At 62.3% G+C, this 223639-nt stretch carries 218 protein-coding genes, 9 tRNA genes, 1 other RNA gene and 3 pseudogenes (2 of these 231 cut by a window edge); 122 read left to right on the forward strand and 109 right to left on the reverse strand.

Annotated features, from left to right (window positions below):
* The 3 genes in view from BVG79_RS09665 to BVG79_RS09675 are tightly spaced (at most 10 nt apart) and all read right to left on the reverse strand, a layout consistent with a single transcriptional unit that may run on beyond the window.
* Nucleotides 1-139, reverse strand: partial view of a c-type cytochrome gene (locus BVG79_RS09665; protein WP_085786712.1) — the start only. It extends 746 nt beyond the left edge of the window; 139 of the gene's 885 nt are visible here — the first part of the coding sequence; it begins with the start codon at nt 137-139; its stop codon lies off the left edge, out of view.
* 10 nt (nt 140-149) lie between these two features.
* Nucleotides 150-1928 (reverse strand): GMC family oxidoreductase, encoded by a 1779-nt coding sequence (locus BVG79_RS09670; RefSeq protein WP_085786713.1) that lies wholly within the window; start codon nt 1926-1928, stop codon nt 150-152.
* Nucleotides 1929-1934: 6 nt separating this feature from the next.
* Complete coding sequence (locus BVG79_RS09675) at nt 1935-2666, reverse strand: gluconate 2-dehydrogenase subunit 3 family protein (RefSeq protein WP_198167839.1); 732 nt, start codon at nt 2664-2666, stop codon at nt 1935-1937.
* 490 nt (nt 2667-3156) lie between these two features.
* Here BVG79_RS09675 and BVG79_RS09680 point away from each other — a divergent pair, with 490 nt between their 5' ends.
* The gene (locus BVG79_RS09680; RefSeq protein ID WP_085786714.1) at nt 3157-5190 is read left to right on the forward strand and encodes a TonB-dependent receptor plug domain-containing protein; all 2034 of its coding nucleotides are present in this window, start codon (nt 3157-3159) and stop codon (nt 5188-5190) included.
* Nucleotides 5191-5261: 71 nt separating this feature from the next.
* Here BVG79_RS09680 and BVG79_RS09685 read toward each other — a convergent pair whose 3' ends face one another.
* From BVG79_RS09685 to BVG79_RS09700, 4 genes are all read right to left on the reverse strand, one after another.
* Nucleotides 5262-6389, reverse strand: coding sequence for a lactonase family protein (locus tag BVG79_RS09685; protein WP_198167840.1), 1128 nt, complete (start codon nt 6387-6389; stop codon nt 5262-5264).
* 210 nt (nt 6390-6599) lie between these two features.
* A complete protein-coding gene (locus tag BVG79_RS09690) occupies nt 6600-8474 on the reverse strand; it encodes a phosphatase PAP2 family protein (protein WP_085786716.1) in 1875 nt (624 codons plus the stop codon).
* A 103-nt stretch (nt 8475-8577) separates the two neighbouring features.
* A complete protein-coding gene (locus BVG79_RS09695; RefSeq protein WP_085786717.1) occupies nt 8578-9726 on the reverse strand; it encodes a M20 family metallopeptidase in 1149 nt (382 codons plus the stop codon).
* A 2-nt stretch (nt 9727-9728) separates the two neighbouring features.
* Entirely contained in the window at nt 9729-10418 is a 690-nt protein-coding gene (locus BVG79_RS09700; protein WP_085786718.1) for a GntR family transcriptional regulator, read from the reverse strand.
* 155 nt (nt 10419-10573) lie between these two features.
* Between BVG79_RS09700 and BVG79_RS09705 the strand changes: the two genes are divergently transcribed.
* The 7 genes from BVG79_RS09705 (at nt 10574) to BVG79_RS09735 (ending at nt 18986) form a co-directional block, all read left to right on the forward strand.
* Nucleotides 10574-12070, forward strand: a complete 1497-nt coding sequence (locus BVG79_RS09705; protein ID WP_198167841.1) for an ABC transporter substrate-binding protein — start codon at nt 10574-10576, stop codon at nt 12068-12070.
* A gap of 51 nt (nt 12071-12121) precedes the next feature.
* Entirely contained in the window at nt 12122-13039 is a 918-nt protein-coding gene (locus BVG79_RS09710; protein ID WP_085786720.1) for an ABC transporter permease, read from the forward strand.
* Nucleotides 13040-13107: 68 nt separating this feature from the next.
* Nucleotides 13108-13947 (forward strand): ABC transporter permease, encoded by an 840-nt coding sequence (locus BVG79_RS09715; protein ID WP_198167927.1) that lies wholly within the window; start codon nt 13108-13110, stop codon nt 13945-13947.
* Nucleotides 13948-13957: 10 nt separating this feature from the next.
* Nucleotides 13958-15358, forward strand: coding sequence for a M20 family metallopeptidase (locus BVG79_RS09720; RefSeq protein ID WP_085786722.1), 1401 nt, complete (start codon nt 13958-13960; stop codon nt 15356-15358).
* The gene (locus BVG79_RS09725) at nt 15351-16973 is read left to right on the forward strand and encodes an ABC transporter ATP-binding protein (RefSeq protein ID WP_085786723.1); all 1623 of its coding nucleotides are present in this window, start codon (nt 15351-15353) and stop codon (nt 16971-16973) included. Before BVG79_RS09720 ends, BVG79_RS09725 begins: the two co-directional genes overlap by 8 nt.
* A 343-nt stretch (nt 16974-17316) precedes the next feature.
* Nucleotides 17317-18117 carry a glycosyltransferase family 25 protein gene (locus tag BVG79_RS09730; RefSeq protein WP_085786724.1) on the forward strand — a complete coding sequence of 267 codons (801 nt, stop codon included), beginning with the start codon at nt 17317-17319 and terminating at the stop codon, nt 18115-18117.
* Nucleotides 18114-18986 (forward strand): DUF707 domain-containing protein, encoded by an 873-nt coding sequence (locus BVG79_RS09735; protein WP_085786725.1) that lies wholly within the window; start codon nt 18114-18116, stop codon nt 18984-18986. Before BVG79_RS09730 ends, BVG79_RS09735 begins: the two co-directional genes overlap by 4 nt.
* A gap of 40 nt (nt 18987-19026) precedes the next feature.
* On the opposite strand, the gene BVG79_RS09740 is transcribed toward BVG79_RS09735, so the two are convergent.
* Together BVG79_RS09740 and BVG79_RS09745 are read right to left on the reverse strand one after the other, a co-directional pair.
* Complete coding sequence (locus tag BVG79_RS09740) at nt 19027-20775, reverse strand: glycosyltransferase (protein ID WP_085786726.1); 1749 nt, start codon at nt 20773-20775, stop codon at nt 19027-19029.
* A gap of 59 nt (nt 20776-20834) precedes the next feature.
* The gene (locus tag BVG79_RS09745; protein ID WP_198167842.1) at nt 20835-21992 is read right to left on the reverse strand and encodes a UDP-galactopyranose/dTDP-fucopyranose mutase family protein; all 1158 of its coding nucleotides are present in this window, start codon (nt 21990-21992) and stop codon (nt 20835-20837) included.
* A 219-nt stretch (nt 21993-22211) separates the two neighbouring features.
* Here BVG79_RS09745 and BVG79_RS09750 point away from each other — a divergent pair, with 219 nt between their 5' ends.
* The 6 genes and pseudogenes from BVG79_RS09750 to BVG79_RS09775 form a co-directional block, all read left to right on the forward strand.
* The gene (locus BVG79_RS09750) at nt 22212-23987 is read left to right on the forward strand and encodes an ABC transporter ATP-binding protein (RefSeq protein ID WP_085786728.1); all 1776 of its coding nucleotides are present in this window, start codon (nt 22212-22214) and stop codon (nt 23985-23987) included.
* Nucleotides 23988-24042: 55 nt separating this feature from the next.
* Entirely contained in the window at nt 24043-24648 is a 606-nt protein-coding gene (locus tag BVG79_RS09755; protein ID WP_198167843.1) for a DUF4304 domain-containing protein, read from the forward strand.
* Between the two features lie 137 nt (nt 24649-24785).
* Nucleotides 24786-25070, forward strand: coding sequence for a hypothetical protein (locus BVG79_RS09760; RefSeq protein WP_085786730.1), 285 nt, complete (start codon nt 24786-24788; stop codon nt 25068-25070).
* A gap of 9 nt (nt 25071-25079) precedes the next feature.
* Nucleotides 25080-25697 (forward strand): hypothetical protein, encoded by a 618-nt coding sequence (locus BVG79_RS09765; protein WP_085786731.1) that lies wholly within the window; start codon nt 25080-25082, stop codon nt 25695-25697.
* A 207-nt stretch (nt 25698-25904) separates the two neighbouring features.
* On the forward strand, nt 25905-26891 hold the full coding sequence (locus BVG79_RS09770; RefSeq protein ID WP_085786732.1) for a TerC family protein: 987 nt from the start codon (nt 25905-25907) through the stop codon (nt 26889-26891).
* Nucleotides 26892-27208: 317 nt separating this feature from the next.
* Nucleotides 27209-27593 (forward strand): annotated as a pseudogene (locus tag BVG79_RS09775) (transposase); the annotation flags it as partial.
* Nucleotides 27594-27633: 40 nt separating this feature from the next.
* On the opposite strand, the gene BVG79_RS09780 reads toward BVG79_RS09775, so the two are convergent.
* Nucleotides 27634-28760, reverse strand: a protein-coding gene (locus BVG79_RS09780) for an IS3 family transposase (protein ID WP_418268900.1) whose coding sequence is annotated in 2 segments (ribosomal slippage) — nt 27634-28499 and nt 28499-28760 — 1128 coding nt in all. Because the reading frame shifts where the segments join, the coding sequence is not laid out codon by codon here.
* 520 nt (nt 28761-29280) lie between these two features.
* On the opposite strand from BVG79_RS09780, the gene BVG79_RS09785 reads away from it, so the two are divergent.
* From BVG79_RS09785 to BVG79_RS09790, 3 genes and pseudogenes are all read left to right on the forward strand, one after another.
* Complete coding sequence (locus tag BVG79_RS09785; RefSeq protein ID WP_085786733.1) at nt 29281-29805, forward strand: pyridoxamine 5'-phosphate oxidase family protein; 525 nt, start codon at nt 29281-29283, stop codon at nt 29803-29805.
* A gap of 248 nt (nt 29806-30053) precedes the next feature.
* Nucleotides 30054-30134 (forward strand): annotated as a pseudogene (locus BVG79_RS13910) (AAA family ATPase); the annotation flags it as partial.
* A gap of 111 nt (nt 30135-30245) precedes the next feature.
* Complete coding sequence (locus BVG79_RS09790) at nt 30246-30671, forward strand: AAA family ATPase (protein ID WP_236951349.1); 426 nt, start codon at nt 30246-30248, stop codon at nt 30669-30671.
* A gap of 1139 nt (nt 30672-31810) precedes the next feature.
* On the opposite strand, the gene BVG79_RS09795 is transcribed toward BVG79_RS09790, so the two are convergent.
* Together BVG79_RS09795 and BVG79_RS09800 are read right to left on the reverse strand one after the other, a co-directional pair.
* Nucleotides 31811-32761 (reverse strand): hypothetical protein, encoded by a 951-nt coding sequence (locus BVG79_RS09795; protein ID WP_085786734.1) that lies wholly within the window; start codon nt 32759-32761, stop codon nt 31811-31813.
* Nucleotides 32758-33717 (reverse strand): DGQHR domain-containing protein, encoded by a 960-nt coding sequence (locus BVG79_RS09800; protein ID WP_085786735.1) that lies wholly within the window; start codon nt 33715-33717, stop codon nt 32758-32760. The genes BVG79_RS09795 and BVG79_RS09800 overlap by 4 nt, the downstream gene beginning before the upstream one ends.
* Nucleotides 33718-33905: 188 nt before the next feature.
* Here BVG79_RS09800 and BVG79_RS09805 point away from each other — a divergent pair.
* Nucleotides 33906-35047, forward strand: a protein-coding gene (locus tag BVG79_RS09805) for an IS3 family transposase (protein ID WP_157115674.1) whose coding sequence is annotated in 2 segments (ribosomal slippage) — nt 33906-34146 and nt 34146-35047 — 1143 coding nt in all. Because the reading frame shifts where the segments join, the coding sequence is not laid out codon by codon here.
* Nucleotides 35048-35238: 191 nt separating this feature from the next.
* Here the strand turns inward: BVG79_RS09805 and BVG79_RS09810 are convergent.
* The gene (locus BVG79_RS09810) at nt 35239-35931 is read right to left on the reverse strand and encodes an alpha/beta hydrolase (protein WP_085786736.1); all 693 of its coding nucleotides are present in this window, start codon (nt 35929-35931) and stop codon (nt 35239-35241) included.
* Nucleotides 35932-35993: 62 nt separating this feature from the next.
* On the opposite strand from BVG79_RS09810, the gene BVG79_RS09815 reads away from it, so the two are divergent.
* On the forward strand, nt 35994-36908 hold the full coding sequence (locus BVG79_RS09815) for an AraC family transcriptional regulator (protein WP_085786737.1): 915 nt from the start codon (nt 35994-35996) through the stop codon (nt 36906-36908).
* Between the two features lie 202 nt (nt 36909-37110).
* Here the strand turns inward: BVG79_RS09815 and BVG79_RS09820 are convergent, their stop codons facing one another.
* From BVG79_RS09820 to BVG79_RS09835, 4 genes are read right to left on the reverse strand one after another with little or no spacing between them, the layout of a single operon-like run.
* Nucleotides 37111-38073, reverse strand: coding sequence for an AAA family ATPase (locus tag BVG79_RS09820; RefSeq protein ID WP_085786738.1), 963 nt, complete (start codon nt 38071-38073; stop codon nt 37111-37113).
* Nucleotides 38070-40259, reverse strand: a complete 2190-nt coding sequence (locus BVG79_RS09825; RefSeq protein ID WP_157115675.1) for a Mu transposase C-terminal domain-containing protein — start codon at nt 40257-40259, stop codon at nt 38070-38072. The genes BVG79_RS09820 and BVG79_RS09825 overlap by 4 nt, the downstream gene beginning before the upstream one ends.
* Entirely contained in the window at nt 40256-41014 is a 759-nt protein-coding gene (locus BVG79_RS09830; protein ID WP_085786740.1) for a hypothetical protein, read from the reverse strand. The genes BVG79_RS09825 and BVG79_RS09830 overlap by 4 nt, the downstream gene beginning before the upstream one ends.
* Before the next feature lie 56 nt (nt 41015-41070).
* Complete coding sequence (locus BVG79_RS09835; protein ID WP_198167844.1) at nt 41071-42933, reverse strand: TniQ family protein; 1863 nt, start codon at nt 42931-42933, stop codon at nt 41071-41073.
* Nucleotides 42934-43680: 747 nt separating this feature from the next.
* Between BVG79_RS09835 and BVG79_RS09840 the strand changes: the two genes are divergently transcribed.
* Nucleotides 43681-44205, forward strand: coding sequence for a hypothetical protein (locus BVG79_RS09840; RefSeq protein ID WP_085786742.1), 525 nt, complete (start codon nt 43681-43683; stop codon nt 44203-44205).
* A 78-nt stretch (nt 44206-44283) separates the two neighbouring features.
* Here the strand turns inward: BVG79_RS09840 and BVG79_RS09845 are convergent, their stop codons facing one another.
* The 4 genes from BVG79_RS09845 to BVG79_RS09860 form a co-directional block, all read right to left on the reverse strand.
* On the reverse strand, nt 44284-45000 hold the full coding sequence (locus BVG79_RS09845; protein WP_085786743.1) for a YiiX/YebB-like N1pC/P60 family cysteine hydrolase: 717 nt from the start codon (nt 44998-45000) through the stop codon (nt 44284-44286).
* A 338-nt stretch (nt 45001-45338) separates the two neighbouring features.
* The gene (locus BVG79_RS09850; protein WP_085787351.1) at nt 45339-45953 is read right to left on the reverse strand and encodes a hypothetical protein; all 615 of its coding nucleotides are present in this window, start codon (nt 45951-45953) and stop codon (nt 45339-45341) included.
* Nucleotides 45954-46408: 455 nt separating this feature from the next.
* Nucleotides 46409-46484: transfer RNA gene (locus BVG79_RS09855), tRNA-Ala, on the reverse strand.
* 143 nt (nt 46485-46627) lie between these two features.
* Nucleotides 46628-46948 (reverse strand): TIGR02300 family protein, encoded by a 321-nt coding sequence (locus BVG79_RS09860; RefSeq protein ID WP_085786744.1) that lies wholly within the window; start codon nt 46946-46948, stop codon nt 46628-46630.
* A gap of 201 nt (nt 46949-47149) precedes the next feature.
* On the opposite strand from BVG79_RS09860, the gene BVG79_RS09865 reads away from it, so the two are divergent.
* From BVG79_RS09865 to BVG79_RS09890, 7 genes and pseudogenes are all read left to right on the forward strand, one after another.
* Nucleotides 47150-47869: a M48 family metallopeptidase gene (locus BVG79_RS09865; RefSeq protein WP_085786745.1), complete on the forward strand. Its 720-nt coding sequence runs from the start codon at nt 47150-47152 to the stop codon at nt 47867-47869.
* 12 nt (nt 47870-47881) lie between these two features.
* Nucleotides 47882-48565: a GntR family transcriptional regulator gene (locus BVG79_RS09870; protein WP_085786746.1), complete on the forward strand. Its 684-nt coding sequence runs from the start codon at nt 47882-47884 to the stop codon at nt 48563-48565.
* Nucleotides 48566-48678: 113 nt separating this feature from the next.
* The gene (locus BVG79_RS13550) at nt 48679-48840 is read left to right on the forward strand and encodes a hypothetical protein (protein WP_157115676.1); all 162 of its coding nucleotides are present in this window, start codon (nt 48679-48681) and stop codon (nt 48838-48840) included.
* Nucleotides 48837-49007 carry a hemin uptake protein HemP gene (hemP, locus tag BVG79_RS09875; protein WP_085786747.1) on the forward strand — a complete coding sequence of 57 codons (171 nt, stop codon included), beginning with the start codon at nt 48837-48839 and terminating at the stop codon, nt 49005-49007. The genes BVG79_RS13550 and hemP overlap by 4 nt, the downstream gene beginning before the upstream one ends.
* Nucleotides 49008-49178: 171 nt before the next feature.
* Entirely contained in the window at nt 49179-50027 is an 849-nt protein-coding gene (locus tag BVG79_RS09880; protein ID WP_085786748.1) for an NAD-dependent epimerase/dehydratase family protein, read from the forward strand.
* Nucleotides 50028-50048: 21 nt separating this feature from the next.
* Complete coding sequence (deoC, locus tag BVG79_RS09885) at nt 50049-51035, forward strand: deoxyribose-phosphate aldolase (protein WP_085786749.1); 987 nt, start codon at nt 50049-50051, stop codon at nt 51033-51035.
* An 8-nt stretch (nt 51036-51043) separates the two neighbouring features.
* A pseudogene (locus BVG79_RS09890) lies at nt 51044-53342 on the forward strand (aldehyde dehydrogenase family protein).
* Here BVG79_RS09890 and BVG79_RS09895 read toward each other — a convergent pair.
* From BVG79_RS09895 to BVG79_RS09910, 4 genes are read right to left on the reverse strand one after another with little or no spacing between them, the layout of a single operon-like run.
* Nucleotides 53343-53903, reverse strand: a complete 561-nt coding sequence (locus BVG79_RS09895; protein ID WP_085786750.1) for a PqiC family protein — start codon at nt 53901-53903, stop codon at nt 53343-53345. It abuts the pseudogene before it with no gap.
* An 8-nt stretch (nt 53904-53911) separates the two neighbouring features.
* On the reverse strand, nt 53912-56014 hold the full coding sequence (locus BVG79_RS09900) for a PqiB family protein (RefSeq protein WP_085786751.1): 2103 nt from the start codon (nt 56012-56014) through the stop codon (nt 53912-53914).
* Entirely contained in the window at nt 56007-56702 is a 696-nt protein-coding gene (locus BVG79_RS09905; RefSeq protein ID WP_085786752.1) for a paraquat-inducible protein A, read from the reverse strand. Before BVG79_RS09905 ends, BVG79_RS09900 begins: the two co-directional genes overlap by 8 nt.
* On the reverse strand, nt 56695-57339 hold the full coding sequence (locus BVG79_RS09910) for a paraquat-inducible protein A (protein WP_085786753.1): 645 nt from the start codon (nt 57337-57339) through the stop codon (nt 56695-56697). Before BVG79_RS09910 ends, BVG79_RS09905 begins: the two co-directional genes overlap by 8 nt.
* Before the next feature lie 116 nt (nt 57340-57455).
* Here BVG79_RS09910 and hisB point away from each other — a divergent pair, with 116 nt between their 5' ends.
* Genes hisB through BVG79_RS09935 form a run of 5 tightly spaced genes read left to right on the forward strand, consistent with a single transcriptional unit; the run spans nt 57456 to nt 60485 of the window.
* Entirely contained in the window at nt 57456-58043 is a 588-nt protein-coding gene (hisB, locus tag BVG79_RS09915; protein WP_085786754.1) for an imidazoleglycerol-phosphate dehydratase HisB, read from the forward strand.
* Entirely contained in the window at nt 58044-58682 is a 639-nt protein-coding gene (hisH, locus tag BVG79_RS09920) for an imidazole glycerol phosphate synthase subunit HisH (RefSeq protein ID WP_085786755.1), read from the forward strand. It abuts the gene before it with no gap.
* Nucleotides 58683-59402 (forward strand): 1-(5-phosphoribosyl)-5-[(5-phosphoribosylamino)methylideneamino]imidazole-4-carboxamide isomerase, encoded by a 720-nt coding sequence (gene hisA, locus BVG79_RS09925; protein WP_085786756.1) that lies wholly within the window; start codon nt 58683-58685, stop codon nt 59400-59402.
* A complete protein-coding gene (gene hisF, locus BVG79_RS09930; protein WP_085786757.1) occupies nt 59403-60161 on the forward strand; it encodes an imidazole glycerol phosphate synthase subunit HisF in 759 nt (252 codons plus the stop codon). It abuts the gene before it with no gap.
* A gap of 9 nt (nt 60162-60170) precedes the next feature.
* Nucleotides 60171-60485, forward strand: coding sequence for a phosphoribosyl-ATP diphosphatase (locus BVG79_RS09935; protein WP_085786758.1), 315 nt, complete (start codon nt 60171-60173; stop codon nt 60483-60485).
* Here the strand turns inward: BVG79_RS09935 and BVG79_RS09940 are convergent.
* The gene (locus BVG79_RS09940; RefSeq protein WP_085786759.1) at nt 60475-60900 is read right to left on the reverse strand and encodes a CoA-binding protein; all 426 of its coding nucleotides are present in this window, start codon (nt 60898-60900) and stop codon (nt 60475-60477) included. The genes BVG79_RS09935 and BVG79_RS09940 overlap by 11 nt on opposite strands.
* A gap of 163 nt (nt 60901-61063) precedes the next feature.
* Complete coding sequence (gene rlmB / locus BVG79_RS09945; protein ID WP_085786760.1) at nt 61064-61846, reverse strand: 23S rRNA (guanosine(2251)-2'-O)-methyltransferase RlmB; 783 nt, start codon at nt 61844-61846, stop codon at nt 61064-61066.
* Between the two features lie 245 nt (nt 61847-62091).
* On the opposite strand from rlmB, the gene BVG79_RS13555 reads away from it, so the two are divergent.
* The 5 genes from BVG79_RS13555 to rutD all read left to right on the forward strand — a co-directional run bounded on the left by BVG79_RS13555 (nt 62092) and on the right by rutD (nt 65395).
* Nucleotides 62092-62175: transfer RNA gene (locus tag BVG79_RS13555), tRNA-Tyr, on the forward strand.
* Between the two features lie 240 nt (nt 62176-62415).
* Nucleotides 62416-63501, forward strand: coding sequence for a pyrimidine utilization protein A (gene rutA / locus BVG79_RS09950; protein WP_085786761.1), 1086 nt, complete (start codon nt 62416-62418; stop codon nt 63499-63501).
* Nucleotides 63498-64235, forward strand: a complete 738-nt coding sequence (gene rutB / locus BVG79_RS09955) for a pyrimidine utilization protein B (protein WP_085786762.1) — start codon at nt 63498-63500, stop codon at nt 64233-64235. The genes rutA and rutB overlap by 4 nt, the downstream gene beginning before the upstream one ends.
* 3 nt (nt 64236-64238) lie before the next feature.
* Nucleotides 64239-64628: a pyrimidine utilization protein C gene (rutC, locus tag BVG79_RS09960; RefSeq protein ID WP_085786763.1), complete on the forward strand. Its 390-nt coding sequence runs from the start codon at nt 64239-64241 to the stop codon at nt 64626-64628.
* Nucleotides 64625-65395, forward strand: coding sequence for a pyrimidine utilization protein D (rutD, locus tag BVG79_RS09965; RefSeq protein WP_085786764.1), 771 nt, complete (start codon nt 64625-64627; stop codon nt 65393-65395). The genes rutC and rutD overlap by 4 nt, the downstream gene beginning before the upstream one ends.
* 44 nt (nt 65396-65439) lie before the next feature.
* Here rutD and BVG79_RS09970 read toward each other — a convergent pair whose 3' ends face one another.
* The 7 genes from BVG79_RS09970 to BVG79_RS10000 all read right to left on the reverse strand — a co-directional run bounded on the left by BVG79_RS09970 (nt 65440) and on the right by BVG79_RS10000 (nt 71542).
* Nucleotides 65440-66495 (reverse strand): energy transducer TonB family protein, encoded by a 1056-nt coding sequence (locus tag BVG79_RS09970; protein ID WP_085786765.1) that lies wholly within the window; start codon nt 66493-66495, stop codon nt 65440-65442.
* Between the two features lie 2 nt (nt 66496-66497).
* Nucleotides 66498-66959 (reverse strand): TonB system transport protein ExbD, encoded by a 462-nt coding sequence (gene exbD, locus BVG79_RS09975; RefSeq protein WP_085786766.1) that lies wholly within the window; start codon nt 66957-66959, stop codon nt 66498-66500.
* A 3-nt stretch (nt 66960-66962) separates the two neighbouring features.
* Nucleotides 66963-67973 carry a tonB-system energizer ExbB gene (gene exbB, locus BVG79_RS09980; protein WP_236951350.1) on the reverse strand — a complete coding sequence of 337 codons (1011 nt, stop codon included), beginning with the start codon at nt 67971-67973 and terminating at the stop codon, nt 66963-66965.
* Nucleotides 67974-68256: 283 nt separating this feature from the next.
* Nucleotides 68257-69180, reverse strand: coding sequence for a DMT family transporter (locus BVG79_RS09985; RefSeq protein ID WP_085786768.1), 924 nt, complete (start codon nt 69178-69180; stop codon nt 68257-68259).
* A gap of 51 nt (nt 69181-69231) precedes the next feature.
* On the reverse strand, nt 69232-70197 hold the full coding sequence (locus tag BVG79_RS09990) for a nucleoside hydrolase (RefSeq protein WP_085786769.1): 966 nt from the start codon (nt 70195-70197) through the stop codon (nt 69232-69234).
* Nucleotides 70198-70306: 109 nt separating this feature from the next.
* On the reverse strand, nt 70307-71191 hold the full coding sequence (locus BVG79_RS09995; protein WP_236951351.1) for a VOC family protein: 885 nt from the start codon (nt 71189-71191) through the stop codon (nt 70307-70309).
* Nucleotides 71192-71230: 39 nt separating this feature from the next.
* Nucleotides 71231-71542 carry a hypothetical protein gene (locus tag BVG79_RS10000; RefSeq protein ID WP_157115678.1) on the reverse strand — a complete coding sequence of 104 codons (312 nt, stop codon included), beginning with the start codon at nt 71540-71542 and terminating at the stop codon, nt 71231-71233.
* 158 nt (nt 71543-71700) lie between these two features.
* Here BVG79_RS10000 and BVG79_RS10005 point away from each other — a divergent pair, with 158 nt between their 5' ends.
* From BVG79_RS10005 to modC, 4 genes are all read left to right on the forward strand, one after another.
* Nucleotides 71701-72072, forward strand: a complete 372-nt coding sequence (locus BVG79_RS10005) for a winged helix-turn-helix domain-containing protein (protein ID WP_085786771.1) — start codon at nt 71701-71703, stop codon at nt 72070-72072.
* Nucleotides 72073-72138: 66 nt separating this feature from the next.
* Complete coding sequence (gene modA, locus BVG79_RS10010; RefSeq protein ID WP_085786772.1) at nt 72139-72900, forward strand: molybdate ABC transporter substrate-binding protein; 762 nt, start codon at nt 72139-72141, stop codon at nt 72898-72900.
* Nucleotides 72897-73613 carry a molybdate ABC transporter permease subunit gene (modB, locus tag BVG79_RS10015; RefSeq protein ID WP_085786773.1) on the forward strand — a complete coding sequence of 239 codons (717 nt, stop codon included), beginning with the start codon at nt 72897-72899 and terminating at the stop codon, nt 73611-73613. The genes modA and modB overlap by 4 nt, the downstream gene beginning before the upstream one ends.
* The gene (modC, locus tag BVG79_RS10020) at nt 73610-74683 is read left to right on the forward strand and encodes a molybdenum ABC transporter ATP-binding protein (RefSeq protein WP_085786774.1); all 1074 of its coding nucleotides are present in this window, start codon (nt 73610-73612) and stop codon (nt 74681-74683) included. The genes modB and modC overlap by 4 nt, the downstream gene beginning before the upstream one ends.
* A 37-nt stretch (nt 74684-74720) precedes the next feature.
* On the opposite strand, the gene BVG79_RS10025 is transcribed toward modC, so the two are convergent.
* Complete coding sequence (locus BVG79_RS10025; RefSeq protein WP_085786775.1) at nt 74721-75569, reverse strand: N-formylglutamate amidohydrolase; 849 nt, start codon at nt 75567-75569, stop codon at nt 74721-74723.
* Between the two features lie 136 nt (nt 75570-75705).
* Here BVG79_RS10025 and BVG79_RS10030 point away from each other — a divergent pair.
* The 3 genes from BVG79_RS10030 (at nt 75706) to BVG79_RS10040 (ending at nt 77397) form a co-directional block, all read left to right on the forward strand.
* Nucleotides 75706-75780: transfer RNA gene (locus BVG79_RS10030), tRNA-Val, on the forward strand.
* An 81-nt stretch (nt 75781-75861) separates the two neighbouring features.
* Nucleotides 75862-75987 carry a type B 50S ribosomal protein L36 gene (gene ykgO, locus BVG79_RS10035; protein ID WP_013385102.1) on the forward strand — a complete coding sequence of 42 codons (126 nt, stop codon included), beginning with the start codon at nt 75862-75864 and terminating at the stop codon, nt 75985-75987.
* Between the two features lie 147 nt (nt 75988-76134).
* The gene (locus BVG79_RS10040; protein WP_085786776.1) at nt 76135-77397 is read left to right on the forward strand and encodes a DVUA0089 family protein; all 1263 of its coding nucleotides are present in this window, start codon (nt 76135-76137) and stop codon (nt 77395-77397) included.
* Between the two features lie 7 nt (nt 77398-77404).
* On the opposite strand, the gene BVG79_RS10045 is transcribed toward BVG79_RS10040, so the two are convergent.
* From BVG79_RS10045 to BVG79_RS10100, 12 genes are all read right to left on the reverse strand, one after another.
* Nucleotides 77405-79102 carry a peptidoglycan-binding domain-containing protein gene (locus BVG79_RS10045; protein ID WP_085786777.1) on the reverse strand — a complete coding sequence of 566 codons (1698 nt, stop codon included), beginning with the start codon at nt 79100-79102 and terminating at the stop codon, nt 77405-77407.
* Between the two features lie 135 nt (nt 79103-79237).
* Entirely contained in the window at nt 79238-80062 is an 825-nt protein-coding gene (locus BVG79_RS10050; RefSeq protein WP_085786778.1) for a DUF481 domain-containing protein, read from the reverse strand.
* A gap of 255 nt (nt 80063-80317) precedes the next feature.
* Nucleotides 80318-81061, reverse strand: a complete 744-nt coding sequence (locus tag BVG79_RS10055) for an SDR family NAD(P)-dependent oxidoreductase (RefSeq protein ID WP_085786779.1) — start codon at nt 81059-81061, stop codon at nt 80318-80320.
* A gap of 56 nt (nt 81062-81117) precedes the next feature.
* Entirely contained in the window at nt 81118-81549 is a 432-nt protein-coding gene (locus BVG79_RS10060; RefSeq protein WP_085786780.1) for a hypothetical protein, read from the reverse strand.
* A 99-nt stretch (nt 81550-81648) separates the two neighbouring features.
* On the reverse strand, nt 81649-83496 hold the full coding sequence (gene mutL, locus BVG79_RS10065) for a DNA mismatch repair endonuclease MutL (protein WP_085786781.1): 1848 nt from the start codon (nt 83494-83496) through the stop codon (nt 81649-81651).
* The gene (locus BVG79_RS10070) at nt 83493-84803 is read right to left on the reverse strand and encodes a M16 family metallopeptidase (RefSeq protein ID WP_085786782.1); all 1311 of its coding nucleotides are present in this window, start codon (nt 84801-84803) and stop codon (nt 83493-83495) included. The genes mutL and BVG79_RS10070 overlap by 4 nt, the downstream gene beginning before the upstream one ends.
* 1 nt (nt 84804) lies before the next feature.
* Nucleotides 84805-86175 (reverse strand): M16 family metallopeptidase, encoded by a 1371-nt coding sequence (locus BVG79_RS10075; protein WP_236951461.1) that lies wholly within the window; start codon nt 86173-86175, stop codon nt 84805-84807.
* 229 nt (nt 86176-86404) lie between these two features.
* Nucleotides 86405-86608: a hypothetical protein gene (locus BVG79_RS10080; RefSeq protein ID WP_085786783.1), complete on the reverse strand. Its 204-nt coding sequence runs from the start codon at nt 86606-86608 to the stop codon at nt 86405-86407.
* Nucleotides 86605-87165, reverse strand: a complete 561-nt coding sequence (gene lspA / locus BVG79_RS10085; protein ID WP_085786784.1) for a signal peptidase II — start codon at nt 87163-87165, stop codon at nt 86605-86607. Before lspA ends, BVG79_RS10080 begins: the two co-directional genes overlap by 4 nt.
* Nucleotide 87166: 1 nt before the next feature.
* Nucleotides 87167-88756 carry a bifunctional phosphoribosylaminoimidazolecarboxamide formyltransferase/IMP cyclohydrolase gene (gene purH, locus BVG79_RS10090; protein ID WP_085786785.1) on the reverse strand — a complete coding sequence of 530 codons (1590 nt, stop codon included), beginning with the start codon at nt 88754-88756 and terminating at the stop codon, nt 87167-87169.
* Nucleotides 88757-88767: 11 nt separating this feature from the next.
* Nucleotides 88768-90369: a heparinase II/III family protein gene (locus BVG79_RS10095; protein WP_085787354.1), complete on the reverse strand. Its 1602-nt coding sequence runs from the start codon at nt 90367-90369 to the stop codon at nt 88768-88770.
* A gap of 89 nt (nt 90370-90458) precedes the next feature.
* Complete coding sequence (locus BVG79_RS10100) at nt 90459-91712, reverse strand: RsmB/NOP family class I SAM-dependent RNA methyltransferase (protein ID WP_085786786.1); 1254 nt, start codon at nt 91710-91712, stop codon at nt 90459-90461.
* Nucleotides 91713-91788: 76 nt separating this feature from the next.
* Here BVG79_RS10100 and BVG79_RS10105 point away from each other — a divergent pair, with 76 nt between their 5' ends.
* The gene (locus tag BVG79_RS10105; protein WP_085786787.1) at nt 91789-91980 is read left to right on the forward strand and encodes a DUF1674 domain-containing protein; all 192 of its coding nucleotides are present in this window, start codon (nt 91789-91791) and stop codon (nt 91978-91980) included.
* Here BVG79_RS10105 and BVG79_RS10110 read toward each other — a convergent pair.
* The 3 genes from BVG79_RS10110 to BVG79_RS10120 all read right to left on the reverse strand — a co-directional run bounded on the left by BVG79_RS10110 (nt 91977) and on the right by BVG79_RS10120 (nt 95030).
* Nucleotides 91977-92573 (reverse strand): alpha/beta hydrolase, encoded by a 597-nt coding sequence (locus tag BVG79_RS10110; protein ID WP_085786788.1) that lies wholly within the window; start codon nt 92571-92573, stop codon nt 91977-91979. The genes BVG79_RS10105 and BVG79_RS10110 overlap by 4 nt on opposite strands.
* 2 nt (nt 92574-92575) lie before the next feature.
* A complete protein-coding gene (locus tag BVG79_RS10115) occupies nt 92576-93505 on the reverse strand; it encodes a VOC family protein (protein WP_085787355.1) in 930 nt (309 codons plus the stop codon).
* 91 nt (nt 93506-93596) lie between these two features.
* Complete coding sequence (locus BVG79_RS10120) at nt 93597-95030, reverse strand: aldehyde dehydrogenase family protein (protein ID WP_085786789.1); 1434 nt, start codon at nt 95028-95030, stop codon at nt 93597-93599.
* A 135-nt stretch (nt 95031-95165) separates the two neighbouring features.
* Here BVG79_RS10120 and BVG79_RS10125 point away from each other — a divergent pair, with 135 nt between their 5' ends.
* A complete protein-coding gene (locus tag BVG79_RS10125; RefSeq protein ID WP_085786790.1) occupies nt 95166-95819 on the forward strand; it encodes a peroxiredoxin in 654 nt (217 codons plus the stop codon).
* Here BVG79_RS10125 and recF read toward each other — a convergent pair.
* The 5 genes from recF to mutM all read right to left on the reverse strand — a co-directional run bounded on the left by recF (nt 95816) and on the right by mutM (nt 101565).
* Nucleotides 95816-96934, reverse strand: a complete 1119-nt coding sequence (gene recF, locus BVG79_RS10130) for a DNA replication/repair protein RecF (protein WP_085786791.1) — start codon at nt 96932-96934, stop codon at nt 95816-95818. The two genes, BVG79_RS10125 and recF, sit on opposite strands and share 4 nt — an antisense overlap.
* Before the next feature lie 7 nt (nt 96935-96941).
* Nucleotides 96942-98060: a DNA polymerase III subunit beta gene (gene dnaN, locus BVG79_RS10135; RefSeq protein WP_085786792.1), complete on the reverse strand. Its 1119-nt coding sequence runs from the start codon at nt 98058-98060 to the stop codon at nt 96942-96944.
* 57 nt (nt 98061-98117) lie between these two features.
* Nucleotides 98118-99557 (reverse strand): chromosomal replication initiator protein DnaA, encoded by a 1440-nt coding sequence (dnaA, locus tag BVG79_RS10140; RefSeq protein WP_085786793.1) that lies wholly within the window; start codon nt 99555-99557, stop codon nt 98118-98120.
* Between the two features lie 759 nt (nt 99558-100316).
* The gene (rpsT, locus tag BVG79_RS10145; protein ID WP_085786794.1) at nt 100317-100586 is read right to left on the reverse strand and encodes a 30S ribosomal protein S20; all 270 of its coding nucleotides are present in this window, start codon (nt 100584-100586) and stop codon (nt 100317-100319) included.
* A gap of 127 nt (nt 100587-100713) precedes the next feature.
* The gene (gene mutM, locus BVG79_RS10150; RefSeq protein WP_085787356.1) at nt 100714-101565 is read right to left on the reverse strand and encodes a bifunctional DNA-formamidopyrimidine glycosylase/DNA-(apurinic or apyrimidinic site) lyase; all 852 of its coding nucleotides are present in this window, start codon (nt 101563-101565) and stop codon (nt 100714-100716) included.
* Nucleotides 101566-101683: 118 nt separating this feature from the next.
* On the opposite strand from mutM, the gene ubiE reads away from it, so the two are divergent.
* On the forward strand, nt 101684-102436 hold the full coding sequence (gene ubiE, locus BVG79_RS10155) for a bifunctional demethylmenaquinone methyltransferase/2-methoxy-6-polyprenyl-1,4-benzoquinol methylase UbiE (RefSeq protein ID WP_085786795.1): 753 nt from the start codon (nt 101684-101686) through the stop codon (nt 102434-102436).
* A gap of 3 nt (nt 102437-102439) precedes the next feature.
* Complete coding sequence (gene ubiB / locus BVG79_RS10160; protein ID WP_085786796.1) at nt 102440-103975, forward strand: 2-polyprenylphenol 6-hydroxylase; 1536 nt, start codon at nt 102440-102442, stop codon at nt 103973-103975.
* On the opposite strand, the gene BVG79_RS10165 is transcribed toward ubiB, so the two are convergent.
* Together BVG79_RS10165 and BVG79_RS10170 are read right to left on the reverse strand one after the other, a co-directional pair.
* Nucleotides 103972-104637 (reverse strand): flagellar hook capping FlgD N-terminal domain-containing protein, encoded by a 666-nt coding sequence (locus BVG79_RS10165; RefSeq protein WP_085786797.1) that lies wholly within the window; start codon nt 104635-104637, stop codon nt 103972-103974. The genes ubiB and BVG79_RS10165 overlap by 4 nt on opposite strands.
* A gap of 9 nt (nt 104638-104646) precedes the next feature.
* Nucleotides 104647-105795, reverse strand: coding sequence for a flagellar hook-length control protein FliK (locus tag BVG79_RS10170; RefSeq protein ID WP_198167846.1), 1149 nt, complete (start codon nt 105793-105795; stop codon nt 104647-104649).
* A gap of 126 nt (nt 105796-105921) precedes the next feature.
* Between BVG79_RS10170 and BVG79_RS10175 the strand changes: the two genes are divergently transcribed.
* The 6 genes from BVG79_RS10175 to BVG79_RS10200 all read left to right on the forward strand — a co-directional run bounded on the left by BVG79_RS10175 (nt 105922) and on the right by BVG79_RS10200 (nt 109587).
* Nucleotides 105922-106200, forward strand: a complete 279-nt coding sequence (locus BVG79_RS10175) for a rod-binding protein (protein WP_085786799.1) — start codon at nt 105922-105924, stop codon at nt 106198-106200.
* Nucleotides 106193-106519 (forward strand): hypothetical protein, encoded by a 327-nt coding sequence (locus BVG79_RS10180; protein ID WP_085786800.1) that lies wholly within the window; start codon nt 106193-106195, stop codon nt 106517-106519. The genes BVG79_RS10175 and BVG79_RS10180 overlap by 8 nt, the downstream gene beginning before the upstream one ends.
* Nucleotides 106520-106711: 192 nt before the next feature.
* Entirely contained in the window at nt 106712-107920 is a 1209-nt protein-coding gene (locus BVG79_RS10185) for a flagellin (RefSeq protein ID WP_085786801.1), read from the forward strand.
* 90 nt (nt 107921-108010) lie between these two features.
* Entirely contained in the window at nt 108011-108391 is a 381-nt protein-coding gene (gene flaF / locus BVG79_RS10190; RefSeq protein ID WP_085786802.1) for a flagellar biosynthesis regulator FlaF, read from the forward strand.
* Nucleotides 108391-108798 (forward strand): flagellar biosynthesis repressor FlbT, encoded by a 408-nt coding sequence (gene flbT, locus BVG79_RS10195; RefSeq protein WP_085786803.1) that lies wholly within the window; start codon nt 108391-108393, stop codon nt 108796-108798. Before flaF ends, flbT begins: the two co-directional genes overlap by 1 nt.
* Nucleotides 108799-109587 (forward strand): DUF1217 domain-containing protein, encoded by a 789-nt coding sequence (locus tag BVG79_RS10200; protein ID WP_085786804.1) that lies wholly within the window; start codon nt 108799-108801, stop codon nt 109585-109587.
* Between the two features lie 6 nt (nt 109588-109593).
* Here the strand turns inward: BVG79_RS10200 and BVG79_RS10205 are convergent, their stop codons facing one another.
* A complete protein-coding gene (locus tag BVG79_RS10205) occupies nt 109594-110949 on the reverse strand; it encodes a FliI/YscN family ATPase (protein WP_085786805.1) in 1356 nt (451 codons plus the stop codon).
* A gap of 88 nt (nt 110950-111037) precedes the next feature.
* Here BVG79_RS10205 and BVG79_RS10210 point away from each other — a divergent pair, with 88 nt between their 5' ends.
* Genes BVG79_RS10210 through BVG79_RS10250 form a run of 9 tightly spaced genes read left to right on the forward strand, consistent with a single transcriptional unit; the run spans nt 111038 to nt 115512 of the window.
* Nucleotides 111038-111415, forward strand: coding sequence for a FlgB family protein (locus BVG79_RS10210; RefSeq protein WP_085786806.1), 378 nt, complete (start codon nt 111038-111040; stop codon nt 111413-111415).
* Nucleotide 111416: 1 nt separating this feature from the next.
* Nucleotides 111417-111800, forward strand: coding sequence for a flagellar basal body rod protein FlgC (flgC, locus tag BVG79_RS10215; protein ID WP_085786807.1), 384 nt, complete (start codon nt 111417-111419; stop codon nt 111798-111800).
* A 9-nt stretch (nt 111801-111809) separates the two neighbouring features.
* On the forward strand, nt 111810-112094 hold the full coding sequence (gene fliE, locus BVG79_RS10220) for a flagellar hook-basal body complex protein FliE (protein WP_085786808.1): 285 nt from the start codon (nt 111810-111812) through the stop codon (nt 112092-112094).
* Nucleotides 112094-112360, forward strand: a complete 267-nt coding sequence (locus BVG79_RS10225) for a flagellar biosynthetic protein FliQ (protein WP_085786809.1) — start codon at nt 112094-112096, stop codon at nt 112358-112360. The genes fliE and BVG79_RS10225 overlap by 1 nt, the downstream gene beginning before the upstream one ends.
* Before the next feature lie 3 nt (nt 112361-112363).
* Nucleotides 112364-113077, forward strand: a complete 714-nt coding sequence (locus tag BVG79_RS10230; protein ID WP_085786810.1) for a flagellar hook-basal body complex protein — start codon at nt 112364-112366, stop codon at nt 113075-113077.
* A gap of 35 nt (nt 113078-113112) precedes the next feature.
* Nucleotides 113113-113898, forward strand: a complete 786-nt coding sequence (gene flgG / locus BVG79_RS10235) for a flagellar basal-body rod protein FlgG (protein ID WP_085786811.1) — start codon at nt 113113-113115, stop codon at nt 113896-113898.
* Nucleotides 113895-114320, forward strand: a complete 426-nt coding sequence (gene flgA / locus BVG79_RS10240; protein WP_198167847.1) for a flagellar basal body P-ring formation chaperone FlgA — start codon at nt 113895-113897, stop codon at nt 114318-114320. The genes flgG and flgA overlap by 4 nt, the downstream gene beginning before the upstream one ends.
* Nucleotides 114307-115038: a flagellar basal body L-ring protein FlgH gene (flgH, locus tag BVG79_RS10245; RefSeq protein WP_085786812.1), complete on the forward strand. Its 732-nt coding sequence runs from the start codon at nt 114307-114309 to the stop codon at nt 115036-115038. Before flgA ends, flgH begins: the two co-directional genes overlap by 14 nt.
* A gap of 12 nt (nt 115039-115050) precedes the next feature.
* Nucleotides 115051-115512 carry a flagellar basal body-associated FliL family protein gene (locus tag BVG79_RS10250; protein WP_085786813.1) on the forward strand — a complete coding sequence of 154 codons (462 nt, stop codon included), beginning with the start codon at nt 115051-115053 and terminating at the stop codon, nt 115510-115512.
* Here the strand turns inward: BVG79_RS10250 and BVG79_RS10255 are convergent.
* The 10 genes from BVG79_RS10255 to BVG79_RS10300 form a co-directional block, all read right to left on the reverse strand.
* Entirely contained in the window at nt 115509-115895 is a 387-nt protein-coding gene (locus BVG79_RS10255; RefSeq protein ID WP_085786814.1) for a hypothetical protein, read from the reverse strand. The two genes, BVG79_RS10250 and BVG79_RS10255, sit on opposite strands and share 4 nt — an antisense overlap.
* Entirely contained in the window at nt 115892-116980 is a 1089-nt protein-coding gene (locus BVG79_RS10260; protein WP_085786815.1) for an EscU/YscU/HrcU family type III secretion system export apparatus switch protein, read from the reverse strand. Before BVG79_RS10260 ends, BVG79_RS10255 begins: the two co-directional genes overlap by 4 nt.
* A 2-nt stretch (nt 116981-116982) precedes the next feature.
* Nucleotides 116983-117762, reverse strand: a complete 780-nt coding sequence (locus BVG79_RS10265; protein WP_085786816.1) for a flagellar biosynthetic protein FliR — start codon at nt 117760-117762, stop codon at nt 116983-116985.
* Entirely contained in the window at nt 117759-119840 is a 2082-nt protein-coding gene (gene flhA, locus BVG79_RS10270) for a flagellar biosynthesis protein FlhA (RefSeq protein WP_085786817.1), read from the reverse strand. The genes BVG79_RS10265 and flhA overlap by 4 nt, the downstream gene beginning before the upstream one ends.
* Nucleotides 119841-119843: 3 nt before the next feature.
* Nucleotides 119844-120470, reverse strand: a complete 627-nt coding sequence (locus BVG79_RS10275) for a transglycosylase SLT domain-containing protein (RefSeq protein WP_236951352.1) — start codon at nt 120468-120470, stop codon at nt 119844-119846.
* A gap of 73 nt (nt 120471-120543) precedes the next feature.
* The gene (locus BVG79_RS10280) at nt 120544-122682 is read right to left on the reverse strand and encodes a hypothetical protein (protein WP_085786818.1); all 2139 of its coding nucleotides are present in this window, start codon (nt 122680-122682) and stop codon (nt 120544-120546) included.
* Nucleotide 122683: 1 nt separating this feature from the next.
* Entirely contained in the window at nt 122684-123550 is an 867-nt protein-coding gene (gene motA, locus BVG79_RS10285; RefSeq protein ID WP_085786819.1) for a flagellar motor stator protein MotA, read from the reverse strand.
* Between the two features lie 72 nt (nt 123551-123622).
* Nucleotides 123623-124186, reverse strand: a complete 564-nt coding sequence (locus BVG79_RS10290) for a MotE family protein (RefSeq protein ID WP_085786820.1) — start codon at nt 124184-124186, stop codon at nt 123623-123625.
* Entirely contained in the window at nt 124183-124602 is a 420-nt protein-coding gene (locus BVG79_RS10295; RefSeq protein ID WP_236951353.1) for a hypothetical protein, read from the reverse strand. Before BVG79_RS10295 ends, BVG79_RS10290 begins: the two co-directional genes overlap by 4 nt.
* 13 nt (nt 124603-124615) lie before the next feature.
* On the reverse strand, nt 124616-125101 hold the full coding sequence (locus BVG79_RS10300; protein WP_236951354.1) for a flagellar basal body-associated FliL family protein: 486 nt from the start codon (nt 125099-125101) through the stop codon (nt 124616-124618).
* Between the two features lie 130 nt (nt 125102-125231).
* Here BVG79_RS10300 and fliF point away from each other — a divergent pair, with 130 nt between their 5' ends.
* From fliF to fliP, 4 genes are read left to right on the forward strand one after another with little or no spacing between them, the layout of a single operon-like run.
* A complete protein-coding gene (fliF, locus tag BVG79_RS10305; protein WP_085786822.1) occupies nt 125232-126737 on the forward strand; it encodes a flagellar basal-body MS-ring/collar protein FliF in 1506 nt (501 codons plus the stop codon).
* Nucleotides 126738-126748: 11 nt separating this feature from the next.
* The gene (locus tag BVG79_RS10310) at nt 126749-127336 is read left to right on the forward strand and encodes a hypothetical protein (protein ID WP_085786823.1); all 588 of its coding nucleotides are present in this window, start codon (nt 126749-126751) and stop codon (nt 127334-127336) included.
* Nucleotides 127317-127613: a FliM/FliN family flagellar motor switch protein gene (locus BVG79_RS10315; protein WP_085786824.1), complete on the forward strand. Its 297-nt coding sequence runs from the start codon at nt 127317-127319 to the stop codon at nt 127611-127613. Before BVG79_RS10310 ends, BVG79_RS10315 begins: the two co-directional genes overlap by 20 nt.
* Complete coding sequence (gene fliP, locus BVG79_RS10320) at nt 127610-128350, forward strand: flagellar type III secretion system pore protein FliP (RefSeq protein ID WP_085786825.1); 741 nt, start codon at nt 127610-127612, stop codon at nt 128348-128350. The genes BVG79_RS10315 and fliP overlap by 4 nt, the downstream gene beginning before the upstream one ends.
* A gap of 54 nt (nt 128351-128404) precedes the next feature.
* Here the strand turns inward: fliP and BVG79_RS10325 are convergent, their stop codons facing one another.
* The 10 genes from BVG79_RS10325 to BVG79_RS10370 all read right to left on the reverse strand — a co-directional run bounded on the left by BVG79_RS10325 (nt 128405) and on the right by BVG79_RS10370 (nt 143059).
* Nucleotides 128405-129514, reverse strand: coding sequence for a flagellar basal body P-ring protein FlgI (locus tag BVG79_RS10325; protein WP_085786826.1), 1110 nt, complete (start codon nt 129512-129514; stop codon nt 128405-128407).
* A gap of 2 nt (nt 129515-129516) precedes the next feature.
* Complete coding sequence (locus BVG79_RS10330) at nt 129517-130527, reverse strand: flagellin (protein WP_085786827.1); 1011 nt, start codon at nt 130525-130527, stop codon at nt 129517-129519.
* Between the two features lies 1 nt (nt 130528).
* The gene (gene flgK / locus BVG79_RS10335; RefSeq protein ID WP_085786828.1) at nt 130529-131983 is read right to left on the reverse strand and encodes a flagellar hook-associated protein FlgK; all 1455 of its coding nucleotides are present in this window, start codon (nt 131981-131983) and stop codon (nt 130529-130531) included.
* A gap of 10 nt (nt 131984-131993) precedes the next feature.
* Nucleotides 131994-133292 carry a flagellar hook protein FlgE gene (locus tag BVG79_RS10340; RefSeq protein ID WP_085786829.1) on the reverse strand — a complete coding sequence of 433 codons (1299 nt, stop codon included), beginning with the start codon at nt 133290-133292 and terminating at the stop codon, nt 131994-131996.
* A 73-nt stretch (nt 133293-133365) separates the two neighbouring features.
* Nucleotides 133366-134193: a flagellar motor protein MotB gene (locus BVG79_RS10345; RefSeq protein ID WP_085786830.1), complete on the reverse strand. Its 828-nt coding sequence runs from the start codon at nt 134191-134193 to the stop codon at nt 133366-133368.
* Nucleotides 134194-134283: 90 nt separating this feature from the next.
* Nucleotides 134284-138825: a glutamate synthase large subunit gene (gltB, locus tag BVG79_RS10350; RefSeq protein ID WP_085786831.1), complete on the reverse strand. Its 4542-nt coding sequence runs from the start codon at nt 138823-138825 to the stop codon at nt 134284-134286.
* A complete protein-coding gene (locus tag BVG79_RS10355) occupies nt 138812-139588 on the reverse strand; it encodes a hypothetical protein (RefSeq protein ID WP_085786832.1) in 777 nt (258 codons plus the stop codon). Before BVG79_RS10355 ends, gltB begins: the two co-directional genes overlap by 14 nt.
* 30 nt (nt 139589-139618) lie before the next feature.
* Nucleotides 139619-141058 carry an NAD(P)-dependent oxidoreductase gene (locus BVG79_RS10360; RefSeq protein WP_085786833.1) on the reverse strand — a complete coding sequence of 480 codons (1440 nt, stop codon included), beginning with the start codon at nt 141056-141058 and terminating at the stop codon, nt 139619-139621.
* Nucleotides 141059-141205: 147 nt separating this feature from the next.
* Nucleotides 141206-142021, reverse strand: a complete 816-nt coding sequence (locus tag BVG79_RS10365) for an undecaprenyl-diphosphate phosphatase (RefSeq protein WP_085786834.1) — start codon at nt 142019-142021, stop codon at nt 141206-141208.
* A 57-nt stretch (nt 142022-142078) separates the two neighbouring features.
* Nucleotides 142079-143059, reverse strand: a complete 981-nt coding sequence (locus BVG79_RS10370; protein WP_085786835.1) for a complex I NDUFA9 subunit family protein — start codon at nt 143057-143059, stop codon at nt 142079-142081.
* A gap of 153 nt (nt 143060-143212) precedes the next feature.
* Here BVG79_RS10370 and BVG79_RS10375 point away from each other — a divergent pair.
* A tRNA-Leu gene (locus tag BVG79_RS10375) sits at nt 143213-143299 on the forward strand.
* A gap of 111 nt (nt 143300-143410) precedes the next feature.
* Here the strand turns inward: BVG79_RS10375 and BVG79_RS10380 are convergent.
* On the reverse strand, nt 143411-144112 hold the full coding sequence (locus BVG79_RS10380) for a metal-dependent hydrolase (protein WP_085787360.1): 702 nt from the start codon (nt 144110-144112) through the stop codon (nt 143411-143413).
* A gap of 127 nt (nt 144113-144239) precedes the next feature.
* Between BVG79_RS10380 and gatC the strand changes: the two genes are divergently transcribed.
* The 5 genes from gatC (at nt 144240) to rpmG (ending at nt 147396) form a co-directional block, all read left to right on the forward strand.
* Nucleotides 144240-144527: an Asp-tRNA(Asn)/Glu-tRNA(Gln) amidotransferase subunit GatC gene (gene gatC / locus BVG79_RS10385; protein WP_085786836.1), complete on the forward strand. Its 288-nt coding sequence runs from the start codon at nt 144240-144242 to the stop codon at nt 144525-144527.
* The gene (gene gatA, locus BVG79_RS10390; RefSeq protein WP_085786837.1) at nt 144524-146008 is read left to right on the forward strand and encodes an Asp-tRNA(Asn)/Glu-tRNA(Gln) amidotransferase subunit GatA; all 1485 of its coding nucleotides are present in this window, start codon (nt 144524-144526) and stop codon (nt 146006-146008) included. The genes gatC and gatA overlap by 4 nt, the downstream gene beginning before the upstream one ends.
* Before the next feature lie 41 nt (nt 146009-146049).
* Nucleotides 146050-146652 carry an excalibur calcium-binding domain-containing protein gene (locus tag BVG79_RS10395; protein WP_085786838.1) on the forward strand — a complete coding sequence of 201 codons (603 nt, stop codon included), beginning with the start codon at nt 146050-146052 and terminating at the stop codon, nt 146650-146652.
* Nucleotides 146653-146698: 46 nt separating this feature from the next.
* An RNA gene (gene rnpB, locus BVG79_RS10400) (RNase P RNA component class A) lies at nt 146699-147102 on the forward strand.
* Nucleotides 147103-147228: 126 nt separating this feature from the next.
* Nucleotides 147229-147396, forward strand: a complete 168-nt coding sequence (gene rpmG / locus BVG79_RS10405) for a 50S ribosomal protein L33 (RefSeq protein WP_011750518.1) — start codon at nt 147229-147231, stop codon at nt 147394-147396.
* Between the two features lie 61 nt (nt 147397-147457).
* On the opposite strand, the gene BVG79_RS10410 is transcribed toward rpmG, so the two are convergent.
* From BVG79_RS10410 to ctaD, 3 genes are read right to left on the reverse strand one after another with little or no spacing between them, the layout of a single operon-like run.
* Nucleotides 147458-147988: an RES domain-containing protein gene (locus tag BVG79_RS10410; RefSeq protein WP_085786839.1), complete on the reverse strand. Its 531-nt coding sequence runs from the start codon at nt 147986-147988 to the stop codon at nt 147458-147460.
* Nucleotides 147988-148512, reverse strand: a complete 525-nt coding sequence (locus BVG79_RS10415) for a DUF2244 domain-containing protein (RefSeq protein ID WP_085786840.1) — start codon at nt 148510-148512, stop codon at nt 147988-147990. The genes BVG79_RS10410 and BVG79_RS10415 overlap by 1 nt, the downstream gene beginning before the upstream one ends.
* An 18-nt stretch (nt 148513-148530) precedes the next feature.
* Nucleotides 148531-150207, reverse strand: a complete 1677-nt coding sequence (gene ctaD, locus BVG79_RS10420) for a cytochrome c oxidase subunit I (protein ID WP_085786841.1) — start codon at nt 150205-150207, stop codon at nt 148531-148533.
* A 297-nt stretch (nt 150208-150504) separates the two neighbouring features.
* Between ctaD and BVG79_RS10425 the strand changes: the two genes are divergently transcribed.
* The 7 genes from BVG79_RS10425 (at nt 150505) to BVG79_RS10455 (ending at nt 157066) form a co-directional block, all read left to right on the forward strand.
* The gene (locus BVG79_RS10425) at nt 150505-151692 is read left to right on the forward strand and encodes a D-alanyl-D-alanine carboxypeptidase family protein (protein WP_085786842.1); all 1188 of its coding nucleotides are present in this window, start codon (nt 150505-150507) and stop codon (nt 151690-151692) included.
* 6 nt (nt 151693-151698) lie between these two features.
* Nucleotides 151699-152331, forward strand: a complete 633-nt coding sequence (tmk, locus tag BVG79_RS10430; RefSeq protein WP_085786843.1) for a dTMP kinase — start codon at nt 151699-151701, stop codon at nt 152329-152331.
* Entirely contained in the window at nt 152328-153398 is a 1071-nt protein-coding gene (locus BVG79_RS10435) for a DNA polymerase III subunit delta' (protein ID WP_085786844.1), read from the forward strand. Before tmk ends, BVG79_RS10435 begins: the two co-directional genes overlap by 4 nt.
* A gap of 14 nt (nt 153399-153412) precedes the next feature.
* Entirely contained in the window at nt 153413-154225 is an 813-nt protein-coding gene (locus BVG79_RS10440; RefSeq protein ID WP_085786845.1) for a TatD family hydrolase, read from the forward strand.
* A 1-nt stretch (nt 154226) separates the two neighbouring features.
* Nucleotides 154227-155024: an MBL fold metallo-hydrolase gene (locus tag BVG79_RS10445; protein ID WP_085786846.1), complete on the forward strand. Its 798-nt coding sequence runs from the start codon at nt 154227-154229 to the stop codon at nt 155022-155024.
* Nucleotides 155025-155085: 61 nt separating this feature from the next.
* Nucleotides 155086-156012, forward strand: coding sequence for an AEC family transporter (locus BVG79_RS10450; RefSeq protein WP_085786847.1), 927 nt, complete (start codon nt 155086-155088; stop codon nt 156010-156012).
* A gap of 298 nt (nt 156013-156310) precedes the next feature.
* Nucleotides 156311-157066 carry a carbonic anhydrase gene (locus BVG79_RS10455; protein WP_085786848.1) on the forward strand — a complete coding sequence of 252 codons (756 nt, stop codon included), beginning with the start codon at nt 156311-156313 and terminating at the stop codon, nt 157064-157066.
* A 101-nt stretch (nt 157067-157167) separates the two neighbouring features.
* Here the strand turns inward: BVG79_RS10455 and BVG79_RS10460 are convergent.
* Nucleotides 157168-157254: transfer RNA gene (locus tag BVG79_RS10460), tRNA-Leu, on the reverse strand.
* Nucleotides 157255-157571: 317 nt separating this feature from the next.
* Between BVG79_RS10460 and BVG79_RS10465 the strand changes: the two genes are divergently transcribed.
* From BVG79_RS10465 to BVG79_RS10490, 6 genes are all read left to right on the forward strand, one after another.
* Nucleotides 157572-157850 carry a hypothetical protein gene (locus tag BVG79_RS10465; protein WP_236951355.1) on the forward strand — a complete coding sequence of 93 codons (279 nt, stop codon included), beginning with the start codon at nt 157572-157574 and terminating at the stop codon, nt 157848-157850.
* A gap of 72 nt (nt 157851-157922) precedes the next feature.
* Nucleotides 157923-159209: a homoserine dehydrogenase gene (locus BVG79_RS10470; protein ID WP_085786849.1), complete on the forward strand. Its 1287-nt coding sequence runs from the start codon at nt 157923-157925 to the stop codon at nt 159207-159209.
* A 130-nt stretch (nt 159210-159339) separates the two neighbouring features.
* The gene (glpX, locus tag BVG79_RS10475) at nt 159340-160305 is read left to right on the forward strand and encodes a class II fructose-bisphosphatase (RefSeq protein WP_085786850.1); all 966 of its coding nucleotides are present in this window, start codon (nt 159340-159342) and stop codon (nt 160303-160305) included.
* A 16-nt stretch (nt 160306-160321) separates the two neighbouring features.
* Complete coding sequence (recJ, locus tag BVG79_RS10480; RefSeq protein WP_085786851.1) at nt 160322-162064, forward strand: single-stranded-DNA-specific exonuclease RecJ; 1743 nt, start codon at nt 160322-160324, stop codon at nt 162062-162064.
* Between the two features lie 87 nt (nt 162065-162151).
* Nucleotides 162152-162226: transfer RNA gene (locus BVG79_RS10485), tRNA-Glu, on the forward strand.
* A 37-nt stretch (nt 162227-162263) separates the two neighbouring features.
* A tRNA-Glu gene (locus BVG79_RS10490) sits at nt 162264-162338 on the forward strand.
* Between the two features lie 5 nt (nt 162339-162343).
* On the opposite strand, the gene nikR is transcribed toward BVG79_RS10490, so the two are convergent.
* Complete coding sequence (gene nikR / locus BVG79_RS10495) at nt 162344-162817, reverse strand: nickel-responsive transcriptional regulator NikR (protein WP_085786852.1); 474 nt, start codon at nt 162815-162817, stop codon at nt 162344-162346.
* A 232-nt stretch (nt 162818-163049) separates the two neighbouring features.
* Here nikR and BVG79_RS10500 point away from each other — a divergent pair, with 232 nt between their 5' ends.
* The 7 genes from BVG79_RS10500 (at nt 163050) to BVG79_RS10530 (ending at nt 171313) form a co-directional block, all read left to right on the forward strand.
* Nucleotides 163050-164624, forward strand: a complete 1575-nt coding sequence (locus BVG79_RS10500; protein WP_085786853.1) for a peptide ABC transporter substrate-binding protein — start codon at nt 163050-163052, stop codon at nt 164622-164624.
* Between the two features lie 71 nt (nt 164625-164695).
* Nucleotides 164696-165619 carry an ABC transporter permease subunit gene (locus BVG79_RS10505; RefSeq protein WP_085786854.1) on the forward strand — a complete coding sequence of 308 codons (924 nt, stop codon included), beginning with the start codon at nt 164696-164698 and terminating at the stop codon, nt 165617-165619.
* Complete coding sequence (locus tag BVG79_RS10510) at nt 165612-166733, forward strand: ABC transporter permease (protein WP_085786855.1); 1122 nt, start codon at nt 165612-165614, stop codon at nt 166731-166733. The genes BVG79_RS10505 and BVG79_RS10510 overlap by 8 nt, the downstream gene beginning before the upstream one ends.
* Before the next feature lie 3 nt (nt 166734-166736).
* Nucleotides 166737-168338 (forward strand): ABC transporter ATP-binding protein, encoded by a 1602-nt coding sequence (locus BVG79_RS10515; protein ID WP_085786856.1) that lies wholly within the window; start codon nt 166737-166739, stop codon nt 168336-168338.
* A 130-nt stretch (nt 168339-168468) separates the two neighbouring features.
* A complete protein-coding gene (locus BVG79_RS10520; protein WP_085786857.1) occupies nt 168469-169644 on the forward strand; it encodes a glutathionylspermidine synthase family protein in 1176 nt (391 codons plus the stop codon).
* A 9-nt stretch (nt 169645-169653) separates the two neighbouring features.
* A complete protein-coding gene (locus BVG79_RS10525) occupies nt 169654-170271 on the forward strand; it encodes a DUF1190 domain-containing protein (protein WP_085786858.1) in 618 nt (205 codons plus the stop codon).
* Between the two features lies 1 nt (nt 170272).
* Nucleotides 170273-171313, forward strand: a complete 1041-nt coding sequence (locus BVG79_RS10530; protein ID WP_085786859.1) for a lysine-2,3-aminomutase-like protein — start codon at nt 170273-170275, stop codon at nt 171311-171313.
* Nucleotides 171314-171347: 34 nt separating this feature from the next.
* Here the strand turns inward: BVG79_RS10530 and BVG79_RS10535 are convergent, their stop codons facing one another.
* The 10 genes from BVG79_RS10535 to BVG79_RS10580 all read right to left on the reverse strand — a co-directional run bounded on the left by BVG79_RS10535 (nt 171348) and on the right by BVG79_RS10580 (nt 182132).
* On the reverse strand, nt 171348-172088 hold the full coding sequence (locus BVG79_RS10535) for an outer membrane protein (protein ID WP_085786860.1): 741 nt from the start codon (nt 172086-172088) through the stop codon (nt 171348-171350).
* A 343-nt stretch (nt 172089-172431) separates the two neighbouring features.
* Nucleotides 172432-174342: a sulfate adenylyltransferase subunit CysN gene (gene cysN / locus BVG79_RS10540; RefSeq protein ID WP_085786861.1), complete on the reverse strand. Its 1911-nt coding sequence runs from the start codon at nt 174340-174342 to the stop codon at nt 172432-172434.
* Entirely contained in the window at nt 174342-175277 is a 936-nt protein-coding gene (gene cysD / locus BVG79_RS10545) for a sulfate adenylyltransferase subunit CysD (RefSeq protein WP_085786862.1), read from the reverse strand. The genes cysN and cysD overlap by 1 nt, the downstream gene beginning before the upstream one ends.
* Before the next feature lie 90 nt (nt 175278-175367).
* Nucleotides 175368-176246, reverse strand: coding sequence for an N-acetylmuramic acid 6-phosphate etherase (locus BVG79_RS10550; RefSeq protein ID WP_085786863.1), 879 nt, complete (start codon nt 176244-176246; stop codon nt 175368-175370).
* A gap of 15 nt (nt 176247-176261) precedes the next feature.
* Complete coding sequence (locus BVG79_RS10555) at nt 176262-177152, reverse strand: N-acetylglucosamine kinase (RefSeq protein WP_085786864.1); 891 nt, start codon at nt 177150-177152, stop codon at nt 176262-176264.
* A gap of 45 nt (nt 177153-177197) precedes the next feature.
* Nucleotides 177198-177872: an N-acetylmannosamine-6-phosphate 2-epimerase gene (locus BVG79_RS10560; RefSeq protein WP_085786865.1), complete on the reverse strand. Its 675-nt coding sequence runs from the start codon at nt 177870-177872 to the stop codon at nt 177198-177200.
* Entirely contained in the window at nt 177869-178729 is an 861-nt protein-coding gene (locus BVG79_RS10565) for a carbohydrate ABC transporter permease (protein WP_085786866.1), read from the reverse strand. Before BVG79_RS10565 ends, BVG79_RS10560 begins: the two co-directional genes overlap by 4 nt.
* Nucleotides 178726-179694, reverse strand: coding sequence for a carbohydrate ABC transporter permease (locus tag BVG79_RS10570; protein WP_236951356.1), 969 nt, complete (start codon nt 179692-179694; stop codon nt 178726-178728). The genes BVG79_RS10565 and BVG79_RS10570 overlap by 4 nt, the downstream gene beginning before the upstream one ends.
* A 76-nt stretch (nt 179695-179770) precedes the next feature.
* Complete coding sequence (locus tag BVG79_RS10575) at nt 179771-181009, reverse strand: extracellular solute-binding protein (protein WP_085786868.1); 1239 nt, start codon at nt 181007-181009, stop codon at nt 179771-179773.
* A gap of 64 nt (nt 181010-181073) precedes the next feature.
* Nucleotides 181074-182132, reverse strand: a complete 1059-nt coding sequence (locus BVG79_RS10580; RefSeq protein ID WP_085786869.1) for an ABC transporter ATP-binding protein — start codon at nt 182130-182132, stop codon at nt 181074-181076.
* 211 nt (nt 182133-182343) lie between these two features.
* On the opposite strand from BVG79_RS10580, the gene BVG79_RS10585 reads away from it, so the two are divergent.
* Nucleotides 182344-183135: a GntR family transcriptional regulator gene (locus tag BVG79_RS10585; RefSeq protein WP_085787362.1), complete on the forward strand. Its 792-nt coding sequence runs from the start codon at nt 182344-182346 to the stop codon at nt 183133-183135.
* Here BVG79_RS10585 and BVG79_RS10590 read toward each other — a convergent pair.
* Nucleotides 183116-184501 (reverse strand): FAD/NAD(P)-binding protein, encoded by a 1386-nt coding sequence (locus tag BVG79_RS10590; protein WP_085786870.1) that lies wholly within the window; start codon nt 184499-184501, stop codon nt 183116-183118. The genes BVG79_RS10585 and BVG79_RS10590 overlap by 20 nt on opposite strands.
* 180 nt (nt 184502-184681) lie before the next feature.
* On the opposite strand from BVG79_RS10590, the gene BVG79_RS10595 reads away from it, so the two are divergent.
* From BVG79_RS10595 to BVG79_RS10605, 3 genes are read left to right on the forward strand one after another with little or no spacing between them, the layout of a single operon-like run.
* Nucleotides 184682-185473, forward strand: a complete 792-nt coding sequence (locus tag BVG79_RS10595; protein WP_085786871.1) for an ABC transporter permease — start codon at nt 184682-184684, stop codon at nt 185471-185473.
* Nucleotides 185470-185970, forward strand: a complete 501-nt coding sequence (locus tag BVG79_RS10600; protein ID WP_085786872.1) for a hypothetical protein — start codon at nt 185470-185472, stop codon at nt 185968-185970. Before BVG79_RS10595 ends, BVG79_RS10600 begins: the two co-directional genes overlap by 4 nt.
* Nucleotides 185970-187742: a glycosyltransferase family 2 protein gene (locus BVG79_RS10605; protein WP_085786873.1), complete on the forward strand. Its 1773-nt coding sequence runs from the start codon at nt 185970-185972 to the stop codon at nt 187740-187742. Before BVG79_RS10600 ends, BVG79_RS10605 begins: the two co-directional genes overlap by 1 nt.
* On the opposite strand, the gene BVG79_RS10610 is transcribed toward BVG79_RS10605, so the two are convergent.
* Nucleotides 187739-188635 (reverse strand): LysR family transcriptional regulator, encoded by an 897-nt coding sequence (locus BVG79_RS10610; RefSeq protein ID WP_236951357.1) that lies wholly within the window; start codon nt 188633-188635, stop codon nt 187739-187741. The two genes, BVG79_RS10605 and BVG79_RS10610, sit on opposite strands and share 4 nt — an antisense overlap.
* 194 nt (nt 188636-188829) lie before the next feature.
* On the opposite strand from BVG79_RS10610, the gene BVG79_RS10615 reads away from it, so the two are divergent.
* Complete coding sequence (locus BVG79_RS10615; protein WP_085787363.1) at nt 188830-191652, forward strand: calcium-binding protein; 2823 nt, start codon at nt 188830-188832, stop codon at nt 191650-191652.
* Nucleotides 191653-191671: 19 nt separating this feature from the next.
* On the opposite strand, the gene BVG79_RS10620 is transcribed toward BVG79_RS10615, so the two are convergent.
* Nucleotides 191672-192817, reverse strand: coding sequence for a polysaccharide biosynthesis/export family protein (locus BVG79_RS10620; protein ID WP_085786875.1), 1146 nt, complete (start codon nt 192815-192817; stop codon nt 191672-191674).
* A 158-nt stretch (nt 192818-192975) separates the two neighbouring features.
* Between BVG79_RS10620 and BVG79_RS10625 the strand changes: the two genes are divergently transcribed.
* A complete protein-coding gene (locus tag BVG79_RS10625; RefSeq protein WP_085786876.1) occupies nt 192976-194172 on the forward strand; it encodes a KpsE/RkpR family capsule polysaccharide export protein in 1197 nt (398 codons plus the stop codon).
* A complete protein-coding gene (locus BVG79_RS10630; protein ID WP_085786877.1) occupies nt 194169-194825 on the forward strand; it encodes an ABC transporter ATP-binding protein in 657 nt (218 codons plus the stop codon). The genes BVG79_RS10625 and BVG79_RS10630 overlap by 4 nt, the downstream gene beginning before the upstream one ends.
* Here the strand turns inward: BVG79_RS10630 and BVG79_RS10635 are convergent.
* Nucleotides 194774-195100 carry a hypothetical protein gene (locus BVG79_RS10635; RefSeq protein WP_085786878.1) on the reverse strand — a complete coding sequence of 109 codons (327 nt, stop codon included), beginning with the start codon at nt 195098-195100 and terminating at the stop codon, nt 194774-194776. The two genes, BVG79_RS10630 and BVG79_RS10635, sit on opposite strands and share 52 nt — an antisense overlap.
* A gap of 81 nt (nt 195101-195181) precedes the next feature.
* Here BVG79_RS10635 and BVG79_RS10640 point away from each other — a divergent pair, with 81 nt between their 5' ends.
* From BVG79_RS10640 to BVG79_RS10675, 8 genes are all read left to right on the forward strand, one after another.
* Nucleotides 195182-196312, forward strand: a complete 1131-nt coding sequence (locus BVG79_RS10640; protein WP_085786879.1) for a glycosyltransferase family protein — start codon at nt 195182-195184, stop codon at nt 196310-196312.
* On the forward strand, nt 196309-196968 hold the full coding sequence (locus tag BVG79_RS10645) for an FkbM family methyltransferase (protein WP_157115681.1): 660 nt from the start codon (nt 196309-196311) through the stop codon (nt 196966-196968). The genes BVG79_RS10640 and BVG79_RS10645 overlap by 4 nt, the downstream gene beginning before the upstream one ends.
* A 4-nt stretch (nt 196969-196972) precedes the next feature.
* Entirely contained in the window at nt 196973-197827 is an 855-nt protein-coding gene (locus BVG79_RS10650; RefSeq protein ID WP_085786881.1) for a class I SAM-dependent methyltransferase, read from the forward strand.
* Complete coding sequence (locus BVG79_RS10655; protein ID WP_085786882.1) at nt 197824-199476, forward strand: glycosyltransferase; 1653 nt, start codon at nt 197824-197826, stop codon at nt 199474-199476. The genes BVG79_RS10650 and BVG79_RS10655 overlap by 4 nt, the downstream gene beginning before the upstream one ends.
* Before the next feature lie 79 nt (nt 199477-199555).
* On the forward strand, nt 199556-200596 hold the full coding sequence (locus BVG79_RS10660) for a DUF2793 domain-containing protein (protein WP_085786883.1): 1041 nt from the start codon (nt 199556-199558) through the stop codon (nt 200594-200596).
* A gap of 135 nt (nt 200597-200731) precedes the next feature.
* A complete protein-coding gene (locus BVG79_RS10665; protein WP_085786884.1) occupies nt 200732-201904 on the forward strand; it encodes a flavin reductase in 1173 nt (390 codons plus the stop codon).
* Nucleotides 201905-201976: 72 nt separating this feature from the next.
* Nucleotides 201977-203086: an NAD(P)/FAD-dependent oxidoreductase gene (locus tag BVG79_RS10670; RefSeq protein WP_085787364.1), complete on the forward strand. Its 1110-nt coding sequence runs from the start codon at nt 201977-201979 to the stop codon at nt 203084-203086.
* Between the two features lie 63 nt (nt 203087-203149).
* Nucleotides 203150-203226: transfer RNA gene (locus BVG79_RS10675), tRNA-Arg, on the forward strand.
* Nucleotides 203227-203240: 14 nt separating this feature from the next.
* Here BVG79_RS10675 and BVG79_RS10680 read toward each other — a convergent pair.
* From BVG79_RS10680 to pqqA, 6 genes are all read right to left on the reverse strand, one after another.
* Nucleotides 203241-204134, reverse strand: a complete 894-nt coding sequence (locus tag BVG79_RS10680) for a bestrophin family protein (protein ID WP_085786885.1) — start codon at nt 204132-204134, stop codon at nt 203241-203243.
* 114 nt (nt 204135-204248) lie between these two features.
* Complete coding sequence (gene pqqE, locus BVG79_RS10685; RefSeq protein WP_085786886.1) at nt 204249-205415, reverse strand: pyrroloquinoline quinone biosynthesis protein PqqE; 1167 nt, start codon at nt 205413-205415, stop codon at nt 204249-204251.
* Nucleotides 205408-205710, reverse strand: coding sequence for a pyrroloquinoline quinone biosynthesis peptide chaperone PqqD (gene pqqD, locus BVG79_RS10690; RefSeq protein ID WP_085786887.1), 303 nt, complete (start codon nt 205708-205710; stop codon nt 205408-205410). Before pqqD ends, pqqE begins: the two co-directional genes overlap by 8 nt.
* On the reverse strand, nt 205710-206474 hold the full coding sequence (gene pqqC, locus BVG79_RS10695; protein ID WP_085786888.1) for a pyrroloquinoline-quinone synthase PqqC: 765 nt from the start codon (nt 206472-206474) through the stop codon (nt 205710-205712). The genes pqqD and pqqC overlap by 1 nt, the downstream gene beginning before the upstream one ends.
* Nucleotides 206471-207349, reverse strand: coding sequence for a pyrroloquinoline quinone biosynthesis protein PqqB (pqqB, locus tag BVG79_RS10700; protein ID WP_085786889.1), 879 nt, complete (start codon nt 207347-207349; stop codon nt 206471-206473). The genes pqqC and pqqB overlap by 4 nt, the downstream gene beginning before the upstream one ends.
* Before the next feature lie 37 nt (nt 207350-207386).
* On the reverse strand, nt 207387-207479 hold the full coding sequence (pqqA, locus tag BVG79_RS10705) for a pyrroloquinoline quinone precursor peptide PqqA (RefSeq protein ID WP_085787365.1): 93 nt from the start codon (nt 207477-207479) through the stop codon (nt 207387-207389).
* Between the two features lie 254 nt (nt 207480-207733).
* Here pqqA and BVG79_RS10710 point away from each other — a divergent pair, with 254 nt between their 5' ends.
* Together BVG79_RS10710 and BVG79_RS13670 are read left to right on the forward strand one after the other, a co-directional pair.
* A complete protein-coding gene (locus BVG79_RS10710) occupies nt 207734-208666 on the forward strand; it encodes a sulfurtransferase (RefSeq protein ID WP_085786890.1) in 933 nt (310 codons plus the stop codon).
* Nucleotides 208667-208794: 128 nt separating this feature from the next.
* Nucleotides 208795-209172: a VOC family protein gene (locus tag BVG79_RS13670; RefSeq protein WP_198167936.1), complete on the forward strand. Its 378-nt coding sequence runs from the start codon at nt 208795-208797 to the stop codon at nt 209170-209172.
* Between the two features lie 26 nt (nt 209173-209198).
* Here the strand turns inward: BVG79_RS13670 and BVG79_RS13560 are convergent, their stop codons facing one another.
* Nucleotides 209199-209384: a hypothetical protein gene (locus BVG79_RS13560; protein ID WP_157115682.1), complete on the reverse strand. Its 186-nt coding sequence runs from the start codon at nt 209382-209384 to the stop codon at nt 209199-209201.
* Between the two features lie 238 nt (nt 209385-209622).
* Here BVG79_RS13560 and BVG79_RS10720 point away from each other — a divergent pair, with 238 nt between their 5' ends.
* On the forward strand, nt 209623-209898 hold the full coding sequence (locus tag BVG79_RS10720; protein WP_085787367.1) for a hypothetical protein: 276 nt from the start codon (nt 209623-209625) through the stop codon (nt 209896-209898).
* Between the two features lie 1033 nt (nt 209899-210931).
* On the opposite strand, the gene BVG79_RS10725 is transcribed toward BVG79_RS10720, so the two are convergent.
* Nucleotides 210932-211933, reverse strand: coding sequence for a hypothetical protein (locus BVG79_RS10725; protein WP_085786891.1), 1002 nt, complete (start codon nt 211931-211933; stop codon nt 210932-210934).
* 550 nt (nt 211934-212483) lie between these two features.
* Between BVG79_RS10725 and BVG79_RS10730 the strand changes: the two genes are divergently transcribed.
* The 3 genes from BVG79_RS10730 (at nt 212484) to BVG79_RS13695 (ending at nt 214522) form a co-directional block, all read left to right on the forward strand.
* Nucleotides 212484-213800 (forward strand): plasmid recombination protein, encoded by a 1317-nt coding sequence (locus BVG79_RS10730; RefSeq protein WP_085786892.1) that lies wholly within the window; start codon nt 212484-212486, stop codon nt 213798-213800.
* Nucleotides 213801-213838: 38 nt separating this feature from the next.
* Nucleotides 213839-214078, forward strand: a complete 240-nt coding sequence (locus BVG79_RS10735; protein WP_085786893.1) for a hypothetical protein — start codon at nt 213839-213841, stop codon at nt 214076-214078.
* 120 nt (nt 214079-214198) lie between these two features.
* A complete protein-coding gene (locus tag BVG79_RS13695; protein WP_157115683.1) occupies nt 214199-214522 on the forward strand; it encodes a hypothetical protein in 324 nt (107 codons plus the stop codon).
* On the opposite strand, the gene BVG79_RS10740 is transcribed toward BVG79_RS13695, so the two are convergent.
* The 3 genes from BVG79_RS10740 to BVG79_RS10750 all read right to left on the reverse strand — a co-directional run bounded on the left by BVG79_RS10740 (nt 214504) and on the right by BVG79_RS10750 (nt 217582).
* Nucleotides 214504-215784, reverse strand: a complete 1281-nt coding sequence (locus tag BVG79_RS10740; protein WP_085786894.1) for a tyrosine-type recombinase/integrase — start codon at nt 215782-215784, stop codon at nt 214504-214506. The two genes, BVG79_RS13695 and BVG79_RS10740, sit on opposite strands and share 19 nt — an antisense overlap.
* A gap of 152 nt (nt 215785-215936) precedes the next feature.
* Nucleotides 215937-216013, reverse strand: a tRNA-Arg gene (locus BVG79_RS10745).
* Nucleotides 216014-216067: 54 nt separating this feature from the next.
* Entirely contained in the window at nt 216068-217582 is a 1515-nt protein-coding gene (locus BVG79_RS10750; RefSeq protein ID WP_085787368.1) for a sensor histidine kinase, read from the reverse strand.
* A gap of 257 nt (nt 217583-217839) precedes the next feature.
* Here BVG79_RS10750 and rpmH point away from each other — a divergent pair, with 257 nt between their 5' ends.
* From rpmH to argB, 8 genes are all read left to right on the forward strand, one after another.
* Nucleotides 217840-217974 carry a 50S ribosomal protein L34 gene (rpmH, locus tag BVG79_RS10755; RefSeq protein WP_013385276.1) on the forward strand — a complete coding sequence of 45 codons (135 nt, stop codon included), beginning with the start codon at nt 217840-217842 and terminating at the stop codon, nt 217972-217974.
* Between the two features lie 22 nt (nt 217975-217996).
* Complete coding sequence (gene rnpA / locus BVG79_RS10760) at nt 217997-218503, forward strand: ribonuclease P protein component (protein ID WP_085786895.1); 507 nt, start codon at nt 217997-217999, stop codon at nt 218501-218503.
* On the forward strand, nt 218500-218763 hold the full coding sequence (gene yidD / locus BVG79_RS10765) for a membrane protein insertion efficiency factor YidD (RefSeq protein WP_085786896.1): 264 nt from the start codon (nt 218500-218502) through the stop codon (nt 218761-218763). The genes rnpA and yidD overlap by 4 nt, the downstream gene beginning before the upstream one ends.
* Complete coding sequence (ttcA, locus tag BVG79_RS10770; RefSeq protein ID WP_085786897.1) at nt 218756-219631, forward strand: tRNA 2-thiocytidine(32) synthetase TtcA; 876 nt, start codon at nt 218756-218758, stop codon at nt 219629-219631. Before yidD ends, ttcA begins: the two co-directional genes overlap by 8 nt.
* A 126-nt stretch (nt 219632-219757) precedes the next feature.
* Nucleotides 219758-221593: a membrane protein insertase YidC gene (gene yidC / locus BVG79_RS10775; RefSeq protein WP_085786898.1), complete on the forward strand. Its 1836-nt coding sequence runs from the start codon at nt 219758-219760 to the stop codon at nt 221591-221593.
* Nucleotides 221594-221596: 3 nt separating this feature from the next.
* Nucleotides 221597-222358, forward strand: coding sequence for an MOSC domain-containing protein (locus tag BVG79_RS10780; protein ID WP_085786899.1), 762 nt, complete (start codon nt 221597-221599; stop codon nt 222356-222358).
* On the forward strand, nt 222358-223008 hold the full coding sequence (yihA, locus tag BVG79_RS10785; protein WP_085787369.1) for a ribosome biogenesis GTP-binding protein YihA/YsxC: 651 nt from the start codon (nt 222358-222360) through the stop codon (nt 223006-223008). Before BVG79_RS10780 ends, yihA begins: the two co-directional genes overlap by 1 nt.
* Before the next feature lie 91 nt (nt 223009-223099).
* On the forward strand, nt 223100-223639 hold the 5' portion of the coding sequence (gene argB / locus BVG79_RS10790) for an acetylglutamate kinase (RefSeq protein WP_085787370.1). Its footprint extends 339 nt past the window's final position; only the first 540 of its 879 coding nucleotides appear in the window; its start codon is at nt 223100-223102; its stop codon lies beyond the right edge, outside the window.

Raw genomic sequence — 223639 nt, forward strand, 5'->3', positions numbered from 1 at the left:
GGGGGGTGTGGCAGGCCCCACAGCCGCCGGTGCCATCCACCAGCGTCGCACCGCGCGCCACATCGCCATCGGCTGCCAAGGCGCTGCCGCCCGCCGCGATCACGCCCGCCGTCATCGCACCACGTAGAAGATTTTTCATCTCATCCCCCTTATGCGTCGACCATGGGCTGGCCGGGATTTTTCAGGTAGATCTCGCGGATATTGTTAGCGGCCCAATAGGCCAGCCCGCCCAGAAGGCCGGTCGGGTTGTAGCCGTTGTTCTGCGGGAAGGCGTTGGCCCCGACGGCGAACACGTTGGGCACATCCCATGTCTGCAGATAGCGGTTGATGGCCGAATCTTTGGGGTTATCGCCCATGATCGCCCCGCCGACCGCGTGGGTGCTTTGGTACTGGGTGGTGTTGTATTTGGTGCCCGGTGTTTTCGCATCCCCCGTGAACGACAGCGGGTTCAGCACGTCGACCAACTGCTTGCCCCGATCAACGAAGTATTGCGAAGCTTTGATCTCGTTATCGTGCCAGTTGAACGTCATGCGCAGCAGCGGGCGACCGAAGCCGTCTTTGTAGGTCGGGTCAAGGTCCAGATAGGCATCGCGATACGACATGCAGGCGCCCTGCACCTCGAAGTAGTACTGGTGGCGGAAGTTGTCGGTAACCGCTTGTTTCCACGCAGTGCCCCAGCCTGGGGTTCCCGAAGGGACCGAAATGCCCCGCACAGGCCCCGCGCCCGGTTGCCGCGCCCAGACGATACCACCACCGACAAAGCCCGATTCCGAGGCGTCCAACTGTTTGCCGTTGAAATCATCCATCGTGTGGCCGGACCCGCCAGTGCCGATGAAGCCGTTGGCCTGCACGTCTTTGTCGAAGAACATCGTCAGCCGGTTCAGGTTTTGGTAGGCGTAGTTCTTGCCGACCACGCCTTCGCCCGTTTCAGGGTCGTAGGGTTGCCCGATGCCCGAAAGCAGCATCAGATGCACATTATACAGCGAGAAGGCACACAAGATCACCATGCCAGCGGGCTGGTTCACTTCGCGCCCTTGCGCGTCCATGTAAGTGACGCCGACGGCCTTTTTGCCGGTGCTGTCCAGATTGACTTTCAGCACATGGGCATTGGCGCGCAGTTCGAACAACTGTTCTTGCCGCAGGGCGGGCATGATGCAGGCGTTCGGCGTCGACTTCGAATAGTTCAGGCAGCCGTAATCCGAACAAAAGCCGCAGAAGTTACACGGGCCCATTTGGCAGCCATAGGGGTTCACGTAGGGCCCAGACAGGTTGGCCGACGGGATCGGATAGGGGTTCCAGCCCAACTCGGTCGCGGCCTTGCGGAACATCTCGGACCCGAGGAATTCCTTTTGCGGCGGCAGCGCGTAATCGCGCGAGCGTGGCCCCTCGAAAGGGTTGCCGCCTTCTTGCAGAACACCCTTGATGTTGCCCGCCTTGCCGGAAATGCCGCCGACGTATTCGAACTTGTCGAAGAACGGCTCCAGCTCATCATAGGTGACGGGGAAGTCCTGAATCGTCATGTCTTCGGGGATGAAGTTTTGGCCGAATCGCTCGACCAACATGGTCTTCAGCTTCAGGTCTTCGGGCAGCGGACGGAAGTTACACCCCGACCAGTGTTCGCCCGCACCGCCCACGCCGGTGCCGGGTTTGAACGAGCCCATCTGGCGGTAGGGGTGCGCTGTGTCGCGAATCCCGTGCCGGATCGTCACCGTTTCCTGCGAGAGGCTTTGCAGATACCGCCGGTGGACCGAACCTTCCAATTCATCGACCACGCGCGGGTAGGAAAACGCGGGCTGAGTGTCGCGGTCGGGCCCGCGTTCCAATCCCACAACGCGCAGGCCAGCCTCGGTCAGTTCTTTGGCGAGGATCGCCCCAGTCCACCCCATACCGACGATGACTGCGTCCACTTCTTCTTTATCGATCGCCATGATGCGCTACCCCCGCTTGCCCATAAGATCGACCGGCCCGAACGGATAGGGCGTGTCGCGTTTTTCGACCCAATCCGTGTAATCGGCCCGCATGCCGGGGTAGCCGATCATCTTCCACGACCCCATGTTCTTGTTACCGCCATGAATCGGGTCGGCAAAATAGCCGTAGCGGGTCTCGTCCCGCAAGTGCTGCCAGAAATAGCGCACGGGCACATTTTCCAACGTGATCTCGCGCTTTTCCAAACCGGTCAGGACGGCTTCTTGATCTTCGTGGCTTAAATCGGCAAATTTCTGGCCGTGATTACTGACGCACCAATCGTCGGTATCCTTAATACCGGCGCGCAGCATATCGCGAATATTCAGCCGCCCCTGATAGCCGAATTCGGGTTCGACATCATCCTGAAACGGGCCCATCATGTACCAGATGCCGCCTTGCGCGTAGCTGGTCTGCATGTGGCGGTCCAGAAACTCCACCACGCCCAATTCCACCGCGCCCGGCCCGACGTCATCCGACGGGATCAGCCGATCGACCGCAGCCGTCAGAAACGTGATTTCATCCGCGCTAAAGAAAACAGGGGTATAGGGGGTATCTTCCTGCGCAGCAGCCGGTGCAGCAGCGATCCCGCCCCCCGCAACAGCTGCGACCGGCAGCGCTGAAAATCCGCGTAGAAGACCCCGGCGCGAGGTTTGCATCTGCAAAGCCTTCTTGCCGTCAGGGTTGTCACCCTTGCCGCTCATAACGTCGCTCCTGTCTAACGATGCGGCCTATTTGCGCACGATATCGCGGCTAAATAAGCGATGAAGGTTTCGATGGGTTTTTTAGCGTTACCCAAGGGTAAGTTGAATTGCGCAATCAGATCAAGACATTTCGCCAAAAAATTAGCGGACGGATGCTTTATTTAAATCTGTTACAATTCTTGCCGCAGGCGCAGGTCAACCGATGTGCCGCAAAAGGGTGGGAAATCCCGCGACCGCGTTCATTCGCCCGCCGCGCGGCATAAATTGAGCCTGTGACCTATCGGCAACAATCGCGGGCGCAGGGCCTGCTTGTTTTGCCGATGCCTTGGATCGTGGCACCAATGGGTGCATTGGCAGGATGTCAGCCTTCAAAGCCAGCACAGATCTTTGCGCCATTGCGCATCCGTTTGGATCATGCTGCGTCGGGCTTTTCCACAGCAGCCATTTCCCGAGATGCGTCGGCCCGTGTCAACCGCCGGAGTCTCTCATTATGTCCTCATCATTTTTTTCGAAGTCGTCTATTAGCGCCGCCTTGCTGTGCGGCGCCGCGCTTGTTCCCGGCTGGGCCGTGGCACAAGACGCCGGTCGCGTCCTCAATACCATTGTCATCAGCTCGGCCTCGGGGGTCGAGACGACGCTGCAAGATGCGCCCGCATCCGTGACCGTCATCGACAGCGCGACCATCGCCGCATCGGGTGCGCGCGACCTTAACGATATGCTGCGCACCGTGCCCGGCCTGAACCTGACGCGCGGCAATGACGGCAACAGCAGCGTATCGTTCCGCGGCCTGCCGTCCAGTCGCACGCTGACGCTGGTCAACGGCCGCCGCGTCAACACAGGCGAGACCTTCGCCCGGCATTATCAAGGCAACCTCGGCACCGTGCCGCTGGATGCGATCGACCGCATCGAGGTGGTGCGCGGCCCGATGTCGACCCTTTACGGGTCGGACGCGATGGGCGGCGTCGTCAACGTAATCCTGAAAGAGCCGACAGAGGCCTGGACCGGATCGGTCACCACCGAATACGCAACCGCCAGCGAAGACACGACTGGCGATAGCCGCCAGATCTCGGCGTATTTCAGCGGTCGTGTGTCGGAAACGCTGTCGGCAGCATTCTGGGGCAAGGTCTACGACCGCGACGCGGGCCGCGCTTTCAGCTATGTGGCGCCCAACGGCACCACCGGTACCGTATCGTCCGCCGATGGATCGCGCGTGAACGAACTGGGCGCGCGCCTGACATGGACGCCCACCGCCAACACCGAATGGGGGCTAGAGCTGACCGCCAACGAAGACCGCTACAAGGTTTTCGACGGGCACGACACCAACCGCGTGCGCGCCTACGGCATCGCCCTGACCAACGAATGGTCGCTGGGGTCGGGCAACCTGTCCAGCTATCTGCGCTACGAGGACAGCTCGAACACCCCGTGGAACAGCACCGCGAACGCGTGGAACGATGCCACCGAATACGGCACCACCACATTCGAGACCCGCTACACCAACGAGACCGAGCTGTTCGGCAACCGCACCGAATACACGCTGGGCCTGACCGCCAGCCATGAAAAGCTGCACGACACGAACACCAATTCGAACGGCGTGCTGATCGAAGGCAGCCTGACCACCGCCGCGCTTTATGCCGAAGCGCGCTATCACATGACCGACGCGCTGACCCTGACCTATGGCTTGCGCGCCGACAACGACGATGATTACGGCACCAACCTGACGCCGCGCGTCTACGCCAACTACGACTTCGGCAACGGCCTGATGTTGAAAGCGGGCTTTGCGCAGGCGTTCAATGCGCCCGATCTGCGCTCGCTCAACCCCAACTATTCGATGGCGTCGCGCGGCAACGGCTGCAAGCCCTACCCCGGCCCCTGCCAGATCATCGGCAACCCCGATCTGGAACCCGAAACATCCGATAGCTACGAAATCGGCCTGAACTATCAAGGGGCCGACCTGTCGTGGGAGGTGACCGCGTTCTACAACGATGTCACCAACATGTTCGGCGCGCAAAAGACAGGCGAAACGAACGCCAACGGCTTCGCCATCTTCCAGCGCACCAACATCGACGAAGGGCGCACCGGCGGGATTGAGGGCGGTCTTTCGTGGGCCTTCACGCCCGACCTGACATGGTCGAACTCGTTCACCTATCTGGCGGTGTCGGAATTCAAATACGAATTCCTCGACCATGCCTTCCCGATGGCGACGACGCCCAAGCTGAACATCACCACCGGCCTTGATTGGCAGGCCACCGATGCGCTGACACTGGGCGGCAGCGTCACCTATGTCGGCAAGCAAGTCGGTTATGTCACCGAGGAAGAGCTGAGCGCGACCGAAGCTCGCGCCGTCCCCCCCGGCCAGAACAGCGACCCCTATTTCCTGGTCGATCTGACGGCCAGCTACCTTGTGAACGACACCGTCAGCGTCAACTTCGGCATCGACAACGTGTTCGATCAACAGCCTGACGACACCGTGTCGTACCGTGAAAACGGCCGCCTGTTCCGCATCGGCGTGACCACGCAGTTCTAATACGGCTAAAACAAATAATGGGGCCGCAGCGGCATACGCTGCGGCCCCATTTTCATGCGCGCTGGGGCGATTTACTCCTTCGGCACGATTGTCACCCACCCCGCACCGGCGCCCACCGGCGCACGATCTGCGGGGGTCAACAGGCCTGTTTGCAGATCGACCGTATAGGCCGCGATGTGATCCGACCGCTCGCCCGTGGCGACCAAAACACGGCCGTCGCGTGCCAGCGCGATGCTGCGGGGCTGCGCCTCGGTCTCGACGGTGTCGACCAGCGCCAGCGTGCCACCTTCGCCCACGGCCAGAACAGAAATACGGCTGCGCGTGCGTTCGCTGGCATAGATAAAGCGGCCATCCGGCGTCACGGCAATGTCGGCCGCCCAGATGCGCGGCACATCATCGCGTGGCGCGCCCGGTTGCAGGCCGATTTGCAAATCCTCGCCCGCAGGCAGGATCGAGGCGCGGGCCGCTTCGGTCAGCGCACCGGTGCCAGCATCGACGTCGAACGCCACCACTTCGCCCGACAGCTCGGTCAGCACATAAAGGCGGTGGCCATCCTCGGTCAGGGCCAGATGGCGCGGGCCCGACCCATCGCCGGTGGAAACCGAGGCCGTTTGCGTCAGGTGGCTGTCGTCCAGCGTGTATTGAATCACCTCGTCCGTGCCCAGCGCGGCGGCATAGGCCACGGTGCCTGCGGTATTTGTGATGATCGCATGCGCGTTGCGCCCCGCGGGCAGCACTTGCAGCGCGTCGCCCACCGCGCGCCCATCCGCGTCGATCGGCATCGCGGTGACGGCGTTACCGTTGTACGATGCCCCCAGCAGCGTCCGCCCCGCGCCGTCGAGACCGATGAACGCGATACCGTCGATCAGGTCGGCGGTGCCATCGGGCTGCAATGCGCCCGTCGCAGGATCGCGGATCAGGCTGACAACTTGTGCAGCGCCATCCCATATCGCCGCGTAAAGCCGCGTTCCGTCGGCAGATACTGTCAGCGGCGCGACATTGGGGCCAATCTCGGCCCGCTGCAGCGGGGTCAGTGCGCCGCTGGCATGATCCAGATGATAGCTATCGATTGTGCCATCGCCGCCCGCTGCCACATGGACGATGCTTTCGGCAATCGTATTTTCGGCGGCGATCGCCGTCGACATCATCCCCAACAGTCCGCCAGCGGCGCTGAGCCAAGTTCTGGTGTTCGCAAGCATATAGTTCCCCATCTGGTGGATCAGCGACCCGCCACCACGACGTACCACTGGGTTTCGGTTGCCCCTACCCTATGGCGCGCATGGCATTACGCAACGCGGCACCCCTGCAAGGCGGTGCGCCAGCGGCCCCCCGCCGATACCTGCGCCAATAAAAACACCCCCGCCGTTTCGGGCGGGGGTATGATGACGACGCCATCCGTCAAGCCCGCATTACTGCAGCGCTACGGTGATTTCTTGCGCGGTTTGCGTCACGGCCAGCGGCTGGCCATCGGCGGTTTGGGCTTGGGTGAAAGCGCCCGTGATCTGCGGGGCTTGCAGCGCGATCAGCGGGGTCCCAGCCTCCAGCGCGGCATCGACAACCAGCACGCCGCCCGTCACCTCGACCGGGGCTTGCAGAACGACACCTGCCGCACCGACGACCAGCTGCCCGCCTTCGACCAACACCTCGCCCGCACCCAGGCTGTCCGCCGCACGCGCCACCAGCATGCCTTCGGACAAGATGGTGCCGCCGGTGTAGCTGTTATGGCCCGCAAGCACCAAAGTGCCACTGCCAGCTTTGGTCAGCAAACCCGGCCCGGCGATATCGTGCACCCATGTGTCACGCACGTTCAGGCCGCCTTTGTCCGCATCCATCACCACCGTCACATCACCGGGGAACGCGCCAAAGCCGCCCGCTGCCGCGACGATGTCGATGCGGCCCCAGCCGTTGCTGTCGTCGACCAGCGGGTAACCACCTGCCAGCGCAGTCGTGGCCAGCACGACGCGGCGCGCGTCGGCGTCGAGGTACGGCAGACGCGTTTCCAGCAGTACCTCGGCACCAGCAGGAATGGTGACCGGCGCATCGGCCATCGCCGGATCTTGCGGCAGGCCATAGGTCATGCGCTGGCGGTACAGCGATGCGTTCGCGTATTCGTCGGCCCAGCGGTCGTTGGTGGGCACGTCGGCAGCGTCCAGCAGCGTCATATCGGCAGGCAGGCCCTGCGCCATCACCGCTTGCATATTGGCGAAGGCTGCGGCCTTTGCCTCGGCATTTGCGGGGTCGGACAGCACCGACGCACCAACGGCCATCGCCATGATCCGCCCGCCCATCACATCCAGCGGCGAGTGCATGCCCGTAACCACGCGGTTCTCGCCCAGTTCGGACGCGCGGGTCAGCAATTCCTCGAACCGTTCGGGCATCGCATAGGCATAGGCCAGCGCCGCCAGATAGGCCGCGTTCGTGTGGCCCGACGGGAAGCCGCCGTCTTTGCCACGGCCCCGCGCATCGCGCGCCGACAGCAGCGCGGGGATCACGCCGGTGTTGCTGTCATAGACTTCAATCGTGCTGTCGCCAAAGGGGGCGTCGCCCGTCTGGATGACTTCGCCGGTGTCGGTCATGCGCCACGGACGCGGCGAGGCATAGAAATACTTGGCCGGCGATGTGGTGCCTGCCGGGCCGCGCATCAACTGCATGAGGGCCAAGAAATCCAACAGAGCGCTGCCCTCGACACCCGCTTCGGTGCCCTCGTCATCCTCTTTGGGGTTTTGGGGGTTCAGCACGTCGAAATCGGCCAGCGTGTGGTTGATCGTCGTCACGGCACCCGCGTTGTCGCGATAGATCGGCGCCAGCAGCGGGCCCATCCCCTCGATCACCGAATAGCCCTGCGCGCGGCGGTCATCCAGATAGGCGGCAAGGGCCTCGGCCTCGGTGCGGGCGGGGCCGGTCACGTCCAGCACATAGCGCATGTTGCCCGCCCAAACCGGCGCGTTCACAATTGCCACTTGGCTGTAGTCTTGCGCGCCATCACCATTGGCTGCGCCGCCGTGCCATGCCGCATCGCCCAACGTCCAGATTTTGTCGAAGCCCGAAAGGATCTGCAGCACGGGGTTGAAGCCCCAGTCGTACTTGTTTCCTTCAACACCGTTGGCATCAACCCCCGTCTGCGCCAGATAGTTCTGAACCATCGGCAGGGGCGCGGTGGTTTGGGGCACAGCAATAGTGACGGTGCCGACGCCTTCGGGGCGTGCAAGGGCGCTGGTCGCCAGCAGGGCGACCAGAACAGTGGCAGCCGTGCGGCGCAAAAGGGCGGTCTTCAACAGGGGCATATCAGTCTTCCGTTTCCGTTTCCGCGCCGCACTAGGCACCGGACACGTCACGGAGGTGACGAAATTATGTCTTTTTCAATATAACTTATGCCCTTGCGGCAACTCAGGCGGGCGCGCTTTCCCCCTGTCCTAGCGCGACAACCAGATTGGCCAGCATCGCCAAGCGCGGCGCGATGGTCGCCGGAAAGATATGCTCGTTCGGGCTGTGGGCGTCGGCCCCGTCCGGCCCCAGCCCATCCAGCGTCGGCACGCCCAGCGCTGCCGTGAAATTGCCGTCCGACCCCCCGCCCGAGGCCATCGCAACCAGCGGATAACCCATCGCCGCCGCTATCGGCGCGGCGCGGGCGAACAGTGCGCGAATGCCCGAGTCTTCGGCAAACGGCGGGCGCGAGATCTGCCGCGTCACGTCATAGCGTACATCGGGATCCTCCGGCACCAGCGCATCGATCGCCGCCAAAACCTCGGCCTGCGCGGCGGGGTCGGGCAAGCGGATGTCGACCTCGAGTGTGCAGGTGCCAGGGATGGTGTTGCGCGTGGTGCCGCCACGGATCAACCCGACGTTCACCCCGATGCCACGCGCCGGGTCGTTCAGCGCCTCAAGCCGCAGGATCAGCTTGGCAGCCTCGCGGATGGCGCTGCGGCCATCTTGCGGGCGGGTGCCCGAATGTGCGGCGCGACCGATGATGTTGAACATGTAATGCCCGCCGCCGCGCCGCGCGGTGACGATCTTGCCCCCTTCGCGCGCAGGCTCCAGTACCAAGGCGGCGCTGGCGGTGGGGGCCAGCGCCTCGACAAACGAGCGGCCCGCAAAGGTGCCGGTTTCCTCGTCGGGAATGAACACGATAGTCAGCGGCGCCGTAGTGCCGATGGCCGCCGCTGCATACAGCGCCATCAGCGCGCCGCTTTTCATATCATAGATGCCGGGTCCATAGATCCGCTCACCCTCCTCGCGCCAGGGCGATGTGTCCAGCGTGCCGACGGGGTGGACGGTATCCAGATGTGCCAGCAGCAGCGCGGCGGGGCCGCTGCCGTCATGGTTGCGCGCGATCACCACATCGCCATGCGCATCATCGGTGACATGGCGCGTCACGCTCAAACCGATGCGCGCGGCGTGGCCTGCGGCCAGATCCATCATGCGGTTGACGGCAGCCCGATCATGGCTGGGGCTTTCGACAGCGACCCAGCGCCGCAAGTCTGCCAGTAGTGCGGCAACATCAAAATCGTCGGGCGAGAATCGGTAAGTGTTTCGCATGATCAGGCCTCGTTTAGGGTCAGGGGTTCGGGGTCAAGGCCCAGCCAACGCGAGACCTGCTTTCGTTTCGATTGGGTGTGGCGCTGCAAAATCTCGGACAGTGTATCGCCGTCGCGGGCCTTCAAGGCGACCAGCATTTCCTCGTGCTCGGCCACGGCCAGCGCCCATTCCTCGGCCGATATTGCCGCCGCAAAGCGCAGGCTGACAAAGCGGCTTTGCACCTGCCTGCGCAGATCGGACAGAACGTCGTTTTGCGCGGCCTCAAAAATGAGGTCATGAATGGCGCGGTTGTGCTTGTAATACAGCGCTCGCGCGCCCGCGTGGTAGTTTTCTAACATGGCGGCGTGATGGCCCTGCAGCGCCGCCAGCGTCTGCGCCCCCATGCGCGGCGCGGCCAGCTTCCCCGCCAGCGCCTCCAACGCCTCCATGACGATGAAACCATCCATCACCTGCGTATTGTCTATACGGGCCACGATCGCCCCGCGATTGGGAATCAACGTCACCAACCCCTCGCCTGCAAGGGTGTGAATCGCCTCGCGCATAGGGGTGCGCGACACCCCGAAGCTTTCGCACAGGGTTTTTTCCAGCAGCTTCTCGCCGGGGGGCAATGTACCATCGACAATCAGGCCGCGCAGCCTCTCGGATATCGCCTCGTGCAGCGGGATGCGGGCGAGTTGCTTAATTTCTAGCATGTTGGTCCTGCCGATTTCCAATGCGCCCCCCCGATGACGACGCGCCTGTTGACACCAGCTTCTGGGTAGGCGTGAATAAAGTATACAAAAAACGAAATGCGGCAACGCCTTCGGGCTCCATTTGCCGAAAAACTGAACAACAGGGACAAGACACGATGAAAAACCTTCTTATATCCAGCGCATTATGTGCTGTTCTGCCGCTGGCGGCGCTTGCCGGCCCGTCGGATAATTCGTTGAACTGGGCCTCCGACAGCATGCCGTCCAGCATCGACTTCTATCAGCACACTATCCGCGAAGGCATCGTTCTGGGGCACCACATCTGGGACACACTGATCTACCGCAACAATGCGACCGGCGAGATCGAGCCCCACTTGGCCGAAAGCTTCCGCTGGGTCGATGACACCACGCTGGAATTCGTACTGCGTCAGGGCATCACCTTCCACGACGGCAGCCCGTTCAATGCAGACGACGTGGTCGGCACCATCGACTACGTGACGCAGAACACGACGACCCAGTCGATCTTCTTCCTCGAAAGCGCCGAAAAGATCGACGACTACACCGTCCGCATCCACACCAAGGGCCTGTTCCCCGCAGCGCTGGAATATCTGGCCAATATCGTGCCGATCTACCCGTCTGACTACTATGCCGAAGTTGGCGTGGAAGGCATGTCCCTGCACCCCATCGGCACCGGCCCCTTCCGCGTGACCGAGGTCGTCCCCGGCGAGCGCGTCTCGATGGAGCGTAACCCCGACTATTTCGGCGGCGTCAAAGGCGTGCCCCATCTGGACAGCATGGAATTCCGCCGCATCGGCGAATTCAACACCCAAGCGATCGAACTGATGACAGGCCGCCTCGACTGGATCTGGCGCGTGCCGCCGGATGCGGTGCAACAGTTCGAAGGGCAGTCGCAGCTGAAGGTCGATTCCGGCAGCCTGCTGCGCACCGGCTTTGTCCTGCTCGATGCCGCAGGGCGTACGGGCGATACACCCCTAAAAGACGTGCGCGTCCGCCAAGCGCTATCGCACGCTATCAATCGCGACGGCATCCGCGCGGCCATGATTGGCCCTGGCTCTGAACTGCTCAACACCGCCTGCTCGCCCACCCAGTTCGGCTGCGAAGGCAATGTCGTCACCTATGATTACGACCCCGCGCTGGCCCGCCAGATGCTGGCCGACGCCGGCTACCCCGATGGCTTCAGCATTGATTTCTACGGCTACCGCGACCGCCCCGTAGTCGAGGCGATCATCGGCGATCTGAACACGGTCGGCGTACGCGCAAACCTGACCATGCTGCAAGCGTCGGCCCTCAGCACCATGCGCCTCGAAGGACGTATTCCGATGTCGTTCCAGGCATGGGGATCGAACTCCATCATGGATAGCGGCGCCAGCCTCGGCTTCTGGTTCGACGGGTCTGGCAACGACTACGCGCGCGACCCGCAAGTCACCGCCTGGATCGAAGAAGGCGGATCGGTCATCGACCCCGACGCTCGGACTGTCGCCTATTCCCATGCGGTCGAGGCCATCGCCGAGAACGCCTACATCATCCCGATGTTCACCTACGCGCTGAACTACGTCTACAACAAAGACCTGAACTTCACCCCCGTTCCCGATGAAACCCCCCGCTTCTTCGAAGCCAGCTGGGGCGCGAACTAAGGCGACCGGCGGCCCGCCACAGGGCCGCCACCTTCAACGAAGTGGTGATACATGCTGCGATATCTGATCGAACGGATCGGGCTGGCGCTTTGCGTCTGTCTGGCCGTCTCCATCCTGGCCTTTACGCTTTTGAACGCCTCGGGCGACCTTGCGGTCTCGCTGGCGGGTGAAGAGGCTACCCCCGCCCAGATCGAGGCGATGCGCGAAGAACTGGGCCTGAACCGCCCGCTGGTGGTGCGCTATGCCGAATGGCTGGGCAATGCGATGCAGGGCGATTTCGGCCGCTCGCTGTTCTTCCACCAGCCGGTCACCGACCTGATCGCCTACCGCCTGCCCAACACGCTGAAACTGGCGTCGCTGGCGCTGTGCGTGATGCTGGCCCTGTCGGTGCCACTGGGCGTGATCGCAGCGCTGCGGCCCAATTCGATCATCGACCGCGTAGCCATGTTCATCGCCGTGATGGGACAAGCGATGCCAAACTTCTGGTTCGCGCTGGTGCTGATCGTCATCTTCTCGCTCACGCTGGGATGGCTACCGCCGTCGGGGTCGGAATCGCTGCGCAACTTCATCTTGCCCGCCATCGCGCTGGGATACTACGCCACACCGCCAATGATGCGCCTGATCCGCCAAGGCATGATCGAGGCGCTGTCGTCGGACTACATCCGCACCGCGCGGGCCAAGGGCATCTCGACGCCCAAGATTGTCTTCAAACATGCGCTGCGCAACGCCGTCATTCCGGTCGTATCGCTGCTGGCCGTGCAGTTCGGCAACATGCTGGGCGGATCAGTGGTCATCGAAACCGTCTTCGGTATCAATGGCTTGGGCTATCTGGCGTGGGAATCAATCTCGCGCATGGATCTGCCGGTCGTGCAGGCCACGCTGATGATCGTCGCGCTGTTCTACGTCGTCATGGTGCTGGCATCCGACATCATCAACGCATGGCTTGATCCAAGGATCCGCATCAAATGAGCGCTGAAAACACAAACACCAGCCCCCCCGAAAACGCCACCACCACCGGCCGCCAGCGCCCCAAAAGCATGTTCGCCCGCGCGATGGCGCAACCCGGCTTCGTCTTTGGCGGCACCGTCTTCGTGCTGATCTTTCTGATGGCGGTCTTCGCCCCGCTGGTCGCCCCCTACGACCCGCTGGCGCAGGACATGACCAAGCGCACACTCTCGCCGTTTTGGCTGGCGGGGCACGACCCCGCGCACCTGCTGGGAACGGACGGCCTTGGGCGCGACTACCTCAGCCGGATCATCTATGGCGCGCGGATTTCGCTGCTGATCGGCCTGTTCACCGTGATCACATCCGGAATCATCGGCACCGTGCTTGGCGTGCTGGCCGGCTATTTCGGCGGCAAGGTCGATCTGGTCATCAACTTTTTCATCATGACGCGCTTGACGCTGCCGGTCATCATCGTGGCACTGGCCGTGGTCGCGCTGTTTGGCGGATCGCTGGTGGTTGTGGTGCTAGTGCTGGGCCTGCTGCTGTGGGACCGGTTTGCCGTCGTGCTGCGGTCTGCCGTAATGCAGGTGCGCAATCAGGAATACATCCAAGCCGCGCAATCCATGGGCTACTCCACCCCCAAACTGCTGGCGCGCGAACTGCTGCCCAACATCTTCGACCGCATGATGGTGATCGCCACCTTCGAAATGGCCCACGCCATCTTGCTCGAAGCATCACTTTCGTTCCTCGGGCTTGGCGTGCAACCGCCCACCCCGTCGTGGGGGCTGATGGTCGCCGAGGGGCGCCAATACCTTCTGTTCGACAGCTGGCTGATCCTGATCCCCGGTGCGGCGATCTGCGTGCTGGTGCTGTCGATCAATATGATCGGCGACGGCATGCGCGATGCGCTGGCCCCCGACAACCGTAATTAAAGGGAAGACGATGACGATTGAACCCACCCGCGCCGCGACCGTCGCAGCCGCCGCCGCCTACGTGAACGACGGCACGTTCTTTAACGAGCTGACAACCGCCCTTGCCATCCCCAGCGAAAGCCCGCGTGCCGACAGCGCCCCCGACCATCTGGCCTACCTAGACCTGATCCGCCCGCAACTGGTCGCGATGGGGTTCGACACGCAACTGCTGCCCAACCCCGTGTTGGAACGCCTACCCGCGCTATTCGCCAGCCGGATCGAGGACCCCGCCCTGCCGACCATCCTGATCTATGGCCACGGCGACGTGCTGTGGGGCATGGAAGGCGACTGGAAAGACGGCGGCTCGCCATGGGTGGCCCGCCAGGTCGGCGACCGCATCTACGGGCGCGGCACCGTCGATAACAAAGGGCAGCACATCATCAATCTGGCCGCGCTGCGCCTGACCCTGCAAGCCCGGGGCAAGCTGGGCTTTAACACCAAAGTCCTGATCGAGATGGGCGAAGAAAGCGGCAGCCCCGGCCTGAACGACATCGCCGCCGCCCACAAAGACTTGCTGTCCGCCGATGCGCTGATCGCATCGGACGGGCCGCGCGTGTCGACTCACATCCCGACCGTCTTCTTGGGCGCGCGCGGCGGGCACGGCTTTGCCCTTGAATGTAACCTGCGCGAAGGGGCCCACCATTCCGGCAACTGGGGCGGGCTGCTGCCGAACGCCGGCATTCGTCTGGCCCATGCCATCGCCTCGATCACCGACGCCAAGGGCCGCATTCTCATCCCCGACTGGACGCCCGGCGCGATCCCCGAAAAGGTGGCAAGCTACCTGAACAAGATCACGCTGGAATTCGGTAACGAAGACCCCGTCACCGACGCGACTTGGGGGGAACCCGGCCTCGATGGCGCCGCACAGGTCTTTGGCTGGTCGAATTTCGAGGTGCTGGCCTATACCTGCGGCCGCCCCGATGCGCCCGTAAACGCCATCCCCGGCAGCGCCCGCGCCACCTGCCAACTGCGCTACGTCGTCGGCGTCGAACGCGACCGCATCCTGCCCGCGCTGCGCGAGCATCTGGACGCCCACGGCTTTGGCGATGTCGAAATCGTGCAAATGTCGCGCGGCATGTTCCAAGCCACCCGCACCGACCCCGATAACGACTGGACGCGCCTTGCCGTCGCATCCATCGCCGAAACCACCGGCCGCGAGCCTGCCGTGGCCCCGAATTTCGGCGGCTCGCTTCCGAACGAGGTCTTCTCGCAGACGCTGGGGATGGAGACGATCTGGATCCCCCACTCGCACCCCTCGTGCAGCCAACACGCGCCGGATGAACACATTCTGGTCAGCGTCGCCGCGCAAGCCACGCAAATGATGGCGGGCTTTTTCTGGGACTTGGGCGAAGGGAAACTAGGCCATGTCTGATCCTGTCCTGTCCGTCCGCAACCTGACGATCGACCTGCCGCGCGGGGGCGACCGCCCCCACGCGGTGCAGGGCATATCGTTCGACATCCACCCCAATGAAATCGTCTGCGTTGTGGGGGAATCGGGTTCGGGCAAATCGGTCACCGCCTTTGGCACCATGGGCTTGCTGCCCAAGGCGCTGCGCCCATCGGGCGGGCAGATCCTGTTCGAGGGGCAGGACCTGCTGGCCATGTCGCGCCGCGCCCACGCCAAATTGCGCGGGCGCAAAATGGCCATGGTCTTCCAAGAACCAATGACCGCGCTGAACCCCTGCTTTACCGTCGGCAACCAGATCGACGAAATTTTCGCAGCCCATACCAAACTGTCGGCGGCGCAGCGCAAAGCCAAAACGCTGGCCTTGCTCGAGGAAGTGCGCCTGCCCGAACCCGCTCGCATCTATGCCAGCTTTCCGCACCAATTGTCGGGCGGGCAACGTCAGCGCATCGTGATCGCCATGGCGCTGGCGATGGACCCCAAACTGCTGATCGCGGACGAGCCGACGACCGCGCTGGACGTGACCACGCAGGCGCAAATCCTGTCGATGTTCAAAACGCTGAAATCCACCCACAGCGCGGGCATCTTGTTCGTCACACACGACTTCGACGTGGTTGCCGAAATCGCCGATCGCGTCGTGGTCATGCAAAAGGGGGTCATGGTCGAACAGGGCACCGTCGATCAGGTGCTGAACCACCCGCAGCACCCCTATACCCGCAAGCTGATCGCCGCCGTGCCGCGCAAACAACCCGACCAAGCCGCGCCGTTGGGCACGCAAGTCGCCCTCAGCGTCGTCGAGCTGGAAAAGACCTACCATGTCGCGCGCACGCTAACCGCTCCCGCGCGCACCGTCCACGCGCTGCACCCCACCAGTTTCGAGGTGCGGAAAGGCGAAACGCTGGGCATCGTCGGTGAAAGCGGGTCGGGGAAAACCACGCTGGTACGGTGCCTCATCCGCCTGCAAGACCCTGATTCTGGTGCCATTTGGATCGACGGACGCAACTTCGCGCTCGGCTCGCGCCAAAGCCTGCGCAGCGCACGCAAAGACATCCAGATCGTGTTCCAAGACCCCTATGGATCGCTTAACCCGCGCAGGACGGTCGGGGCGCAGCTGGTCGGCGGGCCGCTGAATTTCGGCGAAGACCCCAAAGTCGCTTGGGCGCGCGCGCGTGAATTGATGCAGGTCGTCCAACTCGAGGAAGACGCCCTCTATCGTTACCCCGCGCAGTTTTCGGGCGGGCAGCGGCAACGCATCTGCATCGCCCGCGCGCTGATGATGCAACCCAAAATCCTGATCGCCGACGAAGCCGTGTCGGCGCTGGACGTCTCGGTTCAAAAAGAGGTGCTGAACCTGCTGCGCAAAATCAAGACCGAAATGGGCCTGACCATTTTGTTTATCACCCACGACCTGCGCGTCGCATCGCAAATCAGCGACCATTTGATTGTGATGCAAAAAGGGCAAGTGGTCGAACGCGGCCCCGTGGCCGAGGTTTTCGGCAACCCCAGCAGCGCCTATACGCGCCAGCTGATGGCCGCCATGCCCGGCAAAGGCTGGGACGTTCCAGCCGACCTTCGCGCATAACAACCCGCCCCGCGTCTGGCGCGGGGCATGATCCAATACTTGCCACATTTCGCCCCCCGGCGCGCTACAGGTAGCCGCGCCGGGGGCATATCTGTTAGGGATGCTTCACCAGCGCGAACACTCGCCTGCGCCATAGCAGATAGATCCGTCCCAGATGCACGAAAGAAACACATCACCTTCGCCCCCTTCAATGGCCCGTCATGCCGATCGCACTTTAACCCAAGACAGTGACCTTGTGGTGACATCCTGCAGTTTCCCGCGACAATGACGTTGAAAATGTCCCGAACGAACAGCTAGATGTTGAAATACGCCAAACGCACCTTGCGGGCATTTAGGACGAAGAATGACATCGACGAATTTCCCGCCTATTTATGTCCTCAGCCTGCCCAATGCCGATGATCGGCGCAGTGCCGTGCGCGCGGAATTCGACCGTATCGGCCTGAAATTCACTTTTATCGACGCCATTAATGGCAATGAAATGGCCGAGCAGACGTTTCGCAAATGGTATGATCAAAAGACAAATAGATACGCATTCAAAAGGCCACTATCGCGCGGTGAAATCGCCTGCGCGCTGGGGCACCACGGCATATGGTCGCGCATTGCAAATGGGCCGCACCCTGCTGCGCTGGTGTGCGAAGACGATATCGCCCCCTCGCCCGATTTGGTCGACTTTTTGCAGCGTATCGCCACCGAACCCGATGTTTTTGCCGATGTCATCATAAAGATCGACGGTGCTGCACGCACTGGTGAAAAGATCGGATCGCTGGGCACCACCGACCTGATCCTTACACGCCACCTGCCGCCACTGACCGTCGGCTACATCATCGGGCGCAATGCTGCGCGCAAAATACTTTCGACAATCGGGCCTATATCGCGCCCGATCGATATGGACTTGAAACACTACTGGGAACATCAGATCCCGATTTTCATCACGCAGCCGATCCTTGCAAAACCGCGCGAGACGGCCGAAAGCACCCTTGCAAATGGGCGCGATTCAACGAAACGCGCACCACTTCTCAGTCGTTTCGCCCGCAACGCTCTTTATCAGATCCGTATGAAATGGGGCCGTATGCACTCGCCATATAAAAACGAAAACAAGGCGATCATCGACCGCCTGAAAAGCTTTCTGGTAGCCCATCCATGACGCGTAAAAATCTCGTCGTCGTCCGCGCGGGCAGCAACTCGCTGCACCACCGCTGGCTGGACATCCCCGACGACGCGCGCAGCTACGACGTGGTTGTCAGCTTTTTCGACACGGCCGCCTTTGCCGCCTTCCAGCCGCGCGACGGCGTGCGGGCCGTTCTGATCAAGGGCGGCAAATGGGACGGTCTGTTCAAAACCTTCGCCGATATCGACATCGACGCCTACGACTACTTCTGGTTGCCCGACGACGATATTGACGCCAGCGCGACCACCGTGAACGAGATATTCCGCCTGTGCCGCCAGTCAGGTTTGGCGGTCGCCCAGCCGGCGCTGACGCATGACAGCTATTTTTCGCACTTCATCTTCATGCAGTGCCCCGGCTTCCGGCTGCGCTACACCAATTATGTCGAAATCATGGTGCCATGCCTGAACCGCAACATCCTGCGCCAAGCCCTACCCCTTTTCGAAGGCACGATGAGCGGTTTCGGGCTTGATTACACGTGGTGCCGCTGGGCCGACAGCGGCCCCTTTAACGTCGCGATTCTGGACACCGTCGCCGTGCATCACACGCGCCCCGTCGGCAAAGTGCTGCAGTCCGCGATGACCGACGCAGGCAAACCCACGTCCGAGGAAGAAGAAGAGATCCTGAAAGCCCGCTACGATCTGGTCGAGCGCACCGTCCCCCTCGCCTTTGCGGGTGTGCGCACGGATGGCGGCCCGGTCATCGGTAGGGTTGCCGTCGGCTGGCGCATGGTGCGGGGCTGGTGGCCCATCCGCCACACTTTCCACGAACGTCGCAAGGCCTTCTGGGCCATCATCAAGATCGCGCGCCGCCAACTTACAAAGCGGCTGGATATGCGCACGTTGTGAACGTGCTGCCCCAGCCCGAAGTCAGGGCTGGGGCAACCTTTCAGTCGGAATAGACGTCGCGCCAGAATTTCTCCGAGGTCATCTCGGGAAACGCGGCTTTGTAGGTCTGGCGCAGGTCGTCAAATTGCTTTGCAAATTCGCGGGCCGTTTCCTTGGCAAGGCGATATTCTTCCCAGAACCGTTTTTTATCATAGCTCGCCATGTAACCCGCACCGCTATTAGGCGCGACGTAAATGACACGGCGATATTTGAATATTTTCTGCAAATCGCCAACGAAGCCTTTGCGGTCAATAACTGTTTGATCACGGATCATTCGCTCGGGCAGCGCAAATCCGTTCAAAGTCAATTTCCGTATCAACTTGTGGAATTTCTTCTCGTTCTTCGGGCCGAGCGCGATATCATCTGGAAAGACAATGTCCCCCAGCTTTTCCCCCGGACATTCGACCGCCATGCGCGCCCGCACGTCCGACATATCAAGGTTATCCACCCAGAACTGAGGGCCCTTCATAACGTCTTGCAACGCCATCGAACAGGCGCGCGCACTGGCGTAATTATACGAGAAGAGATTGCCCATAATGTTGCGTCGATACATGCGCAGCAACCGCTTTGCGCTTCTGTTCGACGTCAGAATGTAGCTGAGGGTTGTGGCCCGCCATCCAAGATAGCGCGTGAAGGGGCCTTCCTTAATATCGAAATCTTCGGCCCAGCCCCCGATACCGTTCATGGTTTCGATTTTGAAATCGTTCGTCATCGAGAACAAGACATCGTCCCCCCTGACAAAGAACGGAAAAGCAAATCGCTTCACCTGGTCGATCTGGAACCCGAAGTGCCACCACCCGCCGTAGCCTATGCTTTCGCTACGCTCCTCGGCCAAAAGCAGCTGGTCGCGGTTGCGCAAGTCCAGCCCTTTCTTGATTTGGTAATAACTGCCATCCCTGTAGACCGCGCCCGCTTCGTGCAGCTCGTAAGGTGCGGCTTCGCGCATCATGCTGCCCGCGACAGCGACATTTGGCTGCTTTGCATACTGCATGATGCGAAACGTGCGGCGTATGGCCTCCATCTCGCACGAGGCATCATCGTCCATGAACAGGCAGTGGCTGAAGCCGTTGTCCTTCAGGTGCAGCAATCCACGGGTAAACCCGCCGGCACCGCCCAGGTTTTTATTGGGAATGACGACCGCGCCCATCGCCTCCTCGGGCGCGATGTTTTGCGAGTTATCGACAACAATCAGCGCGATGCGACCCGCCAAGTCAGGGTCTGCCAAAACCTGTTCGGACACGCGGCGGATCGCCGGCAGCACGTAGTTCTTGCGGTTGAAATGCGTGACAACCACACCCAGTCGGACATCGTTCGGCGGCGGTGTCCGCGTAAAATAGAAACCGCCAGTCAGTGTCGCGGGCTCTAGCGCAAGCACCTGAAAAAATAGAATACCGTCGGTCAACGTAGGGAAAGCGGGGATCTCGATCAAGGTCGGGGTGTCGCTCAAAACGCATTCGACCTCGCTCAGCCAACGGCTGGCGTGATCCAGCACATTGATGCCGACGCGTACGATGACGCGGCCCGATCCTGTCAGCGCCAGCCCGAGATCGTCAATGTTGCAAATGCTTTTCCACTTCCCAACGGAAAAACCGTTAAAGAATGTATCGGTCAATGTCGCCGACCGCACGGGAATGTCGACCAGCCCGTCCGACAGGCGACTGATGACCCGCCTGTCGTTATGGTGGAAATACATGTCTTCCGGGGCAGGAAGGTCGGTTCCTGGAAAAACCAGCGTCTGCAGCTTTATCATTCTTGCCTCGTCTAACAATACTTATGATCGCTACAGCGTCGGGCTAAACGCCCCCCGCCTTACGCCAGCGGGTCTTTCACAAAGACCGGCATCGCGGCGTCCAACTTAATACTGTCCAAATAAAGTCGTGCTGTATCCAGCGCCTCGCGGATGGTCACGTCCATATCAAGGTAGCGATAGGTCCCCAAGCGACCGACAAAGGTCATGCGCTCGGCTCTACGTGCATGCGCCACATAGTCGGCCAGCATTTTCTTTTCTTCGACCATCCGAACCGGATAGTAGGGAATGTCGTCGGGCCCGCAAGCGCGCGAATGCTCCTCGTAAAGAACCGAGCCCTCATGGCTCTCCCACGGCGAGAAATGCTTGTGCTCGGTAATGCGGGTCCACGGCACGTCCACATCGCCATAGTTCATCACCGCGCAGCCCTGATAGTCGCCGTCATAGGTGAACTTGCGGAAGTCTAGCGTGCGATAGGCCAGACGCCCCAATGCATGATCGAACCAAGCGTCAATCGGGCCCGAGTTGAAGACGTGGTCGTATTCGGCAACATCTTCGCGCGTGATCTTGGTTTCCAGATCAAGGGTGATGTTCGGATGATCCAAGATGGCGGCGACCAGATCGGTATAACCGTTCTCGGGCATCCCTTGGAAATTATGGGCGAAATAGTTGTCGTCATAATTGAAACGCACCGGCAAACGCTTCAGGATCGATGCGGGCAGCGCGCTGGGGTCGCAGCCCCACTGCTTCATCGTATAGCCTTTGAAGAACGCCTCGTACAAATCACGCCCCACAAATCGCAGCGCCTGCTCCTCGAATGTTTGCGGGTCGGCGATCGTGCTGTCACCTTTCTCGGCGATGAAGGCACGCGCCTCGTCGGGGCGCATGGTCTTGTCGAAATACTGGTTAATCGTATGCAGGTTCACCGGCAGCGAGAACACCTTCCCCTGCGCGGTGGTTTTAACACGGTTCTTGTAGGGGCGGAACGTCGCAAAGCGGTTCACATAGTCCCAGACCTCAACATCGTCGGTGTGGAAAATATGCGGCCCATAGACGTGCACCATGACCTGCGTCTCGGGGTCGCGCTCGCTATAGCAGTTTCCGGCGATATGCGGGCGCACATCCACGACGCGGACACGATGCCCTGCCTCGGCCAATTCACGCCCGATCACGGCGCCCGAGAAACCCGCACCAATCAATAGAATATTTTTGTCCTGCACCGATATTCCCCTGTGGATCACGAAATTACGGCTCGCTCGCATAGAATAATCACATTTGCTAGAGATAATCACTACAACAAGATACGCCGCCGAAAACCGCCGCTTTAAAGCTGCCGCAGGTCGAAATCCGCCGATGCTGCGCCATGGCTTTGCAGTCGACAGTCTGTTACAATCGCAGCAGTTTGCCCTTCCAGACGCAGGGCGGAAAATGATGGGCCTATGCAGCTAGTACAGAAAATTATCAGCCGTTTTGTCAAAGACGATGCCGACGGCAACGTCGTCTTGCGCCTTTTGCGCTACGGCCTCGCCACGCAGGGAAAATATTACGCCATCGGCATTCTGGCGATGGTTGTCGTTGCGACCAGCGCGGGCCTGACCGCATGGTCGATGGAACTGATCATCAACGCGATGAGCAACCCCAGCAACCGCGAACAACTGACGATGGTATCGATGATCGTCGTCGGCATCTTCGCCCTGCGCGGCATCGGCGCCTATATTCAGGCGGTCGCCATGGCCAAAGCGGGCAACGGCATCATCGCCCACCAACAGCGCAACATTTTCAACAAGCTGATGGAACAGGGCGTCGACTTCTTCAACCTGCGCGAGTCGTCCGACACGCTGATGCGCGTGACGCAAAGCGCGCAGTCCGCGCGCGGGCTGATCGACATCATCGCCACATCGGCGGTGCGCGATATGCTGACCTTGGTGTCGCTTCTGGCCGTCATGGTCTACCAGCAACCCGTGCTGACGCTGGCCGCGCTAACGGTGGGCCCCCTCGCATTCCTGATGCTGCGCACCCTCGTCCACCGCGTGCGCGAGGTCACATCGCGCCAGATGATGTCGCTGGCCGAAATCCTGCGCGTGCTGCAAGAAACATCGGCCGGTATCCGCATCGTCAAAATCTTCGCGCTGGAAGACCTGATGCGCAACCGCATGAGCGGCGCTGTCCGCGCAGTCGAAAAGCGGTCGAACGCGATCACGCGCCTTGAATCGGTCACGATGCCGGTGATGGATATTCTGGCAGGCCTGACCATCGCGTCCATCTTGTGGCTGTCAACGTGGAACGTGGTCGGCGGCGCGAACGGCGCATCGGCAGGTCAACTGATGTCGTTCATCACCGCCATGCTGATGTGTTATGACCCCGCGCGGCGCCTCTCGCAAATGCGCGTGCGGGCCGAAGCGATGCTGGTTGGCGTGCGCATGTTGTTCGAGCTGATCGACATGAAGACCACGCTGAACGAAAACGCCGACGGCCCTGCCCTACAGCCCGGCCCCAGCCATATCCGCCTCGAAGATGTGACCTTCGCCTATGGCGAGCGCAAAGTGCTGGAAAACGTCGAGATGGACATTCCGGCCGGCAAGATGACGGCGATCGTCGGCCTGTCGGGTGCAGGTAAATCGACGGTTATGAACCTGATCATGCGCCTTTACGACCCGACCGAGGGGCGCGTCACCATCGACGGGCAAGACATCAGCCGTGTGCAATCCACATCTCTGCGTCATGCAATGGCCTATGTGGGGCAGGATACGTTCCTGTTCTCGACTTCAATCATGGAAAACATCCGCTACGCCCGCCCCGACGCCAGTGACGATGACGTAAAAGCCGCCGCGTCGGCAGCCTTTGCGCACGACTTCATCAGCGCCCTGCCGCAGGGGTATCAGACACCAGTCGGCGAAAACGGCGCCTTCCTGTCCGGCGGGCAACGCCAGCGCATCTCGATCGCCCGCGCCTTCTTGAAAGACGCGTCGATCCTGCTGCTGGACGAAGCCACCAGCGCGCTGGACGCCATTTCGGAAGAGAAAATCCGCGAGGCTGTGCAAGTCTTGGGCCGTGGCCGCACCCGCGTCGCGATCACTCACCGCCTGTCGACCATCATGGCCGCCGACGTCGTCTACGTGATGGAAGACGGCCATGTCATCGAGACCGGCAGCGTCGATGCACTGTTGCAAGCGAACGGCCCCTTCAGGGACCTTTACGACAAGCAGTTCGGCTAGCCCCCATCCCGTGCGCGCAGCCATGTGCGCGCGGGGCAAACCACAAGGCGACACCATGGACCGCAAAACGATCAATCGCGCCCTGCGCGCTGAATTTTTTCCCGTTCTGGCGGCCGAGGGTTTCACACGGCACGGCGATGTCGCTCGCCGCATCGCACCCGACGGGGTCGTGCATGTGGTCGACATCCAGCACCTTCCCCGCAACGGCGCGTTTCAGGTCAACCTCGGCACACATCTGCTGCAATTAGGCGGCGTGGCAGGCGGCCAAAGCCCGGCCCCCGAAACCTTCCGCGATTTTGATTGCGCATGGCGCGGCTCAATCATCGCAGGCTTTCGCAATGCGTCCGACGCCGCATTCACCTACGGCGCTACGGCAGAACAGGCCGCGGAATCGGTCGCATTTCTGGTGTCGGAATGGCCACGCCAATCGGCGGCCTTCTTCGCGCCCTACCAATCCTACCCCGACACATTCCACGCCGCAGCCCACGCCGCAGCGGCGGATGACAGCCTGCACCCCGCCCATATGCTGACATGGGCACGGGTCGCCGCGCTACTGGACGATGCCCCTCTTGCACAAACCATAGCGCTGGCCGCGCTTCCCAAGGTTCCCGAACGGGCGACAGCGCTGCGCGACAAACTGCACGCATTCCTGACCCCTTAGCCCGCACGGGCACCCCCCGCCCGCCCAGCACGCGACGTGCGACTTCCCGCCTGCGGGCCGGCCTCTGGCCGCCCGCCGATTGATCTTCCGGCCCCCCCTTGCCATAGGCTGCGCCGATTGAAGACCCGAGGAAGACCATGAATAAAACCAAGCGTATCGCCATCGCAGCCGTTGTCGGCATTGTCGTCGCCGCAGGCGCAATGATGAAAGACAAGATGACTGGCGCCGAATGGGCCGTATCCCCCCAGCAAATCGCCCAAGCGCAAGCCGAAGGCAAACCGGGTTTCGAAAGCGCCCAAGGCACCGTCACCGTCCTGCCGATCCGCAGCGAAAAAGCCGACATCCTGCCCCTGACGTGGATCCTGTTCGGCTTTGCCGCCGGCGCCGCCACGCTGGTTGCACTGCGTCGCAAGTCGGCCTGACCAACGGCCATGCAACCCACCGTCATTTCGCACGCCGCTTTCAACCTGTCGCGACATGACGTCCTGACGGCCATGCAAGACCAACGCATGGCCGTCTCGGCGGTCGTCCAGAACAAAACCGGCCTGTGGCGTAGCTTACGGATGATTTCTGTCATCGTGCTGATCCCCACGATGATCGCTGGCATCTGGCTTAGCAAACAACCCTACCTGCCCTACGGCGTCGCGCTACTGCTGGTGTTTGGCGTGCTGTTCAAGGTGTCCGACTGGCGGATCAAGCGTGGCATGCACCAGCTGGGCGCGCGTAGCACAGTGTCGGAAAACCGGCTGGTCCGCACCCTCGACAAGCAAATCTTTCGCGGACGCGCCACTATCCCTGCCGAGGCTACCTTCACCGAAACCGGCTTTGCCCTATCGCAGGGCAAAGTGACGTTCGCAGCCGACTACACCGATACCCACCGCATCGGCATCATTTTCGAACGCAATGGTCTGCTGCAAATCATCCCCGGTGACGACCGCAGCCTGCCCGATGCGTTCTTCTTCGTGCCGCTGTCGGTCATGCCGAACGCAGCAGCCCTGATGGACAAACTGCGCGAAAGCCCGTCGTTCGTGTTTCCGCGCACCGCCTGACCGCGACCCCGCTTCCCCCGCGCGACAGTGAAAAAATATCGCGCGGGGTCTTGAACCATCACAAAACCGTGCCCAAGTCCGCCTATGTGGACCGGGCCCCTCTGGCGGTGCTTGCACCGTGATGTCGGACCACATCGAGCTTGCTCGAGGTTGGCCCGGATAAACCGTTCCCCGATCTCGCGCCATCATGTGTATCAGAGGTCGGAAATGGAATTTTTGGCAACACTTTTCATGGGCACGCCAGTCTGGATGTGGCTGGTGTTCATCGGCATCGTCCTGACGCTGCTGGTGCTAGACTTGGGCGTATTTAACAAGGGCGACCACGAAATCGAAATCGGCGCCAGCCTGAAGATGTCGGCCTTTTACATCAGCCTCGGGCTGGCCTTCGCAGGCTTTGTCTGGTGGCAGAAAACGCCCGAGGACACCGCAAATTACGTCACGGCCTTCGTGATCGAAAAGACGCTGGCGCTGGACAATATCTTCGTCATCGCCCTTATCTTCAGCTTCTTCGCCATCCCGCGTAAATACCAACACCGCGTGTTGTTCTGGGGCATCTTGGGCGTCATCGTGCTGCGCGGGATCATGATCGGCCTCGGCGCAACCATCGTCGCAAACTACGCATGGGTGCTGTATATCTTCGCCGTCTTCCTGATCTTCACGGGGATCAAAATGTTCTTCTCGGGCGACGACCACGCCCCCGATATGTCGAAAAACCCCATCTTGCGGATATCACGCAAGTTCTTGCGGGTGACCGACACCCTGCACGGCAACGCATTTTTCGTGAAACAACCGGACGCCAAAGGCAAAATGGTGCGCTATGCGACGCCGCTGTTCTTGGCCCTGGTGATGATCGAATTTGCCGATCTGATTTTCGCAGTCGATTCGGTGCCTGCCGTCTTCACCATCACCACCGACCCGTTCATCGTCTATACCTCGAACATCTTCGCAACCCTCGGCCTGCGCGCGCTGTTCTTTGCCCTTTCGGCAATCCTGCACCGCTTCGCTTATCTGAAGTATGCGCTGTCGATTCTGCTGGTCTTCATCGGGTCCAAGATCTTCATCGCCGACCTGATGGGCTGGGAAAAATTCCCGCCGGCTTGGTCGTTGGGCATCACTTTCGCGATCCTCGCCGCTGGCGTGATCGTATCGCTCGTCAAAACCAAATCCGACGATAGCAAAGCACAACAGCCCTGAGCACGCGCGGGCGGGGCCTAACCTGCTCTGCCCGCCATCCCAACCCGAAAACCGTCGATCCTGCCACAGCCTCGCTCATATGAAGCAAAAGCGAACGATACCAACGCACGACACGCCCTAGCCAGAAAAGACTCGTCACAGGACAGAAAAGGCCAGTGACGCAAGGAATTTACTCAGCGAACAAATCCGACGCGCACCAGCTTCGTTTTCATCTCGAGCCGGTTCAAAAACGGGGTAGGGGTTTGGAGGTAATCCTCCCCATGGCTAAGGGTCTGCATAAGTAGAATTTTCTCGTAGCGTGAGCTGAGGAGATTCGAATGAAAAGGAGCCGTTTCATCGAGCCGCAGATCATGGCTGTGCTTCGTCAGGCCGAGAGCGGCGTGGTCATGCCTGAACTTTGCCGGGAACATGGGATCAGCACGGCGAGTTTCTACAAATGGCGCTCGAAGTATGGCGGCATGGATGCGTCAATGATGAGCCAGATGAAGTCCCTTGAAGACGAGAACCGGCGGCTGAAGCGCATGTTTGCGGACCTGAGCATGCGGGCCGAACTGCTCAAGTCAGCCCTTGGAAAAAAATGACGCGGCCAGCTCAACGCCGCGAGCTGGCCGAGAAGGCAGTGGTGACGAAGGGGGGGTCAGCATCGCGCTGGCCTGTCGGGCATTTGGCGTCAGCGAGGCCTGCTTTCGCTACAGCCCGAAGCTTGGACTTGCACCGTTTTCGTTCCGGTGTGTTGCTGATGTTATGCGGCGATCTTTTCGAAGGCCACGGGTGATTTTCCATTCAACGAAGAATGCCGCCTGCGCGGATTGTAGAATCCGTTGATGTATTCGAACACCGCGACCTCGACGTCCCGGCGTGTTTGCCACGTGTTTCGCCAGATGAGTTCGGCCTTGAGCGACTTGAAGAAACTCTCGACTGCGGAATTATCGTAACAATTTCCTTTGCCACTCATGGAAGGTAGCAACTCGTGACGGCGAAGGCGCTTCTGATACGCGTGCGCACAATATTGCGCGCCGCGATCGGTGTGGTGAATGCAGCCCGGTGGCGGTCGGCGTAACGCGATTGCCATGTCCAAAGCCCGCAAGGCCAAGTCCTGCTTCATACGGTTGCTGATTGCCCAGCCGATTACGCGCCTCGAATATAGATCAATGATCACAGAGAGATAGGCCCATCCTTCGCGGGTCCAAATATAGGTGATATCTCCCGCCCATTTCTGGTTCGGGGCCCGCGCCGTGAAATCCTGGTTCAGACGGTTCGGGGCGATGTTGAAACTGTGGTCGCTGTCGGTCGTGCGCTTGAATTTGCGGCTTCGCAAGACCTGGATGCCATTGTCGCGCATGATCCGGGCAACCCTGCGTTGCCCCACCCTGATGCCCAATTCGGTCAATTCCTGCGTCATGCGCGGGCGGCCATAGCTACCCAGACTGAGCCGGTGCTGTTCGCGAATATGGGCCAGAAGGACCATGTCGCGCCGCTGACGTAGCGATGGCGGCCTGTGACGCCACGCTCGTAAACCACGGTCCGAAACTTGCATCAGACAGCAAAGGCGGGCGCGTGAAAGATCTCCGCGATACTCCGCAATGAACTGAAATCTCACTGCTTTTGGCTCGCGAAGAGGATCGCGGCCTTTTTTAGTACTTCCCTCTCCTCTCGCAGGATACGGTTCTCTTTGCGCAAGCGCTCATTCTCGCGGCGTAGTTCCGCGTCCTCGGCCGCTGTCGGATCGGTCGAATAATCCCGCATCCACTTGCCCAAGGTCGAAAACCCGACACCAAGGTCCGACGCCACCTGTCGCCGTGTCAGGCCGCTATGCGTCGCGATCCGAACCGCATCGCGCTTGAAATCTTCACTGTGCTTGGGTGCCATATCTGGTCTCCTTTATGGCGAGCATTGCTCGTAGAAAACCGGAACGGAAGTGAGACAAGTCCAGTCAGCCTCACGGACGTCCGAAATCCATGACCCCTGAACGTGCTTTGATAGCAGAATCCATGATCTCCGCAGGCCACGCGTCTGGCGACATCTGGAAAATAGTCTCGGCAATGAGCGGACCAACATTGGGTCGCTCCACCTTCTACGCATGGAAAAAAGGGCAGAAGGCCGTCCAGAACAGGATTGCTATAGATGCTAGGTGACTATTTGGCGCCTGCTCCCGCTGGACGCGTAAAGTAACGAGCTTCGATAATTCAGAGCGAGACCCACAAGCCGGTCCGCCTCGAGAGCAACGAGACGATGCAAAATCTCGGCTGCTTGCCCATCACGTTCTCGCAAAACTCACCGGACAGTCTTAGCAAAATTATCCAGTCATCGTTACATTGCTCTGCGGGACAACGCGGCCGAAGAGGATTACAATGGCGCCCGCACCGAATAACGATAGAGGAGCGCGCCCATGACCTCATCAATCACTCCCCGTATTGTTCCTGCGGCGCCCGCTGGGGATCAAGATTTCGATTCCGCGTCCTACTTGCGCCGCATCGTCAGGGAGATGCGGGTATGCGCACTTGCAACCACTGATTCTCAGACGGGATATCCCTATCTGACATCGGTAAACGCCGCGGCCAACCGACGTGGACAAGTACTATTCCTGACCTCTCTTGTTGCGCCCCACTCTCGCAACATGCGGAAGGATCCTCGGCTGTCTATTATGTGTTATGTCGATGAGAGCGGAGAAAGCTGGGCGCACGGGCGACCGTTGACTGCTGGTCGCGTGACGCTTAGCGGGATGGCACATGTTACCGACACGCCCGAGGACATTGAAGACTTCCTGAGTGCGCACAAGAAGCTAAGCGTGGCGGTTAAGAATGGTGGGTTCTCCATTTGGAAGCTGAGCCCTCAAGGAGTGGAAATGATGGGGGGCCCTCGTCTCGCTCCAGAACTGAGAGTTGAGGACTTAAAAATCTCCAATCTTTCCTGAGGCTGCGTAAGATTGGCAAGTCTCACGCAGGGCAGTAGCAGTGAGCTTGATTGGCCCTCAGTTCGCAAGTGCGCGCCCCATCTTTAACACTTACTTCTGCCGGACTGGAAGCTAGCATGTCACGTCGCCCATAAAAAACCAACCAACCTTCTCCCTACCTTCGGCGGGTCGGGTGGGCGAGGCCTGAGGACGATCGACCATCGAACTATCCTTTCTCGCTACCCTTTCTGACGAACCCAGAATGGGAGATAGAATTCACTACGCCGGTTACGATTATTGTTGATGAGAACGGGGCAGGGAAATCCACCATCATCGAAGCGTTAGCTGCCCTGGCAGGCTATGATGAAGCGGGGGGTGGCAAGGGCTACACGCCAGTTGACCATTCCCGTGCGCTCGGCAAGTCAGGTGCAGCAATCGCAGATCACTTGAGGGGCGCTTGGTTGCCAAAGATAACCAACGGTTGGTTCTTTAAGGCGGAGTCATTCTGGTCGGTTGCGCGCTATCTCGATGAACTTCCGGGCCCCGGGCCGGACTTCCTGTCGCATTCGCATGGGGAAGGCTTTTTGCGACTATTTGCCGAGCGCTGCTCCCGCCAAGGGCTCTGCTTCATGGACGAGCCAGAAAGTGCGCTTTCTCCAGCTCGTCAGCTGGACCTTCTTGCCATGCTTGCGGACGTCCAGAAAACAGCATCATCGCAGATCATTATGGCGACCCACTCGCCTATTTTAATGGCTGTCCCCAACGCAAAACTTCTTCAGCTGACCCGTTTTGGATTAGAGACTGTATCTCTCGAGGAGACAGATCACTATCGCCTCTACCGGGCATTCTGCCTAGATCCGAATGGGTTCATCGAAAAAGGAACTTAGACAACGGCAAGAAGAGGTGATCGAGCAGACGCACTTTCTTGAACGCTCTGCATTAGCCAATGCGCTGCTCTATCTTAGGTAAATATGCCAGCCATTTTAAGAAAGATCTGCCAGCAGCTGTGCGGGACAAAGCTGCCTTTCGCCTAAGCGGGCGGGTTGACCATTAAAGGTAGGGCGGAGAAGGCTATACTCAGCTTAACACCGTTCAAAATCCACTGTCTCTTTCCAAACCTCGAGGCTCGCCAAAGTCTACCTCCTCATGCAGATTTTCGACGCTCATGCGGGAAATCATGTCGCTGAGAGAGATATCATCGACCGCCAATGGTTCACCACATCGGCCTCGCACCTCATCACTTGAGTTGTCGGCAAGTGAGGCTGACTTTGGTTCGCATGGTTTCTGCCGACCTCTTTCACTTCGTTCGGTCACCTTGTCATCCCTCCCAAACCAAGAATCGGCACGTCCTCTTCACGCGCACAATGCACGCTCGCATAGTGCCACGCCTCAGTCATACGATGCTTGTAGCCGCGCCACCACACCCCGCTCAGCAAGCCAAGAATGGTCGAGGACACCAAGACTTTAATTCAGGGAGAAAATTTGGCGCGCACAATAACGCATTGACAGCACATAAACAGTCTTATGCTTCAAATTTGCACTGATATGCTTCTGCGACAGTGACTGTCGTGGAAGCATATCAGTGCAAATCCCACACCACGCCCGAAAGCGAATCACCCACAAGCATTTGAAATAATTCATATTTACATGATGTCGTGCTTTTCAAGAAGCATTTAAATACCGAACGGAAGCATATCGCATCCAAACCAAAACACTCTTACAGATCTGCGCGTTTAGCGTCTCCCAGTACGTCCTTTTAGCTTTCGCTACCGCCCAACCTTCTGGCAAGCTCAAACTTCGAGTCCTTAAATTTCAAGCTGCGATACGCTAGGCGACCGCTTTGGGCGGAAAGCCGACTTAGGCGGTGCAGCATGTCGCCGGCAGGGAGCTTGGGATAGCGGTCATTCAGTCAGCATTGCAGCACAAGTCGCTCCCCTCTGGTAATCACGGACGGAAACGAGACGTCGGCTGCGCCAGTCACCAACGTTAGCGCAGCGTATCCATAACGCGCCACCTCAATAGCTAATTAGGCCGCTGCGGTAAGTTTGACCAAACGGGAGAATCCAGCTGATCTTCTCCCCTCTTTTTCAGTCAATCTTTTGTAGTCAAGCGATAGAGAGATGCCAAAATCGACCACCGAGAAAGCTGTGGTGAAAAATCGCTCCAGCTCGTTTCCTTGCAAAGTCGGCCTTCCCAAGTCTACCTCTCCACCTCTCCAGCCGCGCACTTTCCCGAGCAGATTTCCAAATGAAGGAGTGGCCTTGGAGAACGGAAACCATACCCCCTCTAAGGATTTGTAGTTGACCTCATTCCTAATATTGGAGAGCCAACTTCCAGAGGAAAACTGTCCCCTATTGGTTAAAGATTCCTTTAAGTCAAGGAAGTGAGCGGAGAGTTCCTGAAGGCGTTCCTTAGATGCTCGAAGCGTAAGGACCTGCGTCTCCAAGTCGATAATGAGACCTAGGAAGCATTTCCACAGGTCCTTGTGACTTTCTCTTTGTTTTAAGAAGCTTACATTATGTGTTATCGGATTTGATTCAACTAGGTAGTATGATGATGGAAGGTTGGGCGTATAACCCGCTTCACTCTTGCAGCGCCCGCTAAGGAAATCGACATGGCCCTGCTCCAAATGAGAGAATGATTTACCAAAGAATCGCAGCACCGCGTGGGCGGAGAAATATGCTGCATAATAGGCTTGAATTATTCTCCATGAAGTGAGTTTCTCATATGCCGTTGTTTTCTCTAACTCATGAACCGTTTGTGCGGCATGTGATGAGAACCGAAACGCATCAAGAGAAAGGCATTTTTTCAACTCATCCTTGTCTAGGCAGAACAGAGACAGGTCAGGTGGTGCGTTGTTGATATAATAATTTCCATCAGAAAGCCAAACTTTCATACTTTGCGTGCAGTTCTCATCCGCGACATAACTCAACGGGACCCATATTGCCCTCAATAGATCGAGATCCACTTGTTTCACAGCTGAAACTCACCCTTAAAGTGCTTCTCCAGGTAGTCAATGATCTTCGCCTGAGATGGGCCTGAGAGTTTAGCTAGCTGAATACTGTCAAAAAGTGGAGAGAGAACTATGTTGAAGTTGTCAACGTTGTAGTCTGGGCCGAATCTGTCTTTAACTCGACGGGCGGCTTGAACAAAGAATGCCATGATGGCCCTAAAGGTCACGGCGTTCATGATAACTTCATCGTCGCCACCATTTCTGATTATTTGATCTCGAATGCTGGCAATGTATTCTGAAAGTATATCTTGAATTTCCACTGGTGTTCTTGCCGCCAGAGCAGGGTAGATACTCTTCAAAGCAGCATTGAAGGTTACTCTCGATATTTTATTATTAGCTCTTTTTGCTGGAGAAAGGCGCGCAAAGAGTGGACTTGATGGATCCCCAGACATGAGATCAAACACCTCGCGGAACAACTGCTCTTCCGAGTTTTCGTATTCCGCCTGCTTTTTGATATCGAGCAGCAGCTCTGAGGGAACGCCGCGTTGCTTTGAGTTAATATCAATGAAAAGTCTAGATTCGTCACGACGGCTCAGGCCGTCGTAAATAATTACAGGAACCCTGATTTTTGTTTCTGCAATTTTGAAGCCGTATACTCTGTGCTGGCCATCCAATATCAGAAACGAACTAGGAAGCAGCTCGAAGCTAACAGTTTTATTTCTTGTATCGTATTCGAGTTTGCACGCGTCCTGTGCGGATAGGATAACCGATGTTGGAATCGTTCCATGCCCAGAATCAATGTATTTGGCGATTTCAATAGCACGTTTTTTATCCAAAAGACGCTGGAAACCGGCCTCTGGGTCGCTGTCTCGTGTGGTTACAAAGGTGCAGCTGCCAAGGATGTCGCTTGGCATAGCGAGTTGGTAGAAGCGGTGTTCTCCCTGTGTAATTAGAACTGCTGAGTAGCTTTCTCTCGCCATTTTGTCCCCGTATTGCCAATCTTAGGTCTTATAATATTCTGTCGGTTCGTAACGTTCGCTGCAAGGAGCACTTTGTTCATCAGAGAGCAATTTTTGTACTCTCCTAGATTGACGAGGTGAGTCGTGCCTTGAATAGCCCCATGTTTCATGGACGCCTTCTTTGCTAATTTTGAGGCAAGGAGGCCACGATGGGCACAAACACTTTCAGCGACGACTTTAAGCGAGACGCGGTCGCTCAGATCACGGAGCGGGGCTACCCGGCCAGAGAGGTTTCGGAGCGGCTCGGGGTGAGCACGCATTCTCTCTATGCGTGGAAACGCAAGTTCGCGAAGACGGCATCAGGCGAGACCGAGAAAGATGCTGAAATCCGGCGCCTGAAGCGGGAGTTGGCGCGGGTCTCCGAGGAGCGTGACATCCTAAAAAAAGCCACCGCGTATTTCGCCAGGGATGCAAAGTGAGATACGCGTTTGTGGCCGAGCATCGGGGTCAATTTTCTGTCCGGGCCATGTGTCGATGCCTGAGCATCCAACAGAGTGGGTTCTATGCCTGGCTACAGGCTCCGCTGAGTGCGCGCGCCCAAGAGGACAAGCGACAGACCGAGCTGCTGCGGAACGCTTGGACTGAGAGCGGCAAGGTCTACGGCTATCGCAAGCTGCATGACGATCTGGTTGGGCTGGGCGAAAGCATCTGTCCGAACCGGGTTGCCCGGCTGGCGCAGCTTGCGGGGATTAAGGCGGAGATCGGCTATAAGCGCCGCCCTGGCAGCTATGGTGGCAAGCCATCGGTCGTGGTCGACAATACTCTCGACCGGCAGTTCGACGTCGATGCACCAGACAGGGTGTGGGTGACTGACATCACCTACATTCGGACGCTTGAAGGCTTCGCCTACCTCGCGGTGGTCATCGACCTCTATTCCCGGCGCGTGATTGGTTGGTCGATGCAAAGTAGGCAGACAACGGATGTTGTTTTGCAGGCCCTGCTCATGGCCGTCTGGCGGCGCAAGCCGAAGGGAAAGGTGCTAATTCATTCGGATCAGGGCAGCCAGTTCACCAGCATGGACTGGGCTGCATTCCTGCGGGCTCACAAGTTGGAGCATTCGATGAGCCGCCGCGGCAACTGCCACGACAACGCGGTTGCCGAGAGCTTCTTCAACCTCCTCAAGCGCGAGCGGATCAGGCGCAGGACCTACCGGAGCCGCGAGGAAGCAAGGCAGGACATGTTCGATTACATCGAGATGTTCTACAATCCGAAGCGCAAGCATGCGAGGAATGGGATGCTGTCGCCCGCCGACTTCGAACGGCAGCAAATGATGAGACGCGAAGGCGTCTAAGAAACTCGGGGCTATTCAATCTGCGCCCCGGTCTCCCAAGTATGCAGTTCGCTCTCTCACAGCATTTACCGCTCGGATGAAGTCCAAAATGACGATGGGGTACCTCGTGCGAGTCCTTTACTGCCATTAGCGATCTGGCGGCCAGTTTTTAAGGCAAAACCATGCCTGCCAGATCGCGACTTCGCCAATGATCAGGAAACAGCCTCAACCGCCTCGACGATCAATTGCGTAACCTCGATAGGTTTGGATGCCAGCGAGGCATGCCCCGCATCGAGGCTGATCACCTTCTTCGGCTCCATACGTGCCGACATTATCTTTTGATTTTCCGGGTTGATCATACGATCCGCCGTGGAAATCTGATACCAGCAGGGCTTTTTCTTCCAAGCAGGCGCGGTGATCGTGTCGCCGAAGGTCGAGCCAAGCGGGGCCTTTTGCGTCACCGACATCACCCATGCTGCCTCCGGGTCGAGATCCTGGCAGAAGCTCTCATGGTATTTGTCGAAGTTGATCCACAGATAGCCGTCACTGTCGGGCTCGACGGCGGAAAATGCCGCCGGTGGGTTTTTCTCGGTAATCGCGCCGGGGCTTTCACCAGCATCTGGCGCAAATGCTGCGATATAGACAAGCCCTGCCACATTGGGCATATCGCCCGCCTCAGTGATGACCGCACCACCATAGGAATGGCCGACGAGGAGGACTTTGCCCTCTTGCTGCGCGATCATCTGGCGCAGACGCCCGGCGTCATCGGCAAGCGACGTCAGCGGCAACTCAACCGCACGCACATTGTGATATCCCAAACGATCCAGCTCGGGGATGACCTTGCTCCAATGCGCGGCACCACCCCAGAACCCGTGGACAAGGATGATTGTCATCGTCTTTTCCATAGCAAACCTCACACAAAGATAGCCGTTGTCCTGAGATGATAGCCGAGGCATGATATCAATCAATGACAGTTTCCTCTGAATACTTTGCACAAACGCCTGATTTGTCGGACTCGCTTTCCGATGTGCTGACGGCAGTGCGGTTCACCGGCGGCCATCTGTCACTTCACGAGGCTGCGCCTCTGACCTCGGTGGCCTTCGACGCTGGGCAACGCTCGTTGCTGATCGTGCGGACGGGGACCTTGCGTCTTCGCTGCGATGCCGGGGAGGATGAGATAGAGCTAGGTGAAGGCGACATCGTTCTGTTGCCATTCGCGTCCGGATTTTCGCTCGCCGCATCGGCGCAACCTGCCCGAGCGAACACCGCGCATGCGAGCGCGGCATGGCTACGCGGCACCTTCCATCTTGATCCACATTTCGCAGAGCGGCTTTTGTCGTGCTTGCCGCACGTCATGGTGCTGCGTCAGGTCGATCATGGCGCGATGGACTGGCTTGAAACAGCGTCGCGCTTTGCGCTGAGCGAGATACAGACGCCCGAACCCGGCGCAGGTGTCATGGTCTCGCGTATTTTGGAATTGCTGCTGATCCGTGTTCTGCGGCTATGGGCCAAAGAACCCAAAGCGCAGGCAAGCTGGCTTTTGGGCGCGGCAGACCCTGCCATTGGGCGTGCGTTAAGCGCAATGCACATTGCGCCCGCGCAGCCTTGGTCGGTTGCAGAGCTGGCGAAAGTGGCGGGGCTGTCACGCACCGTCTTTGCATCACGTTTTTTGACTTTGGTTGGTCAGCCGCCCTTGCGCTATCTGATCGGTCTTCGCCTCGACAAGGCTGCGGAGCTTTTGAAACGGACAAGGCAAAGCCTATGGGAGGTCGCCGAGGCCACAGGCTATACCTCCGACGCGGCGTTCAGCAGGGCATTCAGGGCACGGTTTGGTCAGAGCCCGGCCCAATGGCGCAAGAACCCCTTACTGGGCCAGGCCTGAGCGGCGACTTTGGGGAATGCTGCCCCGCAGCACTGCGGCCGTCCGACCGACGGCAATGGGCCGAAAGCGGCCCTCACCTCTTGCCGCTTCGTTTTGGCGGCTCGTGGTTGCGCGCCTCGAACGCCGCAAAGCTGACATCCTCGCCACAACCGTTTACATTGATCGCCTACAACCTATTTCCTGACTTCCTCCACACACCCTTTTATCCCCGTTCCCAAAGCTCAAACATCTTATCCTCCCGGAACAAGCGCTCGTAGTCCTCAATCGTGAACGGCGAATAGCCTGTGGCCAGCCCTGCCCTGGCGGTGAACGCGCGGCAAAAATGTGCACGATCTATCTGCTTGCCCCCATCCGCGCTCGCGGAAACACACGCATCAATCAGAAGCTCGATCACGAGCCCCCACCTGTTCGCACAAGCACGGACCAACCGGCGATAGAAATCAAGCGTTGCAAGTGGGGCAAAGTCCAATCCGGCCCGCTCGGCGTAAGCAAAGCACAGACTGTTTAATTCGTGGCGATCCTCGGTCGTATCCAAACGAATTCGGTTGAATCGTACAGGGCGCAACAGATAGGCAAGTTGCTCTTCGCTGGCGATATGGCCCACCAGTTCATTGACGCCGGAAAGCACGAGCATAAGGGGCCAGTCGGGATGCTTCAAAATTGATTTAAAGCTATCGAGGATCATCGATCGTCCCTCGGCGCTTCTTTTAGGAAAGATGTGCTGGCACTCATCGTAATGAATGCCGTGCACACCCTGTGCTTTTGCCTGGAACCGCACCATGTCCCATATTTCGCGCTGGGTCATTTTTCCCCTGGTGGGCATTCGCAGGCCTTCCCGAAGCGTATGTAAGCCCAGGTCCTTCCAAGTCATTGTGCCCGCGAGGACGACGCTGACGATCTGGGCCGGACGGCCATCGGGCATAAGCGTCTGACCATCGTTAATTTTCGACAGAAGGTGCGCTGTTTCAGCCGACTTTCCAATTCGGGAGGGTCCTGTCACAAGCAGCCCCCGCGCCTCAAATGGTCGTCCGAGGGATGCTTTCGACCAATAATCGGTCAACATCCATTCAAATTCAGCCCGCAGCATCTGGGCGCGCTGAAACGCATAGTGCGCCCCGCGCAGGCCCGCAAAGGCGTTCGCCACAGAATGGTTTATAAATGTCATTCGAACTTGCCGTCGATGTGCGGGCGTACAAAAACAGGATCCGCCGGATCGGATTGTGCTAGCGCACGACCCTCGTCAATGTTTCGGCCGAAATCAGCCGCACCATTTTGCTCCATCCCCCAAAAAGCTGGATTTGACAGGTTGCCGGGCGCCACTGTCCCAACAGTCACCGCGGGCTTATAGGCATGCATGCCTGTCGTTAAGCGATCCGCCTTTGCCTGTGCTTCTTCAATCGTCATGTAGCTACGCGGAATATCCCGCTCGATGGCAAGTTTACGCAGATACCGAAACTGCTCGTCACGCATTTTCGCCAGCGCAAGATCAAAATCCGTGTTTTTGTAGGGGTCAGCGGCACGCACAGCCTCTGCAACCGCAAGGAATTCGGCGAGAGACATATCACGCATCTGCGTCCAGCTGAGGTCTGCGTGAATGTAATCTGGGCAATCTTGAACCAAGACGGTCACATCGTTGATACAGTCAGGGTTGATGTAAACCTCAACCTTGCGATGAGGACCGTCGCGGTGGCGCTGAAGCTCCGGCGAGTTGTATGGCAGGCCGAATACTTTCACCCCTTCATCCGTAATGGTTGCGTTCCGTTTCCAACCGAAATGCAGGCGCAGGTCCTGAGGCGAAATCGTGGAAATCGCCCATCCTTCTTCGGCGAGGCGCCTAGCTGCTTCGATCGGTTTCTGGCGAAGGAACGTGTCACCATGGTGGATCTCGTTCGGATAGTCATCGACCAGATATTTTGTCACCATCGCGTAAAGCTCGTCGCGGACAAAGGTGGCTGACCGCGACGCGTCATACCCCTTGAGGTGGCCCGCTCGGCGTCCCGTATATCCGTGAAGCAGATTTAGAAGTCGCCCCTCCATTGAGCCGAAAAAACGCTCTACGTATGGTTTGTCCCCCGAGTGATAGGCGCGCACGCTGATGAACTGACTATTGGCACCAAGCAAAGCAGTCGCCACTTTACCGTTTCTCACGCCCGGCCCGTTATCGACCGTCACGCACGCGATGCCGACTGGCGGCATGGGATCGCATACGCAATCGTAGATCACCTTCTCTCGCTCCTTACTGCGCATAGCCATTCGAAGGGTCTGCATCGTGGCTTCGCGGTTAGGAGCGTCCGTGAGCACCCAACCTAGGGGCATGCGCGTTGCAACATCCAGCGCGAGCACGAGAAACAGCCGTGTCTTGACGTAATCGTCAAGTTCCTCAAGCATTTCACGCTGTTCTAGGCTCAGGCGCTGCCAAATCCCTAGGTGGCGCACGATGGCAAGGATGGATAGCTTGCATTCATCAACTTCTACGAGTTCACCCACCATCAACGCCGGAGTGTCTGTTCGACCCCGCGTACGGTTATTGGTGGCCACCCTCTCTCCATCACGCGCGATAGCAAGGGCCGTAGCTCCGATTGCATTGATTTCATTTGAAATGGTTCTGGTCGAAACAACCTTGAGTTCAGTGAGCTCGTTAGCCCTCCTCTTAACATTCTCGATGAGAACAAGATCCTTGTATCGACGGTGCACCGCCGCTGCCGTCGGCTTTTTGAGGTCTAATGCGACATCCTCGATAGCCTGACGGATGAGCTCAGCCGTACGCCAGCATATACGTCTTTGACGATTTCCGCGTAGCCATGTCTGGTCGGCTAAAGCCATATCGTCATAGTCGGAGCCGATATATCGTTGCCAATATAGCTTCAGCGTGCGGCCACATGGCAGAAAAGCACCCTCACGGGTGCCACCTCCACGCGGGGCCAAGTGGATCGGTCGCTTAGTGTAGTATTGACGCGCTATCTCGAGGATGGCGCGCTTGGTCTTGGGTTCATCAAGAGATGCAGCCGTGACTGCAGTTCCGCGAACGACACAAGCCTCTACACCGAGGCACAGCGCTTTTCGAAATTCAAGATCATCTCTAGCTTTCTCCGTCAGCTGTCCCTTATGAAATCGGCCATTATCTCGGATTCGTCGGGACGCCTCATCCGATTTACTGTGGATGTGCGATTGCGACGCGCTTTGATGCGCTGATTTGGCCAAGAATTCCTGGAGAGTCCAAATCTCGACATCGCCGCCATCCATGCTCTCCGCACGAAACGATCCATCCGTAGAGGGTTTCAACAAGTGAGATCTACCGTGCACCGTCAACTTAGTTCCTGACACAACAAAAGGCTTGAATTTCAGACTCATGCTTCGCGCCTCCAAATTCGCGATTCCTGCGCAATCACAGCATCCAAATCCGCACCCAAGCCTCCCCTAGCGATAAGGCGCAGGCATGATTTGAACACGCGCCCAGAGGTGAGATCGGTGTGGGGGAATAGGTCACGGACACGCCAAAGCGAGTGCAGGTTGAGTGCCAGATCCTCGACAATTTCGTCGGCGATCCGGTCCTTCTCTAGGAACACCATATGATGCATGCGCCGCAGATTATTTCGACGTGCGCGGCTATAAGCGTCGGCGTCAACGACAATAAAACGATCAGAGGACATTTGTCGTACGGCTAAGCGAATAGCTTCGATCTCAACCCATGTTGAAGGCTTCTGAAGACTCGTAGCATTGCGTACGAATAGATACGCAGCCATGCCGGACGTCCAAGTTATCCTGAAGTCAGGATAGTGAGATTTTCCCTGGCCATCAGCGTTCACATATTTGAAACGCACCGGCTGGAATTCGACGTTGTACACGTAAGGGCTGATAAGAAGCTCGTGCGCAACCGCTATCTCGGCCAAGCTCTCCGCCATCCCGACCTTCGGGACCCAACCGTTGGCCGCCGTCCGATAAGTCAGTGCAACCTTCTGACTGACGCTGCTCACCGCCAATGGATTTCGCGCGCCCGTCCAAGGAAGAACGCCGGGGATGGGGCCTATCTCGATCTTGCCAGCTGACCTCAGCTTAGGGGCACTGTGCGCCCACTCGTCATGGTCTATTTCATATCGATTTTGCATATTTCATCCTGTGCGGGCGACTATGCGCCGCTGGACCAAAGGGCCCGAATACCGTGTTATTTTTGAAAAAGGTGCTCAAGGCGGGCTTCATCAACCATCAGGAGGCGCGCCAACCGCTCGCCACCCGGATCATAGGCGATCCGCTCTATGTCACTGCGCCGGAATATCTTGCGGGACTCGTGTGCAAGCACCAGAGCCTCCACACCACATTCAGCGATATACTCTTGCGTGGCTTCAAAAGTTGCTTTGCGCGTCCCTGATAAAGCGCGCAACACAATGTGCGCGTTGGCGAAGTGCTCAAGGTCTGCATGCAAGATGAAAAGGCACGCCCGATTGGCCAATCGATAGTCCGAGAATGTTCCGGGGAGATACTCGGCCGCTACCAACGCATGGATCGTACCAGGTATCACACCAAGCAACCGCGCCGCCTCCGCTGCAGTAAGCACCTCAGGTGGGACGGCTCCGATCTGTACACGCAATTCGGAGAGAGAGACGAGGAAATCCGGCAACCGAAATGGCACGGCACAGGGCGAGGCCAGTTTCAGGGTGCCGGCAACCGCTCGACCGATAAGGGATGTCAATGTGCAGTGACTACGCCGCGCCGCCTCCTGCAGCGAGACATGGTCGTCCGTCAGTACCACATTGCATGTTGTAGCCGCCCTCAAATCTGCCGAGAGGCGCAGTATTTCCCTTTCGTGGAAGAACGGCATGCAGCCATCATCCGCCGGAAAATGCAGCTTCAAGACACCTTCTGCGCACAGGCGTTCGATGGTGTATTTGTCCGCCCCAAGGGCAGCGCGGGTGACCGCTATGGTGGACAGTTTTTTCACCACACTGACGGCCTCGTCGATCACGGCAGTCGAAATCAGCAAGCCCCGGTCGCTGATCGTGTTGTCCGAGACTTTATCTCGCAAAAACCCCATTAACTTCAGCTGTCGATTGAGAAGTGAGTTAGCAACGCCGCCTTCTCGGGCACCGATAGCCACGGTCATCACGCGTGATCTGCCGTTGACCTCGCCCAAGATGGATGAGTTTGGAGGCACATGGAAATTGTCGAGAATGAACTCCCGCACCAAAGTCCTTAGGCCATCAAAACAAGGATCTTTGCGACGTTCCCGCAGGCAGGTTAATATCTGGGGATAGAGCTTTCCATAATCTGCGCCATCATCCATCGAGGCAGTCTGAATAGACTTGAGCCGCGATAGGAGCGCGTCAGGCCCCTTTTGAAAGAGTTTAAATCCGACAGAACCGGCCTTGACGATTTCGATCGGTGAAAGGCTCTTCATGTTCCGCTTGGGACCATAGGCGAGCAGTGCTCCCAGCGCCTCGCAAAAAACAGCGACAACGTGAAACTCGAACGAATCTGGCCAACTTTCCCCTGTGCCGTGCTCGATCCGACCGTCCAGATAGAGTTCTAGCTCTTGGTCTTGGCTTTCAACCTTTTGGGCTTGGATGTGGGCCCGTGGCGCAAAGTATGCGCCAAAATCCTGGGCGTTTTTAGACGTCGTATTGAGAGAGATAGCCTCCAACAGAACGCCGTGCTGTGCGCATGTTCGAATGTGACGGACCTGCCAACGGCCACATTGCCATGCCTCCTGCCCTTGCGCGCGGGCCTCCAGCATACAGACCAGGCAAACTTGCCCGCCGGTTCGCGTTAAAGCGGTGAATTTGATGTTTTCTCGCCCAAGTTCAAAGCGACCGTCATCCTGCAGGCGTGGAGTATTGAACAACAACACATCCGCATCAGCCCCGATTAGAACAGCTGCGTGCTTCACCTCGTGAGGTTGACCGTTGGCCAATTCGCGCAGTGATATCCCCTGATCGCTACAGATGTCCTGCAAATGCGCGTAGCCATTTGCACGTGCGCCTCGCCCCAAAGCAGACGCGGCTGTCTCAGCAGTGCCGACTTGAATCGGCACAGGTAAGGGCCTAGCTCGACTGACCCACCCTGTATTTCTTATAATCGTCATGTTCCACCGCGCAGGCGTGAAAAGCGTACGTACGGCGTAAGCCCGAACGCACACATCCACTCACCTGCGTTTCATCAGATTGCAAAGGACCGCCCGATGGCGAGGCCATCGGAAGATTGACTTTTGGAAAGAATCGAGTGAAACATGCCTTGTCGGAAGTTTTGCGGACCCTGACAAAACACACTTACTCGAGTTGAAGCCTTTTCGTGTTGACACACGAGGAGGCTTTTGCTTTATGAATCTACAAGCAACTTATGCCCTTACTTGAACTATCGCCGATACAAAGTATCTCGGATTATGTGGGTGAATGTTGAAGTCGAGATGATAAGTGGAACCACTTGATCGTCCAGACAGCACGACAGATTCGCTTGCATAGCTTGCACAGCGTTCTCTTACTTGATTTTTATCAGCCTCCAATTTTGACCATAATCTTTACCAAATGCATCGTGATGATTCGGTGTGTCAATCTCTGCTGGACATACTTGGAACAGTGAGCAGAGCGGGTGCATTGCAGCAGGCAGAATAAAAGTAGAATATATTACAATATATTCAGCATCTTAGACACTCAAAACGTAGACAGAGCACATTTCATAGCCACCTCAAAAAAGTTTGGAACGCTTCTCTAATACATCTTTGCAAGCACGACTGTTCTACTTACGTTCTAAAGAAAGCAGAACTTATTCACTTGGGGCAGTCATGGCACAGAACGGGCAAATCAGCTTCTACGGGAGCCGCGTCGAGTATCTATCAGCCGTTACGCCGGACGATGCGACCTCAGGCGGCACACATGAACCCCAGGATAGAGAAGCTATCGCCAGCCACTTGATGTGCACCTTACTGGAAAAACTGAAATACGCAGAACGCGGGTTTTACCGTGTAGATAGCTCCCGCGAGATCCAAGGCTCACGTAGGCGTGGTCAGCCCCACGGACGTCCGAAATCCATGACCCCTGAACGTGCTTTGATAGCAGAATCCATGATCTCCGCAGGCCACGCGTCTGGCGACATCTGGAAAATAGTCTCGGCAATGAGCGGACCAACATTGGGTCGCTCCACCTTCTACGCATGGAAGAAAGGGCAGAAGGCCGCCCAGAACAGGATTGCTATAGATGTTAGAGACTATTGGGCGTCTACTCTCGTTGGGGGCGTCGCATACAACGACAGTGTGCGGCTTGAAGCTGACAATAAGGTCTATCCTACTCGAGAGCGCGCTCTGAGCTGAGCCTTCAAATAGGCGAAGCCAGCAGTCAGGAGAAGTTTATGCATCCGCTCGCCCCACCTCGAAGGCCTCAGCTGCCCCTCAAGGATACACCTGTTCAACCGCATCAGATGATACAATCATCTTAGGCGTTACAATTGCAAGATTCCGCATCCACTCCCAGCACATGAGCTCATCGGTCGCCTCTATACAAAATGAGTGCTCGCGCCAGCGCTCCAGCAAAGCTCGCCCAAGAGGTGCTTCTTGTGTCGTTAGATCGCGCAACGGCGTCGGCTTTCCAAGAATGACTCCTGCGTTGAGAGCCGCAGCAAATATCAGCTCAGCATTATAGAACTTTTTGTTTTCAAAAAGCATTTCGTGATCATATGGCAATTCAAGAGCGGTAATCCCAGCGAAGAGCGCCATAGGTCCTGCATGATATTCTTCAGACCTATACTCCTCTAATCCCTGAATTCGAAAGACGACGTATGGCTTCCCGTCGATAAAGTAATCCAAAGGTGTTTCGGTTACACCGCTCCCCTCATCAACGTAGATGGCGACAGGGCCGCCACTTGAAGGCCGAAGAATTGCCACTGAAGCCCACTCCCCAGCCTCAGCATCTCTTACGATTTCATCAAAGCGGTTAAGATCATTGCGGAAAACTAAATCTCCTGGGACCCAATTCCACGCAGCTTCCTCCAGGCTCGCTGAATATTGCGATGATCCAAGTTCAGGGCCAGCCAACGAATTATCCTCTTGCGCCCACGCGGGTACGCCAAAAATAAAAACTACAAAAGTCGCTAAAATTTTTCGTTTCATTTTTTCCTGCCGCTGATGCCTGCAGATTGCACGTTACGCGCAGGCTCGAATGATCGCCACTGTCTCGGAACTCGGAACGTCTTCGCGGCACGCGCTGTGTGAACCATCCGGTCGGCTCGCGGTTCCATTTTTGTGAGCTAGCGAGCGAAGTTGGAGCTATGAGCGAGCCGATCCCCGTTCTCCACACAACGAGCAAGACGCGCTACAGCCTAGCCATGAAACGTCGCGGCTCACTAATGGTGCAAAATCTTACCACCCTGCCACTCAATCCCATCTAAATTTGTCGGCCAGTCGGAATGAGATAGCTCATCCGGCAATCATGCGGGACAAGCCGCCATTTAGCTGGACGAAGAAGCACACACATAGTCCCGACGGCACCAGTGTTCGAATTCCTGGTATGTTCGTATTCCTTGATCCATAACCGCTCCATATACCAACGCACTCGGGATTTGGGCTGCACCCGGGGACGGGGCGGCAAGAACGAGCTTTATTGCAAGTATGGCCTCACGGTCGGCCTCGGAAAGACGAGGCAGCAGGGTCGTAAGATGCTGGATATCCGGCTGTTTTTCTGGCTCATCGACGACCCAAATGTCTACCGCCCATGTGTGCTGGTCAGGCATCCGTACGGACAAACCGAGATAATGGCCATCGGGGTATTTTTCAGGCTCCATGTTCCAGTCGCCGGTGTCATTTCGAAACCGTACTGCCATCACGCAATCTGTTCTCGATATCATTTGCGCTGCGATCGCTGAGAACACCGCAAGCGTATCCTCATTCAACTCGCTGCAGACGACTGTGATGTCTATGTCGCGCCTAACCATCAGGCCCATTGCGGAACTTCCAACGCGGATCGGACGGCCAATCTTGCCGAGCAATGCATCCAAGTCCAATACCCGGACAACTTCATCCGCTTCGATCTGCAATTGTGACTGAGCGTCAGAGAGCTCCGACATTTTTGCTCCTTCCATTTCACGTCGACAGTGAAGAAGAACTTAACTGGAGCGGATGAACATATTGTGTATGTCCACTTGGGACTCCCGATGCTCGACTTAAAAGGCTGAACGGGCCTTCTCAAAGCCTCCGAAAATTGCTCGAATGTAGGGGGTGCTACTTGAATGATGTTAGGGGCATAAATTTTCCGCCGTTCCGGCGGTGCTAAGCACGTTCCCGGGGGCAAGGATCACTCTCCTTCATGCGCACAACGCACGCTCGCATAGTGCCCCGCCGCGATCATACGATATCTCTAGCCGCACGGCCACCACATCCCGCTCAGCAAGCCAAGAATGGTCAAATACATAAAAATCCTATCAGGGGAAAAATTTGCCGCGCGCAATGACGCATTGACAGCATAAAAACAGTCTTATGCTTCAAATTTGCACTGTTATGCTTCTGTGACAGTGACGGGATTTGGTGGAGCCTAGGGGGATCGAACCCCTGACCTCTTGCATGCCATGCAAGCGCTCTCCCAGCTGAGCTAAGGCCCCTTCCATCTGCGACTGTCGCCGCTGATGTGGTCTCTCTATGGGGTCGACCGGACGAGATCAAGCGAAAAAATCCGTCCGGTCGTGTGACTTTGGGTCATATTCGCAGGCCAACCACTGCCCCGCGAAAACCCGATACCGACGACTTATTCGTCGTCGTTGGCGGCGACGTCGCCCAGATCGTCGAACGAGACATTGTCCTCGTCGTCGTCTTCCAGAACCTCATCGGCCAGATCGGCGTCATCGCCCTCGACATCATCGTCCAGCAGCAGATCATCATCCTCGTCGAAGCCCTTCAGCTTCTTGGCGCCATCAGCGGCGTCGGCCATGATCGACCGACCGCGGACCGTATCGATGTTCACAACCAACCCCGTGTAGGGGCTGACGATAGGATTTGCATTCAGGTCATAAAAACGCTTGCCCGTCGTCGGGCACAGGCGTTTGGTTCCCCATTCAGCTTTGGGCATTCCGGATCCCTTTGGAAACGGGCCACGCGGCCCTTTGGTAAACGCGGCAAGGCAACGACTAGCGATCCTTTGCCTTGCGGTAGATCGCCGTCCCCTGCCATAAGCAGATATGAGTGTCAAAGCCTTTGACAATCCCGCCCGCTCAGGTTTTTGCGCCTGCGCGTCGCAAATCGACATCCACAACCGCCAGACGGGGAAAAAATGGCCGGTCGCCCCCAGCCCGACAGTTTTGTCCTGCAGCGCCACACCAGCACAGATGCGCAGCCGATTCTGGTGAAATTGCGCCGCAACGCGCGCGCAACGCGGCTGACGCTGCGCATCGCCCAGCGCGACGGTGCGGTGACGCTGACCCTGCCCCCTCGCACCCCCGTGGCCGAGGCGCAGCGCTTTGCCGAAAGCCGCCGCGACTGGATTATCCGGCACCTGCCCGCGCAGGGCCTGCACGCGCTGCGCTTGGGCGACCAGATCCCGCTGCGCGGCACGCTGCTTACCTTGGCCACCGGCGCCCAGCGCGGCGTGCAGGCAACGCCGACGCAGCTGTGCGTGCCGGGCGGGGTGGCGCTTGGCCCGCGCGTGGCGGCGTTTCTCAAGGCACAGGCGCGCGACGACATCAGCCACGCCGCCGATATCTACGCCGCCAAAACCGGCCGCGCCTTCACGCGCCTCACGCTGCGCGACACCCGCTCGCGCTGGGGGTCGTGCACATCGGACGGCGCGCTGATGTTCAACTGGCGCCTCGTCATGGCCCCGCCCGCCATCTTGCACTACGTCGCCGCGCACGAGGTCGCCCACCTCACCCATATGGACCACTCGGATCGCTTCTGGTCGCTTGTCGCGCAGATCTTTCCAGACCATGCTGCCGCGCGGCAGTGGCTGCGCACGCATGGCGTGGCGCTGCAACGCCTTGATTTCTCGTCCTAGGGGACCCCGCAGATGCCCACACGCCCCCCCGCCCCGCCGATCGACCCCAGCGCGCACCGCAACGCGATCGACCCGAACGCCGCCGCGCACGAACGCGTCTACAAACAACTGCGGCTGCAAATCGTGCACGGCGAACTGCCCCCCGGCGAGGCGCTGACCCTGCGCGGCATCGGCGCACAATTCGGCGTCTCGATGACCCCCGCGCGCGAGGCGGTGCGCCGCCTGATCGCCGAAGGCGCGCTGGTCATGTCCAGCTCGGGCCGCGTGGCCACCCCCGAATTGACGAACGAACGGCTCGAGGAACTCGCCTCGCTGCGGGCGCTGCTGGAACCTGAACTTGCCTCGCGCGCCCTGCCGCGCGCCCACTTCGCCCTGATCGATAGGATGGAGGCGATCAACCAGTCGATCAGCCAAGCCATCGCCCGCCAAGACCCCGTCGGCTACATCCGCACCAATCTGGAATTTCACCGCGCGCTGTACTTGCGCGCGCAGGCCCCCGCCTTTCTGGCCCTGACCGAGACCGTCTGGCTGCAACTGGGGCCAACGATGCGCAAACTTTACGGCCGCCTGCGCCGGACGGAACCGCCGCAGCACCACAAACTGATACTGGCAGCCCTGCGCGCGGGCGATGAACCCAGCCTGCGTCTGGCCGTGCGCGCCGATGTGACGCAGGGCCTGCGCCTGCTGAAAAACTAAATGGCTTTTCAGGGTCGTTGACTAAACCAAGTATTTCTGTCAACTATTGCACATCAAGCCAACCCGGCCATTGGCAGGGCAAGCCGAATCACCCAACGTGAGAGAGGATTGTCATGGCCATGTTCGCACCCGCCCAGCCCCAAACGCCGCATAGCGCCGATTTTTCGACCCTGCGGCAGGAACTGGTCGCCCTGATCCAAGACTTCCACCTTTCTGATGACATCAGCCTCGAGCGTATGTTCGACCGCATCGAGGAAACGGAGAACCGCCAATGATGGCAGCGCCCCTCTCGCCCGAAATGACCAACGCCCTGATCAATGAAACGCCGACCTTCGACGCCCGCGACCTAACGGGCAAAAACGGTCAGGCCCGCATCATTCTGGGCGATCAGGTATACAACCTGCGCATCACCCGCGCCGGCAAACTGATCCTGACCAAGTAATTATCGCCTCACCAAACCTTGCTGCGATAACAGCGCCCTGCTTCACGCAGGGCGCTTTTTTTCATGCGCGCGCGTTTAGTGGCCCACCGCGCTTTGCTTGACCTTGCCGCGCAACACGGCCAGCCTAGCCCCAAGACCGACAGAACCTTGCCGCACGAAAGGGAACCCCTCATGCAGAAAATCGTCCTGACCGGCGCGCGCGGCGCGCTTGGCACATCACTGCGGGGGCCGCTGTCGAAAATGTGCGCCCAGCTGGTCAGCACCGACATCCGCCCCGCCCCCGAGGGGCTGTTCGACAACGAAACCTATGTGCAGGCCGACCTTGCCAAGTTTGACAAGATCGCGCCCCTGCTGGAAGGCGCCGACATGGTCGTCCACTTCGGCGCCATCGTCGATGAAAAGCCGTTCGAGGATCTGCTCGGCCCCAATTTCATCGGCGCCTATAATGTGTGGGAAGCCGCGCACCGCCACGGCGTGCGCCGCGTCGTCTACGCCTCGTCGATCCACGCGGTGGGGCTGGCCGCCACGAATGCCGGCATCGACACAACCGAACCGCACCACCCCGACACATTCTACGGCCTCGCCAAGTGCTTCGCCGAGGATATGGCGCGGATGTACTGGGAAAAACGCGGGATCGAGGCCGTTTGCCTGCGCATTATGTCCTGCACCCCCGAGCCGCAGAACATCCGCGCCCTTGGCACATGGCTTAGCCACCGCGACCTGATCCAACTGGTCACCCGCGCGATTGATACGCCCACGGTCGGCTATACGGTCGTCTACGGTGTCTCGAACAACACCCGCTGTCCGGTGGATAATACCAAGGCCGCGTTCCTCGGCTACCGCCCCGTCGACAATGCCGAAGAATGGGCCGCCACGCTGCTGGCCAAGGCGGGAACCCCCGACCCCCACGACGTGGCACTGACCCGCCTTGGCGGCCCCTTCGCCGCCGTGCCCTTGGGCGAAAGCGGCATGGCCGCAATCGCGGCGTTGACGGCCAAAACGACCACTCCGACAGGCTAAGCTTGCCCGACTGTCGAACGCATGCCACAACGAACCAAAGCAGGCGGGAGGCAAGCCTTGACACATCTTCCACGGAACCCCGGCATGGCGCTGGATCTGGACTGGGTGCTGGGCACCCGCACCAACGCGCCAGCTATCCAGCGCCGCTGCGCCAGCCTACCCGCGCGGCGCAGCGTGAAAAAAGACTATCAAGCCGCGTGGTTGCTCAAGGCCGTGTCGTTGATCGACCTGACGACGCTAGCCGGTGACGACACGGCAGACCGCGTCCGCCGCCTGTGCGCCAAGGCCCGCCAGCCCATCGCCGCCGACGTGCTGGACACACTGGGCATGACCGGCCTGACGACAGCCGCCGTCTGCGTATACCACGACATGATCGCCCCCGCCGTCGCCGCGCTGGACGGCAGCGGCATTCCGGTCGCCGCCGTCTCGACCGGCTTTCCCGCTGGCCTCTCGCCTTGGCACCTGCGCCTGCAGGAAATCCGCGAAAGCGTCGCGGCAGGCGCGGCCGAAATCGACATCGTCATCTCGCGCCGCCACGTGCTGTCGGGCAATTGGCAGGCGCTTTACGATGAAATGCGCGCCATGCGCGAGGCCTGCGGCGATGCGCATATCAAGGCGATCCTCGCGACGGGCGAGCTGGGCACGCTGGACAATGTCGCCCGCGCCAGCCTGATCTGCATGATGGCCGGGGCCGATTTCATCAAAACATCGACCGGCAAGGAATCTGTGAACGCGACGCTGCCCGTCAGCCTTGTGATGATCCGCCAGATCCGCGACTATTTCGACCGCACCGGCATCCATGTCGGCTACAAACCCGCCGGCGGCATATCCAAGGCGAAAGACGCGCTGACCTACCTGTCGCTGCTGCGCGAAGAACTGGGCACCCGCTGGCTACAGCCCGACCTGTTCCGCTTTGGCGCCTCGTCCCTGCTGGGCGATATCGAACGCCAGCTCGACCACCACGTCACCGGCGCCTATTCCGCCGCCCATCGCCACGCTTTGGCCTGAGACATCCCATGCCCACAATCCCCGAGATTTTCGCCACCATGGAATACGGCCCCTCCCCCGAAAGCCCCGCCGAGGCGCTGAACTGGATCGCGCAGCACGGCGGCCGTTTTGGCCATTTCATCAATGGCACTTTCACCGATGCGGGCCAGACCTTTGCCACGCAGAACCCCGCCAGCGGCGCTGAACTGGCGCAGGTCACCCAAGGCACACAGCGCCGACATCAACGCCGCCGTCGCCGCCGCCCGCGCGGCCCAACCTGCATGGGAAGCCGCAGGCGGCCCCGCCCGCGCGCGCATCCTCTATGCCATCGCGCGCCTGCTGCAAAAGCACGCCCGCCTGTTCGCCGTGCTGGAAACGCTGGACAACGGCAAACCCATCCGAGAGGCGCGCGACGCCGACATCCCGCTGGCCCAGCGCCATTTCTACTACCACGCGGGGCTGGCCCAACTGTTCCCCGCCACCAGCCGCGCCTACGGCGTCTGCGGCCAGATCATCCCGTGGAACTTCCCCTTGCTGATGCTGGCGTGGAAGGTCGCGCCCGCACTGGCGGCGGGCAATACCGTGGTGCTGAAACCTGCCGAATACACTCCGCTGACCGCGCTGCTTTTTGCCGAGGTCTGCCAGCAGGCGGGTGTGCCCGCAGGCGTCGTCAACATCGTCACCGGCGATGGTGATACCGGCGCTGCGCTGGTGGCCGCCGATGTCGATAAAATCGCCTTCACCGGCTCGACCGATGTGGGCCGCATCATCCGCCGGGCCACCGCAGGCACCGGCAAGGCGCTGACGCTGGAACTGGGCGGCAAGTCCCCCTTCATCGTCTTCGACGACGCCGATCTGGATAGCGCGGTCGAGGGCGTGGTCGATTCGATCTGGTTCAACCAAGGCCAAGTCTGCTGCGCAGGGTCGCGCCTGCTGCTGCACGAACCCATCGCAGACCGCTTCATCCTGAAGCTGAAGGCCCGCATGGCAACGCTGCGCATGGGCGACCCGCTGGATAAATCGGTCGACATCGGCGCCATCGTCCACCCCACGCAGCTGGCACGCATCCGCGATATGGTCGGCGCGAACACGGCGGGCACCACCCATACCGCGCCCTGCCCGCTGCCCGACGGCGGCAGCTTCTTCCCGCCCACGCTGATCACCGGCCTCAGCCCGTCCGACGCGCTGATGCAGCACGAGATTTTCGGCCCCGTCCTTGTCTCGACCACCTTCCGCACCCCGGCCGAGGCGGTGGAACTGGCCAACAACACCCGCTACGGCCTTGCCGCCAGCGTCTGGAGCGAGAACATCAACACCGCCCTGACCATCGCCCCGCAACTGGCCGCAGGGGTGATCTGGGTGAACGGCGCGAACATGCTGGACGCCGCCGCCCCCTTTGGCGGCATCCGTGAAAGCGGCTTTGGCCGCGAAGGCGGCCCCGAGGGGCTGGCCGCCTACACCCGCCCCACCGAGGCACCCGCCCCCCAGCGCACCTCGCCCCCCGCCCCGCAGCCAGAGGTCAGCGGCATCGACCGCACGGCCAAGCTGTATATCGGCGGCAAACAGGCGCGCCCCGACAGCGGCTATTCCATCGCAGTGCACGATACGGGCGGCACCTTGGCCGGCCATGTCGGGGCGGGCAGCCGTAAAGACCTGCGCAACGCGGTCGAGGCGATGAACGCCGCCAAGGGCTGGGCCACCACCAGCGGCCACGCCCGCGCGCAAGTGCTGTATTTTCTCGCCGAGAACCTGTCGGCCCGCGCAGGCGAATTCGCCGCGCTGATCGACCGCTTTGGCGGCGCAGGTCAGGCCGAGGTGGAAGACAGCCTGAACGCCCTGTTCACCGCCGCCGCTTGGGCCGACAAGTTCGACGGCCGCGTGGCGGGGGTGCCTTTTGGCGGGTTGTCGCTGGTGCTGCGCACACCCGTCGGGAAAATCGCGGCGATCTGCCCCGATGACGCGGGCCTGCTGGCCCCGATCACCCTGCTGGGCGGCGCGCTGACGCTGGGCAACCGCATCACGCTGGTCGTCCCGCCGCGCCTGTCGCTAATCGCGACCGCACTTTATCAGGTGCTCGATACATCCGATGTGCCTGCGGGCACGGTGAACATCATCACCGCCAACCCGCACGAGATTGCCCCGCACATGGCAGCCCACCACGACATCGACGCGGCTTGGGCGTTCGACCCCGCACTTGCGCCCGGGGTCGAGGAGGAATCCGCCCGCAACCTCAAGCGGACATGGACGGGCGCCTTCACCCCCGACATGACCCGCGTGCTAGACGCGGCCTCGGCGGTGAAGACGATCTGGGTGCCCTTCGGGCTGTAATCAGCTAAGCCCGCCGGCGATAATCTGGCGGGCCAATTCCGACACGGCCAGCCCGCGCGCGGTCGCAACTTCGGCCGCGCCAAAGCCCTGCGGCAGCGGGATCGCGATGGCAAAGGGGCGCGCCCGCTCGCGGAAGCCGTCTTCCTGCCCCGCGACGTAATACTGCCCCATCAGCAGAAAGTCCCCCTGATCGCGGGCGACCATCGTGGTGACGCGCACATCGAGGCGCACCTGCGCATACGACCGGAAGGGCCACGGCTCGGCCGCGATGCGCGCGCCGGTCATGCCGGTCAGCACCTGCACCAGATCGGCAGTCATCGCGGGGGCCGGATCATCCGCCCAGCTGACGCCCGAAATCGCCTTTAGCCCGCCATCGGCAGCCTGCCGGTAAATGTCGGGGTTCGCGGCATAGCGCGGCAGGGTCACTTCGACCACCTCGATGGACGAGAACGCGATCCGCGCGCGTTGGTCCAGCGGCACGGGGCTGTCCACGGCGTAAAGGACAGGGCTGGAACAGGCGGCCAGCCCCAGCAGGGCAACAAAAGGCAGTACGGCTTTCATATCAGCTCCTATCGGCCAAAGAGGATCGAGTTCGGGCGCCGCTCCAGCGCGCGGGCAAGGTCGGTGATGGCGCTGGCGGCGGTGTTGATCTGCCGCAGCGCAAGGCTAAGATCACGCATCATCGTGGCGTTCTGATCGAACCCCGACAGCGTGCCGCCAGCCTGAGTGACTAGCGCGTTCAGGCGCTGCGATAGGGCGGGCAGGTCGTTGGTGGCGGCGGCCAACTGGTCAGCCGCGCGGCTGGCAGCGGCCAGTGCATCATTGGCATTGCCCACCAGATTGCCGCCGCGCGCCTCGTCCAAAACAGCCTGTAGGCTGTTCAGCGCGCCAGACAGGTCAGCAGGCAACTGGCGGGTGCGCGGGTCGCCCAACACGGAATCTGCGGTCGCCAGCAGGCTCTCGGCTTGCGTCACGACCCCCTCTAGCGGCAGCGATTGCCATTGGGTGGCCAGATCGTCGATCGATTGCACCAACCCCGGCATACCTTCAAAGCCCTCGCCAATTTCGCCCGCAACCTGCTGCACGTTGTCGATCGCATCGACGATGCGGTTGACCGCGTCCGCCTGCCGCAGATCGGCGATGACGGCTTGCAGATCGCCCACGGCGGCGGTGATGCCCGCCATCGTCTGGCCCACCTGCCCCGGCAGGGCCTGCACCTCGGGCGATGCGGTCAGCGTGCGGGCGTCACCCAGCAGGTTCATCACCTCGCCCGGGATCGCCTGCGTCTGCGCGCTGCCGACCAGGCTCGAGGCATTGTCGAGGAAGCTGACGGCGCTTTGCATCAACTCCTCGATCGGCAGGTCGTTAAATCGATCAAGCGTGCCCTGCACCGTATCGGCGGCATCGGTGATCTGCGAGGCGACGGTCGGGATCTCGGGGTATGGCTGCGCATCCATATTGATCTGTCCGCTACGGTCGTCGGTGCGCAGCAACTGCACCTTCAGCCCGCCGGTAAACAGGCTGCCGGTTACCAGACGCGCACGCAGCCCGCCGTTTTCAACCTGATTTTGCAGATAAGCCATGGTTTCCATGCTGCTGCTGTCACCCTCCAGCCCCAAGCGGGCGGGCTGGATGGAGATGATCGTCTGCAGACGCAGGGAATCATCGCCGAAGCGGGCAGCGTCGATATAACCATTGATGCCCGACACCTCGCCGATGCGCAGCCCCTCCAGCTCGACGGCGGCGCCGACGGTCAGGCCGGTTATGTTCCCCTCGAACACGGCGACAAGGTTCACCGGCTGGCCATCCTCGTGCGAGAACACGCTGGCGCGCGCCGAGGCGTTATCGGCATAGACATCGAAATCGGTGCCGTTTTGCGCCAGTGCCGCCCCCGTCACGAAGGTATCGAACGTCACGCCCCCCGCGATCAGCGTGGCAAGGCTGCCGAAGTTCAGCGCCGCGCCCGACGGCCCCAGCGAGACCGAGAAGCCCGAGCTGTTCCAGAACCGCGTCGTTTCTGTCACCAGCGCGTCGTGGGGGGCGAAAATGACGGCCTCGGCCTCGACGGTGGTGCCGTCGGTCGACACCGATGCCGGGCCGACGCGCCCAACCTCGACGCCCTTGTAAATGATGGGGCTGTTGCCCGTCAGCGTCTGGTCGCGCGAACGCAGCGTGACGCGCAGGCCCTGCTCGCCCGTGGGCAGCAGCGGCGCGCTGGCCAGCCCCTGAAAATCGTGCTGCGCGGTGCCGGGGGTTCTGTCCCACAGACCTTGCAGATAAACGCCCGACAGCACGGTATCGAGGCCCGTTACCCCTTGGGTCGTCACCTCGGGGCGGACAACCCAGAACTGCGCACTGCTGTCGACATAGGGCGCAACACCTTTGTCGACGCGCACCGACACGACGACCTGATCCAAATCGTCGGTAAAGCCCACCTTTTCAACGATGCCCACGGCCACGTCGCGATAGCGCAGCTGCGTCTCGTTGGCGCGGATGCCCGATGCGTCGTCAAAGACGATTTCGATCAGCGGGCCGCGTTCGGAATAGTTCTGCCACGCCAACCCCAGCGCGATCAGCAAGGCCACAATCGGCACCAGCCAGACAATCGACACGCGGCTCCAGATGCTGCGGCGGGCGGATTTGACCGGAACGTCGGGGATCGGATCACTCATGCGCGGGAACCTTGGGCTGTTGGGGTTGGGCAGCAGTCGCCTGTCTGTCATTGTCCTCGGCGCGGCGGAAGCTGTCCCAGATCATACGGGTATCAAAAGCTTGCGCCGATAGCATTGTAAAGATCACGCTAAGCGCGAAGGTGAGCGCCGCCGGCCCCGGCAGGATCGAGACCGCCACGTTCAGCTGGACCAGCGCCGATGTGATGGCGACGACGAACACGTCGATCATCGACCAGCGGCCGATGAAATCCACCACCTCGTACAGGGTTTGGCGCTGCACGGCACCGATTTTGCTGCCGCGCTGCACTGTGATGGCCAGCCAGGCAATGGTGATGAACTTGGCCATGGGAATACCGACCGAGGCCAGCAAAATCACCAGCGCCACCGCGACCGAGCCCATGTTGAACATGTGCACCGCCCCCGCCACGATCGTGTCGGAGCTGGTGTTGAACAGCACGCGGGTTTCCAGCATCGGGTAGAGGTTCGCCGGAATGTAGCACAGCAGCCCCGCCGCCCACCACGCCCAGACACGGCTGATGCTGTGGGTGTCGCGTGATTGCAGCCGCGCGCCGCAGCGCCCACAGGCTGGGGTTTCCAGCGGCCAGACGCGGCCGCAACTGCGGCAGCCGACAAGCCCCGCGTCGCGAGCGGTAATTTCTGGAGTGGCGCTCAGGTGCTGGTCAGTCATGGGGCGTCAGCTCCTCGATCGATTGCCAGACCATCCAGCGCGACATGAACGCGTCTTGCACGGTCGTGACGACGCAAAGCACCGCGAACATCCAGAATGCCGCCCCCAAATGCACATCGGCAAGGTCGGTCACCTTCACCAACGCGACCGCGCAGCCCATGACGAAAATCTCGGACATGGCCCACGGGCGCAGGGTTTCCGACCAGCGGAAGGCGGGCACCGCCCCTTCCAGTGGCGGCTTGTCGAAGACAACCGGCGTCAGCACATAGATGATCAGCGCCGCGCGCAGCAGTGGCAAGAAGATTACCGCCGCCAGAAAGATCAGCGAGACCGCCGACAAGAACCCCGACGGGAATGACAGCGCCACCCCGATCAGCGTGGTTTGATTGGAAAATCCGGCAGCGCTGATCGACATGAACGGAAAGGTCAGCGCCCCAATCACAAGGATCAGCACGGTCACCGCCAGCATGATGATAATCATGCCGGCCTTGCGCTTGGGGGCGATCAGCACGGCATGGCAGCGCGCGCATACCGCACGCTCGCCTTTGGCTGGCACCTGACGCACATGGTACAGCGCATCACAGTGCGGGCAGGCGATCAGATCGACCAGTTCTGCGTCAGTATATACGCGGGACACGGGCGGCTCCTCCTGTCTGTCAGGTAAGCTTAACCAGTGTCGCAGCGGTATTAAATGGCTTTTATCTGTCCGACCTGTCGTCTATTGCAATCGCAGTCGCCAGAAATGAGGCTTTCATGCGCACCGCCACCATCACACGCAAGACCGCCGAGACCGATATTTCCGTCACGGTGAACCTCGACGGGACGGGTATTTACGACAACCAAACGGGTGTCGGCTTTTTCGATCACATGCTGGACCAGTTGTCGCGGCATGCTTTGATTGACATGACAGTGCGTTGCGCGGGCGATCTGCATATCGACGACCACCACAGCGTGGAAGACACCGGTATTGCGCTGGGTCAGGCCATTGCGCAGGCGATGGCCGACAAGCGTGGCATCCGTCGTTATGGCGAATGCCACCTGCCGATGGATGACGCGCAGGTGCGCGCCGCGCTGGACCTGTCGGGCCGGCCCTATCTGGTCTGGAACGTCACCTTCCCCTCGGGGAAGATCGGCACCTTTGATACCGAACTGGTGCGCGAGTTTTTTCAAGCGCTGGCAACGCACGGCGGCATCACGCTGCACGTCGACCAGCTGCATGGCTTCAACAGCCACCACATTGCCGAGGCCGCTTTCAAGGCCGTCGCGCGCGCGCTGCGTGACGCGCTGGAGGTTGACCCCCGCAAAGCGGATGCGATCCCCTCGACCAAGGGCGCGCTGTAGATGCTGACGGCGCTGATTGATTACGACAGCGGCAACCTGCATTCGGCGCAAAAAGCGTTCGAGCGGATGGCGCGGGAAACCGATGGCGGGGATGTGGTTGTCACATCTGACCCCGATGTGGTGGCGCGCGCCGACCGGATCGTGCTGCCCGGTGACGGGGCCTTTCCGGCCTGCCGCACAGCGCTGCGCGATGTGACCGGCCTGCAAGAGGCGATCTTCGAGGCGGTGGGCGCACGCGCGCGGCCGTTCTTGGGGATTTGCGTCGGCATGCAGATGCTGGCCTTGCGCGGGCATGAATACGAATTGACCGACGGCTTCGGCTGGATCGACGGCGAGGTTGAACGCATCACACCCGCCAACCCCACCTTCAAGGTGCCGCATATGGGCTGGAATGATCTGGTGATCGACGCCCCCCACCCCGTGCTGGATGGCATCAAGACCGGCGATCACGCCTATTTCGTCCATAGCTGGGCCATGCGCGTGGGCACCCCCGCGCAGCGGCTGGCGCATGTGGATTACGCCGGCGACATCACCGCCATCGTCGGGCGCGACAATATTGTCGGCGCGCAATTCCACCCCGAGAAAAGCCAAGCCACCGGCCTGCGCCTGATTGCCAACTTCCTACACTGGGCCCCGTAAATGATCCTTTACCCTGCGATTGACCTGAAAGACGGCCAAGCCGTGCGCCTTGTGCATGGCGAGATGGATCAGGCCACCGTTTTCAACGACAACCCCGCAGCGCAGGCGCTGGCGTTTGAAGCGGCGGGCGCGAAGTGGTTGCATCTGGTCGATTTGAACGGCGCATTCGCCGGTGCGCCCGTGAACGGCGGCGCGGTGGACGAGATTTTGGCGCAGGTGAAGATCCCCGCGCAGCTGGGCGGCGGCATCCGCGATCTGGCGACGATTGAAGCTTGGCTGAAAAAGGGCCTGCAGCGCGTGATCTTGGGCACCGTCGCGGTCGAAAACCCCGATCTGGTGCGCGAGGCGGCCCGCGCTTTCCCCGGCCATGTTGCTGTCGGCATCGACGCGCGCAATGGCCGCGTGGCGACGCGCGGCTGGGCCGAGGAAACCGATGTGCTGGTGACCGATCTGGCCCGCAGCTTTGAAGATGCAGGCGTTGCCGCGATTATTTACACCGACATTTTGCGCGACGGCGCGATGAAGGGCCCGAACGTCCAAGCGACGGCCGATCTGGCGCGCGCGGTGTCGATACCGGTGATCGCCTCGGGCGGGGTGTCGTCGCTAGGCGATCTGGTCACCTTGCGCGATACCGGCGTGATTGCGGGCGCGATTTCGGGGCGCGCGCTCTATGATGGCGCGATTGATCTGACGGCGGCGCTGGCCGCGCTGGAGGAATAGATGCTGAAGACCCGCGTGATCCCCTGCCTTGACGTGGCCGACGGCCGCGTGGTCAAGGGCGTCAACTTTGTCGACCTTGTCGACGCGGGCGATCCGGTGGATGCGGCCAAGGCCTATGACGCCGCAGGCGCGGACGAGCTGTGCTTTTTGGACATCAACGCCACCCACGAAAACCGTGGCACGATGTATGATGTGGTCACCCGCACCGCCGAGGCCTGCTTTATGCCCCTGACGGTCGGCGGCGGCGTGCGCACCCATCACGACGTGCGGGCCCTGCTGCTGGCGGGGGCCGACAAGGTCAGCTTCAATTCCGCCGCTGTGGCGAACCCCGATGTGGTGACCGAAGCCGCGCTGCGTTTTGGCAGCCAGTGCATTGTAGTGGCGATTGACGCGAAAACCGTGGCGCCCGGCCGGTGGGAGATTTTCACTCACGGCGGACGCAAAGCCACCGGCATTGATGCCGTGGAATTTGCGCGCACCGTTGCCGCCAAGGGCGCGGGCGAGATCTTGCTGACCTCGATGGACCGTGACGGCACCAAGGACGGCTACAACCTGCCCCTGACCCGCGCGATTGCGGATGCGGTGAACGTGCCTGTTATCGCATCGGGCGGGGTGGGCAAGCTGGACGATTTTGTCGAGGGGGTGACTGTGGGCGGGGCGTCGGCTGTGCTGGCCGCGTCGGTTTTCCACTTTGGCACCTTTACCATTGCCGAGGCCAAGGCCCATATGGCCGCCGCCGGCATTCCCGTTCGTTTGTAGGAGGGCGCGATGTCGCTGCAAAATCTGGCCGCCACGATCGAGGCCCGCAAGACCGCAGATCCCGATAGCAGCTGGACCGCCAAGCTGCTGTCACGCGGCCCCGAAAAATGCGCGCAGAAGTTTGGCGAAGAAGCCGTCGAGGCGATTGTCGAGGCCGTCAAAGGCGACCGCGCCGCCCTGATTGGCGAGGCGGCGGATAGCATCTATCACCTGCTGGTCATGTGCGCCGCGCGCGATGTGACGCTGGCCGACATCGAGGCCGAGTTGGCTCGCCGCGAATCGCAGTCGGGCTTGGCTGAGAAGGCCGCGCGCCCTAAGGCGTAACGCGCTGCGCGCCGAAAAGGCGCTGGTATTCGATGGCCGTGCAGCGGTCTTCGACGACGGCAATCCCAGCATCCGCCGCCTTTTGCGTGGCGGGGCTGGTGATATCCAGTTGCAGCCACAGCGTCTGCGGGCGCGGGTCAAGGTCCAGAACCTCGTCCACGATGGCGGGCACCGCATCGCTGGCGCGGAAGACATCGACCAGATCGACGCCGCCCGCGATGTCCGACAGCTGCGCCACGGCTGGTTTGCCAAGGTGGATTTGCCCTGCAAGCCCCGGATTGACCGCGATCACATCGTAACCCGCAGCCTGCAGGAACTGCGCGACGCGGTGGCTGGGCCGCGCGGGGTTCGCCGAATAGCCGACCACAGCGATACGGCGGGCTTGTTCCAGCGCGGTTTTGGTTTGATCGGTCATGACGCACCCCTTTGGTGAAAAAAAGCCCGGGACAAAGCCCGGGCAAAGGTGTGGAACGAGGGACAGTAAAGAGAAACGCAGGGTTCCAGAATGCGTTCCTTGACGTTGCACATATGCAGCATTACGCCGCAGACCAGCATTATCAAGAAATCGTGATAATCCGTTAATCACGCACCGACAGCGCATAAAGCGCAACCGCCGCCGCATTCGAGACGTTGAGCGAGGCGAAGCCGCCCGCCGCAGGGATCTTCACCAGATGATCGCAGGTCTCGCGCGTTTTTTCGCGCAGGCCCGGCCCTTCGGCCCCCATGACGATGGCGACGGGGCGATCGCGGCGGCCCTCGACGGCTTGTTCGATGGTCATCTCGCCCTCGCCGTCCAGCCCGAGGATCAGGTAGCCCATGTCGCGCAACTGGTTCATGGCGTCGGCCAGATTGCGCACGCGGATGTAGGGTTGCCGCTCAAGCGCGCCCGAGGCGGTTTTGGCCAGCGCGCCGGTTTCGGGCGCCGAGTGGCGCTGCACACCCACCACAGCGCGCGCGCCGAACACCTCGGACGAACGCAGGATGGCACCGACGTTGTGCGGGTCGGTCACGCGGTCAAGCAGCACAAGGCGCGGCGGCATCGGGCCGTCGCCCAGCGCGACATCAGTCAGGCTGCCCCAGTCGAGGGGTTTCACCTCGAGCGCGGCGCCTTGGTGCACCGATTCGGGGTCGATGGGCGCGGCGAATTTGCGGGGGTCCGACAGTTCGGGCTGCATGCCGCTGGCGGCAATGGCGTCGGCCAGCTTGTCGGCGGCGTTTTGGGTCACGATCAGACGCAGGCGCGTGCGGTTGGGGTTCTGCAGCGCGTCACGCACCGCATGCAGGCCGAACAGCCACACGGTTTCTTGGGCCGAGGCGCGACGCGCCTGTTCCTTTTCGATAACCCACAAGGGCTTTTTCATGACCGTCCTCGTTCTGCAGATAGCGGGTGGGCTGCGCCGCGCGCGCCCGTTCCCTGCCCTAATGGCGGGCGATGGCAGGCGCGCGCAAGCCCCAATATCAGCCCCATCGCGCGTGATTTGCGATAAATGCCGCTACGACAGGTTGAAATCTGACCCAGAGCGGCGGGATTCCACGGTTTTTCCTGTTGACGGTATGGGATACGGCAGGTATTTCGCCGCCATCCGCCACCTGTTCACAGGTGCGGGGGCGACGAGCTGCAAGGTGCGGCAGCGGACTGTAACTCCGCCGGGGAGACCCACGCCTGGTTCGATTCCAGGGTCGCCCACCATCAATTCCTTATCGATCTTACCGGCCGCCTTTTGGGCGGTTTTTTATTGCCTTGCGGGCGGATTTACGTAGCGACTGAATTGCGCGCAGCGCGCTACGAAAGCGGATGATTTTCTAGGCAGCGACTGAATCAGCCCACAAATTTTTTCTTTTGGTCAATTTATTTCGTGCACTCGGGCGGCGTGCAGGCGGAAATCTCGGCAGGAACATGTCGGGCCGCTTGGCCGATCGGAGTGCGAAAATGGAAGTCGGTGTCTTTATCCCTATCGGGAACAACGGGTGGCTGATCTCGGAGAATGCGCCGCAGTACAAGCCCAGCTTTGCCCTGAGCAAGGCCATCACGCTGAAGGCGGAAAGCTATGGGTTCGACTTTGCGCTGTCCATGATCAAGCTGCGTGGCTTTGGCGGTAAGACCGAGTTCTGGGACTACAATCTGGAAAGCTTTACGCTGATGGCAGGCCTTGCGGCTGTCACCAGCAAGATCAAGCTGTTCGGCACGGCGGCTACGCTGGTCATGCCGCCTGCGATTGTGGCGCGGATGGCGACGACGATCGATTCGATCTCGGGCGGGCGGTTCGGGGTCAATCTGGTGACGGGCTGGCAACGGCCCGAATACAGCCAGATGGGCCTGTGGCCGGGTGATGACTATTTTGGCGACCGCTACGGCTATCTGACGGAATACACGACGGTTTTGAAGGAATTGCTGGCCACAGGCCGGTCGGATTTCAAGGGCGATTTCTTTCAGATGGATGATTGCCACATGAAGCCGACGCCCGAGGGCGAGGTGAAGCTGATTTGTGCGGGGTCGTCGGACAAGGGCTTGGCGTTCTCGGCCAATTACGCGGATTACAGTTTCTGTTTTGGCGTCGGTGTAAACACCCCCGCCGCCTTCGCCCCCACGAACGAACGGTTGCTGGCGGCCGCGGCCAAGACTGGCCGCGATCTGAAGTCGTTCGTCCTGACGATGGTGATTGCCGAGGAAACAAGCGAGGAAGCTTGGGCCAAGTGGGAACACTACAAAGCCGGTGCCGACGAGGACGCCATCAAGTGGCTGGGCCTGCAAAGCGCCGCCGATAAGACATCGGGCAGCGACACCAATGTGCGCCATATGTCTAGCCCCGTCTCGCCGGTGAACATCAACATGGGGACGCTGATCGGATCCTATGCCGAGGTTGCCGCCATGTTGGACGAGATGGCCGCCGTGCCCGGCACAGGGGGCGTGATGCTGACCTTTGACGACTTTTTGGAAGGCATCGACAAGTTTGGTAAATACGTGCAGCCGCTGATGACATCGCGCCAGCACATCATGGCAGAGGCCGCGGAATGAGCACCACAATCGACACCACGGGCGGGCGCGCAGGCCGCAAGTTGACCCTGCCCAGCCGCCCCGAGGCCCTGACTATCAATGCCGACGACACCGCGATTGTCGTGGTCGACATGCAAAACGCCTATTCCACCGTCGGCGGCTATGTCGATTTGGCGGGGTTCGATATATCTGGCGCGCAATCGGTGATCGAAAACATTCGCCTGACGCTGGAGGCCGCGCGCGCTGCGAATGTGACGGTCATCTATTTTCAGAACGGCTGGGACCCCGCCTATGTGGAAGCGGGCGGCGAGGGATCACCCAACTATCACAAGTCGAACGCGCTGAAGCATATGCGCGCGAACCCCGAATTACAGGGCCAGTTGCTGGCCAAAGGCGGCTGGGATTATGCCATCGTCGATGCGCTGACGCCTCAGCCCGGTGACATTGTGGTGGCCAAGACGCGGTATTCGGGGTTCTTCAACTCGACCATGGATAGCACGCTGCGGGCACGCGGGATCAAGAACCTGGTCTTTGTCGGCATCGCGACCAACGTTTGTGTCGAAAGCAGCCTGCGCGATGCGTTCCATTTGGAATATTTCGGCGTGGTGCTAGAGGATGCGACCCATCACCTTGGCCCCAAGCTGATGCAGGACGCCGCGATCTACAACATCGAGAAATTCTTCGGCTGGGTGTCCAACACGGCCGATTTCTGTGGTGCGATCAGCCAGATCGCCCCGACCCAATCGGAGGTTTGACCCATGCCCAAGGAAATCATTGTCCCCGCCGGTAGCGGCAAGCCGCTAGCCCCCTATTCGCCCGGCACAAAGGCGGATGGCGTCGTCTATGTCTCGGGGACGCTGCCGTTCGACAAGAACAACAATGTCGTCCATCTGGACGACCCCAAGGCCCAGACGCGCCATGTGTTGGAGATTATCAAATCCGTCATCGAGACCGCAGGCGGCACGATGGATGATGTGACGATGAACCATATCTTCGTCACCGACTGGGCCCATTATGGCGCCGTGAACGAGGTTTATGCCGAATACTTCCCTGGCGACAAACCCGCCCGCTATTGCGTGCAGGTCGGGCTGGTGAAACCCGGCGCGCTGGTTGAAATCGCCACCGTAGCCCATATCGGCAAGCCGTGAATTTCGACATTCACGCAGGCCCCAGCCCTGATGCCGCGACGGTGATTCTGTCGTCTGGCCTTGGGGGCGTTGCGGGGTATTGGGCCCCGCAGATGGCCGCGCTGCGCAGCCGTTTTCGCGTCATTACCTATGACCAGCGCGGGTGCGGCCGCACGGGCGGCACTGTTCCCGAAGGCGTCACAATTGCCGATATGGCCGACGATCTGGCCGAGGTGATGGACAAAAGCGATACGACGCGCGCCCACATCATCGGGCATGCGCTGGGGGGCTTGATCGGGTTGGATCTGGCGCTGCGGGCCCCTGCCCGTGTCGCCAGCCTGACGCTGATCAACGCATGGAGCCGCGCCGACCCGCATTCGGGGCGGTGTTTCGACGCACGGCTGGCGCTGCTGGCGAATACAGGCGTCGAGGCGTTTTTGAAGGCGCAGCCGCTGTTTCTGTATCCCGCCGCATGGATGGCCCAAAACGCCCCGCGTTTGGCCGAGGAGGAAGCGCATGGCTTGGCGCATTTCCAAGGGGCCGACAACATCCGCCGCCGCATTGCAGCGCTGCGTGCATTCGATGTTGATGCGCGCCTTGCCGAAATCGCCGTGCCCGTGCTGGCCGTTGCAACGCGCGACGACCTGTTGGTGCCATGGATGCGGTCGGCCCGCTTGGCCGAGGGTATCCCCGGCGCGGCATTCGTGTTGGAGCCAGAGGGCGGCCACGCCATGAACGTGACCAACCCTGCGCGCTTCAACCAGATTATGATGGGTTTTTTGCCCTAAACCGCAGGCACCTAACAACAGGCCCCCAAGTGCCGGGGCCTGTTTTAACGGCTGCGCGTGTAATCGACCGGCAGGGTGAACAGCAACTGGTTTTCCGGCATACCCTCGGGCGGGGCCGGTAGGGGCGAGCTGCTTTGCACCAGCGCAACTGCCGCCTGATCCAGTTCGGGGTTGCCTGAGGACGACAGCACCGTCACGCCCAGCACACGGCCCGAACGGTCGATCCGCACATTCACGCTGACACTGCCACGTGCGCCGCGCCGCACGGCGGGGGGCACGACCTTGCGCCGTTCGATATGGCGGCCGACCAGTTGGTCCCAGCGCGCGATCTGGTTGCGGCTGGGGGCGGCGCCCACGTTGGCCTGCGTCGTCGTCGCCTGTTCCGCTTGGCGCGGGGCGGGCGGCGGGGCCGCGGCGGCGGATGCCTGCTGTGCGGGCGGCTGCGGACGGGGCTGCGTGCGCGGGCGATCTGGCCGGCGCGGCGGCATAGGGATGGGCGCAGCGACGTCCTCGGCGGTTTCGTCGGGCGGCGATTCGGGTGGCGGCGGCAGCGTTACGGCGGGGTCGGGAACATCGACCGCAGGCGCGGTTTCTTGCGCGGGCGCAACCTCGGGGGGGACGGCCTCGGGGGGCACTTCTGGGGCGATATCGGGGATGTCTTCGACTACCTCTTCGGGGGGGGGGACCTCCTCGGGCGGGATGTCCTCTGGCGGGACCTCCTCGGGGGGCAGTTCCTCAGGCATCTCCTCGGGCAGAACTTCGGGCGGAAGCTCGGGCGGCGGGGTCAGCTCGGCGGTTTCCTCGACCATCTCGGGGGTGGTTTCGGGGACGGCCGCCGCAGCGGACGATAGCTCGCCTTCCGGCGTGTCGAGGGATTCGGTCATCGGGGCCGCGTCGAATTGCGCGATTTCGACCGCGATCGGGTCGGGCACGCCCGCATCTGCCGCAGGCGGCGCAAAGCTGAGGTAGGCCCATGCGCCCGTCACCGCAGCCGCCAGCACCACGGCGCTGGTGCCCGCCCAGAGGGACACCTCGGACAGTTTGAGGCGCGCGATATCCTCGGTCAGCGGGCGCGCGGGAATGGGGCGAGGCGCGCGCATCGTCAGTTCGCTCCGGGGGCCGCTTCTGCGGGGACAGGCACCGCGTTGGCCGATTCGAGCCCCACCAGCGCCACGCGCACATAGCCCGCGCTGCGCAGCAGGTTCATCACTTCCATCACATCGCCATAGGCGACGGCGCGGTCGGCGCGCAGGAAGACGCGGGCCTCGCGGTCGCCGCCGGTTTGCGTGTCCAGCGCTGCAGCGATGGCGTCGCGGTCGACCCGGTCGACGCCCACCATCAGCGACAGGTCATCCTTCAGCGACACAAACAGCGGCGCTTCGGGGCGCGCGGCTGGCGCGGCGTTTGACACCGGCAGGTCGACATTCACATCGACCGTCGCCAACGGGGCCGCGACCATGAAGATGATCAGCAGCACCAGCATCACGTCGATGAACGGCGTCACGTTGATTTCGTGCGCGACGTCCATGTCGTCATCGGATTGCTCGCGGATCCCGCCGGCCATGGGTTACTGCCCCCCTGCCAGATGATGCGCGGTGCCCGCGCGCAAGCGCTGCGCCAGTGTCAGGCGGTCCAGATCGCGGCTAACCAGCCGCTGCAGCGCTGCCGAGACATCGCCCAGCAGTTGCCGGTAGCCGGTCGTCGCGCGGGCGAAGGCGTTATAGATGACCACGGCAGGAATAGCCGCCACCAGGCCCAGCGCGGTCGCCAGCAGCGCCTCGGCGATGCCGGGGGCGACGACGGCCAGATTGGTCGTTTGGGTTTCGGCAATCCCGATGAAACTGTTCATAATGCCCCAGACGGTGCCGAACAGCCCGACGAACGGCCCGACCGAGCCGATCGTCGCCAATAGCCCAACGCCGCGCCCGATCTGGCGACCGGCGGCAATCTCGATCCGGTTCAGGCGCGATCCGATGCGTTCCTTGATACCGTCGCCTTCGACCTGCCCCAGCAAATCTTGCGAGGCGGCCACCTCGTCCGAGGCGGCGCGCACGAGCATTGCGGGCACGCCCGCGCGGCCCGCCAGTTGGGCCTGCGCATCGGCTAGGCTGGGCGCGGCGCTGACGGTGCGCAAAACGCGCCGCGCGCGGCCACGCGCACCCGTCAGTTGCAGCCATTTCACGATCAGCACGACCCAAGTGACAAGCGCGGCGGCCAGCAGGCCAATCATCACGCTTTTGACCACGACGTCGGCTTGACGGTACATGCCCAGCGGCGACATGTCGTGACCGGCCAAGCCGGTTTCGACCATGGGGGTTTCAGCAATGGTATTCTCGGCAGGGACCGCAGGCTGCGCCACTTCCGGCACCGGCGCGGTGGGGGCGTCCACCTGCGGTGTGGCGGGGGCATCGGTGCCTTGTTCGACAGTGGGGTCCTGTTCGGCGGGCTGCTGCGCGACGGCGGGGGGTTGGTCTTGCGGCGGGATCGGGGCTTGTTCTTGCGCCATCAGCGGTTGCGTCAAAAGAACCAGCGCCGAGGCTGCGATCAGGCCGCTAATGCGCCCTTTGCCAAAAGTCATGACCATACATCTACCGTCGTGTTTTGAGTTCGTTTTAGCTGACCGTGCCCCACCCCTGCGGGACGTCGCGGCTGGCTGTGTACAAGGCGTTGCCCGCACAATGCAGGCGGCTTACCCCTTTTACGTTCCGGCAGCCGGTTTCACGCAAAAAGAGCAGATAGTCTGCCAGTATTTTTGTCAGGAATAGCGGATATGTTGCCGGTTGAACACATCTTGCGCACAAGTTTCCGCAAGGTCACGCAGCATTGAACGCGCAGTGCTGGCGTTTACCGCAGGTTGCGCCTCAGCTTGGGCGGCTGCGCGATGCAATCAGCAGGCCCGCCGCGATCAGCAGGGCACCGATGAAGTGGAACCCTTCGAACCGCTCGCCCAGAAAGACCACCGCCAGCACGCTGCCGAACACCGGCAGCAGGTGGATGAACAGCCCCGCACGCCCCGCCCCTAGCAATTCTACCCCGCGGTTGAAGAACAGGTAGGACAGGAAGCTGGGGAAGATCACCAGATAGGCCAAGGCCAGCACCGTCTTCGGCGTCAGATGCAGCACCTGCCCGCTGGCGTGTTCGGCCAGATAGGGCGGCAGCAGCGCCGCCGCGCCAATGACGAAAAGCGCCGCCAGAAAGCCCAGCGGGTGCATGGCGGGCTTTTTACGCAGCAGCGCCGAATAGAATGTATAGGCCACCACCGCCGCCAGCACCCACAGGTCGCCCCGATTGAAGGCAAGGCCGGTCAGCGTTTCGAGGTGGCCGCGCGCGGCGATGAAAATCACCCCGCCCAGCGACAATACCACCCCCACCAGTTGCAACGGGAGCGGGCGTTCACCAAACAAGATGAAACACACCACCAAGATCAGCAGCGGCATGGCCGATTGCATCAGCAGCGCGTTGATCGACGTCGTCTCGCGCAGGCCAAGGTAGACGAAGGTGTTGAAACAGCTGATCCCCAGCACCGCCAGCACCGCGACGATCAGCCAGCTTTTGCGCAGCAAGGCCCATTCGCGGCCAAAATCGACCCGCCCCCGCGCGATCAGCGCCACGGGGATAATCGCCAGCAGCCAGCGCCAAAAGGCCATCGCGACGGGCGGGGCCTCGGTCAGGATGGCGCGGCCGACGACAAAATTGCCCGCCCAGAACAGCGTGGCCAGCACCAGCAGCAGCTGCGGTTGGTTCCAGATTTTGGCGAAAAAGGCGGCAAGCGGGGGTTTGGACATATCGGGGGCCTGATGGTTGCCCCCGATGCTTATTGGCCCTGCCCTACGGGATCAAGCGGCCAGCGTGCGCTGCAGCATAGCCAAGAAGCCCGCGCGGTCGGCGCGGCGGATGACGCGGGCATTGGGCGCATCGGCTTTGCCGAGGTCGGGGTCCGCTTCCTCTTGCGCGGGCAGGCGCGGCGAGGAGACGCTGCTATACCCGCGTGTCAGGCGCCCTTGGGTTTCGACATCGACCACGCAATCGCCCGCCGCAAGGATCAGCGATTCGTCCAGCATCAGCGCGCAGGTCAGCGAATCGGGGTGCAGGGAATCGCCCTGCCCATAGCGGGCCAGACTGAATTCAACGCTAGCCTTGTTCACCTGCGTGAAGAACTTTGCCAGCGGTGTGCCGATAGCGTCCAGCGCCGCCAGCTCGTCCGCATATAGTACCGAATCCTGCACCGAGAGCGTCCATGTGGAGAGCGTGCAGGCAAAGCCCGCGTTCATCACGATCTGCGCGGCCTCGGGGTCGACGTAGAAGTTGAATTCGGCCGCGGGGGTGACGTTACCAAGGCTGTTGTCGGTGCCGCCCATGATCCACAGGTGTTTGACGGCAGCGGCGAAGCGCGGCTCTTGCACCACGGCGGCGGCGATGTTGGTCAGCGGGGCCTGCGCCAGAATGGTGATCTCGCCCGGATTGGCCATGACGATGTCGATCAGCGCCTGCACGGCGTGGGTGGTTTCAGCGCGCTGGTGGGCGCGCGGGTAGTTCGCGTCGCTCATGCCGTCTTTTCCGAAGACATATTCGGCATCGACGGGTTTGCGCATCATCGGGCGCTGGCAACCGGCGTAGACCGGCACTTTGCCGCCCTTGCCCGCGACTTCCAGCGTATAGAGGGCGTTTTCGATCTGCTGCTCGAAGGCGATGTTGCCGCCGCAAATGGTGATCGCCTCGACCGAGACGCCCGGGTAGGCAAGGGCCAGCAGCATCGAGAAGCAATCGTCGCCAGCGGTATCCGTATCAATGATCACGCGCATGAGGGGGAACCTTGTGGTCGTTGGTGTTGCCCCCTCATTTCAGCAACGCCGCGCGAATGCATCGGAAAAATGCAATCGCGCGGCGGTTTACTGCAAAGGCGCGCCTTAGTTAGGCCGGTAGCAGGCGGATCTGGTTGCCCCAGTCATCCTCGTAGATTGCGGGGGCGGTCAGGCCTTGGCTGCGCAGTTCCACGAAATCCAGGCCGACGTGGATGGGGTCGCGCCGCCCAGCGCCCATGCTGGTCCATTCGTTCACCGCGATGTGGTGGTGGTAGCCGCCGGTCGACAAGAACGCCGCCCCTGCCCGTTGGCGGACGGCGTCGAAGCCCATGGCGTTTTGCCACCAGTCGGACGCCTTGATCGTATCGCCGACCTTCAGGTGGACGTGGCCCAGCACAGTGCCCGCGGGGGCGCCGCGCCATGTGCGGTCTTGGCCGTCCAGCGTGGCGATCATGCTGTCGAAGTCGATTTGCAGGCTGTCCATCTCGACCTGACCATTGCGCCAGACCCAGTCGCTGGCGGGGCGGTCGGCGTAGATTTCGACGCCGTTGCCTTCGGGGTCGGTCAGGTACATCGCCTCGCTGACAAGGTGGTCGGCATAGCCGTCGATCCGCAGTTGCCGTGCCGAGGCGTCCAGCACCCACCGCGCCAGATCCGCGCGCGCGGGCAGCAGGAACGCGTTGTGATAAAGGCCCGCGACGCGCATGGGCGCCAGCACGATACCGTCGTACTGCGTGATTTCCAGCAGCACGGTGCCGCCCGCACCCATGTGGATCGTCGCGCCGTCGCGGCCAATTTCTTGCAGGCCGACGTGGCTTTGGTACCAGGTGGCAAGCGCCTCGGCGTCGCGGGCGCGCAGGCCCGATTTACCCACATGAATGGGCGCGCGCATTGGCTGATTCATCCCTTGGGCCAGCAGCAGTTGGGGCGCAAAGCCGCCCAGCGAGAGGGTGCCGGCAGAAAGCGCCGACAGGAAGTCACGTCGTTTCATCATAAATCCTGACTGATCAAAAAAGGCTGGAGGCGCGATTGATCAGGCCAGACGCGGCGGGCGCCAAAAGGTGTGCGGCTGCGCGGGTATCGGCAAAAGCGCGGCGGGCACAGGGGCGACCATTTGTCCTGTGCCGTGAGGCGCAGGCAAAAGGGTGACGGCTGCGGGCAGGCAGGCGGCGCAGGGGGCGGCCACCGCTCGCAGGGACGGAATGCCAGGCGCCATGCAAACCGCCGCCTGATCCTGCCCCGAAGGGCATGGGGCTGCAACGCTGGGCCCCGACCAAACGGAAAGCGCCAGCAGCAGCACTGCAAACAGGGACAGCAGAATACGGGGTAGCAGGATACGGACCATCAGCACCAAGCACATTGAAACCTGTGATGTTTTGCCCCAAAGCGCGCGGCGCTGCAAAGGGGGAATAGACCCCGCGCGGTTGTGTTGACGGGGATGTTACAGCGGTCGCCCCCGCGTCGCCCCCTTGCCAAGTTGCTGTACCGCGCTAGAATCGCGCCATGGAACAAGATGATCCGATCACCGCTATTAAGCTGCGCCTTCAATTTGCCGATGATGCCGTGTTTGGCCCCGGCAAGGCCGAGCTGCTGGAACACATCCGCGACGAAGGGTCGATCGCCGCCGCCGGTCGCCTGATGGGAATGAGCTATAAACGCGCGTGGTCGCTGGTCGAGGAAATGAACCGCAGCTTTACCCAACCGCTGGTGTTGTCGGCGCGCGGCGGGGCCAGCGGGGGCAAAGCCCAAGTCACCCCAGCGGGGCAAGAGGTGCTGAACGCGTTTCGCGCGCTTGAGGCGATTTTGCAGCAAGACGGGGCGGCTGCACTGACACGTATTCGTGCGCTATTGCCCAAACATCCGACGGGCGACTGAACACATCTTGCTGCGGCGTCCCCTTGCGATATGCTTGTGCAAACATATCGAAACAGGGGTCACCTTATGAACCGCTTTGCATTGAAACTGGGCACCGCCCTGCTTGCGCTGATGCCCGCCGCCGCCTTTGCCGAGGATGTCACCGTCTTTGCGGCGGCCAGCATGAAAGACAGCCTTGATGCTGTCATCGCCAACTGGACCGCCGAAACCGGCAATACCGTGACCGCGTCTTATGCGGGCTCGTCCGCGCTGGCCCGCCAGATCGAGGAAGGCGCACCGGCGCAGGTGTTCATCTCGGCCTCGACCGACTGGGCGGATTATCTGGAAAACGCGGGTCTGCTGCTGGACGGCTCACGCCTTGACCTCTTGGGCAATTCGCTGGTGCTGGTCTCGCACGAGGCGCCCGCAACGCCGGGCGTGATCGACGCAAATCTGGATCTGGCCGGCATGCTGGGCGATGAAAAGCTGGCGATGGCGCTGATCGATTCGGTTCCCGCCGGCGTTTACGGCAAAGAGGCGCTGACGAACCTTGGCCTGTGGGCCAGCGTCGAAGCCAACGTCGCCCAAGCCGACAACGTGCGCGCCGCGCTGTCGCTGGTTGGCGCGGGCGAGGCCCCTTACGGCATCGTCTATAGCACCGATGCGGCGGCTGATACCAACGTGGCCATCTGGGGCACATTCCCCGCCGATAGCCACGCGCCGATCACCTATCCGGCGGCGCTGATCAAGGAAAACACCTCGGATACTGCGGCCAGCTTCCTTGACTACCTGTCGACCCCCGCTGCCATGGACGTGTTCACGCAATACGGCTTTGTTCCGGCACAATGACGGCGCTTTTGGATAGCCTGTCCCTCAGCGCGGCCGAACAAGCCGCGCTGTTCCTGTCGCTGAAGGTGGCCTTTTGGGCCAGCCTGTGCAGCCTGCCGCTGGGTATTTTCGTGGCCTATGCACTGGCGCGGTGGCGGTTTTGGGGGCGCGAGGCGTTGAACGGGCTGGTTCACCTGCCCCTCATCCTGCCGCCGGTGGTGACGGGCTATCTGCTGCTGCAAACATTTGGACGGCGCGCCCCGATTGGCGCGTTTCTGGAACAGACAATCGGTCTGACCTTTGCCTTTCGCTGGACGGGCGCGGTGCTGGCCGCATCGGTCATGTCGTTCCCGCTGATGGTGCGGGCGATCCGCCTGTCTTTCGAGGCGGCCGACCCCAAGTTGGAACAGGCCGCGGCCACGCTGGGCGCGGGGCGGTTGGCGGTGTTTTTCACCGTCACCCTGCCCTTGGCCCTGCCCGGCATTTTGACCGGCACGATTCTGTGCTTTGCCAAGGCGATGGGCGAATTCGGGGCGACGATCACCTTTGTGTCGAACATTCCGAACCAGACGCAAACGCTGCCGTCCGCCATTTACGCATTTTTGCAAAGCCCCACGGGCGGGCCTGCGGCGATGCGGTTGGTCATCATCTCGATCATCCTGTCGCTGGGGGCTGTGCTGCTATCCGAGGTTCTGGCCCGCCGCCTGTCTAAAATGATCGGACAAAGCGCATGATCGGTGTTGAGTTGCGCCATGATTTTGGCAGCTTCAAACTGGATGTCGCCTTTCAGACCAGCGGCGGGGTCACCGCGCTGTTCGGGCGGTCGGGTGCGGGCAAAACCAGCGTCGTCAATGCTGTCGCGGGGCTGATGCGTCCGCAGGCAGGCCGCATCGTCATTGGCGATCAGGTGCTGTTCGACAGCGAAACCCGCACGTTCCTGCCCCCTGCGCAGCGCCGGATCGGCTACGTTTTTCAAGAGGGTCGCCTGTTCCCCCATATGACGGTGCGCAGCAATCTAACCTATGGCGGCCGCTTTGCCCCCAAAGGCAGCGGCGCAGCGCCCGATTTTGAGGCTGTGGTTGATTTGCTAGGCATCCAGCATCTGCTGGATCGCCGCCCTGCTGCGCTATCGGGCGGGGAAAAGCAGCGCGTCGCCATTGGGCGTGCCCTGCTGTCGCGCCCGAACCTGTTGCTGATGGACGAACCCCTTGCCGCGCTGGACGAGACGCGCAAGGCCGAGTTGCTGCCCTTTTTGGAACGGTTGGGCAAGGACAGCCGGGTGCCGATTTTGTATGTCAGCCACTCGGTCCCCGAGATTTTGCGGCTGGCCGACAACTTGGTGTTGATCGATCAGGGGCGCGTTGCGGCGGCTGGAACGTTGGGGGATGTGATGACATCGCCCGCCAGCCTGAACGCGCTGGGCCCCAGCGCTATTGGAGCCATCATCCCCGCCAACATCGCCGCGCATGAAGACGGCGGTGTTACGCGCCTGAGCAGCCCAGCAGGGGATATTTTGGTCACCGCACAGGACGCGCCCGTCGGCACGGCGCGGCAGGTGCGTATCGCAGCGCAGGATGTATTGATCGCACTGCAACGCCCCGAAGGGCTGTCGGCCCTGAACATCCTGCCCGCCACTGTCGCCGCCGTGCAGCCCGACAGTTTGGGCGGCGTCTTGGTGCGTTTGCAGGTGGGCGATGCGGTGGCGCTGGCGCGCGTGACGCAGCGGTCGGCGGGCGCGCTGGGACTGGCCCCCGGCCTGCCGTGCTACGCCATTTTGAAATCGGTCGCCGTCAGCCTGGGGTAGAGGCCAGTCTGGGGTAGAAGCCAGTTTGGGATAGCGGCTATTCGGCGGCGATCCGGTCGCGGCCCAGCCCGACCAGCCGCGCGATAACGCGCGACAGCCGCGCCCGCAGCGGCGCAAACCCCGTGTGCGGGGTCAGGGTTGTGGCATCCAGATATAAGCCTCGGCTGACCTCTAGCTGCAGCGCGTGCCAGCCGCGTGCGGGGCGGCCGTAGGTTTCGGTGACATAGGCCCCCGCGAACGGCGTGTTGACCGAAACACGGAACCCCTCGCCCTGCAGCGCGGCGATGACAGCCGCGCGCACCGCACCATCAGCCGCGCGGCCATGTTTGTCGCCCAGCACAATGTCGGGCGCGTCCGGCCCCGAGGCCTCGGGGGGCATCGAGTGGCAATCGATCAGGATCGCGTGGCCGTGGCGGGCGCTGCTGGCTTGCATCAGGCCTCGCAGCGCGGTGTGGTAGGGGTGCCAGACCTGCTGTAGGCGGGTTTCGGCCTCGGGCAACGGGATTTTGCCGGTATAGATCGGCTGGCGCGCCGCCACGATGCGGGGAATCACCCCAAGACCACTGGCCACGCGCATGTTTGGCGCCCCGCCCGTCACACCCATGATCAGCGCGGGGTCCAGATCGGCGGCGCTGCGGTTTAGGTCGACATAAGCACGCGGATAGTTTGCCACCAGCAGCGGTGCGCCCTGAGCAGGGGCATCAGCGAAAAGCTGATCGACAAAGGCATCCTCGGACGCGCGAATCTGGTGCGAATCCAATCTGCTGCGGCGCAGAAATTCCGGCGGGTAGAATCGCCCGCTATGGGGCGAGGCAAAGACGATCGCCGATTCGTAGCGCTGCGGCGCGTGGATAATATGGCTGCTTGGGTATGATTCAGACTGCATGACGCAACGGCGACCTCCGAAATACAGCCTAATCACTTGGGGGTGGGGGCAAAACCCCCTTGAACCCGCCAGAAACACCTTCTATAGACCCCACACCCGCAGCGATAGACGCCGACAAGGCCGACAGCACTGCAAGGGGCGGTTAGCTCAGTGGTAGAGCACTACGTTGACATCGTAGGGGTCACAAGTTCGAACCTTGTACCGCCCACCATGAAATTCATCGGCACCTGCAAAGGCGCCAGCCCGCAACCCGAGGCGCATGTATGAGCGCCGAGATATGAGGAGAGGCCAAATGAAGGTCGCTAACTCGCTCCGCTCGCTCAAGCAGCGTCACCGCGATTGCCGCATCGTGCGCCGTAAGGGCCGCGTTTACGTTATCAACAAGACCCAGCGCCGTTTCAAAGCCCGTCAGGGCTGATTTCAGGGGAACCTGAACGAGACGACGAAGATTTTAAAAGCCGCGCATATTTTTGCGCGGCTTTTTGCTATGGGGCGATCATCCGCTTGCACGTTCATGTGATCACCGCGATGATGCGCCCAGCAAAACCCTCGGAGGGAGGATAGAATGCGTGCAATCAACGTGACCACTGGCCTGAAGCGGCTGGGTATTGGTGCGGCACTGGCACTGGGCACGGCCCTGCCCGCTTATGCGCAAGACGCTGTCTGCGGCACCGCTGCGGCGGGCGGCCAATGGCTGGGCGGCGCGGCCGACACTTCGAATCTGGGCGCGATCAGCACGCCCTTCGACCAGATGGCCCTGATCATGTCGGGCGGCCAGCATGTGTCGTACTTTAGTGTGGACGGCACGACCGATGTGCGCCTGGAGGCCGAATCGTCCGATGGCGGCGACCCCATGATCGACCTGTATGACGCCAGCGGCGCACTGGTGGGTTCGGACGACGATTCGGGCGGCGCGCTGTCGGCACGCTTGGAACAGTCGCTGCCGGCCGGCAACTATTGCATGGTCGTGCGCACCTTTGACGGGTCGGGCACCACTGCCTACGTCCGCGCGGGCCGCACCGAGATGGAAGCCCTGACCGCCGGCACCACCACCGACGACTGGAGCGCGCCCGGAATCACCAACGGCACCTGCACTTTTGCGACCGCCACGATGCCCTTCGGCAACGGCGCTGTGAATGCACGCCTGAGCGAAGGCGGCGTCAGCGCCTCAGCCACGCCGAACGATACGCCGAACTTGGGCTTTACCCTGTCGGAACCCACCGCCCTGACCGTCACCGCAACGAACACCACGGCTGACCCCGTGCTGGCGATTTACGACGAAAACGGCGCGTGGCTGGCCGAAAACGACGACTTCGACGGGCTGAACTCGCGTATCGATTTCGTCGACGCGCTGCCTGCTGGCAACTATTGCATCGAGCTGAGCGCCTATAACGACGGGTCGCTGCCGATCGATGTGAAGCTGTCGACCTATGACCCCGCCGCAGCCATGGTTGGCATGTACGAACGCGGCGAGGCTAGCCCGCCGCTGGATGGCAGCTACCCCATCACCGCGATTGGCGAGCTGCCCGCCCGCTACCGCACCGACGTGCAGGCCGGATCGACCGCAACGTGGTTCTCGTTCGATGTGACGCAGGCTGGTGTGGTCGCAATCGAAGCTGTCGCCAATGGCGCGGCCGACCCCGTGCTGATCTTGTTTGATGACTTCGGCCGCCAAGTGTCGTTTGCGGACGATTCGGAAAACTCGCTCGACCCGAAAATGGTCGCGCGCGTGTCGACCGGCACCTATCTGGTCGCGCTGAAACTGTATGAATCGAACAGCCGCGCCCCCGTGCGCATGCTGTTCGAACACTTCGTTCCGGCGAAGTAAGCTTTCGCTATTGGCCGGCCGCTGGCATCAGCGTGTCGGCCAATAGCCGCACCAGAACCTGCTGGTTCAGGTAGCCGGTGACCGGCAAATCGCGCGCCGCCTGATAGCGGCGGATTGCAGCCCGCGTCGCATCATCAATCACCCCATCTACGGTACCCGGGTCGAACTGCAGTTCGGCCAAGCGATCCTCGACCACGCGCGTGGTCAGGCCATTCAGGTTCAGCGCGGCCTCGGCAGCGGCGGCCTCGCTGTTTTCTGCGGCGGGGGCCTCGGGGGCGGGCGGCGTCTCAGGGGCATTCAGCGCAGCGATGCGGCTGCGCGCATCGGCTGCAAAGCGCCCCTCGGGGTAGACCTGTAGATAGTCTTGAAATGCTGCCGCCGTGCCAGCAGCCTCGGCACCAGCCCAGGCGGTCGCCTCGCGCGCCTCGGCAGCGCGGGTGGCTTCGGCGTCAATTTCGGCCAGACGAGTGGTCGCGACGCTGGCATAGGCCCCCGAGGGGTAGCGGTCGAGATAAGCGCGCAAGCCCGGCGCATCACCCTTGGCACCCGTTTCACGCCAAAAGTCCTGATCGGCGACGGCGGCAGCCTGCGCCTGCCGCGCGGCTTCGGCCTCGACCTCGGCCTGTTTGCGCGCGGTTTGCGCCTCGAGGCGGGTCAGCTGGGCCGCGTCGATATAGCCGGTTTGGGGAATGCCGTTCGCGATCTGCCAGGCCCCGATGGCCGTGCGCGTGCCGCCCCCAAAGATCCCGTCTACGCCGCGGGGGTCATAGCCCAATAGCTGCAGACTTTGCTGGATCGTGCGGCGCTGCGGGCCGGTCATCGCCAGACCTTCCTCGATCAGGCGGGCAGCGCGGTTGGGTTCTGCAACAATGGCGGCAATGGTTTCTTCGGCGGTGTCGGTGTATCGGCCGGTCGGATACCGCGCGAGATAGTTACGGTAGGCATCCAGCGTATCCAGCGCCAGCGCGCCCTGCCACAGCGCATCCTCGGCCGCGGCGTCTTCGGCGGATTTGGGGGCATCATCTGGCGTGGCGGCGGTCTCGACAACTTCTGTCGGCATGAAGGTATAGCTGCCCTGCGGGACGTAGCCGCCCTGCCACGTCAACCCACGGGCGCGCGCCAAGGCCAGCAAATCACCGCCCGGCTGACCTAGGTCGTCGGCGACGAAACCTGCGACGTTGCGCGGCTCGCCCAGCAAAACGCTGACGCCCTGCGGGACGTTCAGTGTGCCAATGCCCTCACGCAGCCAATCGTCGATACTTGCCCCCTGTGTTTCGGGCGCAAGCACCAACAACGCGCCGCCTTGCCGCGTGGAAAGGACGCGCAGCAGGCTGTCAATCGGCAGCGCAGCGTCGCCCAATGCGAACAGGGTCGGGGTCGCGGCCTCGGCGGTTAGGAACCAGCTTTGGGGGCCGGTGGTGACGAAGCGCCCCGACAGCACGACGACCAGCCGCTGCGCATCGGGCACGTTCGCCAGCCAGTCGGCCAGCGCCTGCTGTGTCGGCGCGGCCCGCCCGTTGGGCAGCGCCGTTACGCGAAACCCCAGTGCGGCAAGGCCATTCTCGCCCGCCGCCACATCGGCCCCGCGCGCGACACGACCCAAGGTCTCGTAACGCTCGACCCCCAGCAACAGCGCAGCATCGTCGGCAGCGGCGGCATTGGCCCCCAGCATCGCGACGCAGGCGAGCAAAATTCGTGTGCGCATCAGATTTCCCCCATGGGTTCCAGACCGTATCCCCCAGATTAACCCACAAATCCGGCGGGCAAAGTGACAAAACTGTTGAAAGCAAAAAGGGCGACCCGAGGGCCGCCCTTTTCCTAAAATCACCCGAAGGCGAAATTAGTGGATGCTGTACACGATGGCCAAGCCATAGGTGTTGTCGGTGCTCTTTTTACCTTCCAGAGGGTCGGTATGGTATTGCGTCAAGATCGAGCCACGCAGCGACAGGGTGTCGGTCATTGCGACGCTGATCGCCATGTCGTTGCTGACGTAGGTGTCGGTGTCCGACCAGATCACGTCGGTGTCGTTGGTGAACAGCGTAGTCGCGTTGATGCGGTACAGATAGTCCGACGAGATGCTGGCAGCGAATTCGTCGTAGCTGTCGCCGTTGTCGTCTTCAGCCCAACGGAAACCCGGGCCGGCAGCGATCGACCATTGCATGGCCGGGTCGTTGAACACGCGGTAGCCCAGACCAACACCTGCGAAGGTGTCTTTGGTGTACGAACCGAACTTGTCGTCGATGTAGCTGATTTTGCCGTAGGCGTAGACCGACGAGTTCAGCTCGCGGGTGTAGTCGTAGCCCAGCATCAGACGGTTGGTTTCAGCCGCGTCCGAGTCTTCCGAGTAAGCGTACGACAGGGCGAATTCGTGGCCGTTCAGGCCGTCGAAGTAGCCGAAGTTCGCGCCCAGACCGACGTCTTTAGTGTCGCTGTTGCCGCTGGCGATGTTCGCGCGGGCAGCCAACGAGCCAGTGAAGCCCAGCGGGCGGCCTTCGTTACCGAAGGCGTCAACGTCGCGCTTCAGATCGTCGGCCACATCATCACGCAGGTCATCAATGGTGTCACTGATGGTGTCTTGGTTCACGAAAGCGCTGGTTTGTGCTTGCGCGCTGGCTGCAGTCAGTGCGGCGACGGCGGCGACGACGAAGATGTTGCGAGTTTGCATGGCAGTCCTCCATTAAATGGCACGCAGCGTGGCTGCGTTCATCAATGGAAATAATCTTATGACTGCTCAGGGGAAGACTACACGGGGGGCTATTCGTGAAAATCGGGCATCAAAGCCACACTGGCGGATTTTCGCCAACGTAAGTTACTGTTTTATAATAATACCGCGACAGGCATATCGTCGCTGGTGAAAAAAGAGGCTTTCGGTGGTTGAACTCTCGGAAAGTTGCACGGGTGTAAAGATGCCGTACAAAAGTTAACGGATGAACCGCATCCACAGCCAATCGGGCAGAAAACGGGCCAGACGGACAGTCCACGACATCGCCAGCGGGAATCCCTTGCGGAAGCTGGTGTCGTTCATGTGTTCGAATATTTCGCGCGCGGCTTGTTCGGCCGACAGGCGCAGCGGCATGGCAAGGCCGGTTTCACGCGTCATCTGCGTATCGACGAAGCCGGGGTTCACCACTTGGACAGCAATGCCGGTATCTTGCAGTTCGGCCCGCAGCCCTTCGGCCATCTGCATGACCGCCCCCTTGGATGCACCGTAAACCGCCATCCCCGGCAAGCCGCGATAGCCCGCCAGCGATGCCACCAATAGCAGGTGCCCCGCCCCGCGTGCGCACATCTGGGGGATGACGGCGCTGACGACGCGGACGGCACCGGTGAAGTTGGTATCGGCCATCAGCTCGGCGGTCTGGGCGTTCCAGCCAGCGCTGCCGCCTGCGGCGCGCATCAGTGACATGACGCCCGCCATATAAATGACGCCATCGACATCGCCCGCGGCAGCGGCAGCGGCCTGCACGGCGGCGCTATCGCGCACGTCCAGCGGCAGCACGCGCGAGCGGCCCGGCAAGGTCGCCGCCAGTTCATCCAGACGATCGGCGTTGCGCGCCGACAAGATCACCTCGGCCCCTGCGCGGCTGATCAGCATTGCCAACTCGCGCCCGATTCCCTCGCTGGCACCGACCAGCCAGTAGGTTCGACCCTGCCATTCCCGCATTTTGCTTCCCTCGTCGTCTAGGGCGCGCCGATGCTGGGCACCGGCTGCCCGAATCGTTAGTTGATCGCACCGGCGCCGCGTGTGTTCCACGCCAGAACCGACTGCACCCCATTCGCATCAATGATGCCGTGGCCGCCCATGCCCAAGTAGAAGGTGCGCCCGTAAAGACCGCTGACGATCGTCGTCAGGCCTTGCGTAGTTACGGTGCCCACCTGATTCCCGCTGCAAACCGTGGTTTGTTGCGTCCGCAGGTCTTGGCAGGGGACGAGGGTGTAGGTGGCCAGCTCGCCCGCGGCGGGGGCGACCACCGCGATGGGGCCGCGCTTGAACGGCCATTCGTACGACGAAATCGCCAGCGGGCTTAGCCAATCCAGCGTGGCACCGCCGTAGCTGCTGTAATTTCCGCCGCTGGCCTGCTGCGCAGATGCGCCGCCGGCTGCGATTAACGCCGCCACGACCAGTGCTTGCCCGATACCCGAGATTTTCATGCCCTGCCCCCATTTCCGGTTCAATACAACGCTAACCGCCGCCCCCTCATAGGGCAACCGGCAAGCGTGTGGGCTTACCGAAATTACCGCTACACTGGCCTAACGCCGCCCGAACAGCCTTTCAATATCGGCCAGCTTCAGCTCGACATAGGTTGGCCTGCCGTGGTTGCACTGGCCGGATGCGGGGGTCGCCTCCATCTCGCGGAGCAGCGCGTTCATTTCTTCGGCGCGCATCCGCCGGCCTGACCGGATCGAGCCATGGCAGGCCACGCGCGACAAGACGGCATCCAGCTTGGCCCCCAAAAGGCCGCTGCTATCGGCGTCGTTCAATTCATCCAGAATGTCACGCAGCAGCGCGGGGCTATCCACCTCGCCCAGCAAAGCGGGGGTTTCGCGCACGGCCACCGCGCCGCCGCCGAAAGGTTCGATCGTCAGCCCCAGCCGCGCCAGATCGGGGGCGACGGCTAACAGGCGGCCTGCACCCTCGGCGCCCAATTCGACGATATCAGGGATCAACAGCGCCTGCGCGGCGACACCGTTGGCCGCCATTTGCGCCTTCAACCGCTCGTACACCAGCCGTTCGTGCGCGGCGTGTTGATCGACGATGACCATGCCCTGCGCGGTTTGGGCGACAATGTAGTTTTCGTGAATCTGCGCCCGCGCGGCCCCTAGCGGCAGGGCATCATCACCCAGCTCAGGCTCGACCCGCGCGGAAGGGGCTGACATTTCGGCGAAGCCTTGAGCGGCAATATCTGGCACAGCGGCGGGGGCCTGCGCGGCCCATGCGCTGCGAATGGCGCTGCCGCTGGGGCGCGCGGGGGCATAGCCGCCCAAGGGCATTTGGTAACTGCGCGGCGGCACCCCCGCCGCAGGTTCGGGGCGAAACGCCGCCAGCGTCGCATCGGCCACCGTGGTCGAGGCGCGATGGCCCGACTGCAGCAGCGCATGGCGCACCGCCGTGACCAGCAGCCCGCGCACCAAAGCCGGGTCGCGAAAGCGCACTTCGGATTTGGCGGGGTGGACGTTGACATCGACCAACTGCGGGTCGCAACTGATGAATAGTGCCGCAGCCGGGTGCCGGTCGCGGCTGAGCAAGTCGGCATAGGCGCCCTTCAGCGCGCCGATCAGCAATTTATCTCGCACAGGGCGATTGTTGACGAACAGATACTGCGCCACCGCCGCGCCGCGCGAATAGGTGGGCAGCGCAGCGTAGCCGGTCAGATGGAATCCCTCACGCTCGGCGTCGATCTTCACCGCATTTTCCGCAAAGTCGCGCCCCAATATGGCCGCAAGACGGCCATGCAGCGCGTCGAACAGATCACCGCTTTCAGCATCGACGCGGAAGACCTGCCGGTCATCCCCGCCGCTGGCATCGCGCAGGGTGAAGGCCACGAAGGGCTCGGCCATCGCAAGGCGGCGGATCACGTCGCCGACGGCCTGCGCTTCGGCCCGATCGGTGCGCAGAAACTTCAGCCGCGCGGGGGTGGCAAAGAACAAATCGCGCAGCTCGACCACTGTGCCTTGGGTCAACGCGGCGGGGCGCACGGGGCTTTGCGCCCCGCCCGAAACCGCGATCTGTGCCCCGTCGGCCCCGGCCCTGCGCGATGTCAGCGTCATCCGCCCCACCGCCCCCAGCGAGGCCAGCGCCTCGCCGCGAAAGCCGAAGGTGTGGATATTCAACAGATCTGACCCGTCGATTTTGGATGTTGCATGGCGCGCCAACGCCAGCGCCAGATCATCGGGTGCGATGCCCCATCCGTCATCCACCACGCGGATCAGTGTGCGACCGCCATCGGCGATGGTCACCTCGACCCGCTTTGCACCCGCATCCAGCGCGTTTTCGACCAGTTCCTTCACGGCCGAGGCGGGGCGTTCGACAACCTCGCCGGCGGCGATGCGGTTGACGACGTCCTCGCCCAGTTGGTGGATGGCCGGCGGTTGGTTCACTGGTTGCTGTCCAGCCCGACGGGTTCGCCCACCACCACGAAATGCAGCGCATCGGGGTTCAGCAGCCGCGATGCGACACGGTTCAGATCTTGCAGCGTGACGGCATTGACCAGTTCATTGCGGTTGGTCACGTAATCGGGCGGCAGGCCGATCATCTGCATACCAACCATGATCTGCGCGATGCTGGCGTTGCTATCAAAGCGCAGCGCGTATTGGCCTGTCAGATAGGTCTTGGCCTTGTCCAGCTCGTCCTGCGAGACCCATTCCGTGGCCAGCCGCATCCATTCGGTCCGCACCAGTTCGATCGCCTCGGCGACATTCTGGTTGGATGTCGAAAAGCCGCCGACGATTAGTTCCGACAGGTCGTTCGGGATCAGATAGGTGCTGACACCATAGGTCAGGCCGCGCTTTTCGCGCAATTCCTGCATCAGCCGCGATTCAAACCCGCCCGAGCCCAAGATGTGGTTCAGCAGATAGGCGGTGATATAGTCGGGATCGTCGCGTTTGATCCCCTCGTGCCCGAAATAGATGGTGGCTTGCGGGCCGGGGAACGGCACCACAGTGACGCCGCCCGCGATGGCAGGGGTGACGTGGTCGGGCAAGGTGGGGGCGCTTTGCGGCAGATCGGCAAACAGCGCATCAACCAGATTGCCCAGTTCCTCGGCCGTGATATCCCCCACTGCCGAGACATAGAGGCGGTCGCGTGTCACCAGTTTGCGGTGCGCGGCCAGCAGGTCGTCACGCGTCAGCCCAGCCACGGATTCGACGGTGCCATCAAGGCTGGAGCCATAGGGGTGGTCGCCAAAGGCCTCGGCGTTGAAAGTCGCGGCGGCGATTGCGTTGGGCCGCTGCGCATCGGATTGGATGCCCGCGATCACCTGCGCGCGGACGCGTTCGATAGCGTCGTCATCAAAGCGGGGGGCCACCAGCGCCTGACGCAGCAGCGCCATAGCTTGGTCGCGGTTTTCGGTCAGGGCGCGGGCCGATACGGCAAAAGCATCATCCGAAACCGAGAAGCTGAAGCTGGCGGCCAGTTCCTCGCGCGCGGTTTGGAACGCGCGGGCATCCATATCGCCTGCGCCTTCCTCTAGCAGGGCGGCCATCAGGTTCGCAGCGCCGCGTTTGCCGGGCGCATCCAGATTAGCGCCGCCGCGCACGCGGATTTCCAGCGCCACAAACGGGATTTCGTGTTCCTCGACCAGCCATGCATCGACACCGCCGGGGGATGTGACCTGTTGGATATTCACCTCGGCGCGCGCGCCGACGGCGAACACAGTCAGGGTCAGCGCAAGCAGAAAACGCAGCATTTTATTCCCCTTCGCTGGCGGCAGGTGCGGTATCGGGTTCCGCAGCCGGTTCTACTGTCGGTTCGGGACTGGGCGCGGCAGCGGCGGCTTCGGGGGTGACGAACAGCGTCACCGACTGGCGCATGTCCAGCACGTCGCGGGCGGCGGCCATCACGTCATCGGCGGTGATGGATTGCAGCACATCCGGCCAGTTCTGCACGTCATCCACCGTCAAGCCGGTCGCAAGCGCCGCGCCATAGCGGTTCGCCTGCCCGCGCACATTATCACGGCCGTAAATCTCGCCCGCGCGCAGCTGCGTCCGGATGCGTTCCAGCTGCGCCTGATCGACGCCGTTGGCCAGAAAGTCTTGGAGCGCTTTGTCCAGCGCAGCCTCGGCATCGGGCAGGGTTACGCCGTTGGTGGGCAGCAGCGACAGGCTGAACGTGCCGCTATCAAGGGCAACGCCGCTGTAGCCCGCATCGACGCCAAGGGCGATTTGAGTATCAAACGCCAGCGCCTGCCCCAAAACCGACGTAAAGCTGGACCCCCCCAAGATTTCGGCCAGATACGTCAGGGCCGCAGCCTCGGTCTGGTCACCCGCTTTGCGCGCGGGTGCCAGATAGGTGCGCACCAGATAGGGCTGGGCGACACGCGCATCGCTGAAGTCGAGATGACGCGCGGCCAGTTGCGGCGGTTCGGACGGGCGAACGCGGGGCTGCAACCCCTCGGATGGGGGGATCGGGCCGTAGTATTGTTCGGCCAATTGGTAGACCTGGTCAGGGTCGACATCACCGGCCACGACCAGCGTCGCATTGTTCGGCGCGTAATACATATCGTAGACGGCGCGAATCTGCGGCAGCGTCAGGGCCTCGACCTCGTGACGCCAGCCGATGACCGGCAGGCCGTAAGGGTGGTTCAGGTATTGCGCAGCACGTGCCTGTTCCTGCGCGACCGCGCCAGGGTTTGAATCGGTGCGCTGGTTGCGTTCTTCCAAGACGACATTACGCTCGGTGTTGATCTCGTCGGTAGTCAGGGCCAAGCCGCGCATCCGGTCGGCCTCCATCTCCATCATCAGGGGAAGACGGTCGGCGGCGACGCGCTGGAAGTAAGCCGTGTAATCGTAGCTGGTGAAGGCGTTATCTTCGCCGCCATTGGCCGCCACAGCCGCACTGAACGCCCCCGAGGCGACAGTCTGCGTGCCCTTGAACATCAGGTGTTCCAGAAAATGTGCGATGCCCGACTGGCCCTTCGGCTCGTCCGCCGAGCCAACGCGATACCACAGCATCTGGGTGACAATGGGGGCGCGGTGGTCTTCGATCACAACGATCTGCAGGCCATTATCCAGCGCGAAAGTTGACACATCGTCCTGCTGCGCGAGCGCGGGCGCGGCCATCAGCGCGGCGGCGACGACCGCCCCTGCCGTCAACCCCGTCACGCGTTTAAGCAGAACCTGTCCACGGCCCAGACGGCCAGCAGGCGACGTGATATGCGGCATAGTGGCCTCCCTCGGAACGCGCGTCTTGGCTTCACAGTAAGCTTTGGCCGCGCGTCTGCAAGCGGGGGATACGCGCTCGTGAACGATTTACGCTGGGTAGTCGGGCGCAAAGCGGACGCGGTGGCGATCAATCGCCGGCGTAGGTGGGAACAGGCAGGGTTATGCGGGCGGGCGGCACGGCCAGCGGCGGGTTCGCGCGGTAGTTTGCCTCGAGCGCGGTGGGTTGCCCCGGGCTGAAGGGGATGGTCATGCTGCCGCTGCCGCGATTGCAGCCCGCCAGCGCCAGAACGCCGATCAGGGCGGGCCCTAGAACTCGCAAGGTCGTTTTCATGATGGACGCCCTTTTCCTTTATCGCCAGTTGCTTTCGCAGGGGTGGCTCTCGCGGCCCTTTTAGACGAGGCTGGGGGCTGCGTCACCCCTTGTTTGCGCGCGCCCTTGCCGCCGGAAAACAGCACAAGCCCCACCGCCCCCACGAAAATGGCAATATCGGCCACGTTGAAGGCATAAGGATTGTCAAAGCCCGGAAAGGACATGTTCAGGAAGTCGGCCACCGCGCCATAGACCAGCCGGTCGACCACGTTGCCCAGCGCGCCGCCCACCAGAATACCGGCCGAAAGGCGCGCAAGGCGCGGCTCGGTGCCGCTGCGCATCCACCACAGCACCGCCCCCGATATGGCGACCGCGACCGCGATCAGCACCCATTTCAGGTCAAACCCGTGCAGCAGGCCAAAGTTGACGCCCTGGTTCCACGCCATGCGCAGGCGCAGAAACGGCGGCAGCACATCGATGCTGCCGTGCCAAATCAGGTTCATCCGGTGCAGGACCAGATATTTACTGACCTGATCCAGCACGAAGACCCACAGGGCCGACCACAGCACCAAGCGCATGTTAGTGCCGGAAGTGGCGCATGCCGGTCAGCACCATTGCCAGACCAGCCTCGTCCGCAGCGGCGATCACTTCGGCGTCGCGCATCGACCCACCCGGCTGCACCACGGCAACCGCCCCTGCCCCTGCAGCCGACAGCAGGCCGTCAGCAAACGGGAAGAACGCGTCCGAGGCGACAACCGCGCCCTTGGCGGGCGATTCGGGCAGGCCCAGCGCCTCGGCCATATCCTCGGCCTTGCGGGCGGCGATGCGGGCGGAATCAACGCGGCTCATTTGCCCCGCGCCGATGCCAACGGTGGCTTGGTCTTTCACATAGACGATGGCGTTCGATTTGACGTGCTTGGCGACTTTCCACGCAAATAGCAGGTCGGCCAGTTGGGCATCGGTCGGCGCGGCCTTAGTCACCACCTTCAAGTCGGCAACATCGACATGGCCGACGTCTTTGTCCTGCACCAGCATGCCGCCTGCGACTTGGCGATAGGCCAGTTGCGGGGCGGTGGGATCGGGCAGCGCGTCGGTCACCAGCAGGCGCAGGTTTTTCTTGGCGGCAAAGATCGCGCGGGCCTCGTCCGACGCGCCGGGGGCGATGACGACCTCGGTAAAGATCTTGGCGATTTCCTCGGCGGTGGCGGCGTCCAGCGGCTGGTTCAGCGCGACAATGCCGCCAAAGGCCGAGGTGCGGTCGCAGTCATAGGCCTTGGTATAAGCCTCGGCCAGCGTCGCGCCGCGCGCCACGCCGCAAGGGTTGGCGTGTTTGATGATGGCAACGGCGGGGCCAGTAGCGGGGTCGAATTCGGCGACCAGTTCGAACGCGGCGTCGGTGTCATTGATGTTGTTGTAGGACAACTCCTTGCCCTGCAGCTGCTTGGCCGTCGCCACACCGGGGCGGTTCGAGCCATCAAGATAGAAAGCCGCCGTTTGATGCGGGTTTTCGCCGTAACGCAGGGTCTGGGCGATCTCGCCGGCAAAGCTGCGGCGGCGGGGGGCAGCCTCGCCAATCGCCTTGGCCATCCATGTCGAGACAGCCGTGTCATAGGCAGCGGTGCGGGCATAGGCCGTCTGCGCCAAGCGCTGACGGAAGCCCAGCGAGGTTTGGCCCGCGTTGCCTTCCAGTTCGGCCAGCAGGGCATCGTAATCCGCCACATCGACGACGACGTTGACGAAAGCGTGGTTCTTGGCCGCTGCGCGTATCATGGCGGGGCCGCCGATGTCGATGTTTTCGATCACTTCGTCATAATCGGCGTTACGGGCGACGGTCGCCTCGAACGGATAAAGGTTCACGACCAGCAGGTCGATCGGGGCAATACCGTGCTGCTCCATCGCGGCGACATGTTCCGCATTGTCGCGCAGCGCCAGCAGGCCGCCGTGCACCATCGGATGCAGGGTTTTGACGCGGCCGTCCATCATTTCGGGAAAGCCGGTCACGTCCGACACGTCCTTCACTGCCAGCCCCGCCGCGCGGATCGCCGCCGCAGTGCCGCCGGTCGACAGCAGTTCAACCCCGCGGGCGGACAGGGCGCGGGCCAGATCGATCAGCCCCGTCTTGTCGGAAACCGAGAGCAGCGCACGGCGCAGTGGTTGCAGATCTGTCATGATAGTGTCCCCTAGCCTGTCGCGCGGCCCAATGCCCAGCGCATGCGCGTCGCATAGGACATCACGCGCCCAGATAAAACCACCTGATGCGTATTGCGCGGGCTTGCCGCACCATTTTCCATAAACACCGAAGGCTCGACCGTCAGCCGTGCCTGCCCATCGTGCGAGAATGTCCAGACCTCGCCATTTTTCAGCACAAAATTCACCTGCGTCGCGTCGTCTTGCGGCAGCACGCTGACATCGGGGTGCAGATGAAAGCGCAGCGCGAAATCGACCCCGCGCCCGCCAGTCAGCACCATGGCGCGGTCAAAGCGGGTCTGATCCTCGGGCGAGATGGTCATCAGCATTTCTTCGGCCACCACGGCGCGGCCCGCCAGATCGACATCGATCTGCCGCGCGTAGACCAGCCCATGCGCCGCGCGCCACCCATCGTGGCCCAATTCCAACCGCGTGCCGCCATCCAGCGCGGTGCGGGCAAACATCACATCGGCGGGGCGGCTGCCCGCATCGATCACCATGGTCGAATGGCTGGCGGTGGCGCGGCCTGCCTGCAACCAGTCGCGACCAAAGGGCGCGCCGTCACCGCAACTGGTCAGCAGCGGACGACGCCCGACGCTGACCTCGATCGCGGTGGCGGACGCATGCCCGCTGGCAGGCGCGGCGGCGGCATCGGCGATAACCACCATGCGACCTGCGTTGATGCGGGCAAAGCCCATGTGCAAGCGCGTACCTGCGGGGGTTTTGACTTCCGACAGGCTAAGGGCCGCATCGAGCGCGGCGGGATGGCCGCCGTTGCTGCCCTGCATCCGCACCAGACTGCCATCAGCGTGACGCAAGCCGCGCAACACGGGGGCCATCGACGCGATCGCGACTTGCAGTTTCGATGGCACCGCAGCCCCGCCCGCGCGGCGATGCGTCGCGACCAGCACCAGCTGAATAAACAGCCCGGCCTGATCGTCGGGATTGCGGCCCTGCACCTCGCCCTCGGGGGATATTTTGCCGGTCAGATCGCGCAGCAGCAGTGCCTCGGCCTTGGCGCGCAGACGATCCATTCCCACCAGATCGCTGGCAGCCATGTTCAATGCGGCCAGAACGTAAATCCGTTCCACGCCCTCGGGCAGCAGGGCCCAGCTGCGCGACAGGTAGCGCGCCTGCCGCCCCAGCGCCTGCATATACCCACGCTGCGCCGCATCGGACATGCCTTGCAGCGCAAAGGCCGCGTGATGCAGCATATTCACCAGACGCGCAGCAGCGGTTTGCGGCGTCCAGCCCGCGCCTTTGCCGTAGCGGTCGATCCATTCCCACACCCAGCCCTGCGCGCGGCGGCGTGCGGCGTCATCCCCCAGCGCGGCCAAATCGCCCAGCCAGTCGAACCGCTGCAGAGGGGCCGCATACATGGCATTGTCCCAGATCGCCGCGCCCAGCACATCAACCAGACGGCCATCCAGCACAAAACGGCCCGCCATCAGGTGGCGGCCACGCTCGGCCTCGCCCATGACAAAGGGTTCGGGGGGGCGCGCGAAACTGGGCGCAATACGGCTGCCGCCGGCGCGGCGCGCATAAAAACGGTTCAGGATGTCCTGTCGGGCAGTCCAAGCGGGAGTGGCAGTCACACGCGGCCTCATTCTCCGGCCATCTTTGCGGCCGTTAGGATTCTGCCGCCACCATAGAGGGGCAAGCGGGGGCTGTCACGCCCACCTGCCTAGCTTGCGCGAAGCACCGCCATATAAAATCCGTCCATGCCGCCCAGGCTGGGCCAGTAATCGGGGCGCAGGCGCAAACCGCCCTCGGGGCTGCGCCAGTCGTCTTCGATAAAGGGCGCCGTCGGGGCCTCGACCCGCAGGCCGAGGTGACGTTCCAGCGCGGCTTCGATTTGCACCTCACCCTCGTCCGGCAGCAACGAGCAGGTGCAGAACAACAGTCGCCCACCCGGGGCCAGCAGGGTCAGGGCGTGGTCGATCATGCGGGCTTGCAGGTCGATCAGATCGCCAATCTCGGCCCCATCGCGCGCCTGCGGCAAATCGGGGTGGCGGCGGATGGTGCCGGTGGCCGAACAGGGCGCGTCCAGCACGATCACATCCCAGCCGCCGGTCGCAAATTCCAGCGCGTCGCCCTGAACCGCCTCGGCTTGCAATTGCGTCCGCGCCAGATTCTCGGCCACGCGGCCCAGACGCCCTGCCGACAGATCCAGCGCGGTGACCTGCGCACCCGCATTGGCGAGTTGCATCGTCTTGCCGCCGGGCGCGGCGCACAGGTCTAGCGCGCGCAAGCCGCGCACGTCGCCGAGCAGCTTTACAGGTAGCGCCGCGGCGGCGTCCTGCACCCACCATGCGCCGGTATCATACCCCGCTAGGGCACTGACCTGCCCCGCGCTGGCCAGCCGAACCGACCCTGTCGGCAGCAGCAGCCCGCCCAGCTTTTCGGCCCAAGCCGCCGCATCGGCCTTGACCGTCAAATCCAACGGCGCGCCGCGAAAATGCGCGCGTTCCATCGCGTTGATCGCGCTGTTGCCCCATGCCTCGCGCAATGGGCCGCGCAGCCATTCGGGCAGTTGCGGCAAGGCCAGCTTGCCCCACTGTTGGGGCAAGTCAGCGCCCTTGCGCAGCACCGCATTGGCCAGCGGCGCAAACGCGGCGGTGCGTTTACTGTCGGCCAACAGCGCCACGATGTCATTGACCACGCCATGCGGGGCCGCCCCTTCGGCGATCTCCACTACGCCCAAGCGCAGCGCATTTTGCACCTGCACTGGCGGGCGTTTTTTCAAATGCGGCTTCAGCCAGCGGTCGGCCCGCCCCGCCGCGCGCAGCACCGACAGCGCCAACCGCTGCGCCCGCGCGCGCTGCGGGGCATCTAGCGGGGCCAGCAGCGCGGCGCATTCGCTCAGCAGTCGATGCTCGATCGTCACCGCATTCAGCAAGGCAAGGGCTGCGCGGCGGGGGATCAAGCTATCGGTCATGTCATCTCGGAAGGGTTGTTGATGGGATTGGGGCGCGTATAACAGAGATATCAGCGGAACCGAAAGGCCAGCCGGTATGGATAAAACAGCAAAAGACGCCGCAAGCGATTTGCCCCCCGCCGCCCAGCGCGCGCTGGCCGAGGCGGCCGCCCGCCGCAAAGCCCTGGACGCCGCCGCCGCGCTGCCGCCGGAACTGGGCGGGCGCGACGGGTTGGAACCTGTGCGGTATGGCGACTGGGAGAAGAAGGGCCTCGCCGTCGACTTTTAATCCTGCGCGACAAAGGCGCGGATGGCCTCGATCTCACGCCCTGCGATGGAGTGGCCGCCGTCGTTCCAGAACAGGCTGAGGTCGGCGTGGTTGTGCGCGTAGTAATCAGCCAGACGGACGGTCTGGCCACTGGGGCAAATGGCGTCATGTTTGCCGGCGGTGATCAAGACGCGCCGCCCCGTGAAATCCACCGGCGGCGGATCAAACGGGATCAACGGGTGTAGCAGCGCCAGATCATCCACTAGATCGGGGTGCTGAAACGACAGCGCCGCCAGCACGTTCGCGCCGTTGGAATAGCCCAAGGCGATGACGCGCGGGGCACCCGTGGCGGTGCGCTCATCCGCGATGAACGCGGCCAGCTTGTCCACCGCGCGCTGCAGGTCGGCCATGTCGTACTGCCCCTCGGCCACGCGGCGAAAATAGCGCAGCGCGCCGTTTTCGGACACATCGCCACGGGGCGAGGTCACATGCGCGCCGGCAACCAACGCGCCGCCAAAGTCATGGAACTGGTTTTCATCGCCGCCCGTGCCATGCAGGGTGACGACCAGCGGATGCCCCGCAAGACCTGCGGTACGACGTGCGGTATAGGTCATAATCAATCCTCCAACGGGGTTAGGATGCTGGTGATCTTGTCACGCGCCCCTTCGTAGCGCGGCGGCAAAACCAGCTTTTCGCCCAAACGCGCGCTGTCTTCGTCCCAATCGAACCCCGGCCCGTTGGTCGAGATTTCGAACAGCACCCCGCCCGGCGTGCGGAAATAGGCGGCCTGAAAATAGTGTCGGTCGATCGAGGGCGTGATGTTCCAGCCGGTATCTTCCAGCGTCTTGCGCACGTCCTCGTGGGCCTGCAGGTCGGGCACGGCAAAGGCGATGTGGTGCACGGTGCCCGCGCTTTGGCGGGCGCGGTCGACATCGGGCAAGGTCTCGATATCGATGATCGCGGCGTGATCGCCATCAGGCAGATGCAGGCGGGTCACATTGCCATCGACCTCAAGGTCTTGGTAGCCCATGAAATGCAGCAATTCGCGCGTGGCCCCTGCATCTTTCAGGCGCAGACTGGCCGAATGGAAGCCGCGGATGGCCTCGCCCTCGCCCACACCGTTGCCAGTCCAAGGGGCGCGGGGGTCATCGCCCTCGATCAGTGCAAAACGGTCGCCGTCGGGGCCATCAAAGGCCACCAATTGCGCGCCGAACGACTGGCCAAAAGCGATGTTTTTGGCCCCGCCTGCGGCCAGCCGGTCGGCCCAGAATGGCAGGCTGCCGGTCGGGACGGTGAAATTCGTCACGCCCACCTCGCCCGTGCCGCGTTTACCGGGGACGGCGTGCGGGATGGGGAAGAACGTCATGGTCGAGGCCTGATCGCCCATGCGGTTGCCGTAGTACAGGTGATACATATCGGGCGAGTCGTGGTTCACCGTCTTTTTCACGCGGCGCAGGCCCAGCGTTTGCGTAAAGAACGCATTGGTGCGGTTGGCATCGGATGCCAGCGACGAGACGTGGTGAAGACCTTTGATCTGAGTAAGCATGTTCCCCTCCATGGGTTGTTGAGGGGAATCTATGCGGTTCAGCGGCAGCATAAAGCACAGCCACCACAGGGTGGCTGTGCGGTGGTGCACATTAGTTCCAGTCAGAGACGGCTTTTTCCTGCAGGAATTCCTCGATCCCCCAGACGCCCCCCTCGCGCGCGCTGCCGGATGCCCCGACCCCGCCAAAGAAGGCGCCATCGCCTAAAGATCGGCCATTCATCGAGACCATGCCCGAGCGTAATTGCAGCGCCAGCCGCCTTGCGCGGGTTTTGTCGGCGGTCTGCACGTAGTTCGTCAGGCCGTATTCGGTGTCGTTCGCCACGGTCAGGGCCTCGTCCTCGGTCTCGAACGGCATCATGACCAGAACGGGACCGAAGATTTCCTCGCGCTCAACGCGCATGCCGGGGCGGACATCGGCAAACACGGTGGGGCGCACGAAGAAGCCTTTATTGACCCCTTCGGGCAGGCCCGTGCCGCCCGCCAGCAGGGTCGCGCCCTCGTCAATGCCGGATTGGACCAAGTCTTGGATCTTGTCCCATTGCGTGCGGTTGACCACAGGCCCGATGTGCTTGCCGGGCTGCGCGGCGGGCGCGACGGCGATCCCCTCGGCCACCTCGCGCGCGATTTCGACGGCGCGGTCATAGAGGGGGCGTTCGACCAGCATTCGTGAGGGGGCATTGCACGACTGGCCGCTGTTGTTCATCAGGCTGCGGACGCCGCGCTTGACGGCCTCTTCACCCGCGTCGGCAAAGACCAGATTGGCGCCCTTGCCGCCCAATTCCAGCGTCACACGCTTCAGCGTCTCGGCAGCATTTCGGCTGATCGCCCGCCCCGCACGGGTCGAGCCTGTGAAGGAAATCATCGCCACATCAGGGTGCGTCGACAGCTGCGTGCCGACGCCTGCACCATCGCCGTTCACCAGATTGAACACGCCCGCAGGCACACCCGCGTCATGCACAAATTCGGCGAACAGCAGCGAGGAAAGCGGCGCTTCCTCGGATGGTTTCAGCACGCAGGTGCAACCCGCCAACAGGGCAGGGATCACCTTCAGCGTCACTTGGTTCATCGGCCAGTTCCAAGGGGTGATCAGGCCGACGACGCCGATGGGTTGCTTGACGATGCGGGTGCCGGGGGCCTCGTCGCCCATGTCGTGCACCCATTCCATCCGGTCCAGCGCCGACAAAAAAGCCTCGATATGTTCGCTGACGCAGGGGGCTTGGCTGTTGCGGGCAAAGTCGATGGGCGCGCCCATCTCGATGCTGATGGCCTGCGCCATTTCCTCGGCGCGGGCGTTATATTGTGCCAAGATCCCCTCGACATAGCCACGGCGCACATCCAGCGGCGTTGCGGCCCACGCGGGAAAAGCGGCTTTCGCGGCGGCGACCGCCGCATCGGTGTCGGCCTGATCGCCGATGGAAATGACGGCGCAGACCTCCTCGGTCGAGGGGTCGATGACGGGGTGATCCTTGGGGGTGGCAGGATGAACCCACTGTCCACCAATGTAAAAGGCGCGCCTCTCGATCATTTCATTCTCCTTTCGCGCCAAATTTTGGCATGCTGTTCCTTGAAGTCACGCTGACCCCGCAAGGGCAAGGGGCTATATTCAGACCGAAGACTCAAGATCGGCCCATCGGCCCGTCCACCTCAGAGGAGTTTAGACATGAGCCTGCGTATCAACGACGTGATTCCCAACCTTAGCGTAGAAACCGATCAGGGGACGATCAAGTTGCATGACTGGATCGGTGAGAGCTGGGCGATTATTTTCTCGCACCCCAAGGACTTTACCCCCGTCTGCACCACCGAATTCGGCGCGGTTGCACAGCTTGCGGCTGAATGGGAAAAGCGCGGCACCAAGGTGCTGGGCGTGTCGGTCGACGGGGTCGAGGAACACGTGAAGTGGAAGGCCGATATCGAAACCGTCGGCGGCGCAAAACCGGGTTTTCCGATTGTCGCCGACAAGGGGCTAGAGCTGGCCAAGGCTTTCGACATGCTGCCCGCCGAGGCCTATCTGCCCGAAGGCCGCACCCCGAACGACACCGCCACCGTGCGCGCCGTGTTCATCATCGGGCCGGATAAAAAGCTGAAGCTGTCGATGATCTATCCGATGAACGTGGGCCGCAACTTTGCCGAAGTGCTGCGGGCGCTGGATGCGCTGCAAACCTCGGCCAAGAACGGCGTGTCGACCCCCGCAAACTGGGAAATCGGCCAAGATGTCGTCGTACCGCTGACCATCAGTGACGAAGACGCCAAGGCGCGCTTTGACGATTTCAAGACCGTGCTGCCCTATCTGCGCACAGCCAAGCTGAAGGGCTAAGTCCCTGTCGGCAGGGCGGTTTCGGTGATGGCCGAGCCGCCCGCCCCTTCCTCGACGACAAAGGCCTGCGCGCGCGTGCCAAGGCCGCTGAACAGCGCATCTTCGGTGCCTGTCATGAAAGTTTGCCCCGCCATCGCGGTGATTTCATCGTAAAGCGCGGCGCGGCGGGGAGGGTCCAGATGGGCCGACACCTCGTCCAACAGCAAAATGGGCGCGACGCCGCGATCTTGCGCCAGTGCGCGGCCATTGGCCAGAACCAGCGAAATAAGCAGGGCCTTTTGCTCGCCGGTCGAACAATCGGCGGCGGCAGTTTCTTTAGCCCGCCAATGAGCCAGCAGATCAGCGCGGTGCGGGCCGACAAGGCTACGTCCGGCCAGCAAATCCCGAGGGCGGCTGTCGGCGAGTGCGGCAGCCAGCGCGGCAGGGTCGGTGGGCTGCGGCCCCTCGCCGCCCAGCTCCAGCGCGGCGGCGGGAAATGCGGTATCGGCCCCAAGCTGCGCGGCGCGCAAACGGTCGATCAGCGCCAAGCGGTTCGCCGTGATTTGCGCGCCACTATCGGCCATCAGCCGCTCGATCGCGCTATACCAGTGGGCATCGCGCACGCCGTCTTTCAGCAAGCGGTTGCGCGCGCGCATCGCCTTTTCATAATCCACCGTTGCCGCCGCGTGTTCGGGGGCAAAGCTCATCACCATGCGGTCAAGGAACCGGCGGCGTCCCTCGGCGGCCTCGATCCAGAGGCGATCCATCGCGGGCACCAGCCACACAATCGGCGCGACAGCGGCCAGCGCAACCTGCGTTGTCGCCTTGCCGTCAATCCGCACCACACGCGATTCGCCAGCCTCGGCCCCTGTTTCGATCTCGTGCGGCAAGCCAAGTCGGGTCAAACCCGCCTGCACTTTCCACCCCAAACGCTCGGGGCGGCGGGCCAGATCGTCGGTGACCGCGCGCCGCAAGCCCCGGCCCGGCGAGAGCAGTGAAATCGCCTCGATCAGGTTGGTTTTGCCCGCGCCATTGGGGCCGATGAACGCAACAGGGCGCCCATCAAACGCCATTTCCGCCCGTTTATGCGAGCGGAAATGCGAGAGTTTCAGGGATGTTAGCTGTAATCCGGCCATAGACGCGTCAAACGCGCATCGGCATCACGACATAGACCGCGGATGTGTCGCCACCTTCGCGCATCAGCGCAGGATCGCCTGCGCCGTTCAGCATGAAAACGGCGTTTTCACGGTCAACCTGCGCGGCGATTTCCTGCAGGTATTTGGCGTTGAACCCGATTTCCAGGCGCTCATCAGCATAGGCGACGGCCAGTTCTTCCTCGGCATTGCCGGTATCGGGCGATTGCACCGACAGCAGCAGGCGGTCGTCTTCCATGACCAGCTTTACCGCGCGCGAGCGTTCGGACGACACGGTTGCCACGCGGTCGACCGCCTTGGCAAATTCGGCAGCGTCCACTTCCAACCGGCGGGTGTTGCCGGTGGGGATGACGCGCGTGTAATCGGGGAATGTCCCGTCGATGACCTTGGAGGTCAGTGTAATGGTCGGCGTCGCAAAGCGAATCTTGGTTTCCGAGACCGACACCGCGATCAGCGCATTATCGTCTTCCAGCAGCTTGCGCAGCTCGCCCACGGTTTTGCGCGGCACGATCACGCCGGGCATGCCAGCGGCACCGTCGGGCAGCGCGGCATCGACGCGGGCCAAGCGGTGGCCGTCGGTAGCAACCGCGCGCAGCACGGGGCCTTCTTCAGTCGTCGCGATGTGGAAGTAGACGCCGTTCAGGTAATAACGGGTTTCCTCGGTCGAAATGGCGAATTTCGACTTGTCGAACAGGCGGCGCAGCAGTGGCGCGGGGGCGGTGAAACTTGCCTCGAAATCGGCCGAGGCCATCGCGGGGAAGTCCTGCTGCGGCAGCGTCGCCAGCGTAAAGGTCGAACGACCCGCAGCAATGGTAAGACGCTCGGCCGCCGGATCGTAGCTGATCGCCACCAGCGCGCCATCGGGCAGTTTACGGACAATCTCATTCAGCATGGCGGCGTTGACGGTGGTGGCACCGGCTTGCTGCACCATAGCGCCCGCGCTGTCCTGTACCTCGATATCAAGGTCAGTCGCGCGGAACTGCACATCGGCACCGTCCGCCGCTATCAGCACGTTCGACAGGATCGGGATCGCGTTGCGGCGCTCGACCACGGATTGGGCCTGTGCCACGGCCTTCAAAAGGGCGCTGCGCTCGATACTGAACTTCATCTGCGTCTCCGGCTATCAGAACAGGGCAACATTAGCGGAACGGGCCGCGGGCGCAAGTCAAGCCTCGAGAGCACGCCGCAGGGCTTGCAGATCGTCCGCCATCTGGCTGTCAGAGGCCATCAGCGATTCGATCTTTTTCACGCCGTGCATGATCGTAGTGTGATCGCGCCCGCCGAAGTGACGCCCGATTTCGGGCAGCGACCGCGTGGTCAGTTTTTTCGACAGATACATCGCCACCTGACGCGGGCGGGCAAAGGCACGCAGACGCTTGGGGCCGACCATATCGGCGATGCGGATATTGTAATGCTCGCACACGCGGCGCTGGATATCTTCGACCGTCACGCGGCGATCCGAGGCGCGCAGGATGTCCGCCAAGCAATCTTGGGTCAGCGCGATGCTGATCGGGCGGTTCACCAGCCCTGCAAAGGCGTAAAGGCGGGTCAGCGCGCCTTCCAGCACGCGAATGTTGCTGCTGATGCGATGCGCAAGGAACGGCAGCACGTCATCATCGATGGTGACGTGCTGGTAGGATTCGGCCGCAGCCTTGGCGCGGGTTTCCAGCACGCCCAAACGCAGGCTGAAGTCGGACGGGTGCAGATCGACCACAAGCCCCGCCTGCAGACGCGAGCGGATGCGGTCGTCGATGTCGCGAATCTCGCCGGGGGCGCGGTCGCAGGAAATGATGACCTGCTTTTGCGCATCCACCAAAGCGTTGAAGGTGTGGAAGAATTCTTCCTGCGTCGAATCTTTGCCGGCGATGAACTGCACGTCGTCGATCATCAGCACATCGACGGATCGCAGCATTGCCTTGAAATCCAGCGCCTTTTTGTCGCGCAGCGCGCTGACGAAGCGGTACATGAATTGTTCAGCCGACAGATACATTACGTTCAGATCGGGGCGCTGGCTGCGCAGCTCGTGCGCGATGGCGTGCATCAGGTGCGTTTTGCCCAAGCCGACGCCGCCATACATAAACAGCGGGTTGAAACCGACGGGACCGCCCTGCGCCACGCGGCGCGCGGCGGCATAGGCCAGCTCGTTCGACTTGCCGACGACAAAGCGGTCAAAGGTATAGCGCGCATCCAGCTGTGTGCCGGGCACGGCGGTGGCCGATGGCGCGGCGGCGTAAGGGGCGGGCGTAGCCGGGGCCGCTTCGACAGGGGCGGGAATCGCTTGCGCCACGCGCGTCGCGGCGGGGCCAACACGGCGGGGCATCGCCTGCGCAGGCGCGCGGCTCGCAGCCCGCAGGCTGGGGCGCGCTGCAGCGGCGATGAAGCCCAAGCGCTGCACCTGCAACCCGATGCGGTTCAGGTGATACAGGATCAGGTCGCCGAAATTGGTCGAGACATAGTTGCCGATGAAATTGGTCGGCACGCAAAAGGTCGCAACGCCGTCTGCCAAGGTATCGAGTTCAAGCGGCGCGATCCAGTTGGTGAAGTTGTTCGCCCCCACCGCCGCCTTCAGGTTGTCTTGTACCTGTACCCAACCAGCCTTGCTCATTCGCCGTGCCCCTCATTTCGTCCATCGCATTGGCCGACATGGCCAAAGGTCCTGCATGCGATGTCGTTTTTGGGGGGCCACGGACCACATGGCGCCGCCAGCCTCATTGGCTGCGCCAAGCGTAGGGAAAAAGTATCCGTGCCGCCTCTTGCGGGCGGGCAGCGGGGTTTTATCCCGGTGTAGCACCTGCCCTGCCGGACAGGCTTTCTATGTGACGTGAACCCTTCCTCTGGCAGGAGGAAGGGCTGTAGGAAGCCCCCCGCAACTAGCAGACAACAAGGTATCGCGCGCGGCCAAGCAGCCACGTTCATGCCCTGTCGCATGCCCGTCCCTATCGGGAGGCGGTCCCCACGTTTCCCCAGAAACGACGTGAATCGCTTGGGCAAATTAGCGGTGGTTCTGCGGCCTGTTCAACCGAACAACGCGCTTGACAGAAGCTTGCACGACCGCGAATCCGCCAGCCTTTTGAATCCCGCGGATTCTTTGTCATTGCTGTGTCACAATGGCCCGCACGGGGCGGGAAGATCGGCGGGGGGCCACGTCAAAACTTGACTCTACCGGCAGTAGATTCGGGGGCGCAGACCACAAGAAGCCCTTGGAACAAAAAGGGATTTCCAGATGACCCTGCGGGAAGCAGCAGCGCCTTCCCGCGCGGTGAAAGAATCGGTCAAGGCCATGGGGACAAACGAAAAAGGCGTACCCGATTGGGTACGCCTTTTACAAATTCGTCATGCAAACGACACCCGAAGGTGCGTATGCTTAGGCGGCTGCCAGTGCTTTCACGCGAGCGGCAAGGCGCGAAACCTTACGAGCCGCAGTGTTCTTGTGCACGACGCCTTTGGTCACGCCACGCATCAGCTCGGGCTGAGCGTTCTTCAGGGCTTCAGCAGCTACTGCCTGATCGCCCGAGGCAAGTGCCTCTTCGACCTTGCGCAGGTAAGTGCGGATGCGCGAACGGCGCATTTTGTTTACTGCAAAGCGAGCCGCGTTCTGACGGGCGCGCTTGGCGGATTGGGGCGTATTTGCCATGTTGTGTCGATCCCGTCTGGGCTAATTCATATGAGGACGTGTCATTAGGCCCGACCGGCTGGCAAGTCAACAGGGGCAAGCCCCTTGTTTTACACTAGGACACGGGAATCTTGTGCATTGGGGCGAATTAACCCTGACAATGGGGGCAGAAAAAGCTGGATCGGCCCGATTGGACGATTCTTTGCACGAAACCCGCACAACCTGACGTTACGCAAGCTTCGCCCTCGCGGCCATAGACGCGGAAGGAATGTTGGAAATATCCCAGACTTCCATCGGTTTGCTGGTAATCACGCAGGCTGGAGCCGCCGGCTCGAATCGCTTCCTCTAGGACAATGCGGATGATCGGCACGATTGCCTCGACCTCGGCCGGACGCAGATCGCCTGCCAAGCGGGCGGGATGGATGCCCGCACGAAACAACACCTCGCAGACATAGATATTGCCCAGACCGGCCACGATATGCTGATCCAGCAGGGCCGATTTGATCGGTGTTTTGCGCCCCGCCAAGCGATCAACCAAATAGGCGGGCGAAAAATCGTTCCCCAGCGGCTCGGGGCCCAAAACGGCAATCAGGGGATTCGCGTCAACCGCGGCGGTCGCCATCAAGTCCATCGCGCCAAAGCGGCGGGCGTCGTTAAAGGCGATGCGCACCCCCGTCTCCATATCGAAAACCACATGGTCGTGCTTTGCGGGCGCGGCGCGCTCATGCACGTATTCGCCCAGCTGCTGCCCCGAGATCAGCATCCGCCCCGACATGCCCAGATGGATCAGCAGCGTCTCGCCACTATCAAGGTCGGCCAGAATGTATTTCGACCGGCGCCGCAGCCCCAGCACGCGCTTGCCCGTCAGCCGCGCGGCCATGTTTTCGGGAAAGGGCCAGCGCAAATTCGGCCGCCGCACATCGGCTTGGGCGATGACCTGTCCCTCCATCACGGGCAGCAGACCCGCACGGACGGTTTCAACCTCGGGCAATTCGGGCATGGCGCATTCCTTTCGCAGCAGCATGACAAGATAGTGCTGCACCAAAGGGGGAACAAGCATTTGCCTTGGCCCTGCGCAGCCGCTATCCCGTTTTTAAAGATCAGCAAGGGGCAGCCCCATGACCACGCCGCAGGACAAGACCACCCATTTCGGCTTTCAGGACGTGCCAGAGTCGGAAAAGGCGGGGCGCGTGCAAGGCGTGTTCAGGTCGGTCGCCAGCAAATACGACGTGATGAATGATGTCATGTCGGTCGGCATCCATCGCCTGTGGAAAGACGCGATGATGGACTGGCTGAACCCGCGCGCGGGGCAAAAGCTGCTGGATGTGGCGGGGGGGACGGGTGACATCTCGTTCCGATTCCTGTCCCGCGCCAAGGGGGCCCATGCGACCGTGCTGGACCTGACCGAGCCGATGCTGATCGCCGGTCGCCAGCGTGCCGAGGCCGAAGACATGGCCGCCCAACTGGATTGGGTTGTCGGTGATGCGATGGCCCTGCCCTTTCCTGACAATACGTTCGACGTCTACACGATCAGCTTCGGCATCCGGAACGTCACCCGCCCCGCCGATGCGCTGGCCGAGGCCTATCGCGTCCTGCGCCCGGGCGGTCGCCTGATGGTGTTGGAGTTCAGCCAGATGATCAATCCGGCACTGCAAAAGGCCTATGACCTCTATTCCTTTAACGTGATCCCGCGCATGGGCCAGCTGATCGCGAACGACCATGACAGCTATCAATATCTGGTCGAATCGATCCGCAAGTTCCCCGACCAAGACACGTTCCTGGGCATGATCCGTGCGGCAGGGTTTGAAAACGCGGCCTACCGCAACCTGTCGCTGGGCATCGCCGCACTGCATTCGGGCTGGAAGATCTAGGTGATGCGCGCCCCTTTGCATATTTGGCGGCTGATCCGCACGGGCGCCACGTTCGAACGCACGGGCGCGATGCGGCAGGTGCTGGACGCCATTGATGCGCCCCGCAGCCTGCGCGTGGGGCTGCGCGTGCTGGCCTTTCCGGTGCGGTGGCTGGGCTACAAGGGTGACCCCAGCCTGCCGCCGACCACCCGTGCGCTAACGGCACTGGGGCCGGCCTATATCAAATTCGGGCAGATCCTCTCGACCCGTTCGGATGTGATCGGGCCGGTGCTGGCGGGCGAGCTGCGCATTTTGCAAGATAGCCTGCCGCCCTTCCCCTTAGCCGAGGCCCGCGCCGAGATCACGCGCGAGCTGGGCCTGCCGGTGGACGATCTGTTCAGCAGCGTGTCCGAACCTGTCGCCGCCGCCTCGATCGCGCAGGTGCACAAGGCGGTTGTGCGCGAGACCGGCCAAACCGTAGCCATCAAAGTGCTGCGCCCCGGCGTTGACCGCGCGTTCAAACGCGACATCGCCGCCTTTCGGTTTTCGGCCAAATTGATTGCATTTTTGGCCCCCAAGGCCCGCCGCCTGCGCCCTAGCGATGTGGTCGATCACTTCGAAAGCGTCGTGATGGAGGAGCTGGACCTGCGCCTCGAGGGGGCCGCCGCTTCGGAATTTGGATCGAAGACAACCGATGATCCGATGTTCAAAGTGCCCAAAGTCTTCTGGGATCTGTCGGGCCGCCGTGTGCTGACGATGGAATGGGTTGACGGCATTCAGGCCGCCGATCTGGACGGGCTGGATGCCGCGGGCATCGATCGGCCTGCGCTGGCCCAGCGCATTTTGCAGCAATTCTTGCGCCACGCCCTACGCGACGGTCTGTTCCACGGCGACATGCACCAAGGCAACCTGCGCATTGGCCCGAACGGGCAGGTCATTGCGCTGGATTTCGGCATTATGGGGCAGCTTGATACCTATACCCGCCGCGTCTACGCCGAGATTCTTTACGGCTTTGTGCAGCGCGACTACCGCCGCGTGGCCGAGGCGCATTTCGAGGCAGGCTACGTGCCCGCCGACCGCGACATCGATGCCTTTGCCCGCGCGCTACGGTCTGTTGGCGAGCCGATTTTCGGGATGGACGCCACCCGCATGTCGATGGCACGCCTACTGTCGCAGCTGTTCGAGGTGACCGAGCGCTTCGGCATGCAGACCCGCACCGAGCTGATCTTGCTGCAGCGCACCATGGTCGTGGTTGAGGGGGTCACCCGCCACATCGACCCCCGCAGCAATATCTGGAAGACCAGCGGCCCCGTGATCGAGGAATACGTCCGCGACAATATCGGCCCGCGCGCCTTTATCACCGATCTGGCCGAAGCGGCCAAGGTGCTGTCGCGTCTGGGCCCGCGCCTGCCTGATTTGGCCGAACGTGCGGTTATCGCACAGTCATCCCCCGCGCAGCCCGCCCCCACCCCGCAAGGACAGGGCAAGGTGATGTTGGCTGGGGCCGGAATTGCGCTGGCAGGGGTGGCGGTGGGCGCGGCTATTCTGGCCGCGCTTTAACTGCGCAGCGCGGTCACCGCCGACGGGCTGACCGCGACATCGCCGTTCAGCACCAGCACCTGCCCGCCGTTCACCGACTGCACTTCGCGCACCGTGGCGTAAATCTCGGCCTGTTCCTGCAAAATCAGCGTTTCGCCGACATAGCTAGCGACCTCGAACGTATAAAAGCCGCTGAGGGCTTGGCCACCGTCAGCGGTCGTGCCGTTCCACGTCACCGTGTCGGTGCTGACCGGAATGGTGATACGCTGAACCTCGGCCCCGTCGGCGGCCCGCACGACCAATTCGGCCTTGTCCGACAGCGCGGCAGGGTTGGGCGAGATTGTGATGCCCGTCACCCCGTCATAAGCGGCTGCAGCGGCCACGCGCACATCCTTGCCGATCCAACTGGACATGGTGCCCAAGCTGGAAATGCCGGTCTGGGCGATCAACTGGTTTAGCAGCTGGTTCGTCTGGACCTGCTGCTCGACCCCCGAAAAGGTCGCTAGCTGCGCCGCATATTCTGTCGAATCGATCGGGTTAAGCGGGTCTTGGTTCTGCACCTGCGCGACCAACATCTTCAGGAACGTCTCAAAATCCGACGAAACGGCGGCGGCGCTATTCGACGCAGATGCGGTGGTTTGCGTCGTGGCAGGGGCGGTGGCTGCGGTAGCGGTGGTAACCATCGGATGTCCTTAAATACGAATATCAAGTTGGCCGCGCAGCGGCGCGGGACGCGGGGTGAGTGGCGCGGCATCAGCCGCAACACCATCAGCGTAAGTCATGCGGCGCGCTTGCGGGGCGGTATCCGGTTCGTCCGATTGGCTTTGCTGGTGAAAGCTGAAATCGACCGAACCATAGCCCAGATCGCGCAGGTCTGCGGCCAGCTGGTCAAGGTTGCGCCGCAGTAGATCCAGCGTCTCGGGGCGGTCGGCCTGAATCTGCATCACCATTCCGCCCTGCCCTTCGGATAGCGTCAGCCGCAAGCGTCCCAATTCCTCGGGCGAGAGGGCGATTTCCACCACCCCCTCGCCCTTGCGCGCCACGGCGGCCTCGATTTGGTTCAAAACCCCTGCGACATGGGGCGGCGGCAGTTGCGCAAGGCCCAGCGCGCGGGCGCGATGCGGGGCCAGCGTCGTGGTTTGCGGGTCGAATGGCACATCGGGCAACAATTCGTCGCCATCCTCGCGCGCGGGTTGCAGTGGTGGGCCTGCGGGTTGAATCGGGGGCGTCACGCTGGCAGGCGGCGCAATTGCCACCACTGCCACAGGTGCGGTCGCCACAACATTTGGCGTGGGGGGCAGCGGCGCCGCATCCGCTGTGTCGGGCACGGGGGCGGGCGGCGTGCGCTGGGAAAGCGGCAGCCCCTCGAGACGCACCAGATTTTGCGGGGCCGCTGGCACCGCGGCGACAGGCGCTGCGTCACGCTGGGGCGGCGCGGGTAGATCCGCCGTCTGTTCGGGGGTGGGCGGCGGTGCGACTTGCACGACACCCGCCACAGGCACATCCAATCCCACGCGCAGCAGCCAAGCAGCTTCAGAGCTGGTCGGGCGGGCAGGCTTATCGGTGTCGGGGACGACGTCGCCAATATCCCCCTCGGCAAGGGGCAACGGGGTTTGCGCGTCAAGGCCGTCTTGCGGGATGACCTCGGCCACGTCTTCGCCTTCGGGTAGGGCGGGCAGATCTGGCACTGGCACAGCAGCAGGCGTCACCAGCGGCTGCGGTGCCACTTCTGTCCCCATCCAGTCGGCGAACGCCTCGACCGTGCCGTCGTCCTCCTCCGGCACGGCCACTTTGCCCTCGCCCTCGGGCAAAAGCGCCTTTGACCCTGCCAATAGGTTCAACCCCAGCTCCATCCCTGCCCCGCGTGTTGAGTGGTCGTCCACAGGCAAACTGGCACAAGATGATTACCGCTTCTTTACCTCGCGCGGGCAAAATGGCGCGAAAGCATACAGCCTGACAGGACACCAATGATCCCCCAGCTATCGGCACAGCCGTTATCCGATTCGCCGCCCAACCACCCCGCCCTGCGCCGTGCAGCCGAGGCATTGGAAGCCAGTTTTCTGGCCGAGATGTTGAAGGCAACCGGCCTTGGCAAGGCACAGGCCGCCATGGGCGGGCAAGGTTCGGACGAATTCAGCACCTTCCTGCTAGAGGCGCAGGCCCGCGAGATTGTGAAAAGCGGCGGCATCGGGCTGGCCGAATCGCTTTATAACGCCATGGCCCAGCGCGAGGGGCAAAATGGCTGATCCCCTGCACACCCGCGCCTTGGCCCTGTTCGACGCAGAACGGCAGGCGTTGCTGCACGCCGATTTCGATGCCCTTGCCACCTTGCTGACGCAAAAAGAATCACTCGCCGCCGCGCTGGACCACGCCGAATTAGCCCCCGCTGTCGTCGCCGACATCGCCCGCGCGGCGCAACGCAACCAAAACCTGTTCGCCGCTGCCATTCGCGGACTGCGCACGGCACGCACGCAAGCCGCGCCGCCCAGTTTCAGCACCTATAGCCAAGCGGGCACGCGCGCGGCGTTTCAAGCCACGCGCCCCGCGTTCGAACACAAAGCCTGATCGTTCAAATTGCAGATATCTTTCGCCGGGCTGTTAGGCGGCTGTTAAGCGCCCGGCGACCACAACACCCCTACCAGAACGGGACGCCAGCGCCACAAACGGCGCGGGGCGGGATGTCAGAATGGCAGGCGGCGCAGCAGCGATCCGCCATCCGAAACCCAGGCGCAAAAGCGCCATCCCACGGAGGACGACATGTCCAGCATTCTTACCAACAACGGCGCAATGGTCGCGCTGCAAACGCTGAAAGCCACCAACAACGCGCTGACCGCTGTTCAGGCCGAAATTTCAACCGGCAAGTCGGTGGCGAACTCGAAAGACAACGCGGCCGTCTGGGCGATTTCCAAAGTCATGGAATCGGACGTTCAGGGCTTCACCGCGATCCAAGACACGCTCAGCCTGGGCGAATCGACCGTCTCGGTGGCGCGTCAGGCCGCCGAATCGATCGCTTCGCGTCTGAACGCGATCAAGGACAACATCGTCAACGCGCAAACCGCCAACGTTGACCGCGCCAAGCTGCAAGTCGCCATCGACGCCGACGTCGAGCAGATCAAGAACATCGTCGCAACCGCACAGTTCAGCGGCATGAACCTGATCGACGGCGGCACCGCCACAGCCAGCTTCCTTGCCTCGCTGGACCGTAAAGCTGACGGTTCGGTCGGTGTTTCGACGATCGACGTGACCGGCCAGAACCTGTCGACCGGCGATTACGTTGCAACCGCCGTTTTCGGCGCGACGACCGATGGCGTGACGGCGAACAGCGATGCCGCCGCCTTTAATCTGGACGGCGCTGGCGGCACCGGCACCATCGAAATCGATGCGGCTGCAACCTATGCTGCAGGCGACAAGATCTCGCTGAACATCGGCGGCAAAACCGCGACCTATACCGTTTCGGAAGCAGACGCTGCTACTACCACCCCCGCCGACATGATCGCCGTCGGCCTGAAGAACGCCGTCGACGCACTGGGCATCGAAGGTCTGACGGTGGACTACGACTCGGCCACCGCCGGCACGTTGGCCTTCACCAATGACGGCACCAAAGACCTGACGGTCGGCGCACAGTTCAAAAACGCCGGCGCCGGTGGCCTCAGCCTGCTGAACACCATCGACGTCAGCTCGGATGCCAGCGCTCTCAGCGCGCTGAACAACATCGACGGCATTTTGCAAACCGCCGTTGATGCAGCCGCCGCCTTTGGTGCTGTGGAAAGCCGCATCTCGACCCAAGCCGACTTTGTCAGCAAACTGACCGACGCGCTGAAGTCTGGCATCGGCTCGATGGTCGACGCCGATATGGAAGCGGCTTCGGCCCGCCTGCAAGCGCTGCAAGTGCAGCAGCAACTGGGCGTCCAAGCGCTGTCTATTGCCAACCAGTCGCCGCAATCGCTGCTGTCGTTGTTCCAATAAAATCTGGACAGGCCGGGGTTCGCCTCGGCCTTTTCACCCGCCAGCGGCAAAGCCGCTTGAAGCATTTTGTCCTGAAAGGACACCACCGCAATGAACACCATCGAGCTTGCCCGCTCGGGCTATGGCAACGCATTGGTCGGCATCCGCGACAATCGCAGCATGGAACAGGCGGTATTTTCGCGCGTGACATCGGCTTTGATCGCGGCACAAGAATCGGACTTCGCGGCAAAGGCCAAAGCCTTGCACGACAACCGCCGCCTGTGGACATGGCTTGCCGCCGATGTCGCAAGCGACCAGAACCAACTGCCCGCTGACTTACGTGCCCGCATTTTTTATCTGGCAGAATTCACCATCGACCATTCCAGCAAGGCCCTGCGCGAAGGCGCTGATCTGGCACCGCTGATCGAAGTGAACCGCGCGATGTTGCAGGGCCTTGCCCCCCGCGCCACTGCTGTCCGCGAGGCCTCGTGATGGCAGGCCTTGTGTTGAAATTGGCGCCTTTCGAACGTGTTTTGATTAACGGTGCCGTCATTGAGAACGGCGACAAACGCTCGCGATTGGCCGTGGTATCGCCGAGGGCCAACATTTTGCGCCTGCGCGACGCGATCCCCCCCGACCAAGCAAATACCCCCGTGCGCCGCGTCTGCTATATCGCGCAACTAATGCTGACGGACGATTGCGCCGAGGCCGAGGGCCGCAAGCAGCTTTTGCAAGGTATCGAACAACTGAGCCAAGCGTTGATCGACCCCGACAGCCGCCGCCTACTTGCCGAAGCGACCGAAGCTTGCATCGCCGCTGATTACTATCGCGTCCTCCGGCGGCTGCGCAGCCTGCTGCCGCGCGAGGATCGCTTACTTTCCACCCGATTGGAGGCGTAGATGTCGTTCCAGCCCGTGCTTCCGCTGTCCGGCTACACCGGCTGGCGCTTCCTGACGCAAACATTGCAACGCCAAACGACAGCGTTTGCCGCCTCGGGCGAGGTTGCGATGAACACGAAATACTTCCGCGAGAACATCGCCAAGGTGGAAACGGTTGATGACTTGATGTCGAACCGCCGTCTGCTGTCGGTCGCGCTGGGAGCATTCGGCCTGCAAGACGACCTGAATTCGAAGGCCTTCATCCAGCGCGTCCTGACCGAGGGAACCGAGACACAGGGAGCTTTCGCCAGCAAACTGTCGGACAAACGATATGCCGCCCTGTCCAGCGCCTTCGGCTTTGGCAATGCGGACGGAGTGCAGACGAGTAAGGCAGACTTTGCCGACAAAATTATCGCCCGCTACACCAGCGAATCGTTCGAGGTTGCCGTGGGCGAGCAGAACGGCGACCTACGTTTGGCGCTGAACGTGGCCGGCGGGGTCGCTGACGTTCTGGCAGCCAAGGGCAGCGAGAACGCCCAATGGTTCGCGATGATGGGTGACAGCCCGTTGCGCAATGTCTTCCAGACTGCGCTCGGCTTTCCCGCATCTTTCGCGCAGATCGATATTGACCAGCAAAAAGAGCAATTCATCAGCCGCGCCAAGGCGACTTTCGGCATCACTACTTTTGCAGACTTCGCCGACCCCGCCGCGCAGGAAAAGCTGATCCGACTGTTTCTGGTACGCAGCGAGATCAACAACAGCGCGTTCAACTCGCCCGCCTCGATCGCGCTGAGCTTGCTGGGGCGTTAACGCCCCTCACTTCGCACCCCCACGCACAGCGACCAAAACCTGCCGCAAGGCAGAAAAGGCCGCAGTGGTCGTGGGGATTTTTGTTTGCGTCAGAAACGCCTCGATCCCCGGTCGCACGGCAACGGCGGCATCCACAGCCGGATCACTGCCCGCAACATAGAGGCCTGATCGCACCATCAATGCGGCGCGATCATATTGGCCCAGATGCCCTCGCGCCTCGGCGATCAAGCTGTTTTCGGTCATAGACGCCGCCGCCGGCAGCGCGCGCGAGACCGAGCGCAGTACATCAACAGCAGGAAAACGGCCGCCTTCGGCGATGGCCCGATCCAAAATGATGTGCCCATCCAGCGTGCCGCGCAGCATGTCGGCGACCGGCTCCTCCATATCCGACCCTTGCACCAATACCGAATAGATCGCCGTGATGTCCCCTGCCCCCGGCAGCCCCGGCCCGGCGCGTTCACACAGCGCCGCGATGGCAGGGCCAGTCGAGGCTGGATAGCCGCGCAGGGCCGCGGGCTCACCCGACGCAGCCGCCATTTCCCGATGCGCCTCGGCAAAACGGGTGACGCTATCCAGCATTAGCAACACTTGCTTGCCCTGATCGCGAAAATATTCGGCCACCGCCGTGGCGGCCCAGGCGCAACGGCGGCGGGTTTGCGGCGCCGCGTCTGATGTGGCGGCGACCACCACAGACCGCGCCATCCCCTCTGGGCCCAACACCGCCTCGACAAAATGGCGCACCTCGCGGCCACGCTCACCGACCAGACCGATCACAATGACATCGGCCTCGACGCTGCGCGCAAGGCCGGCCAAAAGCGTCGACTTCCCGACGCCCGACCCGGCGAACAGGCCGATTCGTTGGCCACGCACAAGCGGCAAGATTGTATCAAACACAGCGTAGCCGGTGTGCAGGCGCGCCCCCATGGCGCGACGGGCGGCGGCAGGCGGGGGGGCCGTGCGCAGCGGGCGCGCAACCGGCCCCTGCAGCAGCGGCATCCCGTCCAGCGACACGCCGTCGGGGTCAATCATCCGGCCGATCCAACGCGCATCGGGGCAAAAGCGGGCAGCGCCGGTCAACACGGCACGATCCCCTACCGCAACGCCTTCGGCCAACCCCTCGGGCATGACGGTGACTTCTGCGGCAGCGACACGGATAACCTCGGTCCTCAGGGGGCCAGCATCGGTCAGCACCGTGATTCGATCACCCAATTTGCTGGCTTGCGTCAGACCTTCCAGCCCGATCGTGCCGCCTGCCGCACGGGCGACACGCCCCACGGGCTGCAACGCGGGCGCACCTTGCAGCACATGCACGACCCGGTCGATCACCCCCAACGGGTCTGACGTGGTTTCAACTGCATTCATGGTAAATTCCCCTGCGACGGTTGCGGCACAACCTCTCTTTAAGGAATCAGCCTTAAATCTTGGTTGAAACCAAAAGGGGACCAACCGGATGCAAAAAGGCCTCGACCTGTTCCGCACGGCATCGGCCATGGCCGTCCATGCCAGCCAGCGGATCAACCAGACGGCAATCAACATCGCGAATGCCGACACGCCCGGCTACCGCGTGCAATCGGTTGCCAGCTTTGCCGACAGCTATCAGGCGGCGGGCAATACCGCCTTGCTGCAAACGCGCAGCGGTCACCTGCAGGGCCAGGCTCTGCCCGCCCTCGGCGCCCATGCGGCGCTGGCCGAAGAATCACCCAATGGCAACTCGGTCTCGCTCGAGACTGAGGCTGTTGCAGCAATCGACGCGCAGCGCGAACACACACAGGCCCTGACGATCTACCGCCACGGCCTGACGCTGCTACGCACAAGCATAGGAGGCTAGAATGGCTGACTTTTCCACCACGCTGTCCATCGCGGCCAGCGGCATGCAAGCGCAGGCCAACCGCGTGCGCTACACATCCGAAAACATCGCAAACGCCGACACCCCCGGCTACCACCGCAAACTGGTCAGCTTCCGCGCGGCGGTTGCGACCGAAGGCGGCGTTGAAACCAGCCGCGTGCGTCTGGACCAGTCCCCGTTGGCCGACGTGCATGACCCCGCCCATCCGCTGGCGAATGATCAGGGCAATTATCAGGGGTCCAACGTCGACTTGCTGATCGAGATCGCCGACGCCCGCGAGGCGAACCGCAGCTACGAGGCAAACCTAAAAGTCTTCGATCAGGTGCGACAGATGTCGTCCTCGCTTCTTGACCTTCTGCGCCGATAGGACCCCGATATGGATATTCGCAGCACTCTCGCCTCGCGCGCCTATGACGCCCTGCGGACCACGCAGGGGCACGATGATTCGTCTCCCGCCAGCTATTTCGCGTCAGCCGGCGCAGAATTTGCCAGCACGCTGAAAGCCGGTGAAGAGGCCGCAATGAGCGCGATGACGGGCGATTACGACCCCCACGCGCTTGTCACCGCCCTCGCCCAAAGCGAACTGGCGGTCGAGACGGCCGTGACCATCCGCAACAAGGTGGTCGAGGCCTATCAGGAAATACTGCGGATGGCCGTGTGATGCTGGTCGAGGCGCAGCTCTATGACACGTTACGGGCGGGCCTTTGGGCCGCCGTGATGATGTCGGCCCCTGTGCTGGCCGTCGCATTGGTGGTCGGGCTGGTCGTGGGTCTGTTTCAGGCCCTGACATCGGTGCAGGAAATGACGCTGACCTTCGTGCCGAAACTGGCGGCCATCGTGGTCGTGTTCTGGCTGACCATGGGCTTCATGACGCGCACGCTGACCGTTTACTTCCAAAGCGTGCTGGTGCCGCTGATCGCAGGATGAATTATGGATAACGCCGGATACACATCGCTGACCCGTCAAAGCGGGCTGCTACACGAAATGCGGGCCATCGCGAACAACATCGCGAACGCAAACACCACCGGCTTTCGCGCCGAGGGGGTGGCGTTCAGCGAATACGTTGTCCGGCTGGGGCCACAGACGCAATCGCTGTCGCTTGCTACCGCGCGCGTGCGGCAAACCGACTTTACCCAAGGCGATCTTGGCATCACAAACGCCCCTTACGATTTGGCGATCGAGGGCGAAGGGTTCTTCATGATCGACCACCCCGACGGGCCGATGCTGACGCGGTCGGGGGCCTTCACCCTCAGTGGCGAGGGGGTTTTGGTGACAGCCGACGGCTACTCGCTGCTGGATGCGGGCGAAGCGCCGGTCATGATCCCGGCCGATGCAGGCCCCGTCATGATCGGTAGCGATGGCACCATTGCAGTCGGCGGCGATGCCATCGGCCAGATTGGCCTGTTTACCCCCACCGATCCGAACACCATCACGCGCACCAGCGGCACAGGCTTTTTTAGTGACGACAACATGCCGGTTTTGGACGGCGTCATGCGGCAGGGCCATTTGGAAAATTCGAACGTGAATGCGATCTCGCAGATCGCCCGCATGATCGAGGTGCAGCGCGCCTATGAATTCGGCCAGACACTGGCCGACCGCGAGGATGAACGCATCCGCAACACCATACAGCTGATCAAAAGCTAAGGCCGCCTGATCAAAACACCCCAAGGAAAGCCGCTATGCGTATTCTGGATATTGCCGCAACCGGCATGCTGGCCCAGCAAACCCGGGTCGAGGTGATCTCGAACAACCTCGCGAATATGAACACCACCGCCTACAACCCGCGCCGCGCCGAATTTGCCGACCTGCATTATCAGCAAGTGCAGCGCGCAGGCACCGTATCGGCCAGCGACGGGACGATTTTGCCTACCGGCATCCAGCTGGGGATGGGTGTGCGCACGACCGCCGTCTCGCCGCTGCTGGGGCAAGGCACGCTGCAAGAAACCGGTGGCTCGCTGGACGTCGCGATCGAAGGGCAAGGCTATTTCGAGGTCGCGCTGCCCGACGGTCGCATCGGCTACACGCGTGATGGCGCGCTAAAGCTGACGGGCGACGGCCTGATCGTCACATCGGACGGCTACGAGATCGCCCCCGGCCTCGCCGTCCCCGAAGATGCCCAATCCGTCGCGATCAACGCGGCGGGCGAGGTTTACGCCAGCTTCACCGACTCGGTCGAGCAAGAGTTTCTGGGCCAGTTGAACCTTGCCATGTTCGTCAACCCGCGCGGCCTCGAGGCTATGGGATCGAACCTCTATCTGGAAACAGCCGCATCGGGCCAGCCCGCCGTGGCCGTACCGGGCGAGGACGGCTTGGGCACCCTTCGCCAAGGGTATCTGGAGCAAAGCACCGTTGACGCCGTGCGCGAGGTCACCGACCTGATAGCCGCCCAACGCGGGTACGAGTTGAATTCCAAAGTTATTACGGCAGCCGACCAGATGCTGGCCGCCATGGTGCAAATTCGATGACGGTGTTGCGCAAAATTGCGCTGGTCACGGCGTGCCTCGCCAGCCCCGCCGCGGCGGATTACGTGGTCGTGCTGCGGACAATTCCGGCCCAAAGCACCATCGCCCCCGAGGATCTTGCCCTGCGCCAAGGCGACATCCCCGGCGCGATCACCGACCCTTCGCAGATCATCGGGCTAGAGGCCCGCACCCCCGTTTATGCGGGCCGCCCGCTGCAGGCCAGCCAGTTCGGACAGCCTGCAATCGTTCAACGAAATCAGGTTGTTCCGCTGGTATTTGCACGCGGTGCCGTGATGATCACAACCGAGGGTCGCGCGTTGGAACGCGCGGGCGCAGGCGATCTGATCCGCGTGATGAACCTGCAATCGCGCAACACCGTAATGGCGCGCATCGGGGTCGAGGGGGCCGCCCATGTCTCGCCTTAAATTCTGGCTGATTCCAGCCATGTTGCTGGCCGGTTGCGGCGGCGGCACGCCGCTGTTGACGCAGCCCCAACTGACACCAAGCCTGTTGTCGGACGAACACACGGCCATGATGTCATCGGGTCTGCCGCTATCACTGGATGGCGCGCGCCCTTACAGCGCCGGCGCATCCCTGTGGTCGGGTACGCGTAATTCGCTGTTGGGCGATCGGCGCGCGATGCAGCGCGGCGACATTCTGACGGTCGCCATTTCAATCAATGACCGCGCGGAATTCTCGAACACATCGGCGCAGGCGCGCTCCTCCTCGCAAGAGATGAGCGTGGGCGCACTCCTCGGGCTGCCCGAACGCGCGGCCGAGGTGTTGTATGGCGGCGCGACGTTGAACCCCGGCGTGCAGACGGAATCATCTAGCAATTTCAACGGCAACGGGTCGGTCAGCCGCAACGAGCGGCTTACCCTGCGCGTCGCGGCTACAGTGATCGCCACCCTGCCAAACGGTGCGCTGGAGATCACCGGCAGTCAGGAAATTCGCGTCAATAACGAGATCCGCGAACTCACCGTTACCGGCTTCGTCCGCCCCGCCGACATCAACCGCCAGAACGAGGTAAGTTATGATCGCATCGCCTCGGCCCGTATTTCCTATGGCGGGCGCGGCCCGATCTCGGTCGCGCAAAGCCCGCGTTACGGCCATCAGATCGTTGATCGCCTGTCCCCCTTCTAACCCGAGGCCGTGATGAAAAAACTGATCATCCCCGTTGCGCTGCTGATTTTGGGCACCGCCAGTGGTATCGGGGCGGGCATCATGACCGCCCGCCCGACGACCCACACCGCAAGCGATGACAGCGCACCGCCTAGCCCGGCACCGGCCGAGGCCACGACCTACGTTCCGCTGGACGAGGCTTTCGTGGTGCCAATTTTGCGCAACGGCGCGACTACATCGATTGTGGTCATGTCACTGGGGCTGGAAATTCTGCCCGCAGATGCGCCTAAAGTCGCGCCGATGACACCAAAACTGCGCGATCAGTTCCTGCAAGTGTTATATGACCACGCAAACACGGGCGGGTTTGACGGCATGTTCACCGCACCGGACGTGATGCGACAGCTACGCAACCGCTTGCGGGCGGCCGCCAGCGAAACAATCGGCGCGGGCGTGCGCGACATACTGGTCACCGACCTTAGCCGACAAGACTACTAATCCTGCCGGTTTGCCTTTTGGGACGCCTGCGCCAGCAAGTCTTGGCGCAGGCGGTTTACCGCATCGTCGCGCCCCACCGCCAAGGCGACATCGGGGGTCAGACTATGGATTTCGGCGCGCACGCGGCTTTCTTGCGCCAGTAAACTGCGGCTACGGCTTTCCACCCAGCTTTGCCAATTCACACCTGCCTGCATGACGGCCTGCCGATCGACGGCGAGAAGCGGGTCAAAGGCCTGCGCCGATGTTGAAGCCAAGGCGGCGCGCTGCGCCCGCAAAGCCGCTTCTTGCTGACGCAGTCGCGCCAACTTGCCCTCGGCCTGCGCACGGACCAAGGCGGTCAGCTGGGCCAATTCTTTCAACTCACGCCGGTCACGTTGGGTCATATCACACTCTTACGGGCTTTCTTGCGCATCTCGTCGGCAAAGCGGATGGCGGCGGCAACGGCGCGATAGTGCTGGCGGCCAATCTCTTGCCCAACCTCGGTTTCCGCGTAAAGCGCGCGGGCCGTAGGCGGGTCGGCTTGGATGGGAATGCCGTGCTCGGCGGCAATTTCGCGCATACGCAGCGCGACAGCATCCACCCCCTTGGCCAGACAGACCGGGGCGCGCAGGCTGTCGGTGCTCCATTGTAGCGCGACGGCATAGTGGGTCGGGTTGACGATGACGACGCTGGCCTTGGGCACTTCGGTCGCAACTTGGTTCATGGCAATGGCTACCCCGCGCTGGCGACGCTGTTGCCGCAGCTGGGGGTCACCCTCGCTGTCCTTCATTTCATCCATGACCTCTTGGCGGGTCATGCGGTTGTCACGCAAGTGGCGCAGGCGCTGCCAGACCGCATCGACCACGCCAATCAGTAAGGAAATGGCCACCGCGATCAGAACCATCGCCAGCAGTTGATGCCCCAAGAACATCAGCAGACTGCGAACGGGCATGGCGGGGGTGGCGGCGATTTCCTCCATCCGCGTGGAAAGAAACCACGTCAAAGCTGCGGAAAAGAGGACCAGTTTCACCACGCTTTTCAAAAACTCGACGATGCCCGCCAGGCCGAATTTCTGCTTGGCCACCGACAGCGGCGAGATACGCGACAGCTTTGCTGCCAGTTTTGACGGTGCGAACACCAGCGCTTGCTGCGCAAACAGGCTAACCAGTGCAAAGGCGGCAGGCACCAGTAAAAGCGGTAAAACCACCAACATCGCGGTCGTCAGCAGCGGTCCAACCACAGCGGACGGATGGCTGCGGAAAGCTTGCGTTGCAAGGCCCTCGGCATGGAACAACAGACCGCCCAGCTGATCGACCCCGCGCAGTGCGACAGTGCCGCCGACAGCGGCTAGCGCCAGGTAAAAGCCGCCATAGGCCGCCGCGACGGTCAGGTCAGCCGAGCGGGGAAAGTCGCCCTTTTGTCGCGCATCATCCAGCTTTTTCTGGGTTGGTTCGTGGGATTTTTCGGCGCTACTGTCCTGCTCGGCCATGGCTACAAACTCGGGCCGAAGGGGGTGGCGAAAGCGGCAATCAGCGCGCGGACCCAGATACCCAGCAGGACGGGGCTGGCCACCAACAGCAAAATAAGCCCCGCCCCTGTCAGCGCGGGGGCGCCGACGAAGGTGACCATCATTTGCGGCATTGCGCGGTTCACGAAGCCCAGCGTCAGGTTGTATAGCAGCCCCGCGATGAAGAAGGGCCCCGCAAGCCGCACCGCCAAGCCAAACGAGTTTTGAAAGCCCGGCAACAGTGTTGCGGCCAACAGATCTGGCGTCGGGAACGACCCGCTGGGAATGATGCTGTAGCTGCCGATCATCATAGCCACCGCGTGCAGCGGCAGGCCCATCGCGCATGCCAGTGCAAACCCAGTCAAGACAAATACTTGACTAAACGCGCTAGAGGGCTCGGCCGTCATGCCGCTGCCGAACAGTTGCGCGACCCCGACCGACTGCGAAGCAAGCGCCCCCGCGAATTCCAGCGCCCACACCAACAGCCGCACCCCAAGGCCGAAGACTAAACCAGCCGCGACTTCGATAACCACAATATGCCCCGTGGCGGCCAGACTGTCAGGCTGGGCGGGCAGTTGATCGACAACCGCGGGCAACACCAGCGTGGTCAGCGCCAGCGCAACCGCCAAACGCACGCGCATGGGCAAGGTCTGCTCACCAAAGGCAGGCAGCAGCGCGGCGAAAGCACCGACGCGCAAGAACGCCAGAAACGCGGCAAAGGCGAACGGTTGCGAGACGTCAACCAAGGCCTGAAGGTCGTTCATGCCGCGACAACGCCCACCAAAGCAGGGCGGGCATCAACGCCGATTTCCTCGAACGATAGGACGGGATTCGGGATACCCTTGGCCTGCATGACCGTCCGCAAAAAGCGGCGCCTCCGCCCAGAAGTGACCAGCGCAGGGTAATTATTCATGTCACTCGCCGCACCGATGCGTTCGGCTATGGCGCTGGCCAAGCGGTTGAATTCTTCGGGGGGCAAGGCGACATCCTGCATCGTGCGATCCGCGCCAATTTGGTAGGTAGTGAAGATTTCTTCCCACTCGGGCGCAAGTTGCACCAGCGGGATCGAGCCGTCAGGTCGTCGCAATTCGGCCACTAACTGAAACCCGAGGCGCTGACGGACGTGTTCGGCGACGGCTTCGGGATGGGCCGCTAGCGCGCGAGCCTCGGCCATGGCTTCGATAATCAGTGGGAGGTTGCGGATCGAGACTCGCTCCTCCAGCAGCAGGCGCAGCACCGAAAGCAACAAGTCCATCGGAACGCGGTCGGGGATCATCTCGTCGATAAACTTTCGGTTGGCGTCGGCCCGCGCCTTGTCGGTCAAGTTCACCATTTCATCCAAGCGTTTTCGCAGGGCTTTATGCGTCATCAGGCGCGCGAAATTGCGTTTGATCACCTCGAGCAAGTGGGTTGCGAGCACTTCGGCGGGCTGGACGGTGGTCAGTCCCGACAAGGCGGCATCGGCCTGCGCGTCGGGTGCAATCCAGCGCGCCGGCGCGCCGTAGACAGGCTCTTTCACGTCCTCGCCTGCGGGCGCCGGAGCGCCCGGCCCCGACAGCAGCGCCAACATGCGGCCGGGGCGCAGCATCGCACGCGTCTGTTCTACCCCCTGCACCAGCACGACATAGGTGCCTGCGGGCAGCGCGGGGTTGTCGGTCAGGCGAATTTCGGGCAGCAGCAAGCCGAAGGCCGTCGCAACGTGATTGCGCATGCTGGCAATACGCGCGTCCAGGCCTGTCGCGGGGTCCAGCACCATCTCGACCAGATCAGGCGCGAATTCGACGTGAATGTCATCGACATCCATCACGTCGCCCATCGTGCGCGGCGGCGCTGAAGGGATTGCTGCGGGCGCAACGTCAGCCATCTGGGCAGCGCGTTGCGCGCGATAGCTGCGATACCCCGCATAGCATAGTGCCCCTGCCCCGCCCAAAAACGGCAGCGTCGGCAGACCCGGTACCAGCGCCAGCACCGTCATAAGGGCGGCCACGGTGAACAGCGGGGCGGGCCTGCGGCCAAGCTGACCGATCAGGGCCAGATCGACCGCACCCGTCGCCCCACCGCGCGCCAGCAGCAGGGCCGATGCGACCGAAATGATCACTGCGGGAATTTGGCTGACAAGCCCGTCACCCACTGTCAAAATCGCATATGTTTCAAAGGCCTGACCGATAGGCATTCCTTGAACAAAGACACCTGACGCAAGCCCGGCCACCAACGTCAACGCCGTGATCAGCAGCCCCGCAACCGCGTCGCCCTTGACGAATTTCGACGCCCCGTCGAGGGAGCCGAAGAACGTGGTTTCCGACTGTTCGCGCTCGCGCCGCGCGCGGGCTTCGGCGTGGTCGATCGCGCCCGACGCCATATCCGCGTCGATGGCTAGTTGTTTGCCGGGCATAGCGTCGAGGGCGAAGCGGGCGCCAACCTCGGCCATGCGGGCGGCGCCCTTGTTGATGACCATGAAATTCACGATCAACAGCACGCCGAAAACCACCAACCCCAGAACGATCGAGCCGCCCATCACGAAATTCGCAAAACCTTCGATCACGTGGCCTGCAGCGTCGGTGCCCGTATGCCCCTGCCCGATGATCAGTTTGGTCGAGGATACCGAGAGCGATAACCGCAGTAGTAGCGAGGCCAAAAGCACTGTCGGGAAAGACGAAAAGTCCAGCGGACGTTCGACAAACAGTGTTACGGTGAAGATCAGAATCGCCAATGCAAACGATGTTGCAAGGCCGATGTCCAGCACCCAAGACGGCATTGGCAGCACCATCATGATAATGACGGTCAACAGCGCCAAAGCCAGCGCAACAGTAGGGCTGAACAGGTTTTTTATATCGAATTTCATAGCTTAGCTGCGCCCCGGGACAAGCGAACCGAGGCCGCGCGCCCCGCCCGATGATTGCAAAAGTGGGTAGGAATTGATGCGGGCCGGGCGTGCGGGGCGTGATGCGGGCGCCCCGCCTTCGCTGGCCAGAATCTGGTCGAAGCGCTGGCGGTAGCGAGCCGCCAGTTCGGGCGTGCGCGAATGGTAGGCGCCAGCCGCAGCCGACCAACTGCCCAACTCGTCATACAGCTGGCGCAAAAATTCGGCGGCGTAGGCGGCGCTGCGGGATGGGTCGAACAGTTCGGACACGTCCGAAAAGGCGGTGCCGTGCCAGCGCCAGTTGATTTGAAAGCATCCGCTGTCGAAATTCGTCTCGCCCTGCGCGATCAGCTGCCGCGCACGGCCAAGCGCTGCCGCGCTGTCATCAAACCACTGCCCCGTGCCCGCATGATTAATCGTCCACGCCCAAGGTTGCAGCGCGCCACCGCGCGTGCGCCCTGTCTCGGCCTTCGCCACGCTCGTCAGCACAGCCACGGGCACGCCATAGCGCGGCGCGACGCGGGCGGCTGCATCGGAACACAGATCGGCCGCCGCAGGGCCAGCAAGGCCCAGTAGCAAAAGAACCGTGTATATGGCCGATGCACGCTGCACGCCGCCTTGCCCCTTTTTATCAATCACCCTTACGGCACGCCGACCAGTTTTCATGATTCTGGTGAACGAAGCGTTAGCGCGGGGGTGCAAAACGCCCCAGCAGATCGTTGGCCAAAGCGCGTGCGGCGGCGGCATCACCCAGCAACGCCTCGGCCTGCGCAATGCTATCCACGCTGGTTGCGGCGGGCGCGGGTGCGGCCATTTCCAACGCAGCCGCGCGGATGAGCGTATCATCGGTCTGCGCCAACGCGCCCCAGTCACCGCTGCGCCACGCGCGATCATCGCCGTCGACGGCCATAACGGGATCGCTTAGGTTTAGACGCAACGCCTCGGCGCGGGGATCGGACAATCCGGTTAGCGCCGCAAGCCCGATCGTCGCCTGACCGGTCAACGCGGAAGCCTCGGCCCGCAAATAGCGCCGCTCGGCCATGTCAGGGCCGTCGGCGGCGGGGGTGAGAAAGACCAGCGCCTGATCGGCGAACCCCAGGTCAATCAGGCGGCGCGCGACGGCATTCCCCGCAGCGCCGCCGACGGTGGCGGCATCCGTGGACAAAGCCTCGGTCAGGAAAGCGAGGTCGGGCAAGCTGGCCGCTTGCGCGGACAGCAACGCATCGCGCAGGTCACGCAAGCCCGATGCAGTCAGGCCCAAATCAATCTGCGACAAGAAGGCCTTTGCTGTGGCCAGATCACTGCGTGCCAAAAGCATGCGCGTTTGGGCTGCGGCCAGATCGGCGCCTTGCGCGGTGCCCCGCGCCCCGTAGCGCGCGGCGGCCACCATTTCCAGCAAAGCTTCGGGCGGGATTTCTTGGCGCACGAGGATGGCGTCTACGACAGCCAACAGACTATCGGCCTCCAACACGCCCCCCTCACCCTGCGCTTGGCGCAGAACAGACAGCGCTGCCGCCGCGCCGCCCAAATGGTCGGCGATCAGGCTTGCCACACCTTCAGACCCGAAGGTGTGCGCCGTCGACCCAATGGCCATGACGGATTGAGCGGTTTCAACCTCGCCCACTTGCAAAAACAGGCGGGCAAGGCGCAGCCCCATTTGCCCACGCAGGGGTTCGGGCAGATCGCGCAGCGCGTTGATCAAGGCGATCCGATCCTCGGACCGCAGGGGGGGCAGCGCGTCGGCTTCTAGTGCGGACCACAGCGAAACAGCGCCCAAGCAGCCCTGCTGCGCCGCGAACATCGGGGGGGCGACCAGATCCTCGTCAATAATGCGGCCCAGCGCAGCTAAGCGTGCAACGCCCGCGTCGGGCAGCGGATAAAGCGCGGTGATCGCAGCTGCTTCGCGCCCGAAGCCAAAATGCAGGTAGCTTCGCGCCAAAGTGGCCACACCCTCGCGCGTGACGGCCTCGTTCACAGTATAAAGTGCGCCAAAACCCGTGGCGATGGCATCTTGCAACGTGAGCCCGTTGCCCCACTGCGCAAAATCGAAACCCGCGTCGGGCAAGCATTCCTCGCCCGCGCGCGACAGCCTGTCAGGCGCGGGGCGGCCCGTGTCGCGGTCAAGACTGGTCTGCGCGGCAACACCGGGGACGGCAACGACAGCTTCGGTCACTGGGCCAGCGTCGGCGGGCTGATCAGGCGGGGCGACCAACGGCGGCGCGGCGGCGACCGTTTGCGTCTGCACGGGCGCGGCAGGATCCACCAAACCCTGCGCAGCGGCGCGCGCGAAGGATTCGATCAGGGCAGCTTCTAGCACCGACAGATCGGGTTCGGGCGTCGGGCGCGGACGGAAGACCAGCGGCACAGCGGCATCGATGCGATCGTCATGCGCAGGAAGCGCGTGAGGTTCCGCGGCGGCCTGCAAGGGCTGTTCGTAGCGCGCGGATGCGGGCGGCTTTCCGGGGCGCAAATCGATGGCCAGCAATTGCGGCGTCGCCATGAAAGCCTCGGCATAGCATTCACAGCCGAGGTCCAAGCGCAGGTCAGAGGGCCCGGCCACCAGCGCGGCGACGCTATCCGTCCCGATGCGCTGGTAAACGCTCGAGGTATCGAACTGTGCAGGCCGGTCGAGCAGAAGGCGGTAGCCGCCCCCCCCCGCACGCCCCAACTGCCACGTCATCCCTTCCGGCAAGGCGAAGGTCAGCCGCGTGAACGTGGGGTGACGCCCCGAGCGCACGGTAACCTCGGCGCGATCCACCACCCCTTGCGCAAGGGCGGGTAGCGGCGCGAGGGCGGCAAGGACAATCAGACTAGATGCACGCATGTCAGGCTGCCTCTTTGCTAGCTTTCAAAACCAGTTCCAGATCGGCAAATCCTGGGCGAAGGTTTTCAGGCGTATTTTGACGGCCCACTTCGATGCACAGCGGTGGGGCGTGCTGGTAAAGATTTGCGACCAGAACTTCGCGGATCAACTGGTAGAAATGCGCGTCTTCTTCGCACACGGCTTGCAGCCGCGCGGCCATTGGCCCGACGAAACCATAGGCCAGAAAAACACCAAGGAACGTGCCCACAAGCGCCCCCCCGATCATCTTGCCCAGCACAGCCGGTGGCTGGTCGATCGAGGACATCGTCTTGATGACGCCCAGAACCGCGGCAACGATGCCCAGCGCGGGCAAGCCATCGGCCATCGTCTGCAAGGCATGGACCGGTTGCATCGCGTGATGGCGACTAGCCTCGAGGCGCTTTTCCAGCACCTCTTCGACCTGCATCGGGTCGTCGTAATTCATCCCTGCAGCGCGCAGCGTGTCGCAAATCAGGCTGATCGCCTCGTGATCGGCCACTATGCGGGGGTATCGCGCGAAGATCGCCGAGCTTTCCGGCGATTCGATGTGTTCTTCAAGGGCAACAGGATTAGCGCGCGCCAGACGGATCAACTCGAACAGCAGAACCAGCAAATCGCGGTAGTCATCGCCCCGCCATTTCGGCCCCTTGAAAACGCGTGGCAGCACCTTCAGCGTCGCCTTGACGGTACCCAGCCCGTTCGCCAGCAAAAACGCCCCGATCGCCGCACCGAAAATGATCATCAGTTCGAACGGAAGGGCGTGTAGCACGATCCCCATCTTTCCACCCGACAGCAAATAGCCGCCAAAGACCATCACAAAGACGACCGCTATACCTACCAGCCCGAACATCGTTTTCCCTGTCTCATTACTGTCGACTCACCCTACCGGGGCAAAGCTTAAGAAACCCCTTGGCCGGTGAAGTTAGTTGGTCGGCGCGCCGGTATTGCGGCCCGCGATGATCGCGCTGATTCCATAGGCCTGCGCCGGGTCGAGGCGCGCCAAAATCGCAGCCGAGGTTTGTGGCCGCATCATCGCCATGAAGCCTGCAGCAAAGACGGGGTCCATCGCGGTAAAGATGGCGGCGGCTTCCTCGGGTTTCATCTCTTGGTAAACGGCGGTCAGCGTGGCCAAATCGTTGCTGGCGGCGGTACTGGCCTGCGCCATCGTGGCAGCCAAGTCGCTTTGCGCGCGGTCCAGCGCCACTAGCTGGTTTTGCACGCGCGCCTCAACCACCTCGAGGGCGCGCATACGGTCTGCCATCGCTCCCTCGCGCTGCACGAGACGATCTTCGCGCGCGCGCAGGGCAGCCAGCACCGCATCGCTGGCGGGGGCGCAGCCATCGGTGGCACTGGCAGGCAAACCCATTTCGGGTAAATTCCCCTCGGCCGCGACGGCACTGGTGGCCACGACGCCAAAGCGGACGACGCCGGACACAAGCATCAATCCCGTCAACACCTGCAAGGCGTGGTAGGCGGGCCGCTTCATACCGAAACCTCGGGTTTTGGGCGCAGGAATGTCGGCAGCTCGGCGGGGGGCAGCGCTGGCACGGGGGTGGCCACTTTGCGGTTGCGTGGCTTGGCTGGCGCCTTGGCGGCAGGCTTCGCGGCACGCGGGGTATCGGGCAGATCATGCATCGCAGCCAGCAAAAGTTCGATCCGACGCGCGCTCTCCTCGGCCTTGCGGTTTGCGGCGTCCAACCGCTGCGCCGACTGGTCACCCGCCACGCGCGCGGCGCTGAGGGCGCGTTGCAAGTCGTCGACCTGACGCGCCAGCGTTGCCACCGCGCCGCCGACACCACTTTCCAAATTCGTAAAGGCCCGCAGGCGGCGCGCCAGAACGTGGCAGTAAACCGCGGCAGCCAGCGTTGCGGCGATCATCAGAATATCGGCGATACCGCTCATTCCCGTCCCCATCTTAGTTCACCACCAGTTCCATGATCAGAATGTTGCGCACGTTCCCCTCGCCTGCGACAGCTTGGACGCGGCGCAGCATCATTCCACGCATACGCATCATCCCACTGGCATCGGACAGATCGGCGGGCGTAACGGCGCGCAGATACCCGTTCAGCACATCGGTGATTCGCGGCATCACATGGTTGACGGCGGACACACTGTCTGCTGGCACCTCAAGCTGCGCGGTAAAGCGCAGGTAGCGCCCACCGGCCTGTACTGGAAGGTTGACGATCAAAGGCTCCATCGCGACGAAGGCGATGTTGTCGGCCACGTGCACCGCCCCTTCGTGCGTCGATTCGCGCCCCTGCCACGGCAACAGCCCCTGCGACACCGCAAGGTAGCCCCCGCCCGCGCCCGCAAGCGCCAGCACCAGCCCCAGAATCAGCGGAATTGCCTTTCGCCCCCTGCCTTTGGGGGTGGAAAGGTCAGCATCTGCCATGGCCACCATGAAGGATTCTCCTTGCCCGTTGTTTCGGGGCGAAACTAGCCCGCAGGAACTAACCGATTGTTAAGGCGCATGAGTCTTTAATGCCCCAGCAGGCAGAAGCCCGCTGCATAAAGACAGGAGTGCCCCCCTCGTGAGAAACCTCATCGCCCTGTGGTCCAGCTTTTCGATGCGCCGCCGACTGATTGTCGCGGCGGCAACGCTGGGGGTATTTCTGGCCATTATCGGGCTGGCGCGCGGGCTGGGCCGCAGCGATATGGCGCTGCTGTATTCCGGCCTTGATCCCGCCGCCGCGGCCGAGGTTGTCGCCGCGATCGAACAACAACGCAGCCCGTTCGAGGTGCGCGGCGACGCTATTTACGTGCCCGTCGAATCGCGTGACCTGCTGCGGATGACATTGGCGGGCGCAGGCCTGCCTGCCGCTGGTGCCGAGGGCTACGAACTGCTGGACAACCTGTCCGGCTTCGGCACGACCGCGCAAATGTTCGATGCCGCCTATTGGCGCGCGAAAGAGGGGGAACTGGCCCGCACCATCCTTGCCGTGCCCGGCCTGCGCGCGGTACGCGTGCATATATCGCCCCCCGCAGGGCGCGCGTTCCAGCAAGGCGAGCCCGCAACCGCTGCGGTGACGGTCACCATGACCAGCGGCAGCGTGTCGCAGCAACAGGCCCAAGCCTTTCGGTCATTGATCGCCGCCGCCGTGCCCGGCCTGCAGCCCGCCGATGTCGCTGTGATCGACGCCGTCGCGGGCCTAATCGCCGCGCCCGACAATGCCCAGATGGCCGACACGCGGCAGGAGGACCTGCGCAATCGTGTTCGCGCCCTGCTGGAGGCGCGCGTGGGCGCCGGCAATGCCGTGGTCGAGTTAGCAGTCGAGAATGTGACCGAAACCGAGACGATCCACGAACGGCGCATCGACCCCGACGGGCGAGTCGCTGTGTCCAACGACCTGTCCGAAAGCTCGCGCCGCAGCCAAGGCAATGCCGATGGCAACGTCACCGTCGCATCGAACCTGCCAGACGGGGCCGCGAATCAAGACAGTAGCCAAAACACCAGCGAAGACCGCGAAAGCCGCAATGTCACGAATTACGAACTGTCGGAAACCAGCCGCGAATTGCTACGCGCCCCGGGTGCAATTCGTCGCCTGACGGTCGCTGTGCTGGTAAACGAGCCCACCGGCCCGGACGCGACGCCCCGCACAACCGAGGAGCTGGACGCCCTGCGCGAGCTGGTCGAATCGGCCGTCGGGTTTGAGGCCGCCCGAGGCGATGTCATCACCCTGCGCGCCATGTCGTTCGTGACGCCCGCCGCGCTGGGGACCGAAGCCGTCGCCGCACCGCTGCGCCTGTTTGACGCGATGCAAATGATCCAATGGGCAGTGCTTGCGGCGGTGGCACTGGTGCTGGGCTTGTTCGTGCTGCGCCCAATGCTGCGGCCCGCGCCGCCCGTCGCGGAACTTCCGCCGCCTCTGTTGGACGATCCCTTCCCCATGGCGATGGCGCTGGACAACAATTTCGGCACATTGGATGCGCCGGACCCGGTCGCCCGCCTGACCGCGCTGATATCGGACCGTCAGGACGATTCCGTCCGGCTATTGCAAGCCTGGGTCGAAGACGGGCGCAAGCCCGAGCATAGCTGAGGGGCGCGGCGATGACCTTACGCGCTATTGCGTTTGAAGCCTTCGACAGCGAGCCGGAGAGCAACACAGGCCCCAGCCCAGAATACTTGGCTGGCTATGACGCGGCCATGGCCGAAATCGAGCAAAGCCAAACTGCGGCCCGCCTGCGCGCGCTGGATGTTACCGCGACCGCCCTAGCCGACCACAGTTTTACCCACGCAGAAGCGCGAAGATCTGTGCTGGCAGCGCTGTCGCCTTTATTCCAGACGATCGCCCAGCGCTTGCTGCCAGGCCTGCGGGCAGAGACCCTCCGTCTTTACTTGATCGACGCGCTGGAAACCGCCGCGGAAAACACCACAACCCGCGGAATTGCCGTGCAGCTGGCACCCGAAGATTACGAAACGCTGCGCGCCTTTGCCCCACAACTGCCGGGGCACTTCACGCTCGCCCCAGCGGCTGCAGTACCTATGGGCACGATCATGCTGGCGACGGGGGACGGCGAAAGCTGCCTCGATATCGAGACACTGCTGCTGCAGCTGCAAGACCTACTGACTATGACCGCCAACCTTGCTTCAGACGAAGCCTATCCCGAGGGAAACCATGTCCGAATTAGCGCCTGACCACAAAGCGATGCCCGAGGGCGCAAACCCAGCGCTGTGGAATGTACCGATCGAGGTAACCATCGCCGTCGGGCGCAGCCGCCCCTCCGTCCGCGAGCTCCTCGCGCTGGAGGAAAACGCGGTGCTGCAGTTGGATCGCCGCATCGACGACCCCGTGGAAATTTATATCGGCGACCGGCTAATCGCGCGCGGCGAATTGCAAGAATCCGAGGACGAGCCAGGGCAGCTGGCCGTCCGCTTGACCGAGGTCGCCTCCAACCCGGGCGAGCGTCTGTGACTGCACGATCCCTTGCAGCTGTCGCCCTCGCAGCGCTAGCGCTGAGCATTTTCGGCCACGGCGCAGCGGCGCAGGGGCTTTCCGACCTTTCGTTTGGCGAGGGGTCGGTGGCAGGGCGATCAATCCAGATGCTGGTGCTGATTACGCTGATCAGCTTGGTCCCCGCCCTAGCAATTATGTTCACCAGCTTTCCGTTTATGGTGACCGTTCTGTCGATTTTGCGGCAAGGTTTGGGCACGCAGCAATCACCGCCAAACATGTTGATCGTGACGCTGGCGCTGTTCCTGACCTGGTACGTCATGGCACCGGTTTTCGACACCGCATGGGCGAATGGCATCGCCCCCCTGTTGGAAGATCGCCTGCCGCTCGACGTCGCGTTGACCGAAGCATTGGCCCCGTTTCGCACGTTCATGGCCAGCCGCATCGACCCGTCGACCTACGAAACATTGGCCGCCCTACGCCCTGATGTGAATGCGGCTGCCCCGATCAGCGATGCACCGCTTTCGACACTTGTGCCGACATTCTTGCTCAGCGAATTGTCGCGCGCGTTTCAGGTGGGCTTTCTGATTTTCCTACCGTTTTTGATTATCGATCTGGTCGTCGCAGCGGTACTGATGTCGATGGGCATGATGATGGTGCCGCCTGCTGTCGTCTCGCTGCCGTTCAAGCTGGCATTTTTCGTCGTTGCCGATGGCTGGAGCCTGATCGCCAGCAGCCTGGTGCGGAACTACTTCTGATTTACACACAAAAAGCCGGCCTTAAATCGGGCCGGCTTTTTCATGCATGCACCACTAATGCACTATAAATTCGGCATGCAGCGCACCGGCCGCTTTGATGCTTTTCAGGATGTCGATCATATCGTGGGGCGCAACGCCCAGCGCGTTCAGGCCCGTCACCAATTCAGACAGCGATGTGCCTGTATTCACCTCGGCCATTCCGCCCGTGCCGCTATCCACCGACAGGGCTGCGGTGCTTTGCGGTACAATCACCGTTGCGCCATCCGAAAATGGGTTCGGCTGCACAACCATCGGGTTTTCCTCGACCCGCACTGTCAACCCGCCCTGCGATACAGCCACGCGGCTGATGCGTACATCTTCGCCGATCACAATCGTGCCCGAGCGTTGATCGACGACGACTCGTGCGCGAATTTCGGGTTCGACCAAAATGTTTTCAATACGGCTCATCGCATGGGCGGGCGAGGACGCCCGTGTTGCCGAAACGTTCACAAGGACAGTACCCGAATCCTGCATCACGGCCACACCACGCCCGAATTCGCGGTTCACGGCGGTCTCTATCCGCTCGGCCGTGGTAAAATCGGGGGTGCGCAGCGCTAGTCGGATATTGCTAAGGGTCCTGAAGTCAAAATCGACCTCGCGCTCGACCGTTGCGCCTGATGGGATGACGCCAGCCGTTGGCACACCTTGGGTCACGCGGGCTGCCTGGGCTTCTGCCGAAAATCCCCCTGCAATTACAGTACCTTGAGCAACGGCGTATATTTCACCATCGGCAGCGTTCAGCGGCGTCATAACCAGCGTGCCACCAAGCAGGCTGGACGCGTCGCCGATAGCCGAGACAGTCACATCCACAGGGCTGCCCGACCGCGCGAAGGGGGGCAATCGCGACGTGACCAGCACCGCCGCCACGTTGCGTGGGCGAAATTGTTCGCCCGTTATGTTCACGCCCAAGCGCTCCAGCACATTCGCCATGATTTCTTCGGTGAAGGGTGAGTTTCGGATGCCGTCGCCGGTGCCGTTCAGGCCAACGACCAGTCCGTAGCCAACTAAGTCGTTACCACGAACGCCGTCGAATTCCACCAGATCTTTCAGCCTTGCCGGGGCGGCTTCTGCCTGCCCCGCGAACAACGCCATGGCAGCACAAGCCGCCATCAGAAATGCGCGCATTGCTACCTCAAATAATTGGTCAGGCTCAGCGACGCCAGCCGCGCCGTCAGGGTGTAGTGCAGTTCCAACTGGTCCGAGACCGCCTGCAGCGCAGTCGAGGCCTCGAACGTGTCGATCTGCGCCATATCGTTGCGCGTTGTTGCAAGGCTGGTTTTTTCCACGGCCAACTTGGCCTGCGTTTGCGCAACTGTCTGCTCGGCCAGACCCAAACGCGCGCGGGCGGCGCTGAGGCCGCTTGCTTGCGTAATCAATCCCTCGCCCGCAGCATGTACCAGTTGCGCCTGCGCGGTATTGGAAAAGCCCAACTTGTCGGAAATCGCGGCCGTCGCCAAATCGCGCATCAGCCCCACCAGCACCGGGTCATCGGCGCGCACCGAGATTGTGACCGTCAGGTCTGCATCGATCTGCCGCGTCATGTTTTCGCCCGGCGCCCCATGATAACCGACACCGCCCGCACCTGCCGCAGGGAACGACGCGTCGAACCAATCGGCGATGCGCTGCTTTGCGTCAGCGACCGTAACGGCGCCAGCAACATACCCTTCCAGCGCCGCCAGAATATCGTCTCCATCCGACACTGCGGGACCATCCGTCGACGCGCCCGCGAACAGCGAGACCCCCGCCGATTGAGTGTTCAACGACGCGACAACCTGCGCAAAGCCGTTCCGCGCGGCCTCGGTCGCGGCGCTGAGCTCGACCTGCGTGGCTTGGCTGCTGACCGAAATCAGTTGCGCGCTGATGTTACCGCGCTGCGTATCAATGTTTTCGAGAGCACTTTGCATCGCCGTCAGTTGCGTTGCCAGCAAACTGGCCGATTTGGTATAGCTTTCAATCATCGAAAGCCGGTGCTTGATCGCAGCGAACTGGCCTGTTTGCACCCCAAGATGCGCCGACATATCGCTGGCTTCGCCCGAGGCAACCTCGGCCGTCAGCGTCTCCAGTTTTTCACGAATCTGCAAATTGGCCTGTCGGTTTGCAAAATGACGGCCAAGGTCGCTGAGCGGCGTGAAAGCCATATCAAATCTCCAACAAGGTTTTCAGCATGCCATCGACCGCTTGGATCACCTTGGCATTGGCCGCATATGCAGTCTCGATCAGCAGCAGTTTTTGCATTTCCTGATCGCTATCGACCCCGCTTACCGCCTCGGCAGAAAAGAGGCTGCTGTGAAGCGCGCTGGTGAAACTGACGTCATTGTCAGCACTGACACGGGCGGCACTGACATCATTCAGCACATGCGCGGCCGAAGACGCGGCGCTTTTAGCTAGCGTTCCCGAAGGCAGCGTTTGACTGGCGCTTAGGGCGGCTGACCAGCGTGCAAGCTGCACCGAGGAACCGGACGACGTCCCGCCCATTGTATAAAGCCCATCGCGCAGCAAGGTTGCATCGCCCCCTGCACCGGGATCGATCAGGCTGTTCATTCGCAAGCGCGATGCAAGGCCGACGGTATCCGCAGGGTTCACGGCAGCGCCGCTGTCTGTCAATAGCCCGAGAAGCGGGCCGGATGCGCCGATGGTCGGGTCATTGGCCGCATTTTGAAACCGCAGCGCCAAATCCGCGGCAACATCGTCAAGGCCGGCCTGTGCTGAAGTCAGCACGTCATCGCGCAGCGCAAATACCGCCCCCAGCGTTCCTCCCGCCAATTTGCCGACACCGCCATCTGCCGCCAGTGGTCGGCCATCGACGGTCAGGCCCGACAGCAACCCGTTTTGCAAGCTCATATCCGCGGTGATCGTTGGTGAGTGCGTAAAGCCGAATGTCGCGGCGCTGTTTTCAACCAGCATGACCCCGCCGGGGGCCATCAGGGCGACGACACCGTTGTCGCGTGCCACCTCGGACACTGGAATGATCGCGGCGATGCTATCGATCACCATCGCGCGCTGGTCCATCAGACCGGCCGCATCGGCACCCGATGTCAGGGCGCGGGTAATTTGCTTGTTTAGCGTGGCAACCTGTTGCAGCGCGGTGTTCAGGCTGTCGACTTGGCCGGCGATGTCGGCGTCCGCCTCGGCGCGCATGGTCTGCACTTTTGCGGCGTTGTCGTTCAGCGTCTTGACGATATCGCTCAGCGCATAGGCCGCCGCATCCAGCCCCGCCTGCGAGGTGGGGTCGGATGCCGCCGTGACAAGCGCCTGTTCGAACGCGGTGATACGCCCTGCGATCGACCCCACATCCGTCGGCGCACCTAGCGCAACCTCCAGCCGTGCCAGACCTTGGGCTAGCACGGTTGAGCCGTCCATTCGCGTCAGCGCATTGCGCCGGTCCGCCGTGATAGCCGCGTTTACCGCACGGCTGACGCCGTCGATAGACACGCCCGCCCCGCGCCCCCCGATGGAATTGGCCGAAAGCGCGACATCGCGGCGCGCGTATCCCACGGTCAATGCGTTCGATACGTTGGACGAGATCACCTCGGTCTGGCGCGAAACCGCAGCCAGCCCCGACAGCGCGTTACCAAGAGAGTAGGACAGGCTCATCTATCGCCCCTTATCGCTTGAGGTTGGTGGTTTCCTGCAGCATTTCGTCGACGGTCTGGATGACCTTGGCATTCGACGAATAGGCGCGCTGGGTTTGGATCATCTGGGTCAGCTCGGTCGCGACATCGACGGCCGATCCCTCGCTGGTGTAGCCCAGCATCTCGCCGGTAGGGCCGGTGCCTGCATCCCAAAGGAAGAACGCGCCGCTGTCTTGGCTAACCGCATAAGCCTGACTGCCAAGGCTTTGCAGCCCGTTCACATTGGGCACATCGACAACGGGAATTTGGTACAGCAGCCGCGTCAGCCCGTTGCTGTAGGTGCCATACAGATTGCCGCCTGCATCAACCTCGACCCCCGTGAGCGTGCCCGAAGGTGCGCCATCGCGCGTTACAGCCACCGGCGCAAAGCCGTCCGACAACTGTGTCATTCCATCGGGCTGTCCGGGCTTGCCGATGTTGATGGACAAGGGCCCCGACGCAACATCAACCGACAGCAGCCCCGTCGCCGGATCATAGGGGTCGCCTGCACCAGTGGTCACCGACAGCAAGCGGCCGCCGCCTGTGCGCGAATCGTCAAATTCCAGCTCGTAAGTGCCCACCAGCGCGCCGCCTTGCGCGTCGTCGTAAATCTCGACCGTCCACGTATTGGATTCGCCCGCCGCAGGGACGGTCGGGACATAGTTCACGGTCAGCGTCTTGGTTTTGCCCAAGTTGTCATAATACTCGATCACCTGCGTTTCGACATCACCCGTCGCGCCCGCCTCGGTCGATGTTGCGGGCAGGTTGGCGGCCAAGGTCAGCGCGGTCGTGGGCGAGCCGACGACCTGGTTCGTCAACACGCGCACTGGCTGCAGGCCCGATGTAGTATCGCGCGATTGCGTGCCAATCGACCCCGTGCTGTCGGCGGGCCACCCCAAAAGCGCGTAGCCGCTGGATGTCGTCAGGTAGCCGTCCGAGTTCGTGGTGAACGATCCGGTGGTGGTCATTTGGAATGGCAGGGCACCGCCTGCCTCGACAGCCGATAGCGTGGTGATGGGCAAAAACCCGCGGCCGCTGATGGCAAGGTCGGTCGCGTTGGTCGTCGACGCCAGCGGGCCGCGTTCGTCGATCACTCGCGTGGCCGATGTGCGCACCCCGCCCGCCGTGTACTTGCTGCTGCTGGTGCCGATCACCATCGCATAGAATTCCGTCTGCGCGCGCTTGTACCCGTTGGTCGACGAGTTCGCGATATTGTCGGAAATCGTCGCCAATTTGTTCGCGTTGGCGGACAGGCCCGCAACACCGGCATTCATCGAGGAGGAGATAGACATTCTGTACCCTTGGTTGTTGCGAGAATCAGCCTGCGATCAGGCTAGGCGGGCAGGCTTAACAGCGGCCTAATGGCTAGCGGCCATTGCGCAGGATGGTGATTTCGACGCGGTCGTTGCGCAGCGCGGTGGGGTCGGAGGTGACGGGGCTGCGGTCGGCGTGGCCGGTGACGCGGCGCAAACGCGCAGGCGGGGTGCCAGCGGCTTCCAGCGCGGCGCGCACCGCGTCGGCCCGCGCGCCGCTAAGGCGCCAAACGGGGTTATCCTGCAAAACAACGGGCCGCGAGGGGAGATGCGCGGCCACCGAAATGCCGTTCTGCACTTGCGCGGCGACGCGCGCGATCATCTGAATAATGGCTACCGTCATCGGTGTCGGGATTGCGGTATCGCCCTGAAAAATCGGCGCACCGGGCTGCGCGAAAACCTCGATCACCAACCCTTCGTCGGTCATGCGGGTAATGATATGGCGGCGGATGGAATCATCCTCGACGCTTTCGCCGCCCTGCCCCGCCAGTACACGGGCGATTTCTTCCAGTGCGAGAACCTCGGATGCGTTTTGGGCGGCGGACATCGCGCCGCGCTGCGGCGTCGCACGTCCGGCGATGTAATCCATACCGCTGCCCATCGCGGGGCCAACCTCGCGGCTTTGGCTGTCGCGCCCGCCGAACATCCCGTCTGCACCGCCGCTGACGCTGGCCACAGGCGTCCCCGAGGCAAAGAAGTTGGCGATGCCGTTCCGCTGCTCCTCGGTCACAGAGTTGATGATCCACATCAGCAGGAAGAACGCCATCATAGCGGTGACGAAATCGGCGTAGGCGACCTTCCACGCGCCGCCATGGTGACTGCGCCCCGCGGCCACTTTCCTGCGGCGCACCACGACGCGCATATTGCCCTGATTTGCCATGATGCCCCCATTGCCTGACAGGGGCAGCTTAGGGCGCGCAGGATGAAGCCTGCGTTAACGAAAAAGCCCCGCCGGAGCGGGGCTTTCATCTTATTCTGCCGGAATGGCGGCCACGTCGTGGGCCAGCGGATGCTTCAGATGCACCAGCATTTCCTTGGGGCAGACCTGCAGGAAGTTCGGCAGTTCGGCATCCCAGTTGGCCAGAATTTCAGCCGCCTTGCGCGAGCCTGTCTCGTGGGCGTGACGCTCGATCAGGGCGCGAAGCTCGGCCTCCCAATGGGTGACGGTGATCTGGCAGGTGACCAGCGTTTCCATGTTGATCATCGCAGGTGCAGCACCCGCCGGATCATAAAGATACGCCATGCCGCCCGTCATACCAGCGCCAAAGTTCGCGCCGATCGTGCCGAGGATGACAGCCGTGCCGCCGGTCATATATTCGCACCCGTTGGTGCCACAGCCCTCGATCACCACCTTGGCACCCGAGTTGCGCACCCCGAAACGTTCACCGGCGCGGCCCGCTGCAAACAGGTAGCCGTCGGTTGCACCATAAAGCACCGTGTTGCCGATGATCGTGTTATCGGCAGCCACCAGTGGCGAGGACATCGGCGGGCGCACGACAATAGTGCCGCCCGACAAGCCCTTGCCAACATAGTCATTCGCCTCGCCCGACACCTCGATCTTCAGCCCGTGGACCGAGAACGCCCCGAGGCTCTGCCCCGCAGACCCCGTCAGTTTCAGCGTCAGGTGATCGTCCTGCAGGCTGTTGCGCATGCCGAACTTGGTCACGATATGGCTGGACACGCGCGTGCCGATGGTACGCAGCGTGTTTTGCACCGCGTAATCCAGCTGCATCTTCTCGCCGTCGTTCAGGAAGCGTTGCGCGTCCTTCACGACCTCGGCGTCCAGCGTGTCAGGCACGACGTTGCGCGGACGGCTGCGGTCGTAGCTATGGCGGGTCGAGCCGTCGACTTGAATCAGCAGCGGGTTCAGGTCGAGGTCGTCCAGTCGCGCCGAACCACGGCTGATCTGCGACAGCAGGTCGGCGCGGCCGATCACCTCGTCCAAGCTACGCGCGCCGATGCTGGCCAGAATCTCGCGCACTTCGGTGGCATAGAACGTGATCAGGTTGACCACCTTGTCGGCCGAGCCCGTGAACTTCTGGCGCAGGGCCTCATTCTGGGTGCAGACGCCGACGGGGCAGGTGTTCGACTGGCACTGGCGCACCATGATACAGCCCATCGCGATCAGCGCGGCGGTGCCGATGCCGTATTCCTCGGCCCCCAGCATCGCGGCGATGACGATGTCGCGGCCCGTGCGCAAACCGCCATCGGTCCGCAGGGTGACGCGGTCGCGCAGGTTGTTCATCGTCAGAACCTGATGCGCCTCGGTCAGCCCCATTTCCCACGGCAGGCCAGCGTATTTGATCGACGTGCCCGGGGATGCGCCCGTGCCGCCGTTGTGGCCCGACACCAGAATGACGTCGGCCTTGGCCTTAGCCACACCTGCCGCAATCGTCCCCACGCCCGAAGACGACACCAGCTTTACTGTCACCTTACAACGCGGGTTGATCTGCTTCAGATCGTAGATCAGCTGGGCCAGATCCTCGATCGAATAGATGTCGTGGTGCGGCGGCGGCGAGATCAGCGTCACACCCTTGGTCGAGTGACGCAGACGGGCGATCAGGTCGGTCACCTTCATGCCGGGCAGCTGACCACCTTCGCCGGGCTTTGCGCCTTGGGCGACCTTGATCTCCAGCTCCTCGCAGGCATTCAGGTATTCGGCGGTCACACCGAAGCGGCCCGAGGCAACCTGCTTGATCTTTGCGCAGGGGTTGTCGCCGTTGGGCAGCGGATGGCTGTGCGCCGGATCCTCACCGCCCTCGCCCGAATCGGACTTCGCCCCGATGCGGTTCATGGCGACGTTCAGCGTCATATGCGCCTCGGGCGACAGAGCACCCAGGCTCATCCCAGGCGTCACGAACCGCTTGCGGATCGAGGTGATGCTCTCGACTTCCTCGATCGGGACGGCGTTGCCCAGCGGCTTGATGGCCAGCAGGTCGCGCAGATGGATCGGCGGGTTCGCTTGCATCGCTTGCGAATAGCGCTGCCACAATTCGTAGCTGGCACGGTCGCAGGCGGCTTGCAGCATGTGCATCGTCTGCGCTTCCCAGGCGTGTTTCTCGCCCGAACGGCGCGACTTGTAGAAGCCGCCTATCGGCAACACGTCTTGGCCGCCCAGCCAGCCCTTGGCATGGGCCTGTTCCGCCTTGTGCTGAATACCGATCAGGCCGATGCCCGAAATACGCGACTGCATGCCGGGGAAATATTCGTCGACCATCGACCGCGACAGGCCGACAGCTTCGAAGTTCAGGCCCCCGCGATAGGACGAGATGACCGAAATCCCCATCTTCGCCATGATCTTTAGCAGACCGCCGTTGACCGCCTCGCGGTAGCGGCGCATCGCCTCTTCCAGCGTTCCGTCCAGCAGGCCGCGTTCGATCCGGTCGCCGATCGAATCTTCGGCCAGATACGCGTTCACCGTCGTCGCCCCCGAGGAGATCAGCACGGCGAAATAGTGGGGGTCGATACATTCGGCCGCCCGCACGTTCAGCGAACAGAAGGTGCGCAGCCCCTTGCGGGTCAGCCAGCTATGCACGGCCGAGGTTGCCAGAATCATCGGCATGGCAACACGCGTTTCCGACTGGAATTGGTCGGTCAGCACGATATGGCCTGTCCCCGAACGGACGGCGTCTTCGGCTTCGCCACGAATCCGCTCCAGCCCCAGACGCAGCGCGTCTTGCGAGCTACCGGCATCGAAGGTGCAGTCGATCGTCACAACGCCCGCCGTTTCGAACTGGCGCATCAGTTCGTCGAATTCACCGTTGCAGATGAACGGCGTATCCATGACCAGCGTTTCGGTCTGGTTGCTGCTTTCGTCCAGCACGTTCTTCAGGTTGCCAAAGCGCGTCTTCAGCGACATCACGCGGCTTTCGCGCAAAGAATCGATCGGCGGGTTGGTCACTTGGCTGAAGTTCTGGCGGAAGTAATGCGACAGCGGGCGGTACTGCTTGGACAGCACGGCGACCGGCGTATCATCGCCCATCGAGGCGATCATTTCCTTACCGTCTTCGGCCATCGGCGTCAGAATCTGCTCCAACTCCTCGACCGAATAACCGGCTGCGATCTGGCGCTTGCGCAGGGCGGTGCCCGTGAACAGGCATTTTTCCGGCAGCGTCAAGACGCTCGAGGAGAAGGAAATCGACTTTTCCACCCAATCGCCGAAGGGCTGGGCCGATGCCAATTTATCTTTGATCTCGCGGTCGTGGTACAGCTTGCCCTCGACCATATCGACGGCGATCATCTGGCCCGGGCCCAAGGCGCCCTTCTCGATCACGGTGCGTTCGTTCACGGGCACCATGCCCACTTCGGAACCCGCAATCAGCATACCCTCGCCCGTGACGACATAGCGCATCGGGCGCAGGCCGTTACGGTCAAGGCCGCCGCACACCCAGCGCCCATCGGTCATAGCCAGCGCGGCGGGGCCGTCCCACGGCTCCATCACGGTGTTGCAATAGGCATACATGTCAGCCCATTCCTTGGGCATCTCGCCGACGTTCTTCGACCACGCCTCGGGGACCAGCATGGTCTTGGCCATCGGCGCGCTGCGGCCGGCGCGGACCATCACCTCGAACACCGAATCCAGCGCGCCCGAATCGGATGTGCCGGCGGGGATGATCGGCTTGATATCCTCGGCCATGTCGCCAAAAGCGCCGTGAGCCATGCGGATTTCGTGGCTTTTCATCCAGTTGACGTTGCCCTTCAGCGTGTTGATTTCGCCGTTGTGGGCCAGCATACGGAACGGCTGCGCCAGCGACCATTGCGGGAAGGTGTTGGTCGAATAGCGCTGGTGATAGATCGCAAAGGCCGATTCAAAGCGGTCGTCCATCAGATCGGGATAGAAAACCGCGACCTGTTCGGCCAGCATCATACCCTTGTAAATGATCGAACGGCACGACAGCGAACAGATATAAAGGCCGTTGATATGCGCCGCCGTCGCCGCTTTCTCGATGCGGCGGCGGATGATGTACAGCTCACGCTCGAATTGCTCGGCGTCGATGTCTTTCTCGCAGCGGATCAGGATCTGCTCAATCTCGGGGCGGGTCGCATTCGCCTTTTCGCCCAAGACCGATGTGTCCACCGGCACGTGACGCCAGCCATAGATATAGTGGCCCATGCGCAGCACTTCGGCCTCGACGATCGTGCGGCAGCGTTCCTGCGCGCCAAAATCGGTGCGCGGCAGGAAGATCTGGCCCACGGCCATCAGCTTGTCTGCGGCAGGCTCGTGCCCGGTGCTGCGGACTTGGTCGTGGAAGAACGGCATCGGAATCTGGATATGGATTCCCGCGCCGTCACCCGTCTTGCCATCGGCATCAACGGCCCCACGGTGCCAGATCGCTTTCAGCGCGGTGATGCCCTTTTCGACGACCGAACGCGACGGCGTGCCGTCGATTGCGACGACCAAGCCAACCCCGCACGAGGAATGCTCGTCCTCGGCCCGGTAGAGCGAGTTCTCGGCCATCCATTTGCGCTTGGCTTCCTCGGCAGCGACCCAATTTGCGTCATAGCTGGTCATGGCGAGACTCCTGAATATCAGATTCGAAGGGGGATTGCGGCAGCGACGACAGCAAAACGCCGCAGCCAAAAGCGGGAATGGCCGACAAGAAACCGGCCTCGCCGGGGCGGATGATCCGCACGGGCGTATTATCTTCCGAGAACGTGTCTTCGGGGGTCGAGATTTGCGATGAACCCGACAGGAACATGCGCCAATCGCGGTTGATGAATTCGTTGCCCTGCGACTGCCAAACCAACTGGCCGCCCGCGTCATAGGCGCTGATGTTGAACTCGGTCTGCTCTAGCGTCGCACCGTCAACGGTCAGCGTCTCGCCGGTCAGCTTGTCGTAGCCGCGATATTGCATCACGAAACTGCTGCCATCCTGCGCGGTGCTGAGGGTCATGAAATCGTAATCGTTGCGGCCCGTCGCGATCAATTCCGACAAGCTGGCCGGGTCGATGGAATCGGGCAGCAGGCGGTCGGTCAGCCCCGAACGCAGATGGCGACTTTCGATCCACTGCGTTTCGGCGTCGATCATGCCGACATAGACGACACCTTCCTCGGTGATGTCGACGCGGCGCTGGTAGCCCTCGGGGTCGCCGTTGCAGGTGAAATGGTGCGCAACAGTGCAGGCCCGCCCCTGTACCGTCAGATAGGCTTGGCAGCCAGACGGTACGGAAAAGGTCGTGTTCGGGTTGCGGTCTTGCGCAAATGCGGCAACGGGCAGCAAGGCCGCGGCAAAACCAATCAACGGAACAGCACTGAAAACGCGCGAAAACGCCATATCGATCCCCTCGCCGCAGCGATGGCGGCCCTATTCGGCCGCCACCGTGGCGGACTGGCCCAGATAATCCAAGATCGCCGTGGCCGAGTCACGGCCATCGCGAATTCCCCAGACAACCAGCGAAGCACCGCGCACGATATCGCCCGCTGCAAATACACCGTCGAGGTTGGTTTGGCCCGTGCCGAACTGCGCACGCACCGTGCCCCAACGGGTCACTTCCAACCCGTCGACGCCCCACAGCTTGGGCAGGTCCTCGGGTTCGAACCCGAGGGCTTTCACCACCAGATCGGCCTCCTCGATGTAATCGGCACCTTCGATCAGCTCGGGGCTGCGGCGGCCCGATGCATCGGGCGCACCCAAGCGCATACGCTGCACGTTTACGCCGGTGACCACGCCGTCTGCGGCGGTAAAGCCGGCAGGTGCGGCCAACCAGACGAATTCGACGCCTTCTTCCTCGGCGTTCTTGGTTTCGCGCTGCGAGCCGGGCATGTTTGCCTTGTCACGACGGTAGAGACACTTGACCGAGATCGCGCCCTGACGGATCGCCGTGCGCACGCAGTCCATCGCGGTATCGCCGCCGCCGATTACCACGACGCGCTTGCCTGCGGCATTCAGCGTGCCGTTGTCGTATTCGGCCACATCATCGCCGAAATTCTTGCGGTTCGAGGCTGTCAGATAATCCAGCGCGCGCACCAGACCCGCCGCATCGGCGTTGTCGCCGCCCAGATCGCGCGTCTTGTAGACGCCGGTGGCGATCAGAACCGCATCGTGCTTGCCGCGCAGGGCGTCAAAGCTGACATCCTCGCCGATGTTGCAGTTCATCACGAACTGCACGCCAGCCGCTTCCAACTGCTCGATCCGGCGCATGACAATGTGCTTTTCCAGCTTGAAGCCCGGGATGCCATAGGTCAGCAGGCCGCCTGCGCGGTCGTAACGGTCATACACCGTGACCTGAACACCAGCGCGGCGCAGCACATCGGCAGCGGCCAGACCCGCAGGCCCCGCACCAATAATGCCGACGCTTTCGGCGCGGTCACCCTGCGGGACGATGGGCTTGACCCAACCTTTTTCCCACGCCGTATCGGTAATGTATTTCTCTACCGAGCCGATGGTCACGGTGCCGTGGCCCGATTGCTCGATCACGCAGTTCCCCTCGCACAGGCGGTCTTGCGGGCAGATGCGGCCGCAGATCTCGGGGAAGGTGTTAGTCTGCTGGCTGATCTCGTACGCCTCTTGCAGGCGGCCCTGCGCGGTCAGGCGCAGCCAGTCGGGAATGTTGTTCGACAGCGGGCAGTGCGCCTGACAATAGGGCACACCGCACTGGCTGCAGCGCGAGGCTTGCTCGGCCGCTTTGGCATCGGCAAATTCGCGGTAGATTTCGTCGAAGTCCTGTTTACGGTCTTCAGCCCCACGCTTTTCAGGCATGGAGCGGGGGACGCTTACGAACGTCAACATCTTTTCAGTGGCCATAGCATGATCCTTCACGCAGCTGCTTGAGCGTGAATAATCCGCCGCCACGGGAAAGAAAAGTCAGCAAAGCTGACCTAAAAGCCATTTGCTGCGTGTTTTTTCGCGCGCAGGTTAAAAAATGCGCCGTATTTAGGTCAGCAATACTGACTAAGCAGACCCAGACCCCAGTGCCAGCGCTAGCAGAACCGCTGCGCCTAGGCTGATTCGCCACCACGCAAACAGCGCGTAGCCTCGGCGCGAGATGTAATCCAGCAGCCAGCGCACCACCAAAAGCGCCACGAAAAACGTCACGACGAAGCCGACGATGATGTCCGTCCATGCCGCACCCGTCAACGCGTCGCGGCTTTTCCACAGGTCAAACGCCACCGCGCCGAACATCGTGGGGATCGACAGGAAGAACGAAAACTCGGCCGCCGCGCGCTTTTCCACCCCCATCAGCAACGCCCCGACAATGGTAGCCCCCGACCGCGACACCCCCGGGATCATGGCGATGCACTGCACAAGGCCAATTTTCAGCGCCAGCGGCAGCGGCAGATCCATCGCGTCGCGGTAGCGCGGGGTGATCTTCATGCGATCGACCCACAGTAGGATGACCCCGCCCACAATCAGCGCGATTGCAATTGTGGCGGTCGATTCGAACAGCACCCGCTTGATCAGATCATGGGCCAACACCCCGATCACCACTGCGGGCAGAAAAGCAACCAAGACCGAATAGACAAAACGGCGCGCGGCGGGATCGGTCGGGATCCGGCGTACAACGGCCAACAGGCGCGCGAAGTAAAAGACAACCAGCGCCAGAATCGCGCCCAGCTGGATGGCAACCTCGAACACGCGGGCGGGGCTTTCGAACCCCAGAAAATGCCCCGCAATCAGCAGGTGCCCGGTCGAGGATACCGGCAGGAATTCGGTCAGCCCCTCGATCACCCCCATAAAGGCGGCAAGGAACAGGTTGTCAGATGTCATAGGTCAGTTCCACCTTAGGCGACCCGCAGATCGGGCCAATCGTGCCGCTGCGGAGCCCTATCGGCTTTTCAGGCGTTGGGCCGACTCGCGAATGGCAGTGAACTGCCCGGCAGGGCGGAAACGCCACAGATATTCGGGCAGCACAACCCCATACGGGGTGGGCGTGATGCCAAAGGGCGCAAAGCCGCCTGCCCCCAGCGCGGCATCGGCAACGTTATCATCCGCCAACATCAGCAACTGGTCGCGCGTCACCGGCACGGGCAGCACGCCAAAGCTGATACGTCCCAGCGTTTCGGCGACGGCCGCGCCGGTGCGGGCCAGCCCTTCGGGCATCATCACGATGCGCTTGGGCTGGCGCGTCACATCCAGCACGTCTTGCGCCAGTTCGTGCAGCGACACAACCTGCGGGCCCGCCAGCGGATAAACACCGGGCGCGGCATCCATATTGGTCGCCGCAGCGGCAACGTCATCGACCCATACGGGCTGCACGCGCGTGGCGCCGCCGACCAGCGGCAGCACAGGCAACATGCGGGCCATTCCCGCCAAACGGTTAAAGATGTGATCGTCGCGGCCAAACATCAGCCCCGGCCGCAAAATCACAGCCGAGGGGAAGGCCGCGAGCACCGCGGCCTCGCCGGCAGCTTTGCTGCGCTGGTAGTCACTGGGCGCATCGGCCCGCGCCCCCAAGGCCGAGATATGCACCAGCCGCGCCACACCCGCCGCGCGCGCAAGCCGCGCGATCTGCCCAGCCGCATCGACGTGCACGGCCTGAAAGGTGTTCGGCCCTTTTGGCGCGATGATCCCCACGCAGTTGATCACCAGATCGGCCCCGGTCACCATCCGCGCGACGGAATCAGCCGTGCGGATATTGCAGGCCACCGGCTCGACCTGACCGACAGTCCCGTAGGGGCGCAAGAATAGCGCAAGGTTCGGGTCGCGCACGGCGGCGCGCACGCGCCAGCCCTGCTGTGCCAAGCGCCGTACGATATAGCGGCCTAAAAACCCGCCCGCACCGAAAACAGTTGCAATACCTGACATAGCGCCCCAATCCGTCCCATTCCCTCGTCCTAGCGTCATGCTACCTGCCCCCCCGCAGCCCCGCAAGGCATTGACGCGAGGACATTCGTTTTGCCCGAAAAATTCGTGTTGACGCCCCCGTTCACTCGGCCTAGAAGCTGCCTCACACAACCTGCCCAGGTGGTGGAATTGGTAGACGCGCTGGCTTCAGGTGCCAGTGTCCGCAAGGACGTGGAGGTTCGAGTCCTCTTCTGGGCACCACTACCCTCGAAAACCCGCTTGGTTCGCCAAGCGGGTTTCGTGTTTTCAGGGCCACGCCCGCTGCAAATGAGGCAAGGCTGTCGCCCTGCCCCAGCTTTACCCCATATCCTGTTATTTCGCGGCAATAGCGATCGGCACCAGCACCTCGGGCTCGATCACGTTGACGCCAGGCAACCCGGCTTTCAGCACATCGGCGTTTTGTTCCAGCGCGAGGAACGTGCGGTAGTGGCAGGGAATCACCGTCTTAAAAGCGAAGTATTTCTTGGCCGCCCAGGCTGCGCGCTTCATATCCATCGTATAATGGCCGCCCGCCGAAAGGATGCCGATGTCGGGCGCGTGGTATTCGCCCATCCACGCCATATCGGCCATGATGTCGGTGTCGCCGGTGAAATAGATGACATGCCCTTCGGCGGCGATCATGAAGCCCGCCTCGGACCCCACGGCGACCAATCCATCCGGCCCGCTAAGGGACGAGGAATGGCACGCATTCACCATAGTCACCGCCACATCGCCCAACTGCAATGTGCCGCCCTTGTTAAACCCGATCACCTCGGCGGCGGCGGATTGATGCAGATAGCCAGCCAGATCGGCAATGGCTGCAATCGGCGCGCCGGTGACGGTCGACACTTCCAGCGCGTCGGCGATGTGGTCGGAATGGGCATGCGTCAGCAGAATATGCGTCGCACCCTTGATCGCCTCCTCGCGCCGCTTTTCGGGGAACGCGGGGTTACCTGTCAGCCATGGATCAACCAACAGCACTTGATCGCCGGCCTCGATGCGGAAACTGCCGTGGCCCAACCATATGATGTTCATTTTCGCCTCCTGTGCGGTTTGGGACAGCTTATCGCCCCTACGCCATACGGCAAGCACGTAGCGCGCCTTGCGGTGCGGGGCAGCGGGCGCTAAACGCATCTCGACTAGTCGCAGTTGGAGAGTGAGCATGTCGATCGACATCGAGACCGCCCGCCGGGTGGCAAAACTCGCCCGGATACGGGTGGACGCCGAGGCTTTGCCCGCGTTGGCATCGGAATTCTCGGCGATCCTCGGGTTCATCGAGCAGCTGAACGAAGTGGATGTCGAGGGCGTCGAGCCGATGACATCCGTGACGCCGATGCGCCTGAAGCGCCGCGCCGATGTGGTGACCGATGGCGAGCAGCAAGCCGCCGTTCTTGCCAATGCCCCCGATGCCCGTGAAGGGTTCTTTGCCGTGCCGAAGGTGGTGGAATGACCGATACCCGCAAATTGACCATCGCCACCGCACGCGACCTGCTGCGCAAAGGCGAAGTGACCAGCGCCGAGCTGACCGAGACCTATATCAAGGCCATCGACGCCGCCGGCGCACTGAACGCATTCGTGCACAAGACGCCCGAAATCGCCCGCGCCCAAGCCGCTGCGGCTGATGCACGGCTGAAGGCGGGCGACGCCCCCGACATGTGCGGCATTCCGCTGGGGATTAAAGACCTGTTCGCGACCAAGGGCGTGCCCAGCCAAGCCGCGTCGGGCATTTTGGCGGGCTTTAAGCCCGAATACGAATCGACCGTGACCAGCCAATTGTTCGCCGACGGCGCGGTCATGCTGGGCAAGCTGAACATGGACGAATTCGCCATGGGCTCGGCCAACGAATCCTCGGTCTACGGCCCTGCGGTGAACCCGTGGCGCGCCAATGACAGCGATGCGGCGCTGACACCGGGCGGCTCGTCGGGTGGTTCGGCTGCGGCTGTGGCCGCCGACCTGTGCTTGGCCGCGACCGGCACCGATACCGGCGGATCGATCCGCCAGCCCGCCGCCTTTACCGGCACCACGGGCATCAAGCCGACCTATGGCCGCGTTTCGCGCTGGGGGATTATCGCCTATGCGTCCTCGCTGGACCAAGCGGGCCCGATGACCAAAGACGTGCGCGACGCGGCAATCATGCTGAAAGCCATGTCGGGCGTCGATGCCAAGGATTCGACCAGCGCCGACATCGCCGTGCCTGACTTCGAAGCCGCCCTGACCGGCGACATTCGCGGTAAAACCATCGGCATCCCGCGCGAATACCGGATCGAGGGCCTTTCGCCCGAGATTCAAAAGCTGTGGGACGACGGCATCGCCATGCTGAAAGACGCTGGCGCCAAGGTCGTCGACATCAGCCTGCCGCACACGAAATACGCGCTGCCCGCCTATTACGTGATCGCGCCTGCCGAAGCTTCGTCGAACTTGGCGCGCTATGATGGCGTGCGTTTCGGCCACCGCGCCCAGCTGTCGGCTGGCGACGGCATCAACGAGATGTATGAAAAAACCCGCGCCGAGGGCTTTGGCCCCGAAGTGCAGCGCCGCATCATGGTCGGCACCTATGTGCTGTCGGCAGGCTTCTACGACGCCTATTACAACCGCGCCCGCCGCGTGCGCACGCTGGTCAAGCGTGACTTCGAGATGGCCTTTGCCGACGGCGTCGATGCGATTCTGACGCCCGCTACGCCGTCGTCGGCCTTTGCCCTTGGCAAAGAAAGCGCCGATCCGGTCGAGGCCTATCTGAACGACGTCTTCACCATCACGGTGAACCTTGCCGGCCTACCGGGCGTATCCTTGCCTGCGGGACAAGACAGCAAGGGCTTGCCACTTGGCCTGCAGTTAATTGGCAAACCATGGGAAGAGGGCGAATTGCTGAACATCGCTTATTCACTGGAACGTTCCGTCGGCTTTGTGGCAAAGCCCGCGCGCTGGTGGTAAACTGGCTGTAATCTGCAATCAGCGTCTGCTCAGGGTCTGCAATGAAACGTCTTGTCCTTTCGATGGTGGCCGCTTCGGCCGTTGCGGCGTGCCAGCCTGCCGAAAACTACGGTGGGGGTGGCAGCGCGGGCTTTGACGCGCCGGTCTCGGTCAGCTCGGCGCCTTTGGGCGCTGCGCCCGACGTCAACCGCACGTCGGGGGTACAGGCCTCGCCGACGAACAGCATGCCCGCGGGGTTCGTCTCCTCGGGCATCTCGAACGAGACCGACTTCAACGCGGTGTCGCAGCAAATCAGTCTTGAGGACGACGCCGCCCGCATCGCGCAGCAGCGCGCCGCCTATACCGTGGTGCAACCGACCGCGCTGCCTTCGCAGCCCGCGAACGTCGGTCCGAACATCGTCCAATACGCATTGAACGCCCCGAACCGTAAAGGGCAGGCATGGTACAGCCGCTTCATGTGGCAAAGCCAAGGCCGGTTCGAGCGCAACTGCGCGGCCTACAGCTCGGCTGACGAGGCGCAGCGTGACTTTCTGGCGCGTGGCGGCCCCGAGCGTAACCCGGGCGGCCTTGACCCCGATGGCGACGGTTTCGCCTGTGGGTGGGATCCTGCGCCCTTCCGCCAGGCCGCTGGCCTGACAAACTAAACCCTCACTTGACCCCGCACATGTTGCGGGGTAACCCGCCCCTCGCGCGGATGGCTGGATGACTGCGGGCACACTTTGGCTGTGTCCGAGGAAAGTCCGGACTCCAACAAGCACGGTGCCGGGTAACGCCCGGCCGGGGTAACCCGAGGGAAAGCGCCACAGAAAACAGACTGCCCTGCATGCAGGGTCAAGGTGAAACGGTGGGGTAAGAGCCCACCGCGGGACTGGTAACAGGACCGGCATGGCAAGCCCCACCGGGAGCAATGCCAAATAGGGACCCCGCGCGGGATGCATGATCCGGACTTGTCCGGATCTCGCCGCAGGGACGCTTTAGCCCGAGGGGTCCGGGTTGGCAGCTAGAGGTTCCATGGCAACATGGCGCCAAGATGAATGGTCATCCAGAGGGGGCAACCCCTTGGACAAAATCCGGCTTATAGGCCGTCCGCGCATTTATTTCATTGGATTTCACCGGCATGGCTTTTGCGGTTGACTCGGCCCACGGGGGCGCTAAAAGGCAGCTCTGTAGGAATTCACGCGAAGGGCTGCCCACCGCACCCGTGCGACAGGAGTAAACCCATGGCAAAGCCCACCACTATCAAGATCCGCTTGAACTCGACTGCTGGCACTGGCCACTTCTATGTGACCAAAAAGAACGCCCGCACCATGACCGAGAAAATGACGGTCAACAAGTATGACCCGGTTGTGCGCAAGCATGTCGAATACAAGGAAGGCAAAATCAAGTAATTCGCTTGATTGCCACAGACTTTGCGAAAGCCGCCCTTCGGGCGGCTTTTTGCTTTTCAGCCTACAGCCCCCATTTGGGCCCATCCATGGACAGCACAACAGTTTCGGGCGCCCCGACAATCTGAATCTGCGGAGCAGAGGGGATATTCCAGTGAAACAGGTTCACGTGCCAGCCCCCCGGAATCGACCGTGACGGGTCGACCAATCCGTCGGCACCTGCAGCCCGTGCAGCATCCGCAATCGCCCATGACGCAGGCGCCGCGCCCGCTGACAGCGCCTGCCGCCAAGATGCGCGCGACCATTCGGGGTCGATCCCAACCGCGCAACACGCGATCGGATCACGTAGATCCAAAAGCCATGCGCCATCCACCTGCAAGGGCACAACAACGCGGGCAACGCCATCCTCGCGCATGTAACCGGCGACAGCCATGACAGACCAATCACGCTCTGGACTGGTGTACAACAGACGCTCACCCGCGCGCGTATAGCGCCCCGCGTTGCCGCTTGCAGGCGGCCTTAGCACCGCGTCTTGAAAGGCCAAGGGGACTGTGCGGAAGAGCCGCCCGCTATAACGCCACAGGCCGCGCCGCATCAGCGGCGCGGTCCAAAAAGGGGGCGCAACTCTTTGATCAACTCTTGCCGTTCGTCTTCGGACAAGAACGCACCGATCTCTACCTCGCGCCCGCTGCCGTTCAAGGTGATGTAATGGGGAACCGGCCCGCCATCGGCGTGGATACTGACGCGCACCCAATGGGGATTGGCCTCCCACTCTCGGCGACGCTCGCGGTTTCCGGTGCGGATCAGCCGCACGCGGTCATCCCACAGCTGCAACCGCTCTAACACGTAGCCATCACGGTAGTTCCGCCTAAAGGCCATGTAGAGCCCCCAGAGCGTGAGCGCGATAAAGGGCAGCAGCCCCCACAGCACGGGCGAGCCGATCATCACGACCAACGGCAACGCGATCAGGCCCAGCGTAATCAACATGAAAATGACAAAGCCTCGCACCGGCAGTGATCGATAGGGCCATAGGTGCAGCTCGGCCAAAGGTGTGTCTGAAACGCGCGCGGCCCCGGATTCCTCCGGGGCCGCGACGGGTTTCACCCATTCATAGGGCAATTCCTAAACTCCTCTGCCTTAGTGGGCGGCAGGATGCTTGTCCCAGTCCGATTGCTTCGGCAGCGTTTCGAACGTGTGGGCCGGAGGCGGCGAAGGCAGCGTCCATTCCAGCGTATCAGCGTATTCGCCCCACGGGTTCGGACGGGTTTCGCGGCGACCAGCAACAAGCGTGTATATAAAGATCACGATGAAGAACAGGAACGAAGCAAAGGCGATGAAGGCACCAATCGACGAGACCTTGTTCCACAGCGCGAAGGCTTCGGGGTAGTCGATATAGCGGCGCGGCATGCCTTGGCGGCCCAGGAAGTGCTGCGGGAAGAACGTCAGGTTCGCACCGATGAAGAACGTCCAGAAGTGCAGCTTGCCAGCCCATTCAGGGAAAGCACGGCCCGAGAACTTCGGCATGTAGAAGTAGATACCAGCGAAGATCGCAAAGATGGCACCCAGCGACATCACATAGTGGAAGTGCGCAACCACATAGTAAGTGTCATGGTAAGCGCGGTCCAAACCAGCTTGGGCCAGCACGATCCCGGTCACACCACCAACGGTGAACAGGAACATGAAGCCAAAGGCCCAGAGCATCGGGGATTTGAACTCAACCGAACCGCCCCACATGGTCGCGATCCACGAGAAGACCTTGATCCCTGTCGGCACCGCGATGACCATGGTGGCCAGCATGAAGTACGATTGCTGGGTCAGCGACATACCAACGGTGTACATGTGGTGCGCCCAGACGACGAAGCCCAGAACACCAATGGCGACCATTGCGTAAACCATCGGAAGGTAACCGAAAACAGGCTTCTTCGAGAAGGTCGCAACGACGTGGCTGATGATCCCAAAGCCGGGCAGAATGATGATGTACACTTCCGGGTGGCCAAAGAACCACAGGATGTGCTGGTACAGAACCGGGTCACCACCGCCAGCGGGGTTGAAGAAGGTCGTGCCGAAGTTGCGGTCGGTCAGCAGCATGGTGATTGCACCAGCCAGAACCGGCAGCGCCAGCAGGATCAGCCAAGCCGTGATGAAGATCGACCACGAGAATAGCGGCACCTTGTGCAGGGTCATCCCCGGGGCGCGCATATTCAAGAAGGTAGTGATCATGTTGATCGCCCCCATTATCGACGAAGCACCTGAAAGGTGAACGGCGAAAATGGCCAGATCCATCGAGTAACCGGCTTCGCGAGTCGACAGCGGCGCATACAGCACCCAGCCAACGCCCGAGCCCAGCTGACCGTCACCACCCGGCGCGAAGAGCGAAGCAACGCCCATCGCCGTACCGGCGACAAACAGCCACAGCGACAGGTTGTTCATACGCGGGAATGCCATATCCGGTGCGCCGATCTGCAGCGGCATCAGATAGTTACCAAAGCCACCGAACAGCGCCGGAATAACCACAAAGAACATCATCAAGATGCCGTGGTAGGTGACCAGAACGTTCCACAGGTGACCGTTGGCGGTACAGGGCTGCGAGGGATCGGCGATCAGACGTGCACCTTCAAGGCACATGTACTGCACACCCGGATCCATCAGCTCAAGGCGCATGTAAACGGTGAAAAGAACGGAAATAAAACCAACGACACCAGCGATGATCAGGTACAGAATCCCGATATCCTTGTGGTTGGTCGACATGAACCAGCGCGTGAAGAAGCCAGGCTTCTCGTGGTGGTCATGGCCGTGAATGGCGGCGTCTGCCATGTGGCTCTCCCCGGAATATAGCAAAGACGGAGGGAAAATGACCAGACCATCCCCCACCAAATAAAGCCGTTCTAGCGGGGCGGACCGAGGGGGGCAAGACAAGAAAAACCCCGCAGGGACAAATGCCATTAAGAGGTGACGTTAAGTCACATCAAGCATGCTCACGTATCTTTGGCCGATCCCCGCCCAAGCGGCCGCGCGGGGCGCTTTTCTTGGGGGGCGATCGCCGCTATTCTGCCAAAAAGCGGCAAACTCATATCCGGCGGGCCTTAGTCGGACGAACCATAGGGAATCACCATGTCTCGTAAGATGAAAACCCTGATCGCCGGCCTGCTGGCCTTGGGCTGGGGCGCCAGCGGCGTCGCGGCGCAGACGTTCTCGACCTCGGCGCGGGCGGCCTATGTGCTCGATCAGACCACAGGCACAGTGCTGCTCGACCACAACGCCGACGAGGCCCTGCCCCCCGCTTCAATGTCGAAGCTGATGACCATCTATCTGGCGTTCGAAGCCGTGACAGACGGCCGCCTGCATCTGGCGGACACGCTGCGCGTCTCGCAGCACTGCATGGATTACGGTGGCTCGTCCATGTTCCTGAACACGCAAGATCGTGTCACGGTCGAGGATCTGCTGCGCGGTGTGATCATTCTGTCGGGCAACGACGCATCGTGCGTCCTCGCCGAGGCGCTGTCGCCCGACGGCAGCGAAGCGGGCTTTGCCGCGCTGATGACCAACCGCGCCCATGAAATGGGCATGAACCAGTCGCATTTCATGAACTCGAACGGCTGGCCCGCTGATGGACATGTCATGTCGATGCGCGATCTGGGAACGCTGGCCCGCCACCTGATCGAGGATTTCCCGACCTTCTATCCTCTTTTCGGCGAAACCGAGTTTACTTTTGACGGGCGCGTTCCGTCTAACACCCGGAACCGCAACCCGATTCTGGCCTTGGGCGCTGGGGCCGACGGCTTAAAAACTGGCCACACCAGCGAGGCTGGCTACGGCCTGACCGGATCGGCCCGCCAAGGCGACCGCCGCATCATCTTCGTCATCACCGGCCTGCAAAGTGAGGCGGCCCGCCGCGACGAGGCCGAGCGCATCATGAGCTGGGCCTTCCGCCAATTCACGCTGCAAGATGTGGGCAAAGCCGGCGATGTCGTCCCCGGCGGCGCGGCCGAGGTCTGGATGGGCGCGCAGCCGCAAGTTCAACTGGCATTAGGCCAAGACCTGCAAATCCTCGTGCCGACCACGACCAACAGCTCGATGACGACCGAGGTCGTCTATAACGGCCCGATCACCGCGCCCATCACGGCTGGTCAGGAACTGGCCCAGCTGGTCATCCGCCGCGAGGGGATGTCCGAGATCACCGTGCCGCTGGTCGCCCAAGCCGATGTAGCCCCTGCGGGCTTTTTGCAGCGCCTGACCGAAACGGCCAAAATCGTCGTGGGCAAAATGGGCCTTGGCCAGCAACAGGCCGAGGGCGTCTGACCCTCGATGCAGACTGGACTTTTTATCAGCTTCGAGGGGATCGACGGCTCGGGCAAATCCACACAAGCGCGCCATCTGGCCGAATCGCTGCGGCGCGCGGGGCGTGACGTGGTGCTGACGCGCGAACCCGGTGGCAGCCCCGGCGCCGAGGAGATCCGTCGTCTTGTCCTGACCGGCGCGACCGACCGCTGGTCGGCCGAAACCGAGACCCTGCTTTTCACCGCAGCCCGCCGCGATCATCTGGAAAAGACGATCCTGCCCGCCTTGGCTGCGGGCCGCATCGTCATCAGCGACCGATTCGCCGATTCGACGCGCGCCTATCAGGGGGCGACGCGGGGTGACTTGCGCGCAATGGTCGATGCGCTGCACAGCCTGATGATCGGGCGCGAGCCTGACCTCACCTTCGTGATCGACGCCGACCCCGCCAGCAGCCTCGCCCGCGGGTTGGCCCGCAGCACCGACGAGCTGCGGTTCGAGGATTTCGGCCTCGCACTGCAAGAAAAAATGCGCGCCGTTTATCTGCAGATTGCGGCCGATTCGCCGCGCCGCTGCGTAGTGATCGACGGCGCTGGCCCCGAAGACGTGGTTGCCGCCCGTATTGCCGACGCCTTTGCCGCCCGCGCCCCGGCCCTAGCATGAGCGACGACACCCTGCCCGACCCGACGCAGGTCGACGGCACCCCCCACCCCCGCGAGGCTGCCGCTCTGATAGGCCAAGCCAAAGCCGAGGCGACGTTTCTGGACGCCGCCGCGACAGGTCGCCTTCATTCCGGCTGGCTGCTGACGGGGCCGCAGGGCATTGGCAAAGCGACGCTGGCCTACCGGATTGCGGCGTGGCTATTGGCCGGCGCCCCAGCAAGCGGCATGAATCTGCCCGAGGACGACCCCGATCTGCGCCTTGTGCGTGCGGGCAGCCACCCCCGTCTGCTGGTCATCAAACGCGGCCCGAACGAAAAGGGCGACCGGCTGGAAAGCGTCATTACCGTGCGCGCCGTACGGCAGTTGGGCAGCTTTTTCGGCCTGTCCGCAGCCGGTGGCGGGCGGCGCGTGGTGATTGTCGATGCCGCCGACGACATGAACCCCAATGCCGCGAACGCCCTGCTGAAACTGCTGGAAGAACCGCCCCCAGGCGCGGTTTTGCTGCTGATCGCCCACCAGCCCGCGCGACTGCTGCCGACCATCCGCTCGCGCTGCCGCACCTTGCCGCTGGCACCGCTGGGCCCCGACGCGCTGGCGACCATTCTAGGCAGTGCCGATGGCGCGGCGCTGTCGGTGCTGGCACAGGGGTCCGCCGGTGCAGCGGCCCGTGTGCTCGCACACGACGGCGTCAAGCTCTATTCCGATCTGATGGGCGTGATGAAAACCATGCCCCGCTTCGACCGCCCACGCGCCCGCGCCCTGACCACCGCCGTCACCGCGCGCGGGGCCGATGGCAAACTGGCGCTGCTGGTCGACCTGATTGACCTGTTTCTGTCGCGCGCCGCCCGCGCCGGCATTCTGGGCGCCCCCCTGCCCGAAGCCGCGCCCGACGAAGCCGCGCTGCTACACCGCTTATCGCCACACAATGGGGCCGCGCGCCTTTATGCTGATCTTCAACAGACTTTGTCAGCCAAGGTACGCCAAGGTCTGGCGGTCAATCTTGACCCCGCCATGCTCATCCTTGATACCCTGTTGCAGATTGAGGATGCGACCAAGCGCATACTTTGAACGGAAAGCCCCACATGACCGCCGAAATGCTCCCGCCCGCAGTTGTCGATAGCCATTGCCACCTCGATTTCCCCGATTTCGACGGCCAATTGGATGACCTGCTGGCGCGCGCGACTGCGGCGGGCGTCACGCGGATGGTCACGATCTGCACCCGCCTGCGTAACGAGCCGCAGGTGCGCGCCATCGCCGAACACTATCCGCAGGTCTTCTACGCCGCCGGCACCCACCCGATGAGCGTCGCGGAGGAGCCTATGGCCACGGTCGACCAGCTGGTCGCACTGGCGCAGCACCCGAAATTCGTCGGAATCGGGGAAACAGGCCTTGATTACCACTATTCAGCCGACAGCGCCGCCGTGCAGCAAACGTCGCTGCGCATCCACTGCACCGCAGCTGCCGAAACGGGCCTGCCCCTGATCATTCACGCACGCGACGCCGATGACGACATGGCCGCCATTCTGGCCGAGGAACACGCCAAAGCCCCCTTCGGCTGCGTGATGCACTGTTTCTCGTCCTCGGCCGCCTTGGCGCGCGCGGCGCTTGATCTGGGGTTCTACCTGTCGATGTCCGGCATCACCGCCTTCCCCAAATCCGAGGAACTGCGCGACATTTTCCGCGCTGTCCCGCACGACCACCTGCTGCTGGAAACCGACAGCCCCTACCTTGCCCCCCCGCCCCATCGTGGCAAGCGTAACGAGCCTGCCTTTACAGCGCTAACGGGCCGCCGCGCGGCTGAAACCTTTGGCATCGACTATGCCGACTTTGCACGGCTGACATCCGACAACTTCGACCGGCTGTTCGCCAAGGCCAGCCGCCCGCAGGGGGTCTGACATGGCCACGCTGTCGGTGCGAATCCTCGGGTGCGGATCATCCGGCGGCGTGCCGCGCCTCGGCGGCGAATGGGGCGATTGCGACCCGTCCGAGCCAAAGAACACCCGCACGCGCTGCTCGATCCTCGTCACACGTGAAACGGACGGGGGGCGCACGCGGGTGCTGATCGACACATCGCCCGACATGCGCCAGCAATTGCTGGCCGCCGATGTGCGCACGTTGGACGGGGTGCTTTACACCCACCCCCACGCCGACCACGTCCACGGAATCGACGATTTGCGCGCCATTTCCTTTAACGGCGACCAACGGCTGGATGTCTGGATGGACACCCCCACCAGCGAGGCGCTGCACGCCCGATTCGGCTATATTTTCAAAACACCCGCAGGCTCGTCCTATCCGCCGATCTGCACGGCACACCTGCTGACAGGGCCGGTCACCATTACCGGCGCAGGCGGGCCGATCACCTTCACGCCCTTTACCATCGAACACGGAAACATCCCTGCGCTGGGATTCCGTTTTGACGATATCGCCTACCTGCCCGATGTCTCGGCGATTCCCGAAGGCGTCTGGCCCACGCTGGCGGGGCTGGACTGCTGGATCGTCGATGCGCTGCGCTACAAACCGCACCCGTCACACTCGCATGTTGCACAGACATTAGGCTGGATTGAACGCGCGGCCCCCAAAATGGCCGTGCTGACCAATATGCATGTGGATTTAGACTACAACGTGCTGAAACATCAGCTTACAGCCGGAATTACCCCTGCCTTCGACGGTATGGAGCTTTATTTTCCCGCTTGATCCCTAAAGCGGCCCATAGATGGCGCGGCACGCACGGCCATCCGCACGACCAAGGTTAGCCATGCTTGCGATTATCGACGTCATCCTTCCCGTATTCTTGGTGATCGGCGTGGGATACGTCGTCGCATGGCGCGGCGGGATGAGCGAATCGGCCATCGCAGGCCTGATGCGCTTTGCCCAAGGGTTCGCCCTGCCCTGCGTGCTGTTTCGCGGCGTCTCGCAACTTGATTTGGCCGCCAGCTTTTCACCGCCGCTGATGATCAGCTTTTACCTGCCCGCGACGATCTGCTTCGTCGTAGGCATCATTGGCGCCCGCCTGATGGGCCGCCCGATCGAAGATTCGATCGCCATCGGTTTCGCCTGCCTATTCTCAAACGCGGTGCTGCTGGGTCTGCCGATCACCGACCGTGCCTACGGCCACGAATCGATGGAAACGGTGCTGGCCATCGTCTCGATGCACTCGCCCTTTGCTTATTTTGTCGGGATCACCGCGATGGAGATTGTCCGCAACCGCGGACAGCGCCCCATCGTTGTGGCCAAAACCGTCGCGAAATCAATCTTCCGCAACAATCTGGTGATTGGCGTGCTGGCGGGTGTGGCGGTGAACTTGGCGGGCATCCCCGTGCACCACACCATTGGCGACACGATGGACCTGATCGGGCGGGCCGCCGTCCCCGCCGCACTGTTCGGCCTTGGCGGAGTGCTTTATCGTCTGCGCCCCGAAGGTGACATTCGCCTGATGGCTATGGTCTGTGCCGTCAGTCTGGTACTGCACCCGGCGCTTACATTCTTCTTCGGGGTGCGGTTCGACATGACCGGCATCCCGCTGCAAACGATGATTTTGACCGCCGCCATGGCCCCCGGGGTTAACGCTTACCTGTTCGCCGACATGTATGGCGTCGGGCGCCGTGTGAATGCTTCGGCGGTTTTGGTCGCGACGATGCTGTCGATTCTGACCCTGCCTGCCTGGATTTTAATCCTCGGATAATTCGGAACGCAGCGTCACTTCCCCATGGCCTATCGCTATGCCACCGGCGAAAAATATGTGAATTTCGCGGACGGCTTATGGTGCAAAAGCCCTTCAAATCACGACAAAAAACCGTAAATGTTTTTTTCGTTTTGGCTACATATTACTGGCACGAAACAGGCCGTGCCGTGACGCAGCCTGTCGTATAACCTTTACAATTCAGCGCCTTGCAAATCCGATTTGCGAGGCGCATGACACCGGCAGCGACAGGTCGCAACGCGCCGCGCCGCAGAAAACTCAATCAAAATGGAGGCGTGCGATGAAGATTCATCGTGCCATCACTGCTACCCTACTGGCATCCGTTGCGCTATCGGCCCACGCCGAAGGCGCACATTGGGGCTATACGGGCGAAGGCAGCCCCGATCATTGGGCAGAGCTCTCGCCAGAGTATGAAGCCTGTGGTTCGGGCAGCACCCAATCCCCGATCGACATTAACGATCAGACCGCCATTCCGGCCGTCTTGCCTGCCTTGGCCTTCGGCTACACTCCCTTCCCGCTGGAACTGGTAAACAACGGCCATAGCGTGCAGGTATCAGGCGCGGCCGATAACGGCTTCGCCGTCGACGACCACAGCTTTGAACTGGTGCAGTTTCACTTTCACGCGCCCAGCGAATACCAGCTCAATGGCGTGACTTACCCGCTTGAGTTGCACTTGGTGCACAAGCGCGAAGACGGTGCGCTGGCCGTCATCGGGATCATGTTCGAAGAAGGTGCCGAAAACCCCGCCCTCGCGAATGTTTTCGCACACATTCCCAGCCAAATCGGCACGCCCGAGGCCTTTTCCGACGCTTTGGTGAACGTGAACGAACTGCTTCCCGAAGATCAGCTTTATTATCGTCTGATGGGGTCACTGACCACACCGCCGTGTTCCGAGGGCGTCAACTGGTACGTCATGGAACACCCGCTGACCGCATCGGCAGCCCAGATCGAGGCCTTCGCCCACCTGTTCCCCGAAGGGGACGCACGCCCGCTGCAAGCATCCAACAACCGCCTGGTTGTCAAAGGGGTGCACTAAACACACCAACGGGGGTCGCATCTGCGGCCCCTAACGGCGACATGTGCAAATCATAAGAAATACCAAAGTGATCATGCGCAATCATAGATGAACTATGATCGTGGTGCGGATGAAAGGACTCGAACCTTCACGGGTGTTACCCCACAGCGACCTCAACGCTGCGCGTCTACCAATTCCGCCACATCCGCACTGTGATCAGGTAGGCTCGGCGCGTATAGACGAGGCCTTTGGCGAAGAAAAGGGGGAATTTGCGGCAATGCGTGCCCCCTGACGAGACGCGCTCAACAAGCGGCAGGTTTTAAGCCCACAGCAAAGGGTTGCGGGGCGGCTTCCTGCGGCGGCGCGGGCTAGCATATTGCCCAAATCGCACAGATGCGGCACATATTAAATGAGTGGGTGAAGGCACAGTCGCGTGCGACCAATCGTATGGCTGTGGCGGCGCATCGCAAACCCGATCGCATTTCCTTGGGCCCTACCGTGCCCCCAACCGGACCGAGCAGCCCCGATGAAGCACCCGCTGATGCACAGCCCAGCCCAAAGACAAACGCCCCGCAGTGCTCTGGCCCTCGCGCTTGCGGTACTGGTGGCGGCCTGCAGCCCCGCCCCCGATATTGAGGAGGGGACCGCCGCCGCGCCCGCGCCCTACCCCAGATTGGTCAACATCGACCCGCTGCTGGCGCAAGCCAAACAGATCGGGACAGATCCCACCCCGACGCAGGACGAACTCGCCCAGCGCGCCGAGGCCCTGCGCGCCCGTGCCGAGGCGCTGCGCGCCAACAACTAGCACCTGATCCCGTTGCACCCGCGTGCGGGACAGGCTAACCAGCCGTGCAGACCACTTCACAGGAAGACCGCTATGACGCAACCGCTCCGCCTTGGGATTGCCGGCCTTGGAACCGTTGGAATGGGCGTCATACGCATTATGCAAAACCACGGTGCCATGCTGGCCGCGCGCGCGGGTCGCCCTGTGCAGGTTGTAGCCGTGTCGGCCCGCGCAACGGGCAAGGATCGCGGCCTGCCGCTGGATGGTTATGCGTGGGAAACCGACCCCGTCGCGCTGGCCCGCCGCAGCGATATTGATGTGTTCGTCGAAGTGATGGGCGGGTCCGAGGGGCCGGCCCGCGACGCCACGCTGGCAGCACTGGAAGCCGGCAAAGATGTCGTCAGCGCGAACAAGGCGCTGCTGGCCATCCACGGCAATGAAATCGCCGCGAAAGCCGAGGCCGCCGGCCGCGTGCTGCGCTTCGAGGCCGCCGTTGCGGGCGGCATCCCCGTCATCAAGGCCCTGACCGAGGGGCTTGCAGGCAACCAGATCACCCGCGTGATGGGCGTGATGAACGGATCGTGCAATTACATCCTGACACGCATGGAAAGTGCGGGCCTGACCTACGAGGAAGTGTTCGAGGAAGCCCGTGCGTTGGGCTATCTGGAAGCCGATCCCCAGTTGGACGTCGGCGGGATTGATGCGGGGCACAAGCTGTCGCTGCTGTCGGCCATCGCCTTTGGCAGCAAGGTCGATTTCCCCGCAGTCGAACTGGAAGGCATCGGCGCGATCACCATCGAAGACATCCGCCACGCGGCAGATATGGGCTATCGCATCAAGCTGCTAGGCGTCGCGCAGCTTTCGGGGCGCGGCCTTGAACAGCGCATGACGCCCTGCCTTGTCCCCGCTGCATCGCCGCTGGGGCAACTGGAAGGCGGCACGAACATGGTCGTGCTGGAAGGCGACGCGGTGGGGCAGATTGTCCTGCGCGGCGCGGGCGCGGGGTCTGGCCCCACGGCCAGCGCGGTCATGTCCGACGTCATCGACATCGCGCGCGGCACCCGCCTGCCGACCTTCGGCATCCCCGCGACCAGCCTTGTAGCGCAGCCTGCAGCGCGATCGGCCGTGCCCGCGCCCTATTACATCCGCATGCAGCTGGAAGATAAGCCCGGCGCACTGGCCAAGGTCGCGCGCATTTTGGGCGACAACGGCATATCCATCGACCGTATGCGCCAATACGGCCACAACGGCGTCGCCGCCCCCGTTCTGATCGTCACGCACAAGACCATGCGCAGCGCGGTCGAACTGGCGCTGGCCGCCCTGCCGGCGACTGCCGTCGTGACGGGCCAAACCGTCGCGCTGCGGATCGAAACGCTGTAAGAAACGCCCTTTTGTCTTTGGCCCGGTCGCGTTAGCGTTCACATGCTTGCCGGATATTCCCTAGCGGTCTAGGGCAAGGGCAAGGCGCGCGGAACCCTTCGCGCGCCATGACAAAAAAGGGAAAAGCGTGATGACCACAGCCCCGGAATTCCACGACCGCATGCTATCGCTGGGCCTTGCCCGCGTATCGGAAGCCGCCGCCTTGGCCGCTGCCGCACAAGTCGGGCGCGGCGATGAAAAGGCAGCCGACCAAGCCGCAGTCGATGCCATGCGCACCCAGCTGAACCTGCTGGAAATCCAAGGCGTCGTGGTGATTGGCGAGGGTGAGCGCGACGAAGCCCCCATGCTGTACATCGGCGAGGAAGTGGGCACCGGCACCGGCCCTGCGGTCGATATCGCCCTCGACCCGCTGGAAGGCACGACACTGACCGCCAAAGACATGCCCAACGCGCTGGCCGTGATCGCTATGGCCCCGCGCGGCACGCTGCTGCACGCCCCCGACGTTTATATGGATAAGCTGGCCATCGGCCCCGGCTTTGCCCCGAACACCGTATCGCTGGACATGCGCCCGTCGGAACGCGTCTTTGCGCTGGCCAAAGCCAAAGGCGTCAGCGCCGCCGACATCACCGTCTGCATCCTGGACCGTGATCGCCACCAAGAGATGATCGCCGAAGTGCGCGGCACCGGCGCCGCCATCCGCCTGATCACCGACGGCGATGTTGCAGGCGTCATGCACTGCGCCGAGCCTGAAGTGACCGGCATCGACATGTACATGGGTTCGGGCGGCGCACCCGAAGGGGTGCTGGCGGCATCGGCGCTGAAATGTATGGGCGGCGAGATTTACGGCCGCCTGCTGTTTCGCAATGACGACGAACGTGAACGCGCCTACAAGGCTGGGATCACCGACCTCGACCGCATCTATACCCGCGACGATCTGGTGACGGGCGATGTGATTTTCGCGGCCACCGGCGTGACCGACGGCTCGTTGCTGCGCGGGATCAAGCGCGAACCCGGGTTCGTGACGACTGAAACTGTCCTGATGCGATCGAAGACCGGATCGGTCCGCCGCATCAGCTATCGTTGCCCTGTGAAGTAAGGGCGAAAGGGGTCAAGTGTCTTTTCTAGGCGTCACGCAATCCGCGACCGGCCGCATGTGGGTCGGCCCCGACATTGAAACCGACCGCCTGACCGAGGCCTTGACCCAACAAGCCCACCTGCCGCGCCCGCTAGCCGCCGTGCTGGCGCAGCGGGGCATCACCCCCGATGGGGCCGAGGGGTTCCTGACCCCGCGCCTGCGCGACCTGATGCCCGACCCGCGCAGCCTGCGCGATATGGAAAAAGCTGCCGCCCGCTTGGTGCAGGCCGTGCAAAAGCGCCAGCGCATCGCCATTTTCGGCGATTACGATGTTGATGGCGGGGCATCATCCGCCCTGCTGATCGACTGGCTGCGTGACTTCGACATCCCTGCCACGCTGTATATCCCAGACCGCATCGACGAAGGTTACGGCCCGAACGTGCCCGCCATGCGCGATCTAGCGGCCAAGCACGACCTGATCATCTGCGTCGACTGTGGCACCCTCTCGCACGAGGCGTTGGGCGCGGCGGCAGCGGCGGATGTGGTTGTACTAGACCACCACTTGGGCGGCGAAACCCTGCCCCCCGCGCTGGCCGTGGTGAACCCGAACCGGCAGGACGAAACGGGCGATCTGGCTTACCTTTGCGCGGCGGGCGTGGTGTTTCTGGCGCTGGTCGAGGCTAACCGGCAACTGCGCGACGCAGGAATCAAAGGCCCCGATCTGACGCATCTGCTGGATCTGGTGGCGCTGGCTACCGTGGCCGATGTGGCGCCGCTGATCGGCCTCAATCGCGCGCTGGTGCGGCAGGGGCTGGCCGTGATGGCGCGCCGCGAACGGCCCGGCCTTGTCGCCCTCTCCGATGTCGCGCGCATCGACAGCGCGCCGACCAGCTATCATCTGGGCTTTATACTGGGGCCGCGCGTGAATGCGGGCGGGCGCATTGGCCGCGCCGATCTCGGGGCGCGGTTGCTGTCCACGCTCGACCCGCACGAAGCCAGCGCCATGGCCGCACAGCTAGATGCGCTGAATACCGAACGCCGCGCGATCGAGACCGACGTGCGCGCCGCCGCGATGGCGCAGGCTGAAACCCGCGGGCTGGATGGCCCCGTGGTCTGGGCGGCGGACGACGGCTGGCACCCCGGCGTGGTCGGCATTGTCGCCGCGCGCCTGAAAGAAGCCACCAACCGCCCCAGCGTCGTCATTGGGTTCGAGGGTGACATCGGCAAGGGTTCGGGGCGGTCTGTCACTGGTGTCGATCTGGGCGCCGCTATCCAGCGTGTCGCTGCCGAAGGGCTGCTGCTGAAAGGCGGTGGTCACAAGATGGCGGCGGGCCTGACGGTAGATCGCGCGCAACTGGAACCTGCCATGGCCCGCTTGGCCGAACTGCTGGCCCGCCAAGGCGCGGGCGCGGGCGGCCCCGCCGACCTGCGCATCGACACCCTGCTGATGCCCGGCGCGGCCACTGTCGCCATGATCGAACAGCTGGAACAGGCTGGCCCCTTCGGCCAATCGGCCCCCGCGCCGCGCGTGGCCATGCCCGATGTGGTCGTGCATTTCGTCAAACCCGTCGGCACCGACCACTTGAAGGTGACTTTGGGCGACGGCCTCGGCGCGCGGATCGATGCTATCGCCTTCAACGCGGCACATGGCCCTTTGGGTGATTTGCTGAACAATACCGGCGGCCAACGCATCCACGTGGCTGGCCGGCTAGAGGTGAACCGCTGGCAGGGCCGCACCAGCGCCCAGATGCGGATCGAGGATGCCGCAAAGGCAAGTTGAAACATCGGGGCAAATATCGACAAAACCACCAAATTCCCCCTTGCCCCGCCGCAGCACTTTATCTAAAAGCCGCCTCACGCCAACAATGGCCCGTTCGTCTATCGGTTAGGACACCAGATTTTCATTCTGGGAAGAGGGGTTCGACTCCCCTACGGGCTACCACTCCTCGGCTTGCTGGGGCGGCGTAGACAAGTTGTGTGGCCCGTTCGTCTATCGGTTAGGACACCAGATTTTCATTCTGGGAAGAGGGGTTCGACTCCCCTACGGGCTACCACTTGGTCAGAAACTCTCTTTCACTTTCAGATGCGTGTGGCTGTGGGCGCGGCCGTCGCCATGGGTATGATGTTCGACCTGCGTTTGCACTGGAACCAGCGACAGCGCGCCGTGGCGGATGCCGCGTTCCAGAAACAGGCTGTCGGCAAAGGCCGTCACCGCGCCGACATCACCGCGCATCACGGCCACCTCGACCGCCGAATCGTGGTCTAGCGGCACCGATAGCGCGGCAACAGTCAGGTCGTGGCGGTCTTGCCGGCTTTGCGGCACACGCCGCCCCAGCGCCCGCACGGCAGGCTCGACGGTATAGCTGAGGACGCCGACGCAATCGGCAGCCGCATCGCGCTGCCCCTGCCCAGCCAGCCCGCGCCGCACCAGATCGCGCAGCGCCTCGGACCGGTTTGTCGCGCCGGAACGGGCCATGTAGGCATCCAGTTCATCCAACAATGCGGGCTCGATGGCGACGGTGACGCGGTGCATTGGCGGGGTCCTTCAGCTGGTGGCTGTTCGACCTTATCCCAAAGCTGCCGCATGTCACGGCACATTCCCTCGCGGCATACCCATGGGGCATGCGCGAAAATGCGCCGCACGGTGAACAAAACAAGCTGTCAAACAAAAAAATTGATCGCCAAGTTAAGAAAAACAGTTGTCAGACGACCATCAGGTTGCCGAAAGTAACGCGAATGCGAGATTTCATGACGGGAGCGATTTAATGCGACGACATCTTCTGACTGCCAGCTGCATGCTGGCCCTGACGGCCGGCATGGCCAACGCCCAAGTGGTGCTGAACCGCGGCAACGATACCGACCCTTCGACGCTGGACCACCACCGCACATCGACCGTGGCTGAAAGCCGCCTGATGAACGACCTGTACGAAGGTCTGGTCACGAAGGCTGCCGACGGCTCGACAATCCCGGGCGTTGCTGAAAGCTGGGACATCTCGGAAGATGGTCTGGTCTATACGTTCCACTTCCGCGACGATGCGAAATGGTCGAACGGCGAACCCGTCACCGCCAGCGACTTCGTTTACGCCTACCGTCGCCTGATGACCCCCGAAACAGCCGCGCCTTACGCGAATATGCTGTTCCCGATCGCCAACGCCGAAGCCATCGCATCGGGCGAGGCTGCTGCCGACACGCTGGGCGCCGTCGCGGTTGACGACAAGACTCTGCAAATCACCCTCGGTGTTGCGACACCCTATTTCCTAGAACTGCTGACCCACCAAACCGGCCTGCCGATCAACGCGGCTTCGGTTGAACAGTATGGCGACAGCTTCACGCAGCCGGGCAATCTGGTCACCAACGGCGCTTACCAGCTGACCTCGTTCACGCCGAACGACAAAATCGTCATGTCGAAGAACTCCAACTTCCATGATGCGGCCAACGTCCAGATCGACACGATCAACTACATCCCGTTCGAAGACCGCTCGGCCTGCCTGCGTCGCTTCGAAGCCGGTGAAGTCCAGATCTGCTCGGACGTGCCCACCGAACAAATGGACTATCTGGAAGCCAACCTGTCGGCCGAACTGCACGTCGTCCCGTACCTCGGCACCTATTACCTGCCGGTCAAGGGCGAAGAGGGCTCGCCCCTGCGCGACCCGCGCGTACGTCAGGCCATCTCGATGGTGATCGACCGTGACTTCATCGCCAGCGAAGTTTGGCGCGAAACCATGCTGCCGGGCTATTCGCTGGTGCCCCCGGGCATCGTGAACTACGTCGATGGCGGCGTGATGCTGCCCTACGCTGAAGACGACCTGCTGGACCGCGAAGATGCGGCCAAGGCCCTGCTGGAAGAAGCAGGCGTTGCCCCCGGTAGCCTGACCGTAAAGCTGCGCTTCAACACCTCGGAAAACCACCGCAACACGATGGCAGCTGTTTCGGACATGTTGTCGAACATCGGCATCAACGGCGAGCTGGAAGAAGTCGAAGGCGCGACCTACTTCACCTACCTGCAGCAGGGCGGCATGTACGACATCGCCCGCGCGGGCTGGATCGGCGACTACAACGACCCGCAGAACTTCCTGTTCTTGTTCCAATCGGACGTGATGTTCAACTACCCGCGCTGGACCAACGCCGACTATGACGCCGCGATGGACGCCGCCGCCGTTGAAACCGATCTGGCGGCTCGCGCAGAATTGTTGGCAAAAGCCGAAACGATCCTGCTGGAAGAGGTACCGATCATTCCGATCCTGTACTATTCGTCGCGCGCTCTCGTATCTCAAAGTGTTTCGGGCTATGAGGACAACCTCATGGACGACCACCTGACACGTTGGTTGTCGGTCAACTGATCGCCCTTTGAACCTAAACCTGCGGGCGGGGGCACTTAGCTCCTGCCCGCTTGCATTGAAGGCACCCTTGTATGCTTGCCTATACACTGAGGCGCTTACTTAGCGCCATTCCGACGATCTTCGTGATCGTCACCCTGACATTTTTCATGATCCGCGTCGCCCCCGGAGGTCCCTTCAACCTCGAGCGGCCGCTTGACCCGTTGATCATGCAGAACCTGAATCGCGCCTATAATCTGGATGCGCCCCTGTGGCAGCAGTACCTGATCTACCTGAACAATCTGGTGCACGGGAACCTTGGCCCCAGCTTCACACGGCGCGATTTCACGGTGAACGAACTGTTTGCAGCCGGAATGCCGGTGTCGCTGCTGCTGGGTGGCCTTGCGCTGCTGCTGGCCAGCATTATCGGCACGTTCCTGGGCGCGATTGCAGCCCTGCGGCAGAATTCGTGGCTTGACCACCTGATCGTCGCACTGGCGACCTTCGGCATCACCACGCCGAACTTCGTCATCGCACCGCTGCTGTCGCTGTTCTTCGGCGTCGTGCTGGGCATTTTGCCTGCGGGCGGCTGGTCGAACGCCAATCCGGCTTATTGGATTTTGCCCATCGTCACGCTGGCCCTGCCGCAGATCGCCGTGATCGCCCGCCTTGTGCGCGGCGCAACGATCGAGGCATTGGGCGCCAACCATGTCCGCACGGCGCGCGCCTATGGACTGCCCGCACGGGTTGTCGTCGGTGTGCACGCGCTGCGCGCGGCCATGCTGCCGGCGGTGTCCTATCTGGGGCCGACCGCTGCCGGGCTGCTGACCGGCTCGGTCGTGGTCGAGACCATCTTCGGCCTGCCCGGCATCGGCCGCTATTTTGTGCAAGGGGCGCTGGGGCGCGACTACACGCTGGTTATGGGGACGGTGGTCGTGATCGCGATTTTCGTCGTGATCTTCAATCTTCTCGTCGACCTTGCCTACGCTTGGCTTGACCCACGGGTGCGCTATGACTGACGCCACAACACACACTACACCGCAACAGGAATCACGCTCGCTCTGGCAAGATGCAGCGCGCCGCCTGATGCGCAACCACGCGGCTGTCGCATCGCTGATTGTTCTGTTTTTGCTGACAGTCGTCGCGATTGTGGGGCCGATGCTAAGCCCGCACCCGTCCAGCCGGATCTACCAACAATACGTCCGCGTGGCCCCCTCGCTGGAAGCGTACCCCAAAGCCGAAAGCGTGCTTCCGGGGTTCGAGCGCGAGTTCCGCCGCACGCGCCTGTCGGGTGACGAGCCGGTGCTGGAAAACGGCACGCTGTCGGTCAACATTTCGTCTGATGATGTCATCGACGATCGTGTGCTGCGGTATTTCCAACGCTCGGACATGTTCAGCCAGCCCGCGCTGGATCTGGCGCCTGACGGCAAAACAGGCGTGCTGTCGATGAAAGTCGACCAGCTGTACTTCTTCCTCGGCACCGACAATCTGGGCCGCGACATGATGACCCGCATCTTCATGGGCATGCGCGTCTCGCTAATGATCGGGGTGCTGGCGTCATTTATGGCGCTGGTGCTGGGCGTGACCTACGGGGCGATCTCGGGGTATCTGGGGGGGCGCGTCGACAACATCATGATGCGCGTCGTCGATATTCTGTATTCGCTGCCGTTCATCTTCTTCGTCATTTTGATGCTGGTGTTTTTCGGGCGATCTATGGCGATCATATTCATCGCCATCGGGGCGACGGAATGGCTGGACATGGCGCGAATCGTGCGCGGGCAGACCCTGTCGCTGAAGCGGCGCGAGTTTGTGCAGGCCGCCGAAGCCTTGGGCGCGACCCGCACGGGCATCATCCGCCGCCACATCATCCCGAACGCGCTGGGGCCCGTCATCGTCTTTATGACGCTGTTGGTGCCAAAGGCGATTCTGGCGGAAAGCCTGCTGTCGTTCCTGGGCCTTGGTGTGCAAGACCCCGCAACCTCGCTGGGCCTGCTGATTTCCGAAGGCGCCAGCAACATGCGCGGCGCGGCCTATCAGCTGATTTTCCCCGCCGCCACGCTGACGATCATTCTCTTCGCGCTGAACTTCCTGGGTGACGGGTTGCGCGACAGCCTCGACCCGAAGGAGCGCTAAGGCATGAGCGAAACCGTCCTTTCGGTCCGCGACCTGCGCGTGACCTTCAAAACCGACGACGGCGATGTCGAGGCCGTGCGCGGCATCAGCTTCGACGTAGAAGCGGGCAAAACCACGGCAATCGTGGGCGAATCGGGGTCTGGCAAAAGCCAGACCACCATGGCGATCATGGGGCTGCTGTCGCGCAACGGGCGCACCAGCGGCCAGGCGATCTATCGCGGCAAAGACCTGATAGGCCTGTCCGACAAGCAGCTGAACGATGTACGCGGCGACAAGATCACCATGATCTTCCAAGAGCCGATGACATCGCTTGACCCACTCTACACCATCGGCACCCAGCTTGCCGAACCCCTGCGCCACCACCGCGGCCTGTCCAAGGCCGAGGCCCGCCCGCGCATCATCGAGTTGCTGACGCTGGTCGGCATCCCCGAACCTGCGCGCCGCATCGACAGCTATCCGCACGAGCTGTCGGGCGGTCAACGCCAGCGCGTGATGATCGCGATGGCTTTGGCCAACGACCCCGACATCCTAATCGCGGACGAGCCGACCACCGCGCTGGACGTGACCATTCAGGATCAGATCATGACCCTGCTGGCCGACCTGCAAACGCGCCTTGGCATGGCGATCATCTTCATTACGCACGATCTGGGCATTGTCGAACGCTTTGCCGACCATGTCTGCGTGATGCGCCGCGGCGAGATCGTCGAAGACGGCCCTGCCACGCAAATCTTTGCCAACGCGCAGCATCCCTATACCCAGATGCTGCTGGCCGCCGAACCCGAAGGCACCAAAGCCCCGCCGCCCGCCGACGCGCCGATGGTGCTGGAGGGCGAGAACGTGTCGGTGCACTTCAACATCGGCAAGGGCCTGTTCAACCGCGCGACCTTTACCGCGGTGAACGACGTGTCGCTGTCGATGCGTCAGGGCCAAACGGTCGGCGTTGTGGGCGAATCGGGGTCGGGCAAGTCGACGCTGGGTCGCGCCTTGCTACGCCTGCTGCCTGCCGAGGGCAAAATCGCCTACCTCGGCAAGCCGCTACCCTTTGGCGAAGGGCCGATGCGTCCCTACCGCAAGGAACTGCAACTAGTGTTCCAAGACCCGTTTGGCTCGCTCAGCCCCCGCATGACGGTGGGCCGCGTGATCGCCGAGGGGCTGCAGATCCACGCGCCGGAGCTGTCCGGTCGCGAGCGCGCCGCCCGTGCCCGCGAGGCGCTGGTCGAGGTGGGGCTGGACCCGTCGATGGCTAACCGTTACCCGCACGAATTCTCGGGCGGGCAACGCCAGCGCATCGCCATCGCGCGGACCATGGCCCTTCGCCCAAAGGTCATCGTGCTGGACGAGCCGACCTCGGCGCTGGACCGGTCGGTGCAAAAGCAGATCGTGACCCTGCTGCGCGACCTGCAGGAAAAGCACGGGCTGACCTACCTGTTCATCAGCCACGACCTTTCGGTCGTGCGCGCGCTGTCGGACTATATCATCGTGATGAAATCCGGTCAGATCGTTGAACAGGGACAAACCGAACAGGTCTTCGACGCGCCCGCGCATGACTACACGAAAACGCTCATGGCAGCGGCCCTCAGCAAGCGCCGCTTCCGCGACCACTAAGCAAAAGGGGGCTACGGCCCCCTTTTTCACGCCAAGCCTCCGCATGATTGCCACCTTGCGGGCAAAAGGCCTTGCACAGCCGCCGAAAATGGCCATTTGCATGGGGAAACCCCCGTAGCCCCGAGTATCCATGAAGCGTTTCTCTCTGCCCCCCCGCCCTGACTGGCAGGACAAAGCCGAAGCCGCAGGCTTCACGTTCCACACCATGTACGGCGCGCCCTATTGGGCCGAGGATACCGCCTACGCCTTCACGCTGGCGCAGATTGAAAACGATATCGAGGACCCGACCACGGCCCTACACGCCATGGTGCGACAAGCCGTCGACCACATCATCACATCCGAGGCGCTGATGGCCCGCATGGGCCTGCCCTTCGCCTATTGGGACTACATCGCGAACAGCTGGCGCGCGGGCGAGCCCGAGCTTTATGGCCGCATGGATCTGGCTTATGACGGCCGCGGCCCCGCCAAGCTACTTGAATATAACGCCGACACCCCGACATCGCTGTTTGAGAGCGCCTCGTTCCAGTGGGACTGGTTGCAGGATCAGCTAGAACTGGGCCACCTGCCCGCCGGCACCGACCAGTTCAACCGCATTTTTGAGGCCATCGCCGAGCGTTTCGAAGCGGTCTTCCCCGCAGGCACCGACATCCACTTCGCCTCGGTTGCCGATAACACCGAAGATTACGGCACGGTCGAGACCCTCGCGTGGGCCGCGCGCGAGGCCGGCCTTGGGGCGCATTACACCACGATGGACAGCATCGGCCTGACCGAAAACGGCCAGTTCGCCGACAGCCAGTCGCGCGTGATGGGCGTGCTGTTCAAGCTGTACCCGTGGGAAAACCTGCTGGCCGAACCTTTTGCCGAACACCTGCCCACCGCCCACCTGCGGTTGATCGAGCCGCCATGGAAGGCGCTGGTGTCGAACAAAGCAATCTTGCCGGTGCTGTGGCAGCTTTTCCCCGACCACCCAAACCTGCTGCCCGCCTATTTCGCCGACGATTGGTCCGACGCGCCCGTCGACCTGCCCCACGGCATCGTGCGCAAGCCGCTCTTCTCGCGCGAGGGGGCGTCGGTCACCATTCTGGGCCCGAATGGCGAGACGATCGCCCGCGCCGAAGATCGCAGCTATGACCAATACCCCGAAATCGTGCAGGCCTATCACCCGCTGCCCGTCTTCGACGGCTATCGCCCCGTGCTGGGTGCGTGGGTCGCGGGCGAGACCTGCGTCGGCCTTGGCCTGCGCGAGGATCAGTCTCCGATCACGCAAAACCTCAGCCGGTTTGTGCCCCACGTCATTCAGGATTAAGGTAGCCCTATGAAACGCTCTGCCCGTCTTATCCCGCTGACCATTGGCCTTGCCGCCAGTGCATTCGCGCTATCCGCCTGCAAACCCGAAGTGACCGAGGTGGACGCCCAGCTGTTTCCCGATACCGCCTCGTGCTACGCGGCGGCTGATTCGCTGCAATCCACCTTTAGCCGCGCCGATTGTGACAACGTCGCCGCCGATGCGCAGGCCCAACACGCGGCCACCGCCCCCCGTTATGACGCGCTGGCCGCCTGCGAGGCCGAATACGGCACCGGCAACTGCGAGACCGCGCAGAACACTGGCGGGGGTGGCGGCAGCTTCTTCATGCCGCTGTTGATGGGCTACCTGATGGGCAACATGCTGTCGGGCGGTCGCCACGCGGCGCAGCCCCTCTATTCCAAACCCGGTGGCGGATATACGACCGCCGACCGCGGCACATCGTTCAACAGCAATTCCGGCAGCAGCCGCGTGAACGCCAGCAGCTTCGGTAGCGCCGCGACAGCCACGCGCGGTGGCACCAGCGCCGGAAACACGCGCCCAGTGGCCGCCCCGATGTCACAAAGCAGTGTGCGATCTACGGGTGGGTTTGGCGGTGGCTTCGGCGGCGGCTCGTCGTTCGGCGGCTGATGTGACTGACACGGCTGCGACTATACCCGCCGATCTGGTCGCGCGTGGTCTGCTGGATACGCCCGATGTGCAGGCCCTGACGCCTGTGACAGAAACCTTCCGCATGCGCATCACGCCGCAAATGTTGGCGGCCATCGGCGCGCCCGATGACAAAATCGCGCGCCAATTCATCCCCGACCAGCGCGAGCTGACGATCCGCCCGGAAGAACTGGCCGACCCGATTGGCGATGCGGCCCATGCGCCCGCGCCCGGCATCACCCACCGCTACCCCGACCGCGTGATTTTCCACGTCACCCAGCTGTGCGAAGTGTATTGCCGGTTCTGCTTCCGCCGCGAAGTGGTGGGCGACAGCGGTGTGCTGCCGCCAGACAAGGTTGCAGCCGCGCTGGACTACATTCGTGCCACGCCCGCAATTCATGAAGTGATCCTGACAGGTGGCGACCCGCTTAGCCTCTCGCCGCGCCGCATTGCCGCGCTGACCGACGCGCTCGCCGCAATCCCGCATGTGCGCCTGCTGCGCATCCATACGCGCGTCCCCGTTGTTGCCCCCGAAAGGATCAGCGCCGAGATGCTGAAGGCCCTGCAGCGCGACAGCCTGACAACGTGGATCGTCTTGCACACGAATCACGCGCAAGAATTGGTCCCCGCCGCCGAAAGTGCCATCGGCAGCATCATCGGCGCGGGCATCCCGATGCTGTCGCAATCTGTGCTGCTACGCGGGGTGAATGACGATGTCGATACATTGCAGGGGCTGTTCACCAGCCTGCTACGCCTCGGCGTGAAGCCCTATTATCTGCATCACTGCGACCTTGCGCGCGGAACGTCACATTTCCGCACGACCATCGCTGCGGGTCGCGCGCTGATGGCCGCGCTGCGCGGGCGCATCTCGGGTACGGCGCTTCCGACCTATGTTCTGGATATTCCGGGCGGATTTGGGAAGGTGCCGATCAATGCCGACTATTTCGTGCCATCTGATAGCACAGGCACGTGGCAGGTCCAAGACCCGCAGGGCCGCTGGCACATCTACCAAGACCCCGAATGAAGAAGGGCAGCCTCTCGGCTGCCCTTCGTACTTCTTAGAAGCTGTAGTTCACGCCGATGTTGAGCGACTGACTAGCCATGGTCGGTGAGGTGTAACGACCACCAGGTGCGGTCAGATCAACACGGTCGTAACCAGCGTATTCGTATTCGCCGCGGATCGACCAGTTGTCGTTGAACGCATATTCAACACCGAAACCGATATCGAAACCGTCGGTATTTTCAGTAGTGTCAAGGTTCATTGCGCCAGCGACTTTGTAGTCGAATTCGGCGTAGGTGTAGCCGACAAAGCCGTACAGCAGCGTCTGCGGGTTCAGTTCGACACCGAAGTTACCGCGCAGGGTCGCTTCCCAGTTCATCTGGGCGCTTGCATCGCTCGTAGCAATGCTCGTACCGGGAGGGGTAGGTGCCGTGTAGCTGACTTCTTCCTTCTTGCCGCCGCCGCGTACGCGCAGCTCGGGGCCGAAGACCAGCTTGCCATTGTTCCAGCGGTAACCAGCCGACAAGGAGTAGCTAAGCCCCGAGAGCCCCATGTCACCGATGCTGCCGAGGTAAGTGCCGGTCGGAGTGTGGACGCCAACTTCATCTTCTGCGTCGACGATGTAGCTCAGACCCAGGCCGACATAAGCGCCTTCCCAACGACCAGCGATTGCAGGTGCTGCGGGAACGATGATGACGGGCTCCACAACTTCCTGCGTGAGGCCGCCGGCGAAAGCTGCATTAGCGGAAACGAGGGCCGAAGCGATCGCAGCGCCAACAACAAACGAGTTCTTGATCATGTTAATACCTGCCAACTTGATTACATGTCGTACATTGAAACGTGGCGGACATACGCGAGACCTCAAACAACCTCAAGATGCATGCCGATGATGCGTTTTCGTTAATTTTGGGTAAGCGGTAAAGAACTATTTGACCATAGGTCGATTCAGTGGGGCACAATAGCAATTGTGCCACAACAACGGCCATTTTCGTGGCCATTGTGCGACACATCCGGGAAGAAACATATCGTTACAGTTCGTGACAGCTGCTTAGCGAAACTGCCTAACACGAATCAAATTTTAACACTGACGTCAGTGTTTTCCCGGCCCCTCCTCGGTCAGGGGGCCAGGAAATGGCTTATTTTCAGGCCAGTATACGCGCTACGATCATTTCAGCGGCATCTTCTGCCGAAACTTTCGTAGTGTCGATGTGCAGATCCGGCGCCTCAGGCGTCTCATAAGGGCTGTCGATACCGGTGAAGTTCTTCAACGCACCCGCACGCGCCTTCTGGTAGAGGCCCTTCACATCGCGGCTTTCGGCGACAGCCAGCGGCGTGTCGATGAACACCTCGATGAAATCACCCGCTGGCAGCATGTCACGCACCATGCGACGCTCGCTGCGGAAGGGCGAGATAAACGCCGTCAGCACGATCAGGCCTGCATCAACCATCAGCTTGCCAACCTCGCCAACGCGGCGGATGTTTTCGACGCGATCCGCATCAGAGAAGCCCAGATCGCGGTTCAAACCGTGGCGGATATTGTCGCCGTCCAGCAAGAAGCTGTGCTTGCCAAGGGCATACAGCTTCTTCTCGACCAAGTTAGAAATCGTCGACTTACCCGAACCCGACAGGCCCGTCAGCCAGACCAGCTTGGGCTGTTGCGCCTTTTGGGCAGCGTGGGCTTCGGCATTGATGTCGACCGATTGCCAGTGGATGTTCTGCGCGCGGCGCAGGCTGAAGTGCAGCAGACCGGCCCCAACAGTCGCGTTGGTCACGCGATCGATCAGAATGAACGACCCCAGCGTCTTGTTGTCTTCAAACGGCGCGAAGGTCACCTGACGGTCGGTCGAAATGTTGCAAACCCCAATCGAGTTCAGCCGCAGCGTCTTCGCGGCCAGACGTTCCATCGTGTTGACGTTCACTTCGTACTTCGGCTCGGTAATCGTGACAGCAGCCTGCTGCGTCCCGATCTTCATGATGTAGGGGCGACCGGGCAGCATCTCGGCCTCGTCCATCCAGACGATAGTGGCTTCGAACTGGTCGGCCGTCTCGGCCGGGTCCAGCGCGGTCGAGATGACATCGCCGCGCGAACAGTCGATTTCGTCGTTCAGCGTCAGACAAACCGACTGGCCAGCGACGGCCAGATCAAGGTTGCCGTCAAAGGTGACGATGTCTTTCACCGTCGATTCCTTGCCCGAGGGCTGCACCCGAATGCGGTCGCCCGGACGCACAGAACCCGACGCGATCAAGCCGGTGAAGCCGCGGAAGTCCAAGTTCGGGCGGTTGACCCACTGGACGGGCATGCGGAACGGCTGGCTGGCCGACGTATCGCCCAGCGGCACACTTTCGAGGTGCGCCAGCAAGGTCGGGCCCTGATACCAAGGCATGGCATCCGACTTTTCGACGATATTGTCGCCCTTCAGCCCCGAAATCGGCACCGGCACGAAAGCGTTCAAGCCAATCGATTCGGCAAACGCGCTGTAGTCGGCCACGATCTGGTGGAAGGTACTGGCGCTGTAATCGACCAGATCCATTTTGTTGATCGCCAGCACGACATTGGGAATACCCAGCAGCTTGACCAGATACGAGTGGCGGCGCGTCTGCGTCAGCACGCCCTTGCGCGCGTCGATCAGAATCACGGCCAAATCGGCGGTCGAGGCGCCTGTCACCATGTTCCGCGTGTACTGCTCGTGGCCGGGGGTGTCGGCTACGATGAACTTGCGCTTGTCGGTGGTAAAGAAACGGTAGGCAACGTCGATGGTAATGCCCTGCTCGCGCTCGGCGGCAAGACCATCCACCAGCAGCGCAAAGTCAATCTCTTGCCCTTGGGTGCCGACGTTTTTCGAATCGTTTTCCAGCGCGGCCAGCTGATCTTCAAAGATCATCTTGCTGTCATACAGCAGGCGGCCGATCAGGGTCGATTTACCATCATCGACCGACCCGCAGGTAATGAAGCGCAGCAGCGATTTGTGCTGGTGCTGGGCCAGATAGGCGTCGATATCCTCGGCGATCAGCTTGTCGACTTCGTAGGCGTGGCTTTTCACATCGGCGGTCATCAGAAGTAACCCTCCTGCTTCTTCTTCTCCATCGAGGCAGATTGATCGTGGTCGATGGCGCGGCCCTGACGTTCCGATGTGGTGGTCAGCAGCATTTCCTGAATGACTTCGGATAAGGTGGCAGCGGTCGATTCGACGGCCCCCGTCAGCGGGTAACAACCCAGCGTGCGGAACCGGATCGAGCGTTCGACGACCTCGTCCCCTTCGCGGAAGCGGAAGCGTTCGTCGTCTACCATCAGCAGCATCCCGTCCCGCTCGACCGTCGGGCGCGGGGCCGAGAAGTACAGCGGCACGATGTCGATGTTCTCCAGCTGGATGTATTGCCAGATGTCCAGCTCGGTCCAGTTCGAGATCGGGAAGACGCGGATCGATTCGCCCTTCTTTTTCTGGGTGTTGTACAGGTTCCAAAGCTCGGGGCGTTGGGCTTTGGGTTCCCAGCGGTGCTGCGCCGTACGGAACGAGAAAACGCGTTCCTTCGCACGGGATTTTTCTTCGTCGCGGCGCGCGCCGCCGAAGGCTACGTCGAACTTGTACAGGTCCAGCGCCTGTTTCAGCCCTTCGGTCTTCCACATATCGGTGTGCAGCCCGCCATGATCGAACGGGTTGATCCCCTTGGCCTTAGCCTCGGGGTTCTGGTGAACGATCAGCTTCATGCCGGCCTTTTCCGCAGCATGTTCGCGCATGGCGTACATGTCGCGGAACTTCCACGTCGTATCGACGTGCATCAGCGGGAAAGGCGGCGGGGCCGGGTAGAACGCTTTGCGTGCAAGGTGCAGCAAAACGGATGAATCCTTCCCGATTGAATAGAGCATCACGGGATTTTCCGCCGTCGCCACCACTTCGCGCATGATGTGGATGCTCTCGGCCTCCAGACGCTGCAAGTGGGTCAGGTTAACGGCCGAGGGGTCGCTGGGGGAAAACTCAGTCTCAGTCATGGACGGGATCCAACTGTTTGGCACTGCACTATGCTATCACCCTGTCGTTACCCGTTAATTTCTGCAAGTGACAGAAAAAAAGCCCCGAGGTCAGGACAAAGCGACATGAAGGCGCCCCTGTGCCTGTTCAAGGCGCATTCGCGCGGCATCTGGCCCCTCGTTGCGTAACAGCATCACGACAGCAACCTTGATTTCGCCACCTGCCGCAGCCAAGGCGGCGGCCGCGTCGTCCAGCGACGCATCGGCCAGTTCGGCCACCATCAATTCGGCGCGGGCCTGCAGTTTGATGTTGGTCGGGCGCATCTCGACCATGCGGCCGTGGTAGACATAGCCCATGCGCACAAAAATGCCGCTGGACAGGCACGTCAGCAGCGCCTTTTGCGCGGTGCCGGCCTTCATCCGCGTCGACCCTGCGATCACCTCGGCCCCCGTCGCGGCCATCAGCGGAAACTGCGCCACCTCGCCCACTTTGCCAAACGCGTTGTTGTAGACAGAAATCGTAATTGCGCCGATCTGGTTGGCGTATTCCAACCCCGCCACGACGAACGGCGTGTTGCCGGATGCGGCAATGCCGATCACCACGTCGGTCGCGTTCAGATCCAACGCCTTCAGCGCGTCGACAGATTCGGTTCGGCTATCCTCGGCGCCCTCAACCGCATGCGTGATCGCGGCAGGCCCGCCCGCCATGATCGAAATGGCCCGCGCATAGGGCCAGCTGAAGGTCGGGGGCAGCTCGGCCGCGTCCAGCGTGCCAAGGCGGCCCGACGTGCCAGCGCCCAGATAGACCAACCGCCCGCCCGCCTGCAGATTTTCCGCAGCAGCATCAATCGCGGCGGCCAGCACCGGCTTTGCGGCAGCGATCGCCGCAATGGCGGCCATCTGCCCCTCGACCATGGCGTCCACGACCTCGGTGGTCGGCCAGCTTTCCAAATCGGCAAACCGGCGGGCGGCGGCTTCGGTGGTGCTCATAACGGTGTTCCTTCTTCAGCGGTGCGCCGCAGCGCGTGCAATGCGGGCGGCCTGATGGGCCGCATCAATCAATGGAAATTGCAGGTCATACCCCTGCAAAGCGGCGGCGACACCGGCCTGAATGGCGGGGTGCAGCTTCATCACGCCCCCGACAAAGCCCAAGGGGGCAGGCCCCGCGCGGTCCACCAGCGCCAGCGCCAGACGGGCCAACTCGGTCCCGGCGCGGGTCATCATGTCCAGCGCGATAGGGTCGCCCAGATGGGCTGCCTCGGCCACGGCAACGGCCAGTGTGCCGATCTGGCCGCGGTCTTTGCCATAAACAAAAGCCCGCGTCGCGTCCCAGTCGGCCCCGCCCATGGCGCCAAACAGCTTCTCGGCCAAAATCTCGGCCCCTTCGGGGGCACCCTTTTCGTCAATCAAGCGATACAGGCGATCCAGCGCGCGCAGGCCGATCCATGTGCCCGACCCGCCGTCGTCGATCAAAATGCCGCGCCCGCCCACGGCGATGCGTTCGCCATCCTTGAACGTCAGCCCGATCGAGCCCGTGCCCGCAGACACCAGATGGCCGCGCCCATCAGGAAAGGCCGCATGCCACGCCAGTTCCATGTCATTCGAATAGGAGAACGCGCCATCGGGTAGACGGAAAGCCAGCTTGATCTGCTCGTCCAGATTGGCGTGGCGGTTAAAGCCTGCGCCCGTAATACCCAGATGCACGAAAGCCAGCGGCCCGGGCGATCCTTCGCGCACAGCCTCCATCGCGCCGACAAAGGCGGCAAGGCTGGCCGCATCATAGATCAACCCCGTCGCGCCATCGGTGCGGCCACGGGTGACCTCGTGCCCTGCGTCGTCAATGACAACCCACCGCGTGCCGGTTCCACCGACATCGATACCCAGATAGTAGCTCAATTCAGCCCTCGTTGCTGTGGCACCGCTGTCAAACAGGGGCGGTGCTCACCCTTGCTGCAAACCCTGCACGAAGCTGCGGGTAATCTCGCGCGGGTTCGTAATCATCGTGCCGACGACAACGGCATAAGCGCCCGCATTCAACCCGCTGGCGGCCAGTTCGGGCGTGTTGTAGCGCCCCTCGGCAATCACAGGGATCGACAGGCGGCTGGACAGTTGCTCGACCAGCTTCAGATCGGGGCCGATGGTACGGGTCTCGGCGGTTTCGGCCGTATACCCTGCCAAGGTCGTCGCCACGAAATCTGCCCCCGCATCAGCCGCCGCCAGACCTTCCTCGAAGGTCGAGATATCGGCGAAGGCCAGCTTGCCCAGATCATGAATGCGCTTGAGGACCTCGGCCGGGTCGTCGCCCTTGCTGCGCGCCCGAAAGGTCGCGTCATAGGCGATAATATCAGCTCCAGCCTCGGCCACATATTCAACCGCAGCGGTGGTAGGGGTGATGTACACGGGGTCATGGTCGAACATCTTCAAAATGCCAATGACCGGCAAATGCGTCACGGCCTTGATCGCTGCGATATCCTCGCCGCCGTTAACACGCAGCGCAACCGCGCCCCCGTCTTCGGCAGCTTCAGCCATGGCGGCCATGAAGACCGGCCCGTGCAAGGGATTGTCAGCGCGGGCCTGACAGGAAACGATCAGCCCGCCTTTGGGAAACAGTGTCATTTAACGGCTCCGGATGTCATGCCGTTGATGAACTGCTTTGAAAGCAGAATGTAAAGGATGGTGATGGGCGCGGCGGCCAGCGTCAAGCCCGCAAAAAGCGCGCCATAGTTGGTCGAATACTCGCCCATAAAGGTGGTCATGCCCTGCGGCAGCGTCTTCAGCGCGTCGTTCTGGATGAACACCAGCGGGAAGAAAAAGTCGTTCCAGATCGGCACGACGTTATAGATACCGGCGATCACCATGGCCGGGCGGCACAGCGGGATCATGATTTTCCACATGATCAGCGCCTCGGACGCGCCATCCATGCGCGCAGCGTCTTCCAACTCGCGCGGGAGGGTGCGGATAAAGCCGGTCATGATGAAAACGGTCGAGGGCAACCCCATCGCCACATAGATCGCCACCAGCGACCAATGCGTGTTCAAAATCCCCAGATCGCGGAACAGGATGAACAGCGGAATGATCGCTAGCTTCAGCGGCAGCATAAGGCCTGCCATAAAGAACAGCAGCACAAAGGCGCTGCCTTTGAAGTCGTAACGCGCGATCGCATAGGCCGCCATTGTGCCCAGTGACAGAATCAGCGCCATCGACACGCCGGTGACGAAGATCGAATTCCAAAGGTACCGCAGGAAGTTCGACCGCTCGACCACCATGGCAAAGTTCGTCAGATCCGTGAAATTCGGAATACCGAACGGATCTTGGAAGATCTGCATGTTGCCCTTGAACGCCGACATGACCATGATCGCGATAGGCGCCAGCATCACCACCGAATTGGCGATCAGCACGATCTGGATCAGCCCGTCGCGCCCATAGGTCGCAAGCAGCCCCCGCTTGCCCGAGATATCCGCCGCGGTCGTCATACTTCAATCTCCCGCTTGCGCAGATAAATGGTCCATGCGGTGGCAAAGACGGCGATAAACACGAACATCAACACCGCCAGCGCCGAGCCGAGCCCGAATTCCTGATTGCCCGACGCCACGTTGCCGAACGCGGTGCGATAGAACATCAGCCCCAGCACATCCGACGATCCAAAAGGCGAGCCGTCGAGGCCGACCATGATGTAGGGCAGCTCGAAGAAGTTGAAGGCCCCGATAAACAGCAGCACGAAGACAATCGTGGCCGAAGGCGCGATCAGCGGCCAAATAATGCGGCGGATCAGCGTGAATTCGTTGTCGGTCTCCATCCGTGCGGCGTCCAGCAGTTCGGACGGGATCCGCTGCAGGCCTGCAAGGAACACCAGCGTTGGAAAGCCGACCCAGGCCCACGCATTCACGAAGATCAGCGAAATCAGGGCAGTATCAGCCTGCCCCAGCCACGGCTGCGCGATGAACCCCAGCCCCACGGCTTTTAGAAACTGGTTCACAGCCCCGAAGATCGGGTTGAAAAACAGCTTCCACAGATAGCCGATGATCACCGTCGACAGCACCACCGGCAAAAAGACGGCCACGCGGTGGAACCGCGCCCCGGGCAATTCGCGCCACAGGAAATAGGCCAGTACAAAACCTAAACCGTTCTGCACGATCATCAGCAAAACAAAGACAAGAACGTTGTTACGAAACGCATGCCAGAACGTGCCCGAATAGATCGGGTCGAACAAAATGGTGCGGAAGTTCTCGAACCCGATGAAATCGCCGCGGCGCAGGCCGTTCCAGTCAAAGAACGCGTAGGCAAAGGCGGAAATGATCGGATAGATCACAAACAGCGCCATCACGGCCATGGGCGGCACGATCAGGAATGCGATCCAAAGGCCGCGCCCCGTCATGCGCAGGCCCTTGCGGGGGGGCACAGGGGCCACGTCTGGGGCCATCACATCACTTTGGGACATCAGCGGGAATCCGTAAAAACTGCGCCGGCACGCCGGCAAAAAGGGGCAGGCCCCGATGGGGCCCGCCCGCCAAAACTTATTTCTGGAACGGGGCGTACCAGTTGGCGATACCGGTCGTGACGGCCTGCGCCGCACCAGCGGCATCAACCTGACCGGCCATCATGCGCTGAACCTCGGCCTGCAGCAGCACCGAACCGGTCGGCTCGGCAAAACGGAAGTTGGTCGCCATGATGTAGGGCACCGCGCTTTGGTTCAGCTCGGCCACGCGCTGCAGACGCTCGTTCTCGAACACAACGCCGGGGATGGGCGAGACGTTGCCCAGACCGTTGGCAAATTTCTGGCCGAATTCGGGCGAGGCTAGATAGTTCAAGAAGGCCACGACAGCCTCAGGGTGTTGGGTTGCAGCATTGCCGGCGTAGCCGCCATCAAAATACAGGCCAACCAGCTTGGGGTCCTCGGCGGTGCGGCCGGGGGCGGCCATCAGGCCCAGATTCAGGTCGGGGTTTTGCGACAGGAAGTTCGCAACTTCATACGAACCGCCCGCGAACATCCCCGCCAAGCCAGCCGTAAAGATCTGCTGCGAGGCCGCATAGTCCAGACCGGTGAACCCATCGGGGAAGTAGGCCGAGATTTCCTTCAACGCGTCCAGACCGGCAACATAACGCGGGTCAGTGAAGTCGACTTTTTCCGCCAGCAGATCGGCATAAAATTCCGGCCCGATCACGCCCGCAACGATGGCGGTGGCAATGGTTTCAGCCTGCCACGCCGTGCCCGTGCCGTTCGCAAAGGGGAAGAAACCCGCCGCCTTCAGCGCCTCGGCATTCGCCAGCATCTCGTCCCACGTGTTCGGCTCGCTCAGGCCCAGTTGGTCGAACAGATCCTTGTTAAACAGGATGAACTGGGTTTGAGATGCGAAGGGAACGGCATAGGTCACGCCATCGGCGCGCAGCGTTTCGGCCTTCAGCGCGGCCTCGGGGAAGCCCGCCAAAGCCGGCACGTTTTCGGTCGACAGCGGCAGCAGGTAGCCCGCGCTGGCCACGGTTTCCAGCCCGCCATAGGCACGCACTTGGATGATGTCGGGGCCGGAATTGCCCGCCAGCGCCGTCGACAGGATCGTGTTGTAGTTCGTGGCCTCGAACGTCTCGAACTTGATGGTGATGCCGGGGTTTGCGGCCTCGAAGTCCTTGATGATGTCTTCATAGACGGCACGGTCTTCGCCGCGCCAGCTCCAGAACGTCAGGTCTTGCGCGAAGGCAGGGGCTGCCACCGACAGACCGGCGAGGGTGATCGCAGTCGTGCGGAAAAGGGGTTTCATGGTTCCTCCGGTTGGGTTCGGCGTTGATGCGCCTGTTGTTGGTCGTCTTCTAAATCGTCTTCGATTACAGCCTTTGGCCGCTTTCGCCGTCAAAGAAATGGACAGCCGCCGGATCGGGACGCAGCAAAACCACATCGCCCGGGCGTTCGCTGCGCGGCGCAGGGTCGGTGCGCACGCTGACCAGCGTGCCATCGCCCAAACGCGCGTAAACATACGCGTCATTGCCCAAGTATTCGGAATACACGAATTCGGCGCGATAACCGGGGCCGTCGGTCACAATGCCGAACGCATCAGGCCGTACGCCCAGCTTGACCTGCGCCCCGCTGGCAGGCGCACCAGCCAGCGCCACAGCACCACTGCCAGCCACCGCAAATTCATCGCCCATGCGCACCGCATCGATCAGCGTCATCCGTGGCGAGCCAATAAAGGTCGCGACAAAGGTATTCGCAGGGGTTTCATACAATTCACGCGGGCTGCCGACCTGTTCGATCCGCCCCGCGTTCATCACCACGATCTTGTCGGCCAGCGTCATTGCCTCGACCTGATCGTGGGTCACATAAATCATCGTGCCGCCAATATCTTGGTGCAGCTTGGCGATTTCCAACCGCACATCCGACCGCAGCGCCGCATCAAGGTTCGACAGCGGCTCATCCAGCAGGAACACTTCGGGCTTGCGCACCAAGGCGCGCCCGATGGCAACGCGCTGGCGCTGGCCGCCCGACAACTCGCGCGGCTTGCGGCGCAACAGCGGCTCTAGCCGCAGCATCTTGGCGGCGTCTTGAATGCGATTTTCCACCTCGGCCTTGTCCAGCCCCTGCAGACGCGCGCCGAAGGCCATGTTTTCATACACGTCCATATGCGGGTAAAGCGCGTATGACTGGAACACCATCGCGATGCCGCGCTTTGACGGCGGCACTTCCCGCATCGACACGCCGTTCAGCAGAAATTCCCCGCCCGACATGTCGTCCAACCCCGCGATCATCCGCAGCAGTGTCGACTTTCCACACCCCGACGGGCCGACGAAAACGACCAGCTCGCGATCCCCGATCTCGAGATCGATGCCGCGCAGCACCTCGGTTCCCTTGAAGTTCTTGCGCACGTCTCGCAGCGACAGCTGGGCCATTATCATCTCCGGCGGTTTCCAGATGGTTGTAATACCAATTCAGCGGATGCGTCAAACAGCCAACGCGTCCCAGCGCTAAATCACCGCATTTCGCACAATAATTAAGCGATAATAGGGCTGATTCATGCGCATTAGGGGACATTTCAGTAAAATGCTCGCGCATGGGCGTTTTGAATGGTATCTTATTGGTATTGAAAGCGGCAGGCGGATCATGGATTTCGGCATATTGAACGCGACCATCGCTGCGCAGGGTGCAGGCAGCCCGCTGTATCTGCGCCTTGCCCGCGCAATCCGGCAGATGATCGACGCGGGGCAGTTGGCCGCAGGTGACGCCCTGCCCCCCGAACGCGAATTGGCCGAGAATACCGGCGTCAGCCGCGTCACCGTGCGCAAGGCCATCGCACAGATGATCGCATCGCAAGAAATCCACAGCCAGCAAGGCTCGGGCAACTTCGTCGCCCCGCCGGCGCCCGCGATGACGCATGTCGGCAACCCGCTACTGGGCGGGTCGGTCACCATGCAGCAGTCGCGGCTGCCGTCGTTCACCGAGGTGTTTCGCAATCGCGGCCTCGCGGCCGAATCGATCTGGATGGCGCGCGCCCTGCACGCCCCCACGACCGAGGAACTGATGACCCTCGGCCTCGATCTGTCCGAGAAAGTGGCCCGCCTTGAACGCGTCCGCTCGCTCGACGGGCGCGCAATCGGGATCGAGCGCAGCTCGCTGCCCGCATCCATCCTGCCCGACCCGATGGCGGTCAGGGATTCGCTTTACGCCTGCCTCGAGGCGCGCAACGTCGCCCCCGTCCGCGCGATCCAGCGGATTTCGGCGGCCAACATCACCCCGCGCGATGCGGCCACGCTGGGCATTTTGCCCGGCGCGGCGGTCTTGCGCATCGAACGCACGGCCTATCTGGCATCGGGCCGCGTGGCCGAGCTGTCACGTGCGATCTACCGCGCCGACGCCTACGACGTCGTGACCGAACTTAAGTCTGTGCCAGCGTAAAGCGGCGCAGCACCTCTGACGACAGGCCCCACGTTTGGCTGCGGATGTCGGGCACGGCGGTAATTTCCCAAAACGCCGCGCGCGTCACGGGGCCGACCCCGAAAATACGCTCGGACGTTGCGCCGCTGGCGCCGATCAGGTGGCAATCGCCGTCCACATCGGGGCTGATCCGCAGCGGGTCAATGCGCAGGGCGCCTTGGGCGAACAAATCGGCCATCAGCGGGCTGGCGTTGCCTTCGGGGTCATTGCGAATGCCGCGGCAGTCGATAATCGCGGTTGCGGGCATGCGCACCACGCCGCCATCGCCCCCACGCGGGCGCAAAACGGCAACGGGGCCAGCCTCGCCCTGTTCCGCCCCCAGATACGCCGCGCGCATCTGCTGCAATTGCCCCGAGGCGCGCGCAGCCGCAATCGTCGCATCGGACGCCGCAGGAATTCGGTGACGGTGCACGTCCCACCACACATCGGCATGTTTCAACAACCGCCGCCGCGTCGGCAGGTCCAAACTGGCCCAGATCGCGCGGACATAGGGGCGGATGCCGTCAACGGCATCGCGCCACGTCCCGCCTGCCGCATCCGCCCGCCGCGCAAGCCCGCGCGCCCACGCAAACAGCCCGCTGGCGCTGGTGCCGAACGGCACTTCCGAGGCGCGGATATCCAGCGGCTTTGCCGGCTGGTGCGGTCGCGGCACCAAGCCACGACGCGACACGGTCAGGATCGGGCCGCGATGGCCCGCCTTCAACAGCGACAAAACCTGATCGACCATCGACAGGCCAGACCCCACGATCACCACGCGCCCATCGGGATCGGCAACCTTGATCTCGTCCCACGCGCTGGCGGCCAAGCCGTCCCCGCGCGACGGCACCACGTGGCCCGTCGCCAGCGCCACCGCCTTGGCGCGCAGGCGTGTGCCGTCGTCCAGCGTCGCGGTGACGCCCAAATCATCCTCGCGCAGTCCAACGCAGGTCGCGCGGATCCACTTCAACCGCCCTGCAGCCACATGATCGGCGACCAGATCAGTCAGGTAGCGGCCATAGACCATACGCGGCACAAAGCTTTGGCTGTCGTAACCCGCCCCATCAGGCTGCGCCTTCAGCCATGCCTCGAAATGGTGGGGATCATCGGGGAAGGCGCTCATGTTGTGAACGCGCGTATTCAGTAGATGGTCGGGGTCGCGCGTGGCATAGGCAATGCCCTGCCCCAGAACGGCCGCAGGCTCGATAATAGTGACACAGGCCGCGCCCACTGCGCCCTGCGCATCGGCTCGTTTCAGCACATGCGCCGCAAGCAGCACCCCGCTTGCACCACCACCCACGATCAGCAATCCGGTTACGGGGGAAAGCACGGGTTGGCCTGGGTCACGCATTCATCAATCCTCACCTTGTCTTGCCGTCTTGATCGCGCAATCGCGCGAATTGCGCAAGGTTAACAACCTATTCCCAATAAGAAATATCGTGTTAAATTAACACCCTGCCCGTTTTGGCGGCATGCTAGCTGCAATAGCGGCGTAAACCAAACGGTAATGCGGTTAGGGCAAAACAGGGCCATGTCGCATACCCTGCCCCCACCATCGCCCTTGCTGCAAAGCGCCCGCGTCATCCTTGCGCTGACCCTGCGCGAGATGAGCGCAAGCTACGGTCGATCCGCGCTGGGGTATGCGTGGGCGTTCATCGCGCCGCTGGGGATTGTCGGGCTGCTGGCACTGGGTTTTTCGCTGGTGGTTCACGCCCCGCCGCTGGGGCGCGACTTCATGCTGTTTTACGCCACCGGCTTTCTGCCGTTCGAGATGTTCTTGCAGATCACACATCGCATCAAAGACAGCCTGCGATTCTCGCGCCCGCTCCTCAGCTATCCGCGCGTGGTATGGATCGACATCGTGATCGCGCGGCTGATTTTGCAACTGGTCACGCAGTCGGCTGTGTTCACCGTGGTCGTCGCCGCGCTGCTGCTGACGCGCGATACCGGCGCCACGCTGCAGTTCGGCGCGATTAGCACAGCGCTGGCAATGGCGGCGCTGCTGGGGCTAGGGGCGGGGTTGCTGAACTGCGCGCTGATCGCACATCTGCCGGCGTGGGACAGGATCTGGGGCATCCTCGCGCGGCCGCTGTTTTTCGGGTCTGGCGTGTTTTTCCTGCTGGAAAGCCTGCCTCCCGCCGCACAAAGCGTGCTGTGGCTGAACCCGCTGGTGCATGTGACCGGCCTGATGCGGCACGGCTTCTACCCATCCTACGCGGCCACATTCGTCAGCCTCGCCTATGGGTTCGGGCTGGCGCTGGCGGCGATTGCGATGGGGCTGGTTCTGCTGCGGCACGGATACAGCAAGGCGGTGTCGCGATGATGCGCCCGCTTGCCGCCCAGCGCCTGTGGTGGGCGCGCCACGCCCTACGCCCGCTGCCGCCCAGCGGGCAGCTACTGCCGGGCCCGCTGCGCAGCCCGCATTTGCTGGCCGACCCCGCAGGCGATTACGCGATCCAATGGTCAAGCCCGCGAAACCGCCTACTGATGGTTGATGTCACCTGCCGTACCCCCGGCGCTTGGCTGGGGCTGCACATCCCCTTCCGCGCACTGCGCCGCATGGGCGGCATGGCCTTTGCCCTGGACATGGCCATATCGCCGCCCGCGCTGATGCGGCCCGTCTTGCGCCTGCCCACGGCTGCGGGTTTCACCGACATCCCGTTCCCCCGTCCGTTTTTGGGCCTGCCGCAAGGCACGCATGAAGGCGGATGCCTGTTCACCCCCCTCGCCCGCGCACGCTGGCGCGAATGGATCTTGTTTTTACCGCCCGACCGATCCTTCAGCCTAGTCCTGAGCGACTTGCGACTGGCCCCCGTGTAATGCACGCGCGCGACATCGCCGTCGTTATTCCGGTTTGGAACGACCAGCGCGGCCTGACCGAAACCTTGCGCACGCTGCGCCGGTTGAAAATGGGCCAGATCATTGTGGTGGACGACGGATCACACCCAGCCATGCGCGCGCCTCGCGCCCAAATTCTGCGTAACGCATCCACTCCGCGCGGCGCAGGCTGGGCGCGCAACACCGGCCTTGCAGCCGTGACAAAGCCGTATGTCTGGTTCCTTGACGCCGATGACACCCTGCACCCCGCCGCCATTCGGGCGTTGCTGCAAGATCTGGGCACGACCCCCTTCGACATCTGCCTGTTCCAACACCACGAGGGCGACGCCCGCCCCCACCCGCATGATGCCGCGGTCTGGGCGGCTGCGGGTATTGGCGTCGGCATCCACCCTGTCGCGCCCGATATGCGGCCCGCGCTGGCCGGCATCCAGAACTATCCGTGGAACCGCCTGCTGCGCACGGCGTTTCTGCGGGCGCACGGTATCAGGTGCAGCGAAACCGCCGTCCATAACGACATCCGCCTGCATTGGCATACGTTGTTGGCCGCGCAACAGGTGATCGCCGCGCGGCATATTTGCATCGGGCATAGGCCGGGGCGCCTGAGCGCGATTACCGACACCCGCCGGTTAGACCTGCACACAGCCCTGCGCGAAACCGCCGCCCTGCTGCCGCAAACGACCGCGTGGCAAGCCTCGTTTGCCGCCTTCACACGTGATGTGCTGCACTGGGCGCACACACGCAACCCCGCGCTTTTCGCCGCGCCGCCAGCGGCCCCCGCCATCACAGGCCGCGCGCCGATCCGGTTTCGGCTGGTCGGGCCGCACGCGCACCGCACGCCGCTGTCCTACCCAGATTTGCAACCATTTTGGCGCGATCACCTGCAACACTGTCCGACAGGCGCGGCCGATTTGCATATCATCGCGCACCCGCTGGACGCCGCCCACGCGCCCCCCGCCCCGCTTCTGCTGCTGTCCGAGGAACCGTTCTGGGACCTGCTGTTCAACCCCGCGCCCGCCGCCGAAACCGTCACCCTGCCCACCGGCGGGGGGGCCGCGACCATCCCCCAGATCACCCATTCCAACAGCGCCGTCTTTACCACGACAAGCGCCGCGCCCCTGCCCTACTACCCCCTGACAGAGGCGCGCTTTGCTGCCACCTATCGCCAGCTTTTCACCGCGAACGCCCAGCTTGCGCCCGATGACTGGCGCGCCGCTTGGCCGCTGCGCCGCTGGCACACCGCCTTGCTGGCCGCCCACCGGCCCGCGCCATTTCACGCCATCACCAACGCCGACCTGCGGGGCCTCTCGGCGGCGCGCACCGCGCTGGCGCTGCGCCGCGCCGGGCCAGATACGCTGGTGATGGGCACCGGCTGGAACAACGCCCCGCCGCGCACGCCCGACTGGCACCCGCAAAAGATCGCACTGCTTAACCGCCAAGCGCGGGTCGTCAGCGCCATCGAGAACACGCTGCAGCGCGACTATCTGTCGGAAAAACTTTTCGATGCGCTGGCCTGCGGCGCGCTGCCCCTGACGGTCGCCCCCGATGACCACGCCGCCCGCCGCCTTGGCCTGCCGCTCGCCATTTTGCTGCCGCCCGAATCGGACACTGACCGCACTCTACCCCCCGCAATGGCGCGCGCGATGCAGCAGGCGCAAACCCGCATGGCGCAACTCTGGTCCGATCAGGCGCTAGTCACCACCTGCCGCCAGCGCCTGTTCGATGCCCTGTTGCCGCTGATCGCCCGCTGCGCCTAGCGCGCATCCAGATGCGGCAGCTGTGCGGCGACGGGTTCGATCACGTCGCGCGCGGTGGCGGCCAGCGTATCGACCAGCCCGGCATAGGCCGGAATGCGCAAGTGCGTCTGCGGAATCAGCGCCACCAGCCGGCGCGGGGGCAAATCGTCAATCACCGCCACATGCGCGCGCGTATCGCGCTGACTATCCAGACAAGACACCAACGGCGCGACGCAGCGGCCCAGCCCTTCCTCAGCGAAGCGAACGGCGGTCTCGTAGCTGCGCAGATGCATCAGGCTGCGCGCACGCGGAAACCGCCGCGCGAACCACTGCGCAACCCGCTGCGAACTGGCCGAGCCCAAATCCACCTGCAAAAACGGCAGATCATCGGGCGCATCGGGCGGGCTGACCAGAACGGTAGGGTCGGTATAAAGCGGCATCTGCGTAAAGGCGGCAGACATCTCGGGCACGGTATTTGCACCCAAAATCCCCAAATGCGCGGTGCGCTGGTAAAGCAGATTCACGATGTCGGACGGCGACTGTTCATGCCCATCCACGGTCGCGCCCGGAAAAGTCTGCCGCAACTGCACCACAGCGCGCGGCAACAGCAGCCGCATGACCGACGGCACGCCCGCCACGCGCAATTGCACCGGACGCTCAGTCGTCACGCTGTCCATGGTAGCGGTAAAATCATCGAACCCCGCCAACACGGCATCGGCCTTGCGCAACAGCGCCTCGCCCGCGTCGGTCAGCACCAACGCGCTCCCCGTGCGCAAGAACAGCGGCGTGCCGATCAGCGATTCCAACCCCGACACCAGTTGCGACAGGGTGGGCTGGGCGACCTTCATCTGGCGGGCGGCCTCGGTCATATTGCCCAAGTGCGCCACCACCGAGAACGCCTGAAGCTTGCGCAAGGTTAATTCGCTATGAAGGGCCGACACACGCGGATTTGCCACAATATCACCCATTTCCGATGCTATTTCAGTCCGTTACGCAACGCCCCGAAATCGAGGTTACCAAAAACCCGACGATTTAATTCAAACACGCCAGATCATTTCGTTGCACCCATCTGTGGCGGGCCGGACAACCGAACGCAAGGATGGACGCCATGGCTCAGATAGAATTCGTCACCCGCACCGAACAGCTCAGCACCCCCGATGGCCCGCCCGCCGTGACCGCCGGCGCGCTGGTGATGATCGGCGGCAAACTTTACACCACATCCGCGCTGGACGGGGCGCTGACGCAATGGACGGTCGGCAGCACCGGCGCGCTGACCCCCGGCACCACAGGCGCGCCCGCCGCGCTGGCGCGGTTGCTGGGCGGCATCATGATCGACGGGGCGGCAGCGGTCGTCACGCTGACCGCAAGCGGCCTGATGATCGGCGATACGCCCCTGACCCCGCAGGTCGCGCTGGCGGCGACGCCCATGGTCAGCACCCCGCTATCAGGGGGCGGGCAGGCGCTGTTCTTTGCCGCGGCAGACGGCGGACTGCTGCGCGTCACGCTGGACAAAACTGGCACGCCCACCGCACAAACCCATATCGCCGACACCGAAACAGCCTTCAGCGGCGACCTGCAGGCCCTGACCACCTTCACCATCGGAGCCGAGACGTTTCTGGCGGGCGTCAGCAGCCGCGACACGGGCCTGACGCTGTGGCGCGTCGACGCCAGCGGGCAGTTGGTCGAGGCCAGCTCGCTTCCCCCAGACGAGGGCCTGTGGATTAGCGCGCCAACTGCGCTGACCAGCCAGACCATCGGCAGCAACACCTATCTCATCGTCGGCGCGGCGGGCAGCAGTTCGCTAACGGTACTACAGGTCGACGACGGCGGGGGCCTTAAGGTCGTCGACCATGTCATGGACGACCTGTTCACCCGCTTTGGCGGGGTGCAAAGCGTCGCAAGCGTCAACCACAAGGGACAGATTTTTATCATCGCAGGCGGTGCAGATGATGGCATCAGCGTGCTGCAACTGCTGCCCAGCGGCCGCCTGATTGCGCGCGCCCATCTGGCCGATACATTGGATGCGGGCCTGCAAAACATCAGCGCGATCACCGCAACCAGCACCGCGCAGGGGATCATCATCCATGTCGCATCGACGGTTGAAGGGGGGCTGACGACCCTGACGTGGACAACCGACGGCCGCGTCATCACGAACAACGGCAAGCCGACCGACGGCGACGACATCATCGTCGACCGCAACGGGGCGTCCATCCTCAGCGGGGGCGGCGGGGCGGACATCTTCGTCATGGCCGCCGACCGCAACGTCAAGATCATCACCGATTTTGATCTGGGCACCGACAAGATCGACCTGTCATCGTGGGGGATGATCCGCAGCCTCGCGCAGCTTACCATCACCGCAACCGACGACGGCTTTCTGGTTACCGATGGCGTGCGCAGCGTCATCGTCCACACAACAGCGGGCACGCCCGTCAGCGCCGACATGCTGCACGACACCGACCTGATCAACCTGACGCATATCCCCGTCACGCTGCCCAAAACCCCTGTCGCCGTGCCCCCCACACTGCCGGATGGTGTGCTGATCGGCACCGGCGGCAACGACACGCTGATCGCGGACGACAGCGGAATGGTGCTTTACGGGTTCGAGGGTCACGACATCCTGATCGGCGGCAAGGGCAACGACATTCTGGTCGGCGGTGACGGCAACGACAGGCTCGAGGCGACGGCGGGCAACAACATTCTGATCGGCGGCTTTGGCAACAGCACGCTGATCGGCGGCACCGGAAACGACATTATGGTCGCCGGCCCGGGCGGCAGCACGCTGATTGCAGGCGGGGGGAACAACATTCTGTACGACGGGGCGGGCAGCGACCGGATGGTCGGCGGGCCGGGGGCCAATATCTTTGTCATGGCCCGCGACAGCTACCGCGACGTGATCGAGGGGTTCACCCTCGGCAAAGACCGGATCGATCTGACCTCATGGGGCGTCACCAGCCTTGCCGCGCTGTCGATCACGCAAACCGCGACCGGTGCCACCATCCGCTATGGCGCCGAGGTGTTGGACATCAACACAACCAGCGGCACGCCCCTCAACCCCGCCGACTTCGGCTACGACGATCTTTTCGTCGCCGTCCTACCCGCCCCTTTCGCGCCCACCTATGCGGCGCGCGGCCAAACCTTCGTCGGCACCGCCACCAGCGAGGTGCTTTCAGGAACAATGTATAACGACGTCATCCGCGCGGGTGGCGGCAATGACACCATCTTCGGCTGGGCGGGCGACGACCGCATTCTGGGCGGCGTCGGCGACGACTGGCTGATCGGTGGCACCGGCGCCGACGAAATGTACGGCGGCCCCGGCGACGACAAATACCATGTCGACGACCCCGGCGATCTGGTCATTGAAAACCCGAACGAGGGGAACGACACCGTCTACGCCGAAATCAGCTACACCCTGCCCGACAACGTCGAAAATCTGCGCCTGATGGGCACGGCAAACCTACACGGCATCGGCAACGCACTGGACAACCTGATCGTCGGCAACAGCGGCGACAATTATCTGGAAGGCGGCGATGGCAATGACTGGCTCGCCGCGAAATCGGGCACCAACATCCTTTATGGCGGCGCGGGGCGTGACTGGTTGGTCGGCGGCAGCGGGCGCGATACATTCGTCTACAAAAGCATCACCGACAGCTTGCCGGGGCAGGCCAACCGCGACCTGATCAACAGCTTCACACGCGGGCAGGACAAAATCGACCTGTCGGCCATCGACGCGAACATGCAAGTCGCAGGCCACCAGACGTTCACCTTTATCGAAGCCGCCCCCTTCAGCAACACCGCGGGCGAATTGCGCTATGCCAGCTGGGACATGGGCTGGCTTATCGTCGAGGCGGACGTCAACGGTGACGGCCGCGCCGACATGCAGATTTTCGTGAACCTGATCGACGCCATCGGGGCCGAGGATTTCATCCTCTGACCCCAATCACAGCGCAGCTTTACTGGACTGAGTTGGCAACCCCGACCAACGACCCGATCATACCGATCACGGTGCGTGTGCTGGTCAGCGGGCTTTCGGTGCCATAGACAACGTCGTTCGGCATAATCTGGAACTGCCCGGCCGAGAACAACCCGTCCGCCGATGTCAGATCCAGCGCGAAAATCATGCGCTGGTTGGGCGGGCCCGATGTGCCATCCGCGCGCACAGCGTTGGCTGCATAGTTACGCAGCACCAAAATACCGCTCAGGTCCGCGCGTTCGGCTGAAACACCGCCCATCAGGGAAATTGCGCCCAGCGCGGTCACTTTTTCCTCGGGGAAGACGATTCGCGCCTGTTGGCCCGTGGCCCCCAACGACAAGAAGCTGCGCGATTCGGGCATGACCATAATCCGGTCGCCGCCACGCAAGGTGGTGTCCAGCGCAGGTTCGGCCAACAGGCGCGACAGTTGGATGCCGTAGACATTGCTGCCACGCATCAGGCGCACCTGCGGGTTCACCAGGGTCGGCGCGACGCCGCCCGCCTGCGAAATCGCCGCCAGAACGGTCATATCGCGGTCAACCATGGGATAAATCCCCGGCGCGTTCATGCCCGACACCAGATTGACCGCATTGCTGCGCCCGGGCGTCACGTTCATCTGCACCTGCACCGAAGGCAGGGTCTGCGCGTACAGCTGCTCGATTCGCGTGCGGGCCGCGTCGGTCGACAGGCCGCCCACCTCGACATCGCCCAAGTACGGCAGGTTCAGCGTCCCGCTGGGCGAGACGACAACCCCTTGCAGCTGCGCAAGGCGGCCCCCTTCGCCGACCAGCAGCGAATTCTGGCCATTGTCCCAAACAGTAACATTCACCGTATCGCCCGCAGCGATAATAACGCTGGGCGTCTGCGGCTGGCGACGCAGCCACGACAGACGCGAGGAGTCGTTTTCCAGTGTGATTGCAGGCCATTGCGCGATCACAGGCAGACTTTCCGATGTGACCGGATAGACGGCATAACCACCGTTGGGGTCTAGCGTGATCTCGCCCGTAACCGGCCGGATTCCGACGACTTCGCTTTGCAAGGCCGCCCCCCGCGGAATGGCGCACCCCGCCAGAAGCAGCGCCAGCGTTGACAATACAACCCCGCGCAACAAACCTTTATTCGTCATCGTCCCTCCGTCCCGACAGGCTGTCATAAGCAGCCCCAAGGGCGTGTTACCTTTTTCTCTCGCCACCATATAGACCGGCCCGACCGCGTCAATCATATGCAGCGGGCTTACCTACGCTTATCGGAATTTTAACCACAGCTGTGACATCTGGATGTGCAATGCACAGCCCCGCCCCCGCCAACCCCATCCCCCAAGCCATCCCGCCAGCCCCCTTGGCCGAGGCTGCGATTGCCCTAACGCGCGTACCCCCTGCGCGGCTGGCGCCCCGGCACAGCGGCGTGCTTCTGGGGCTGGGCCTATGCGTATTGGCACCCGTTGCGCTGACGGGCAGCTACCTTTGGCTGTTGGCCGCCGACCAATATGCCTCGCCGCTGGGGTTTACGATCACCACCGCAGATGCGCCTGCGGGCGATACGGCAGGCGCCTTCGGCACGATCGGGCTGGCGTTGGGGCTGCAAAACACCGGCAACCGCGACAGCGAGGTGCTTTACCACTTCCTGCGCAGCCCCGCGCTGGTCACCGCGCTGGATGAGCAACTAAACCTACGCGCGATGTTCGCCGCCCCGCACGACCCCGTCTTCGCCTTTGCGCCCTCGGGCACGGCCGAGGATCTGACCCGCTATTGGTCGCGCATGGTGCGCCCCACCATCGACCCCGCCAGCGGCATCATCACCCTGCGCGTCACCGCCTTTTCGCCCGCAGATGCCCAGCGCTTGGCTGTGGCCATCGCGGATGAAAGCACGCGCATGATCAACGCCCTGACCGCCGCCGCGCGGGCCGAGGCGACGCGCGCCACCGCCGCCGAACTGGCCGCCGCCGCCGATGACGTCGCCCATGCCCGCGCCGCAATGACCGCCTTTCGCATCAGCCACCAAATGATTGATACCGCCGCCGACGCGCAGGGCCGCATCGGCCTGCAAAACGCGCTGCAGGCGCAACTGGCCAGCGCCCTGATCGACCTTGACCTGCTGCAAGCCGCCGGCCACGACACCGCCGACATCCGCCTGCGCCAAGCGCAGCAGCGCGTCACCGCCATCACCCACCGCCTTGACCAAATGCAGGCCGATTTCGGCACAGGCAGCGACTACGCCACCGCGATGGCCGATTACGAACGCCTGACGGTCGAGCGCGACTTTGCCGAGGCCGCGCACCTTGCCGCGATGGCCGCCCACACAGCCGCCAAGGCCGAGGCCGACCGCCAAAGCCGCTTTCTGGCCGTCTTCGACCCGCCCCGCACGCCCGAGCTCGCCGAATACCCCCGTCGCTGGCTGATTCTGGGCCTGACCACCGTGTTTTCCGCGCTGATCTGGGCGATTGGAACCCTCAGCTACTATGCCCTGCGAGACAGGCGATGATCCGGCTGGATCACGTCAGCAAGGGGTTCCGCACCACCCCCGGCGCGCCGGTGCAAATGCTGCTGCACGATGTCAGCCTGCAGATCCCGCAGGGCGTTTCAGTCGGGCTGCTGGGGCGCAACGGCGTGGGCAAAACCACGCTGCTGGATATGATCAGCGGCCTGACACTACCTGATCGCGGCAAGATCCACGTCGGCGGCAGCGTGTCATGGCCGATGGGGTTTTCGGGCAGCCTGCACGGCGACATGACGGGGCTGCAAAATACGCGCTTCGTCGCGCGCATCTACGGCGTCGATAGCGGCGCATTGGTTAATTTCGTGCAAGATTTCGCAGGCCTTGGCGCGCATTTTAATGCCCCTGTGCGCGGCTATTCGGCCGGGATGCGCGCGCGGCTGGCCTTTGGGCTCTCAATCGGCATCCCCTTTGACACCTACCTGATCGACGAAATCACCGCCGTCGGCGACGCCGCCTTCCGCGCCAAAAGCCGCGCCTATTTTCTGGCCCGCCTACACAGGGCCGGGGCGATTGTGGTCAACCACACACTGTCGGAACTGCGCAGCCTGTGCACGGCGGGGCTGGTGCTGCACGACGGCACCTTGCGCTACTTCCCGGCCATCGAGGACGCCATCGCCGCCCATACCGCCGCAACCTGACGCCGCGCCACCCGCACCCCGTCGCGCCCCATGCGCAGGGGCGCCGTCATCCGCCATGACAGCGTATTCTCCAGCCAGATTTGCCGGTCATGCGCCTGAACCAGCGCGCCTTGCAGTCGCGCGATTTCACTAGCCGCGGCATGGCGGGCGGTATCGCGGTCGACCAGCATCGCCCCCCACGTGCCGGGCACCCCCTGCATCGCCACGCGCTGGTCAATCTGCGCCAGATAATCCGCCATCATGGCCTGCCGCCGCCGCACCAAATCCGCCTGCATCCCACCCTCCATCGCGCTGCAGGCAAGCTTACCCCGTGCGCGTTAACCGCCCATTACCCAAGTTGCGCATAAAACCGCGAGATGACCGATAACGCCCCCCTCTTCCTGGGCCCGATGGGCCGAATCGTCCCCAGCCCCGCAGGCGGCGCGGCTGGAATGGCACAATCGCTAGCGCGCACGGGCGGCAACGCAGGCAACCTGATCTTCCAACTGGCGACCGCCCAAATGATCGACATGCCGTTGCGCCCGATGGGCGGCGCGCACGGCTATAACGCCCCCGCAGGCACGGCACCGCTGGTATTGCCCGCCGCCAACCACCTGCGCCCCGCCGATTGGGCCCCCCTGACCCGCTTTCTCGAGGGGGCGCAGCGCCCCATCGCGGTCTTCGGCCTTGGGGCCGACAGCGCCAACACCCCCGCCCTGCGACAGTCCCCCAGCCTGATGCGCCTTGTTGCCGTGCTGCGGGAACGCGCCATCGCCATCACGTTTCGCGGGGCACGCTCGGCCGCCATCGGTGCGGATCTGGGACTTAACGGCGTGGTGCTGGGCTGCCCGTCAATCTTCCTCAACCCGCTTCCCGATCTGGGAAGCCACATCACGCGCGAGCTGCAACGCGCGGCATGGCGGCCCGGGCTGCGCTGCGCCATTCACGCCGGCGACCCGTTCAACCCCCGCACCCCCACGCACAGCCGCGCCGAACAAATCATGTTCCGCTATGTCGCCACTGGCCTCGCCCAACACTGGATCCTGCCATCGGGGGGCGGCACCGCATGCGCGGCGGCGGCGGGCCAGATCGATGCGCCCGAATCGCTCAGCCGCGCGCTGGGACACGTCGATGCAACGCCTATATTGGCGCGCGCGGGCTATGTGCCCTTCAGTGCCCGCAGCTGGATCGCGCGGCTTCGCGGGGTAGACCTTGCGCTTGGCACACGGGCGCACGGGGCGCTGGCGGGCCTTGCCGCAGGCACCCCCGCCCCGCTGACGCCCATTGATGCCCGCACGAGCGAGCTGGCCCAGACAATGCACCTGCCCACGCTGCCGCTGGACGCGCTGACCCGCGCGGCAACCCCGCAAGACGCCATCGCCAGCGTGGCCTTCAGCCCTGCCGCCTTCGATACATGGCGCTGCACCGCCGCAGGCCAAATGGCCGCGCTACTACGCGGCATCGGCCTGCGCCCGGCCCCGCACCTAGACAGGTTGGCCGCGGCATGAGCCAACTTCCCGACATGGCGACATATCTGGCGACCCTCGCCCCGCTGGGCATCACCCCCCGCGCGGTGATTGATGTGGGCACGTGCCACGGCACGCCCGAACTGACGGCAGCCTTCCCCAGCGCCCTGCACATCTTCATCGAACCCGCCCCCGCACTGGCCGCGCGCATTGCGCAGCTGGCCGCGCGTTACGGCGGCGAAGCCTACCCGCTGGCGTTGGGCCAAGCCCCCGCAACCGCTCCGCTGCATTGCCCCGACAGCGGGGTCGAGGGGGCGTCGCTGGCGTGGGGGCGCACACGGGGCGGGCCGCAGGTCAGGGTCGAAACCCTCGACCGGCTGTTCGCCAGCCGCACCCTGCCGCGCCCGCTGCTGATCAAAACTGATTGCCAAGGCCACGATCTGCCTGTGCTGCAAGGGGGAACCGCGCTGCTGCGCCAGACCGATATCGTCGTGGCCGAGGCGAACCTGTTCCACCCCGCCGGCCAACCCGACCTTGGCGATATGGCCGATCTGGTCGGCTTCATGCGGGCGCAGGGCTTTGCCCCGCACGCGCTGTTCACCCCGCGCTACCGCCCGCGCGACGGGGCGCTGGGCCAAATCGACATCGCCTTTGCGCGTAACGACGGCCCCCTGCGCACCCACCATAGCTGGGGCTGACCCAATGCCGTTCCGCCGCCCCGCACCCCCGCCCCCGTTCGACCCACTGGCCGCCCCCAACCTGACGGGGCAGTTCATCAGCACCCCGCGCACCGCCGCAGGCCTGATGCGCCCCGCCCCACCGCCGCGCAGCCAGCAGCCCCTGCCACCCCCCGCCCTGCGGCATTACTACGGCGTCAGGGACGGCAAATATGACGACACCCTGTATCTGCAGGGGGGCGCCAGCGACGTGCAGCACATGCGCCGCGCGCTGCAAGATGACGGTTGGGCTACTGGCAGCGGGGCCATGCTGGATTTCGGCTGCGGCGCGGGCCGCATGATCCGCCACCTAACGCCCGAAGCCGCCCTTGCCCCCGTCTGGGGTGTCGACATCCACGCCGAGGCGATAGCGTGGGCCCAAGACGCCCTGTCGCCCCCGTTCGACTTTGCCACCACCACAACCGCCCCCCACCTGCCGTTCGAGGACCGCACCTTCACCGTCGCCTATGCCGGATCGGTCTTCACCCATATCGGCGAATTGGCCGATGCATGGCTGCTGGAACTGCGCCGCTTGCTGGCGGTGGGCGGCTGGCTTTACCTGTCCATCACCGACGCAGAAACGCTGGACCAAATCCGCGTTCAGGCGCCGCAACACCCCTCGCACGATCACCTTGCCGCGCTGGATGCGGCAACAGGATACACGGGCCAAGACTGGCAAATGCTGATCACGCGCACCGGCCCATGGGCCCAGCGCGTCATTTACAACCGCCAGCACTTTCTGGCCCGCATCTCCCGCTGGTTCGACGTGCGGGCCGTGCAGCCGCAGGGCTACGGCTGGCAAACTGCTATCTTGCTGCGCAAAAGGCAGCCCCCACGATGACCGATTTGCTGCCCGCGGGTCTCAGCCTGATCACCGCCTGCCACGACCGCGCGGCCTTTCTGCGCCGCAGCCTGCCCACATGGCTGCGCCTGCCGGCCGAGGAGATCATCGTCGTCGACTGGGCCTCGCCCACCCCGCTGACGCGCGCGGCGTTGGGCGCCGACCCCCGCATCAGGCTGGTGCGGGTCGAGACGGACGAAGGCTGGCACCTGCCCTCGGCCTACAACCTCGGGATCAGGTTGGCGCGCCATGCCACTATCGTGAAGCTGGATTGCGACGTCACCGCGCAGCCGTGGTTCGCGCAGGTCAATCGCATCGGCCCCAGCACCTTTCTGGCGGGCGACTGGCGTCATGCGGCGGCGGGGCAGCAACACCTGAACGGCAGCTTTATGGCACCCCACAGCGCGCTGATGGCGACGGGCGGCTTCAACGAATGGCTGCAGGGCTACGGCTGGGATGACGACGACCTGTACGACCGCCTGCAGACCCACGGGCTAACCCGCCGCCTGCTGGCCCCCGGCAGCCTGTTCCACCACCCCCACCCCGACGCGCTACGCACCGATAGCAGCGGCGATAGCCCCGCCCTGCGGATTCAGACAAACCGCGCCCTCGCCCGCATTATGCCGCCTTGGGATGCCCGCAGCCCCGCGCGGCACTATACCGAAATCGCAGGCGATACCGCCGATCTGCACCTTACCGTCGCCCCCCGCATCGGCGCGCCCCGCCACTTTCTGGCCATGGCGCGCAGGCTGGCCCCCTACGCCCTGCTACCGCCCGAAGCCGCCAGCCTGTCCCCCGCCGCCGCCCGCCGCGCCTTGACCCAACCGCCGGCCCCCGCCATCGCCCGCGCGGGTGCCCCGATTTATCTCGAGGTCGCGCACGGCCTCGGCAACCGCCTGCGCGTGCTTGCATCTGGAATGGCGCTGGCGGCGGCGGTGCAGCGTCCGCTGCACCTGATCTGGCCGCGCGATGTGCACTGCGCCGCCGACGCGCACGACCTGCTGCACCTTAGCCTGCCCTGCACCGACACCCCAGCCTACGACCCCGGCATGACCCTGCACGACGCGACCGAGGGGCCGACCGGAAACCGCCCCCATCCCATAACCTTCGCCCCCAACCGCGCGGCGTATATTCGCAGCGCCACCGTGCTGAACCACCCCGCCGCCCGCAATATCCGCCCCCAGTTGCGGCACCTGCAGCCCGCCGCCCCCGTGACGGCGCTGCTGGCAGGCCAGCCCGCGCAATTCGCGCTGGCCGCGCATATCCGCGCCGAAACCACCGCACCGGCGGACGACCCGCGCCAATGGGCGGCCAGCAGCGGCGCGGCCATCGCCCACTGGCGCGGGCTTGCAGGGGCCGACCGCTTCATTGCCCGCCTGTCGACTCTAACCGGCCCGATCGTGCTGGCGACCGACACCGCCGCCATCCGCAGCGCGCTGACCGCCGCGTTCGGCCGCCGCGTTACCTGCCTTGCCGGGGCGCAATACGGCACACGCAGCCGCGCGCAGGTCATCCACGCCTTTGCCGAAATGCTGCTGCTGGCGCGCGGCGCCCATTTCCTCGCCAGCGGGTGGAGCGCGTTTTCAGAACTCGCCCACCTGCTGGCCCCTGAGACCCAGCAGATCGAAATCGCGGGGCGCGATTTCTGACACGCAACGTACGGGGGCCCCACCCGCCGGTAACCCGCGCCGCCTAGGCAAAGGGCAACCAGTTCAAACGGGGGCCATCATGCCGCAATCAACCACCCGCCTCGCGCTGCCCTTGGTGCAACCTGCACAGGCGCAAAAACATGTCACCGTCAACGAATCGCTGACCCAACTGGATGCTGCGGTGCAAGCCAGCGTGCTGGGTACCACGCGCGCCACGCCCCCCGCCGCGCCGGTCGACGGCCAGTGCTGGCTGGTCGCGGCAGGCGCAAGTGGCGCGTGGGCAGGCCAAGACGGCAGCGTCGCCATGCGCCTTGACGACGGCTGGCACTTCACGCGCCCCACCATCGGCTGGCGCCTGTGGGACGCCGACAAAAGCCAACTGCTGGTGCTGGATGCCAACGGGTGGCAGGTCATCGGGGCGGCCGCAATGAACAACCTGCCGCGCATCGGCATCAACGCCAGCGCAGACGCGACGAACGTGCTGGCTGTCGCGGGCCCCGCCAGCTTACTCTACAACCCCGCAGGTGGCCACCAACTGAAAGTGAACAAAGCCCAAACCACAGATTCGGCGACCCTGCTGTTCCAGTCCGGATGGTCGGGGCGCGCAGAAATGGGCCTTGCCGGCGAGGATGACTTCTCGGTCAAGGTCTCGGGCGACGGCGGCACCTTTCACACGGCGCTGCGCGCGGTCGCCGCCACAGGCAAAGTCGAAATGCCTCAAGGCGGCACAGTGCAAGGCAAGGCGCTGGTTCACTTGGGCAATCTGCTGGGGCCGGTCGCGATGACCGGCGGCGTCCCCACCGGGGCGGTGATCGAATCGGGAAGCAATACCAACGGCAGCTTCGTACGCTTCGCGAACGGCACCCAAATCTGCTGGCGCACCACGGCCAATCTGACGGCGAACACGGCGCAGGGGGCAAACTTTATTTCGGGCGCGTCGGCACAAACCTTTGCCCAACCCTTCGCCGCAGCGCCGAATGTGCAGGCGACGGCCAACGGCAGCACGCTGGTTTGGGCCTATGCAACCGCCACCACGGCCACTGCCACCACGCTGCGCTTGGCCGCGCCCGTGCAAAATGCCGCCGGAACGATCACGATTTTCGCAATCGGTAGCTGGTAATAGAACTGCACAGACTTTGTGCGCACCGGCGCACAAAGTCCCCTTGTGCCGCGCCGCGCCGCGGCGCACGTTGGGCCTTGGACTAGCCTGCCGCAGCCACGGACGCTGCGCCATGCTCCGCAGAAGGAACAATGAATGTCGACCGAGACCCCCTTGGATCCGCAACATTTTCGCCGTGTCATGGGCCACTACCCCACGGGCGTTGTCCTAGCGACCGCGCTTGACCAGCAAGGCGACCCGATCGGCATGGTCGTCGGCTCGTTCACCTCGGTCTCGCTCGATCCGCCGCTGGTGGCCTATCTGCCTACAAAATCATCCGGCACCTACGCCAGAATGCGCCACGCGACCCATCTGGTGTTCAACGTGCTGTCAGCCGATCAAACCGACCTCTGCCGCAGGTTTGCCTCGCGCGCGGTGACCGACAAATGGACGGGCGTGGCATGGCACCCCTCGGCCAACGGCCTGCCCATCCTCGACGAAGCCGTCGCCTGGATCGAGGGCGAGGTCCAGCAAGTCATCGATGCGGGTGACCACGATCTGGTCTTCCTGCGCGTGCAGGATCTGGCTGCACCGAACGACACGCTGCCGCTGGTCTTCTTCCAAGGCGGCTATGGCCGCTTTTCGCCGCGTTCGCTGGTCATGCCCCCGGGCCAAGACATGTTCGCGCAACTGCGCTTGGCCGAGCGCGCCCGCCCCGTCCTCGAATCGCTGGGCGAGGAAACCAACCTCGAAAGCGGCCTGCTGGGCCAGATCGGGTCCGATCTGGTGCTGCTCGCCTCGGCCGCCCCCCTCGATGCCGAGGTGCTGCCCCAAAGCCTCGGGAACCGGCTGCCGTTCATTCCGCCCTCGGGGTCTGTCTTCGTCGCTTGGGCGGGCGAGGCTGCGGCCGACCACTGGCTTTCGCTCGCGCCGACACCGCTGGATGATGCCCTGCGCGCGCATCTGCGCCAGAACCTCGAACGCGTGCGCGAACGCGGCTATTCCATCGTTCTGGAATCCAGCCAACACGCCGCGATCGACCGTGACAGCGCCGCCCTGTCCGCCGACCGGCTGACCCCCGCAGGCCACCGCCGCCTGCAAACCGCCATCGCCGCGCTGGCCGATAGTTACGAACCCGAAACCCTGCCCGCCGACGCACGCGTGCGCGTGCTGACCGTGCCGGTGCGCGACAGCGCCGGGCGTGTGGTGATCGGCCTGCAACTGCGCAACCTGCCCGCCGGCCTGACGCAAGCGGCGATCGACACCCTTGCCCAGCGCATGCAAACGCTCGCCCTGCGTGTCTCGGAAACCTGCATGGGGGCCGACTGATCGCCCCCCTTCCATCTCCCTGCGGGCGGGCGCATGCTGCGCCAAAACACAGCCTCAACAGGGAAGAATGGAATGAAGGTTGCAATCGTAGGGGCCGGCATCGGCGGCCTGTCTGTGGCATGGGCGCTGCGCAAACGCGGCGTCGATGTCATGATCTTCGATCAAGGCGACATCCCCAGTCTCACGGCCAGTTCAAACGATGAACACCGCATCACGCGGCATACCTACGGCGGCCTGCCGGGGTATGCCGCGCTGATGCCCCACGCTTTCGCCACCTATGACCGCATCTGGCAAGACATCGGCACATCACACTACCTGCCGACCGGCATCGTCTATGCCATGCGCGGCGGCGCGGACGAATATGACGAAATCGCCGCCGACCTCTCGCCGCTTGGCATCGCCCACAGCCGCCTGTCGCTGGCCGAACTTGAATCTCGCGTGCCGTTCCTCTCGCTTGATGGTGTCACCAGCGCCTATCAGGCAGGCGGTTCGGGTATTTTGCTGGCAGGGCGCATCGTGCGCGATCTGGCCCACTGGCTGCGCGAAAACGGGGCCGAGATGTACCCGAACAGCCGCGTCACCGCCGTCGACCCCGATGCCGCTACCGTCACGGTCGGCCAACAGGTCTACAGCGCCGATGTGGTGGTGGTGGCCGCGGGCGCATGGGTGACAAACCTGCTGCCGAAACTGGCTGATCGCCTCACACCTTCGCGCCAGATGGTGATGTACCTCCAGCCCCCCGCCCACCATGCGGCCAGCTGGGCACAGGCCCCCGTTCTGATCGACGTCGGCCCCAGCTACGGCGCCTATGTGCTGCCCCCGCAAGGCGGCATGCGCCTGAAAATCGGCGACCACCGCTTTACCCGCATCGGCCACGGCGACGATGACCGCATCGCGACCGACTTCGACATCGCCCCCGTTCTGGCCGCCGCCCAAACCGCCTTCCGCGATTTCGACCAATACACGATCCTAGAAAACAAGGTCTGCTACTACACCGTCTCGGATGACGAGCGTTTCGTCATCGAACCCATCTGCGGCGCGGGCTGGGTGCTCAGCGCCTGCTCGGGCCACGGGTTCAAGCTGGGCGCGCTGATGGGCGAGGGTCTGGCCCGCACCCTGACAGGCGACACCCCCGCAGGCGATGTCACCGCATGGGCCGCAGGTAAAACCGCCGGCGCGTGATCTAAAATGGCTGGCGGGCTAGCGTTGACAAGCCCGCCAATCCAAGCGAAACCGCCCCAGCGTGGCCCCGTAGCTCAACTGGATAGAGCACGGACCTTCTAAGTCTGGGGTTGAGGGTTCAAGTCCTTCCGGGGTCGCCACATTCCGCGCCGTCTCAAATCAGCACATAACGATCGGGCCGGATCGGTTCGGGCAGATCTGTCTCGCCCATGGCAGCGCGCATGTTGATTTCAACCGCACGGGCATAGGCGGCGATCGGCAGGTTGTTCGGCATTAGGCCGAACGGCTCCTCTAGCTCGGCGCCCAGCGCGTCAAGGCCGAAGAAGGTATAGGCCATCAGCATCACGGCCAGCGGCGTGCCCCACCCCAAAAAGTCGGCAAACCCAAAGGGCAGCATAAAGCAGAACAGATAGGCCGTCCGGTGCAGCAGCAGCGTATAGGCGAAGGGCAAGGGCGTGTTGGCCAGCCGCTCGCAGGAAATCTGCGCGGCACACAAAGTGGCGACATGGCGGTTCAGGGCATACGACTCGCTCGGCTCGATCTGGCGGTCGCGCAGCAGCTGGCCCAACTGGGCGGTCATCTCGGTCAAAATCGCCTCGGGCGGGCTAAGCCGCGCTAGGGGCGTATCACCAATGTTTTTCTTTTCGCCCGGTCGCAGCACGCGCACGGTTGCCGCGGCAAAGGCGATCACCTGCGTCAGCAGCGCCTGACGGGCGGGGTTCAGCACGCCGTCGCGGTCCAGCACCACGCTTTGGCGCGCGAAATCGTTGCTGGTCTGGATCATCAACCCCCATAGCTTGCGCCCTTCCCACCAGCGGTCATAGCTGGCGGTGTTGCGAAAGCTGAGGAAAACCGAAAGGGCAATGCCGATCAGTGCAAATGGCGCGGGGTTCACCCCCCGCACGACATCAGGGAAAAAGTGGTGCGCCGTGACAATCGCAAGCGACATCAGGCCAATCATCACCAGCTGCACCCATATGCGCTGAATGACACCACCACGAAGTAAAAAGAGCAAAAGAAAAGCGTTGGGTCGCTTGCGAACGATCATTTTTGGCAGACTCGGCTGAAATGGATCAGCCTTCCAGACGCCTGCCCTTATACCATGTCAATCAGCGGCGCTGTCGCACCCTGTCGCACCCCATCGGGATGTTGCGGTGCGACATCACCCATCCAGTCGTGCATTCGCAAAATTACGATAGAGGAAGGCATCCTCTTTGGCCGCCGCTTCGCCCAGCGCGGTGCGGAAAATACTGTCATGCAGGGGCGATTTCGCGCAGGCTGGATCGGTCGCACCGGCATCCTTGGCTAAGGCATAGGCCTGGCACCGGCACCCGCCAAAGTCGATTTCCTTGAAGGCGCAGCTTTTGCACGGCTCGGGCATCCAATCGGTGCCGCGATAGCAGTTCATCGCGTCCGAATTGTGCCAGATCCACTCTAATGATCGCTCTTTCAGGCTATCAAAACGCAGCTCGGTGATCGTCTCGGCCGCGTGACAGGGCAGCACATGCCCCGAGGGACTGATGTTGAAAAACTGCCGTCCCCACCCGCCCATGCACTGCTTGGGCCGCGCGGCGTAGTAATCGGGGATGACGTAATCAATCTCCAGCACCCCCTTCAGACGGGCGCGGGCCTCTTCGACGATCTGAGTGGTTTCCTCGAGCTGGGCAAAGCTGGGCATCAGGGCTTGGCGGTTTTTCAGCGCCCAGCCGTAGTATTGCACATTGGCGACCTCTAGCCGGCTTGCGCCCCATTCAAGCGCCTTTTCGATGATCTGCGGCAGTTCCGGCAGGTTCTGGCGGTGAACAACGGCGTTCACGGTCAGCGCAAGGCCTGCCTCAAGCGTCCATGTGGCGGTGTCGTGCTTTCTGGGCAGGGCGTTTTTGAACCCGCCGATCAGGTCGGACATTTGCCCCGTCGCGCCCTGAATCGACACCTGCACATGCGACAGCCCTGCATCCGCCAAGCGGAACATGCGATCGCGCGTCATCATCACGCCCGATGTAATCAGGTTGGAATAAAGCCCAACTTCAGATGCGTGCTGAACCAGCGCCTCGAGGTCCTTGCGGACGGTCGGTTCGCCGCCTGAAAAGTGGATCTGCAGCACCCCGAGGTCGGCCATCTGGGTCATGGCGCTGACCCATTGCTCGGTCGTCATCTCGCGGCTGGCCTGTTCCAGCTGGATCGGGTTCGAGCAGTAGCCGCATTGCAGTGGACAGCGGTGGGTCAGTTCGGCCAGCACCGCCAGCGGCAGGCCATAGGTGTTGCGGGCATCGACGGCTTTGCCAACGATACGGAACGGATCATGTGCAGCGGGCAGGCCATCATCCATGGCGGGCGGGCTCCTCGGACAGCAGGTAGCCCCGATTGGCAAGGTCTTGCAGCACGTCGATGACATCTGCCGCAATCACGTCGCGCGGGGCGTTGTATTTGGCGGCCAGCCGGTCGATGGCACCCGCCAACGGGCCGCCGTCCAGTTCCTGCAACACCGCCACGCAGGTTTCATCGGGGACGAGGATCTTTTCGGGGGCCAGCAGCAGCCACAACCCCCGCGCTTTGTCCCAGCGCAGGCGCACTTGGCGGTGCAGGCGCAGGGGCAGATCCTCGGTGATGGTCAGGCTGGCCATCACGCCCAATCCTTGGGGTCGAACACACCGGGGGGCGGGTGCCCCTCGACATAGGCGTGCTGCAGGGCGTCCAGCTGTGTCCACAGCACGTTGCATTTGAAGATCAGCGCCTCGACCACGCGCTGGCGTTCTTCGGGGGTGCGGGCATTGCGCTTGACGTAATCAAGGCAGAAGTCCGCGTCTTTCGTGGCCTGTTCGACGCGGCGGGTGAAGTATTTCATCACGCCGGGGTTCACAAAATCATAGTGTTCCAGCATGCCCGCAATGCGTTCTTTGTGGATCTGCGGGGCGAAAACCTCGGTCAGGGCAGATGCCACGGCCTCGAGCGGGGTGCGGTCGCGGACAAAATTGATATAGGCATCAACCGCAAAGCGGGTTGCGGGCAGGATGCCGACGGTCGAGGTGACGTAGTCGCGCGGCAGGCCCAGCGCGTCGGTCAGCACCAGCCAGCGTTCGATCCCGCCTTCCTCGCCATGGGTGTTGCCGTCGTGATCCTCAATCCGTTGGCGCCATTCCAGCCGCACGGCATGGTCGCGAAAGCGCGACAGCACCACCGCGTCTTTGATCGGGATCGAGCTTTGGTAGTAATACCGGTTCAGCGCCCAAGCCTGCACCTGCGCCTTGTTTAACTGGCCGCTGTGCAGCAGGTGATGGAAAGGGTGCAGGTTGTGGTAGCGCGTGGCGCCGATCTCGCGCAGGCGGGTTTCCAGCTGTTCGGGGGTGTCCAGCGGGCGGGGCGCGGGATCAAGAACGAGGTCTTTCATAGGTCGATCCTTGTCCCCGCTTGGCCGACGACCCAGCCTGCGGCGGTGACCGCGTGGCGTTCGGGGCTGTCCGGCAGCAGAGCGGGGTTCGAATTGTTGATATGCACCAGAACGCGGTGCGTGACGTTGACCGCGGCGAAGCGCGCCAGCACGCCATCGGGCCCCGAGAGGGACACATGCCCCATCTGCGCGCCGGTTTTGGACGATAGCCCCGCGCGGATCATTTCATCGTCGCGCCAAAGGGTTCCATCGAAGAACACCGCGTCGGCGCCATCCATGCGGGCCAGCAGGTCGTCGGTGATTTCGGCGCAAGCGGGGATGATGAAGGCGGTTTTACCGCCTGCACAGACCTGTAAACCAATGGTATCGCCATCGGCCGCAGGTTGGTTTGATTGTTCCAGATACCATGCGGGTTTGCCTGGAACGGGAAAGGTTTTGACGTGCAACCCACGCAGCGGCTGGAAACCTTCCCCAAGGGGAAGGTCGCGGCGACTAACGCGGGTCAGCACGTCGAAAATGCTGTTTGCGGCAAGGGTCTCCAGCACGGATCTATCGGCCCAAAGGTCGAAGGCGTGCCCCTCGCGCAGGGTCAGCAGGCCTGCAACGGCGTCGATTTCGGCATTCGTCAGCAGCACCGCCCCCACTGGCGACCCGCGGAGGGAACGCGGGTGCAGGTCGGGCGTCTCCAGCAGCTGCTGCCGGATGTCGGGCGACGCGTTCACCAGCAGCCAAGTCTCGCCATCGGCGGACAGGGCCATCGAGAATTGGCCGCTGGAGGGAATTTGCCCCGCACGGGCCGCAGTGCAGCCCGCGCAGGCACAATTCCATTGCGGCAATCCGCCACCGGCGGCCGACCCAAGAAGACGGATATGCATAGGACTCTCCGACTGCTGTGTTCGGCCGCCGCGGGGATTACTTGGCGGTTTTGGTCTGCTCGGCGCAGGCGTACATGTTGATTTCCATGCCGACCGGCGTTTCGAAGAACTTAGGCTTGATCCAGGCCATGATATCCATCCCTTGGCTAAGACATTGAGAACACGGCGCGCGTTGCGCCGATGCGGGAAGGGTAGCTAATCGCGGCAGGCGCGTCCTGCTATTGCATCAATAGGATAATCCTATTCATATCTGGATGCCGCAATAGCTGCGTCAATCTGTCAAGCGCGGGATTTGGCCGAAAGTTTACGGCGCGCAAAATAAATCTATTAAGTCTGTCGTGTATTTGGTGTATTAGTTTTGTGACAGTATCGAGAGGCACCATCATGGAACGTCTTCCTGCGCTTGTTTCGACCCAGTGGCTGGCCGCGCAATTGGGCGCGCCCGATTTGCTGGTTTTTGATGCGACCCAGTATTTGCCGAACGAGCCGCAGGACGGCCGGACGCTGTACAAGGCGGCGCATATCCCGGGGGCTGCGTTTTGGGACCACCATGCCGTGTCGGATGTCGATACCGATCTGCCCACCATGGTGCCGCCCTTGGCACGGCTGAGCATGGCCACCGCCGCGATGGGTGTCGGCCCGCAAAAGCGCGTTGTCGTTTACGACCAGCGCCATGTGACCGGCGCGGCCCGCGCGTGGTGGTTGCTGGGGCTGTTCGGCTTTGACAATGTGGCGGTGCTGGATGGTGGCTTGGCCAAGTGGCAGGCCGAGGGGCGCCCCGTCGAGGAAGGGCTGCACAGCCATGCGCCCAGTGCGCCCTACCCCTTTTCCGTCCGCCCCGAGCGGTTGCGTTCGGCCGAGGCGGTGCGCGACAATATCGACACGCAGGCGGAGCTGTTGCTGGACGCGCGGCTGGCGGGGCGCTTTCATGGCGCCGACCCCGAGCCGCGCAAAACGATGCGCGTCGGGCACATTCCGGGCAGCGTGAACCTGCCCTATGACGTGCTGCTGGCCCCTGATGGCACCTTGCTGCCACCCGCGCAGCTGCACCGTATTTTCACCGCGCTAGGTGCGGGCGAATCGCGCGACGTGATCAGCAGCTGCGGCAGCGGGCTGACCGCTACCATCATCACCCTTGCGCGGGTGGTGGCCGGCTTGCCTGCGGGCGCTGTCTATGACGGGTCTTGGGCGGAATGGGGTGGCCGCGCGGATTTGCCGATCATTGCGGGGGGGCCGCTACCAGCCTCGCCCGCGGTCGAGGCGGCAGTGATTGCGGCAGGGCCTGCGGGCCACGGCGGCGGCGCGGCTTTCCGCTAACGAGGCTTGCGCCCTGCGGCGTTTGCGGTAATTTGCGCGGCAGGCACCGCCCTGTCCTGCGGCCTGAGACCCAATCGCCTGGCACCGTCCGGCACGGGTCGGGTCGCCTTTTATCACGAGGACTTGCCGTGACCGGTGAGACATCCTTTCGATTGGGCCGCTTTGCGCCCACCCTTGGCGTTCGGGATATTGACGCCTCGTATCAGGCCTATAACGCCGTTTTCGGCCTGCAGAAGGTGTTTTCCAACGGTGACCCTGTTGGCTTCATGATTCTGAAGGCGGGCGCGGCCGAGCTGCATTTGACGCTGCAGAAAGGCCACCACGCCGCGCCGTTTAACGTGGCCCATCTGATGGTCGACGATGTGGACGCGGTGCATGCGCGCTGCGTGGCGCAGGGGCTGCGCATCATCAAACGGGTGCAGGACAAAGATTACGGGCTGCGCGCCTTCGTCTTTGCCGACCCCGATGGCAACCGCATCGACGTCGGCCAAGCGCTGGAACGTTGAGAGGGCAGGCCCGCGCGGACGCGGGCCTAATCCGCCACCAGTTCGGCGCGGACCAACCTGTCGTTGCTAAGAATGGCAAGCGTGCCATCGGGGTAGGTGGCGATGGCCGTGACATTGCCGGTTTGCGTTCCCGGCCCCTGCCCTAGGCCCGTCGTCGGGTAGCTGTGCCCCCCCCGTCGGCGTGATGTGCTGGATGGTTTGCATCCACACATCGGAGGCCCACAAAGCGCCGTAGGGGAAGCGATGCTCGACTACGATATGCTCGCGCCCCTTGGCGTCGATCACATATTCTGCCCCGCAGTGGCCGACAACATGACCGTCGGGGGTGGTGTTGATCGTCAACGCACCACCACAATTCGCGCACTTCAACTTCCGCATTGTGTCCTCTTGCCACGGCATGCCTTAGTTTAGACAGCACACATGCCCTATACCACGGCACAAGCAAAGCGGATGGACAAAAATCTGAAGGCTTACATTGCAATGACGGTGATCGGCCTGTTGCCGCTGCTGTCAGTTGTCGTGGCAGGGCATATCGCAACGCTGGCTGATTGCCCGCTGCACGAAGGCGCAGCGCAGGCTTGCATTATATACGGCTACGACGCCGGGCCGCTGCTGCATAGCATGACGGTTTTGGGGTGGTTGATGCTTGTGACCAACCTGTGCCTGATCGCGGGGGTTGCGGGCTTACTGTGGTGCAACCTGCGCGCTTTGGCCGTGCACGCATGACGGCGGATGAGCGGGAGCTGAAAACGACATCGCCGCGATGTCTATCGCGGCGTTCGTGATGCTTTTCCAAGGGAAAAGCTCTAATGGCGGACTGGGGATAATTCACATTATCGTTATAACTATCCTAACGTATTCAAGAAGCTATAAAATATTTTCCAATGTATCTTAACTTGTAGAGGAAAATGTAGTGTAAATACTGACACTCAACTTTAAGATGCTTGCCTTCATTCTGCCGCCCCGCGCTTTGGCGCGATGATGTGGGGCGGCTCAGCCCGCACAGGCTCCCGCCTGCTTGGCTGTCATATATAATATAAAGACGTTGTGGGGGTTGATCTGGTGTGCATCCCTTCAGAGCTGGCAGTGGTTGTGAGGTTAGTTTTATTTTTGCCCCTCTGCCCGCCGTCGCGGGACAGAGGGTGTTGGCGGCACGTTCCGTGCCGCTTTGGCTGAGCGGGTCGCCCCGTCAGCCAAGTGAGCGTGCATATAATGATATTGGTATATCATTATATGCACGGGAAGAGCCTTTTGAGGGGCGTGGCAGCGATGGCCCGCCCATCAAAAGGCCGCACGCCCACTGGCGTTCGAAGGTCATTTGGACGCCCATAGCGTCGAAATGACAGCCGCAAGGGCCACTGGATCGGTGCCACTATAAGGCACTAATCCAGTGGCCATGCGGCAGCTGCGCAGCAGGGCTCCAGCGCCGCCGCTGGTCGCGCCCAAGGCCATCAACGCCTAAACGCGGGAGCGATTTGACGTAGAGGGCCGCGCGAAAGGGGTATGAGGGGTATCCCCTCACCAGCACAGGAATGAACAAAGGGCCGCAACACGCGGCACAGAAGTTCGATCATGTGCTGGAATCTGTGGGCCGCGCTCGATGCGCCGCCCCACAGATTGCAAGGTGGTTGAGGCACGAAACCGCCGCGCAGTTGGCCCGCATGGGCCGACGGAGCGCCTCCCCGGCGCAAGGGGCAGAATGAGGTAGCTGAAAGCTACCTACAGTCTGTCCATATAGGTAGGTTTGAGGGATTCAAACCTACCATTCAAACCCCAACTGGTCTTTTGGCCGCTCCAATAAACGATAGCGTCCCAATATTGCATCCAGAGCGTCAGCTTTCAGAGGTTTCGAAAGCTCAACGCCATTAAATTTAAGAACTTTCAGAACACGCCGCGCAGTAATCTTATTCTTCTCAGTCTTGTAAGCCCACTGAACTTTCAAGCGGTCTAATACTTCCGCGTGCAAATCTCTTGTGTGAACCCTCAACCAAAACTGCTCGTCCTCTATCACGAAAAGACAGCTTTTATTATCGCTGTCTTTACCTTTCCACTGCCGTGTTTTCTGGTCATTGAGATCCCACTGAGGTGAAGTCACTTGAACATAATCAATTGCGACATCCCATTGCGGTAAATCAGTATCATCACGCTTCTTTTGACCAGGTTGAGAATAACTCAAGAAGGAATTTCTTAGGATAGGAAAATCGTCCTCCCGACTAAATCCAACTCCCTTAATATCCCTATCAGCATAACAAGCTTCATAAAAATCGGCTCTCGCCTGAACCACATCATCAGGCAGGATATCACAAATAGTTTGTATGTCACTGGGCGTAGCAGACAACAAGCTCTCTGCAGCAGATATCAAGAGCGCTTCCGCCTGCCCTTCGCTCATCGCAGCTCGACCAGAGCTGCCATGTTCAGCCCCCATCTGGGCGTAAGTTTTTCCAGTCCGAGCTTCGATGTAGCTTTTGATGTAGGGAAAATCCAAAATCGTTACGGTTCCAGCGCCCGCCGCGATCAATCCTCCAACCGCAATTCCTCCCTTGACGATAATGGCTCTCAATACCGTTAAGAAGCTGCCCTCCTCGGGCGGAAGCACATGAAGCTCAACCTCGATAAAGGGCCCGAAGCACTCCTTGGCTAGGGCTTGGATCATGGCCCTTGCTGCGTCCGCAGTTTCTACAAAAGTGTCTAGAGCGATGGTGTGCTCGCCGGTGTCAAAGTGCAAGACAAGCAACGGCGATTTATCGTCGAGTTTGAACACGTAATTCCCTATAATTTCAATATATTAATGAAATACAGTAAGCTACAAAATCGCAAGACCTTTGTGACACACATCGGAAGTTGATTAAGCCCATGTTATTACAGCGGCGTTTTTTTGGAAGAGTGCAGTCCGCTTTCATGTCTATGATATTTGAGATACCTTACTCTCATCATACACAGACCACCTTTCTGCCGTCCGCGTTACGCAAAGATACGCAAGCATTATCAGTTTATTACAGAAAATATACCCGTCCCCTACGTGCGGAGGCAAGATGAGGTGAACGCAGAGATGCCTGTAACGCCCTCCTCCCGCATCATACGTTGACACTCCATTACACAGAGAACCAGCTAAGGAGATGTCGCGCACTGCCGTAACAGTAATTATGGTCGAATTTTTGTTAAAAATTGCCGATTGCGAACCCTCTATAACCTCTCTCTACGCAAATAAATCGCCCTTTCATTTTCGCTGAAAATAAAAAGCCCCTTCAGCGTTTGGTGCTGGGGAGCAAGGGGTATAACTGGATCGCCATGTTTTGCAGGGAGAGAGCAACATGGCTTACCAATTTTTCCACATCGAGACCTATTCGGACGCCCCCAAGCGGGTGCGCGGCACGGCGGATCATTACAATTCGGCGGAGCAGGTAGAGGGGGAAGCTGCGCGCGAGGCGCGGTATTCACAGCACGTTGCGGAGCCTCAACCACCGCTTTCCATGAACTTTGACGGGTTGGTTCCGCTGCAGCAGCTCATTGCTCGCCGTAGGCAGCTAGTTTCGAGTATAACGGAGACGCTAACATCTGCGACAGGTAAGATTTACACACGCAAACTGCGTAATGATGCGGCTACTCTCTACACCGAGATCCACTCGCATCCCATGACCTCGGCGGAATACTTGGCAGACAGGAAGGCCAATCACCCCGAGGTGTTGCGATGGGCCAGGCTTGCCGTGAAGGACTTCCAGCGCCGGATGCCCGAGGGCGTGGAGGCCGCTGCAGTCATGCATCTAGATGAGGGCCATGTGCATATGCACATTCTGGCTATAAATGCAGGAGATCCCAGACTGGACGCGAACAAGCTGCACGCTGGCAAAGTCGCTGCCACCGCATATCGTGAGAACAATGTCAGCGAAGCTCTGGTGTCCTTACCGAAGCCGGATCTTCACCCGCTCCCCTTAAAGCCAAAGAAGCTCAGACCGAGCAAAAACCGCGAGACCCAAAAGAAGCGTGATGCTTCTCACAAGGCCGCACTTGCTCAGTGGAGCATTGACCGCATGCGTATTGAGGCTCGCAACAAGGTGCTTTTACGCGACTGGGAGGCCGCCAATAACGCTCACCTGCAAGCAGGCCGCAAGGCGCGGGGCAAAACCCATGTTCAGCGGGCCTTTAACGACGCCCTGAGCAAGTTGCAGGACGACTATTACGAAGCTGTCGGCAAGCCCTGCGGCCTCCTGCGGGACGGGCCAAGGCGTGAGCGCCTGTCTACGAAAGAGTATGCCAAACGCAAACGCACCGCCCGTAAGATCGCCGACGAGCTGGATAAGATGGAAGCAGCATCACGCGAAATCACTCTGACCACGGCTGAGATCGCGAAGCAGCAGGAGAAGCTTAAAGCTTGGCAGAGGGATTTGAATGCCGGGGAAGATAACCTCTCTACTCTCGCGGCACGCCTGCAAGCCATCGGGCAAGAACTGGCTGCAAAATCTGCCGCCCTTGAAAAGGCAGAAGCAGCTCAGCATGAGAAGTCTATGCGCCAACTGCAACAGCTGTCCGCAAAGGAAGCAAAGCTAGCGGATGTCCAGCGCGATCTGGCAGCGAAGATTGAAGCCATTACAATTAGAGAGGCCGATCTTGCATCCATAGAAAAAAATTAGACAGCGAGCGCCAAGAAATCGCCGAAGCGACTTCAGCAATGGAGGCCGTTATCGATGCACTGGAAAGCGGTGATGCTGACATTCGCAATGGAAAGCTTCATATCGCAAAGCCTCCCCACCTGTTGCAACGTATTCTTCAGCCAATGCTCAAGCCGCAGACAAAGCTTCAATCCATTTTTCATAGGTTTATCAATATTATGACACGAGTTGCGAAAGGGGATGGCGCAGTTCAGCCCGGCGTGTATCAAGAGGATTACGACACAAACGGCCCGCAATAAATCCGCCTTTAGGCATGCTTTCTATTGGCGCGAGTGCTGCCCTATAATTGGCCTGCATATATATAATTATATATATGCATAAATAATTACGCCAAAATTTAAATTGGCGAATTGAGTGGGTTGTGTTTTTATGATACTGCAAAAATCCCGACCAATCTAAAAAGTCGAGAAAGGAGTGCGGATGGGCGTAATATATTATCTCAAATCCAGCAGTTGCTTCATAAGGTAGATGAAGCAATGCAGCAAGCAAAAGATTTGAAAAAATTAGAAAGGCAGCGAGATGCAGTAGCGGAACTTCTTATTCATAACTCAGCCTATATAGAGTTATTTATTAGGCTGGAAAACGAGATTGAAGCAGGTAAAGCTTATATATCTGCGAAGTCGAAGAAGGACACATTAGCATGCGCACGTGCAATTGCAGCACGTTACAAGGCGACAGCTTGAAGCAATTCTTGCTTCTGGCTCAGACTGGCACCGTCCCCATAGCGTTCGCGCGTCAGGGCGTGGCCGAATAAATCGCGGCGGATACGGTCATCGATACCCGCCGCGAGCATCCTATCCTCAAACGCATGGCGCAGCGAGTAGAGCACATGCTCCTCACTTTCCATCAGACCGTTTTCCCTGAAATACTTGTTCACTGTAGCTGACAGGCTTGCGCTCTTCTTGCCGTAGCGAGGAAAGCCAGTAGGGAAAGCTCGCATCGCTTCAAGGGACACTCCGAGCAGCGGGATGGTGCGCCGTGCATGCTTAGTCTTAAGCTGTCGGCCCTCCGGCTCAATCGAAATATGTGGCACGTTGTGATCCAAGTGAATGCAGTTCGCAGTAAGGGCTGCGATCTCGGAAGGGCGACACCCCGTGTTGACCATAATCAAAACTATGGCGCGGGCTTCATCGTTGAGATTCGCAAGGGCATCGGGATGCAGGATGCGCTCTCTGATCCACTCCGTTGAGAATGGTGGCCTTGTCTTGGCATCGGTCGCTTTGAGCTTCAGATCGCCCAGCGGCAAATTCAAACCAAGTCGCTTCATCTTATTAACAGTGCTCAGCACATCGCTCAGATGCCCGAGATCCTTGTTCGCAGAATTCGGTGTCAGTTCTTCCCGCTGGATCCGCTCAACCCACCACGCCCGAAATTCGAGCATGTCATCTGCGGTGATCGCGTCGATAGGCTTATCACCGATCACGGCGATGAAGTTGTTCACGGCCTTTACACGGGGATTGCGCCAACGGCGCAGCTGATCATCCGACTTCACGAGCGTGCGGTCTTTTGCGAGCGTCCAGAATGCCTCGAGCGCGCTAGATACCGTCATCGTGGGTTGCGGCACGATCCCGAGGATCGCTTCCGCATCGGTCACATTGAAGATCTTGCTGGGGATCGCGGCATCCATCCGCTTGGCAAATTCGGCGTAGGGCAGCTTGGCGACGTCAGCGGCTGCTAAGTAGCTAAAGCCACGATTTGCAGCGAGTTCGCGTGCCATATCGAAGCGCGCCATTGCTTCACCGTCACGCCCAGTGAGCTTGATCTCCCAGCCTGCAACGAGCTCTGACCAGACCTTCACAGCCTTTTCTGAGGCCGCAGTGAGCGAATCCGTATGCAAGGACAGGTCGATAAACGCGCGTCGCTCAATCGACTCATACCGACGCGGCACGCGTCGATACAGGTAGTAAGTGGAGCCGCGCAGGACAGGGGAGGGAATCTTTTTCATGCCGCAACGCTAGCGCGCAGAACGGCGCAAGCGCAATCACCCCGTAAGGGCGAATGTAGTGCGAAATGTAGGGTGAATTTGTTGTGAGGCATTTACCTCTAAAATTAAGTTATTTAATTTCAACGACTTAACAGCTTTCGCTGACATCTAAATGGCGGACTGGGGAGGATTCGAACCCCCGACCCCTTGATTCGTAGTCAAGTACTCTATCCAACTGAGCTACCAGTCCGCTGTAGAGTGAGGCTGTTCTAACCGTGGGGGGCGGGGGCCGCAAGGGGAAAAGTCAGGCGCTTTTCGGTTCCGTGGCGGCAGGCTGTTCGGAGGGTATATCTGCGGCGGCGCCCTGCGTTCCGGCCTGTGGGGCCGGGTCTGCTTTGCCATCTGCGCCATTCGCGGGCTTGTCGTCATCGGGCTTCTCGTCGGCGCGGTGCTTGGGCAGCGCGATTCGGAAGGTGGTGCCCGCGGCCGAAGTGTCGATCAGCTCGAGCCGGCCGCCATGGCCACGGATCAGTTCGGCCGAGATAGTCAGGCCCAACCCAGCCCCGCCCTTTGTCGTGCCCCCTTGGAACGCTTGGAATAAATGCATACGGGCGCGTTCGGGCAGGCCGGGGCCGGTATCGCGGACGGTGATCCACCAGTAGTCGGTGTCCTCGGCGGCAGAAATGCCGATCTCGCCTGCCCGTTCGGTCGCGACGATGGCTTGGCGCGCGTTGCGGATCAGGTTCGAGAGAACACGGTGCAGTTGTTCGGCATCGGCCAGCAGCGTCATGTCGCCGGGGACATCTTCGGCGAAGGAAATATCGTGCTCGCCCGCGGCGAGGCGTTCGGCGTCGATCACCTCGGCCACAGCGACGGCCAGCGCGACGCGCGACAGGCGCGGCGGGGGTTCCTCGGCGCGACCAAAGGCCAGCGTGGTTTCGCAAAGATTGACGGCGCGCGTGATCGAGCCGACCAATTTCGGCGCAAGGCGCTGGACGGCGGGGTCGTTTGACGATTCGAGGCGGTCGGTGAACAGCTGCGCCGATGTGAGGATATTGCGCAGGTCGTGGCTGATCTTGGCGACCGCCGACCCCAGTTGGGCCAGACGGTCTTTCTGGCGCAGCAGGCTGGTGAGCTGGGTTTGCACATCGCGCAGGGCTTCCTCGGCCTCGCGCAGTTCGGTGACGCCTTGGCCGGGGGTGATAATGCGGCGGGCGTCTTCGGGGGCGGCGGCGTAGTCGCGCATGTGGCCGACCAGCTTTTTGATCGGCTGCAGCAGCAGGCCTTGCACCGCCAGCAGCAACAGCAGTGCCGTCATGACCGCCAACGCTGCCGACAGCAGCAGCAGTTGCACCGCGTAATCCAACATGGCCGCGCGCAAAGGGCCCGATTCCATGGTGATCTCGATCATCTGGCCAGCATCGCGCACGGGGTAGCCGATGACGCGGATAATGCTGTTTTGCGAATCGACCAACGCCATCAATGCATCGCGCACCAATTCGGGCTGCGTGGGGGCGCGAATGTCGAATGTCGCTTTCACCGGGCCGGGCACAGGCGAGGACAGCACCAGTTGGCGCACATCGTTGCGGCGCAGGACGACGTTGAACACCTCGGCATTTTCCAGCAGTTCGGTCTGGACGTTGTCGGGGACATCGACATCCGCAAGCAGCGCTAGCGAGGCGATCTGCGCGCGTTCAAGTCGCAGCTTCAGATAATCGACACGGAAACCCGTCACGGCTGGGACGAGAATCATCACCTCGGCCAGGACGACGAGCAAGCTCGTCAGTATTAAGAAGCGTCCCGAGAGAGACCTGAGCATCATTTCCCCTTGGCGGCGCGCGCACCCCCACATTGCACCGACGCGCGGGTTATTTCCAGTCCCCCATCAAATAGGTATGATCGTGCGCAGACCAAGTGCCGTGCCGCCGTTAAACGCGGGACATCAAAGGAATCGCACCAGATGCGCCCCATCCGGTTGACAGCCGGTCACGGCCCGCTTAAAGGACGGCACTTGAAAGAATTCGGCTGTGCGATTCCACTGGGTATGCGCATCGCCCCCTGTACCGGAGACGCGCGATGAAACGCACATTTCAACCCTCGAACCGCGTTCGCAAGGCGCGCCATGGCTTCCGCGCACGCATGGCCACCAAGGCCGGCCGCAAGATCCTGAACGCCCGCCGCGCCCGCGGCCGCAAGGTTCTGTCGGCCTAATCGGCCGCCACAGTAACTGGCTATGACACCGCCGGTGCCCCTGTTGGATGGCCAGACGGCCTCCGTCAGGGGGTCGGCGGTTTTGTCGTCTGCGCCCCCCCGCCCTATCGAGGAGCCGCGCAGGCAGCCCAAGCTGCCGCCGCGCCCGAAGGTGCAGAAGTCGGGGCTGGCGATTATGACGCAGCGCCGCGACTTTCTTTTGGCAGCGCGCGCATTGCGGATGGGGCTGCCCGGTTTTCACCTGCAGGCCCGCAAGCGCGCCCCCGATGAAGGGGTTGGCGGCATCCGCGTCGGGTTTACCTGTTCCAAAAAGGTTGGCAATGCCGTGGCCCGTGGTCACGCCAAGCGCCGTTTGCGCGAGGTAGCGCGGGTCGTTTTGCCGACCGCAGGGCTGGACGGCTGGGATTACGTGCTGATCGGCCGCGAAGGCGCCACCGCACGAGCCGATTTTCTGCAGATGCAAGCCGATCTGGCCCGCGCCGTAGCGCGCCTGCATACACAAGCGCCCCCCGAAGCGAGCGTCGCATGACCCCGCTGGCGCGCTTGTTCACCCTGCCCGTCAAAGCCTATCGCTTGGTGTTGTCGCCGTGGATCGGCAATGCCTGCCGCTTTCACCCGACCTGTTCCGCCTATGCGCTGGAGGCGTTGGAAAAGCACGGCGGGCTACGTGGCGGCTGGCTGACACTGCGCCGCTTGGCCCGTTGCCACCCGTGGGGTGGGTCGGGCATTGATAACGTTCCCCCGCCAAAGCCAAAGACACACAGCTGCAAGGGCGACCACCATGTTTGACGACGACGATATCGCCGACGATATCCACCCGCTGTTTTTCGGCGCCCCGAAAACCACAGAATTCAAGAAGTTGCGCAAGCGCATCGTGCAAAACGTGCGCGAGGCGATTGACCAATACGGCATGATCAAACCCGGCCAACGCTGGCTGGTGTGCCTGTCGGGCGGCAAAGACAGCTATACGCTGCTGGCCGTGCTGCACGAATTGAAATGGCGCGGCTTGCTGCCGGTGGATTTGCTGGCTTGCAACCTTGACCAAGGTCAGCCGAATTTCCCTGCTACGGTTCTGCCCGAATTCCTGACCAAGATGGGTGTCGAGCATCGCATCGAATATCAGGACACCTATTCGATCGTCGTCGACAAGATCCCGCAAGGGCGCACGATGTGCGCGCTGTGTTCACGTTTGCGGCGGGGCAACCTGTATCGCATCGCGCGCGAGGAAGGCTGCAGTGCCGTCGTGCTGGGTCACCACCGCGATGATATTCTGGAAACCTTCTTTATGAACCTGTTCCACGGTGGACGGCTGGCGACGATGCCGCCGAAGCTGCTGAACGAGGACGGCGATCTGTTCGTGTTCCGCCCGCTGGCCCATGTGGCCGAGGCGGATTGCGAAAAGTTTGCCAATGCGATGCACTACCCTATCATCCCGTGCGATCTGTGCGGTTCGCAAGAGGGGCTGCAGCGCCAGCAAGTAAAAGAGCTGCTGGACGGATGGGAGCGCAACAGCCCCGGCCGTCGTCAGGTGATGTTCCGCGCGCTGATGAATGCGCGCCCCTCGCATCTGCTGGACCCCAAGCTGTTCGATTTCATGGGGCTGACCCCTGGGCCGAAGATTGACGCTAACGACCGCGACGTGCCGAAACTGGGCTGAAACCACCCCGGAAACGCGATAAACGGGGCAGAGAGACGGCGCGGGCCCGAAAGCGCTTGACCTTTGACCCCTACGACTGTTGAACCGCGCTGACCCCTCTCTGCGCGACATGAGCAAGCAAGCCACATGCAAAACCAGAACAAGAACCTTATCCTCGCGACTGTGCTCAGCCTTGCTGTGATCGTAGCGTGGACGTTTCTTTTCCCGCCCCAAGACCGTGCCAACGAGCCAGTGCCCGTCGCCGCCACGCAGACCGCCGATCCGGCGCTGCCCGGCGTTGCCAGCAGCGAGGCTGGCAGCCTGGAGGCTGTGACGGACGCCGAAGCGGCCCCCACCCCCGATATGACCCAGCGGATCGCCATCCAGACCCCGCGTCTGAGCGGCTCGATCTCGGTTTTGGGGGGGCGGATCGATGACCTGTACCTGAACGACTACCAAGAAACGATCGAGGAAGACTCGCCGACGGTGCGCCTGCTGCGCCCTGTGGGCGAGCGCGGGGCTTATTACGCGTCGTTCGGTTGGGCCGCAGCCGAGGGCATCGCCCCCGACGCCGTGCCCGGCCCCGATACGCTGTGGTCGCTGGAGGGTGATAACGACACGCTGACCCCGGGCAACCCGGTCACGCTGGCGTGGGACAACGGTGCGGGCCAAGTGTTCCGCACCACGTTCAGCATCGACGAAAACTACATGTTCGATGTAGCACAATCGGTCACCAACATGGGCGAGGCGCCGATCGAGATGCGCCCCTATGGCCTGATCCGTCGCCACGGCAAGCCCGAGGGCCTGCGCGAGTTCTTTATTTTGAACGAGGGCATCGTGCGCATGGCCGATGGCCGCTTGGAAGAAATGAAGTATTCCAAGATGCCCGACATGAACGATTCCGAACTGGGCGTTCCGGCTGAAGTGGCCGAAGCGCAGGAATCGGGTTGGATCGGCTTTACCGACCACTACTGGATGACCACGCTGATCCCGCAGCAGGGCACCGCGTTCCGTTCGGTTCAGAAATACCTGCCCAGCCGTGACCTGTATCAAGTCGAGGCCGTTATGGCGCGCCAAGACATTCAAGCTGGCGGCGAGGTCAGCGTATCGACCCGTCTGTTCGCGGGCGCCAAAGAGTGGGCGACCATTCGCGAATACCAGAACGAAGGTGGCGTCGACCGCTTTGTCGACTCGATCGACTGGGGTTGGTTCTACTTCCTGACCAAGCCGATCTTTGCGCTGCTGCACTGGCTGAACCAGCACATCGGCAACATGGGGTGGTCGATCATCGCGCTGACGCTGATTCTGAAGGCGCTGGTGCTGCCACTGGCCTACAAATCCTATCTTTCGATGGCAAAGATGAAGGAATTGCAGCCCGAGCTGACCAAGCTGCAAGAGCGTCACAAGGACGACCGTCAGGCCCTGCAAGTCGGCATGATGGACCTGTACAAGAAGAACAAGGTGAATCCCGCTTCGGGCTGTTTGCCGATGATCGTGCAGATTCCGATCTTCTTCTCGCTCTATAAGGTGATTTTCGTCACGATCGAACTGCGCCATGCGCCGTGGGTTGCGTGGATCCAAGACCTTTCGGCCCCCGATCCGACGTCGATCCTGAACCTGTTCGGCCTGTTGCCGTGGGGCACGCCTGATCCGACCAGCTTCTTCTTCATCTTCTCGCTGGGCGTTCTGCCGATCTTCCTTGGCATTTCGATGTGGCTGCAACAGCGTCTGAACCCGACGCCGCCCGATCCGACGCAGCGCATGATTTTTGCGTGGATGCCGTGGGTGTTCATGTTCATGCTGGGCAGCTTCTCCTCGGGGCTGGTGCTGTACTGGATTGCGAACAACGTGATCACCTTCGTGCAGCAGTATTCGATCATGACCTATCACGGGCACCGTCCGGATCTGTTCGGCAACATCCGTGGCTTGGTCGGCAAAAAGAAGGCGACTGACGGGCCTAAGGACAAGGCTGAAAAAGGATAACGAATGGCCGTTGCGATGCAGGTGGTCGACCTTTGGCGCCACCCGATCAAGGCGCATGGACGTGAACAGGTGACCCTCGCCCGGCTGACCGCCGGCGAGGGTTTCCCCTTTGACCGGATCTGGGCCGTGGCGCATGATCTGTCGAAATACGACCCCGACCACCCTGCTTGGGTGTCTTGCGCCAATTTCCAGCGTGCCGCCCGCACTCCCGAAGTAATGGCCATCACCGCGCAGTTGGACGAAGGTAGCGGGCACATTACCCTGCAGCATCCGCGGATCGGCAGCTACCATCTGGTGCCCGAGGATGCCGTTTCTGTGGCGAGGTTTCTGGCGTGGCTGGCCCCGATCAGCCCGCAAGAACGCTTTCGCCCTGTCACCTTGGCGCGGGCGGGGCGCGCGATGACCGACACGGCCGAGCCAACGGTGTCGTTGAACTTCACCGCCTCGCTGGCGGATCTGTCGCGGCATATGGGGCAGGACCTGTCGCGGGACCGCTGGCGGGCGAATATCTGGGTCGACGGTTTGGCGCCGTGGGCCGAATTTGAATTGGTGGGTCGCCGCCTGCGTATCGGCACCGCCGAATGTTATGTGACCGAGCGTATCGGGCGCTGCGCGGCGACAATGGTGAACCCGCTGACGGGCGCGCGCGACGGCGATACGCTGCGGGCGCTGCGCGAAGTGGTGGGCGAACAGGATTTCGGCGTTTTCGTGACCGTCACACAGGACGGTACGGTACGCCCGGGCGATAAAATCGAGGTGCTATGATGCAGATGCAATTCACAGAGGCCCCCGCGCCCGACGACATAACCGCCGAAAAGGGCCGCCTGCTGTTCGCGGGGCCGGTGGATTTCGTCAAAGGTGTGGTGGCGATGTCGGGCCTGCCGCCGGCAGATCGGGTCGAGATCTGCTTTGCGGGACGCTCGAACGTGGGGAAATCCTCGCTGATCAACGCGCTGACGGGGCGCAAGTCGCTGGCGCGGGCATCGAACACGCCGGGCCGCACGCAAGAGCTGAACTTCTTTGCCTTGGGCGAAGACCGCTACATGGTCGACTTGCCGGGCTACGGCTATGCCAATGCCCCCGTCGCAGTGGTCGAGAAGTGGCAGAAGCTGCTGAAGTCCTATCTGTCGGGGCGGCAGACGCTGCGCCGCGTCTTTGTGCTGATCGATTCGCGCCACGGAGCAAAATCCGTGGACGAGGAAATTCTGACGCTGCTGGATAAATCGGCCGTCACGTTTCAGGTTGTCATGACAAAGACCGACAAGGTCTCGCGCGCCGAGTTGGAGAAGAACGTCGCGCAGGTAAAAGCCGCGCTGGCCAAGCACCCTGCCGCCTACCCCGAACTGGTGCTGACATCATCGGAAAAAGGCGAAGGCGTGGCGACATTGCGCGCGATTATTGCTGGGCTGACCTAGGGCTGGACTGATCAGACTTGGCATAGGGCTATCCGCACTTTAAGACGCGGGTGAAACATTCTGCCCCAGGGCCGCCATGAGATTGCAAAAGATGAACCGCGACTGGATTTCGACGGCCAAGACTTTGGCCGAAGCCCTTCCTTACCTTCAACGTTATGCAGGCGCGATCGTTGTGGTGAAATTCGGCGGTAATGCCATGGGCGATGACGAGGCTATGGCCGATTTCGCCCGTGACATCGTGCTGATGAAGCAGGTTGGCGTGAACCCCGTTGTCGTCCACGGCGGTGGCCCGATGATCAACGACATGTTGGCCAAGCTGGGGATCAAGTCGGAATTCGTCCGTGGCAAGCGCGTGACCGACAAGGCTGCTGTCGAAGTGGTCGAGATGGTGCTGTCGGGCGTAGTGAACAAGCGCATCGTGCAGGCGATTAACGACCAAGGTGGGCGGGCTGTCGGGATTTCCGGCAAGGATGACGATCTGATGGTCTGCGTCGCCGACGACCCCGAGCTGGGTTTTGTCGGCAAGCCGGTCGAGATGAACGTGCAGGTGCTGCGCGATCTGTTCAGCGCCGGCATCATTCCCGTTGTCGCCCCCGTCGGCACCGGCATGGCCGATAACGAGACGTTCAAC

The sequence above is a fragment of the Ketogulonicigenium robustum genome, assembly GCF_002117445.1.
GTDB classification, from domain to species: domain Bacteria; phylum Pseudomonadota; class Alphaproteobacteria; order Rhodobacterales; family Rhodobacteraceae; genus Ketogulonicigenium; species Ketogulonicigenium robustum.

What these genes read in the sequence shown, in the direction of transcription:
- BVG79_RS09670 (WP_085786713.1), bottom strand. Translation starts at nt 1,928, where the DNA reads ATGGCGATCGATAAAGAAGAAGTGGACGCAGTCATCGTCGGTATGGGG.
- BVG79_RS09675 (WP_198167839.1), bottom strand. Translation starts at nt 2,666, where the DNA reads ATGAGCGGCAAGGGTGACAACCCTGACGGCAAGAAGGCTTTGCAGATG.
- BVG79_RS09680 (WP_085786714.1), top strand. Translation starts at nt 3,157, where the DNA reads ATGTCCTCATCATTTTTTTCGAAGTCGTCTATTAGCGCCGCCTTGCTG.
- BVG79_RS09685 (WP_198167840.1), bottom strand. Translation starts at nt 6,389, where the DNA reads ATGCTTGCGAACACCAGAACTTGGCTCAGCGCCGCTGGCGGACTGTTG.
- BVG79_RS09690 (WP_085786716.1), bottom strand. Translation starts at nt 8,474, where the DNA reads ATGCCCCTGTTGAAGACCGCCCTTTTGCGCCGCACGGCTGCCACTGTT.
- BVG79_RS09695 (WP_085786717.1), bottom strand. Translation starts at nt 9,726, where the DNA reads ATGCGAAACACTTACCGATTCTCGCCCGACGATTTTGATGTTGCCGCA.
- BVG79_RS09700 (WP_085786718.1), bottom strand. Translation starts at nt 10,418, where the DNA reads ATGCTAGAAATTAAGCAACTCGCCCGCATCCCGCTGCACGAGGCGATA.
- BVG79_RS09705 (WP_198167841.1), top strand. Translation starts at nt 10,574, where the DNA reads ATGAAAAACCTTCTTATATCCAGCGCATTATGTGCTGTTCTGCCGCTG.
- BVG79_RS09710 (WP_085786720.1), top strand. Translation starts at nt 12,122, where the DNA reads ATGCTGCGATATCTGATCGAACGGATCGGGCTGGCGCTTTGCGTCTGT.
- BVG79_RS09715 (WP_198167927.1), top strand. Translation starts at nt 13,108, where the DNA reads ATGTTCGCCCGCGCGATGGCGCAACCCGGCTTCGTCTTTGGCGGCACC.
- BVG79_RS09720 (WP_085786722.1), top strand. Translation starts at nt 13,958, where the DNA reads ATGACGATTGAACCCACCCGCGCCGCGACCGTCGCAGCCGCCGCCGCC.
- BVG79_RS09725 (WP_085786723.1), top strand. Translation starts at nt 15,351, where the DNA reads ATGTCTGATCCTGTCCTGTCCGTCCGCAACCTGACGATCGACCTGCCG.
- BVG79_RS09730 (WP_085786724.1), top strand. Translation starts at nt 17,317, where the DNA reads ATGACATCGACGAATTTCCCGCCTATTTATGTCCTCAGCCTGCCCAAT.
- BVG79_RS09735 (WP_085786725.1), top strand. Translation starts at nt 18,114, where the DNA reads ATGACGCGTAAAAATCTCGTCGTCGTCCGCGCGGGCAGCAACTCGCTG.
- BVG79_RS09740 (WP_085786726.1), bottom strand. Translation starts at nt 20,775, where the DNA reads ATGATAAAGCTGCAGACGCTGGTTTTTCCAGGAACCGACCTTCCTGCC.
- BVG79_RS09750 (WP_085786728.1), top strand. Translation starts at nt 22,212, where the DNA reads ATGCAGCTAGTACAGAAAATTATCAGCCGTTTTGTCAAAGACGATGCC.
- BVG79_RS09755 (WP_198167843.1), top strand. Translation starts at nt 24,043, where the DNA reads ATGGACCGCAAAACGATCAATCGCGCCCTGCGCGCTGAATTTTTTCCC.
- BVG79_RS09760 (WP_085786730.1), top strand. Translation starts at nt 24,786, where the DNA reads ATGAATAAAACCAAGCGTATCGCCATCGCAGCCGTTGTCGGCATTGTC.
- BVG79_RS09765 (WP_085786731.1), top strand. Translation starts at nt 25,080, where the DNA reads ATGCAACCCACCGTCATTTCGCACGCCGCTTTCAACCTGTCGCGACAT.
- BVG79_RS09770 (WP_085786732.1), top strand. Translation starts at nt 25,905, where the DNA reads ATGGAATTTTTGGCAACACTTTTCATGGGCACGCCAGTCTGGATGTGG.
- BVG79_RS09785 (WP_085786733.1), top strand. Translation starts at nt 29,281, where the DNA reads ATGACCTCATCAATCACTCCCCGTATTGTTCCTGCGGCGCCCGCTGGG.
- BVG79_RS09800 (WP_085786735.1), bottom strand. Translation starts at nt 33,717, where the DNA reads ATGGCGAGAGAAAGCTACTCAGCAGTTCTAATTACACAGGGAGAACAC.
- BVG79_RS09810 (WP_085786736.1), bottom strand. Translation starts at nt 35,931, where the DNA reads ATGGAAAAGACGATGACAATCATCCTTGTCCACGGGTTCTGGGGTGGT.
- BVG79_RS09815 (WP_085786737.1), top strand. Translation starts at nt 35,994, where the DNA reads ATGACAGTTTCCTCTGAATACTTTGCACAAACGCCTGATTTGTCGGAC.
- BVG79_RS09820 (WP_085786738.1), bottom strand. Translation starts at nt 38,073, where the DNA reads ATGACATTTATAAACCATTCTGTGGCGAACGCCTTTGCGGGCCTGCGC.
- BVG79_RS09825 (WP_157115675.1), bottom strand. Translation starts at nt 40,259, where the DNA reads ATGAGTCTGAAATTCAAGCCTTTTGTTGTGTCAGGAACTAAGTTGACG.
- BVG79_RS09830 (WP_085786740.1), bottom strand. Translation starts at nt 41,014, where the DNA reads ATGCAAAATCGATATGAAATAGACCATGACGAGTGGGCGCACAGTGCC.
- BVG79_RS09840 (WP_085786742.1), top strand. Translation starts at nt 43,681, where the DNA reads ATGGCACAGAACGGGCAAATCAGCTTCTACGGGAGCCGCGTCGAGTAT.
- BVG79_RS09845 (WP_085786743.1), bottom strand. Translation starts at nt 45,000, where the DNA reads ATGAAACGAAAAATTTTAGCGACTTTTGTAGTTTTTATTTTTGGCGTA.
- BVG79_RS09850 (WP_085787351.1), bottom strand. Translation starts at nt 45,953, where the DNA reads ATGTCGGAGCTCTCTGACGCTCAGTCACAATTGCAGATCGAAGCGGAT.
- BVG79_RS09860 (WP_085786744.1), bottom strand. Translation starts at nt 46,948, where the DNA reads ATGCCCAAAGCTGAATGGGGAACCAAACGCCTGTGCCCGACGACGGGC.
- BVG79_RS09865 (WP_085786745.1), top strand. Translation starts at nt 47,150, where the DNA reads ATGGCCGGTCGCCCCCAGCCCGACAGTTTTGTCCTGCAGCGCCACACC.
- BVG79_RS09870 (WP_085786746.1), top strand. Translation starts at nt 47,882, where the DNA reads ATGCCCACACGCCCCCCCGCCCCGCCGATCGACCCCAGCGCGCACCGC.
- BVG79_RS13550 (WP_157115676.1), top strand. Translation starts at nt 48,679, where the DNA reads ATGGCCATGTTCGCACCCGCCCAGCCCCAAACGCCGCATAGCGCCGAT.
- hemP (WP_085786747.1), top strand. Translation starts at nt 48,837, where the DNA reads ATGATGGCAGCGCCCCTCTCGCCCGAAATGACCAACGCCCTGATCAAT.
- BVG79_RS09880 (WP_085786748.1), top strand. Translation starts at nt 49,179, where the DNA reads ATGCAGAAAATCGTCCTGACCGGCGCGCGCGGCGCGCTTGGCACATCA.
- deoC (WP_085786749.1), top strand. Translation starts at nt 50,049, where the DNA reads ATGCCACAACGAACCAAAGCAGGCGGGAGGCAAGCCTTGACACATCTT.
- BVG79_RS09895 (WP_085786750.1), bottom strand. Translation starts at nt 53,903, where the DNA reads ATGAAAGCCGTACTGCCTTTTGTTGCCCTGCTGGGGCTGGCCGCCTGT.
- BVG79_RS09900 (WP_085786751.1), bottom strand. Translation starts at nt 56,014, where the DNA reads ATGAGTGATCCGATCCCCGACGTTCCGGTCAAATCCGCCCGCCGCAGC.
- BVG79_RS09905 (WP_085786752.1), bottom strand. Translation starts at nt 56,702, where the DNA reads ATGACTGACCAGCACCTGAGCGCCACTCCAGAAATTACCGCTCGCGAC.
- hisB (WP_085786754.1), top strand. Translation starts at nt 57,456, where the DNA reads ATGCGCACCGCCACCATCACACGCAAGACCGCCGAGACCGATATTTCC.
- hisH (WP_085786755.1), top strand. Translation starts at nt 58,044, where the DNA reads ATGCTGACGGCGCTGATTGATTACGACAGCGGCAACCTGCATTCGGCG.
- hisA (WP_085786756.1), top strand. Translation starts at nt 58,683, where the DNA reads ATGATCCTTTACCCTGCGATTGACCTGAAAGACGGCCAAGCCGTGCGC.
- hisF (WP_085786757.1), top strand. Translation starts at nt 59,403, where the DNA reads ATGCTGAAGACCCGCGTGATCCCCTGCCTTGACGTGGCCGACGGCCGC.
- BVG79_RS09935 (WP_085786758.1), top strand. Translation starts at nt 60,171, where the DNA reads ATGTCGCTGCAAAATCTGGCCGCCACGATCGAGGCCCGCAAGACCGCA.
- BVG79_RS09940 (WP_085786759.1), bottom strand. Translation starts at nt 60,900, where the DNA reads ATGACCGATCAAACCAAAACCGCGCTGGAACAAGCCCGCCGTATCGCT.
- rlmB (WP_085786760.1), bottom strand. Translation starts at nt 61,846, where the DNA reads ATGAAAAAGCCCTTGTGGGTTATCGAAAAGGAACAGGCGCGTCGCGCC.
- rutA (WP_085786761.1), top strand. Translation starts at nt 62,416, where the DNA reads ATGGAAGTCGGTGTCTTTATCCCTATCGGGAACAACGGGTGGCTGATC.
- rutB (WP_085786762.1), top strand. Translation starts at nt 63,498, where the DNA reads ATGAGCACCACAATCGACACCACGGGCGGGCGCGCAGGCCGCAAGTTG.
- rutC (WP_085786763.1), top strand. Translation starts at nt 64,239, where the DNA reads ATGCCCAAGGAAATCATTGTCCCCGCCGGTAGCGGCAAGCCGCTAGCC.
- BVG79_RS09970 (WP_085786765.1), bottom strand. Translation starts at nt 66,495, where the DNA reads ATGCGCGCGCCTCGCCCCATTCCCGCGCGCCCGCTGACCGAGGATATC.
- exbD (WP_085786766.1), bottom strand. Translation starts at nt 66,959, where the DNA reads ATGGCCGGCGGGATCCGCGAGCAATCCGATGACGACATGGACGTCGCG.
- exbB (WP_236951350.1), bottom strand. Translation starts at nt 67,973, where the DNA reads ATGACTTTTGGCAAAGGGCGCATTAGCGGCCTGATCGCAGCCTCGGCG.
- BVG79_RS09985 (WP_085786768.1), bottom strand. Translation starts at nt 69,180, where the DNA reads ATGTCCAAACCCCCGCTTGCCGCCTTTTTCGCCAAAATCTGGAACCAA.
- BVG79_RS09990 (WP_085786769.1), bottom strand. Translation starts at nt 70,197, where the DNA reads ATGCGCGTGATCATTGATACGGATACCGCTGGCGACGATTGCTTCTCG.
- BVG79_RS09995 (WP_236951351.1), bottom strand. Translation starts at nt 71,191, where the DNA reads ATGATGAAACGACGTGACTTCCTGTCGGCGCTTTCTGCCGGCACCCTC.
- BVG79_RS10000 (WP_157115678.1), bottom strand. Translation starts at nt 71,542, where the DNA reads ATGGTCCGTATCCTGCTACCCCGTATTCTGCTGTCCCTGTTTGCAGTG.
- BVG79_RS10005 (WP_085786771.1), top strand. Translation starts at nt 71,701, where the DNA reads ATGGAACAAGATGATCCGATCACCGCTATTAAGCTGCGCCTTCAATTT.
- modA (WP_085786772.1), top strand. Translation starts at nt 72,139, where the DNA reads ATGAACCGCTTTGCATTGAAACTGGGCACCGCCCTGCTTGCGCTGATG.
- modB (WP_085786773.1), top strand. Translation starts at nt 72,897, where the DNA reads ATGACGGCGCTTTTGGATAGCCTGTCCCTCAGCGCGGCCGAACAAGCC.
- modC (WP_085786774.1), top strand. Translation starts at nt 73,610, where the DNA reads ATGATCGGTGTTGAGTTGCGCCATGATTTTGGCAGCTTCAAACTGGAT.
- BVG79_RS10025 (WP_085786775.1), bottom strand. Translation starts at nt 75,569, where the DNA reads ATGCAGTCTGAATCATACCCAAGCAGCCATATTATCCACGCGCCGCAG.
- ykgO (WP_013385102.1), top strand. Translation starts at nt 75,862, where the DNA reads ATGAAGGTCGCTAACTCGCTCCGCTCGCTCAAGCAGCGTCACCGCGAT.
- BVG79_RS10040 (WP_085786776.1), top strand. Translation starts at nt 76,135, where the DNA reads ATGCGTGCAATCAACGTGACCACTGGCCTGAAGCGGCTGGGTATTGGT.
- BVG79_RS10045 (WP_085786777.1), bottom strand. Translation starts at nt 79,102, where the DNA reads ATGCGCACACGAATTTTGCTCGCCTGCGTCGCGATGCTGGGGGCCAAT.
- BVG79_RS10050 (WP_085786778.1), bottom strand. Translation starts at nt 80,062, where the DNA reads ATGCAAACTCGCAACATCTTCGTCGTCGCCGCCGTCGCCGCACTGACT.
- BVG79_RS10055 (WP_085786779.1), bottom strand. Translation starts at nt 81,061, where the DNA reads ATGCGGGAATGGCAGGGTCGAACCTACTGGCTGGTCGGTGCCAGCGAG.
- BVG79_RS10060 (WP_085786780.1), bottom strand. Translation starts at nt 81,549, where the DNA reads ATGAAAATCTCGGGTATCGGGCAAGCACTGGTCGTGGCGGCGTTAATC.
- BVG79_RS10070 (WP_085786782.1), bottom strand. Translation starts at nt 84,803, where the DNA reads ATGCTGCGTTTTCTGCTTGCGCTGACCCTGACTGTGTTCGCCGTCGGC.
- BVG79_RS10075 (WP_236951461.1), bottom strand. Translation starts at nt 86,175, where the DNA reads ATGGCCGCGCCCGCGCTCGCGCAGCAGGACGATGTGTCAACTTTCGCG.
- BVG79_RS10080 (WP_085786783.1), bottom strand. Translation starts at nt 86,608, where the DNA reads ATGAAAACGACCTTGCGAGTTCTAGGGCCCGCCCTGATCGGCGTTCTG.
- lspA (WP_085786784.1), bottom strand. Translation starts at nt 87,165, where the DNA reads ATGCGCTTGGTGCTGTGGTCGGCCCTGTGGGTCTTCGTGCTGGATCAG.
- purH (WP_085786785.1), bottom strand. Translation starts at nt 88,756, where the DNA reads ATGACAGATCTGCAACCACTGCGCCGTGCGCTGCTCTCGGTTTCCGAC.
- BVG79_RS10100 (WP_085786786.1), bottom strand. Translation starts at nt 91,712, where the DNA reads ATGACCGATAGCTTGATCCCCCGCCGCGCAGCCCTTGCCTTGCTGAAT.
- BVG79_RS10105 (WP_085786787.1), top strand. Translation starts at nt 91,789, where the DNA reads ATGGATAAAACAGCAAAAGACGCCGCAAGCGATTTGCCCCCCGCCGCC.
- BVG79_RS10110 (WP_085786788.1), bottom strand. Translation starts at nt 92,573, where the DNA reads ATGACCTATACCGCACGTCGTACCGCAGGTCTTGCGGGGCATCCGCTG.
- BVG79_RS10115 (WP_085787355.1), bottom strand. Translation starts at nt 93,505, where the DNA reads ATGCTTACTCAGATCAAAGGTCTTCACCACGTCTCGTCGCTGGCATCC.
- BVG79_RS10120 (WP_085786789.1), bottom strand. Translation starts at nt 95,030, where the DNA reads ATGATCGAGAGGCGCGCCTTTTACATTGGTGGACAGTGGGTTCATCCT.
- BVG79_RS10125 (WP_085786790.1), top strand. Translation starts at nt 95,166, where the DNA reads ATGAGCCTGCGTATCAACGACGTGATTCCCAACCTTAGCGTAGAAACC.
- recF (WP_085786791.1), bottom strand. Translation starts at nt 96,934, where the DNA reads ATGGCCGGATTACAGCTAACATCCCTGAAACTCTCGCATTTCCGCTCG.
- dnaN (WP_085786792.1), bottom strand. Translation starts at nt 98,060, where the DNA reads ATGAAGTTCAGTATCGAGCGCAGCGCCCTTTTGAAGGCCGTGGCACAG.
- dnaA (WP_085786793.1), bottom strand. Translation starts at nt 99,557, where the DNA reads ATGAGCAAGGCTGGTTGGGTACAGGTACAAGACAACCTGAAGGCGGCG.
- rpsT (WP_085786794.1), bottom strand. Translation starts at nt 100,586, where the DNA reads ATGGCAAATACGCCCCAATCCGCCAAGCGCGCCCGTCAGAACGCGGCT.
- mutM (WP_085787356.1), bottom strand. Translation starts at nt 101,565, where the DNA reads ATGCCCGAATTGCCCGAGGTTGAAACCGTCCGTGCGGGTCTGCTGCCC.
- ubiE (WP_085786795.1), top strand. Translation starts at nt 101,684, where the DNA reads ATGACCACGCCGCAGGACAAGACCACCCATTTCGGCTTTCAGGACGTG.
- ubiB (WP_085786796.1), top strand. Translation starts at nt 102,440, where the DNA reads ATGCGCGCCCCTTTGCATATTTGGCGGCTGATCCGCACGGGCGCCACG.
- BVG79_RS10165 (WP_085786797.1), bottom strand. Translation starts at nt 104,637, where the DNA reads ATGGTTACCACCGCTACCGCAGCCACCGCCCCTGCCACGACGCAAACC.
- BVG79_RS10175 (WP_085786799.1), top strand. Translation starts at nt 105,922, where the DNA reads ATGATCCCCCAGCTATCGGCACAGCCGTTATCCGATTCGCCGCCCAAC.
- BVG79_RS10180 (WP_085786800.1), top strand. Translation starts at nt 106,193, where the DNA reads ATGGCTGATCCCCTGCACACCCGCGCCTTGGCCCTGTTCGACGCAGAA.
- BVG79_RS10185 (WP_085786801.1), top strand. Translation starts at nt 106,712, where the DNA reads ATGTCCAGCATTCTTACCAACAACGGCGCAATGGTCGCGCTGCAAACG.
- flaF (WP_085786802.1), top strand. Translation starts at nt 108,011, where the DNA reads ATGAACACCATCGAGCTTGCCCGCTCGGGCTATGGCAACGCATTGGTC.
- flbT (WP_085786803.1), top strand. Translation starts at nt 108,391, where the DNA reads ATGGCAGGCCTTGTGTTGAAATTGGCGCCTTTCGAACGTGTTTTGATT.
- BVG79_RS10200 (WP_085786804.1), top strand. Translation starts at nt 108,799, where the DNA reads ATGTCGTTCCAGCCCGTGCTTCCGCTGTCCGGCTACACCGGCTGGCGC.
- BVG79_RS10205 (WP_085786805.1), bottom strand. Translation starts at nt 110,949, where the DNA reads ATGAATGCAGTTGAAACCACGTCAGACCCGTTGGGGGTGATCGACCGG.
- BVG79_RS10210 (WP_085786806.1), top strand. Translation starts at nt 111,038, where the DNA reads ATGCAAAAAGGCCTCGACCTGTTCCGCACGGCATCGGCCATGGCCGTC.
- flgC (WP_085786807.1), top strand. Translation starts at nt 111,417, where the DNA reads ATGGCTGACTTTTCCACCACGCTGTCCATCGCGGCCAGCGGCATGCAA.
- fliE (WP_085786808.1), top strand. Translation starts at nt 111,810, where the DNA reads ATGGATATTCGCAGCACTCTCGCCTCGCGCGCCTATGACGCCCTGCGG.
- BVG79_RS10225 (WP_085786809.1), top strand. Translation starts at nt 112,094, where the DNA reads ATGCTGGTCGAGGCGCAGCTCTATGACACGTTACGGGCGGGCCTTTGG.
- BVG79_RS10230 (WP_085786810.1), top strand. Translation starts at nt 112,364, where the DNA reads ATGGATAACGCCGGATACACATCGCTGACCCGTCAAAGCGGGCTGCTA.
- flgG (WP_085786811.1), top strand. Translation starts at nt 113,113, where the DNA reads ATGCGTATTCTGGATATTGCCGCAACCGGCATGCTGGCCCAGCAAACC.
- flgA (WP_198167847.1), top strand. Translation starts at nt 113,895, where the DNA reads ATGACGGTGTTGCGCAAAATTGCGCTGGTCACGGCGTGCCTCGCCAGC.
- flgH (WP_085786812.1), top strand. Translation starts at nt 114,307, where the DNA reads ATGTCTCGCCTTAAATTCTGGCTGATTCCAGCCATGTTGCTGGCCGGT.
- BVG79_RS10250 (WP_085786813.1), top strand. Translation starts at nt 115,051, where the DNA reads ATGAAAAAACTGATCATCCCCGTTGCGCTGCTGATTTTGGGCACCGCC.
- BVG79_RS10255 (WP_085786814.1), bottom strand. Translation starts at nt 115,895, where the DNA reads ATGACCCAACGTGACCGGCGTGAGTTGAAAGAATTGGCCCAGCTGACC.
- BVG79_RS10260 (WP_085786815.1), bottom strand. Translation starts at nt 116,980, where the DNA reads ATGGCCGAGCAGGACAGTAGCGCCGAAAAATCCCACGAACCAACCCAG.
- BVG79_RS10265 (WP_085786816.1), bottom strand. Translation starts at nt 117,762, where the DNA reads ATGAACGACCTTCAGGCCTTGGTTGACGTCTCGCAACCGTTCGCCTTT.
- flhA (WP_085786817.1), bottom strand. Translation starts at nt 119,840, where the DNA reads ATGAAATTCGATATAAAAAACCTGTTCAGCCCTACTGTTGCGCTGGCT.
- BVG79_RS10280 (WP_085786818.1), bottom strand. Translation starts at nt 122,682, where the DNA reads ATGCGTGCATCTAGTCTGATTGTCCTTGCCGCCCTCGCGCCGCTACCC.
- motA (WP_085786819.1), bottom strand. Translation starts at nt 123,550, where the DNA reads ATGTTCGGGCTGGTAGGTATAGCGGTCGTCTTTGTGATGGTCTTTGGC.
- BVG79_RS10290 (WP_085786820.1), bottom strand. Translation starts at nt 124,186, where the DNA reads ATGAAGCGGCCCGCCTACCACGCCTTGCAGGTGTTGACGGGATTGATG.
- BVG79_RS10295 (WP_236951353.1), bottom strand. Translation starts at nt 124,602, where the DNA reads ATGAGCGGTATCGCCGATATTCTGATGATCGCCGCAACGCTGGCTGCC.
- BVG79_RS10300 (WP_236951354.1), bottom strand. Translation starts at nt 125,101, where the DNA reads ATGGTGGCCATGGCAGATGCTGACCTTTCCACCCCCAAAGGCAGGGGG.
- BVG79_RS10310 (WP_085786823.1), top strand. Translation starts at nt 126,749, where the DNA reads ATGACCTTACGCGCTATTGCGTTTGAAGCCTTCGACAGCGAGCCGGAG.
- BVG79_RS10315 (WP_085786824.1), top strand. Translation starts at nt 127,317, where the DNA reads ATGTCCGAATTAGCGCCTGACCACAAAGCGATGCCCGAGGGCGCAAAC.
- BVG79_RS10325 (WP_085786826.1), bottom strand. Translation starts at nt 129,514, where the DNA reads ATGCGCGCATTTCTGATGGCGGCTTGTGCTGCCATGGCGTTGTTCGCG.
- BVG79_RS10330 (WP_085786827.1), bottom strand. Translation starts at nt 130,527, where the DNA reads ATGGCTTTCACGCCGCTCAGCGACCTTGGCCGTCATTTTGCAAACCGA.
- flgK (WP_085786828.1), bottom strand. Translation starts at nt 131,983, where the DNA reads ATGAGCCTGTCCTACTCTCTTGGTAACGCGCTGTCGGGGCTGGCTGCG.
- BVG79_RS10340 (WP_085786829.1), bottom strand. Translation starts at nt 133,292, where the DNA reads ATGTCTATCTCCTCCTCGATGAATGCCGGTGTTGCGGGCCTGTCCGCC.
- BVG79_RS10345 (WP_085786830.1), bottom strand. Translation starts at nt 134,193, where the DNA reads ATGGCAAATCAGGGCAATATGCGCGTCGTGGTGCGCCGCAGGAAAGTG.
- gltB (WP_085786831.1), bottom strand. Translation starts at nt 138,825, where the DNA reads ATGACCAGCTATGACGCAAATTGGGTCGCTGCCGAGGAAGCCAAGCGC.
- BVG79_RS10355 (WP_085786832.1), bottom strand. Translation starts at nt 139,588, where the DNA reads ATGGCGTTTTCGCGCGTTTTCAGTGCTGTTCCGTTGATTGGTTTTGCC.
- BVG79_RS10360 (WP_085786833.1), bottom strand. Translation starts at nt 141,058, where the DNA reads ATGGCCACTGAAAAGATGTTGACGTTCGTAAGCGTCCCCCGCTCCATG.
- BVG79_RS10365 (WP_085786834.1), bottom strand. Translation starts at nt 142,021, where the DNA reads ATGACATCTGACAACCTGTTCCTTGCCGCCTTTATGGGGGTGATCGAG.
- BVG79_RS10370 (WP_085786835.1), bottom strand. Translation starts at nt 143,059, where the DNA reads ATGTCAGGTATTGCAACTGTTTTCGGTGCGGGCGGGTTTTTAGGCCGC.
- BVG79_RS10380 (WP_085787360.1), bottom strand. Translation starts at nt 144,112, where the DNA reads ATGAACATCATATGGTTGGGCCACGGCAGTTTCCGCATCGAGGCCGGC.
- gatC (WP_085786836.1), top strand. Translation starts at nt 144,240, where the DNA reads ATGTCGATCGACATCGAGACCGCCCGCCGGGTGGCAAAACTCGCCCGG.
- gatA (WP_085786837.1), top strand. Translation starts at nt 144,524, where the DNA reads ATGACCGATACCCGCAAATTGACCATCGCCACCGCACGCGACCTGCTG.
- BVG79_RS10395 (WP_085786838.1), top strand. Translation starts at nt 146,050, where the DNA reads ATGAAACGTCTTGTCCTTTCGATGGTGGCCGCTTCGGCCGTTGCGGCG.
- rpmG (WP_011750518.1), top strand. Translation starts at nt 147,229, where the DNA reads ATGGCAAAGCCCACCACTATCAAGATCCGCTTGAACTCGACTGCTGGC.
- BVG79_RS10410 (WP_085786839.1), bottom strand. Translation starts at nt 147,988, where the DNA reads ATGCGGCGCGGCCTGTGGCGTTATAGCGGGCGGCTCTTCCGCACAGTC.
- ctaD (WP_085786841.1), bottom strand. Translation starts at nt 150,207, where the DNA reads ATGGCAGACGCCGCCATTCACGGCCATGACCACCACGAGAAGCCTGGC.
- BVG79_RS10425 (WP_085786842.1), top strand. Translation starts at nt 150,505, where the DNA reads ATGTCTCGTAAGATGAAAACCCTGATCGCCGGCCTGCTGGCCTTGGGC.
- tmk (WP_085786843.1), top strand. Translation starts at nt 151,699, where the DNA reads ATGCAGACTGGACTTTTTATCAGCTTCGAGGGGATCGACGGCTCGGGC.
- BVG79_RS10435 (WP_085786844.1), top strand. Translation starts at nt 152,328, where the DNA reads ATGAGCGACGACACCCTGCCCGACCCGACGCAGGTCGACGGCACCCCC.
- BVG79_RS10440 (WP_085786845.1), top strand. Translation starts at nt 153,413, where the DNA reads ATGACCGCCGAAATGCTCCCGCCCGCAGTTGTCGATAGCCATTGCCAC.
- BVG79_RS10445 (WP_085786846.1), top strand. Translation starts at nt 154,227, where the DNA reads ATGGCCACGCTGTCGGTGCGAATCCTCGGGTGCGGATCATCCGGCGGC.
- BVG79_RS10450 (WP_085786847.1), top strand. Translation starts at nt 155,086, where the DNA reads ATGCTTGCGATTATCGACGTCATCCTTCCCGTATTCTTGGTGATCGGC.
- BVG79_RS10455 (WP_085786848.1), top strand. Translation starts at nt 156,311, where the DNA reads ATGAAGATTCATCGTGCCATCACTGCTACCCTACTGGCATCCGTTGCG.
- BVG79_RS10465 (WP_236951355.1), top strand. Translation starts at nt 157,572, where the DNA reads ATGAAGCACCCGCTGATGCACAGCCCAGCCCAAAGACAAACGCCCCGC.
- BVG79_RS10470 (WP_085786849.1), top strand. Translation starts at nt 157,923, where the DNA reads ATGACGCAACCGCTCCGCCTTGGGATTGCCGGCCTTGGAACCGTTGGA.
- glpX (WP_085786850.1), top strand. Translation starts at nt 159,340, where the DNA reads ATGACCACAGCCCCGGAATTCCACGACCGCATGCTATCGCTGGGCCTT.
- nikR (WP_085786852.1), bottom strand. Translation starts at nt 162,817, where the DNA reads ATGCACCGCGTCACCGTCGCCATCGAGCCCGCATTGTTGGATGAACTG.
- BVG79_RS10500 (WP_085786853.1), top strand. Translation starts at nt 163,050, where the DNA reads ATGCGACGACATCTTCTGACTGCCAGCTGCATGCTGGCCCTGACGGCC.
- BVG79_RS10505 (WP_085786854.1), top strand. Translation starts at nt 164,696, where the DNA reads ATGCTTGCCTATACACTGAGGCGCTTACTTAGCGCCATTCCGACGATC.
- BVG79_RS10510 (WP_085786855.1), top strand. Translation starts at nt 165,612, where the DNA reads ATGACTGACGCCACAACACACACTACACCGCAACAGGAATCACGCTCG.
- BVG79_RS10515 (WP_085786856.1), top strand. Translation starts at nt 166,737, where the DNA reads ATGAGCGAAACCGTCCTTTCGGTCCGCGACCTGCGCGTGACCTTCAAA.
- BVG79_RS10520 (WP_085786857.1), top strand. Translation starts at nt 168,469, where the DNA reads ATGAAGCGTTTCTCTCTGCCCCCCCGCCCTGACTGGCAGGACAAAGCC.
- BVG79_RS10525 (WP_085786858.1), top strand. Translation starts at nt 169,654, where the DNA reads ATGAAACGCTCTGCCCGTCTTATCCCGCTGACCATTGGCCTTGCCGCC.
- BVG79_RS10535 (WP_085786860.1), bottom strand. Translation starts at nt 172,088, where the DNA reads ATGATCAAGAACTCGTTTGTTGTTGGCGCTGCGATCGCTTCGGCCCTC.
- cysN (WP_085786861.1), bottom strand. Translation starts at nt 174,342, where the DNA reads ATGACCGCCGATGTGAAAAGCCACGCCTACGAAGTCGACAAGCTGATC.
- cysD (WP_085786862.1), bottom strand. Translation starts at nt 175,277, where the DNA reads ATGACTGAGACTGAGTTTTCCCCCAGCGACCCCTCGGCCGTTAACCTG.
- BVG79_RS10550 (WP_085786863.1), bottom strand. Translation starts at nt 176,246, where the DNA reads ATGAGCACCACCGAAGCCGCCGCCCGCCGGTTTGCCGATTTGGAAAGC.
- BVG79_RS10560 (WP_085786865.1), bottom strand. Translation starts at nt 177,872, where the DNA reads ATGACACTGTTTCCCAAAGGCGGGCTGATCGTTTCCTGTCAGGCCCGC.
- BVG79_RS10565 (WP_085786866.1), bottom strand. Translation starts at nt 178,729, where the DNA reads ATGACGACCGCGGCGGATATCTCGGGCAAGCGGGGGCTGCTTGCGACC.
- BVG79_RS10570 (WP_236951356.1), bottom strand. Translation starts at nt 179,694, where the DNA reads ATGTCCCAAAGTGATGTGATGGCCCCAGACGTGGCCCCTGTGCCCCCC.
- BVG79_RS10575 (WP_085786868.1), bottom strand. Translation starts at nt 181,009, where the DNA reads ATGAAACCCCTTTTCCGCACGACTGCGATCACCCTCGCCGGTCTGTCG.
- BVG79_RS10580 (WP_085786869.1), bottom strand. Translation starts at nt 182,132, where the DNA reads ATGGCCCAGCTGTCGCTGCGAGACGTGCGCAAGAACTTCAAGGGAACC.
- BVG79_RS10585 (WP_085787362.1), top strand. Translation starts at nt 182,344, where the DNA reads ATGGATTTCGGCATATTGAACGCGACCATCGCTGCGCAGGGTGCAGGC.
- BVG79_RS10590 (WP_085786870.1), bottom strand. Translation starts at nt 184,501, where the DNA reads ATGCGTGACCCAGGCCAACCCGTGCTTTCCCCCGTAACCGGATTGCTG.
- BVG79_RS10595 (WP_085786871.1), top strand. Translation starts at nt 184,682, where the DNA reads ATGTCGCATACCCTGCCCCCACCATCGCCCTTGCTGCAAAGCGCCCGC.
- BVG79_RS10600 (WP_085786872.1), top strand. Translation starts at nt 185,470, where the DNA reads ATGATGCGCCCGCTTGCCGCCCAGCGCCTGTGGTGGGCGCGCCACGCC.
- BVG79_RS10605 (WP_085786873.1), top strand. Translation starts at nt 185,970, where the DNA reads ATGCACGCGCGCGACATCGCCGTCGTTATTCCGGTTTGGAACGACCAG.
- BVG79_RS10615 (WP_085787363.1), top strand. Translation starts at nt 188,830, where the DNA reads ATGGCTCAGATAGAATTCGTCACCCGCACCGAACAGCTCAGCACCCCC.
- BVG79_RS10620 (WP_085786875.1), bottom strand. Translation starts at nt 192,817, where the DNA reads ATGACGAATAAAGGTTTGTTGCGCGGGGTTGTATTGTCAACGCTGGCG.
- BVG79_RS10625 (WP_085786876.1), top strand. Translation starts at nt 192,976, where the DNA reads ATGCACAGCCCCGCCCCCGCCAACCCCATCCCCCAAGCCATCCCGCCA.
- BVG79_RS10630 (WP_085786877.1), top strand. Translation starts at nt 194,169, where the DNA reads ATGATCCGGCTGGATCACGTCAGCAAGGGGTTCCGCACCACCCCCGGC.
- BVG79_RS10635 (WP_085786878.1), bottom strand. Translation starts at nt 195,100, where the DNA reads ATGCAGGCGGATTTGGTGCGGCGGCGGCAGGCCATGATGGCGGATTAT.
- BVG79_RS10640 (WP_085786879.1), top strand. Translation starts at nt 195,182, where the DNA reads ATGACCGATAACGCCCCCCTCTTCCTGGGCCCGATGGGCCGAATCGTC.
- BVG79_RS10645 (WP_157115681.1), top strand. Translation starts at nt 196,309, where the DNA reads ATGAGCCAACTTCCCGACATGGCGACATATCTGGCGACCCTCGCCCCG.
- BVG79_RS10650 (WP_085786881.1), top strand. Translation starts at nt 196,973, where the DNA reads ATGCCGTTCCGCCGCCCCGCACCCCCGCCCCCGTTCGACCCACTGGCC.
- BVG79_RS10655 (WP_085786882.1), top strand. Translation starts at nt 197,824, where the DNA reads ATGACCGATTTGCTGCCCGCGGGTCTCAGCCTGATCACCGCCTGCCAC.
- BVG79_RS10660 (WP_085786883.1), top strand. Translation starts at nt 199,556, where the DNA reads ATGCCGCAATCAACCACCCGCCTCGCGCTGCCCTTGGTGCAACCTGCA.
- BVG79_RS10665 (WP_085786884.1), top strand. Translation starts at nt 200,732, where the DNA reads ATGTCGACCGAGACCCCCTTGGATCCGCAACATTTTCGCCGTGTCATG.
- BVG79_RS10670 (WP_085787364.1), top strand. Translation starts at nt 201,977, where the DNA reads ATGAAGGTTGCAATCGTAGGGGCCGGCATCGGCGGCCTGTCTGTGGCA.
- BVG79_RS10680 (WP_085786885.1), bottom strand. Translation starts at nt 204,134, where the DNA reads ATGATCGTTCGCAAGCGACCCAACGCTTTTCTTTTGCTCTTTTTACTT.
- pqqE (WP_085786886.1), bottom strand. Translation starts at nt 205,415, where the DNA reads ATGGATGATGGCCTGCCCGCTGCACATGATCCGTTCCGTATCGTTGGC.
- pqqD (WP_085786887.1), bottom strand. Translation starts at nt 205,710, where the DNA reads ATGGCCAGCCTGACCATCACCGAGGATCTGCCCCTGCGCCTGCACCGC.
- pqqC (WP_085786888.1), bottom strand. Translation starts at nt 206,474, where the DNA reads ATGAAAGACCTCGTTCTTGATCCCGCGCCCCGCCCGCTGGACACCCCC.
- pqqB (WP_085786889.1), bottom strand. Translation starts at nt 207,349, where the DNA reads ATGCATATCCGTCTTCTTGGGTCGGCCGCCGGTGGCGGATTGCCGCAA.
- pqqA (WP_085787365.1), bottom strand. Translation starts at nt 207,479, where the DNA reads ATGGCCTGGATCAAGCCTAAGTTCTTCGAAACGCCGGTCGGCATGGAA.
- BVG79_RS10710 (WP_085786890.1), top strand. Translation starts at nt 207,734, where the DNA reads ATGGAACGTCTTCCTGCGCTTGTTTCGACCCAGTGGCTGGCCGCGCAA.
- BVG79_RS13560 (WP_157115682.1), bottom strand. Translation starts at nt 209,384, where the DNA reads ATGTGTGGATGCAAACCATCCAGCACATCACGCCGACGGGGGGGGCAC.
- BVG79_RS10720 (WP_085787367.1), top strand. Translation starts at nt 209,623, where the DNA reads ATGGACAAAAATCTGAAGGCTTACATTGCAATGACGGTGATCGGCCTG.
- BVG79_RS10730 (WP_085786892.1), top strand. Translation starts at nt 212,484, where the DNA reads ATGGCTTACCAATTTTTCCACATCGAGACCTATTCGGACGCCCCCAAG.
- BVG79_RS10735 (WP_085786893.1), top strand. Translation starts at nt 213,839, where the DNA reads ATGGAGGCCGTTATCGATGCACTGGAAAGCGGTGATGCTGACATTCGC.
- BVG79_RS10740 (WP_085786894.1), bottom strand. Translation starts at nt 215,784, where the DNA reads ATGAAAAAGATTCCCTCCCCTGTCCTGCGCGGCTCCACTTACTACCTG.
- BVG79_RS10750 (WP_085787368.1), bottom strand. Translation starts at nt 217,582, where the DNA reads ATGCTCAGGTCTCTCTCGGGACGCTTCTTAATACTGACGAGCTTGCTC.
- rpmH (WP_013385276.1), top strand. Translation starts at nt 217,840, where the DNA reads ATGAAACGCACATTTCAACCCTCGAACCGCGTTCGCAAGGCGCGCCAT.
- rnpA (WP_085786895.1), top strand. Translation starts at nt 217,997, where the DNA reads ATGACACCGCCGGTGCCCCTGTTGGATGGCCAGACGGCCTCCGTCAGG.
- yidD (WP_085786896.1), top strand. Translation starts at nt 218,500, where the DNA reads ATGACCCCGCTGGCGCGCTTGTTCACCCTGCCCGTCAAAGCCTATCGC.
- ttcA (WP_085786897.1), top strand. Translation starts at nt 218,756, where the DNA reads ATGTTTGACGACGACGATATCGCCGACGATATCCACCCGCTGTTTTTC.
- yidC (WP_085786898.1), top strand. Translation starts at nt 219,758, where the DNA reads ATGCAAAACCAGAACAAGAACCTTATCCTCGCGACTGTGCTCAGCCTT.
- BVG79_RS10780 (WP_085786899.1), top strand. Translation starts at nt 221,597, where the DNA reads ATGGCCGTTGCGATGCAGGTGGTCGACCTTTGGCGCCACCCGATCAAG.
- yihA (WP_085787369.1), top strand. Translation starts at nt 222,358, where the DNA reads ATGCAGATGCAATTCACAGAGGCCCCCGCGCCCGACGACATAACCGCC.